Annotated in this window: 202 protein-coding genes, 9 tRNA genes, 3 rRNA genes, 2 pseudogenes and 2 riboswitches (1 of these 218 cut by a window edge); of the genes and pseudogenes, 94 read left to right on the top strand and 122 right to left on the bottom strand. The window is 62.3% G+C overall.

Annotation, left to right across the window (positions count from 1 at the left end; translation table 11 throughout):
* The 6 genes from pheT to thrS all read right to left on the bottom strand — a co-directional run.
* Nucleotides 1-248, bottom strand: partial view of a phenylalanine--tRNA ligase subunit beta gene (pheT, locus tag V6093_RS01080; protein ID WP_004574323.1) — the 5' end (the start) only. It extends 2134 nt beyond the left edge of the window; the window shows 248 of its 2382 coding nt (coding positions 1-248); the start codon lies at nucleotides 246-248; the stop codon falls past the left edge of the window.
* A 31-nt stretch (nucleotides 249-279) separates the two neighbouring features.
* Nucleotides 280-1296 carry a phenylalanine--tRNA ligase subunit alpha gene (gene pheS / locus V6093_RS01075; protein ID WP_003250674.1) on the bottom strand — a complete coding sequence of 339 codons (1017 nt, stop codon included), beginning with the start codon at nucleotides 1294-1296 and terminating at the stop codon, nucleotides 280-282.
* A 109-nt stretch (nucleotides 1297-1405) separates the two neighbouring features.
* Complete coding sequence (rplT, locus tag V6093_RS01070; RefSeq protein ID WP_003250671.1) at nucleotides 1406-1762, bottom strand: 50S ribosomal protein L20; 357 nt, start codon at nucleotides 1760-1762, stop codon at nucleotides 1406-1408.
* A 27-nt stretch (nucleotides 1763-1789) separates the two neighbouring features.
* Nucleotides 1790-1984, bottom strand: coding sequence for a 50S ribosomal protein L35 (gene rpmI, locus V6093_RS01065; RefSeq protein WP_003250667.1), 195 nt, complete (start codon nucleotides 1982-1984; stop codon nucleotides 1790-1792).
* A gap of 60 nt (nucleotides 1985-2044) precedes the next feature.
* The gene (infC, locus tag V6093_RS01060) at nucleotides 2045-2596 is read right to left on the bottom strand and encodes a translation initiation factor IF-3 (RefSeq protein WP_012052879.1); all 552 of its coding nucleotides are present in this window, start codon (nucleotides 2594-2596) and stop codon (nucleotides 2045-2047) included.
* Nucleotides 2596-4518 carry a threonine--tRNA ligase gene (gene thrS / locus V6093_RS01055; protein WP_003250660.1) on the bottom strand — a complete coding sequence of 641 codons (1923 nt, stop codon included), beginning with the start codon at nucleotides 4516-4518 and terminating at the stop codon, nucleotides 2596-2598. The genes infC and thrS overlap by 1 nt, the downstream gene beginning before the upstream one ends.
* 338 nt (nucleotides 4519-4856) lie before the next feature.
* On the opposite strand from thrS, the gene V6093_RS01050 reads away from it, so the two are divergent.
* Together V6093_RS01050 and V6093_RS01045 are read left to right on the top strand one after the other, a co-directional pair.
* Complete coding sequence (locus tag V6093_RS01050) at nucleotides 4857-5162, top strand: hypothetical protein (protein WP_003250658.1); 306 nt, start codon at nucleotides 4857-4859, stop codon at nucleotides 5160-5162.
* Nucleotides 5163-5324: 162 nt separating this feature from the next.
* The gene (locus V6093_RS01045) at nucleotides 5325-5537 is read left to right on the top strand and encodes a cold-shock protein (RefSeq protein ID WP_003250656.1); all 213 of its coding nucleotides are present in this window, start codon (nucleotides 5325-5327) and stop codon (nucleotides 5535-5537) included.
* A gap of 201 nt (nucleotides 5538-5738) precedes the next feature.
* On the opposite strand, the gene V6093_RS01040 is transcribed toward V6093_RS01045, so the two are convergent.
* A complete protein-coding gene (locus V6093_RS01040; protein WP_003250651.1) occupies nucleotides 5739-6050 on the bottom strand; it encodes an I78 family peptidase inhibitor in 312 nt (103 codons plus the stop codon).
* Between the two features lie 274 nt (nucleotides 6051-6324).
* On the opposite strand from V6093_RS01040, the gene V6093_RS01035 reads away from it, so the two are divergent.
* Nucleotides 6325-6537, top strand: coding sequence for a hypothetical protein (locus V6093_RS01035; RefSeq protein ID WP_003250649.1), 213 nt, complete (start codon nucleotides 6325-6327; stop codon nucleotides 6535-6537).
* Here the strand turns inward: V6093_RS01035 and V6093_RS01030 are convergent.
* The 7 genes from V6093_RS01030 to V6093_RS01000 form a co-directional block, all read right to left on the bottom strand.
* Nucleotides 6509-7510 carry a nucleoside hydrolase gene (locus tag V6093_RS01030; protein ID WP_033725572.1) on the bottom strand — a complete coding sequence of 334 codons (1002 nt, stop codon included), beginning with the start codon at nucleotides 7508-7510 and terminating at the stop codon, nucleotides 6509-6511. The genes V6093_RS01035 and V6093_RS01030 overlap by 29 nt on opposite strands.
* A gap of 64 nt (nucleotides 7511-7574) precedes the next feature.
* Nucleotides 7575-7973 carry a D-ribose pyranase gene (gene rbsD, locus V6093_RS01025; RefSeq protein ID WP_003250646.1) on the bottom strand — a complete coding sequence of 133 codons (399 nt, stop codon included), beginning with the start codon at nucleotides 7971-7973 and terminating at the stop codon, nucleotides 7575-7577.
* The gene (rbsK, locus tag V6093_RS01020; RefSeq protein WP_003250643.1) at nucleotides 7970-8878 is read right to left on the bottom strand and encodes a ribokinase; all 909 of its coding nucleotides are present in this window, start codon (nucleotides 8876-8878) and stop codon (nucleotides 7970-7972) included. The genes rbsD and rbsK overlap by 4 nt, the downstream gene beginning before the upstream one ends.
* Before the next feature lie 15 nt (nucleotides 8879-8893).
* Nucleotides 8894-9916, bottom strand: coding sequence for a LacI family DNA-binding transcriptional regulator (locus V6093_RS01015; protein WP_265978377.1), 1023 nt, complete (start codon nucleotides 9914-9916; stop codon nucleotides 8894-8896).
* A 4-nt stretch (nucleotides 9917-9920) separates the two neighbouring features.
* Nucleotides 9921-10916, bottom strand: a complete 996-nt coding sequence (locus V6093_RS01010; protein ID WP_265978375.1) for an ABC transporter permease — start codon at nucleotides 10914-10916, stop codon at nucleotides 9921-9923.
* On the bottom strand, nucleotides 10913-12466 hold the full coding sequence (locus tag V6093_RS01005) for a sugar ABC transporter ATP-binding protein (RefSeq protein ID WP_047604092.1): 1554 nt from the start codon (nucleotides 12464-12466) through the stop codon (nucleotides 10913-10915). Before V6093_RS01005 ends, V6093_RS01010 begins: the two co-directional genes overlap by 4 nt.
* A 20-nt stretch (nucleotides 12467-12486) precedes the next feature.
* Complete coding sequence (locus V6093_RS01000) at nucleotides 12487-13446, bottom strand: sugar ABC transporter substrate-binding protein (RefSeq protein WP_179053360.1); 960 nt, start codon at nucleotides 13444-13446, stop codon at nucleotides 12487-12489.
* 367 nt (nucleotides 13447-13813) lie between these two features.
* On the opposite strand from V6093_RS01000, the gene V6093_RS00995 reads away from it, so the two are divergent.
* Entirely contained in the window at nucleotides 13814-14902 is a 1089-nt protein-coding gene (locus tag V6093_RS00995; RefSeq protein ID WP_003250634.1) for an asparaginase, read from the top strand.
* Between the two features lie 124 nt (nucleotides 14903-15026).
* Here the strand turns inward: V6093_RS00995 and V6093_RS00990 are convergent, their stop codons facing one another.
* On the bottom strand, nucleotides 15027-16901 hold the full coding sequence (locus tag V6093_RS00990; protein ID WP_265978373.1) for a sigma 54-interacting transcriptional regulator: 1875 nt from the start codon (nucleotides 16899-16901) through the stop codon (nucleotides 15027-15029).
* Between the two features lie 201 nt (nucleotides 16902-17102).
* Between V6093_RS00990 and cynS the strand changes: the two genes are divergently transcribed.
* The 4 genes from cynS (at nucleotide 17103) to V6093_RS00970 (ending at nucleotide 19594) form a co-directional block, all read left to right on the top strand.
* Nucleotides 17103-17543 (top strand): cyanase, encoded by a 441-nt coding sequence (gene cynS, locus V6093_RS00985; protein WP_003250631.1) that lies wholly within the window; start codon nucleotides 17103-17105, stop codon nucleotides 17541-17543.
* 64 nt (nucleotides 17544-17607) lie between these two features.
* The gene (locus tag V6093_RS00980; protein ID WP_047603986.1) at nucleotides 17608-18432 is read left to right on the top strand and encodes a formate/nitrite transporter family protein; all 825 of its coding nucleotides are present in this window, start codon (nucleotides 17608-17610) and stop codon (nucleotides 18430-18432) included.
* Nucleotides 18433-18652: 220 nt separating this feature from the next.
* The gene (locus V6093_RS00975; RefSeq protein ID WP_004574330.1) at nucleotides 18653-18895 is read left to right on the top strand and encodes a DUF1654 domain-containing protein; all 243 of its coding nucleotides are present in this window, start codon (nucleotides 18653-18655) and stop codon (nucleotides 18893-18895) included.
* A gap of 6 nt (nucleotides 18896-18901) precedes the next feature.
* Complete coding sequence (locus tag V6093_RS00970) at nucleotides 18902-19594, top strand: endonuclease (protein WP_108079213.1); 693 nt, start codon at nucleotides 18902-18904, stop codon at nucleotides 19592-19594.
* 3 nt (nucleotides 19595-19597) lie between these two features.
* Here V6093_RS00970 and V6093_RS00965 read toward each other — a convergent pair whose 3' ends face one another.
* The 4 genes from V6093_RS00965 to V6093_RS00950 all read right to left on the bottom strand — a co-directional run bounded on the left by V6093_RS00965 (nucleotide 19598) and on the right by V6093_RS00950 (nucleotide 21228).
* The gene (locus V6093_RS00965) at nucleotides 19598-20023 is read right to left on the bottom strand and encodes a hypothetical protein (RefSeq protein WP_003250560.1); all 426 of its coding nucleotides are present in this window, start codon (nucleotides 20021-20023) and stop codon (nucleotides 19598-19600) included.
* 178 nt (nucleotides 20024-20201) lie between these two features.
* Nucleotides 20202-20771 carry an SPOR domain-containing protein gene (locus V6093_RS00960; protein WP_003250559.1) on the bottom strand — a complete coding sequence of 190 codons (570 nt, stop codon included), beginning with the start codon at nucleotides 20769-20771 and terminating at the stop codon, nucleotides 20202-20204.
* Nucleotides 20772-20902: 131 nt separating this feature from the next.
* Nucleotides 20903-20979: transfer RNA gene (locus V6093_RS00955), tRNA-Val, on the bottom strand.
* A gap of 172 nt (nucleotides 20980-21151) precedes the next feature.
* Nucleotides 21152-21228 (bottom strand) — tRNA-Val (locus V6093_RS00950).
* Nucleotides 21229-21431: 203 nt separating this feature from the next.
* On the opposite strand from V6093_RS00950, the gene V6093_RS00945 reads away from it, so the two are divergent.
* A complete protein-coding gene (locus tag V6093_RS00945) occupies nucleotides 21432-22715 on the top strand; it encodes an FAD-binding oxidoreductase (protein WP_003250557.1) in 1284 nt (427 codons plus the stop codon).
* A gap of 111 nt (nucleotides 22716-22826) precedes the next feature.
* Here V6093_RS00945 and V6093_RS00940 read toward each other — a convergent pair whose 3' ends face one another.
* Nucleotides 22827-23561 (bottom strand): peptidase C39 family protein, encoded by a 735-nt coding sequence (locus tag V6093_RS00940; protein ID WP_003250555.1) that lies wholly within the window; start codon nucleotides 23559-23561, stop codon nucleotides 22827-22829.
* A 166-nt stretch (nucleotides 23562-23727) separates the two neighbouring features.
* Between V6093_RS00940 and V6093_RS00935 the strand changes: the two genes are divergently transcribed.
* Entirely contained in the window at nucleotides 23728-23901 is a 174-nt protein-coding gene (locus tag V6093_RS00935) for a hypothetical protein (RefSeq protein WP_012052896.1), read from the top strand.
* Between the two features lie 129 nt (nucleotides 23902-24030).
* Here the strand turns inward: V6093_RS00935 and V6093_RS00930 are convergent, their stop codons facing one another.
* Together V6093_RS00930 and V6093_RS00925 are read right to left on the bottom strand one after the other, a co-directional pair.
* Nucleotides 24031-24783, bottom strand: a complete 753-nt coding sequence (locus V6093_RS00930; RefSeq protein ID WP_003250551.1) for a TerC family protein — start codon at nucleotides 24781-24783, stop codon at nucleotides 24031-24033.
* A 28-nt stretch (nucleotides 24784-24811) separates the two neighbouring features.
* Nucleotides 24812-25051: a hypothetical protein gene (locus tag V6093_RS00925; protein WP_003250549.1), complete on the bottom strand. Its 240-nt coding sequence runs from the start codon at nucleotides 25049-25051 to the stop codon at nucleotides 24812-24814.
* A gap of 132 nt (nucleotides 25052-25183) precedes the next feature.
* Between V6093_RS00925 and nhaR the strand changes: the two genes are divergently transcribed.
* The 3 genes from nhaR to V6093_RS00910 all read left to right on the top strand — a co-directional run bounded on the left by nhaR (nucleotide 25184) and on the right by V6093_RS00910 (nucleotide 28122).
* Entirely contained in the window at nucleotides 25184-26077 is an 894-nt protein-coding gene (nhaR, locus tag V6093_RS00920) for a transcriptional activator NhaR (protein WP_004573709.1), read from the top strand.
* A gap of 97 nt (nucleotides 26078-26174) precedes the next feature.
* A complete protein-coding gene (gene sstT, locus V6093_RS00915; protein ID WP_003250545.1) occupies nucleotides 26175-27386 on the top strand; it encodes a serine/threonine transporter SstT in 1212 nt (403 codons plus the stop codon).
* Nucleotides 27387-27474: 88 nt separating this feature from the next.
* Nucleotides 27475-28122 (top strand): YceH family protein, encoded by a 648-nt coding sequence (locus tag V6093_RS00910; protein WP_004573713.1) that lies wholly within the window; start codon nucleotides 27475-27477, stop codon nucleotides 28120-28122.
* 4 nt (nucleotides 28123-28126) lie between these two features.
* Here the strand turns inward: V6093_RS00910 and V6093_RS00905 are convergent, their stop codons facing one another.
* From V6093_RS00905 to ahpC, 3 genes are all read right to left on the bottom strand, one after another.
* Nucleotides 28127-28315 carry a hypothetical protein gene (locus V6093_RS00905; protein ID WP_003250541.1) on the bottom strand — a complete coding sequence of 63 codons (189 nt, stop codon included), beginning with the start codon at nucleotides 28313-28315 and terminating at the stop codon, nucleotides 28127-28129.
* Nucleotides 28316-28843: 528 nt separating this feature from the next.
* Nucleotides 28844-30406, bottom strand: coding sequence for an alkyl hydroperoxide reductase subunit F (ahpF, locus tag V6093_RS00900; RefSeq protein ID WP_265978367.1), 1563 nt, complete (start codon nucleotides 30404-30406; stop codon nucleotides 28844-28846).
* 124 nt (nucleotides 30407-30530) lie between these two features.
* Nucleotides 30531-31094, bottom strand: a complete 564-nt coding sequence (ahpC, locus tag V6093_RS00895) for an alkyl hydroperoxide reductase subunit C (protein WP_003250537.1) — start codon at nucleotides 31092-31094, stop codon at nucleotides 30531-30533.
* A 321-nt stretch (nucleotides 31095-31415) separates the two neighbouring features.
* On the opposite strand from ahpC, the gene V6093_RS00890 reads away from it, so the two are divergent.
* Entirely contained in the window at nucleotides 31416-32480 is a 1065-nt protein-coding gene (locus tag V6093_RS00890) for a TerC family protein (protein ID WP_041167238.1), read from the top strand.
* 95 nt (nucleotides 32481-32575) lie between these two features.
* Here V6093_RS00890 and V6093_RS00885 read toward each other — a convergent pair whose 3' ends face one another.
* Nucleotides 32576-33805 carry an acyl-CoA dehydrogenase gene (locus tag V6093_RS00885; protein ID WP_265978365.1) on the bottom strand — a complete coding sequence of 410 codons (1230 nt, stop codon included), beginning with the start codon at nucleotides 33803-33805 and terminating at the stop codon, nucleotides 32576-32578.
* Between the two features lie 140 nt (nucleotides 33806-33945).
* Between V6093_RS00885 and V6093_RS00880 the strand changes: the two genes are divergently transcribed.
* Together V6093_RS00880 and V6093_RS00875 are read left to right on the top strand one after the other, a co-directional pair.
* Entirely contained in the window at nucleotides 33946-34869 is a 924-nt protein-coding gene (locus V6093_RS00880; protein WP_004573723.1) for a LysR family transcriptional regulator, read from the top strand.
* A 192-nt stretch (nucleotides 34870-35061) separates the two neighbouring features.
* Nucleotides 35062-36216 (top strand): cysteine desulfurase family protein, encoded by a 1155-nt coding sequence (locus tag V6093_RS00875; RefSeq protein ID WP_265978363.1) that lies wholly within the window; start codon nucleotides 35062-35064, stop codon nucleotides 36214-36216.
* A gap of 57 nt (nucleotides 36217-36273) precedes the next feature.
* On the opposite strand, the gene V6093_RS00870 is transcribed toward V6093_RS00875, so the two are convergent.
* The 3 genes from V6093_RS00870 to V6093_RS00860 all read right to left on the bottom strand — a co-directional run bounded on the left by V6093_RS00870 (nucleotide 36274) and on the right by V6093_RS00860 (nucleotide 37953).
* Nucleotides 36274-36711, bottom strand: coding sequence for an RES family NAD+ phosphorylase (locus V6093_RS00870; RefSeq protein WP_012052908.1), 438 nt, complete (start codon nucleotides 36709-36711; stop codon nucleotides 36274-36276).
* A complete protein-coding gene (locus V6093_RS00865; protein ID WP_003250525.1) occupies nucleotides 36708-37157 on the bottom strand; it encodes an antitoxin Xre/MbcA/ParS toxin-binding domain-containing protein in 450 nt (149 codons plus the stop codon). Before V6093_RS00865 ends, V6093_RS00870 begins: the two co-directional genes overlap by 4 nt.
* A gap of 142 nt (nucleotides 37158-37299) precedes the next feature.
* On the bottom strand, nucleotides 37300-37953 hold the full coding sequence (locus tag V6093_RS00860) for an oxygen-insensitive NAD(P)H-dependent nitroreductase NfsB (RefSeq protein WP_004573726.1): 654 nt from the start codon (nucleotides 37951-37953) through the stop codon (nucleotides 37300-37302).
* A gap of 103 nt (nucleotides 37954-38056) precedes the next feature.
* Here V6093_RS00860 and V6093_RS00855 point away from each other — a divergent pair, with 103 nt between their 5' ends.
* From V6093_RS00855 to V6093_RS00845, 3 genes are read left to right on the top strand one after another with little or no spacing between them, the layout of a single operon-like run.
* Complete coding sequence (locus tag V6093_RS00855) at nucleotides 38057-38980, top strand: LysR family transcriptional regulator (protein WP_064614214.1); 924 nt, start codon at nucleotides 38057-38059, stop codon at nucleotides 38978-38980.
* A 48-nt stretch (nucleotides 38981-39028) separates the two neighbouring features.
* Nucleotides 39029-39859 (top strand): AraC family transcriptional regulator, encoded by an 831-nt coding sequence (locus V6093_RS00850; protein ID WP_003250518.1) that lies wholly within the window; start codon nucleotides 39029-39031, stop codon nucleotides 39857-39859.
* A gap of 51 nt (nucleotides 39860-39910) precedes the next feature.
* Nucleotides 39911-40495 (top strand): LysE family translocator, encoded by a 585-nt coding sequence (locus tag V6093_RS00845; protein ID WP_004573728.1) that lies wholly within the window; start codon nucleotides 39911-39913, stop codon nucleotides 40493-40495.
* Between the two features lie 39 nt (nucleotides 40496-40534).
* Here V6093_RS00845 and V6093_RS00840 read toward each other — a convergent pair whose 3' ends face one another.
* On the bottom strand, nucleotides 40535-41734 hold the full coding sequence (locus tag V6093_RS00840; RefSeq protein ID WP_014861778.1) for a sugar transporter: 1200 nt from the start codon (nucleotides 41732-41734) through the stop codon (nucleotides 40535-40537).
* A gap of 205 nt (nucleotides 41735-41939) precedes the next feature.
* On the opposite strand from V6093_RS00840, the gene V6093_RS00835 reads away from it, so the two are divergent.
* Entirely contained in the window at nucleotides 41940-43256 is a 1317-nt protein-coding gene (locus V6093_RS00835; RefSeq protein ID WP_047603997.1) for a hypothetical protein, read from the top strand.
* 110 nt (nucleotides 43257-43366) lie between these two features.
* Here V6093_RS00835 and calA read toward each other — a convergent pair whose 3' ends face one another.
* Nucleotides 43367-44419: a vanillin reductase gene (calA, locus tag V6093_RS00830; protein WP_047603998.1), complete on the bottom strand. Its 1053-nt coding sequence runs from the start codon at nucleotides 44417-44419 to the stop codon at nucleotides 43367-43369.
* Between the two features lie 181 nt (nucleotides 44420-44600).
* Here calA and V6093_RS00825 point away from each other — a divergent pair, with 181 nt between their 5' ends.
* Nucleotides 44601-45506, top strand: coding sequence for an AraC family transcriptional regulator (locus V6093_RS00825; RefSeq protein WP_003250509.1), 906 nt, complete (start codon nucleotides 44601-44603; stop codon nucleotides 45504-45506).
* A 63-nt stretch (nucleotides 45507-45569) separates the two neighbouring features.
* Here the strand turns inward: V6093_RS00825 and thpR are convergent, their stop codons facing one another.
* Nucleotides 45570-46115, bottom strand: a complete 546-nt coding sequence (gene thpR / locus V6093_RS00820; protein ID WP_014861781.1) for an RNA 2',3'-cyclic phosphodiesterase — start codon at nucleotides 46113-46115, stop codon at nucleotides 45570-45572.
* 158 nt (nucleotides 46116-46273) lie between these two features.
* Here thpR and lpxO point away from each other — a divergent pair, with 158 nt between their 5' ends.
* The 9 genes from lpxO to V6093_RS00775 all read left to right on the top strand — a co-directional run bounded on the left by lpxO (nucleotide 46274) and on the right by V6093_RS00775 (nucleotide 55768).
* Nucleotides 46274-47173 carry a lipid A hydroxylase LpxO gene (gene lpxO / locus V6093_RS00815; RefSeq protein WP_003250504.1) on the top strand — a complete coding sequence of 300 codons (900 nt, stop codon included), beginning with the start codon at nucleotides 46274-46276 and terminating at the stop codon, nucleotides 47171-47173.
* A gap of 118 nt (nucleotides 47174-47291) precedes the next feature.
* Nucleotides 47292-47636, top strand: a complete 345-nt coding sequence (locus V6093_RS00810; protein ID WP_014591592.1) for a carboxymuconolactone decarboxylase family protein — start codon at nucleotides 47292-47294, stop codon at nucleotides 47634-47636.
* Nucleotides 47637-47714: 78 nt separating this feature from the next.
* Complete coding sequence (locus V6093_RS00805) at nucleotides 47715-48284, top strand: GNAT family N-acetyltransferase (protein ID WP_014861782.1); 570 nt, start codon at nucleotides 47715-47717, stop codon at nucleotides 48282-48284.
* 155 nt (nucleotides 48285-48439) lie between these two features.
* Nucleotides 48440-48648, top strand: a riboswitch (cobalamin riboswitch).
* Nucleotides 48649-48756: 108 nt separating this feature from the next.
* Complete coding sequence (locus V6093_RS00800) at nucleotides 48757-50883, top strand: TonB-dependent receptor (RefSeq protein WP_406669669.1); 2127 nt, start codon at nucleotides 48757-48759, stop codon at nucleotides 50881-50883.
* A gap of 117 nt (nucleotides 50884-51000) precedes the next feature.
* Nucleotides 51001-52167, top strand: coding sequence for a DUF1624 domain-containing protein (locus V6093_RS00795; protein WP_060537704.1), 1167 nt, complete (start codon nucleotides 51001-51003; stop codon nucleotides 52165-52167).
* Between the two features lie 28 nt (nucleotides 52168-52195).
* A riboswitch (cobalamin riboswitch) is annotated at nucleotides 52196-52394 on the top strand.
* 110 nt (nucleotides 52395-52504) lie between these two features.
* Complete coding sequence (locus V6093_RS00790) at nucleotides 52505-53515, top strand: ABC transporter substrate-binding protein (RefSeq protein WP_047604003.1); 1011 nt, start codon at nucleotides 52505-52507, stop codon at nucleotides 53513-53515.
* The gene (locus V6093_RS00785) at nucleotides 53515-54531 is read left to right on the top strand and encodes an iron ABC transporter permease (protein WP_003250493.1); all 1017 of its coding nucleotides are present in this window, start codon (nucleotides 53515-53517) and stop codon (nucleotides 54529-54531) included. Before V6093_RS00790 ends, V6093_RS00785 begins: the two co-directional genes overlap by 1 nt.
* Nucleotides 54528-55316, top strand: coding sequence for an ABC transporter ATP-binding protein (locus V6093_RS00780; RefSeq protein WP_406669668.1), 789 nt, complete (start codon nucleotides 54528-54530; stop codon nucleotides 55314-55316). Before V6093_RS00785 ends, V6093_RS00780 begins: the two co-directional genes overlap by 4 nt.
* A gap of 17 nt (nucleotides 55317-55333) precedes the next feature.
* The gene (locus V6093_RS00775) at nucleotides 55334-55768 is read left to right on the top strand and encodes a pseudoazurin (protein WP_406669667.1); all 435 of its coding nucleotides are present in this window, start codon (nucleotides 55334-55336) and stop codon (nucleotides 55766-55768) included.
* Between the two features lie 156 nt (nucleotides 55769-55924).
* On the opposite strand, the gene V6093_RS00770 is transcribed toward V6093_RS00775, so the two are convergent.
* Nucleotides 55925-56422: a GNAT family N-acetyltransferase gene (locus V6093_RS00770; protein WP_406669666.1), complete on the bottom strand. Its 498-nt coding sequence runs from the start codon at nucleotides 56420-56422 to the stop codon at nucleotides 55925-55927.
* A gap of 133 nt (nucleotides 56423-56555) precedes the next feature.
* Between V6093_RS00770 and V6093_RS00765 the strand changes: the two genes are divergently transcribed.
* From V6093_RS00765 to V6093_RS00750, 4 genes are all read left to right on the top strand, one after another.
* The gene (locus V6093_RS00765) at nucleotides 56556-57035 is read left to right on the top strand and encodes a hypothetical protein (protein WP_003250484.1); all 480 of its coding nucleotides are present in this window, start codon (nucleotides 56556-56558) and stop codon (nucleotides 57033-57035) included.
* 59 nt (nucleotides 57036-57094) lie between these two features.
* Nucleotides 57095-58666 carry a sensor domain-containing diguanylate cyclase gene (locus V6093_RS00760; protein ID WP_014861791.1) on the top strand — a complete coding sequence of 524 codons (1572 nt, stop codon included), beginning with the start codon at nucleotides 57095-57097 and terminating at the stop codon, nucleotides 58664-58666.
* Between the two features lie 158 nt (nucleotides 58667-58824).
* Nucleotides 58825-59601 carry a ParA family protein gene (locus tag V6093_RS00755; protein WP_108079218.1) on the top strand — a complete coding sequence of 259 codons (777 nt, stop codon included), beginning with the start codon at nucleotides 58825-58827 and terminating at the stop codon, nucleotides 59599-59601.
* Between the two features lie 180 nt (nucleotides 59602-59781).
* Nucleotides 59782-61119: an MFS transporter gene (locus V6093_RS00750; protein WP_003250478.1), complete on the top strand. Its 1338-nt coding sequence runs from the start codon at nucleotides 59782-59784 to the stop codon at nucleotides 61117-61119.
* Nucleotides 61120-61151: 32 nt separating this feature from the next.
* Here V6093_RS00750 and V6093_RS00745 read toward each other — a convergent pair whose 3' ends face one another.
* From V6093_RS00745 to V6093_RS00735, 3 genes are read right to left on the bottom strand one after another with little or no spacing between them, the layout of a single operon-like run.
* Complete coding sequence (locus tag V6093_RS00745) at nucleotides 61152-64298, bottom strand: efflux RND transporter permease subunit (RefSeq protein WP_003250476.1); 3147 nt, start codon at nucleotides 64296-64298, stop codon at nucleotides 61152-61154.
* Between the two features lie 16 nt (nucleotides 64299-64314).
* Nucleotides 64315-65529, bottom strand: coding sequence for an efflux RND transporter periplasmic adaptor subunit (locus tag V6093_RS00740; RefSeq protein ID WP_060544832.1), 1215 nt, complete (start codon nucleotides 65527-65529; stop codon nucleotides 64315-64317).
* Complete coding sequence (locus V6093_RS00735; protein WP_003250472.1) at nucleotides 65522-66775, bottom strand: TolC family protein; 1254 nt, start codon at nucleotides 66773-66775, stop codon at nucleotides 65522-65524. The genes V6093_RS00740 and V6093_RS00735 overlap by 8 nt, the downstream gene beginning before the upstream one ends.
* A gap of 262 nt (nucleotides 66776-67037) precedes the next feature.
* Here V6093_RS00735 and aroQ point away from each other — a divergent pair, with 262 nt between their 5' ends.
* Both aroQ and V6093_RS00725 read left to right on the top strand, forming a co-directional pair.
* Nucleotides 67038-67487 carry a type II 3-dehydroquinate dehydratase gene (gene aroQ, locus V6093_RS00730; RefSeq protein WP_003250469.1) on the top strand — a complete coding sequence of 150 codons (450 nt, stop codon included), beginning with the start codon at nucleotides 67038-67040 and terminating at the stop codon, nucleotides 67485-67487.
* Nucleotides 67484-68332: a shikimate dehydrogenase gene (locus V6093_RS00725; RefSeq protein WP_265978347.1), complete on the top strand. Its 849-nt coding sequence runs from the start codon at nucleotides 67484-67486 to the stop codon at nucleotides 68330-68332. Before aroQ ends, V6093_RS00725 begins: the two co-directional genes overlap by 4 nt.
* Nucleotides 68333-68450: 118 nt before the next feature.
* Here the strand turns inward: V6093_RS00725 and V6093_RS00720 are convergent, their stop codons facing one another.
* A complete protein-coding gene (locus tag V6093_RS00720; protein ID WP_047604012.1) occupies nucleotides 68451-68966 on the bottom strand; it encodes a thioredoxin family protein in 516 nt (171 codons plus the stop codon).
* 10 nt (nucleotides 68967-68976) lie between these two features.
* The gene (locus tag V6093_RS00715; RefSeq protein WP_004573749.1) at nucleotides 68977-69252 is read right to left on the bottom strand and encodes a DUF2790 domain-containing protein; all 276 of its coding nucleotides are present in this window, start codon (nucleotides 69250-69252) and stop codon (nucleotides 68977-68979) included.
* 221 nt (nucleotides 69253-69473) lie between these two features.
* Here V6093_RS00715 and V6093_RS00710 point away from each other — a divergent pair, with 221 nt between their 5' ends.
* The 4 genes from V6093_RS00710 (at nucleotide 69474) to V6093_RS00695 (ending at nucleotide 72781) form a co-directional block, all read left to right on the top strand.
* Nucleotides 69474-70214 (top strand): response regulator, encoded by a 741-nt coding sequence (locus V6093_RS00710; RefSeq protein WP_003250463.1) that lies wholly within the window; start codon nucleotides 69474-69476, stop codon nucleotides 70212-70214.
* Nucleotides 70211-71497, top strand: a complete 1287-nt coding sequence (locus V6093_RS00705) for a HAMP domain-containing sensor histidine kinase (protein WP_012052931.1) — start codon at nucleotides 70211-70213, stop codon at nucleotides 71495-71497. The genes V6093_RS00710 and V6093_RS00705 overlap by 4 nt, the downstream gene beginning before the upstream one ends.
* Before the next feature lie 163 nt (nucleotides 71498-71660).
* Nucleotides 71661-72278, top strand: coding sequence for a ferric reductase-like transmembrane domain-containing protein (locus tag V6093_RS00700; RefSeq protein WP_014861799.1), 618 nt, complete (start codon nucleotides 71661-71663; stop codon nucleotides 72276-72278).
* A 14-nt stretch (nucleotides 72279-72292) separates the two neighbouring features.
* Nucleotides 72293-72781, top strand: a complete 489-nt coding sequence (locus tag V6093_RS00695) for a DoxX family membrane protein (RefSeq protein ID WP_108079220.1) — start codon at nucleotides 72293-72295, stop codon at nucleotides 72779-72781.
* 33 nt (nucleotides 72782-72814) lie between these two features.
* On the opposite strand, the gene V6093_RS00690 is transcribed toward V6093_RS00695, so the two are convergent.
* From V6093_RS00690 to V6093_RS00655, 8 genes are all read right to left on the bottom strand, one after another.
* The gene (locus tag V6093_RS00690; RefSeq protein ID WP_003250455.1) at nucleotides 72815-73510 is read right to left on the bottom strand and encodes a DUF2063 domain-containing protein; all 696 of its coding nucleotides are present in this window, start codon (nucleotides 73508-73510) and stop codon (nucleotides 72815-72817) included.
* Complete coding sequence (locus tag V6093_RS00685; RefSeq protein WP_108079222.1) at nucleotides 73503-74336, bottom strand: DUF692 domain-containing protein; 834 nt, start codon at nucleotides 74334-74336, stop codon at nucleotides 73503-73505. The genes V6093_RS00690 and V6093_RS00685 overlap by 8 nt, the downstream gene beginning before the upstream one ends.
* A 74-nt stretch (nucleotides 74337-74410) precedes the next feature.
* Nucleotides 74411-74902 carry a hypothetical protein gene (locus V6093_RS00680; RefSeq protein WP_003250451.1) on the bottom strand — a complete coding sequence of 164 codons (492 nt, stop codon included), beginning with the start codon at nucleotides 74900-74902 and terminating at the stop codon, nucleotides 74411-74413.
* Between the two features lie 174 nt (nucleotides 74903-75076).
* Nucleotides 75077-75628 (bottom strand): DUF4174 domain-containing protein, encoded by a 552-nt coding sequence (locus V6093_RS00675; protein WP_003250449.1) that lies wholly within the window; start codon nucleotides 75626-75628, stop codon nucleotides 75077-75079.
* Nucleotides 75629-75856: 228 nt separating this feature from the next.
* Complete coding sequence (locus V6093_RS00670; RefSeq protein WP_047604020.1) at nucleotides 75857-80347, bottom strand: NEL-type E3 ubiquitin ligase domain-containing protein; 4491 nt, start codon at nucleotides 80345-80347, stop codon at nucleotides 75857-75859.
* Nucleotides 80348-80444: 97 nt separating this feature from the next.
* Nucleotides 80445-84866: an NEL-type E3 ubiquitin ligase domain-containing protein gene (locus tag V6093_RS00665; RefSeq protein WP_406669665.1), complete on the bottom strand. Its 4422-nt coding sequence runs from the start codon at nucleotides 84864-84866 to the stop codon at nucleotides 80445-80447.
* A 78-nt stretch (nucleotides 84867-84944) separates the two neighbouring features.
* Nucleotides 84945-87305: a DNA polymerase II gene (locus tag V6093_RS00660; RefSeq protein WP_265978336.1), complete on the bottom strand. Its 2361-nt coding sequence runs from the start codon at nucleotides 87303-87305 to the stop codon at nucleotides 84945-84947.
* Between the two features lie 66 nt (nucleotides 87306-87371).
* Nucleotides 87372-88562 carry an MFS transporter gene (locus V6093_RS00655; RefSeq protein ID WP_179053344.1) on the bottom strand — a complete coding sequence of 397 codons (1191 nt, stop codon included), beginning with the start codon at nucleotides 88560-88562 and terminating at the stop codon, nucleotides 87372-87374.
* Between the two features lie 118 nt (nucleotides 88563-88680).
* Here V6093_RS00655 and V6093_RS00650 point away from each other — a divergent pair, with 118 nt between their 5' ends.
* Nucleotides 88681-89577, top strand: a complete 897-nt coding sequence (locus V6093_RS00650; protein WP_003250440.1) for a LysR family transcriptional regulator — start codon at nucleotides 88681-88683, stop codon at nucleotides 89575-89577.
* Here the strand turns inward: V6093_RS00650 and V6093_RS00645 are convergent.
* Entirely contained in the window at nucleotides 89558-90478 is a 921-nt protein-coding gene (locus tag V6093_RS00645) for a LysR substrate-binding domain-containing protein (RefSeq protein WP_003250438.1), read from the bottom strand. The genes V6093_RS00650 and V6093_RS00645 overlap by 20 nt on opposite strands.
* A gap of 160 nt (nucleotides 90479-90638) precedes the next feature.
* On the opposite strand from V6093_RS00645, the gene V6093_RS00640 reads away from it, so the two are divergent.
* From V6093_RS00640 to V6093_RS00610, 7 genes are all read left to right on the top strand, one after another.
* Nucleotides 90639-91427, top strand: a complete 789-nt coding sequence (locus V6093_RS00640; RefSeq protein ID WP_014861807.1) for a YqcI/YcgG family protein — start codon at nucleotides 90639-90641, stop codon at nucleotides 91425-91427.
* Between the two features lie 2 nt (nucleotides 91428-91429).
* Nucleotides 91430-92056 (top strand): LysE family translocator, encoded by a 627-nt coding sequence (locus V6093_RS00635; protein ID WP_003250434.1) that lies wholly within the window; start codon nucleotides 91430-91432, stop codon nucleotides 92054-92056.
* A 38-nt stretch (nucleotides 92057-92094) separates the two neighbouring features.
* Nucleotides 92095-93177, top strand: coding sequence for a hypothetical protein (locus V6093_RS00630; RefSeq protein WP_003250433.1), 1083 nt, complete (start codon nucleotides 92095-92097; stop codon nucleotides 93175-93177).
* Between the two features lie 138 nt (nucleotides 93178-93315).
* Nucleotides 93316-94011 carry a hypothetical protein gene (locus V6093_RS00625; RefSeq protein WP_047604026.1) on the top strand — a complete coding sequence of 232 codons (696 nt, stop codon included), beginning with the start codon at nucleotides 93316-93318 and terminating at the stop codon, nucleotides 94009-94011.
* A 147-nt stretch (nucleotides 94012-94158) separates the two neighbouring features.
* Nucleotides 94159-94851 carry an AzlC family ABC transporter permease gene (locus V6093_RS00620; RefSeq protein ID WP_004573762.1) on the top strand — a complete coding sequence of 231 codons (693 nt, stop codon included), beginning with the start codon at nucleotides 94159-94161 and terminating at the stop codon, nucleotides 94849-94851.
* Nucleotides 94848-95162, top strand: a complete 315-nt coding sequence (locus tag V6093_RS00615; RefSeq protein WP_004573763.1) for an AzlD domain-containing protein — start codon at nucleotides 94848-94850, stop codon at nucleotides 95160-95162. The genes V6093_RS00620 and V6093_RS00615 overlap by 4 nt, the downstream gene beginning before the upstream one ends.
* The gene (locus V6093_RS00610) at nucleotides 95159-96004 is read left to right on the top strand and encodes an AraC family transcriptional regulator (RefSeq protein WP_003250425.1); all 846 of its coding nucleotides are present in this window, start codon (nucleotides 95159-95161) and stop codon (nucleotides 96002-96004) included. The genes V6093_RS00615 and V6093_RS00610 overlap by 4 nt, the downstream gene beginning before the upstream one ends.
* A gap of 48 nt (nucleotides 96005-96052) precedes the next feature.
* Here the strand turns inward: V6093_RS00610 and V6093_RS00605 are convergent, their stop codons facing one another.
* Nucleotides 96053-97270 (bottom strand): MFS transporter, encoded by a 1218-nt coding sequence (locus V6093_RS00605; RefSeq protein WP_179053343.1) that lies wholly within the window; start codon nucleotides 97268-97270, stop codon nucleotides 96053-96055.
* Between the two features lie 456 nt (nucleotides 97271-97726).
* Between V6093_RS00605 and V6093_RS00600 the strand changes: the two genes are divergently transcribed.
* Complete coding sequence (locus V6093_RS00600) at nucleotides 97727-97954, top strand: hypothetical protein (RefSeq protein WP_003250422.1); 228 nt, start codon at nucleotides 97727-97729, stop codon at nucleotides 97952-97954.
* A gap of 50 nt (nucleotides 97955-98004) precedes the next feature.
* Here V6093_RS00600 and V6093_RS00595 read toward each other — a convergent pair whose 3' ends face one another.
* The 5 genes from V6093_RS00595 to V6093_RS00575 form a co-directional block, all read right to left on the bottom strand.
* Entirely contained in the window at nucleotides 98005-98487 is a 483-nt protein-coding gene (locus V6093_RS00595; protein WP_265978331.1) for a copper chaperone PCu(A)C, read from the bottom strand.
* Complete coding sequence (locus tag V6093_RS00590; protein ID WP_003250418.1) at nucleotides 98488-99096, bottom strand: SCO family protein; 609 nt, start codon at nucleotides 99094-99096, stop codon at nucleotides 98488-98490. It abuts the gene before it with no gap.
* A 196-nt stretch (nucleotides 99097-99292) separates the two neighbouring features.
* On the bottom strand, nucleotides 99293-99877 hold the full coding sequence (nfuA, locus tag V6093_RS00585) for a Fe-S biogenesis protein NfuA (protein WP_003250416.1): 585 nt from the start codon (nucleotides 99875-99877) through the stop codon (nucleotides 99293-99295).
* A 58-nt stretch (nucleotides 99878-99935) separates the two neighbouring features.
* Complete coding sequence (locus tag V6093_RS00580; RefSeq protein WP_003250411.1) at nucleotides 99936-100970, bottom strand: acyltransferase; 1035 nt, start codon at nucleotides 100968-100970, stop codon at nucleotides 99936-99938.
* A 195-nt stretch (nucleotides 100971-101165) separates the two neighbouring features.
* On the bottom strand, nucleotides 101166-103466 hold the full coding sequence (locus V6093_RS00575) for a fatty acid cis/trans isomerase (protein ID WP_047604101.1): 2301 nt from the start codon (nucleotides 103464-103466) through the stop codon (nucleotides 101166-101168).
* 182 nt (nucleotides 103467-103648) lie between these two features.
* Between V6093_RS00575 and metH the strand changes: the two genes are divergently transcribed.
* Both metH and V6093_RS00565 read left to right on the top strand, forming a co-directional pair.
* The gene (metH, locus tag V6093_RS00570; protein WP_047604036.1) at nucleotides 103649-107356 is read left to right on the top strand and encodes a methionine synthase; all 3708 of its coding nucleotides are present in this window, start codon (nucleotides 103649-103651) and stop codon (nucleotides 107354-107356) included.
* Nucleotides 107357-107525: 169 nt separating this feature from the next.
* Nucleotides 107526-107741, top strand: coding sequence for a DUF2970 domain-containing protein (locus V6093_RS00565; RefSeq protein WP_004573790.1), 216 nt, complete (start codon nucleotides 107526-107528; stop codon nucleotides 107739-107741).
* Between the two features lie 629 nt (nucleotides 107742-108370).
* Here V6093_RS00565 and V6093_RS00560 read toward each other — a convergent pair.
* Nucleotides 108371-109447, bottom strand: coding sequence for an ABC transporter substrate-binding protein (locus V6093_RS00560; RefSeq protein WP_108079229.1), 1077 nt, complete (start codon nucleotides 109445-109447; stop codon nucleotides 108371-108373).
* Nucleotides 109448-109660: 213 nt separating this feature from the next.
* On the opposite strand from V6093_RS00560, the gene V6093_RS00555 reads away from it, so the two are divergent.
* Together V6093_RS00555 and V6093_RS00550 are read left to right on the top strand one after the other, a co-directional pair.
* Nucleotides 109661-111313 carry a nitrite/sulfite reductase gene (locus V6093_RS00555; protein ID WP_047604038.1) on the top strand — a complete coding sequence of 551 codons (1653 nt, stop codon included), beginning with the start codon at nucleotides 109661-109663 and terminating at the stop codon, nucleotides 111311-111313.
* On the top strand, nucleotides 111297-111791 hold the full coding sequence (locus tag V6093_RS00550) for a DUF934 domain-containing protein (protein WP_003250391.1): 495 nt from the start codon (nucleotides 111297-111299) through the stop codon (nucleotides 111789-111791). The genes V6093_RS00555 and V6093_RS00550 overlap by 17 nt, the downstream gene beginning before the upstream one ends.
* 46 nt (nucleotides 111792-111837) lie before the next feature.
* Here V6093_RS00550 and V6093_RS00545 read toward each other — a convergent pair whose 3' ends face one another.
* Nucleotides 111838-116025, bottom strand: coding sequence for an NEL-type E3 ubiquitin ligase domain-containing protein (locus tag V6093_RS00545; protein ID WP_406669664.1), 4188 nt, complete (start codon nucleotides 116023-116025; stop codon nucleotides 111838-111840).
* A gap of 204 nt (nucleotides 116026-116229) precedes the next feature.
* On the opposite strand from V6093_RS00545, the gene dkgB reads away from it, so the two are divergent.
* From dkgB to V6093_RS00520, 5 genes are all read left to right on the top strand, one after another.
* Nucleotides 116230-117033, top strand: coding sequence for a 2,5-didehydrogluconate reductase DkgB (gene dkgB / locus V6093_RS00540; RefSeq protein ID WP_047604040.1), 804 nt, complete (start codon nucleotides 116230-116232; stop codon nucleotides 117031-117033).
* Between the two features lie 20 nt (nucleotides 117034-117053).
* Nucleotides 117054-118226, top strand: a complete 1173-nt coding sequence (locus tag V6093_RS00535; RefSeq protein WP_047604042.1) for an MFS transporter — start codon at nucleotides 117054-117056, stop codon at nucleotides 118224-118226.
* A 253-nt stretch (nucleotides 118227-118479) separates the two neighbouring features.
* Complete coding sequence (locus V6093_RS00530; RefSeq protein ID WP_003250383.1) at nucleotides 118480-119712, top strand: MFS transporter; 1233 nt, start codon at nucleotides 118480-118482, stop codon at nucleotides 119710-119712.
* 36 nt (nucleotides 119713-119748) lie between these two features.
* Entirely contained in the window at nucleotides 119749-120522 is a 774-nt protein-coding gene (locus tag V6093_RS00525) for a helix-turn-helix domain-containing protein (RefSeq protein WP_004575751.1), read from the top strand.
* A gap of 141 nt (nucleotides 120523-120663) precedes the next feature.
* Entirely contained in the window at nucleotides 120664-121812 is a 1149-nt protein-coding gene (locus tag V6093_RS00520; RefSeq protein WP_003250378.1) for a M14-type cytosolic carboxypeptidase, read from the top strand.
* 77 nt (nucleotides 121813-121889) lie between these two features.
* Here the strand turns inward: V6093_RS00520 and V6093_RS00515 are convergent, their stop codons facing one another.
* The 7 genes from V6093_RS00515 to V6093_RS00485 form a co-directional block, all read right to left on the bottom strand.
* On the bottom strand, nucleotides 121890-122861 hold the full coding sequence (locus V6093_RS00515; protein ID WP_003250377.1) for a spore coat U domain-containing protein: 972 nt from the start codon (nucleotides 122859-122861) through the stop codon (nucleotides 121890-121892).
* Nucleotides 122858-125155, bottom strand: a complete 2298-nt coding sequence (locus V6093_RS00510; RefSeq protein ID WP_265978419.1) for a fimbria/pilus outer membrane usher protein — start codon at nucleotides 125153-125155, stop codon at nucleotides 122858-122860. The genes V6093_RS00515 and V6093_RS00510 overlap by 4 nt, the downstream gene beginning before the upstream one ends.
* Before the next feature lie 108 nt (nucleotides 125156-125263).
* Nucleotides 125264-126040: a molecular chaperone gene (locus tag V6093_RS00505; RefSeq protein WP_014861818.1), complete on the bottom strand. Its 777-nt coding sequence runs from the start codon at nucleotides 126038-126040 to the stop codon at nucleotides 125264-125266.
* Between the two features lie 40 nt (nucleotides 126041-126080).
* The gene (locus tag V6093_RS00500; RefSeq protein WP_012052959.1) at nucleotides 126081-126584 is read right to left on the bottom strand and encodes a spore coat U domain-containing protein; all 504 of its coding nucleotides are present in this window, start codon (nucleotides 126582-126584) and stop codon (nucleotides 126081-126083) included.
* Nucleotides 126585-126587: 3 nt separating this feature from the next.
* Nucleotides 126588-127121, bottom strand: coding sequence for a spore coat U domain-containing protein (locus V6093_RS00495; protein ID WP_047604046.1), 534 nt, complete (start codon nucleotides 127119-127121; stop codon nucleotides 126588-126590).
* An 18-nt stretch (nucleotides 127122-127139) separates the two neighbouring features.
* Nucleotides 127140-127676: a spore coat U domain-containing protein gene (locus tag V6093_RS00490; RefSeq protein ID WP_012052961.1), complete on the bottom strand. Its 537-nt coding sequence runs from the start codon at nucleotides 127674-127676 to the stop codon at nucleotides 127140-127142.
* 30 nt (nucleotides 127677-127706) lie between these two features.
* A complete protein-coding gene (locus V6093_RS00485) occupies nucleotides 127707-128234 on the bottom strand; it encodes a spore coat U domain-containing protein (RefSeq protein WP_265978318.1) in 528 nt (175 codons plus the stop codon).
* Between the two features lie 268 nt (nucleotides 128235-128502).
* Here V6093_RS00485 and V6093_RS00480 point away from each other — a divergent pair, with 268 nt between their 5' ends.
* The 3 genes from V6093_RS00480 to V6093_RS00470 are packed head-to-tail and all read left to right on the top strand — an operon-like array spanning nucleotide 128503 to nucleotide 133628.
* Complete coding sequence (locus V6093_RS00480; RefSeq protein ID WP_265978316.1) at nucleotides 128503-130749, top strand: ATP-binding protein; 2247 nt, start codon at nucleotides 128503-128505, stop codon at nucleotides 130747-130749.
* Between the two features lie 16 nt (nucleotides 130750-130765).
* Nucleotides 130766-131227, top strand: a complete 462-nt coding sequence (locus V6093_RS00475) for a response regulator (RefSeq protein ID WP_003250360.1) — start codon at nucleotides 130766-130768, stop codon at nucleotides 131225-131227.
* A 13-nt stretch (nucleotides 131228-131240) separates the two neighbouring features.
* Entirely contained in the window at nucleotides 131241-133628 is a 2388-nt protein-coding gene (locus V6093_RS00470; protein ID WP_265978314.1) for a response regulator, read from the top strand.
* Between the two features lie 117 nt (nucleotides 133629-133745).
* Here the strand turns inward: V6093_RS00470 and V6093_RS00465 are convergent.
* Nucleotides 133746-133820 (bottom strand) — tRNA-Gln (locus V6093_RS00465).
* Between the two features lie 259 nt (nucleotides 133821-134079).
* Here V6093_RS00465 and V6093_RS00460 point away from each other — a divergent pair.
* From V6093_RS00460 to V6093_RS00450, 3 genes are all read left to right on the top strand, one after another.
* Complete coding sequence (locus V6093_RS00460; RefSeq protein ID WP_003250356.1) at nucleotides 134080-134322, top strand: hypothetical protein; 243 nt, start codon at nucleotides 134080-134082, stop codon at nucleotides 134320-134322.
* 132 nt (nucleotides 134323-134454) lie between these two features.
* A complete protein-coding gene (zapE, locus tag V6093_RS00455; protein ID WP_143999855.1) occupies nucleotides 134455-135528 on the top strand; it encodes a cell division protein ZapE in 1074 nt (357 codons plus the stop codon).
* Between the two features lie 103 nt (nucleotides 135529-135631).
* Entirely contained in the window at nucleotides 135632-136858 is a 1227-nt protein-coding gene (locus V6093_RS00450; protein ID WP_047604049.1) for a hypothetical protein, read from the top strand.
* Between the two features lie 88 nt (nucleotides 136859-136946).
* Here the strand turns inward: V6093_RS00450 and V6093_RS00445 are convergent, their stop codons facing one another.
* A complete protein-coding gene (locus V6093_RS00445; RefSeq protein ID WP_265978312.1) occupies nucleotides 136947-138836 on the bottom strand; it encodes a propionyl-CoA synthetase in 1890 nt (629 codons plus the stop codon).
* 180 nt (nucleotides 138837-139016) lie between these two features.
* On the opposite strand from V6093_RS00445, the gene V6093_RS00440 reads away from it, so the two are divergent.
* Nucleotides 139017-139883, top strand: coding sequence for a LysR family transcriptional regulator (locus V6093_RS00440; RefSeq protein ID WP_019752036.1), 867 nt, complete (start codon nucleotides 139017-139019; stop codon nucleotides 139881-139883).
* Here V6093_RS00440 and V6093_RS00435 read toward each other — a convergent pair.
* The 5 genes from V6093_RS00435 to V6093_RS00415 all read right to left on the bottom strand — a co-directional run bounded on the left by V6093_RS00435 (nucleotide 139857) and on the right by V6093_RS00415 (nucleotide 143940).
* Nucleotides 139857-141011 (bottom strand): HPP family protein, encoded by a 1155-nt coding sequence (locus V6093_RS00435; protein WP_047604054.1) that lies wholly within the window; start codon nucleotides 141009-141011, stop codon nucleotides 139857-139859. The two genes, V6093_RS00440 and V6093_RS00435, sit on opposite strands and share 27 nt — an antisense overlap.
* A gap of 321 nt (nucleotides 141012-141332) precedes the next feature.
* Nucleotides 141333-142652 carry a sensor histidine kinase gene (locus V6093_RS00430; protein WP_014861827.1) on the bottom strand — a complete coding sequence of 440 codons (1320 nt, stop codon included), beginning with the start codon at nucleotides 142650-142652 and terminating at the stop codon, nucleotides 141333-141335.
* Nucleotides 142649-143317: a response regulator transcription factor gene (locus V6093_RS00425; RefSeq protein ID WP_010953307.1), complete on the bottom strand. Its 669-nt coding sequence runs from the start codon at nucleotides 143315-143317 to the stop codon at nucleotides 142649-142651. The genes V6093_RS00430 and V6093_RS00425 overlap by 4 nt, the downstream gene beginning before the upstream one ends.
* Nucleotides 143318-143632, bottom strand: coding sequence for a PepSY domain-containing protein (locus V6093_RS00420; RefSeq protein ID WP_003250344.1), 315 nt, complete (start codon nucleotides 143630-143632; stop codon nucleotides 143318-143320). It lies immediately after the preceding gene.
* Nucleotides 143632-143940, bottom strand: a complete 309-nt coding sequence (locus V6093_RS00415) for a PepSY domain-containing protein (protein ID WP_265978307.1) — start codon at nucleotides 143938-143940, stop codon at nucleotides 143632-143634. Before V6093_RS00415 ends, V6093_RS00420 begins: the two co-directional genes overlap by 1 nt.
* 219 nt (nucleotides 143941-144159) lie before the next feature.
* Between V6093_RS00415 and V6093_RS00410 the strand changes: the two genes are divergently transcribed.
* Both V6093_RS00410 and queD read left to right on the top strand, forming a co-directional pair.
* Nucleotides 144160-145239, top strand: coding sequence for a patatin-like phospholipase family protein (locus tag V6093_RS00410; RefSeq protein ID WP_047604056.1), 1080 nt, complete (start codon nucleotides 144160-144162; stop codon nucleotides 145237-145239).
* Between the two features lie 53 nt (nucleotides 145240-145292).
* Nucleotides 145293-145649, top strand: coding sequence for a 6-carboxytetrahydropterin synthase QueD (gene queD / locus V6093_RS00405; protein WP_003250327.1), 357 nt, complete (start codon nucleotides 145293-145295; stop codon nucleotides 145647-145649).
* A 10-nt stretch (nucleotides 145650-145659) separates the two neighbouring features.
* On the opposite strand, the gene V6093_RS00400 is transcribed toward queD, so the two are convergent.
* Entirely contained in the window at nucleotides 145660-146142 is a 483-nt protein-coding gene (locus tag V6093_RS00400; RefSeq protein WP_181318770.1) for a DUF1289 domain-containing protein, read from the bottom strand.
* 405 nt (nucleotides 146143-146547) lie between these two features.
* Between V6093_RS00400 and acnB the strand changes: the two genes are divergently transcribed.
* The gene (acnB, locus tag V6093_RS00395; RefSeq protein ID WP_265978415.1) at nucleotides 146548-149157 is read left to right on the top strand and encodes a bifunctional aconitate hydratase 2/2-methylisocitrate dehydratase; all 2610 of its coding nucleotides are present in this window, start codon (nucleotides 146548-146550) and stop codon (nucleotides 149155-149157) included.
* Between the two features lie 175 nt (nucleotides 149158-149332).
* Here acnB and prpD read toward each other — a convergent pair whose 3' ends face one another.
* From prpD to V6093_RS00365, 6 genes are all read right to left on the bottom strand, one after another.
* A complete protein-coding gene (gene prpD, locus V6093_RS00390) occupies nucleotides 149333-150817 on the bottom strand; it encodes a 2-methylcitrate dehydratase (protein ID WP_143999852.1) in 1485 nt (494 codons plus the stop codon).
* A gap of 171 nt (nucleotides 150818-150988) precedes the next feature.
* Entirely contained in the window at nucleotides 150989-152179 is a 1191-nt protein-coding gene (gene prpF, locus V6093_RS00385; RefSeq protein WP_346641237.1) for a 2-methylaconitate cis-trans isomerase PrpF, read from the bottom strand.
* 150 nt (nucleotides 152180-152329) lie between these two features.
* The gene (gene acnD / locus V6093_RS00380) at nucleotides 152330-154918 is read right to left on the bottom strand and encodes a Fe/S-dependent 2-methylisocitrate dehydratase AcnD (protein WP_406669818.1); all 2589 of its coding nucleotides are present in this window, start codon (nucleotides 154916-154918) and stop codon (nucleotides 152330-152332) included.
* A gap of 161 nt (nucleotides 154919-155079) precedes the next feature.
* Nucleotides 155080-156207, bottom strand: coding sequence for a 2-methylcitrate synthase (gene prpC, locus V6093_RS00375; RefSeq protein ID WP_003250313.1), 1128 nt, complete (start codon nucleotides 156205-156207; stop codon nucleotides 155080-155082).
* 60 nt (nucleotides 156208-156267) lie between these two features.
* Nucleotides 156268-157158 carry a methylisocitrate lyase gene (prpB, locus tag V6093_RS00370; protein ID WP_003250310.1) on the bottom strand — a complete coding sequence of 297 codons (891 nt, stop codon included), beginning with the start codon at nucleotides 157156-157158 and terminating at the stop codon, nucleotides 156268-156270.
* Nucleotides 157155-157871 (bottom strand): GntR family transcriptional regulator, encoded by a 717-nt coding sequence (locus V6093_RS00365; protein WP_003250308.1) that lies wholly within the window; start codon nucleotides 157869-157871, stop codon nucleotides 157155-157157. The genes prpB and V6093_RS00365 overlap by 4 nt, the downstream gene beginning before the upstream one ends.
* 306 nt (nucleotides 157872-158177) lie before the next feature.
* On the opposite strand from V6093_RS00365, the gene V6093_RS00360 reads away from it, so the two are divergent.
* The 5 genes from V6093_RS00360 to V6093_RS00340 all read left to right on the top strand — a co-directional run bounded on the left by V6093_RS00360 (nucleotide 158178) and on the right by V6093_RS00340 (nucleotide 163602).
* Nucleotides 158178-158714, top strand: coding sequence for an ATP-dependent zinc protease (locus tag V6093_RS00360; protein ID WP_010953297.1), 537 nt, complete (start codon nucleotides 158178-158180; stop codon nucleotides 158712-158714).
* 5 nt (nucleotides 158715-158719) lie between these two features.
* Entirely contained in the window at nucleotides 158720-160255 is a 1536-nt protein-coding gene (locus V6093_RS00355) for an inactive transglutaminase family protein (RefSeq protein ID WP_003250305.1), read from the top strand.
* The gene (locus tag V6093_RS00350) at nucleotides 160255-161235 is read left to right on the top strand and encodes an alpha-L-glutamate ligase-like protein (protein ID WP_003250303.1); all 981 of its coding nucleotides are present in this window, start codon (nucleotides 160255-160257) and stop codon (nucleotides 161233-161235) included. Before V6093_RS00355 ends, V6093_RS00350 begins: the two co-directional genes overlap by 1 nt.
* Before the next feature lie 208 nt (nucleotides 161236-161443).
* Nucleotides 161444-162787, top strand: coding sequence for an aminodeoxychorismate synthase component I (gene pabB / locus V6093_RS00345; RefSeq protein ID WP_108079124.1), 1344 nt, complete (start codon nucleotides 161444-161446; stop codon nucleotides 162785-162787).
* An 80-nt stretch (nucleotides 162788-162867) separates the two neighbouring features.
* The gene (locus V6093_RS00340) at nucleotides 162868-163602 is read left to right on the top strand and encodes a phosphoadenylyl-sulfate reductase (RefSeq protein WP_003250299.1); all 735 of its coding nucleotides are present in this window, start codon (nucleotides 162868-162870) and stop codon (nucleotides 163600-163602) included.
* Nucleotides 163603-163771: 169 nt separating this feature from the next.
* Here V6093_RS00340 and cysB read toward each other — a convergent pair whose 3' ends face one another.
* The 3 genes from cysB to V6093_RS00325 form a co-directional block, all read right to left on the bottom strand.
* The gene (gene cysB / locus V6093_RS00335; protein ID WP_003250297.1) at nucleotides 163772-164746 is read right to left on the bottom strand and encodes an HTH-type transcriptional regulator CysB; all 975 of its coding nucleotides are present in this window, start codon (nucleotides 164744-164746) and stop codon (nucleotides 163772-163774) included.
* 128 nt (nucleotides 164747-164874) lie between these two features.
* On the bottom strand, nucleotides 164875-165372 hold the full coding sequence (locus V6093_RS00330) for a universal stress protein (RefSeq protein ID WP_003250295.1): 498 nt from the start codon (nucleotides 165370-165372) through the stop codon (nucleotides 164875-164877).
* Nucleotides 165373-165496: 124 nt separating this feature from the next.
* Complete coding sequence (locus V6093_RS00325) at nucleotides 165497-166444, bottom strand: putative 2-dehydropantoate 2-reductase (protein ID WP_047604063.1); 948 nt, start codon at nucleotides 166442-166444, stop codon at nucleotides 165497-165499.
* A 232-nt stretch (nucleotides 166445-166676) separates the two neighbouring features.
* Here V6093_RS00325 and V6093_RS00320 point away from each other — a divergent pair, with 232 nt between their 5' ends.
* The gene (locus tag V6093_RS00320; RefSeq protein ID WP_003250292.1) at nucleotides 166677-167753 is read left to right on the top strand and encodes a 3-deoxy-7-phosphoheptulonate synthase; all 1077 of its coding nucleotides are present in this window, start codon (nucleotides 166677-166679) and stop codon (nucleotides 167751-167753) included.
* A 70-nt stretch (nucleotides 167754-167823) separates the two neighbouring features.
* On the opposite strand, the gene V6093_RS00315 is transcribed toward V6093_RS00320, so the two are convergent.
* Nucleotides 167824-168105, bottom strand: a complete 282-nt coding sequence (locus tag V6093_RS00315; protein WP_003250290.1) for a GNAT family N-acetyltransferase — start codon at nucleotides 168103-168105, stop codon at nucleotides 167824-167826.
* Between the two features lie 507 nt (nucleotides 168106-168612).
* Here V6093_RS00315 and V6093_RS00310 point away from each other — a divergent pair.
* Complete coding sequence (locus V6093_RS00310; protein WP_003250288.1) at nucleotides 168613-168864, top strand: Lpp/OprI family alanine-zipper lipoprotein; 252 nt, start codon at nucleotides 168613-168615, stop codon at nucleotides 168862-168864.
* Nucleotides 168865-168996: 132 nt separating this feature from the next.
* On the opposite strand, the gene V6093_RS00305 is transcribed toward V6093_RS00310, so the two are convergent.
* The 3 genes from V6093_RS00305 to V6093_RS00295 form a co-directional block, all read right to left on the bottom strand.
* Nucleotides 168997-169974 (bottom strand): L,D-transpeptidase family protein, encoded by a 978-nt coding sequence (locus V6093_RS00305; protein WP_003250286.1) that lies wholly within the window; start codon nucleotides 169972-169974, stop codon nucleotides 168997-168999.
* Nucleotides 169975-170087: 113 nt separating this feature from the next.
* Nucleotides 170088-170378, bottom strand: a complete 291-nt coding sequence (locus tag V6093_RS00300; RefSeq protein ID WP_003250283.1) for a hypothetical protein — start codon at nucleotides 170376-170378, stop codon at nucleotides 170088-170090.
* A gap of 58 nt (nucleotides 170379-170436) precedes the next feature.
* The gene (locus V6093_RS00295) at nucleotides 170437-171042 is read right to left on the bottom strand and encodes an arylesterase (RefSeq protein WP_003250280.1); all 606 of its coding nucleotides are present in this window, start codon (nucleotides 171040-171042) and stop codon (nucleotides 170437-170439) included.
* 10 nt (nucleotides 171043-171052) lie between these two features.
* Here V6093_RS00295 and V6093_RS00290 point away from each other — a divergent pair, with 10 nt between their 5' ends.
* Nucleotides 171053-171739, top strand: coding sequence for an ABC transporter ATP-binding protein (locus tag V6093_RS00290; RefSeq protein ID WP_014861838.1), 687 nt, complete (start codon nucleotides 171053-171055; stop codon nucleotides 171737-171739).
* Entirely contained in the window at nucleotides 171736-174243 is a 2508-nt protein-coding gene (locus V6093_RS00285; RefSeq protein ID WP_108079123.1) for an ABC transporter permease, read from the top strand. Before V6093_RS00290 ends, V6093_RS00285 begins: the two co-directional genes overlap by 4 nt.
* Before the next feature lie 97 nt (nucleotides 174244-174340).
* On the opposite strand, the gene greB is transcribed toward V6093_RS00285, so the two are convergent.
* The 4 genes from greB to V6093_RS00265 form a co-directional block, all read right to left on the bottom strand.
* Nucleotides 174341-174829, bottom strand: a complete 489-nt coding sequence (greB, locus tag V6093_RS00280; RefSeq protein WP_003250274.1) for a transcription elongation factor GreB — start codon at nucleotides 174827-174829, stop codon at nucleotides 174341-174343.
* An 11-nt stretch (nucleotides 174830-174840) separates the two neighbouring features.
* A complete protein-coding gene (locus V6093_RS00275; protein ID WP_003250272.1) occupies nucleotides 174841-175149 on the bottom strand; it encodes a hypothetical protein in 309 nt (102 codons plus the stop codon).
* Between the two features lie 248 nt (nucleotides 175150-175397).
* Complete coding sequence (locus V6093_RS00270) at nucleotides 175398-175835, bottom strand: DoxX family protein (protein WP_003250269.1); 438 nt, start codon at nucleotides 175833-175835, stop codon at nucleotides 175398-175400.
* Between the two features lie 111 nt (nucleotides 175836-175946).
* Nucleotides 175947-177353 (bottom strand): transglycosylase SLT domain-containing protein, encoded by a 1407-nt coding sequence (locus tag V6093_RS00265; RefSeq protein WP_180689576.1) that lies wholly within the window; start codon nucleotides 177351-177353, stop codon nucleotides 175947-175949.
* Nucleotides 177354-177510: 157 nt separating this feature from the next.
* Between V6093_RS00265 and V6093_RS00260 the strand changes: the two genes are divergently transcribed.
* The 3 genes from V6093_RS00260 (at nucleotide 177511) to V6093_RS00250 (ending at nucleotide 180357) form a co-directional block, all read left to right on the top strand.
* On the top strand, nucleotides 177511-178308 hold the full coding sequence (locus V6093_RS00260; protein WP_003250265.1) for a TatD family hydrolase: 798 nt from the start codon (nucleotides 177511-177513) through the stop codon (nucleotides 178306-178308).
* Between the two features lie 126 nt (nucleotides 178309-178434).
* Nucleotides 178435-179913, top strand: coding sequence for a methyl-accepting chemotaxis protein (locus V6093_RS00255; RefSeq protein ID WP_003250263.1), 1479 nt, complete (start codon nucleotides 178435-178437; stop codon nucleotides 179911-179913).
* A 75-nt stretch (nucleotides 179914-179988) separates the two neighbouring features.
* Complete coding sequence (locus tag V6093_RS00250; protein ID WP_003250260.1) at nucleotides 179989-180357, top strand: Mpo1-like protein; 369 nt, start codon at nucleotides 179989-179991, stop codon at nucleotides 180355-180357.
* A gap of 41 nt (nucleotides 180358-180398) precedes the next feature.
* Here V6093_RS00250 and V6093_RS00245 read toward each other — a convergent pair whose 3' ends face one another.
* The 3 genes from V6093_RS00245 to V6093_RS00235 form a co-directional block, all read right to left on the bottom strand.
* Nucleotides 180399-181196, bottom strand: a complete 798-nt coding sequence (locus V6093_RS00245; RefSeq protein WP_108079122.1) for an acyl-CoA thioesterase II — start codon at nucleotides 181194-181196, stop codon at nucleotides 180399-180401.
* Nucleotides 181197-181273: 77 nt separating this feature from the next.
* On the bottom strand, nucleotides 181274-182053 hold the full coding sequence (locus tag V6093_RS00240; RefSeq protein WP_265978297.1) for a CHAD domain-containing protein: 780 nt from the start codon (nucleotides 182051-182053) through the stop codon (nucleotides 181274-181276).
* Nucleotides 182054-182067: 14 nt separating this feature from the next.
* Nucleotides 182068-182346, bottom strand: coding sequence for a lipoprotein (locus V6093_RS00235; protein ID WP_003250254.1), 279 nt, complete (start codon nucleotides 182344-182346; stop codon nucleotides 182068-182070).
* 177 nt (nucleotides 182347-182523) lie between these two features.
* Here V6093_RS00235 and V6093_RS00230 point away from each other — a divergent pair, with 177 nt between their 5' ends.
* Nucleotides 182524-183564 (top strand): patatin-like phospholipase family protein, encoded by a 1041-nt coding sequence (locus tag V6093_RS00230; protein ID WP_003250250.1) that lies wholly within the window; start codon nucleotides 182524-182526, stop codon nucleotides 183562-183564.
* A gap of 116 nt (nucleotides 183565-183680) precedes the next feature.
* Here the strand turns inward: V6093_RS00230 and V6093_RS00225 are convergent, their stop codons facing one another.
* The 11 genes from V6093_RS00225 to V6093_RS00175 form a co-directional block, all read right to left on the bottom strand.
* The gene (locus tag V6093_RS00225; RefSeq protein ID WP_003250248.1) at nucleotides 183681-185552 is read right to left on the bottom strand and encodes a SurA N-terminal domain-containing protein; all 1872 of its coding nucleotides are present in this window, start codon (nucleotides 185550-185552) and stop codon (nucleotides 183681-183683) included.
* A gap of 181 nt (nucleotides 185553-185733) precedes the next feature.
* Entirely contained in the window at nucleotides 185734-186006 is a 273-nt protein-coding gene (gene hupB / locus V6093_RS00220) for a nucleoid-associated protein HU-beta (protein WP_003250246.1), read from the bottom strand.
* A gap of 152 nt (nucleotides 186007-186158) precedes the next feature.
* The gene (gene lon, locus V6093_RS00215; protein WP_004576798.1) at nucleotides 186159-188555 is read right to left on the bottom strand and encodes an endopeptidase La; all 2397 of its coding nucleotides are present in this window, start codon (nucleotides 188553-188555) and stop codon (nucleotides 186159-186161) included.
* A 164-nt stretch (nucleotides 188556-188719) separates the two neighbouring features.
* Nucleotides 188720-190003 carry an ATP-dependent Clp protease ATP-binding subunit ClpX gene (gene clpX, locus V6093_RS00210; protein WP_003250242.1) on the bottom strand — a complete coding sequence of 428 codons (1284 nt, stop codon included), beginning with the start codon at nucleotides 190001-190003 and terminating at the stop codon, nucleotides 188720-188722.
* Nucleotides 190004-190111: 108 nt separating this feature from the next.
* Nucleotides 190112-190753 (bottom strand): ATP-dependent Clp endopeptidase proteolytic subunit ClpP, encoded by a 642-nt coding sequence (gene clpP / locus V6093_RS00205; protein WP_003250240.1) that lies wholly within the window; start codon nucleotides 190751-190753, stop codon nucleotides 190112-190114.
* Nucleotides 190754-190844: 91 nt separating this feature from the next.
* Entirely contained in the window at nucleotides 190845-192158 is a 1314-nt protein-coding gene (gene tig, locus V6093_RS00200; protein ID WP_003250238.1) for a trigger factor, read from the bottom strand.
* Between the two features lie 248 nt (nucleotides 192159-192406).
* Nucleotides 192407-192706, bottom strand: coding sequence for a DUF6388 family protein (locus V6093_RS00195; protein ID WP_003250236.1), 300 nt, complete (start codon nucleotides 192704-192706; stop codon nucleotides 192407-192409).
* A 188-nt stretch (nucleotides 192707-192894) separates the two neighbouring features.
* Nucleotides 192895-192970 (bottom strand) — tRNA-His (locus V6093_RS00190).
* Nucleotides 192971-193006: 36 nt separating this feature from the next.
* Nucleotides 193007-193091, bottom strand: a tRNA-Leu gene (locus V6093_RS00185).
* A gap of 52 nt (nucleotides 193092-193143) precedes the next feature.
* Nucleotides 193144-193219: transfer RNA gene (locus V6093_RS00180), tRNA-His, on the bottom strand.
* 41 nt (nucleotides 193220-193260) lie between these two features.
* Nucleotides 193261-193337, bottom strand: a tRNA-Arg gene (locus V6093_RS00175).
* Between the two features lie 269 nt (nucleotides 193338-193606).
* Here V6093_RS00175 and folD point away from each other — a divergent pair.
* Entirely contained in the window at nucleotides 193607-194461 is an 855-nt protein-coding gene (gene folD, locus V6093_RS00170) for a bifunctional methylenetetrahydrofolate dehydrogenase/methenyltetrahydrofolate cyclohydrolase FolD (RefSeq protein ID WP_265978294.1), read from the top strand.
* A 143-nt stretch (nucleotides 194462-194604) separates the two neighbouring features.
* Here folD and V6093_RS00165 read toward each other — a convergent pair whose 3' ends face one another.
* The 6 genes from V6093_RS00165 to V6093_RS00140 are packed head-to-tail and all read right to left on the bottom strand — an operon-like array spanning nucleotide 194605 to nucleotide 200527.
* Nucleotides 194605-196344, bottom strand: a complete 1740-nt coding sequence (locus V6093_RS00165; RefSeq protein WP_003250232.1) for an ABC transporter substrate-binding protein — start codon at nucleotides 196342-196344, stop codon at nucleotides 194605-194607.
* 39 nt (nucleotides 196345-196383) lie between these two features.
* Entirely contained in the window at nucleotides 196384-196656 is a 273-nt protein-coding gene (locus V6093_RS00160; RefSeq protein WP_047604073.1) for a DUF2160 domain-containing protein, read from the bottom strand.
* A 12-nt stretch (nucleotides 196657-196668) separates the two neighbouring features.
* A complete protein-coding gene (locus tag V6093_RS00155; protein ID WP_003250228.1) occupies nucleotides 196669-197469 on the bottom strand; it encodes a carbohydrate ABC transporter permease in 801 nt (266 codons plus the stop codon).
* Nucleotides 197470-197472: 3 nt separating this feature from the next.
* Nucleotides 197473-198339: a carbohydrate ABC transporter permease gene (locus tag V6093_RS00150; RefSeq protein ID WP_003250226.1), complete on the bottom strand. Its 867-nt coding sequence runs from the start codon at nucleotides 198337-198339 to the stop codon at nucleotides 197473-197475.
* Entirely contained in the window at nucleotides 198336-199433 is a 1098-nt protein-coding gene (locus V6093_RS00145) for an ABC transporter ATP-binding protein (protein WP_265978290.1), read from the bottom strand. Before V6093_RS00145 ends, V6093_RS00150 begins: the two co-directional genes overlap by 4 nt.
* Entirely contained in the window at nucleotides 199433-200527 is a 1095-nt protein-coding gene (locus V6093_RS00140) for an ABC transporter ATP-binding protein (RefSeq protein ID WP_129933830.1), read from the bottom strand. The genes V6093_RS00145 and V6093_RS00140 overlap by 1 nt, the downstream gene beginning before the upstream one ends.
* A 223-nt stretch (nucleotides 200528-200750) precedes the next feature.
* Between V6093_RS00140 and V6093_RS00135 the strand changes: the two genes are divergently transcribed.
* Complete coding sequence (locus V6093_RS00135) at nucleotides 200751-202499, top strand: sigma-54-dependent Fis family transcriptional regulator (protein ID WP_265978284.1); 1749 nt, start codon at nucleotides 200751-200753, stop codon at nucleotides 202497-202499.
* 106 nt (nucleotides 202500-202605) lie between these two features.
* Here the strand turns inward: V6093_RS00135 and V6093_RS00130 are convergent, their stop codons facing one another.
* From V6093_RS00130 to V6093_RS00120, 3 genes and pseudogenes are all read right to left on the bottom strand, one after another.
* On the bottom strand, nucleotides 202606-204294 hold the full coding sequence (locus V6093_RS00130) for a bifunctional diguanylate cyclase/phosphodiesterase (protein ID WP_003250219.1): 1689 nt from the start codon (nucleotides 204292-204294) through the stop codon (nucleotides 202606-202608).
* 13 nt (nucleotides 204295-204307) lie between these two features.
* Nucleotides 204308-205384 (bottom strand): methyl-accepting chemotaxis protein, encoded by a 1077-nt coding sequence (locus V6093_RS00125; protein WP_370626957.1) that lies wholly within the window; start codon nucleotides 205382-205384, stop codon nucleotides 204308-204310.
* Between the two features lie 159 nt (nucleotides 205385-205543).
* Nucleotides 205544-205873, bottom strand: a pseudogene (locus V6093_RS00120) (PAS domain-containing protein); the annotation flags it as partial.
* Nucleotides 205874-206139: 266 nt separating this feature from the next.
* Between V6093_RS00120 and V6093_RS00115 the strand changes: the two are divergent.
* From V6093_RS00115 to V6093_RS00095, 5 genes are all read left to right on the top strand, one after another.
* A complete protein-coding gene (locus V6093_RS00115) occupies nucleotides 206140-206454 on the top strand; it encodes a helix-turn-helix domain-containing protein (RefSeq protein ID WP_003250216.1) in 315 nt (104 codons plus the stop codon).
* 227 nt (nucleotides 206455-206681) lie between these two features.
* Nucleotides 206682-207992 (top strand): C4-dicarboxylate transporter DctA, encoded by a 1311-nt coding sequence (locus V6093_RS00110; RefSeq protein WP_012053078.1) that lies wholly within the window; start codon nucleotides 206682-206684, stop codon nucleotides 207990-207992.
* Between the two features lie 44 nt (nucleotides 207993-208036).
* Entirely contained in the window at nucleotides 208037-208735 is a 699-nt protein-coding gene (locus V6093_RS00105) for a FadR/GntR family transcriptional regulator (RefSeq protein ID WP_003250211.1), read from the top strand.
* Between the two features lie 16 nt (nucleotides 208736-208751).
* Nucleotides 208752-209420 (top strand): GntR family transcriptional regulator, encoded by a 669-nt coding sequence (locus tag V6093_RS00100; RefSeq protein WP_003250210.1) that lies wholly within the window; start codon nucleotides 208752-208754, stop codon nucleotides 209418-209420.
* 152 nt (nucleotides 209421-209572) lie between these two features.
* Nucleotides 209573-210622 carry a hypothetical protein gene (locus V6093_RS00095; RefSeq protein WP_047604075.1) on the top strand — a complete coding sequence of 350 codons (1050 nt, stop codon included), beginning with the start codon at nucleotides 209573-209575 and terminating at the stop codon, nucleotides 210620-210622.
* A gap of 39 nt (nucleotides 210623-210661) precedes the next feature.
* Here V6093_RS00095 and V6093_RS00090 read toward each other — a convergent pair whose 3' ends face one another.
* Nucleotides 210662-211090: a PACE efflux transporter gene (locus V6093_RS00090; RefSeq protein WP_003250207.1), complete on the bottom strand. Its 429-nt coding sequence runs from the start codon at nucleotides 211088-211090 to the stop codon at nucleotides 210662-210664.
* A gap of 100 nt (nucleotides 211091-211190) precedes the next feature.
* Here V6093_RS00090 and V6093_RS00085 point away from each other — a divergent pair, with 100 nt between their 5' ends.
* From V6093_RS00085 to V6093_RS00075, 3 genes and pseudogenes are all read left to right on the top strand, one after another.
* Nucleotides 211191-212069, top strand: coding sequence for a LysR family transcriptional regulator (locus tag V6093_RS00085; RefSeq protein WP_047604077.1), 879 nt, complete (start codon nucleotides 211191-211193; stop codon nucleotides 212067-212069).
* Between the two features lie 97 nt (nucleotides 212070-212166).
* A pseudogene (gene mcpA / locus V6093_RS00080) lies at nucleotides 212167-213243 on the top strand (methyl-accepting chemotaxis protein McpA); the annotation flags it as partial.
* A gap of 114 nt (nucleotides 213244-213357) precedes the next feature.
* Nucleotides 213358-214098, top strand: coding sequence for a methyl-accepting chemotaxis protein (locus V6093_RS00075; protein WP_370290711.1), 741 nt, complete (start codon nucleotides 213358-213360; stop codon nucleotides 214096-214098).
* A gap of 53 nt (nucleotides 214099-214151) precedes the next feature.
* On the opposite strand, the gene V6093_RS00070 is transcribed toward V6093_RS00075, so the two are convergent.
* The 3 genes from V6093_RS00070 to V6093_RS00060 form a co-directional block, all read right to left on the bottom strand.
* Nucleotides 214152-215216, bottom strand: a complete 1065-nt coding sequence (locus tag V6093_RS00070; RefSeq protein ID WP_274082909.1) for a hypothetical protein — start codon at nucleotides 215214-215216, stop codon at nucleotides 214152-214154.
* A gap of 112 nt (nucleotides 215217-215328) precedes the next feature.
* The gene (locus tag V6093_RS00065) at nucleotides 215329-215706 is read right to left on the bottom strand and encodes a RidA family protein (RefSeq protein WP_003250199.1); all 378 of its coding nucleotides are present in this window, start codon (nucleotides 215704-215706) and stop codon (nucleotides 215329-215331) included.
* 12 nt (nucleotides 215707-215718) lie between these two features.
* The gene (locus tag V6093_RS00060) at nucleotides 215719-216855 is read right to left on the bottom strand and encodes an FAD-binding oxidoreductase (RefSeq protein WP_047604079.1); all 1137 of its coding nucleotides are present in this window, start codon (nucleotides 216853-216855) and stop codon (nucleotides 215719-215721) included.
* A gap of 115 nt (nucleotides 216856-216970) precedes the next feature.
* On the opposite strand from V6093_RS00060, the gene V6093_RS00055 reads away from it, so the two are divergent.
* Both V6093_RS00055 and V6093_RS00050 read left to right on the top strand, forming a co-directional pair.
* On the top strand, nucleotides 216971-217564 hold the full coding sequence (locus tag V6093_RS00055; protein ID WP_047604082.1) for a helix-turn-helix domain-containing protein: 594 nt from the start codon (nucleotides 216971-216973) through the stop codon (nucleotides 217562-217564).
* Nucleotides 217565-217689: 125 nt separating this feature from the next.
* A complete protein-coding gene (locus V6093_RS00050; protein ID WP_003250191.1) occupies nucleotides 217690-218475 on the top strand; it encodes a sulfite exporter TauE/SafE family protein in 786 nt (261 codons plus the stop codon).
* Nucleotides 218476-218478: 3 nt separating this feature from the next.
* Here the strand turns inward: V6093_RS00050 and V6093_RS00045 are convergent, their stop codons facing one another.
* Nucleotides 218479-219018, bottom strand: coding sequence for a histidine phosphatase family protein (locus V6093_RS00045; RefSeq protein WP_003250189.1), 540 nt, complete (start codon nucleotides 219016-219018; stop codon nucleotides 218479-218481).
* A gap of 126 nt (nucleotides 219019-219144) precedes the next feature.
* Nucleotides 219145-221379, bottom strand: coding sequence for a TonB-dependent siderophore receptor (locus V6093_RS00040; protein ID WP_003250187.1), 2235 nt, complete (start codon nucleotides 221377-221379; stop codon nucleotides 219145-219147).
* A 428-nt stretch (nucleotides 221380-221807) separates the two neighbouring features.
* Between V6093_RS00040 and V6093_RS00035 the strand changes: the two genes are divergently transcribed.
* Nucleotides 221808-223007 (top strand): MFS transporter, encoded by a 1200-nt coding sequence (locus V6093_RS00035; protein WP_108078904.1) that lies wholly within the window; start codon nucleotides 221808-221810, stop codon nucleotides 223005-223007.
* 223 nt (nucleotides 223008-223230) lie between these two features.
* On the opposite strand, the gene V6093_RS00030 is transcribed toward V6093_RS00035, so the two are convergent.
* From V6093_RS00030 to V6093_RS00005, 6 genes are all read right to left on the bottom strand, one after another.
* Nucleotides 223231-225039, bottom strand: coding sequence for an ABC transporter ATP-binding protein/permease (locus tag V6093_RS00030; protein ID WP_004576805.1), 1809 nt, complete (start codon nucleotides 225037-225039; stop codon nucleotides 223231-223233).
* Nucleotides 225040-225262: 223 nt separating this feature from the next.
* A 5S ribosomal RNA gene (gene rrf, locus V6093_RS00025) occupies nucleotides 225263-225378 on the bottom strand.
* 131 nt (nucleotides 225379-225509) lie between these two features.
* A 23S ribosomal RNA gene (locus V6093_RS00020) occupies nucleotides 225510-228402 on the bottom strand.
* A 234-nt stretch (nucleotides 228403-228636) separates the two neighbouring features.
* Nucleotides 228637-228712 (bottom strand) — tRNA-Ala (locus tag V6093_RS00015).
* Nucleotides 228713-228718: 6 nt separating this feature from the next.
* Nucleotides 228719-228795 (bottom strand) — tRNA-Ile (locus tag V6093_RS00010).
* Nucleotides 228796-228872: 77 nt separating this feature from the next.
* Nucleotides 228873-230409 (bottom strand): 16S ribosomal RNA (locus V6093_RS00005).
* The 16S, 23S and 5S rRNA genes sit together here with 2 tRNA genes alongside, the layout of an rRNA operon.
* Nucleotides 230410-230686 lie beyond the last annotated feature (277 nt).

Genomic DNA, 230686 nt, shown 5'->3' with positions numbered 1-230686 from the left:
GCGTTAGGGGCGCCGCACACAACCTGGAAGGTTTCCTGGCCGCTGCTTACCTGGCACACGCGCAGCTTGTCGGCGTCCGGGTGTTGTTCGGTGGCGAGAATTTCGCCCACGACGATGCCGCTGAACTGGCCGGCAGCGGGGGTAACGCTGTCAACTTCGAGGCCGGCCATGGACAGGCGGGCGACCAGTTCGTCACGGGAGACTTGCGGGTTGACCCAACCGCGCAGCCACTGTTCACTGAATTTCATGCTGTTCTCCTGAAAGTTGCGTCGATTGGGCCTAGCGGAATTGGGCTAGGAACCGCAGGTCGTTGTCGAAGAACAGACGCAAATCGTTGACGCCATAGCGCAGCATGGCCAGGCGCTCGGCACCCATGCCGAAGGCAAAGCCCTGGAACTCTTCTGGGTCGATGCCGGACATGCGCAACACATTCGGGTGCACCATGCCGCAGCCCATCACTTCCAGCCAGCCGGTTTGCTTGCACACGCGGCAGCCGTTGCCGGAACACATCACGCACTGGATGTCGACTTCTGCAGACGGCTCGGTGAAGGGGAAGAACGATGGGCGGAAACGGACCGCCAGCTCTTTCTCGAAGAATACGCGCAGGAATTCTTCGATGGTGCCCTTGAGGTCGGCGAAGTTGATATCGCGATCGATCAGCAGGCCTTCGACCTGGTGGAACATCGGCGAGTGGGTGATATCCGAGTCGCAGCGGTATACGCGACCCGGGCACACAATGCGGATGGGCGGCTGGGTGGACTCCATGGTCCGCACCTGCACCGGCGAGGTGTGGGTGCGCAGCAGCATGTTGGCATTGAAGTAGAAGGTATCGTGCATCGCCCGCGCCGGGTGGTGGCCAGGGATGTTGAGCGCTTCGAAGTTGTGGTAGTCGTCTTCCACCTCTGGGCCTTCGGCAATGCCGTAGCCAATGTGGGTGAAGAACTGCTCGATGCGCTCGAGTGTACGGGTGATCGGGTGCAGGCCACCGGTGGCCTGGCCGCGGCCTGGCAGGGTGACGTCAATGCATTCGGCAGCCAGGCGAGCGCTGAGCTCGGCTTCTTCAAAGGCAGCCTTGCGGGCATTGAGCACAACGGTGACGCGCTCTTTGGCGTCGTTGATCAGCGCGCCGACTTTCGGCCGCTCTTCGGCTGGCAGGTTGCCCAGGGTCTTCATCACCTGGGTCAGCTCGCCCTTCTTGCCGAGATAATTAACCCGGATCTGTTCCAGGGCGTTGATGTCTTCAGCGCGTTCCACGGCCTCTAGGGCTTGGGAGACCAGCGCATCCAGGTTTTCCATGTACAGACTCCAGATACGAAAATAGGGGAAGAGCTTTGAAGGCTCTTCCCCTATCGATGACGTTCAATGCCCGGCAGCGCTAGCACCGCCGGGTGATTGTCGCGGGTACTTAAGCCAGAACGGCTTTAGCTTTCTCGACAATCGCAGCAAACGCCGCTTTTTCGTTCACTGCCAGATCAGCCAGAACCTTACGGTCGATTTCGATCGAAGCCTTTTTCAGGCCAGCAATCAGACGGCTGTAGGACAGACCGTTGGTGCGGGCACCGGCGTTGATACGAGCGATCCACAGTGCGCGGAACTGACGCTTCTTCTGGCGACGGTCGCGGTAGGCGTATTGGCCTGCCTTGATGACCGCTTGCTTGGCTACACGGAATACGCGCGAACGTGCACCGTAGTAACCTTTAGCCAGTTTCAGAATTTTTTTGTGACGCTTACGAGCGATAACGCCGCGCTTAACACGAGCCATGAGTAACTTCCTCTATCTTAACCAGAATTAACGAACGCGCAGCATGCGCTCGACTTTTGCGACGTCGGACGGGTGCAGCAAGCTGGCACCGCGCAGTTGACGCTTACGCTTGGTCGACATTTTGGTCAGGATGTGGCTCTTGAAAGCGTGCTTGTGCTTGAAGCCCGAAGCTGTCTTCAGGAAGCGCTTCGCAGCACCGCTCTTGGTTTTCATTTTTGGCATGTTGGAACTCCGCATTCGATAAAATTACACATAATCATCAGGCCTGCCGTGCCCGGGAGATTACTTCTTTTTCTTGGGGGCGATGACCATCATAAGCTGGCGTCCTTCCATCTTCGGATGCTGCTCAACGGTGCCGTATTCGGCGAGGTCGGCTTCGACCCGCTTCAACAGCTCCATGCCCAGCTCCTGGTGGGCCATCTCACGACCACGGAATCTCAGAGAGATCTTGGCCTTGTCCCCATCGGTAAGGAAACGTACCAGGTTGCGTAGTTTTACCTGGTAATCCCCATCCTCCGTCCCTGGACGAAACTTGATTTCTTTGATCTGGATCTGCTTCTGGTTTTTCTTGGCTTCGTTAGCCTGCTTCTTCTTCTCGAAGAGGTGCTTGCCGTAGTCCATGACCTTGCAGACGGGTGGTACCGCGTCTGCAGAGATTTCTACCAGGTCCAGCTTCGCTTCATCAGCGATACGCAGCGCTTCATCAATCGAGACGATGCCAACCTGCTCGCCGTCTGCGCCAATTAACCGAACCTCGCGGGCCGAGATATTCTCGTTGATCGGGGCCTTCGGTACAGCACGCTTATCGTTTCTCATTTCACGCTTAATAGTCATTACTCCGATTCTTGGCGACCACGCCGGGAAACCGCTTGTGTCAGCAGCTCAACGAATTGGGCGACGGGCATGGAGCCCAGGTCTGCGCCTTCGCGAGTACGCACAGCGACGGTTTGCGTTTCGACTTCGCGGTCCCCTATAACCAAAAGGTACGGGACCTTGAGCAAAGTATGCTCGCGGATTTTAAAGCCGATCTTCTCATTTCTCAAGTCCGACTTGGCACGGAAACCGCTTCCGTTCAGAGATTTCTCAACCTCGAGGGCGAAATCGGCCTGCTTGTCGGTGATATTCATGATCACCGCCTGGGTTGGGGCCAGCCACGCCGGGAACACGCCAGCATAGTGCTCGATCAGCATGCCGATGAAGCGCTCGAACGAACCGAGGATGGCGCGGTGCAGCATGACCGGGCGAACTCGGCTGTTATCTTCGGCGATGTAGCTGGCATCCAGACGCTCTGGCAGGTTCGGGTCGTACTGCAGGGTACCGCACTGCCAGTTACGGCCGAGGCAGTCGCGCAGGGTAAACTCGATTTTCGGGCCGTAGAAGGCACCCTCGCCCGGCTGGTATTCCCACTCAAGGCCGGATTCGTTCAGGGCGTCGGCCAGCGCTGTTTCAGCACGGTCCCACAACTCTTCAGAACCGACACGCTTGGCCGGACGAGTGGACAGTTTCATGGCGATGTCGCTGAAACCGAAGTCCTTGTACACGTCCAGGGTCAGCTTGATGAAGTCGGCGGCTTCTTTCTTCACCTGTTCTTCGGTGCAGAAAATGTGCGCATCGTCCTGTACGAAGCCACGCACGCGCATGATGCCATGCAGTGCGCCCGACGGCTCGTTACGGTGGCAGGCACCGAACTCGGCCAGACGCAGCGGCAGGTCGCGGTAGCTTTTCAGACCCTGGTTGAACACCTGCACGTGGCACGGGCAGTTCATCGGTTTTACCGCGTAGTCACGGCTTTCCGACGAAGTGGTGAACATGTTTTCGGCATAGTTGGACCAGTGGCCGGAACGTTCCCACAGGATGCGGTCGACAACCTGCGGGGTCTTGATTTCCTGGTAGCCGTTTTCGCGCTGCACGCCACGCATGTACTGCTCGAGTACCTGGTAGACGGTCCAGCCGTTGGCGTGCCAGAACACCATGCCCGGGGCTTCTTCCTGCAGGTGGAACAGGTCGAGTTGCTTGCCGATCTTGCGGTGGTCGCGTTTTTCGGCTTCTTCGATGCGCTGGATGTACGCAGCCAGCTGCTTCTTGTCAGCCCAGGCCGTGCCGTACACGCGCTGCAGCTGCTCGTTCTTGGCATCGCCACGCCAGTAGGCGCCGGACAGCTTGGTCAGCTTGAATGCCTTGAGGAAGCGGGTGTTCGGCACGTGCGGGCCGCGGCACATGTCGACGTATTCTTCGTGGTAGTACAGGCCCATGGCCTGTTCATCCGGCATGTCTTCGACCAGACGCAGCTTGTAGTCTTCGCCACGGGCCGTGAACACATCGATGACTTCGGCGCGCGGGGTCATTTTCTTGACCACGTCGTAGTCTTTTTCGATCAGCTCCATCATGCGCTTTTCGATGGCGGCCATGTCTTCTGGGGTGAAGGGGCGCTCGTAGGCGATGTCGTAATAGAAGCCTTCGTCAATGACCGGGCCGATCACCATCTTGGCGGTCGGGTACAGCTGCTTCACGGCGTGGCCAACCAGGTGGGCGCACGAGTGACGGATGATCTCCAGTCCCTCTTCATCTTTAGGGGTGATGATCTGCAGGGTGGCGTCGTTGCTGATCAGGTCACACGCATCGACCAGCTTGCCGTCGACCTTGCCGGCCACAGTGGCCTTGGCCAGGCCAGCGCCGATGGAAGCGGCTACTTCGGCTACGGATACGGCGTGATCGAACGAACGTTGACTGCCATCGGGAAGAGTAATAACGGGCATGGCGCCTCCTCTCCTAGTGGTGACCCCTACCAAAGGTCACGTGGGTTGGGATGAGCCAGTACAAGATCCGACCTGCCTTCCGGTAAAAGGAAGCCTGCCCCACAGTGGCAGAAGCCTTTCGGCTTGTCAGGGACGAACCAGAGTGACTGGAAAGAAAAAAGATAGCTGCAACCGGCAACAGCGCGACTGCAAGCCGAGCATGCTAGCACGCGGGTTGCACCCCAGGCAGAAATATTTGGAAATTGCACCACAACGGTGAACTAACGCGGAAAAATACCGCTCAGACTTTGGGAAGCAACCTACTCTTGATGAGACCTTAACCCAAGGAGTAACTGGTGATGCGAGTTCCGTCTCTTCTGGCCCTGGCGGCCGCTGGCGCCCTGCTGCTGCCCGTGGCTGCGAACGCCGGCAACTTCCCAGCCGGGAAGGAGGCCGCCTACATGACCCAGTGCACGCAAGTGGCCAGCGGCCAGGGCGTTGACGCTGCCACCGCGAAAAAACACTGCGACTGCGGCGCGCAAGCCATCAAAAAGAACTTCACCGACGCCGAGATTGCCGACCTCGACAGCAAGGACGGCGTTGACGCCAAGCTGATGCAGAAGGCGCAGTCGGTGGTGAGACAGGCCTGCGCACCGAAGAGCTGAAACCTTAAAGCCGGTGATGGCCAGCCATTCTTTGAGCTGGATCAATATCCTGCGAAGGTAAAAGGCGCTAGATGCGCAGAATTAGACTATGATGTATCCCGTGCTCCGTAGCCTCGGCCGCATTGCACCACTGAAAAAACTAAATGTTCTGGAGATTCACCCATGTCCAATCGCCAACAAGGCACCGTCAAATGGTTCAATGATGAGAAAGGCTACGGCTTCATCACCCCAGCAGGCGGCGGCGACGACCTGTTCGTACACTTCAAAGCCATCGAATCTGACGGCTTCAAGAGCCTGAAAGAAGGCCAGACTGTTTCCTTCGTCGCCGAGCGCGGCCAGAAGGGCATGCAGGCTGCACAGGTTCGTCCGGAGTAATTCGGATAGCTGTAAAAAAACCCGCCCTTGTGGCGGGTTTTTTTATGGGTGATGCATCATCTGAGTGGGGCGGGATTGCCTGCGAAACCGACTGTAGGGTGAATGGCACGGGCTTTGCCCGTGTTCGCGGGTGAACCCGCTCCTACAAGGCGACCGCGCAGGCTTTTCACATTTTGCGCAAGGCAGTTGCCCCCGCGTGCATCAACCGCAGTTGACGCGGGTTACCCTACCCTGCTCGTCCACGTTCAGGTTCAAGCGCTCGGAGCGGTACTCCAGGGTGACCACGTCGTGCGGCTTGAGAATGCGCGCCATCTGCGAGCCGCTGGCCTTGCGTGCCTGCTCCAGCAATTCGGCGCTGGCCTGCTTGCCCAGGGCAAAGTCGGCACCACTGGCTTCGCAGCGGCCATCGTTGCCCGCTGGCGCGGCACCACCATCAGCATTGCCACCAGTGCTGCAACCCGCCAGGACAGCAGCCACAGCCAGAGTTGCCAGGTAAGCACGGGTACGGAACATGAAGCCTCCTAAATCGGTCCGGGAACTGCCTGATCCGACAGCTCCGCTCATCATTTGTTGCAAAACCGGTCAAGTCTGCCTGAACTGCAGCGGCGAGGCGAAAAGCAATCGTGACCGGATTTTGCACAACGTGCTGTATTTGCCATATGCTTAGCCCGCACGGTCACCGGCGCAAAGCCATGATTTGCTGCAAGAAGTGGAGCGCATCCCGCCTCCATCGAACACCAGGGTCAGGTGTTCCCCCTTCGTTCCGGGCCCCCAGCGAGAGCTTTTCATGAGCACCCACAGCATCGATGCCGATATCAAGGTCAAATGGGCCGAGGGCCAGAGCGCGTACAGCCCTGGCACACCGGAAGAGTTACTGTTGATCGCCATCGACCTGTTGGTGCGCGACAACGGTGCCGAGGCGGCACGCAGCTTCATCGACCAGGTATTCGAGCGCTACGCGCCGCACGCGGCTATTCCAATCGCGCCAGACGGTCACTGAGCAGGTTGAACAGCCCCTGGGCATCACCCTGCTCCACCCACAGCACATTCGCCGGCCGCTTGAGCACACCGTACCAGTCTGCAACTGTCTGGCCGAAAGTGGCCCCTTCGCGGCTGTCGATGCTCATGTGGATACGCCGGCCACTGAACAGCTCGGGCTTTAACAGGTAGGCGATGACGCTGGCGTCGTGCACAGGGCCGCCAGGTATGCCATACACGTCCATATCGTGGGTGATGTAGGCATTGAGGATATCCACCACGCGCTTGCTGGCCTGGTTGTTCACGGCCGCCAGTTGCTTCAGGCGGGCGTTACTGGTCAGCAGCTTGTGCGTGACGTCCAGCGGCAGGTAGGTCAGCTGTACGCCGCTGGCCAGCACCACTTCGGCGGCGTGCGGGTCGGCATAGAGGTTGAACTCCGCCACCGGGGTGATGTTGCCGCCGTTGAAATGGGCTCCCCCCATGACCACCACCTCTTTGATGCCGTTGACGATGCTCGGGCGCTGGATCAGCGCCAGGGCCAGGTTGGTCTGCGGGCCGAGCATGGCGACGGTGATGCTGTGCGGTTTGGCTGCGCTGAGGGTATCGACCAGGTATTGCACGGCATTGCCCTGGGCCAGAGGCGCTTTCGGCTCGTGCACCGGTACACCAGTGAGGCCTTCTTCGCCATGAACGTCGGCGGCGTAGATCGGCGTGCGCACCAATGGGCGGCCGGCACCGGCGTACACCGGGATGTCTTCGCGCCCCGCCCACTCGCGGGCCAGGCGGGCATTGCGCGAGGTCTTGTCCAGGCGCACGTTGCCGGCCACGGTGGTGATGGCGCGGATACTGAGTTCGTTGGGCGAAGCCATGGCCAAAAACAGCGCGACCACATCGTCCGCGCCGGGATCGGTGTCGATGATCAGGTCGATGGGTGCGGCCTGGAGGGTGGAGGCTGTGGCCATGAAGACGACTCCTTGTAGCAGGGACTTGAGCATGGATGGCACTCCTGTTGCCTATGAATCATGCGTTTACACAGCCCGGCGTCCTTTGTGGAAGCGGCTAGAAGGTGACGCCGGAGATGAGGGCGATGTTGCTATAGGGCTGGCACTCGCCTGTACGCACCACCGCACGGGCACTGCGCGACAGCACTTTGAAATCCTCATGGGTCAGCCATTCGCGCTTGCCCAGCTTGCCCTTCAGTCGCTCGATTTCGACCAGCGCGGGTGGCACCACTTTCTGCATTTCTTCGGCCAGCACGTGGCGCTCAACCTGCAATTCGCTCAGCACCACCCGCAGCACACTGGCGAAGTCCGGCAGGCCAGGCGTAATGGCCAGGTCGATCAGCTCGACACCCGGCGGCACCGGCAGCCCGGCATCGCCGATCACCAGGATATCGCCATGCCCCATGCCGGCAATGACTCGCGACAGGGCAACGTTCAGCAGCGGGGTTTTCTTCATGGCGTCAGCTCCGCCAGGTAGGGAATCGACGGCTGGGCACCGGCACGGGTAACCGACAATGCCGCGGCACGCTGGCCAAAGGCGATCGCCTCGCCCTCCTTCAGCCCACGCACCAGGGCGGCAGCAAAGCCACCAATGAAGGTATCGCCGGCAGCGGTGGTGTCCAGCGGTTGCACGCGCGGCGCCGGATAGTGCTGATGGCCTTGGGCAGTAACCAGCAAGGCACCTTGCGCACCCAAGGTGATGATCACTTTGCCTGCCCCCAGCTGCAGCAAGCGCTCACCTGCGCGCCGGGCACTGTCCTGGTCGGTCACCGCCACACCGGTCAAGGCTTCGGCCTCGCTTTCGTTAGGGGTAAGGTAATCGATATGCGCAAACCAGTCCGCTGGCAAGGGGCCGGTAGCGGGTGCCGGGTTCAGGATGACCTGCTTGCCCAGCTCACGCGCCCTGGCCAGTGTGCACGCCACAGTGTCAGTGGGCACTTCCAGCTGGCAGATGACCACCTCGGCGGCCTGCAGCAGTGCATCGAAACGCAGCACCGACTGCGGCGTCAGCAGGCCGTTGGCGCCGGGAATGATGACAATACAGTTCTGGCTGGCAGCATCCACCGTGATCAGCGCCACACCGCTGGACGTGCCCGGGCAGGTGCTGACACCCTGACAGTCGATACCCTCGACATACAAGGCCCGGTGCAGTTGCCGACCGTAATCATCATCCCCCACATTGCCGATCATCGCCACGCTGCCCCCCAGCCGCGCTACCGCCACCGCCTGGTTGGCACCCTTGCCGCCCGGCACCGTGAAAAAGCTATCGCCGGGGAGTGTTTCGCCGGCCCGTGGCAGGCGCTGGGCGCGGACCACCAGGTCCATGTTGAGGCTGCCAACCACCACAACCTTGGCATTCATGACGTTTCCTTAGCGTTAGCGGTAATCATTGAACAGGTCCGGGCGCGGCCCGGTGGACTCACGCAAGACGATACGCGGGGCGACAATGCGCTGCTCCGCCGCGCCTTGCCGGGGCGTAGCGATACGCGTCAGCAGCAACGAGGCAGCGCTCTCGCCCAGCTCGCGGATCGACTGGCCCACCGTGGTCAGTGGTGGGTACACGTAGCGGCTGAGCTCGATGTCGTCGAAACCGATCACCGACAGCTCGCCGGGTACGCTGATATTGCGTTCGGCTGCAGCGCGCAGCACACCAAAGCCGATCATGTCGTTGCCGGCAAAAATCGCCGAGGGCCGCTTGCCTTCCAGCACCTGCGCCGCTGCTGCATGGCCACCCGGGCTGGTGAAGTCGCAGTGCAGTACACGGCTGCCCAGCACGGGCGCACCGGCTTCGGCCATGGCACGGCGGAAGCCGCTCAGGCGCAGCTGGGTAACCCCGGTTTCGGCGGGGCCGCCGATATAGGCGACGTCGCGATGGCCAAGCTCCAGCAGATGCCGGGTGGCCAGGTACGCCCCCTGCTCGTGGTCAATGCGCACCAGGTCGGCATCGACGCCTTCCAGCTCACGGTCGACGATGACCATTGGCGTGCGCACACCGGCCAGGCTTTGCAGCAGGTCGTCGTCCTGGCCCACCGAGGCCACTACCAGGCCGTCGATGCGTTTTTCCAGCAGCACGCGCAGGTAGCTGCGCTGCTTCTGTGGGTTGTCGTCGGAGTTGCACAGGATCACGCAATAGCCGTTGCGCTCGCAGGCGTCTTCGATACCCCGCGCCAGCTCGGCGAAGTACGGGTTGACGCTGTTGGGCACCAACAGGCCGATGGTGGCCGTGCTGCGCGCCTTCAGCGAGCGCGCCACCGCACTGGGCACGTAATCCAGTTCGATGATGGCGGCTTCCACTTTCAGCCGCACCTGCTCGCTGACCGGACGGGTCTTGTTGAGTACATGGGACACGGTGGTGTACGAAATACCCGCCAGTGCCGCGACGTCTTTGATGGTTGCCATGGTGTCAGTTCCGCCGGCCTGCGCGCCGGCTACGGTAAGTGTCGAGCACAACGGCGATGACGATCACCGCCCCGGTGATGATGCGTTTGGTCGGCTCGCTGGCGCCGATCTGCGCCAGCCCGGCGGCCAATACGGAAATGATCAGTACGCCAAAGAAGGTGCTGATGACCGAGCCACGCCCGCCCATCAGGCTGGTACCGCCGATCACGACGGCGGCAATGACCTGCAGCTCCAGGCCAGACCCGGCGTTGGGGTCGGCGGCTTCCAGCCGCGAGATCTGGAACAGTGCGGCCAGGCCGGCGAGCAGGCCCATCAGGGCGAACACCAGCACTTTGTAAGGGCGCGGATCGATACCGGCCAGGCGCACGGCCTCTTCATTGGTGCCGATACCGATCAGGTAACGGCCGAACACCGTGCGCGTCAGTACCAACTGGGCGAGCACGATCACCAACAAGGCGATGATAAACGCTGGCGAAACACCAAAGGCGACCGGGTTGGAGAACCAGACATAGGCGTCGCCGATATAGGCGGTGCGCGAGTCGGTGAATTGGTAGGCCAGGCCACGGGCCATCTCCAGCACACCAAGCGAGACGATGAACGACGGGATGCGCCAGGCCACGGTGACGCCACCGGTAATGCTGCCGGCCAATGCGGCCACAGCCATGCCCAGCAGCGCCGAGGGCAGCACGCCCCAGCCCCAGCCGAGTATCGCCACGCTCACCGTCGAGGCGGCCAGCGCCAGCACCGAGCCCACCGACAGGTCGATGCCGCCGATGATCAACACGAAGGTCATGCCCACCGCCAGCACCATCAGGTCCGGGATCTGGTTGGCCAGCGTGCTGAAGGTGCCATACGACCAGAAGTGGCTGCTGAGGAACGAGAACAGCACGATCATCGCCAGCAAGGCGCCAGCCAGGCCCAGGTAGGTGCCCAGGCCAAAGTAGGTACCGCTGCGGCGCACGGGGGCGGCTTCCTGGTTGTTGAGCGGGGTGGTTTTCATGCATCCATCCTGGGGGCTGCATCATGCAGCAGCGCGTCACGTTTCTGATAACCGGCGAAGGCAGCGGCAAGCAACTGGTCCTGGCTCCAATGATCACGCGCGAAAGTGTCGATCAGGCGGCCGGCGGACAGCACGGCGATGCGGTCGCATATCAGCATCAGTTCTCGCAGGTCACTGGACACCACCACCAAGGCCTTGCCTTGGCGCGCCAGCTCGGCCAGCAGGCCATAAATGTCGAACTTGGCGCCCACATCGATGCCACGCGTGGGTTCGTCGAACAGCAGCACCTGGCAATCGCGCTCCAGCCAGCGGCCGATCACCACTTTTTGCTGGTTACCGCCAGACAGCTCACCCACCACCTGCTGCGCGCCGGCACTGCGAATGCGCATGGCCTGGATCTGGCGTTCGGCCAAGGCTTTTTCCGCTTCGCCATCGAGCACGCCGGCACGCGATACCGCGCCCAGGTTGCCCAATGCAATGTTGGCGCTGATCGACTGCGTCAACAGCAGGCCCTCGCCTTTGCGGTCTTCGGTTATCAGCGCAATACCGGCCCGCACTGCAGCCTTGGGCGAGTCGATGTTTACCGCCTGCGGCGGTTGGCCGAGCGCGATACCGCCGCTGTCGGCGCGATCGGCACCATAGATCAGGCGCAACAGCTCGGTACGGCCGGCGCCGATCAGGCCGGAAATGCCAAAAATCTCCCCTGCCCTGACTTCGAACGACACCTCACGCACCTTGTCGCCGCGGCACAACTTGTCGACCTTGAGCAGCGGTGCACCCAACTGCCGTCGGCCCAGGTCGATATGCTCGCCCAGCTCGCGGCCGACCATCAGGTTGACCAGTTCGGCGCTGCTGTAGCGCTGGATCGGCTCGTCGCACACCAGCTTGCCATCGCGCAGTACAACGATGCGTTGGGCCACGCGCTGCAACTCTTCCAGGCGATGCGAGATATAGACGATGGCCACGCCGCGGGCGCGCAGGCGCTCGATCTGGGTGAACAGCAACGCCACCTCGCGTGCAGTGAGCATGGCAGTGGGCTCGTCCAGGATCAGCACATGGCAGTCACCGATCAGGTTGCGGGCAATCTCGACCATTTGCTGATGGCCGATGCCCAGTTCGCCGACTGGGGTGTCCGGGTCGATGGCGTCGAGCCCGACCCGAGCCATGGCGGCCGTTGCCAGCTGGCGCAGGCGCTTGTGGCTGATCCAGCCGAAACGGCTGGGCAGGTTGTCGAGAAACAGGTTTTCCGCCACGGTCAGCGTCGGCAGCAGGTTCAGCTCCTGCATGACCATGCGCACACCAAGGCGTTCGGCCTCGCTGCGGCTGCCGGGCGCGTAGGCCTGGCCACGGTAGGTCATGTGCCCGGTGGTGGGCACCTCCAGGCCGCTGATGAGCTTGGACAACGTACTCTTGCCTGCGCCGTTCTCGCCGGTCAGGGCCAGCACTTCACCGGCGCGCAGGCTCAGGCTGACCTCGCCGAGCACGGGCTGGGCGTAGGTCTTGCCCAGGCCGCTGGCGGCAAGCACCACTTCATTGGCCGATGCAGGCATGGCCGATTCTCCTGGCAGCATCAGGGCTTCTTGGTGATGAGTTCGACCGGGGTCTGGATGACGTTGTCGGCATCCACATCAGGCTTTTCGCCCTTGACCATTTTCAGCGCCGCCTGAATGCCATACACCGCCTGCTGGCTGGCCGCCTGGTCGAGGGTGGCAAGCACGCGACCGTCTTCAAGCATTGGCTTGATGGCATTGATGTTGTCGTAGCCCACCACTTGCACCTGGCCGGTCTTGCCAGCGGCACGCACGGCGGACACAGCGCCCAGGGCCATGCTGTCGTTGCCGGCCAGCAAGGCCTTCAGGTCGGGGTATTCGTTGAGCATGGAGGCGGCGACGGCGTTGCCTTTGTCGATCTCCCAATTGCCGCTTTGTACCGAGACGATTTTCATCTGCGCGGCGCCCATGGCGTCCTTGAAGCCGGCGGTGCGCTGCTGGGCATTGGTGGTGGTCGGCACGCCTTCGATAATGCCCACCTGGTCGCCGGCCTTGAGCTTCTGGCTGGCCAGGTAATCGCCAACCAGGCGCGCGCCCTTGCGGTTGTCGGGGCCGACGAAGGGAACGCTGATGCCTTTGCTCTTGAGCAAGTCAGGGTCCAGACGGTTGTCGATGTTGATCACCACCACGCCCTGGTCCATGGCCTTCTTCACCGCCGACACAAGTGCTTTCGAGTCAGCCGGGGCAATCACCAGCGCCTTGGCGCCGGCATTGACCATCTGCTCGACGATGCGGATCTGCTCGCCAGTGTCGGTCTCGTTCTTGATGCCGTTGGCGATCAGCTCGAACTCGTCGGCGTGGGTTTTCTGGTAGTCCTTGGCGCCGTCTTCCATGGTGCGGAAGAACTCGTTGGCCAGCGACTTCATGACAAGGGCGACCTTGGGCTTGTCTTCAGCGTGGGCAGCAGACAATGGCAAGGCGAGGCTAAGCGAGGAAATGACAGCGATGGCCAGCAGACGACCGGGGAACGGCAGCTTCATGAACGATGACTCCGAATCTTGTGTTTTTTATCGGATCGCAAACGTTTGCGTTGACCAACTATGGTAACAGGACCGTTGTTTGTCAAATCCGTTTGGCTGTCGGAGGCCAATGTGCTGCCGGGGCCGATTATGCAGGCTTTTCCGAAAACCCGAACACCTTTTCCTTTTTTTGTTCGGAATTACGAATGCAATGCCACCGTTTGCAGGCGCGGCTCGGTGCAACACCACACATTGCCGGGGCTGCTACGCGGCCTCTTGCAACGCAAGGCCGCTCCAACCCAGGCAACGCGTGGTGCCTTGGTACGAAAAATGCCTATAGCCCTGCGCGACTCAATAACTATCTCACTAGGAAGCGAGAACAATAACGATGAATGCCGCACTCAAAACCTTCGCCCCCAGCGCACTCGCCCTGTTGCTGATCCTGCCATCCAGCGCCTCGGCCAAAGAAGCCGAAACCCAACAGAAGCTGGCCAACGTGGTCATCCTCGCCACCGGCGGCACCATTGCCGGCGCCGGCGCCAGCGCTGCCAACAGCGCCACTTACCAGGCTGCCAAGCTGGGCGTCGACAAGCTCATCGCTGGTGTGCCAGAACTGGCCGACATCGCCAACGTACGTGGCGAGCAAGTGATGCAGATCGCCTCCGAGAGCATCAGCAATGACGACCTGCTGAAGCTGGGCAAGCGCGTCGCCGAGCTGGCCGAAAGCAAGGACGTGGACGGCATCGTCATCACCCATGGCACCGACACCCTCGAAGAAACCGCCTACTTCCTCAACCTGGTAGAGAAGACCGACAAGCCAATCGTGGTGGTCGGCTCGATGCGTCCGGGCACCGCCATGTCCGCCGACGGCATGCTCAACCTGTACAACGCCGTGGCCGTAGCCAGCGACAAGCAGTCGCGTGGCAAGGGCGTGCTGGTGACCATGAACGACGAGATCCAGTCCGGCCGCGATGTGAGCAAGGCGGTCAACATCAAGACCGAAGCCTTCAAGAGCGCCTGGGGCCCGATGGGCATGGTGGTGGAAGGCAAATCGTACTGGTTCCGCCTGCCGGCCAAGCGCCATACGGTCAATTCCGAGTTCGACATCAAGCAGATCAGCAGCCTGCCGCAGGTGGACATTGCCTATGGCTATGGCAACGTCACCGACACCGCCTACAAGGCGCTGGCACAGAACGGCGCCAAGGCGCTGATCCATGCCGGTACCGGCAACGGTTCGGTATCGTCGCGGGTAGTCCCGGCGCTGCAAGAACTGCGCAAGAACGGCGTGCAGATCATCCGCTCGTCGCATGTCAACCAGGGTGGTTTCGTACTGCGTAACGCCGAACAGCCGGATGACAAGAACGACTGGGTCGTGGCTCACGACCTGAACCCGCAGAAAGCGCGGATCCTGGCGATGGTGGCAATGACCAAGACCCAGGACAGCAAAGAGCTGCAACGCATCTTCTGGGAGTACTGATCAACCACCCATGGCCGGTGCCCCACATCACCGGCCATTCTTCCCTTCCAGATCAATCCCGCCCCGCCGCCGTTCAACTGGGGCTCGCATCAGTGGGTTTCTTCTCTGGCTTGCGCAAGCGGCTCTATTTGTAATCTCTCGGATCAACGCCCCACTTCTTGAGTCGAGACGCCAAGGTTGTGGGCTTCAACCCCAGCAATTGCGCAGCACCACCCTCGCCGGAGACTTTCCCTGCTGTTCGTTTGAGCACAGAGATCGCATTCAGCTTCATCTGCCGCTCCCAGTCTTTGTCGGCAGTCGGCTCAGGCTGGCATTGTGCAATTGAAGATACTGGGCCACTGGACGGGCCGTTTGGCGCCAGAACCTCATGAAAGCTCACGCGACCGTCTCGGGAGACGATGGTCTGTCGCTCAATCACATTTTGAAGCTCGCGAATGTTGCCTGGCCAGGCGTACTGCTGAAGCACCGCGACTTGGGTCAGCGACATGCGAATGCCCGGCTTGTTAAACGCCAGGCTAGCCCTTTCAAGAAAATGGCTGGCGAGCAACGGAATGTCCTCAAGTCGCTCCCGCAGGGGCACCGAGCGTATAGGGAACACATTCAAGCGGAAGTATAAATCTTCCCGGAACGCCCCTCGGGCGACCATATCGCGCAGGTCACGGTTCGTTGCGGCGATAACTCTCACATCAACGGCCCTGGTGCGATTGTCGCCTACAGGCTCAAACTGGCGGTCCTGTAGAACACGGAGCAACTTGCTTTGTAACTCCAGCGGAATCTCTCCCACCTCATCGAGAAACAAGGTACCTCCGTCCGCCAATTCAAAGCGACCCACTCGGTTGCTGACCGCTCCGGTGAAGGCCCCTTTGAGGTGGCCGAAGAACTCGCTCTCGAACAATTCACGGGGTACCGCGGCGCAATTGACCCGAATCAGAGGGCGGTCGCGCCGGGGGCTGCTGCCATGAATCGCGCGAGCCACAAGCTCTTTACCCGTGCCTGACTCGCCGGTGACCAACACGTTGGCGTCGGTAGCTGCGACCAGGTCGATCTGCTGTAACAGATGCTTGACCGCTGGGCTTTCGCCGACGATCTCGTGGTGATTGCCGTGGGCGTTGATTTCCTCCTGCAGGTATTGGTTTTCCATCTCCAGCCGAGTCTTCAACTGCTCTACTTCACTTAGCGCATCGCGCAGGCGCGCTTCAGTGCGCTGTCGTTCGCGGATGTCCCGAAACAACACCACCGCCCCCACCAGCCTTCCCATCTCGAAGATTGGAGTGCTGGTGTACTCGACGGCGATTGGTTCGCCGCTCTTGTGCCAGAACACCTCGTGGTCCACGCGATGAACTTGTCCATCGCTGAACGAAGCATGAATGGGGCACTGATTGACCTCGAACGCACGTCCGTCGCTATGGCTGTGGTGGAACAAATGGTGGGCATCCTGGCCAATCATGTCGACGGCACTCCACCCCAGAATACGCTCGGCGGCGGGGTTGATGAACGTGGTCTGGCCCCGGGTATCGAGCCCATAGATGCCCTCGCCAACTGCACCAAGAATCAGCCGGTTCTGCTGCTGGATGCGCTCGAACACTTGGCTGATCCGCTCCCACCCCACGTGGCCCAAACGGTGTTGGCGGCGCGCCTCAGCCCGGTTACGGCGCTGCTCCAGAAGGTCGCGGCGCTGCACCGCCAGTACAATTTTCCCGCCCTCAACCGCGCTAGCCGAAACCTCCACCGCTATTTGCCGCAGTTGCAGATCCACCAGCAGCAGGTCGTCCGACCACGCTTCGCCTTGAGTCAGCACCTCATCCGTAAAGCTCACCCACAGTGCGATTCCCCCTCGCAGAAAATGGCTAAAGGCATGACCGGAAAGCTCATTTGCGGCGCAGCCCAGTAAATCGAGCGCGGCGTTGTTGGCTTGCAGTACCCGATCATCTACCGGGTGGATTAACAGCATGGCAACGGCGGAGTCGGCAGCGACTCCGAGGGCGACGGCGTCTGTCACTGATGGATATCCTCGAACCGATTTTCACGACATTTCGTGAACAATATTACGACCGTTCGTGATTTACGAAATTTCGTAAATAAACCTCGCCATCAAACAAAAAATAACTCAATAAAATCATGCAGTTACAAAAAACAGGAGATTGGCACATCTCTCGCTATGGGTGTGTTCACCTTAAACCAAACTGCGGGAGCAGAAATAATGGACAAACTTGAAATGCATCACCTGATCATGGCCGCGAAAGCACGCAAGGGCCTGAGCTGGGATGATCTTGCCAACGCAGTGGGCAAGGCCCCGGTATGGCTTGCATCGGTCTGCTACGGCATGAACAGCGCGCCGCTGGAAGTGGCAACGCATCTTTGCGAGGTATTGGAGCTGGATGATCAAGTCGCCGCCACCTTAACCGCTTTCCCAGTCAAGGGCTGGGACAAGTCCATCCCTCAAGACCCGCTGATCTATCGACTGTATGAAGTCGTGGGCGTCTATGGCCCGACCCTGAAAGACGTGATCCAGGAAAAATTTGGCGACGGCATCATGAGTGCCATCGACTTTTCCATGCATGTCGAGCGAATCGAAGACCCCAAAGGCGACCGGGTTCTGTTGACCCTCAATGGCAAGTTCTTGCCGTACCGTTCCTGGTAAACCCATCCAACCCTCGGCACCCCTCCAGGGGTGCCGCCTATTACCCGCAGTTGAGGGAGCCGCCATGTCTTATCTGCTACCCACCGATTTTGTCACCAAGATGCTCGATGCCGGCGCATCAAAGGTCCACATGTCCACTCGCGACACGCTGATCCGCAGCTATATGGCCGGGGCAATTCTGGCCCTGGCGGCCGTATTCGCAGTGACCATCGCAGTACAGACAGGCTCAGCCCTGCTAGGCGCAGTACTGTTTCCGGTTGGTTTTTCAATGCTCTACCTTATGGGCTTCGACCTGCTCACTGGGGTCTTCATGCTCACCCCGCTGGCATTACTGGACAAACGTCCCGGGGTCACCGTTAGGGGAATTCTGCGCAACTGGGGCCTGGTGTTCGTCGGCAACTTCGCCGGCGCCCTTACGGTCGCCTGCATGATGGCCTTCGTCTTTACCTATGGTTTCCATGCTTCCCCCGGTGCCGTGGGAGAGAAAATTGCCAGCATCGGTGAGGCCCGCACCCTGGGTTACGAGCAATACGGGCTGGCAGGCTGGTTGACGATCTTCCTGCGTGGCGTGCTGTGTAACTGGATGGTGTCGATGGGCGTGGTCGGCGCAATGATCTCCACCTCTGTGAGCGGCAAGGTGATCGCCATGTGGATGCCGATCATGCTGTTTTTCTTCATGGGCTTCGAGCACTCGGTCGTGAACATGTTCCTGTTCCCTTCCGCAATGATCATGGGCGGCGACTTCTCGCTCATGGACTACCTGTTGTGGAACGAAATCCCCACCGTACTGGGCAACCTGGTGGGCGGCCTGGCCTTCACAGGCCTGACGCTGTACGGCACCCACATCCGTACGGCCGCGAAGAAAGCCACCAGCGCAACAACCTGCTGAAGCGACAAAGAAGGCAGGCAGCCTCAGTCGCCGCCTGTCTCACTTCATACTCAGGACAAAAAAGAGGTTTGGCTTAGCACTGCTACTAACCCGAACATCGTTTACATTTCAGAACGGTGTCATGGCTTACGGACCAACGCTGGATTTCCCCTGACAAGCTGTTGCGAATTTACTTACAGTGAAATACTGTATGCACATACAGCAAAACAAGGAAATTCCTGTGTCCAGCACCGCCTCCGCCACCCCGAGCAGCTATGAACAGCTGGGTGTACGCATCCAGAAGATCATCAACAGCCCCACCGCCCAGCGCAGCCGTGCGGCGCTGATCTTCCGCCTGGAACAGGAAAGCCCGGATGACTGGGAGACCCTGCTTCAGGAGATCGCAGAAAACGACAACGTCACCCTCGCCCATCGCGACGATGGCGGTGTGCAGATTTTCTGGACCGTACCGAAGGAAGATTGACTGCGCATGAGAGTTTCGCTTTTCGCAGCAGCTTGCCTGTTACTGACCACTCCGCTTGTTCAAGCCGACGCCCCGCGCACCTTCCAGGAGGCCAAGAAGGTCGCCTGGAAGCTCTATGCGCCGCAATCGACCGAGTTTTATTGCGGCTGTAAATACAAAGGCAACAAGGTCGACCTGGCATCTTGCGGCTATACCCCACGCAAGAACGCCCAGCGCGCGTCGCGCATCGAGTGGGAGCACATCGTACCCGCCTGGCAGATCGGCCATCAGCGCCAGTGTTGGCAGAGCGGCGGGCGCAAGCAGTGCTCGCAGCATGACGAAGTGTACCAACGCGCCGAAGCCGACCTGCACAACCTGGTGCCAAGCATCGGCGAGGTCAACGGCGACCGCAGCAACTTCAGCTTCGGCTGGCTACCAGAACAAAGCGGCCAGTATGGCCGCTGCCTGACCCGGGTCGACTTCAAGGCCAAGAAGGTGATGCCGCGCCCGTCGATCCGCGGCATGATCGCCCGCACCTACTTCTACATGAGCAAGCAGTACAACCTGCGCCTGTCCAAACAGGACCGCCAGCTGTTCGAAGCCTGGAACAAGACCTACCCGCCGCAAGCCTGGGAGCAGCAACGCAACCAACAGGTCGCCTGCGTGATGGGGCGAGGAAACGCGTTCGTGGGGCCGGTCAACCTCAAGGCGTGCGGTTGATCCTCAGGCCAGCGCCTGTAAATAGGCACTGGCTTGGCGATAACGGGCCAGCCGCGCCAGGTCGGCGGGGCCCGGGCAAGGGATGCGCGAGAGGTCGCTGTTGTCGGCCAGATCAGCCAGCTTGACGGTGCGCGCCAACGGGTCCTCGCCCAGGCGCACCACGAAATCCTGGTAAGGCTCGCCTTCGCGGCGGCTAAGCGCCAGCAACGCAGCCAGGATTTTCAGCGCGAAGCCCTCACGCGCCAGGTCGGACAGGGTCAGCGGGGTGTCTTCGATCACATCGTGAAGCACCGCCACAATCCGCTGCTCAGGTGTGGAAACCCGCATCATCACGCGTAACGGGTGGAGGATATAAGCCGCCCCACCCTTGTCGTATTGCCCTTCATGCGCCCTGGCGGCCACGGCAATGGCCCGCTCCAGTGTAGACATGAGGCCCTCCCCGTTTGGCATCTCCCAACCCAAGCATAGCCAAACTTGTGTGAACAGCGCCTGACACAAGCCTTGGCCGCGGCGCCACTGTACCGGCTTAGGCTCTGTACGATAAGCCTTGATACTTGTTCATGCTGCGTTGAAACAGCCTGACCTGCGTCTCAAGACTTTGCGTACCCTAGCGTGCTGCGCCGTGCTGGATGACCACCGAATCGGTACCAAGCTTGGCCATCACTTCATCCCTGCGCGCTTGCGCTTCTTCGCGGGTGGGGAACGGCCCCATCAGCACCACCGGCTTGCCGTCACGGTACTCCACCGAAGAGGGGATGCCCTTTTCGATCAGGCGCGCCGTCATATCGCTGAGTGCGCCCATGTTGGCGCCCTGTACCACTTCCACATCCCACCCCTGGGGCGCCGGCTGGTCTGCCAGCGCCTCGGCACGGCGCTGCAGGTCGGCTCCGCCGCAGAGTTCACGGATACGCAGGTTGTTGCCGGTATCGTCAACGATGATGTCGTACTGACCATCGCGCTTGATCGCCACGTAGCTGCGGTAGGCTTCGTACTGCCCGGCATCGTCCTTGCCGCGGACCTGACCGCAGATGGTGCCCTGGGTGTCGATCCGCACGTTGCCGAACTTGGCGGTCTTGGGGTTATGCAGGTGTTCGGCCACCTGCTTGTGCACGCCTTCGACCTCGTTCTCACAGCCCGCCAGGGCGAGCACTGCCATTACCACAGCCAGTTTGCGCACGCGTGTACCTCCAGATTCGAAGGGGCGGATTCTAGCACGCCGGGTATGCCCCGAACCGCGACCAAACGTTACACGCTGCTTCGGGCGCAAATGCAAAAAGGGCGATCATTTCTGATCGCCCTTTTTCGATTTGGTAGGCACAATTGGACTCGAACCAACGACCCCCACCATGTCAAGGTGGTGCTCTAACCAACTGAGCTATGTGCCTGTCGTGTGGTGCGCATATTAGTGGCCCGATGCGTACCTGTAAAGCTTTTTTTTGAGAAAAATCAAAAACTTTCGAATGAAAGCGCTTTGCGTCAATGCCGCGGTATTCCCGCTCGCGCGGCAATGGACAATGAAAAAAGGGGTGACCCTTTCGGATCACCCCTTTTTCGATTTGGTAGGCACAATTGGACTCGAACCAACGACCCCCACCATGTCAAGGTGGTGCTCTAACCAACTGAGCTATGTGCCTGTCGTGTGGTGCGCATTCTACGCATTACAAAAACCCTGTCAACACTTTTTTTCGCGCTAACCTACTGAATCTTAAACTCTTTATAGAGAGGCTGACTGAGGGGGGCCCCGTAAAGGATTTTCACCAGACGACTAGCGGGTGTTTATTATTATTGATAGCATCGGTACATTCGTTAAAAATATAAAACACGAGGTTCCTGCAGCATGGCTAACACCCCCTACCCCCAGTCCTACTACGCCGCCTCGGCCAACCCGGTGCCGCCACGTCCGGCGCTGCAGGGTGAGGTGGAAACCGATGTGTGCATCATCGGTGCCGGCTACACCGGCCTGTCCAGCGCCCTGTTCCTTCTGGAGAACGGCTTCAAGGTGAGCATCGTCGAAGCGGCCAAGGTCGGCTTCGGCGCATCGGGCCGCAACGGCGGCCAGATCGTCAACAGCTACAGCCGCGACATTGATGTCATCGAACGCACCGTCGGCCCCAAGCAGGCACAACTGCTGGGCCACATGGCCTTCGAGGGCGGGCGCATCATTCGTGAACGCGTGGCCAAGTACAACATTCAGTGCGACCTGAAAGATGGTGGCGTATTCGCTGCCCTTACCAGCAAGCAGATGGGTCACCTGGAATCGCAAAAGCGCCTGTGGGAACGCTTTGGCCATAATCAGCTGGAGCTGATGGACCAGAAGCGCATCCGCGAAGTGGTTGCCTGCGACAGCTACATCGGCGGCATGCTCGACATGAGCGGCGGCCACATCCACCCGCTGAACCTGGCCCTGGGTGAAGCTGCCGCGGTCGAGTCGCTGGGTGGCATCATCTATGAGCAAACCCCGGCCGTGCGCATCGAACGTGGTGCCAACCCGGTCGTGCATACCCCGCAGGGCAAGGTCCGCGCCAAGTTCATCATCGTTGCCGGCAACGCCTACCTGGGCAACCTGGTACCCGAGCTGGCCGCCAAGTCCATGCCATGCGGCACGCAGGTGATCACCACCGAGCCACTGGGCGAAGAACTGGCACGCACCCTGCTGCCGCAGGACTACTGCGTCGAGGACTGCAACTACCTGCTCGACTACTACCGCCTGACCAGCGACAAGCGCCTGATTTTCGGTGGCGGCGTGGTGTACGGCGCGCGTGACCCGGCCAACATCGAGGCGATCATCCGCCCGAAAATGCTCAAGGCCTTCCCGCAGCTGAAGAACGTGAAGATCGACTACGCCTGGACCGGTAACTTCCTGCTGACCTTGTCGCGCCTGCCACAGGTTGGCCGGATTGGCGACAACATCTACTACTCGCAGGGTTGCTCGGGCCACGGCGTGACCTATACCCACCTGGCGGGCAAGGTGCTGGCCGAGGCCCTGCGCGGCCAGGCAGAGCGTTTCGACGCCTTTGCCGGCCTGCCGCACTACCCGTTCCCGGGTGGCCAGATGCTGCGCGTACCCTTCAGCGCCATCGGTGCCTGGTACTACAGCCTGCGCGATCGCCTGGGCTTCTGATTCAGGCAGGCCTGGCCTCTTCGCCGGCAAACCTGCGCCCACACGGACTATGCAATAAGCACAAATCCTGTGGGCGCGGGCTTGCCGGCGAAGAAGCCGGCACAGGCAACGCTATTCGTTCAGGCTATTGACCGCCTGCTTCGCCGCAATCTCTTGCCCGGCCTTGGCCAATTCATCCGCAGCATGCAACCACCGCTGGCGATCAACCTGGGCCGGCAGTTGCCGAGGTGGCTGCACCAGCACCGCCCAACTCCCCTGCTTCTCCCATGCCGATGCAAATTCATCGAATGCCATCACCTGCCGCCGGTGCATGCCCGAGCGCAGCAGCACCCGCTGCTTGTAACGGTCATAGCCCATCAACACCGCATAGCGCGGCTCGCTCCACCAGGCCGAACCGTCCTCGTAACGCAGCAGCACCGGGTTGCCCGCTGCCACCTGGGTCAGCAGCGCGTCCAGTTGCTTGTCCAGCGGGTACACCACCCTACCGTAGTCCCGCGCCACACGGGGAATAGCGGTATCCAGCGTTTCGGCGCCCTGAGGCAGGTTGAGCGGCTTATCCAGCAAGCCCGGCGTAATAGGCGCCCCCTGCTGCGACAGCACTGCCGCCAGCGCCATGGCCCCGCTGTGGTTGGCGTTGCCACGGTAGAACGGCACGCTGCTGATCTCGACTCGCTGCGGCAGGCCCTTGAGGTTGCCGGGCGGTGCGCTGGCGCAGCCGGCCAGGGTGGCAGCCAGCAGGCAGGCAGCCAGTAGCCGCCGGGGGGCAGCCTTGAAGGAATGTTGCTCCATGGACACTCGCTTGTTCCAACGCCAGGCAGGCAGCGCCCGGCTCTGGCCACCGATCATAGGTCCGACAGCGGCGCGGGTATAGTCCGACAGCGCCTTGGAGCGAATCGACCCTAGAGATAGACCATTGTTCGATGGAACGTCACAGACGAAGGGCTAGACTAAAGCAGTGTCTGGAAGGTAAACGCGGGCCAATCAAGCGCTTGCCGCAAAGATGGAGGCACAGATGAGCCTGACCATGGCAATTCTCATGCTGGTAGGCATGTGGCTGAGCGTCGCAGCCGCCATGCTGTGGGGTGTACTGCGTATCGTGCGGCGTCATGCACACCACCTGCCACCGCAGGCACCCGCCAAGCCACAGCCAGTAAGGCGGGCGCGGCGGCATGCCGGGGTGAGCTAACCTCAGGATTTCCCGAAGCCCACTGACTGACAAGCCCGCTGCACAGGTATTCGCAATGTCAGTGCCACGCGAGGTACCTGTGGAAGCGGGCTTGTCCGCGAAAGGGACGCGAAGCGCCCCTTTTTTACATCAACCTTCAGCCGCCTCACGCTTCAGACGCGCTCGGCGGGCCAGGATGTTGAGGACCTCGATAGCCGTCGAGAACGCCATGGCCGCATACACATAGCCCTTGGGTACATGGGCGCCAAAGCCTTCGGCGATCAGCGTCATGCCGATCATGATGAGGAAGCCCAGCGCAAGCATGACCACGGTCGGGTTGTCGTTGATGAAGTTGGCCAGCGGGTCGGCGGCCACCATCATCACGATCACAGCCGTGATAACGGCGATAATCATGATGGGCAGGTGCTCGGTCATGCCCACGGCGGTGATGATGCTGTCGACCGAGAAGACGATGTCCAGCAGCAGGATCTGGAAGATCGCCGCAGCAAAGCCCAGGGTCACCGTGGAGGAGACTTTGGCTTCCTCCTTGGCGCCATGCGGGTCGACGTTTTCGTGAATTTCCTTGGTCGCCTTCCACAGCAGGAACAAACCACCGGCAATCAGAATCACATCCTTCCACGAGAAGGCGTTGCCGAACACTTCGAACACCGGGTCGGTCAACTGGACGATCCAGGCCACGGTGCTGAGCAAGGCCAGCCGCATGACCAAGGCCATGCTGATACCGATACGCCGCGCCTTGGAGCGGTACTCCACCGGCAGTTTGTTGGTCAGGATCGAGATGAAGATCAGGTTGTCGATGCCCAGTACAACTTCCATGGCCACCAGCGTAGCCAGGGCAACCCAGGCGGTAGGGCTAGCGGCGAGTTCCAGCAAATATTCCATTGTTCAAATCCTGCAGCAGCGGTTGGGGTCAGATTTCCTGGGTTTCTTCTTTCTTCTCGGCATCCTTGGGCTTCTGCCCTTCGCCGCCGATGGCTTCGCTCAGCGCCTGCTGGGCAGCCTTGTTGGTGTCGTCGATGGCCTGCTTGGCCGACTGCGCGGCCTGGTCGAGCATCTGCTGGGCGGATTTCTCGGCCTGGTCGCAGCCTGCCAGGGTGAACAGGGCCAAAGCCAGCACCAATGGGGTGCCAATGGATTTGAGTTGCAGCATGGTGTCCTCGCTTGAAATAACCCGGCGGCGCATGGCGCCTGATAGCCGTGCATTCTAGAGACGGCAATAGTTCAGGAAAATTCGTATTTTCATGGCATATACTTCGGTTTTTACGAATCGGAACGACCGACGGTGCTTAACTATCGCCAGCTGCATTACTTCTGGGCCGTGGCCAAGACGGGCAGCATCACCCGCGCCAGCCAACAGCTGAACCTCACACCACAAACCATTAGCGGGCAGATCACCCTGTTCGAGCAAACCTACGGCCTGGAACTGTTCCAGCGCGCCGGCCGGCAGCTGGAACTGACAGAAACCGGCCGCCAGGCCCTGGTGTATGCAGAACAGATGTTTCAGATTGGCAGCGAGCTTGAAGCCATGCTGCGCGCCGGCCCTCAGGAGCAGATCCTGTTTCGTGTGGGGGTGGCTGACGTGGTGCCCAAATCCATTGTCTACCGCCTGCTGGCACCGACCATGGACCTGGAGGAGGTGCTGCGCATCAATTGCCGCGAAGACAAACTTGAGCGGTTACTGGCAGACCTGGCTATTCAGCGCCTGGACCTGGTGATTTCCGACAGCCCCATGCCTAACCACCTGGACATCAAGTGCTACAGCCAAAAGCTGGGCGAGTGCGGGCTGAGCTTCTTCGCCACCCCGGCGCTGGCACAACGGCTTGAAGGTCCTTTTCCAGCTTGCCTGCAGGATGCTCCGCTGCTGGTTCCCGGCCAGGAGACCGTGGTAAGCAGCCGCTTGCTGCGGTGGCTGGGCGAGCAGCAGGTGCAGCCACGGATCGTGGGGGAGTTCGATGACAGTGCCTTGATGCAAGCGTTCGGGCAGTCGGGCAGCGGCATTTTCGTTGCGCCCAGCGTAATCGCCGAGGAGGTGTGCCGTCAGTATGGCGTGCAACTGATCGGGCAGACCGAGGCCGTGCACGAGTCGTTCTATGCCATTTCGGTGGAGCGCAAGGTCAAGCACCCAGGGATCGTGGCGATTACCGAGGGGGCGCGGCGAGAGTTGTTTCACTGGTAGCCATCCAAGCCTGATTGACTACCAACAAGGCGCGCCGTGCCCACCAGGTGCTCTATGGTAAAGTCCGCCCTTTCCAGATTCCGAGATACCGCTGCACATGACCCCTCTCCTCCGCTTCCTCAACCGCACCAGCCTGGTGACTCAGATCGTCATCGGCCTGCTCGCCGGCATCGCCCTCGCCCTGCTGGCACCTGCCATCGCCCGCGACCTGGCCTTTCTTGGCAAGGTGTTTGTCAGCGCCCTGAAGGCGGTTGCGCCCGTGCTGGTGTTCATCCTGGTCATGGCTTCGGTCGCCAACCATCGTCACGGCCAGGAAACCCACATTCGCCCGATCCTCTGGCTGTACCTGCTGGGCACCTTTGCCGCAGCAGTGGTGGCCGTGGTTGCCAGCATGCTGTTCCCGTCGTACCTGGTACTAAGCACCAGCGAAGCCACGCTGAGCGCGCCAGGCGGCATCACCGAGGTGCTGCAGAACCTGCTGCTGAGTGCGGTAGACAACCCGGTCAATGCCCTGCTCAATGCCAACTTCATCGGCGTGCTGACATGGGCCATCGGCTTGGGCGTGGCCCTGCGCCACGCCGGCGAAACCACCCGTACCGTGGTCGAAGACCTGTCCACGGGTGTAACCCTGATCGTGCGCGTGGTCATCCGCTTCGCCCCGCTGGGCATCTTTGGCCTGGTCAGTTCCACCCTGGCCCAGTCGGGCCTGGACGCGCTGCTCGGCTACCTGCACCTGTTGGCGGTACTGATCGGCTGCATGCTGTTCGTGGCGCTGGTGATGAACCCGCTGATCGTGTTCTGGAAGATTCGCCGCAACCCGTACCCGCTGACGCTGCTGTGCCTGCGTGAAAGCGGTATTACCGCGTTCTTCACCCGCAGCTCGGCCGCCAACATCCCGGTGAACCTGGCGTTGTCGGAACGCCTTGGCCTGCATGAAGACACCTACTCGGTGTCGATCCCGCTGGGCGCGACCATCAACATGGCCGGTGCGGCGATCACCATTACCGTGCTGACCCTGGCCGCCGTGCATACCCTGGGTATCCAGGTGGACCTGCCGACTGCCGTGCTGCTCAGCGTGGTGGCGGCAGTGTGCGCCTGCGGCGCCTCGGGCGTGGCTGGGGGTTCGCTGCTGCTGATTCCGCTGGCGTGCAGCCTGTTTGGCATCCCTAGCGAAATTGCCATGCAGGTAGTGGCGGTGGGCTTCATCATCGGCGTGTTGCAGGATTCTGCCGAAACGGCGCTGAATTCTTCAACCGATGTGCTGTTCACCGCGGCGGCGTGTCAGGCCGAAGAGCAGCGTAACGGCTAAGCGGGCCGGGGCCGCTTTGCGGCCCCAATTGCCTTACGCGATCGCATTACCTACCCTAGTGGCCTTTCCCCAGCCACGAGACAGGGCCATGTCAGAACACGAAACCGCAGGTGAAGGCCGCTTCAACAGCATCGAGGTCCGCGTTCTCGGCTCGCTGATCGAAAAGCAGGCCACCAGCCCGGAAAGCTACCCGCTGACCCTCAATGCCCTGGTCCTGGCCTGCAACCAGAAGACCAGCCGCGAGCCGGTGATGAACCTCACCCAAGGCCAGGTCGGCCAGGCGCTGCGCGTCCTCGAAGGTCAGGGCATGACCCGCCTGCAGATGGGCAGCCGTGCCGACCGCTGGGAACATCGGGTAGACAAGGCACTGGAGCTGGTGCCAGCGCAGTTGGTGCTGATGGGCCTGATGTTCCTGCGGGGCCCGCAAACCCTCAACGAACTGCTGACCCGTAGCAACCGCCTGCACGACTTCGACGACACCGAGCAGATCCAGCATCAGCTGGAGCGCCTGATCTCGCGGGGCCTGGCCTTGCACCTGCCACGCCAGGCCGGCCAGCGTGAAGACCGCTACACCCATGCCTTGGGCGACCCGGCGGAAATCGAGGCGATTCTCGCTGCACGGCAGCAGGAAGGCGGCGCGCGCACCAGTGGCGGCAGTGTGTCAGAAGAACGCATCGAGGCCCTCGAAGCCCGCATTGCGGCGCTGGAAGCACGCCTGGCCGAGCTGGAAGGCTGAGCCGTCACGGCTCGGGGTCGGGGAAATTGCGGCAGCTCTTGCGCTCGGCCAGCTCCCGGTCAGTGGGGCGCTGGTCGACGAACACAGCGCGACCGTCGGCGTAGATTTCCAGGTAGCCCCAGTGCAGGTCCTGCTCTTGCTGCCCGGGCTTTGGGGGGACTAGCCACCAGGGTTCGCGGCTGATCAGGGTCATCGGTTTGATTCCTGAGGGGTCTGCAGTAAGCATAGACACCTTCAGGTCCTGCTTTGCTTGCACCGGCCCTTTCGCGGGTAAACCCGCTCCTACAGCGTCCTGTGTCCAACCCTCGATGTGTGTCTACCACCGATCTGTGTAGGAGCGGGTTTACCCGCGAATACGGTAGCGGCAGCAACGGTGAAAGGCGGGTGGAGATTGGCCAGCAGGCCCGGCCACCGACAGGTGTCCACCACCGATCCGATGTAGGAGCGGGTTTACCCGCGAATACGGTAGCGGCAGCAACGGTGAACGGCGGGTGGAGATTGGCCAGCAGGCCCGGCCACCGACAGGTGTCCACCACCGATCCGATGTAGGAGCGGGTTTACCCGCGAATACGGTAGCGGCAGCAACGGTGAACGGCGGGTGGTGATTGGCCAGCAGGCCCGGCCTCTTCGCGGGTAAACCCGCTCCTACGGGGATCTTCACAGTTTCAACAACTGCGCAGTCCTGTGAGAGCGGCTTCAACCGCGAAAGGGCCGTACAGGCTTACGCCGGTGCCGAAGTCCGAATCAGGTGGTCAAAGGCCGCGAGCGACGCCTTGGCCCCCTCACCCACCGCAATGACGATCTGCTTGTACGGCACGGTAGTCACGTCACCTGCTGCAAACACACCCGGGATGCTGGTCTGGCCCTTGGCGTCGACAATGATTTCGCCACGCGGCGACAGCTCGACGGTGCCCTTCAGCCAGTCAGTGTTGGGCAGCAGGCCAATCTGCACGAAGATGCCTTCCAGTGCCACTTCGTGCTGTTCATCCGTGGTGCGGTCCTTGTAGCGCAGACCGGTGACCTTCTCGCCATTGCCCAGCACCTCGGTGGTCAGCGCGCTGGTGATCACGTTGACGTTCGGCAGGCTGCGCAGCTTGCGTTGCAACACCGCATCGGCACGCAACTGGCTGTCGAACTCGATCAGCGTCACCTGGGCGACGATACCGGCCAGGTCGATGGCCGCTTCCACACCCGAGTTGCCGCCGCCAATCACCGCCACGCGTTTGCCCTTGAACAGCGGGCCGTCACAGTGCGGGCAGTAGGCCACGCCGCGGCCACGGTACTCTTGCTCACCCGGCACGTTCATTTCGCGCCAGCGGGCGCCGGTGGCCAGGATCACGGCCTTGGCCTTCAGCGAAGCGCCCCCCGCCAGGCGCACTTCGTGCAGACCGCCCTCGGCGGCCGGAATCAGCGCTTCACCGCGCTGCAGGTTCATGATGTCGACGTCGTACTGCTTGACGTGCTCTTCCAGCGCCGTGGCCAGCTTCGGCCCTTCGGTTTCCTGCACCGAGATGAAGTTCTCGATGGCCAGAGTGTCCAGCACCTGGCCGCCGAAGCGCTCGGCTGCAACACCGGTGCGGATGCCCTTGCGGGCAGCGTAGATGGCAGCCGCGGCGCCAGCGGGGCCACCGCCGACAACCAGCACGTCAAAGGCTTCCTTGGCGTTGATCTTCTCGGCCTGGCGGGCGCCAGCGTTGGTGTCGATCTTGCCAATGATTTCTTCCAGGCCCATACGGCCCTGACCAAACACTTCACCGTTGAGGTAGATACTCGGAACCGCCATGATCTTGCGCGATTCCACTTCGTCCTGGAACAGCGCACCGTCGATGGCAACATGGCGCACGTTGGGGTTGAGTACCGCCATCAGGTTCAGTGCCTGGACGACGTCCGGGCAGTTCTGGCACGACAGCGAGAAGTAGGTTTCGAAGTTGAATTCACCTTCCAGGGCCTGGATCTGCTCGATCACTTCGGCACTGGCCTTTGACGGGTGGCCACCCACTTGCAGCAGTGCCAGCACCAGCGATGTGAACTCGTGGCCCATGGGGATGCCGGCGAAGCGCAGGCTGATATCGGCACCCGGGCGGTTCAGCGAGAACGAAGGGCGACGGGCATCGGTACCGTCCGCGCTGAAGGTAATGAGGTTCGACAGGCTGGCAATCTCTACCAGCAGGTCGTGCAATTCGCGGGACTTCGCGCCGTCGTCGAGGGAAGCAACGATCTCGATCGGCTGGGTGACCCGCTCCAGGTAGGTTTTCAGTTGCGATTTAAGCGTGGCGTCCAACATACGGGCGATTCCTTTTTCAAAACTCGGATACAAAAACGCCCAGGCGAGGTCGCCCGGGCGCTTGACGGGGCGGTAGGTACTTCAGCTTTGGCGGCTGCTTACCGCCCGCGTTATGGGCATGACCTTAGATCTTGCCTACGAGGTCCAGCGACGGCGCCAGAGTGGCTTCGCCTTCTTTCCACTTGGCCGGGCACACTTCGCCAGGGTGAGCGGCAACGTACTGAGCAGCCTTGACCTTACGCAGCAGTTCAGCAGCATCACGGCCTACACCACCGTCGTTCAGCTCGACAATCTTGATCTGGCCTTCCGGGTTGATCACGAAGGTACCGCGGTCGGCCAGGCCGGCTTCTTCGATCAGCACGTCGAAGTTGCGCGAAATGACGTGAGTCGGGTCACCGATCAGCGGGTATTCGATCTTGCCGATGGTGTCCGAAGTGTCGTGCCAGGCTTTGTGAGTGAAGTGGGTGTCGGTGGAAACACCGTAGATTTCCACGCCCAGTTTCTGGAACTCGGCGTAGTTGTCAGCAAGGTCACCCAGCTCGGTCGGGCAAACGAAGGTGAAGTCGGCCGGGTAGAAGAACACGACAGACCACTTGCCTTTCAGATCGGCTTCGCTGACCTGAACGAACTCGCCTTTGTGGTAGGCGGTGGCGTTGAAAGGTTTGACCTGGCTGTTGATGATTGGCATGAGAGACACTCCTTCATGGGGTTGGAATCAGTTGATGGATAGAATCCTAACTAATCATCCCGCTGAAGGCTCATTGGCAAAGCTCATGCTTTCGATTGGTTTTGGCTATAACCGAGGTTACTTAATAGAAGGGAACGGGCTGAGCAAAGGATTGCGGTCCTGAGCGCTGCACTGGCAAAGAAATGTAACAGCTCCCCATTCGGCATCACGGGCAAACGGGTCTAGGCTCAAGCCCATGTGATACCGGGCCCCTCTGACGGCTGCCAAGCCGCCATGTCGGATCACTGTTGCCTTGCAACGTCGACATTCAAGGAGGGGCTCATGACAGCTCTGCAAGCATTCCTCACAACACCTGTCCTCGGTACCAGCGCCTGGTTGTGGCTGGTGTTCATGGCCATCGTCATCGGTTTGTTGGTGCTCGACCTGGGCGTGCTGCACCGCCACGACCGGGAAATTGAAATGCGCGAGAGCCTGCTGCTGTATTCAGGCTATTTCAGTGTCGGTGTGCTGTTCGGCGCGGGGGTCTGGTACCAGTTGGGTGCGCAGTCGGCACTGGAGTTCTACACCGGTTTCCTGGTCGAACAGTCGCTGTCGATGGACAACGTGTTCGTCATGGCGATGATCTTCAGCTACTTCGCCATCCCCCGCCGCTACCAGCACCGCGTGCTGTTCTGGGGCATCCTGGGCGTGGTGTTCCTGCGGGCCATCATGATCGGCGTGGGCGCGGCGCTGGTACAGAACTTTGCCTGGGTGCTGTACATCTTCGGTGCCTTCCTGCTGTTTACCGGGGTGAAAATGGCGCTGTCGAAGGAAGACAGCCGCCCAGACCTGGCCAACAACCCGATCCTCAAGTTCGTGCGGCGGCACATGCGGGTTACCGACCAGATCCATGGCTCGCACTTCTTTGTACGCCACACCCCGGCCGGGCACAGCAAGGCGCTGCGTTATGCCACCCCGCTGTTTCTGGCACTGGTACTGATCGAACTGGCCGACCTGGTGTTTGCCGTCGACAGCGTGCCGGCGATCTTCGCCATCACCCAGGACCCGTTCATCGTCTACACCTCCAACATCTTCGCCATCCTCGGCTTGCGCTCGCTGTATTTCGCGCTGGCGGCGCTGATGCACCGGTTCGTCTACCTCAAGTACGCACTGGCGCTGGTGTTGATCTTCATTGGCTGCAAGATTTTCTACCACGGCATGGTGGGCAAGGTGCCGGCGCTCCTGTCGTTGGGCGTGACATTCGGGTTGTTGCTGGGTGGGGTGGTGATTTCGTTGATCAAGACGCGAGGGCAAAAAAAGGATGACAGTATGGATGGGCACCAGCCGCACGCCATTGGACAAGAACCCGCGTCCAAGAGAGAAAAAGACACGCAACTAGGTGCCTGAGTGAATCAATTGCACTGGCCACGTCGCGGGCAAGCTGAGTGCTGCCCGTGTAGGCGCGGGCTCACCCGCGAATGGGCCGGCGCAGGCTGACGCGTTCACCGCCCGCTACGCAACATCTCCACCGGCACATACTTGCCAATCTCGTATTTGCCAATCGCCGCCCTGTGCACTTCATCGGGCCCGTCAGCCAGGCGCAGAGTGCGCTGCATGGCATACATGTAGGCCAGCGGGAAATCGCCGCTTACCCCTGCCCCGCCATGTATCTGGATAGCCCGGTCAATCACGTTCAAGGCCACGTTCGGCGCCACCACTTTGATCTGGGCGATCTCGCTACGGGCCACCTTGTTGCCGACAGTGTCCATCATGTAGGCCGCTTTGAGCGTCAGCAGCCGGGCCATGTCGATTTCCATGCGCGAGTCGGCGATCTTGTCGACGTTGCCGCCCAAGCGGGCCAGTGGCCGACCAAAAGCAGTACGCTCCACCGAACGCTTGCACATCAACTCCAGTGCGCGCTCGGCCATGCCGATCGAGCGCATGCAGTGGTGGATACGGCCTGGGCCCAGGCGGCCCTGGGCAATTTCGAAGCCGCGGCCTTCGCCAAGGATCACGTTTTCGTACGGCACCCGCACATGCTCGAAAAGGACTTCGGCATGACCATGGGGCGCATCGTCATATCCGAACACCGGCAGCGGGCGGACGATCTTCACGCCTGGCGTGTCGGTCGGCACCAGCACCATGGAATGCTGCTGGTGGCGTGGCCCTTCAGGGTCGGACAGGCCCATGAAGATCATGACCTTGCAGCGCGGGTCGCAGGCGCCGGAAGTCCACCACTTGCGGCCGTTGATCACCCACTCGTCACCGTCCAGTATGGCGGTAGCAGCCATGTTGGTGGCGTCCGAAGAGGCCACGTCCGGTTCGGTCATGGCAAACGCCGACCGGATCTCGCCACGCAGCAGCGGCTCCAGCCACTGGCGTTTCTGCGCCTCGCTGCCGTAGCGCACCAGCACTTCCATGTTGCCAGTGTCCGGCGCCGAGCAGTTGAACGGCTCCGGCCCGAGCAACGAGCGGCCCATGATCTCTGCCAGCGGTGCGTACTCCAGGTTGCTCAGGCCGGCGCCGTATTCCGACTCTGGCAGGAACAGGTTCCACAACCCTTCGGCGCGGGCCTTGGCCTTGAGCGCCTCCATGATTGCAGTGGGCTGCCAGCGGTCACCCTCGGCGACCTGGCGCTCGAACACGGCTTCGGCGGGGTAGACATGGGCGTCCATGAACGCAGTGACACGCTCGCGCAGTGCCTGGACCTTGGGCGAATAGGCGAAATCCATCTGGGCTACCTTCACAGTTCGGAGTACTTGGGCCAGAGCCTAGAGCAGCATTGCTCCATCCACCTAGTCTATTTTCCGCGTGTATAAACATTCATAACCGATATATGATCGGCCGATAATTCCAACAAAGAGCGGCGCCCATGAACCTTAGCAAGGTCGACCTCAACCTGTTCATCGTGTTCGATGCGATCTACACCGAAGCCAACCTGACCCGCGCCGGGCAGATTGTCGGCATTACCCAGCCGGCAGTGTCCAATGCCCTGTCGCGCCTGCGCGAAACCTTCAATGACCCGCTGTTCGTGCGTACCGCGCAAGGCATGGTGCCCACCCCCATGGCGCAGAACATCATCGGCCCTGTGCGCAACGCGCTGGCGCTGCTGCGGACCTCGGTGCAGGAAAGCCGCATTTTCAACCCGCAGCAGGCCAACAAGACCTTCCGCATCAGCATGACCGACCTGACCGAGGCGGTCATCTTGCCGCCGCTGTTCCAGCGCCTGCGCCGTCTGGCGCCGGCAGTCGTGATCGAAAGCTTCCTGTGCAAGCGCCGCGAGACCACCAAGGAACTCGCGGCCGGCCGCCTGGACTTTGCCATCGACGCGCCACTGAACACCGACCCGCAGGTGCGCCACATCAAACTGATGCAAGACCGCTATGTCTGCGCCCTGCGCCAAGGTCACCCGCTGGCCGACAGCAAGCTGACCCTCGACAGCTACCTGGGCATGACCCACATCCATATCTCCAGCCGCCGCAACGGCCTGGGTTACGTCGACCTGGCGCTGGGCAAGATGGGTGTTCAACGCAAGGTCGCCCTGCGTTCGCAACACTACCTGATGGCGTCGCAGGTGTTGCAGCAGACCGACATGGCGATGACGGTCCCCGAGCGCTTCGCCCGTCGCCATCAGTTGCGTTATCAGGCGCTGCCGGTGGAGGTCCCTGCGCTGGAAACGCACCTGTACTGGCATGAAAGCACCGACCAGGACCCGGCCAACCGCTGGATGCGCGAGCAGATCACGGAATTGTGCGAGCGCGTGGTTGCAGAGGAAGAGAAGGCTCTGGAGCCCTGACGGTGCCGGCGAGGGACCCTTCATGGCCCTCACCAGGCAAAGTAGAAAATCCCATGAAAGATCTTCGATAGAGAATTTTTTTCTAAAATAATCGCGAATCGACCTGAGGGAAACGAAAAAATACCGCTGCTGGCAGGTACGCTTACGTCAATGATTGCCGATTTCACGGCCACTGACACGGACCCGCCCTCAATGCCTAGCGCCCCACTCTACTTCGATTACGCCGCCACTACCCCAGTCGACGACCGGGTTATCGAAACCATGCTCGCCTGCCTGGGTAACCAGGCCAACTTCGGCAACCCGGCGTCCAGCGGCCACGCCTTCGGCCAGGCTGCACGTCACGCCGTGGACCAAGCGCGCCAGCAAGTCGCCGAGTGCGTCGGCGCGCACGCCGAGCATCTGGTATGGACGTCGGGTGCGACCGAGTCCAACAACCTGGCGCTCAAGGGTATTGCCCAAGGCATCGGCCAGCCCGGGCACCTGATCACCAGCCAGCTGGAACACAAGGCCGTGCTCGACACCGTGGCCGAACTGGAGCGCCAGGGCTGGGCCGTTACGCGCCTGGCAGCGGATGCCGCTGGCCTGATTCAGCCCGCGAGCGTGCAGGCAGCATTGCGCGCTGACACCCGCCTGGTATCGCTGATGGCGGTCAACAACGAACTGGGCACGGTCACCGATTTTGCCGCGATCGGCGAGCAGGTGCGTGCCCACGGTGCCCTGCTGCACGTGGATGCCGCGCAGGCCGTGGGCAAGCTGGCGATCGACCTGCATACGATGGCCGTGGACCTGATGTCTTTTTCGGCGCACAAGGTCTACGGGCCAAAAGGCATCGGCGCGCTGTATGTCGGGCCGCGCGCCCGCGTGCTGATGCGTGCGCAGATGCACGGCGGCGGCCATGAGCAGGGCCTGCGTTCCGGCACCCTGGCGACCCATCAGATAGCGGGCATGGGCAGTGCCTTTGCCTTGGCCGGCCAACCTGGCGACAGCGAGCACCAGCGCCTCGAGCAACTGGCAAGACGCCTGCGCACAGGCCTGCTGGCCATGCCCGGCGTTACCCTGAACGGCTGCGCCAAGCAACGCATTCCCCATACCTTGAACCTGTGCATCGACAGCAAAGGCTTCAACAGTGCGGCGCTGGCCGGCGAGCTGGCCTTGTCGACCACCTCGGCCTGCAACTCGGCGAGCAACGCTGCCTCGCATGTGCTGCTGGCACTGGGGCTGGATGAGCGTCAGGCTCGCAACAGTGTGCGCTTGAGCATCGGCCGTTTCAGCACCGAGGCTGACGTGGACAAGGCGCTCGAAGTGTTTGGCCGAGTGCTGACGACAGCATCGGCCGCACTGTGGTGACCACCTCGGCTGTTTTCGCCTTGCCTGACCTGCGTCTCAAGACTTTTCGTACAGAGGCTAGAACAGGCGGCTGTCCGGGGTGAAATCCTCAACCTGGATTTTCGCGCTCTGCGCCTGCGGGTGCCGTGGGTTGAACAGGTAATTGGTGGTGCTGGGCATGATCGCGCTTGGCACCGGCAGCAGCAATGCCGAACCGTCATCCAGAAAGCGATTGCCCAGCGTACGGGTCAACTCAGGCTGAGCAGACCAGCCAGGCTGCAAAGCGGGCAACTGCGCCTGGGAAACCGTGTCGGGCAGTTCGATGCGAAGCAAGCGCATGGTGGTCGGGAAATCCTCGGGGTCGATCTCCAGGTGCACCAACACTTCCAGCATCGCCCCGGGAGGGCTGGTGGCGGCATACACCACCGGCCGCCCCGCCTGGTGCCAGCGGCCACTTACACGCAAGCCCCCCGTACCACTCAAGTCTGCATAGGCGCTGATTCGCCACAAAATCACAGGCCATAGCCCTCGGCAATCTGCAGCAGCATTTCTTCGACCTGCGTGGTGCCTTGCTGGGTGGTGAGCATCTGCATCGGCGTCAGCCCCGAGAAACGCTCCTTGGGCTTGGAAAGCCAGCGTTTGGCCTTGCCCGCTTCACCGAACACAGCCTCGGCCATGGCGGTGATGTGGGCCGAGCGGAACAGCCGATCGCTCTCATCCACGGTCAGCGGTTGGTCGCGCTCGATACGGGATTTGAGGGTGCGCAGCGGGATGATCTGGTCGCGCTCCACCGGCGTGAGCACACCGCGTTCGGTCAGCTTTACCAACCAGGTGGCGGCAAAACCATCGGTGATGCGGGTGTGGATTTCGAAGTCACTGGCAAGCTCGGGAATGTCCAGCAGCGCCTGCAAGCGCGCCCGGTACTCGTGGTAACCGTTGTCGCGAAGCACTTCGGCAAGCATGGCAGGCTCCTTTTCGGCATTTGCCGATAAGTATGCGGTATATGCCGGGTCATTGCCAGTTTGCCTGATCGGGCGGTCGACGTCAGGGCTTTGCCAGATTAACTGCCAGCGTTGCCAGGGCCGCACAGCGGCCCCGGAAACCTCACAGGAAGGTGAACACTTGCGATGCCGGCAACCGCGACTTGCTCAGCCCGGCATTGAAGTCCGCCTCACTGCGGTAACCCAGGCTCAGGATCACCACACTGGTAAAGCCACGCTCACGCAAACCCAGTTCGGCATCGAGGACCTTGCTGTCGAAGCCCTCGATCGGCGTGGCATCCAGCCCATGCGCCGCTGCACCCAGCAAGGCAGTTCCCAACGCCAGGTAGGTCTGTTTTTCCATCCAGTGCTGCACATCCTTCTGGTCGAAGCGGTGCAGGTTGACGTAGTGCCGGCGGCTCTGGTTTTGCCCGGCGCGCGCTTGCTCATCACGGAAACGGCCATCGGCAGCCTCTTGATCGAGCACGGCGTTCAGGTGTTCTTCAGTCATTTCGGTACGGGTGCAGAACACGATCACATGCGAGGCATCGAGAAGCTTCTGCGTGTTGTAGGCATAACCCTCAGCAGTGCTCTTGGCCAGGCGGGCCTTGCCTTCGGCCGTGTCGGCGACGATGAAATGCCAGGGCTGGGAATTGACCGACGACGGGCTGTGACGCAGTTGTTCGAGCAGGGCGTCGACGGTGGCCTGGGGAATGCGGCGTGAGGCATCGTAAGCTTTGGTGGTGTAACGGCGCTTGGCCAGCGATACGGTATCCATGCGACAACTCCGGGATGAACAGTGGATTTGCCGGGCATCTTATCTTTCCAGCAAAAAAGAAAAAGCGGCACAATGTAACAACACTTTCATCCCTGGAATGAAAATGCTGCGCATCACCGACCTCGAACTGTTTGCCCGCAGCAGCGTGCTGGGGAGCTTCACTGCCGCCGCCCATGAAGCAGGCCTGCTGCCGGGCCAGGTGGCTGCCGCGATCAAACGCCTGGAACGCGACCTGGATGTACGCCTGTTCGCCCGCACCACCCGCAGCCTGCGCCTGACCGCCGAGGGCGAGCGCTACCTGCCAACCGCGCTGAATGTGCTGGAAAGCCTGCGCCAGGGCCATGAAGATCTGCATGGCAACCCCAATAGCCTGCGCGGCACCCTGCAGGTGTCGGCCCCTTCCGACATGGGCCGCAACATGCTGCTGCCCTGGCTCAGCGCTTTCCGCCGCGACCACCCGGCATTGCAACTGCGCTTCTTCCTGTCCGACCAGATGGCCGACCTCAACCGCGACCCTGTGGATGTGGCCATCCGCTATGGCCTCAACCAGGATGCCAACTACATCGCCCTGCCACTGGCCGAATGGAACCGCCGCGTGCTGGTGGCCTCGCCCGACTACCTGGCCCGTCACGGCCGCCCGCTTACCCCCGACGCACTGCAGCAGCATGCCTGCCTGCTGTACATGCAGCACAGCCGGGTGTACGACAAGTGGCAGCTGGGTAATCGCACCGTGCAGGTGCGTGGGCCGCTGGTCAGTGACGATGCCGACGTCATCCGCCGCCTGGCCATCCAGGGGGAAGGTATCGTCTACAAGTCGTGGCTGGATGTCAGCGCCAACATCGCGGCCGGTGAACTGGAAATGGTCCTGCCCGAATTGCTCGGCGAGCCTACCCCGCTGACCTTGGTCTGCCCTCATCGCAAACAACTCACACCGGCCGTGAAGCAATTGCACCTGTGGCTACGCGAACGCTTCGAGGCCCTGCGCGCCCGGGCACTGACCAACGGCTGCACAATCGTTCCAGACTGAGCCGGGGGCGTTGCGCTAAGGTAGCCATTTACCCCACGGTACACGTCCATGAGCAACTGGATCGACTTCAAACAAGACGCCGACACTGGCATCGAGTCGGTCCGCGCGCATTTTGTCGGCCATGCCTATGATCCCCACTGGCACGACAGCTTCCTGGTCGGCGTGACCGAGCAGGGCGTGCAGCAGTTCAACTGCCGCCGGGTGCGCCACCGCAGCACGCCGGGGCAGGTATTCTTACTTGAGCCTGGCGACATCCACGATGGCCTGGCGCCCACCGAAGAAGGCTTCACCTATTCGACGCTGTACCTGGAGCCCGCCTGGCTCGACCAACAGCTGCGCGCGCTGTACGAGCACGCGCCGGGCGACAGCCTGCCCAGCTTCGCCGACACCCTGTGCCACGACGAACGCCTGGCACGGGCCACCGCCCTGGCCTTCAGGGCCGTGCATGACCAGGACTTGCGCATCGTCAGGCAAACGGCCATGGACGATCTGCTGGCCTGCCTGACCCGCCACCTGCACTGGCGCCGCCGCATCAACCCCGACCCGCGCCTGCCGCTGACCGCACAGCGCGCCCGGGACTTCCTGCATGCCAATCTGGAGCGCGACATCGGCCTGGAGGACCTGGCCCAGGCCTGCGGCATTGACCGCTTTCGCCTGACGCGTGCGTTCAAGGCGGCGTTCGGCATTGCACCCCATGCCTACCTGATCCAGCTGCGCCTGGCCCGCGCGCGGCGCCTGCTTGCCCAAGGCCAGACACCGGCCGAAGTGGCCGTGGCGTTGGGCTTTGCCGACCAGAGCCACCTGGGGCGCTGGTTCCGCCGCGCCTACCAGTTGACCCCGGCCGACTACCGCAGGCGCTGCTCAAACCTTCCAGACTGAGTGCCGGCGGGCAGCGAGCATGGTGCTTCGATGTTACGGAGCCCATGAACCATGTCTGAGTCGTTGTTGCCCTTCATTCTGTTTGCCCTGGTGTCCAGTATCAGCCCGGGGCCGACCAACCTGTTGATCCTGGCCCATGGCGCCCGCCGGGGCCTGCGCGCAAGCCTGGCGCCGATCGTGGCGGCGTGTGGCGCGGCTGCAGCCATTGTGCTGCTCGTCGGGCTGGGGCTGGGCGAACTGCTGCTGCGCCACCCCCTGGCACAACAGCTGATGAGCTGGGCCGGGGTGCTGTGGCTGAGTAGCCTGGCCTGGAAGATGCTGCGCAGTGCCGCCGCCCCGCTCCACACGACCACGGCGCCAGGCTTCAGTGCGCTCAGCGCGGCTTCGTTGCAGGTGGTGAACCCCAAGGTGTGGTTGATGGCCGTGGCGGTGGTCGGGGTATTTGCCGCGCCGTCGTTGCCAGTGTGGCAGCTGGCGCTGGTGTTCTTGCTGATCGCTCTGCCGAGCATGGCCGCGTGGGCGGTGTTGGGGGTGGGGAGCGCCCGGTGGCTGCAGGCACCGGGGCGGTTGCGGGTGTTCAACCAGGTATTGGCGGGGGTTTTGTTGATATCGGCATGGGCTGCCGTATTGGCCTGAGTCTCTACTTGACCGGCAAGGGGCCTGAGCGGCCCCGGCTCAGCGTGCCAACGCCTCGCGAAAGCGCCGGGTACTGGCAACGGCCAGTACCAGCCCGACCACTGCCACGCTGCCGCCCACCAGGCCGATATCCGCCACATTCATCTGGCTGCTGACGATACTGCCCAGCAGCGCACCCCCGCCAATACCGATGTTGTAGATACCCGAGAACAGCGCCATGGCCACATCGGTGGCGTCGGACGCCAGCTTCAGGGTCTTGGACTGCAGCGCCAGGCTGAAGCTGAGAATGGCCACGCCCCAGAACATGCTCAGCACTGCGAACACATAGAAGTTGCCCGACAGCGGCAACATCAGCAACAGGCACGCGGCGAGTACCCCGATCGAACCCACCAGGAAGCCATGCGGGAAGCGGTCGCTGTAACGGCTGAACAACAACGAACCAAAAACCCCGGCACCGCCGAACAACAGCAGCAACAGTGTGGTGCGGTCGCCGCCGATCTGCGCTACGTGCAGGGCGAACGGCTCGATATAGCTGTAGGCCGTGAACTGCGCGGTAATGACCAACGTCACCAACAAGTAGGTAATGACCAGTGCCGGGCGCTTGAACAGGACCGGCAGGCTGCGCAACGAACCGGAGTTCTGGCTGGGCAGCAGCGGCAGCGATTTCATCAGGCACAGCATGGTGGCTAGCGCTACCCCGCCAATGCTCAGGAACGTGATGCGCCAGCCCAGTGCCTCGCCCACCACACGGCCCAGCGGGATGCCCAGGACCATGGCCAGGGTAGTACCGGTGGCCAGCAGGCCCAGCGCCTTGGCCTGCTGGCCCGGCGGCGCCACACGCACCGCCAGCGAGGCGGTGATGGACCAGAACACCGCATGCGCCAGGGCAATGCCGATACGGCTGACCAGCAGCATGGCGAAGCTCTGCGAAAGCCACGACAGCAAGTGGCTGACAATGAACACCAGGAACACGAACAGCAGCAGACGCCGCCGTTCGATGTTGCGGGTCAGCAACATCATGGGCAACGAGGCCAGCGCCACGATCCAGGCATAGATGGTCAGCATCAGGCCGACCTGGGCAGTGCTCATGTCGAAGCTGCGGCCAATGTCACTGAGCAGCGCCACCGGGACGAACTCGGTGGTGTTGAAAATGAAGGCCGCCAAGGCCAGGGCGATGACGCTCAGCCAGCTGCCGCTGCCCGTTGTGGGCGGCAGGTGTGTGGGTATGGGTCCGTTCATGGGTGGAAACCGCTTCTCCGCAGACAAAGCAACAGGTCGCACGCCAGCCACCCGCTTGCAGGGGTGCCAACGTACGTTTTGTTATGGATAGGAATGCCCGGCATGGTACGCGTCAAGCTGGGGCCTCACAACCGCAGGGCAGGCAGAAGGAGTACCATGCGCGCTTTGTGTGAAACGCGCGTGCAACAAGGAGCCCGATCCGCTCATGGACAAGCAGCACCCCCAGCAGCAGTGGCAGCAGGCAGTCATCGCCTATGCCCAGGCCGTCAACGACTACGTCGCGCAGGGCCGTGCGCACGGCTGGGACAACCTCGAAGAGCCGCAGGCACCCGCCACCGAACACCTGCTCGACGCCTGGCTGGCAGCCCTGCAGGCAGCCAACCGCCCTGGCATGGACGAACCGCAGCGTCAGGCATTTCGCGAGGCCTGGCCACCCGCACACCACCCCTTGATACCTATGCTCGAAGACCACGGCCAAGGCATCAGCCATGTCCTGCTGCTGGAAGATGGCAGCCTGCTGGCCCGCATCGGTATGCCTTACGACAAGGGCCAGGTGGTGCGTATCGATCACCATGGGGTAACCCCGGTCATCGGCATCGAACACTTTGGCCGTTGCCCGGCGCGGCGCTATTTCGCCCTGGCCAATGCCGAGGGCGTGCGTGTGACCGATGGCTGGGGCGGCCCGCAAGTGCAGCGCCTGGCCTGGCCTACGGGGCTGGAGGGGTTGCCGCCAGGCTACCCGTTCGAGCCGTTCGACCTGCCGCCCACACCGACCGCGCTGATCCCCTTCCCCGATGGCCAGCGAGTGCTGCTGGTGAGTGCCGAAGGTATCTTCGTGCTGGCCACTCAAGGTGCGACTCGCCTGCTGCCACAGCAGACACGGGTGCTCGATGAGCTGGCCGAGGGCACCGACCCGGACGACATCAGCCTGGGGCTGAGCATGGAGCATGGTGCGGTGTCGGCGGATGGCCGGCTGATCGTCGTGGGTGAGCAAGGCAGCCGACACCTTGTTCTGGACGAACGACTCAAGCCGCTGGCGCACATCGGCCCAGGCAGCGAATACCCGCACTTTGCCTTGTTCAACCGCGCGGGTGACCAGTTGATCGTCAATGCCTGCCATTTCTACAGCGGTGCCACGCTGGCCGTGAGGGTGGCAGACCTGCACGAGCTGGATACCGATTACTACAGCCAGGACCCGCGTACCCCGCTGGTGCAGGATGGCGCAAGGGTGTATGCGGGGGTTGCGCGCGATGGCGAGTACATTGTGGGTGATGCCTATGGCTACCTGCGGGCGTTTGGCGAAGAGGGTAAGGAGCATTGGCAGCATTACCTGGGATCGACCATCAGTGCGATGGATATCAGCGCCGACGGACAAACGCTGGTGGCGGCGAGCCATGCGGGGGTTATTTCGGTGATTGCGCTGGATAGCGGGCGGCCCGAGTGGCAGATCGGTACCGGGGCGCACGGCGAGGTGCGGCGATGGTTGTTCTGGAAGGGCTGGGACAAGCCGATGGCCTGGTAAAGCGGCTGCATCGGTGCTGCCTGTACGGGCCCCACCGCGCGCAAGCCCTACATCACCCCTGTGTAGGAGCGGGCTTGCCCGCGAAGAGGCCCGTACAGGCAACCGACCCATCAGCCTTGTAACGTGGCCATGTCGATCACGAACCGGTACTTCACATCACCGGCAATCATCCGCTCATAGGCCTGGTTGATGTTGCGGATATCCAGCATCTCGATATCGCAACGGATGCCGTGCTCGGCGCAGAAGTTCAGTACTTCCTGAGTCTCGGCAATCCCCCCGATCAACGACCCCGCCAGCACCCGGCGCTTCATCACCAGGTTGGCCGCATGCAATGCCGGGTCGATCGGTTCGATCAGGCCAACCAGGATGTGCACACCGTCGAACTTCAGCGTTTCCAGGTACGGGTTGAGGTCGTGCTGCACCGGAATGGTGTCGAGCAGGAAATCGAAACGGCCAGCAGCGGCGCGCATCTGCTCGGCATCGGTGGAGACGATCACATGGTCGGCCCCTTGGCGGCGCGCTTCCTCGGCCTTGGCCTGAGAGCGCGTGAACAGGGTCACTTCCGCACCCAGGGCCTTGGCCAGTTTGATGCCCATGTGGCCCAGGCCGCCCATGCCGAGGATGCCGATCTTGTGGCCCGGGCCAACGCCGTGGTGCTTGAGCGGCGAATAGGTGGTGATGCCGGCACACAGGATAGGTGCAGCGCTGGGCAGGTCCATGCCGGCCGGTATGCGCACCACGAAGTGCTCGCTGACCACGATGCTGCTGGAGTACCCCCCCATGGTGTTGCTGCCGTCGACCCGGTCCGGGGTGGCGTAGGTCATGGTCGGGCCTTCGAGGCAATATTGCTCCAGGTCCTTGGCGCAGGCTTCACAGGTACGGCACGAGTCAACCATGCAGCCGACGCCCACCAGGTCACCGACCTTGTGCGCGGTGACGTTGTCGCCCACCGCCGTGACCCGGCCGATGATCTCGTGGCCCGGCATCAGCGGGTACACGGCAATGCCCCATTCGTTGCGCGCCTGGTGGATGTCGGAGTGGCACACGCCGCAGTACAGGATGTCGATGGCGACGTCATCCGGGCGCGGGCTGCGGCGTTGGAACGTCATGGGGGCCAGGGGGCTGGTGGGGGTTTGAGCGGCATAACCGATGGCGGTATACATGCAGGGCCTCGCAGTGAAGTGAAACGATTCAGGCGACGCATTTTGCGCGTCGTTCGCCGCCTCGCCCACGGCTGATTCTCCGGCATGCATGCCTGATTCTACGAAGATGCCAAGCTATAGCTGGCGCCACGCCCTCAATCTGCGATGATCAAGCTGTCTGATTCTCTGCCCTTGGTCCACCATGCAACTGACCCGTCACGTCGATGCCAATGCGCCGCTCTGCTCACTGATCCGCAGCCTCACCACGCGCCCGGGCTTCGTGCCCACCCTCCTGCCCCAGGTGCAGGTGCTGAGCTGGGACCACTATGTGGCCAGCAGCCCACAGATTTACGAACCCAGCCTCATGATCCTGGCCCAGGGCAGCAAGCTGGCACGCCTGGGGCCGCGCACCCTGGAGTACGGCGCCGGGCATTACCTGGTGCAGGCGTTGTCGGTGCCGTTCATGTGCGAAACCTTCGCCACCCCTGACGCGCCATTGCTGGGCGTGGCGGTGGGCATCGACCGTGGCGTGCTGGGCGAGTTGGTGCAGAGCATGGGCTTGGCACCGGACGCTGAAGTGCAGGCGCAAACACCGCAATCGATGACCTCCGCAGCACTGGATGCGCCAATGCGCGAAAGTGTGGAACGGCTGCTGCACTGCCTGCAGGACCCGCTTGACGCCAAGGTACTGGGCCCGGCGCGCGTACGCGAGGTGCTGTATACCGCGCTGCGCGGCCCGCAGGCCGGTGTGTTGCGGGCACTGGTGGAGCAACAGGGGCACTTCGCCCGCATCGGTGCCGCCCTCGCCCACCTGCGCGAGCACTACGCCGAGCCGCTGAGCGTGGAGGCACTGGCCGCGCGGGCCAACATGAGCGTTTCGACCTTCCATGAACACTTCAAGCGCTGCACCGACATGGCACCGATGCAGTACCTCAAGCGCTTGCGGCTACTCAAGGCGCAGCAGATGCTGATCGGCGAAGGCCTGGGCGTGGCACAGGCTGCGCACCGGGTGGGCTATCAGAGTACCTCGCAGTTCAGCCGCGAGTACAAGCGCCAGTTCGAGCGCAGCCCAGGGGATGAATTGCCTTACCAAAGCATGCCGGTGTAATCACCCGATCTGAACAGCCCCTGCAGGTACGCATCCGGGACAAGGCGTTTTTCGCCCGGCGGGTCAGCCCGCCAGCGGCCACTGCGCCAATGGCCAGTAAGCCCCCTTGCGCGACTCGTAAAGCGTGAAGTGTCGCGCGGTGAGGTAAAACTCCGGCGCGCTACTGGCCTCGGGCGGCTGCCCGCGGTAATCCCTGGACAGCGTCAGATGCGGTCGATACTCACGCGTGGCCGCTTCCAGCCCCAACGGCAGCAACGCCTGCTGCAAACCGTACACCAGTTGCAACAGGGCGGGCGGTACCTGCTGCGCCTCCAGCACCAAGGCGCCGGCCCGTTGCCACACCTGCAAACGGTCGAGCAACAGCCGCGGCGCCGAGGTTGGCAGCGCCAGTTGGTCGACCGCCGCGCACATTGCCGGCACCTGCGCAGTGTCCACATCACCGAGGAACAGCAGCGTGACATGGAAGTTGGCCGCCGGCACCGGTTTGCCGCTGCGCAGGTTCAGCCCGCGTCGCCACTGGGCCAGGTCACGGCGCTGCGCGTCGCTGACCGGCAAGGCGAAGAACAGCCGCTTGAACGGGCTACCGCTGGGGCGTATATCCTGAACCATACAAACTCCCTGACATGAAACGTTTGCGCAAGACTGTAGGGTATTACACCAATGTCGCCCCGCAGTTTGGTAACAATAAGTACAAACTGCCCCCATGATTGTTTATGCTGGCGGGCTCATGCCTCGGCGCATGGCCATTTTTCGACAAGTAAACGTCCATGAAAATTGCACTCGTACTTATCTTCGTCTTCTCGATCGCCTATGTTCACCTGCGCGGTCGGGTTCGCCACAAGCTGACTCGCCAGCTGGGCGACCACTCCAGCTTCCTGGCCCCGATCAACAGCTTCCTGTACCTGTTCTCCAAACACCCGGCCAAGCCCTACCTGCCGGTCGAGGCCTTTCCAGAACTGAAACCGCTGCAGGACCACTGGCAGGAGATCCGTGAGGAAGGCCGCCAGTTGCTGCACGTAGGCGAAATCAAGAAATCCGACAATTACGATGACGTCGGTTTCAACTCGTTCTTCAAGACCGGCTGGAAACGTTTTTACCTGAAGTGGTATGGCGAAAGCCACCCGTCGGCAATGGCCCTTTGCCCACGCACGACCGAGCTGCTGCAAGGCATCGGCACGGTCAAGGCCGCCATGTTCGCTACCCTGCCTCCGGGAGCCAAGCTGGTGCGCCACCGTGACCCGTATGCCGGCTCGTACCGCTACCATCTGGGCCTGGATACCCCGAATGACGACGGCTGCTACATCGACGTGGACGGCGAGAAATACGCCTGGCGCGATGGTGAGGGGGTGATCTTCGACGAAACCTACATCCACTATGCAGCCAACACCACCGAGCACAACCGCATCATCCTGTTCTGCGACGTCGAACGCCCGCTCAAGTACCGCTGGGCAACCGCGTTCAACCGCTGGTTCAGCCGCAACGTGATGGCCGCTGCCGCTGCGCCCAACGATGCCAGCGACAAGACCGGTGGCATCAACCGCCTGTTCACCCGCATCTACAAGATCCGCGAACGTGGCAAGGCGCTGAAGAAGCGCAATCGCCTGCGCTACTACCTGGAAAAATGGGCAGTGGTCGCGGCGTTGGTGCTGGTGTTCATCTACATCTGAAGGCTCAACGCAGGCCACTGTACGAGTGACCTGCGTTTACCCACCAAAGTACCGCCTCGCACGTGCCACGCTTCGACTAGCCTGAAAGCTCCACTCGCAACCCCCCAAGGTGAAGACGATGAGCATGATGGACTGGGACGCCTACCGTAAGCAGTTGATGGCCGGCATCGGCGATCTCAAGCAACTCTCCCCCGACACCGTAGCCGGCTACATGACCGCCAGCGGTGCAGGCGCCAAAACCAACCACCTGGATGCCAAGACCCGCGAGCTGATCTCCTTGGCCGTGGCTGTGACCACCCGCTGCGACGGCTGTATCGCCGTGCATTCGCAGCAGGCCGTCAAAGCGGGTGCCAGCCGCGAGGAAATTGCCGAGGCCCTCGGCGTGGCCGTGGCCATGAACGCCGGTGCCGCGCTGGTGTACTCGGCCCGCGCAATGGACGCGGTGGGCAAGGCCAACGGTTGAGCACAAACGGCGTCGCCGCCCTTGCGCGACGGCGCCGCGCCACCCAGACTGGGCGGCTCACCCCGCGCAGGAACCCGCATGATCCACATTCGCCCCATGACGCCGGACGATTTCGATCGTTTCTGGCCCACCTTCCAGGCCATTGTCCAAGCCCGTGAAACCTACGCTTTCGACCCGGCGCTGAGCTTCGAGCAAGCCCGCCAGCTGTGGCTGGAGCTGCCCTTGCACACGCTGTTGGCCGAAGAAGATGGCGAGCTACTGGGGTCGTATTACCTCAAGCCCAATGCTGCCGGGCCTGGTGCGCATGTAGGCAATTGCGGCTACATGGTCTGCGAACAGGCGCGCGGCCGGGGCGTGGCGCGCTTGATGTGCGAGCACTCGCAAAAGCTGGCGCGCCAGGAAGGCTTTCTGGCATTGCAGTTCAACTCGGTGGTAGCCACCAACGCAGTGGCCGTGGCGCTATGGCACAAGCTGGGCTTTGAAACAGTCGGCCGTTTGCCCAAGGCCTACCGTCATGCCCGCCTGGGGCTGGTGGACTGCCTGGTGATGTACAAATGGCTGGCGGATGAGCCGGTGGTGGAGAAGCCGCCGCTGCTGATCGGGCGCAAGAACATCGAGGCACGGGTATCGCGGCGCCGCGGGCGCTAGCTTTTCAGGCAAGCCTGCCTCCCCAGCCAACTCATCACGCTGGGGCCTGATGTTCTTGCCAAATGGGGCTCCGGCGCCGCAAAAACGCACAACCTGTTGTTTTTTCTCAGCATTCACAGCACACCAACATTTGACGCCCCAGCCTTTCAATGGTCAGATGCGCGCCAGTTTCAGGTGCCCTGCGCCGCCGCGCGCAGGGTGAAACGGGAAACCGGTGCGTCGTGTTGCCCACGACAAGTCCGGTGCTGCCCCCGCAACGGTAAGCGAGCGAACCCTTCGAGATACCACTGTGCTCAAGCATGGGAAGGTGAAGGTTTCATGCCCCTCGCAAGCCCGGAGACCGGCCTGGAGCTTCACTTGGCAACCCGCGGTGGGCGGGCGCAGGCCGGAATCCGTGCGCGCGCCTGCCTGCATGGTTCGCCTTTGCGTGTTTTCCACCGGGATCCATTCATTCCTGCAGCAGTGGAACGACATGTCCCGTATGTTCAAACTTCACCCCCTGGCGGCCTGCCTGGCCGTTGCCCTGCCGGCGCTGGCTGATGACCGCGACCCGCAGCCTCTGGCCCTGCCTTCCACGGCCATCACCGACACTCAGGACAACCGCACCATCGACCTGGCCACGCCGACCCAGGCCGGCTCGCGCCTTGGCCTCAGCGCCCTGGAAACACCGGCCAGCACCAGCAGTATCAGCGAACGGCAGATTCAGCAGCGCAACAACATCACGGTGCAGGATGCAGTGACCCGCTCGCCGGGCATTACTTTCGTCGGCTCCCCGGGGGACGGCGGTACAGGCCTGTCTGCCCGCGGCTTTGCCGGCCACAGCTCAGTGATGACCCTGTTCGACGGCGCGCGCCTGTACACCGGTGCCGGCACACAGACCTTCCCGGTCGACCCGTGGATGGTCGAACGCATCGAGGTGATTCGCGGCCCGGCCTCGGTACTGCATGGCGAAGGCGCCACCGGCGCAGTGATCAACGTGATCCCGAAAAAACCTTTTGCCGGCGAGGTGCGCAACCACCTGCGACTGGGTTACGGCTCGTGGGACCGCCAGCAGCTCGGCCTGGACAGCGGCGGCAGCCTCAGCGAGCGCCTGAGCTACCGCCTGACGCTGAACCAACAGGCCGGCAATGGCTGGGTCGACCGCACCGCTTCACGTAGCCTGGCCCTGAGCGCCGCGCTGCGTTTTGACGCCAGTGATGACCTCAGCTTCACGCTGGCCCATGACCGCGGCGATGCACAACCTGCCAACTACTACGGTACCCCGCTGATCGACGGCCACTACCGCAGCAGCCTGCGCAAAAAGAACTACAACGTGCAGAACGACGTACAGCAGTACGTTGATGAATGGACCCGGCTCACGACCGACTGGGCGCTGAACGACCAGCTCAGCGCCAGCAACCAGCTGTACTACATCAAAAGCCGCCGCCACTGGCGCAACGCCGAGGACTACAGCTGGGACGCCGGGCGTCAGCAGTTGCTGCGCGGCAGCTACCTGGAAATCAAGCACAACCAGGAACAGTTCGGCGACCGTCAAACCTTCACCTTCGACCACACCCTGTTCGGCCTGGACAGCAAGACCGTGCTCGGTGCCGAATACAACAAGGTGCGCTTCAACGTCGACAGCAATTCACCCTACAACGATGTCGGCGGCGACTACCTCGACCCATGGCAGCCGCAGCCCGGCGGGTTCCATAGCGCCTCGCCGTTGCGGCCGCAAACGCTTTCGACCACCCATACCTTTGCCCTGTTTGCCGAGAACCGCCTGCAATTGAGCGATCGCCTGTCTTTGGTTACCGGCGTGCGTCGCGACCAGAACCACATCGACCGCAACAACTTGATCAACGACAGCCGTAGCGATCGCAGCCTGCAAGGGGGCAACTGGCGCGTCGGGCTGGTGTACGCAATCAGCGACGACCTGTCGTTGTACGGCCAGTACTCAACCAGCGAGGATGGGGTCAACAACCTCATCAGCCTCAGCCCCGCGCAGATGAACTATGACCTGACCGAGGCGAAGCAGACCGAGGTCGGCCTCAAGCAGCGCTTTTGGGAGGGGCGCGGCGAATGGACGCTTGCCGCCTACCACATCGTCAAGAAAAAGCTGCTGGTGGACGACCCCATCACGCACGAGAAGCAACAAGCAGGGCAGCAGACCTCCGATGGCCTGGAAGCGACGCTGGAGCTGGCCCTGGCCCATCAGTGGCAGGTGTCGGCCAACGCATCGCTGGTACGCGCCAAGTACGACGACTTCGACGAAATGGTCGGCGGCCTGCCGCAGAATCGGGCAGGCAACCGGCCGGCCAACGTGCCACGGCGTACCGCCAACCTTTGGTTGAGCAAAGGCTTCGGCCAGCAGGTGGAGGCTGGCATTGGGGCGCGCTATGTGGATGAGCGTTATGCCGATACCGCCAATACCCAGAGCGCCCCCGGGTACACCGTGGTCGATGCCAACATCGCCTGGCAGGTGATGCCGGATGTGAAGGTGGGGTTGCAGTTGAACAACCTGTTCGATCGCGAGTATGTGCAGTCGGCGTTCAGCGGGCAGCAGTGGTTGATGGGGATACCGCGGTCGTACTTCGCGACGGTGGATTACAGCTTCTGATCTGGGTGGTTTGTGCCGCGAAGAGCCCGGCACAGGCCACACAAAAACCTCTATTCCCTTTTAGCGTATTGTTATACGATAACGTTTCACATGAAATTCATTCCTATTAGACAACCCATGACAAGTGCCAGCGCCACGCCCACGCTGATCACCCAGCGCCTGCAGAGCATCGATGCCCTGCGCGGCCTGGTGATCCTGTTCATGCTCCTGGACCATGTCCGCGAGACTTTCCTCCTGCACCGCCAGGTCAGCGACCCCATGGCCATCGACACCACGGAACCGGCGCTTTTCTTCAGCCGCACCCTCGCCCACCTGTGTGCGCCTGTGTTCGTCCTGCTGACCGGCCTGTCGGCCTGGCTGTATGGCGAGAAGCATCAGGGCCGTGGCGACGTCTCGGCGTTCCTGTTCAAACGCGGGCTGTTCCTGGTGGTGCTGGAGTTCACCCTGGTCAACTTCGCCTGGACCTTCCAGTTGCCCCCGAGCGTGATCTACCTGCAAGTGATCTGGGCCATCGGCGTCAGCATGATCGCCCTGTCGCTGCTGGTGTGGCTGCCACGCGCCGCACTGCTCGCCCTGGGCGCCAGCATCGTCGCCGGCCACAACCTGCTCGACGGCCTGCACTTTGGCGTGGATTCAGCCCTGCATGTGCCGTGGGCAATCCTGCATGATCGCGGCTGGCTGGCGTTTTCCGAAAACCTGCACCTGCGCACGTCTTACCCGGTGCTGCCGTGGATCGGCGTCATCGCCTTGGGTTACGGCCTGGGGCCCTGGTTCGCCCGCGGCAGCGATGCCGGGCAACGCCAGCAACACCTGCTGGCGGCTGGTTTGCTCGCGCTGCTTGGCTTTGTGCTGCTGCGCATGTTCAACGGTTACGGTGAGGCGCCGTGGAGCGGTTACCCAACCTTCACGCAAACCCTGATGAGCTTCTTCAACATCACCAAATACCCACCGTCGCTGCTGTTCCTGACCCTGACCCTGGGCTGCGGCCTGTTGTTGTTACGCGCGTTCGAACGGGCCGGCCTGGCGCGCTGGATCACTGCCCTGGCGGTGTTCGGTGCGGCACCGATGTTCTTCTACCTGCTGCACCTGTATGTGCTGAAGCTGCTGTACCTGGCCTGCGTGGCGCTATTCGGGCTCAACCATGGCGACTACTTCGGTTTCAACGGTGTTGCAGCGATATGGCTGGGCGCAGTACTGCTGGCGGTTTCGCTGTACCTGCCGGTGCGCGGGTTCGCCCGACTGAAGCAGCGCCGCCGTGACATCCGTTGGCTGAAGTACTTCTGAAAAGCGTTTTCACCTGGCGGCGCGATGGTCTACCATGCGGGCCGCCGGTTTCCACCACGGAACTAACAGGGAATCCCAGGCCTGCCAATACGGGCCAAACGGAACTGCCCCCGCAACTGTAGGTGCCGAGCCTGCTCCATCAATGCCACTGGGCCTGCCGCCCGGGAAGGCCGGAGCCGGGCCGTGACGCACCAGTCAGGAGACCTGCCGGCCTACATTCACCAACCGGCGGGGTGTCCGGGATTGGCCATCCGTGTTGCCCCGGCCACCCGCTGGGCCTCGGCGATGCCTGTCCGTGCGTTCCTCACCAGAACTGTCCGATAGGAGATCGCCCAGCATGCTGCCCCGTTTCGCCACCCTGCTCGCTGGCCTAGGCTTCACTGGCCTGGCCCAGGCCGCTGCCACCCACTATCCGCTGACGGTCGACAACTGTGGCAAGCCGCAGATTTTTGCCCAGGCGCCGCAGCGCGCCGTCACCATCGGCCAGGCCGGTACCGAGCTGCTCTATGCCCTGGGGCTGGGTGACAAGCTGGCGGGCACCTCGCTGTGGTTCAACAATGTATTGCCCGAATACCAGGCGGTGAACGCCAAGGTGCCGCGCCTGGCCGACAACGACCCCAGCTTCGAGGCGGTGGTCGGCAAGCGCCCGCAACTGGTCGCGGCGCAGTTCGAATGGATGGTCGGTGCCCAGGGCGTGGTCGCCACCCGCGAGCAGTTCGATGAGCTGAAGATCCCCACCTACGTGCTGCCATCGGACTGCGAGGGCAAAAACAACCTGGTCGGTGCAGACGGCACCCGCCTGCAAGCGTTCCAGGTAGACAGCATCTACAAGAGCGTCAGCCAACTGGCCGAGATCTTCGACGTTCAGGACCGCGGCGCGGCCCTGAACGCCGAGTTGCAAGGGCGTCTGGACAGTGCCAGGGCACAACTGGCCGGCAAGGACCTGTCGGCAACTTCGGCGCTGTTCTGGTTCTCCAGCGCCGACCTGGACATCGACCCCTATGTGGCCGGCCGCCAAGGTGTTGCCGATTTCATGCTGCGCACCCTCGGTGTGCGCAACGTGGTCGAGTCCAGCGAAGAATGGCCAAGCGTAGGCTGGGAAACCCTGGCCAAGGCCAATCCGACCTGGCTGATCATCGCGCGCATGGACCGCCGCCGTTTCCCCGCCGACGACTACCAGAAAAAACTCGAATTCCTGCGCAGTGACCCGGTAACCCGCAACATGGACGCGGTGAAGCACGACCGCATCATTGTCCTCGACGCTGACGCCATGCAGGCCGGCATCCGCCTGTTCCGCGGCGTGCAGACGCTGTCCACGGCCTTCGCCAGCGGTAAAGCAGCCCCGTGATGAACCGCCTGTTACCCTGCATCGCGGTTGCCCTGGCCGCTCTGTTGGCCGCCCTGCTGGCCGGTACCGCCATTGGCGAAACCAACCTGTCGCCCAGCGTGGTTGGCCAGGTGCTGGCCAACCACCTGTGGCAAGCCGATTACCCGGTGGACCCGATCGACGCCGGCATCATCTGGAACTACCGCCTGACCCGCACCCTGGTCGCCGCCGCTTGCGGCGCCGGGCTGGCCACCTGCGGTGTCATCCTGCAGGCGATGTTGCGCAACCCACTGGCCGAGCCCTACCTGCTGGGGCTGTCTGCCGGCGCCTCGACCGGCGCGGTACTGGTCGGCCTGCTGGGGCTGGGTAGCCTGGCATTAAGCATGTCTGCTGGGGCCTTCATCGGCGCCGGGGCCGCATTCGCCCTGGTGCTGGTGCTGGCCCGCGCGGCCGGCCCCAGCAGCAACAATGCACAGGTCATCCTTGCCGGTATCGCCGGCTCGCAGCTGTTCAATGCACTGACCGCCTTCCTGATCACCAAGTCAGCCACCGCCGAGCAGGCGCGCGGCATCCTGTTCTGGCTGCTGGGCAACCTGAGCGGTGTACGCTGGCCTTCGGTGTGGCTGGCCGTACCGGTGGCGATTTTCGGCTTGCTGGTGTGCCTGTGGCATCGCCGTGCGCTGGATGCCTTTACCTTCGGTGCCGATTCGGCCGCCTCGCTGGGCATCCCGGTGCGGCGCACCCAGTTGCTGCTGATCAGTTGTGCAGCGCTGGTGACGGCTGTGATGGTGTCCATTGTCGGCGCCATCGGTTTTGTCGGGCTCGTTATACCCCATGCCCTGCGCCTTCTGCTCGGCCCCGGGCACAGCCGTCTGTTGCCCGCCAGCGCACTGGGTGGTGCGCTGTTTCTGATTGTGGCGGACATTCTTTCGCGCACGCTGATCACCGGCCAGGTGATCCCGGTGGGCGTGGTTACGGCGCTGATCGGTGCCCCTGTATTCGCGCTGATTCTGGTCAGCCGACGGGGGCGCCCATGACAGCCATGACCGCTGTTCGCATCCCCCCGCTGGCCTGCCATGGGCTGGGGTTGCAACTGGCCGGCACTACCGTGCTCAGCGCTATCGATCTCAGCGTTGTCGCTGGTGAAACCCTGGGCATCGTCGGCCCCAACGGCTCGGGTAAGTCCTCGCTGTTGAAGTTGCTGGCAGGGCTGCGCAAACCCGCCTGCGGCAGCGTGCAGCTCCTGGGTGAGCCACTGGCACAAATGCCCCGCCGCCGTGTTGCCCAAGCGCTGGCACTGGTCGAGCAACAGGCCGACACACTCGATGCGATCAGCGTGTTCGACGCGGTTGCCTTGGGCCGCACGCCGTGGCTCTCGGCCCTGGCACCGTTCTCCCGGCAGGACTGCGCCATCGTCGAGCAAGCCCTGGCCGACCTCGACGCCCTGCACCTGCGCACGCGCCTGTGGGGGTCGCTGTCCGGTGGCGAGCGCCAGCGTGTGCACATCGCCCGTGCGCTGGCCCAACGGCCGCAGGTGCTGCTGCTGGACGAACCGACCAACCACCTGGACATTCAGCATCAGCTATGCCTGCTGCAACAAGTGCAGGCGCTGCCGGTCACCACCCTGGTAGCGCTGCATGACCTCAACCAGGCGCTGACCTGCGACCGTGTCGCAGTTCTCGACAAGGGCCGTCTGGTCGCCCTCGGCAACCCCTTCGAAGTGCTTACCCCCGAGCGCCTGTTGAGCACCTTCGGCGTCCACGCCCACTACCTCACCGACCCTTTCGACGGCGCGCGCATCCTGCGCTTTCGCGCCCCCTGAACCTGGTAGCCTTGCCCATGCTGTTGCGCCCTGTCGCCCTGCTGCTCGCCAGCACCCTGCTTGCCCCGACCGCACTGGCCGAAGTGCATGAAGTGAAAATGCTCAACCGTGGCAGCGACGGCGCCATGGTCTACGAGCCTGACCACTTGCGCATTGCCCCCGGCGATAGCGTGCGCTTCCTGCCGAGCCACAGCGGGCATAATGCCGCCAGCGTGGCGGGCCTGCTACCCACCGGTGCCGAACCGTTCAAGAGCAAACTGAACCAGCCGTTCGAGCACACCTTCAGCGTGCCGGGCGTATACGGTATCCAGTGCATTCCGCACGTGGCCATGGGCATGGTCATGGTGATCCAGGTCGGTGATGCGCCTACCGCCGAATTGCCGGCCAGCTTGCCGGCGCGGGCCAAAGCCCGCTTTGCCGCACAGTTGCAAAAGCTCGAGGCCGGGCAGTGAGGCGGCTATTCGGGCGCCTCACGCCCAGGCCGGCTCCGCCCGGTTGCACAGCAATGGCTTTACCGAGGATGGCAACTGGAACCTCATCAACCGCCGTGCGTTCGACCCAGTGACCCAGGGCGCGATCTTCATCGCCAATAGGCACGTTCCCACAGGTCAGCGTAATCGCAACTGCATGTGCGTGGTCTGCCACACCGGGTCCTGCTCCACATCCACCACCGTGAAGCCTTGCCGCTCCCAGAACGCAATGGCACCCGGCAGAAACGGATGAGTATGCAAGTAAAGGCAGTCCAAGCCCGCTTGCATCGCCCGTTCGCGCAAGGCACCAAACAAGGCAGCCGCCAGGCCATGCCTGCGGTAGGCCGGCAACACGAACAGCCGCACCACCTCGACTACCCGCTCTGCGCGGTAATCAAACTGGGCAAAGCGATGGTCATAGGGCAAGTAACCGATCACCGCGACCAGCCGCCCACCCTCACGGGCTTCCAGAAAGCAGCCCGCACCGTCCAGGTAAGTGTCGGCGAAATGCGCCAGGTCACGCGGCAAGGGTGCGTTGGCGAGCATCGGGAAAAGCGCGCGCCGGGCGCTGTCGACAAACGCCAGCACTTCGGCAATGGCGTCACGCGCCACAGGTTGCAGGGTCCAGTTCGGCATCGGGCTATTGCCAGTGTGGTTGGGAGCGCACGGTTCTACCGCAGCGTGCCGCACAAGGCAAATCACAGGGCTCGTCGTGGCAAGGCGGACATCGGTATAATCAGCAGTCTTCACTGCCCGACCAGGCCACACCATGCCTCGCCTCCCGAAGTTGCTGTTACCCCTGTTGCTGGCTGCTGCATTCACCGCCTGCGACCAGAAACCCTCCCGTGAAGATCAGATCCTCAGCCAGCTGCCGCTGCAGGACGCCTACACGCACAACATCGAGCGCATGTCCGCGCTGCTGGGCCGCACTCACCCGCAGCTGTCGCAAGCGACCATCCAGGACGTACTGCGCAAGCACCTCACCGTCGAGGACCAGCGCCGGGACTTGTTCCGCCTGTACAGCGAAAAGAACTTCAGCGACGCCGAATTCGCCACCATCGTCGCCGCCACCCAGGACCCTGCCAAAGCTCGCGCCCTGGAAGACACCGAAGCCGGCAAACGCTTGAGCGAAAAACTCACCGCCCTGATGCGCGAAACCGCCCGCGATGTGAACGTGCAAGCCTTGGTGGAGCAGCGTATGCAAGAGGTGGAAGATGAGCTTGATGCGCTGGACAAAGCAGGCTCTTGACCGCTGCCCGGCAAGGTAACTTCCGTTCAGCCGCCCTTTACGATCACCCGAGGTCAGGATTGACACACACCAAGCATGGATTGCGCCTGGATCTACGTACACTCATTCTGGTGCTCTGCGCCCTTACCGCAGTGGTCATGCTGTGCGCCAGCTATTTCGCCAGCTACCGGGTGCAGCGCCAGCTATTGATCGACAATGCCCTGGAAGCCAACCGGGTGTATGCGACCAAGCTGGCCAGCATCACCGAAACCTTCATTGGCAACGCCTTGCAGCAACTGATGTTCAGCGCCGGCGTGCAAAGCCGGCAGTTGAGCGACACCACAGCGCTGCAGTTGGAAACCGACCGCGTACTGGGCCAGAGCATGGCCTTCAACTCCACCTTCGTGATCGATGCCAACGGTGTACTGCTGGCAGTATCCCCCGCCCCGCTACGCCACCTGCTCGGCACCCACGTGCAGTCGCCCGGTGCTCTGGAAGCCCTGCGCGAACGCCGTCCACTGGTTTCCACGCCCTACCTGTCGGCGGCCGACAACCTGGTGGTAGCCTTATCGCAACCCATTTTCGACAGCAACGGCAACTACCTGGGGTATGTGGGTGGCAGCCTGTACCTGCGTGAACGCAACATCCTCAACAGCCTGCTGGGCGAGCATTTCTACAAGGACGGTTCGTACCTGTATGTGGTCGACCGCAACCGACGCCTGCTGTACCACCCCCATAGCGAGCGGGTAGGGACGGTGGTGGAGGGCAATGCGCTGGTCGACCAGTTGGCGACACTGGACAGCGGTACCCGGCAACTGACCAATAGCCTGGGCGTGGAAATGCTCGCCGGCTTCGCCACCGTCCCCAGCGCCGGCTGGGGCGTGGTAGCGCAGCAGCCCTTGGTGCAGACGGTGGCGCCGTTGCACCATCTGGTGCTGAACGTGATCGCCAGTTCGGCGCCCTTGGCGCTGGTTGGCAGCCTGCTGCTGTGGTGGCTGGCCCGTACCATCGCCCGACCGCTCTGGAAGCTTGCCGCCGGTGCCCGCACGATGGACCGCGCCGCTACCGCCGAGCACTTGCATCAGGTGCGGGCCTGGTACTTCGAGGCGGCAGAGCTCAAGCGCGCGTTGCTGTTCAGCCTGAACTTGCTGCAAGAGCGTATCGGCCGGCTCAATCGGGACGCCCAGACCGATCCGCTGACCGGCCTGGGCAACCGCCGCAGCCTGGAAATCAGCCTGTCGTTACTGGAGGCTGAAAACCGGGAGTTTGCAGCCATTGCGCTGGATATCGACCACTTCAAGCGGATAAATGACAGCCATGGACACGAAGTGGGCGACCAGGTGCTGCGCCAGCTGGCGGAGCTCATGCGCCGTTGTTGCCGCGAGGGCGACCTGCTGTGTCGCACCGGTGGCGAGGAGTTCCTGATATTGCTGCCTGGGGCCACCCTGAACGTGGCGGCCGCGGTGGCCGAACGGTTGCGTGTGACCGTACAGGATATGCCGGTGGAACCGGTGGGGGCAGTGACGATTTCGCTGGGGGTGACGCACTGGGATGGCGAGACTCACGGCGAGCCCATGAATGCATTGGGCGAGGCTGACCGGGCGCTTTACCGGGCCAAGCAGGAGGGGCGCAACCGGGTCGCTTTTGCCTGAACGTCTTGAGTTGTCTGCAGGGGGCGGGCTTGCCCGTGAAATGCCGTTACAGGCAACGATGAATCGGTGGCTTGTAACAATTCCTGTCATAAAACTGCAGTGTTTCAGTCATAGGATTGACCCCGACCTGACATTTTCACTTCATGGATGAGCGTCTCATGCGTCGTGTGGTTTTCAATCAGAAAGGTGGCGTCGGCAAATCCAGCATTGCCTGCAACCTCGCCGCAGCCAGTGCCGCCGAGGGCTACCGGACCTTGCTGGTCGACCTCGACCCGCAGGCCAATGCCACCTTCTACCTCACCGGGCTGGTCAACGACACCATTCCTGCCGGCATCGCCGACTTCTTCCGCCAGACCTTGTCGCCGGTTACCGCCGCCGGCAAGAAGCACCGCGTGGCAATCACCGAAACCCGCTACAACAACCTGCACCTGGTCACCGCCAGCCCTGACCTCAGCGACCTGCAAAGCAAGCTGGAGAGCAAGTTCAAGATCAACAAGCTGCGCAAGTTGCTGGTGGCACTGGAAGAGGACTATGAGCGGATTTACATCGACACCCCACCCGCGCTGAATTTCTACACCTTCAGCGCGCTGGTGGCGGCCGAGCGTCTGTTGATTCCGTTCGACTGCGACAGTTTCTCGCGCCAGGCCCTGCACAGTGTCATGGCCGAGGTCGAAGAACTGCGCCAGGACCACAACCCCGCGCTGGTGGTGGAAGGTGTGGTAGTCAATCAGTTCGCCGGGCGCACGGCGCTGCACCAGACCTTGGTCGATCAACTGCGCAACGAAGGCATGCCGGTGCTGCCGGTGTACCTGAGCAGTTCGATCAAGATGCGTGAATCGCACCATGCCTCAGTGCCATTGGTGCATTTGGCGCCGCGGCATAAGCTGGCCCTGGAATTCATCGATTTGCTGGATGTGCTTGAGCGTGCGGCCTGACAGGCCGTTGGGGGTACTCCAGCTGTAACCTGCTGGACCGGTCGAATCAGGTATACCGAGGTCGCCCTCGACAAAGCGCGTTGCAGCGCTCGGCTATCTACTGGCAAGCACAATAACGATGGCGCGGCCCGACTGCGCCACTTTCAACATGGCTGCCAAAGGAAACCGGAGAGCACCCGCATGTCCGCACATCATGAGGTATCCCCCGCCACCCTGCGCAGGGTGATTGCCGCTTCGGCCATCGGCAATTTCGTCGAATGGTTCGACTTCGCCGTGTACGGCTTTCTCGCCACGCTGATCGCCAGCCAGTTCTTCGCCAGCGAAGACGCCAGCGTAGCCTTGCTCAAAACCTTCGCGGTGTTCGCCGTGGCCTTCGCCCTGCGCCCCTTGGGCGGCATCGTCTTCGGCGCCCTGGGCGACCGCCTGGGACGCAAGCGCATCCTGTCGCTGACCATCTTGCTGATGGCCGGCTCCACCACGTTGATCGGCCTGCTGCCGACCTACGCCAGTATCGGCCTGGCAGCCCCGGCGCTGCTGACCCTGGCCCGCTGCCTGCAGGGTTTTTCTGCCGGTGGCGAATATGCCGGGGCCTGCGCCTACCTGATGGAGCACGCGCCTGACAACAAGCGCGCCTTTTATGGCAGCTTCGTGCCTGTGTCGACCTTTTCCGCCTTTGCCTGTGCGGCGGTGATCGCGTATGGCCTGGAAGCCAGCCTGTCGACGGAGGCGATGAATGCCTGGGGTTGGCGCATTCCGTTCCTGATTGCAGCACCGCTGGGCCTGGTCGGCCTGTACCTGCGCTGGCGCATGGAAGAAACCCCGGCGTTCCGCGAAGCCGTCGCCCAGGGCAAGGAGCACGAGCATTCACCGCTGAAGGAAACCCTGCGCCACCATGGCCGGGTCATTCGCAACCTGGGGGCGTTCATTTCGCTGACCGCATTGTCGTTCTACATGTTCACCACCTACTTCGCCACCTACCTGCAACTGGTCGGCAACCTGACCCGCGCGCAGTCACTGCTGGTAACCACCGTGGCCCTGCTGTTCGCTGCGGTCGGCTGCCCGCTGGCCGGGGCATTTTCGGACCGGGTGGGGCGGCGCAAGACCATCGGCTTTACCTGCCTGTGGGTGATGCTGTGCGTGTTCCCGGCGTACTGGCTGGCCAGCTCTGGCTCGATGTCGGGTGCGCTGCTGGGGGTGATCCTGCTCGCGGTGGGGGCATTGTGCAGCGGCGTGGTTACCGCAGCCTTGCTCTCGGAAAGCTTCCCTACCCGTACCCGCTACACCGCTTCGGCAATTACCTACAACGTGGCCTACACGCTATTTGGCGGCACAGCGCCGCTGGTGGCAACCTGGCTCATCGGACAGACCGGCAGCAGCCTGGCACCGGCGTTCTACCTGGTGGTGATTGCGCTGGTGGCGTTGGTGGGCGGGTTGGCGTTGCCGGAAACGTCGCGGATTTCTTTGCATGACGACCTGGGTGTGGACGGTGTACGGGCTGGTGCCCGAAGGGCCGTTTGAGGTTGTTGGGGCTGCCTTGCAGCCCCACGTACTCAGCCTTCCTGCTGCTCATCCCGCCGATACGCCCACTGATACAACGCCGGCAACACCAGCAACGTCAGCGCGGTAGAAGACAAGATCCCACCAATCACCACCGTCGCCAGTGGCCGCTGCACCTCTGCCCCGGTCCCGGTGGCCAAGGCCATCGGTATGAACCCCAGCGAGGCCACCAGCGCCGTCATCAGTACTGGCCGCAAGCGGGTCAGCGCCCCCTCCTCGACCGCCGCCCGCAGCGTGCGCCCTTCCTCGCGCAGCCCGCGGATAAAGGCAATCATCACCAGCCCGTTCAACACTGCCACTCCCGACAATGCAATGAACCCGACGCCGGCAGAGATAGACAGCGGAATATCACGCACCCACAGCGCCAGCACCCCGCCGGTCAGGGCAAAGGGGATGCCGGTGAACACCAGCAGGCCATCCCTGAGGTTGTTGAACATCATCAGCAACAGCGCCATGACCAGCAGCAAGGCCACCGGCACCACCACCTGCAAGCGCTCGGCTGCCGACTGCAACTGTTCGAACTGCCCTCCCCAGCGCGTCCAGTAACCCGGTGGTACCTGCACCTGGTCGATCAGGGCCTGCTCAGCCTCTTGCACAAACGAGCCCAGGTCGCGTCCACGCACGTTGGCACTGACCACCACCACGCGCTTGCCATCCTCGCGGCTCACCTGATTCGGGCCCAGTTGCAGGTTCAGCGTGGCGACCTGCGACAGCGGGATGAAACCGATTTGCCCGGCCCCCTCAGCGGCACTGGCCGGAACCGGAATCAGCAGGCTGGCCAGCCCGTCGACATCGGTACGCAAGGTCTCCGACAGGCGCACGACCATGTCGAAGCGGCGGTCGCCTTCATACAGCGTACCGGCGGTGCGGCCGCCCACGGCAATGGCGATGGCATCCTGCACATCGCCCACATTCAGGCCATGACGTGCGGCCTTGTCACGGTCGATGTCGATGGTCAGTACCGGCAGGCCCGTCGTCTGCTCCACCTTCACCTCGGACGCGCCCGACACCCCTTGCAGGCTGGCAGCGATCTGTGCGGCAGTGCGGTTGAGCACCTCCATGTCGTCACCGAACAGCTTCACCGCCACATCACTGCGCACCCCGGAAATCAGCTCGTTGAACCGCAGCTGAATCGGCTGCGACAGCTCGTAGTTGCTGCCCGGCACACTGGCAGCGGCGCGTTGCACCTGGGCGATCAGCTCATCCCGCGGTTTGCCCGGGTCAACCCATTGTTCGCGTGGGCGCAGCATCACGTAGGCATCGGAAATGTTCGGCGGCATCGGGTCGGAGGCAATCTCGGCAGTGCCGGTGCGGGCAAACACCCGCTCCACCTCCGGCACCTGAGCGATGATCGCCTGCTCCAGGCGCTGTTGCATGTCCACCGACTGCGACAGGCTGGTGCCCGGCACGCGCAGGGCCTGCAGGGCGAAGTCACCCTCGCTGAGGCTGGGGATGAACTCGCTGCCCATGCGGCTGGCCATCACGCCCGACAACAGTACCAGGGCGGCGGCGGCGGCACATGCCAGTTTGCGCCGGCCCAGCACCCAGGCCAGCACCGGGGCATAGCGCTGCCGTGCCGTACGCATCACCAGGCCTTCCTCTTCCTTGACCTTGCCGGTGACGAACAGGGCAATGGCTGCCGGAACGAACGTGACCGAAAGGATCATCGCGCCCAACAGGGCCATGACCACGGTAAAGGCCATAGGGTGGAACATCTTGCCCTCGACCCCGGTCAGGGCAAAGATCGGCAGGTACACCACCATGATGATCAACTGCCCATAGATCAGCGGCCGGCGTGCTTCGCGGGCAGCGGCAAACACCTCATGGAACCGTTCGCTGCGGGTCAGCATGCGACCGTGGCGCTGCTGGGCATGGGCCAGGCGACGGATGGCGTTTTCCACGATCACCACTGCGCCGTCGACGATGATGCCGAAGTCCAGCGCGCCCAGGCTCATCAGGTTGGCACTGACCTTGTTGCTGAACATGCCGGTAAAGGTGAACAACATCGAAAGCGGGATAACCATGGCCGTGATCAGCGCAGCACGAATGTTGCCGAGGAACAGGAACAGCACGGCAATCACCAGGATCGCACCTTCGATCAGGTTCTTCTTCACCGTGGCGATGGCTTTCTCCACCAGGTTGGTGCGGTCGTACACCGTCACGGCGACTACGCCCTTGGGCAGGTTGCGATTGATCTCGACCAATTTTGCAGCGACCGCCTGCGACACCGTGCGGCTGTTCTCGCCAATCAGCATGAACACCGTGCCCAGCACCACTTCCCGACCGTTTTCGGTGGCTGCCCCCGAGCGCAGCTCTTCGCCAAGGCCAACCTGGGCGACATGGCTGACGCGGATCGGCGTGCCGTCGACGCTGGAGATAACGATGTTGGCAATGTCTTCGGCCGAGGCCACCTGGCCCGGCGCGCGAATCAGCAACTGCTCGCCATTGCGCTCGATATAGCCAGCGCCAATGTTGGCGTTATTGCGCTCCAGCGCTGCAATCAGGTCGTTGAGGGTGAGCTTGTAGGCCGCCAGGCGCTTGGGCTCTGGTGCAATCAGGTATTGCTTGGCATGGCCGCCGATGCTGTTGACCTCGGCCACACCCGGTACATTGCGCAGCTGCGGCTTGATGATCCAGTCCTGAATCACCCGCAGGTCAGTTGGGGTGTAAGGTGTACCGTCTTCCTTGAGCGCCCCCTCCTGGGCTTCCACCGTCCACAGGAAAATTTCCCCCAGCCCGGTGGAGATCGGCCCCATGCCCGCCTCGATGCCCTCAGGCAATTGCTCGCGGGCCACCTGCAGGCGCTCGTTGACCAGTTGGCGGGCGAAGAAGATATCGGTGCCATCATCGAAAATGACCGTGACTTGCGACAAGCCCGAGCGTGACAGCGAGCGGGTCTGCTTGAGCCCTGGCAGGCCAGCCATCGCGGTCTCGATGGCAAAGGTGATGCGCTGCTCGGTCTCCAGCGGCGAATAGCCGGGGGCGGCGGTGTTGATCTGCACCTGGACGTTAGTGATGTCCGGCACAGCATCGATTGGCAGTTTCTGGTAGCTGTGGATACCCACCGCGGCCATCAGGACCACGGCCAGCATCACCACCAGGCGCTGCTCGATGGCAAATTGAATCAAGCGTTCGAACATGCAGGTGTCCCCGTGATCAGTGGCTGTGCTCGGCCGAGCCCTTGCCCAGTTCCGACTTGAGGACAAAGCTGCCGGCGGCCGCAACCTGAGTACCGGCGGCCAGGCCGCTGGTAATTTCCACCTGGCCAGCATCGCGACGGCCAGTCTTCACCGGGCGCGCCTCGAAGCCTTCCTCCGTGCGGGCGAACACCACGGTCTGCGCCTCCCAGGTTTGCAGGGCGCTTTCCGGCACCGCCACGGCGGCATCGAAGCGGTCGACGCTGACAGCCACATTGACGAACAGCCCGGGGCGCCAGGCGCCATTGGGGTTGGCCAGAGTGGCACGCACAGTGGCGGCACGGTTCTGCTCGCCGAGCAGGCTGCCGACGTAGTTGACCTTGCCCAGAACCTGGGCGCCCAGGTCCGGCGCACTGACCGTGACTTCACGGCCGGTCACCACCTTGCCCAGGTCACGAGGGGCCACGGCGAAGGTGGCCCACACCCGGCTCAGGTCGGACAGGGTGAACGCGTTGCTGGTCTCGTCGACCACCTCGCCCACGGTCAGGTGCTTCTCCACGACGACCGCATCGAAGGGGGCGCGCAGTTCATAGCGGTTGCCGGCACCGGCCGGCCCCACCGCTGCGACCTTCTGCCGAGCATTGGCCAGGGCGATCTCGGCCTCCTGCTGCGCCTGACGTGCCTGCAGGTAATCCTGCTCGGCGCTGATTCGCTCCTGCCACAGCTGTTGTTCCCGTTGAAAGGTCAACCGCGCCAGTTCCAGGCGACGTTGAGCGGCCTGCTGCTCACTGCGCAGGTCGGAGATCTGCTGGCTGGCAATCACCGCCAGTACCTGGCCGCGCTTGACCGCCTGGCCCAGCTCGGCGTGCACCGCTTCGACCACACCCGGCACGCGGGGTACCACATGAGCGGTGCGGTCCTCGTCAAAGCGGATCTCACCCGGGAAGCTGATGGCGGTGCCCAGCTCACGGGGGCCTGCGGCAGCCAGTTGTATGCCAGCCGATTCGATCTGCGCGATAGACAGGTGCAGCTGGCCTTCTTCTTCGCCGTGCTCCTTCTCTGCATGGCCTTCGACGGCCTGCGCTGCAGCATGGCCGTGGCTGTCTTCACCATGGTCGTCATGGGGGGCTTGAGCCTTGGACGCCTGGCCGAGGTTGCCGGTCCAGGCCAGGCCCGTGAGGCCAAGCGCAGCAATGGCGGCAGCCAGAAGGGCTAGCTTGCGTGGGTTAGTCATTGTTGCTCCTGCTATTGGGTTTGTTGCTCACGCCATCGAGATCGCCGTAGATCCGCTCTACTTGTGCACGCGCGTCGGTCGCCGAGGCCAGCGCCTCGAGGTACAGCCCGCGAGCCTCGATCAGCGTGCGCTGGGCGTCGAGTACATCGAGGAAAGCGAACTTGCCCATTTCAAAACCGCGGGTGGCGGTGTCCACGGCCTGCTGCGCAGCAGGCAGGATGGTGCGGTCATAGGCTTCAACGTCCTGCATCGCCGTCTCCCACTGGCTGATGGCACTACGGGTTTCACTGCGCAGACGCAGCGCCACGGCATTGCGCAGGTCACGCGCCTGGTCGGCGCGGCGCGCAGCTGCCAGAACATTGCCTTGGTTGCGGTCGAACAGCGGCAACGGCATGGACAGGCCAACCACGTTCACTCGCTCCCGGTCTTCGCGGCTGTACTGGCTGCCAAGGCTGACGGTGAGGTTGGGGATACGCTGGGCTTTTTCCGCCCCCAGGGAGGCGTCGCCGCGCTCGACCTGGGCAGCGGCCAGGCGCCATTCGGCAGTCTTTTCGACCTGGTCAAGCAAGGTGTCGGCACCCGGCGCAATGCCTGGCGAAAGGTTGGCTGCCTGCAACCGGTCGAAGCTTGCCAGCGGGCTGCCCGTCAACCGGGCCAAGGCCTGGTAGGCCACGCTGCGCTGGGTTTTCGCGCGGCGCACTTCGGCCTGGGCCTGGGCCAGTTGCACCTGGGCACGGGTGGCCTCCACCGGTGATGACTGGCCTGCCGTAACCCGCCCTTGCACCACCCGCAGACCTCGTTCAGTCAACGCCTGCGACTGCTGAGCCAACTCCAGCGCGGTCTGTGCACGCAAGGCAGCGTGGAAAGCCTGTACCACATCGGCCCGCAGGGCGTTGCGCTGGCGCTCCAGGTCAAGCTGGGCAATGGCCTGGCCGGCACCCGCCACGGCGAGACGTGCGCCGCGCTTCCCGCCCAGTTCCAGCGGCTGGCTGAGGGTGACGGTGGTGGTGCTGGTGTCGCGGCGGGTGTCCTCGACCTCCCAGGCCAGCTCCGGGTTGGGGAGCAGCCCGGCCTGGCGCCGTTCGCCATCGGCAATGCCAATTTCACGGCCGGCTGCAGCCAGCTCCGGGTTCTGGGCGAAAGCGGCGGTAAGCGCCTGGGGCAGGCTCAGCACCTGGCTGGCCTGGGCGCCGGTGGCACTGGCCAGCAGCAGACAGAGCAAGGCGATCTTGCGGGGGATGGGCACGAAACAGTCCTCTGGGCGAAGCATTGGCGAGGGACTGTAGAAAGGGCTGGTTATCGGGGCGGTGGCGGCAAGATTACAATTTTGTAATGACGCCCTGCAGTTCGTTGCAGGGGCAGCTTTGCACGGCTGGGTACAGGGCATTCAACGCCCAATAAGTTCGATAATCGCCCACTTTCCCGGTGCGACGATCTTGGCCAATTGACGGAACTAACCAGTCAGTACAAAACTACGTGCATTCAACAACAACAAAGCGATGCCCGTCATGAAGCCCCTTATTCTCGTGCTCAACGGCCCCAACCTGAACATGCTGGGCACCCGCGAGCCTGCCCAGTACGGCCACGAAACCCTCGCTGACCTGGCTCAGGGATGTGCCGACACTGCCCACGCCCACGGCCTGGAAATCGAATTCCGCCAGACCAACCACGAAGGTGAACTGATCGACTGGATCCACGCCGCCCGTGGCCGCTGCGCCGGCATCGTGATCAACCCCGGCGCCTGGACGCACACCTCGGTCGCCATCCGCGATGCCCTGGTGGCCAGCGAACTGCCGGTGATCGAGGTGCACCTGTCCAATGTGCACAAACGCGAGCCGTTCCGTCACTTGTCGTTCGTATCGTCCATCGCCGTCGGTGTCATCTGCGGCCTGGGCAGCCACGGCTACCGCATGGCGCTGAGCCACTTCGCCGAGCTGTTGCAGGAGCGTGCGGCATGAGCCAGCAAGCCATCCTCGCCGGCCTGATCGGCCGCGGCATCCAACTGTCACGTACGCCGGCCCTGCACGAACACGAAGGCGACGCCCAGGCCCTGCGCTACCTGTACCGGCTGATCGACGCCGACCAGCTGCAACTGGACGACAGCGCCCTGCCCGGCCTGCTCGAAGCCGCGCAACATACCGGTTTCACCGGGCTGAACATTACGTACCCGTTCAAGCAGGCGATCCTGCCGTTGCTCGACGAACTGTCCGACGAGGCCCGCGGTATCGGCGCGGTAAATACCGTGGTGCTCAAGGACGGCAAGCGCGTCGGCCACAACACCGATTGCCTGGGCTTTGCCGAAGGCTTGCGCCGTGGCCTGCCCGACGTTGCACGGCGCCAGGTGGTGCAGATGGGTGCCGGTGGCGCTGGCTCGGCCGTGGCCCATGCCCTGCTGGGTGAAGGGGTAGAGCGGCTGGTGCTGTTCGAAGTGGATGCGACCCGTGCGCAGGCGCTGGTGGACAACCTGAACGCCCATTTCGGCACGGAGCGCGCCGTGCTTGGCACCGACCTGGCCACAGCACTGGCCGAAGCGGACGGGCTGGTCAACACCACGCCGGTGGGCATGGCCAAGCTACCGGGCACGCCACTGCCGGTGGCGTTGCTACATCCCCGCCTGTGGGTGGCAGAGATCATCTACTTCCCGCTGGAGACCGAACTGCTGCGCGCGGCCCGGGCACTGGGCTGCCGCACACTGGATGGCAGCTACATGGCGGTGTTCCAGGCGGTGAAGGCATTCGAGCTGTTCAGCGGGCGGCAGGCGGATGCGGCGCGGATGCAGGCGCACTTTGCCAGTTTCACCTGATAGAAAAGTGTTGGCTTCTTCGCGGGCACGCCCGCTCCCACAGGTACTGCGCAAACGTTACTGATTGCACTCTCCCTGTGGGAGCGGGCATGCCCGCGAAGAGGCCGGTACAGGAGAATCACCCTTGCTCATCCAGCAACGCCTGTATCACCTGTTCCTGCTCGCCATAATCCCCCTCGCCAACGTGCACATGGCGCACCTGCCCCTTGCGGTCGACAAAGTAATGCGCCGGCCAGAACTGGTTGCCCCAGGCATTCCACACCTTGTAGTCATTATCTACCGCCACCGGATACCCGATACCCAACCGGGCTACCTTGTCCCGCAAAGTCGCCACATCATGCTCGTAGTCGAACTCGGGCGTGTGTACCCCCACCACCACCAGTCCTTGATCGGCATAGCGCCGCGCCCAATCATTCACATGCGGCAGGCTGCGCCGACAGTTGATGCAGTCCCAGGTCCAGAAGTCCACCAGCACCACCTTGCCCTTGAGCCCCGGGGCATCCACGGGCGGCGAATTCAACCACTGGCTGGCGCCTGACAGCGACGGCATGGCGCCGTAGCTGTCGCGTGCCTTCAGGTGCCCAGCCAACCCAAGCCCCATCAGCGCCAGCGCAAAACCACCTGCCTTGAGCATCCGGCGCCGATCAATTGTCATGGCAACCGCCCGTGGCGTAGGTGCGGTACTGCACGCTTTGCCGCTGGCCATGGGAGTCAAGGTAGTCCATTCGGGTGTTCACCAGGCCGCAGGCGTTGCTCTGATCGTCCTGCACCGACAGCACTTTCTTCACATCCAGAGGCTCACCGTAGCGGTACTGCATGACCCCGCCATCCTGCATCGGGGCCGTGGCGGCCTGGGCAGCGATGGCGCCGAAGCTGAGCACGGCGAACAGGCTGGCGCTGGCGATAGTCTTGACGTTCATGGCATCTCTCCTGGGTAACACTTGGGGGTGGGGAGTGTTGCTCCCCGGTCGAGAGCCATTTCACGTCAGCCAGGTATCCCGCATGTGTCGCCCAGCGTTGTGATATGCGTCCTGCTGTATCCCTACCCGTGCCAGATACACTGCAATACAAACTCCCGCAGGCAAGGGCGAACGCGCTCGGTACACTGCGCCCAACCCCCTTTTGCACAGGAACCCAGCGCATGGAACACGTCGATCACATCCTGATCGTCGACGACGACCGCGAGATCCGCGAACTGGTCGGCAATTACCTGAAGAAGAACGGCCTGCGCACCAGCATCGTTGCCGACGGCCGGCAGATGCGCGCCTTTCTCGAAGCCAACAGCGTCGACCTGATCGTGCTCGACATCATGATGCCTGGCGACGACGGCCTGCTGTTGTGCCGCGAGCTGCGCGCCGGCAAGCACCGCAATACGCCCGTGCTGATGCTGACCGCCCGCAATGACGAAACCGACCGCATCATCGGCCTGGAAATGGGCGCCGACGATTACCTGACCAAACCATTCTCGGCCCGCGAACTGCTCGCCCGCATCAACGCCGTGCTGCGCCGCACACGCATGCTGCCGCCCAACCTGACCATCAGTGAAAGCAGCCGCCTGCTGGGTTTCGGTCAGTGGCGTCTGGACACCACCGCGCGCCACCTGCTCGACAGCGAAGGCACCCTGGTGGCCCTGAGTGGCGCCGAGTACCGCCTGCTGCGGGTGTTCCTCGACCACCCGCAGCGGGTGCTCAGCCGCGAACAGCTGCTTAACCTGACCCAGGGCCGCGAAGCCGACATCTTCGACCGCTCCATCGACTTGCTGGTCAGCCGCCTGCGCCAGCGCCTGGGTGACGATGCCCGCGAGCCCAGCTGCATCAAGACCGTGCGCAGCGAGGGCTACGTGTTTTCGCTGCCGGTGCAATTGCTCGAGTCCCCCTCATGAAATGGCCGCGCACCCTGGCCTCGCGTCTGGCGCTGATCTTCTTCACCGGCCTGGTGTTGGCTTATGGTCTGTCGTTCGGCCTGCAGGCCTACGAGCGCTATATCAGCAGCCGCTCGATGATGCTCAGCAACCTCGAACAGGACGTGGCGACCTCGGTTGCCATCCTTGACCGCCTGCCCGCAGCCGAGCGTGCCGCCTGGCTGCCACGCCTGGAACGGCGCACCTACCGCTATCGCCTGGACCAGGGCCTGGCAGGCGAAGCGATGCCGAGCAGTGACCCACCGATGGCCGCCGCGTCGATCGTCAAGGCCATTGGCAGCGACTACCGCCTGACCTTCCTGGAAATCCCGGGGCCCAATGCGCACTTCCAGGCGCACCTGAACCTGGCCGACGGCGCGCCACTGACCATCGACGTGACACCCGCACCGGTCCCGGTAGCCCGTTGGTTGCCCGTGGTGCTGCTGATTCAGCTGGCTGTGCTGTTGCTGTGTACCTGGCTGGCGGTACGCCTGGCCATCGGCCCGCTAACCCGTCTGGCCCAGGCAGTGGACAACCTCGACCCGGACCAGCCCGGCGTGCAACTGGATGAAAGCGGCCCACGCGAGGTGCGCTACGCTGCGGTAGCCTTCAACGCCCTGCAGGCGCGCATTGCTGCCCACCTCAAGGAACGCATGCAGTTGCTGGCAGCCATTTCCCACGACCTGCAAACACCGATCACTCGCATGAAGTTGCGGGTCGAAGTGATGGATGAGGGGGTCGAAAAGGACAAGTTCGGGAGCGACCTGGATGAAATGGAACACCTGGTGCGCGAAGGCGTGGCTTACGCCCGCAGCATGGACAGCAGCACCGAAGCGACCTGCCGGGTCAACCTTGATGCCTTTCTCGACAGCCTGGTATTCGACTACCAGGACAGCGGCGCCCAGGTTGAACGCCACGGCAGCAGCGGGACTCTGCTGGAAACCCGCCCGCATGCGCTGCGCCGGGTACTGGTGAACCTGGTCGACAACGCCCTGAAGTTTGCAGGTGCTGCCGAGCTGCAAGTGTCACGCGAGGGCAGTACCACCATCATCCGCGTGCTCGACAACGGGCCAGGGATACCCGGTGACGAGCTGGATGAAGTGCTCAAGCCGTTCTACCGGGTGGAAGGTTCACGCAATCGCAGCACGGGTGGCACCGGCTTGGGATTGGCCATTGCCCACCAGCTGATCCAGGCCATGGGGGGCCGGCTGACCCTGAGCAACCGCGAACAGGGCGGATTGTGCGCGCAGATCGAACTCACCTGAAGTGCGACCGTTGGCAGGAACGGCCTTGGATCTCGATCGGGCCGTTCCTGTAAAACGCGCGGTCGCCTCTACAAACAGATACACAACTGCATCCCCCTGACACACTGCAGATACCCCGCCCCGAGACACTCCCGGTCACACAACCACACCCCGGGAGTCCCTGATGAAAGCCCTCACCTTGCCCTCCGGCTGGAAGCTGTTCGCCGCCCTCGCCGGCCTGACCTTGGCGATGACCGCCATAGTCCTGGCCAGCCAACCTGACCCGGACGGCTTGCGCAGTGCCATTCGTGCCACCGCACGCAGCTCGTTCGCACTGTTCCTGCTGGCGTTCCTGGCCTCGTCGCTGGTGACCTTGCTGCCTGGCACATCAAGCCGCCGCATCCTTCAGGAGCGACGCTACCTGGGGTTGGCATTCGCGTTCTCCCACACCGTGCACGGCGTGCTGATTTATCGCTACGCCCAGCAATTTCCCGAGCTGTTCTGGGCCGGCCGCACACTGACTTCCAGCCTGCCCGGCACAGTCGGCTACCTGTTCGTGCTGCTGCTCACCGCCACCTCGTTCAAGCCCCCCATGCGGCTGTTGGGCGGCCGTGCCTGGCAAGCGCTGCACAGCAGCGGCATGTGGGTACTGGCTGCCGTGTTCTGCCTGTCGTTCTACAAACGCATCCCCATGGGGGGGTGGTACCCGCTGGCGTTCGCCCTGATGTTCAGCGCCATCGCCGTCAAGCTCACCGCCAAAGTGGCCCGTAAACAACGCCGCAGCACCCGCGCCCTTGCCTGAAGAGAGCACCGCAAATGACGACCTTGACCCGTACCCTGACCACCGTTGATCGCCTCGGCAGCTGGAGTGCCGACGTGCCATTACGGGTATTTTTGGCCTGGGAGTTTTTCGAATCCGGCCTGGAGAAATTCAACGGCAGCAACTGGTTCGCCGACCTGCAGTCCAACTTCCCGTTCCCCTTCAGCCTGCTGCCCGCGGAGCTGAACTGGCAGCTGTCGATGTGGGCCGAGTTGGTGCTGCCGTTGCTGCTGCTGTTGGGCCTGGGTACCCGGCTGGCATCGTTGGGTTTGATGGTGGTCACCGTTGTAGCGATAGCGGCAGTGCACTGGCCGGCGCACTGGTCGGGCCTGGCGGAGCTGGCCCAAGGCTATACCATTACCGACCAGGGCTTCGGCAATTACAAATTGCCATTGATCTACCTGGTGGCGTTGCTACCCCTGCTGCTCAAGGGCGCCGGGCGCCTTAGCCTCGATCATTGGCTTGGCATGCGGTTCGGCAGATGAGGGTTGGGGGCTGCTGCGCAGCCCCCAATGCCTTCAAACGGTTCCGACAATGACGCCCTGCTCGCGCAATGCCTCCAACAATGCCAACCCTTGCTGCACATCCCCGCCCAACGCCTGCAGCCGCTCTCTTCCAGTCCCCTGCTCCACCAGCAACCGATACGCCATAGGTGCCAACCGGGCAAAACGCACCTGCAACCGGGCATCGCGATAAACCAGCAGCAAGCTCGGCGATGCTGGGGCAGCCGTTGGCTGGTAGTCCACGCCAATGCTTTCTACCGGCCAACGATAGGCCAGCACCCGCGCCACACAAGACAACAACGGCGCTCCAGCCAGCAGGTCACCACCCGGGTCATGCGCCGGGTCCTCGGCATCGCTCAGGTACAGTTGCGCCTCGACCCACTCATAGTGCGCCAGCTCCAGCTGCCAAGGGGTGTCCAGCGCCACACGTTGCAAGTAGTCGACGAACGTCTCGGCAATTTCGGTAAACAACGGCGTCTGGCAACGGTAACTGGCGTAGAAATCACGTACTCGGGCATGCCAGCGCTGCTCGCCCAACGCCTGGCGCATGACCGGGAAGCTGCCAGCCAGCAACCCTTCGATGGCGCCATAGAACAACTCACGGTAAACCTTCAGGCGGCGGGCCTCGACGCCGGGCGGCGGGGCATGGCGCTGTGGGTCGCGCAGGTGACGGGCCAAGGCATACTGCTGCGCACGCAGGGTCTCATTCATCTGCTTGCCCTCCGGCAGCGCATTGCACAGCACGCATACGCGCCGTCTCGGCCAACAGTTCGGCCAAGGGCGGGTAGTTGAAATCACGTTCAAGCACCGTCGGCTGTACGCCGAAGCGCACGCAAGCGCTGGCGTACAGCGTCCAGACATCCTCCTTCACGGCCGCCCCGTGGGTATCCACTTTGAGGTCAGGCGCTTCATCGTAATGCCCGGCAACGTGCATCCCGGTCACGCGCGCCGGGGGCAAGCCTGCAAGGAATTGCTGGGCGTCGTAGCCATGGTTGCAGGCGTTGACATAGACATTGTTGACGTCCAGCAGCAGGTCACAATCCGCTTCTTCGAGCACCGCCTGGATGAAGTCGAGTTCGCTCATCGCCTGATACGGCGCGGCGTAGTAGCTGATGTTCTCCACGGCAATGCGCCGCTCCAGCTGCTCCTGAGCCTGGCGTATGCGCGCGGCCACATGGCGTACGGCTTCATCGGTGAACGGGATGGGCATCAGGTCGTACAGGTGCCCGTCATCACTGCAGTAGCTCAGGTGCTCGCTGTACAGTCGCACCTGGTATCGCTCGAGAAACTGCCGGGTCTGCTCAAGGAAATGGCGGTCCAGCGGGGCACTGCCACCCAGCGATAAAGACAACCCATGACAGGTGACAGCAAAGCGCTCCGCCAACTGGGCCAAGCCCTTGCCATAGGCGCCGCCCACGGCAATCCAGTTTTCCGGCGCACACTCGAGAAAGTCCACTGCACCCGCCTCCATGGCCAGCAGTTCCGGCAACAGGCCGCGACGCAAGCCTAGCCCGATGTTCAACATCGCAGGAAACATAAAAGTTCTCCAACAAGCACAACGCCCCACCTGGCCAGCAGGAGGAGCGTTGTGGCGTTTCATGGGGTAGAACGTCAGGGCTTGCCGGTCAGGTGGCTGAACAAGCCATCAGGCATGGCTTTGCCATTGGCCTGATAAATCGCCTTGAGGTGATCGGCCGCTTCCTGCTCGGAGATGAAACCGTCATGGTTGCGGTCGATCGTGTCGAAATCACGGGCACGGTCCTTGGCCACCGCCAGAAACTCATCGCGCGAGACCTTGCCATCGTGATTGCTGTCGGTTTTGGCGAACGAGGCGTCACCGCACTTGCCTTCACCACACTTGCCCTCAGCCCCAGCCTTGGCGCCGGCGCCGCACTTACCCTCACCGCACTTGCCTTCGCTTTGGGAAGCCTTGCCGCTCCCCCCGCACTTGCCCTCACCACACTTGCCCTCGCCGGCCACTTTGGCCGAGGCCAGTTGGTAACCTTGAGCCAGCGGCTCGACGGCGAACGCACTGTTGCTCAATGCCATGCTGCCGATCAGGGCGGCGCCGAGCAGGCCGAGGGTGTTTTTTGCTTGAGTCATGATGCAGCTCCACTGGGGTTGGAAAGTGGAGCCATTAGGCCGTTGCGGTTTGTCGTGGATGTATCGTGCCAGGCGCACTTTTGTATGGCAGTAGGTCTGCAGCACAGGCAGATACAGTGCGATACACACCACCCGGCAACGGGCCCCAAGTTGCCTTGGGGCCATCAGGCGTGATCAGTCTTCCAGCGGTTTGGGCGGGGCCGCTGGCTTGGCGGGCTTGGCCGGCTTGCTGTCCTTGTCCTTGGCTTGCGGGGCCGCCGCTACGGGCTCGGGCGCCGCCACCGCCTTTTCGCTGGCAGGCAGTTCATCGACCGCTTTGAGGATCACCTGTGGGTCGATGGCCTCGCCGGTGTCGTCGTCCTTGAGCATGTGCCGCTCACCATCCTTGCCCACCAGGATCACCTTGGTACCCTTGCTCGCACCCAGCTTCAGTTCCCGAATCAGGGCCATTGTGGTCTGCTGCTCGAGGTTCTTGTCCTCTCGCTTGCCCATCATGTTGGCGACGCTGTACAGGACAAGGTTGCGCTCCTTGAACGCTGCCTGGGTGGCCGGGTCCTCGAGCGCTTTGTTCAGCCCTCGCAACGTTGGGTCGGCACTGCTGGGAGCGATAACCACCAATGGTCTGGCCTTGCCCAGTTCCTTGGCTAGAGGCGCATCACTGTCTGCGGCAAACAGGGGGCCGGCAACAGCAAGCAAGGTTGCGAGGGTCAGTGACCGGACAAGCATGCGTATCTCCTTATTGTCTCGATAAACCAATGACTACAGATCACGGAGAAAAATCCGACAGGGAGCCTAAACCACTTCATTCCATAACGGGGTGTGTAAAAGTAACTGTCGATTTCCGAGCCACCTGAAGCCAAGACTACGGCGCTGGTACAAACCACATTCAGCTTGACTGAGCATAGCCCAAAGCCGCTTTGGCAGGGCCGGGCAAGCCCTTACCCTGAGCGCATGTCAACGTACATCGATCGAGGGCCCCTTGGGTCCCATTTCCATCGCTTGAATCGTCATATCCAGCATCAGTCCTCTGCGTGCAGCGCGCTGAGCATCACGAATGGCATCCGCCTGGTCGATCCTGGCCCCTTCGCTCAGCGCTTCGTCGTCAAGCACGGTTTCAAGCTGCCTTCTGAACGGCAGGTCGACCGCAGCGAATCGCTCAGGATGGGAACGCTCCAGGTGCGCCTGCCAAAATTCACGGTCAACCATGGAGCGGGCAATCTCTTCCGGTGTTTCTGCATCCCGCACCGCAGCCTCTGCCTCTGCAAGGTCCGCCTCCAGGACGCCTGAGATCGCAAGAAAGCTCATTTCTCCCACCTGCAATGGCAGGTCGAGACGCTCCCTCAGCCCGATCCTGAAAGCCAACCCCACCTCGCTTCCTTCCAGCGTCCTGCCATGCTGTAGCGCCCATCGGGTAGCGAACATGTCGACTGCATCCTGGCGCCATAAACGTCTGCCCAGGTCTAGCAAAGCGCGTTCGCTTTCTCCCTGAGCCGCGTGCTCAACCTGCCAAACCAACAAATTCAGTTCAAGGTTGCTCAAGCACCAGGTTGCACCGTCCTGGCACCCCCACTCATCATTGGCCACTGACAGCAAGTTCTGCCGCAGCTCTGGCGTAATGGCCATCGCTTGCAATACCGCCATTACCCGATTGCCCAGTGCACGCGCATTGACACGAAAGTCTTCGGACAGCAACAACTGGCGAAGCACACGGAAAAAACGCTCGGCGTCCTGCCCTGCATCCAGCGAGTCCCAGGCAGCAAGCATCAAGCCGCGATGCTCCGGGGCCACGGCATCCCCCCAGACTTCACGCGCGTGCTGCAGGCGCAGAAGCACTTGCTCCTCGTCGAGGGCCGGATCGACGCTGCTCAACGAAGCCTGCAAGCGTAACGTCTGGGCCTCGCCCAAGGGGTTCGCATTCAAGCGAAACCGCCGCCGATGCCACACGGGCAACTGGTAGAAACCCTCTGGAATGTGCCTGATCCGGTTATCCCGCAAGTCAACGGATACCAACTGAGCGTTGTCGAACACGCCCAGTGGAAACTGCGAGATTTGTGTGTCGCGCAAGTTCAGCCAACGCAACTCAGCCAAACCCGCCAACGTGAACCTGCTCCCCAGGGGGTTGTGGGATAGGTCGAGAGACTGCAGGCTCGTGCAACTGGCCAATGTGGCGGTTTGTGCAGTGTTCAGGACGATCCGGTTGTTGGTCAGGCTCAGATGCCGCAACTGCGGTATCTGCAGCAACGGCTGCGGAAGGCGCGTCAACAGGTTCCCTCCCAGATCGAGGGTTTGCAGGTTAGGGAAAGCCAGCAATAGGCTGCTGGGCACCTCCAGAAGGTCAAGGTGCAGCAGCGACAGGCTGGTCACACCTCTGAAGCTGACCTGTGGGGGTATGTTGGGCAAGCCGCTCGATCTGAAATTGCAGAACATGACGTGGAGGTTTTCCTGTGCATTGATCTGCAGTTCCCCCACGCCCACCGACCGCCGCCAACAATTGAACAACGTCTGGCGTAAAGCCTCTCGATCTTCCCTGACATCGCCCTGCCCTCGTGCCACCCAGGTATTCAGTGTGATGCGCAGGATGGCGAACTCATTGCGAAGGTCAGTCAGTACGTGTTCAATCTGCTGCCCTGAACGCCTGGCGTCATCGGCGAAGGTCTCGACCTGCTCATCACTCAACCACGGAAAGAGATCGCGCAGCGTTGCCCTCAGGGCACTCCCCCTTGATGCGAACCCACCTACTCCGCCACCACCCAGTGGGTAGCCAATACGTCCATCGGCCAAGCGCATGGGCCCTCGGACAGCACCTGGGCGTACCGCGCCAAGCAAACGACTGATCTCATCACGATGGCGTGCCGCTTCGCGCGCCAGTATCACCCTGAGGTTGTGCGTAAATGGATCGCCGATCCCCATCGCCGCCCTCTGCGCTTCGGTATAGGCTGGCGCCATGACGTCGAACAACTCACCTGCCTCACCCAGCGCCGTGCCCTGGCTGCCATGCAGTTGAAACGTACCGTTCACGTGCACCAGATCGAACGCCCGCTGCCCTTGCTCGGTCTTCGCCAGCATCGGCCCGCCCAGGCAACCTTCGTACAGGCGCCAGCACACACCTTCACCTCCGGGTAGATACCGCAACAAGCCCAAGGCCACCCGTGCCAGGTCTGCATGCTGCGGGGTATCAAGGTACAACGCTTCAAATACCCGAGCCTGGCGGGTAGCCAGCACACTGCCCCTTGCCGCTTCGGCGAGCCCCAGTGCAACCCTGCCGCTGGACAGCAGCCGCGTGCGATCAATGCTGCTGGCGGCCTGTACCAGTGCTTGCGCAGTGCGCGCGCTCAGCCTCGGGAACACCCGGCGCAACGCCGCGCTGCCAGCGGTGTCGCTGGGCTGCAAGGCTTCGAAAAGGTGCTGCAGCAGTGTTCGGCGCTGTGTCCATGCCAACGCGGCCAGTGCCTGATCTGTCAGGCCACTCGCGCCTGGCAGGCGCCGAGCGTGATCGAGCACTGTTGTATCTGCTACCGGGTCGCCGCTGCGCAGACGGCCAATCATGCTGCGGATGCGTTGATCAAGCCTGACCCGCTCCACACTGTCGATCATCCCAGGGCTCGGTGCCTGGGCGTGTACATGCAGGCCACGCAGGTCGTCGCCATCAAGGCCATGGAACAGCAGAACCTCATCGATCTGTTCGTCATTCAGCCTATTGAAGGGTTCGCCCAAACGCCGGAACATGCGGTATTTGTCGGTCCACCGAGCCGGTTGCTCGCTCCACAAACGCCAGGCACCTGCGCCATTGTGGCGCAGCAACGGCCCGTGGCCGTCGACCGGATACAACTGCCATTGATCATCACCCGCCTCTGCCACGCGATAGTGATGCCCGTCCATTTCGATCCAGGCCCGCCCGTCCTGACGCCGAATACCCAAGGCATCCCGGCTCGAGGCCGCAACGGGGGCCTGGCTTTGAAACAGGGTCAAGTCGTGTTGCCAAAGTTTCTCAGTGCCGTCCTCCAGCCGGGCCGGCACCATGGCATCGACCTTCGCAGAGCGTGCCCAAACCCGTCGAGCGACACCCACCCCGGCTACCGTGGTCGCCAGCACGGCAAGGTCTGTCGCCACGTGGGTCAAATGGTCGAGCGCCTCCTGACGATCGCCTTGCTGCCAGGCCTCGGCGCCATGGTAGACCTCACCCAGTAGTTCGTAGGCCGTCACGGCCAGCAGCGCCAGGCCAAGCCCAGGCAGAAAGAAACTGGCCAGGTTGAGCAGCGCCCATCCTTCGGCTGCAAGGCGCAGGTCATGCTGGCGCTGAACCTCACGATCCAGCCTGGCCACAGGCACCGCGATCATCGCCGCATCGTCCTTGATCTGGTGGATACGTGCCTGTGCCAGGCTGATGAACAACGGCTGCGGGTAAGCCTGCAAGCGCGGTTCGAGATCGCGAAAAGCCCAGCCCGGCAGGCCATCGAAGCGCTCCGCGACCTGGGCGAAAAAAGCCTGGCTGTCGCGCCGCAGCACGAAGCGGCTGAAAAAACGCTGGTAAGCCTTGTCTCGCAAGCGACGGCCCAGTTCGCGGTTCAGTTTGTCGAGGCTCTCGAACGCGCGCCAGGGCGAAAAAGGGTCTCCAGGCACGTAAAGCAACACCCGACGCGTCGTGTTGAACAAAACGCCCTGCTCAACCACTACGAACACGGTCACCTGCTCAATCTGGCAACCCAGCAATTTCAGTTGCCTGGCCTGCACAAGGTCGCCCGCCAAGCGCGGCAGCTCACCCTTCTCGCACACAGCCACCATCACATTGAGTTCGCTGGCATCCAGCGTTCCCTCTTGCCTGGCTTTGTAAGCGTCCACAAGCATGGTGTAGCGCGTGGCATCTACAAGCTGCGATACCAGGCGCTCGGCACTGCCAGAGGGCGTGAGGATGGCATCCAGATGACGTTGATAGCGCTCACCCAGGTCCAGCTCACGACACAGTCCGGCAAACTCGATGCTCGTAGGGGGTTTGACCGTGCCGTGGCGTGGAAGCAGCAGGCGGTTACCGCGCGGCTGGCCACCTTCCTGCGCCTGCGCGTCCGTGAAGTTGCGCAATGCCACTTCGAGCAGCGGCTTTTCTTCATAGACCACGGTAGTCAGGTGCGCGCCCACCGGCTGACTGTTGATCACAGCTTCCCGGCGGCCCTCCAGGAACCTGAGCACGTGCGGGTTACGGCCAAGCCCGTAACGCTCGTCGAGGGCCTTTCCCAGGGCTGATGCGACGAAACTGTCGAGGCCTTCGATGCCTCGCAGCACCGTGTTCACTTGCTCACAGCAGCGAAGGCTGTTTGACAATGCCCTGCCGATCTCAGGCAGTTGCTCAGCGGGTGCATGACGCAACCAGGGTGGCAGGCGCCTGCCGATGATGCCGTCCTGGAACGCGTCGATGGCGGCCTGCGCATCTGACGGCAAAGTGGTGTCCATAGCGGGGGCCTCTTCATGAAAAGAGGCCAGACTAAGTTGCCTGCTCCCCGCCAGGCGCTATATAGCTAATGCCTGCGTTCAGACAACCGCCAACCCGCTAGCTGAGCGGACGCTGCACCGTGTTCCGGTCCAGCGCCTCCAGCGTCAACTGCAGCAACACCGCATGCTCGCGTTGCTGATTGCGGATCTGCAGCCGCGCGATTTCCTCGTCCCGATTCCCCAGCGCCATCAGCCGTTCCAGCTCAGCGTGCATGGATTGGGGCACTTGCAAGCGAACCGCGCAGGCCTTGCGCAAGTAATCCTGCCAGAACCACTGGCGTGACAGGTAATCAGCAATGCCCTCCCGGGTCTGTCGCGCCAGAACCCTTTCACGGGCCAGGAGAAGGTCCTGGCTACTCAAGGCAGGGATGCCTGCATAGAGCATTTCATCGGGTTGGCCAGGCAAGTCCAGAGACGTGCGCAAACCGATTCGATAGGCCAAGGCGAATTCGATCGATTCAGCGCTCGCCCCCACCCGATGAGCATGTTCAGCGGCAATTTGCTCAAGCACCGCCAACCGCCACATCCGGGCACCGAGCTTCAGCAAGGCCCGTTCAGGCCGGGCAGATCCGCTGTGCCTCGTGCGCCATATCATCACTCGCAGTTCCAGGTTGGCGAAACGCGCGGTGGCGTTATCCTGGCAACCGGTCGCCGCAGCGTGCTCGAACAGCTCCAGCCTGAGGGCATCATGCTCAGACATCGCCTGGAACATGTCGAACATGCGGGCCGCGAGCGCGGATGCAGTCGATGAGAAGCTGAAGGCGCCCGATTCCGTCAGCATCGACAGGGTATTGAAGAACGCTTCCGATTGCTCCTCTGCCTCCAGATGGGCCCACAGTGCAGCCATTTCATCTCGACGTTCGCCAGGTAGCGCATCCAGAATGCGCAACCGGTAAGGCACGCGACTGGCCTCAAGCAAATGCCAGTTTGATAACCCATCCTGCGCACCCCCCAGCCGATTGCCGGAAAGCTCGACCCTGTCCAAGCGCCACAGCTGCGACTGATGAAAACCCTCGGGCAGTTCAGAAATACGGTTGCCGCTGAGGTTCAGGGTGTGCAGTTCTGGCGCGTCCATCAGCCCATAGGGGCACTCGGGTAACTGGGTGTTCGACAGGTAGAGGGCATTCAGTTCGGTCATTGCCTGGACGGAAAATGCCCTGCGCAGCGGGTTGTCTGAAAGGTTCAGGTACACCAGGGACCGGCAATCCGCCAGGACCAACGCCTGGCCTTGGTCGAGGGCGATCTGGTTACCAGACAAGTCGAGCACCTCCAGTTTCTGGACAAGCATCAGCGGCAATGGCAAACGCGTGAGTCGGCAATGGGTGATTTCCAGGTTGCGCAAGTTGGGAAACGCCCGCAGAAACTCATCCGGAACGTGCTCCACGCGCATGGCGCGCAAGGCCAGGATCGAGACGTGGGGAAAGCCCACTTGCGCGGGCAGGGCCGGCAGATGGCGCAAGCGGCTGATGGTCTGGGTAAGCATGAAGCGCCCGTCGTCCAGTGCTGCTTGTCCTTGCAGTTCCGGCACAAGACAGCGCCAGCAGTTGATCAGCCCCTTTCTGAACTCACGCCGGGCGGGCAGTTCTGATGACAGCAAGGCACTGCGCGCCCACTGGGTCAAGTGTCTCTTGAGCACCCCGTATTGCTGTTCCAGCCTCTGTAACCTGGCCTGCGCGTCGCCTGATGCGAGCCAGTGCCCGATCTGCTCGTCACTGAAAGCTGGGTACAGATCACGCAGCCGAGCCTGAAGCGCCCTGGGCCTGTTCCGCCCCAGCGCCCCCCAGAACCTGCCGCCCGCCAAGGGGTAGCCAACCCTGCCATCAGCCAGACGTTGTGGCGGGAGAAACGAGCCGGTCGGCTGTTCCAGCCTGAGCAGATTCACCACGGTCTGGCGTTGCTCGATAGCAACGTCGGTCAGCGCCTGGCGCAGCGCAGGCACAAACGACCGGCCTTGGCCGATGGCCGCTTGCGATGCGTCGTCATAGGCTGCGGCCAAGGTCTCGAACAACTCCCCCCTCTCACCGGCAACCGTGTGCGTTCGGGTACGCAGGCGGAACAGCCCATGACGATGAAGCAAGTCAAACGTCAGCCCCGTTCCCTCGACCGTCACTAACGGCTCGCTGGCATCACCGTCGTACAATCGCCACCCGGGCCCGCCAGCCCCCGGCACATGCACCAGCAGATTAAGTACCACACGCGCCAGGTCGAGGTTTTGCGGCGTATCGATGCTCAGCGCCTCATACACCCGCGCTATTCGAATCCGCGCAACCTGCAACCTTGCTGCCTCGGCCATCGGCAACGGCACGCGCCCCGTCTCACGCAAAAGCTGCAGGTCATCCTCGCTGGCATCGCGTAGCACCTCATCCGCAGCCAGGCAGTGCAGGCTGGCAAAATTCTGCCGTAAGAGACGGCCCGTTTCCGTGTCGGGATTCTGCTCTTCGTACACCGCCTGCAGCAGTGCTCGTCGCCCGGCCCAAGCCACATCGGCCAACGCTGCTCCGTCCTTGCCGGCGGCCTGTGGAAGGCGCATGACCTGCTCCAGCAGCAGCGGGTCTGCCGTTACCCCTCCCTCGCGCAAGTGGTTGATCAACGTCCCAATCCTGCCGGCGAGCCGCACGCGTGCGACGGTGTCGACCAGCGCTGCTTCCGGCGCAAGGCCATACACATGCCATGCCCGAAGGTGCTGATCATCGAGGCCATGGATCGCCAGCGACTGGTCGATCTGCGCATCGTCAAGGTCGCTGAATGGCCCGCCCAGGCGGCGGAACAACTGGCGTGTGTCGCCCCACTCGGCGGGCTGTTCGCACCACAGCCGCCACGCGCCGGCCCCATTGTGACGGAGCGGCGGCGCATAGCCCTGGTAAGGGAGCAATTGCCACTGCTCATCGTCGTTGTGCCTGGTCATCTCATACCAGTGCCCGTCCATGCTGATCCAGCGGCGCTCGCCCAGGCGGTGCATACCCTCCATGTCCGGCACCGCCGTGTCTGGCGGGCTTTCGCAGCGATAGGGGCTGAGGTCTGCGTTCCACAGCTTTTCCTCACCGTTTTCCAGCTGCGCCGGTACCAGGTTGTCCACCACACTCCAGGCGCGTCGGGCCGTGGCGACTACGGCAACGGTTGCCCCGACAGCCAGCAGTCCTTTGCCTACATTCAGCAGGTGCGCCAGTGCCGCATTGCGTTCGTTGTCCTGCCAATCCCCTACAGCCTGGAACGTCTGCTCAAGCAGTTCCCAGGCCATCACCCCCAACAACACCGCGCCGATGCCTGGAACGAAAAACCCTGCAACACCCAACAGGGTCCAGCCTTCAGCACGCAAACGGCGGGCGTGTTCGGCCTGGACCTCGCGATCAAGCAAGGCCACGGGCGGGGCGATGACCGCAGCATCGTCCTTGATCTGCGCAATCCAGTCGTCAGCAAGGTGTTCGAACAATGGCAGGCGATAGGCAAAGGTCTGCTCATCGAGGTCGCGGGTTGCCCAGCCGGGCACGTCATCGAGGCGCTCACTGACGGCCGAGAAGAATCGCTGGCTATCGCGTCGGCGCACGAAGCGGTTGAAGAAGCGCCGGTAGTCATCTTCGCGCAGGCGTTTGCCAAGCACCCGGCGGGCATAATCTTCCAGGTCGCTGCGCACGCTCCAGGGGCCGTGCGGGTCACCCGGTACATAGACCAACACGCGCTTGCTGGTGTTGAACAACAGGCCCGCGTCGATCACGTCCAGCACGACGATCTGCTGCAAGCGGCAACCGAACACCGCCAACTGGCGCACGCGAACCGATGCGCCTTCGAGCTTGCCGAGCATGTCCTTGGTGCAGAGCGCCACCACCCACTGCAGTTCGTCTGCGCTCAATACGCCCTGCGCCCTGGCCTGCAGGGCATCCACCAGCATGCTGTAGCGTTGCCGTCGCGTCAGCAATCCCCTGACTTCGGGCTGAAGTACCGAATCCAGATGCGCCTGGTATTTCTGCCCAAGATCCAGCGCTCGACACAGCCTGGCGAAGCCCGGTGCAGACAGTTCACTACGCCTTGCGCCGCGCACATCGACCAGGCAATTGCCCTGTGGCTGGTCGCGCTGCTGTTCTGCGGTGAAATTGCTCAAAGCGGCCTCGAGCAGAGGGATGTCGTAGTAATCGCTGCCGACAACCGGAAGCCGACTGGTTACATAATGGATCGTGGGCGAGGTAAAGGTGTACCACTGACGAAAGTACAGGCGATCGACGTCAAGGTCGCCGTGGGCACCGAGCGCTTGCTGCAGCAAGGGCTGGGTAAATGCATTCAGGTTGCGTAGCCGCGCCAGCGCTGACACCAAGCCTGCGCGGCAGGCCAGCAGTTCAGGCAGCGCCTCGCTCAGCAAGGTGAATTCGGCCATGCTCAGCCGCTTCATCCAGGCCGGCAGCCGCTGTGCAATGTAGTGATCCTGGCATGCTTGTGCCATGGCAAGGGTATCGACCGCAGCCGATGGTTGACGGCTATTGTTCTGCATCTCTGCCTCCGCGACGACATGGAGGACCGAGTCTGAAGACTGTAGCGTCAGGCTGACGCCTAGCTATCTACCACCCGCTCAGAACAGCAGTAACTGATGGTCGGTAAGGCGCGCGAAATCATCGCCGACAAAGGGCAGGATGGCGTCGGCCACCGGCAGTAGCTGACGGCTGATGTAGTGATCGTAGTCGATCGGTGCCTGCAGGTTTTCCAGCGGCTCAGGGCCGGCGGTGGTGATCACGTAGCTGATCCAGCCCCCACGCTGGTACTGCAGAGGGCGCTGCAGACGCTTGTTGTAGTCGTCGGCAAGGCGTGCGGCACGCACATGCGGCGGCACGTTGCGCTGGTAATCGGCCAGCGGGCGACGCAGGCGCTTGCGATAAACCAGCAGTTCGTCCTGCTCGCCCGCCAACGTTCGCCGCACGTACTCGCGGACATAATCACGGTAGGGCTCGCTGCGGAACACTCGGCCGTAGAGTTCCTGCTGGAACTGCCGGGCCAGCGGTGACCAGTCGGTGCGCACCGATTCCAGGCCCTTGTAAACCATTTCTTCAGCACCGTCGGCCCGCTGCACCAGGCCGGCATAGCGCTTTTTGCTGCCTTCATCGGTACCGCGGATGGTGGGCATCAGGAAGCGTCGGTAATGCACCTCGAACTGCAGTTCCAGGGCGCTCTGCAGGTTCATGGTCTCGTGCAGATGGGCTTGCCACCATTGGTTGACCTTTGCCACCAGCTCGCGGCCGATGCGCGCCGCGTCTGCCTCGGCGTGGGCACCCTTGAGCCAGACAAAGGTGGAGTCGGTGTCACCGTAGATTACATCGTAGCCACACGCCTCGATCAGGGACCTGGTCTGGCGCATGATCTGGTGGCCGCGCATGGTGATCGACGACGCCAGGCGCGGGTCGAAGAAACGGCAACCGCTGGAGCCAAGCACGCCATAAAAGGCATTCATGATGATTTTCAAGGCCTGTGACAGCGGCGCATTGCCCTCGCGCTTGGCCGCTTCCCTGCCCTGCCACACCCGTTCGACGATGGCTGGCAGGCAGTGCTGTGTGCGTGAAAAACGCCCACCGCGAAAGCCCTCGACCGAATGTGCGTCGTCAGGCTGGCGCAGGCCTTCGATCAGCCCGACCGGGTCGATGAGAAAGGTCCGGATGATCGACGGGTACAGGCTCTTGTAGTCCAGCACCAGCACCGAGTCGTAAAGCCCTGGCCGCGAATCCATGACAAACCCGCCGGGGCTGGCTTCGTCAGGGCGGCTGCCAAGGCTGGGCGCGACAAAGCCAAGGCGGTGCATCTGTGGAATGTACAAGTGACAGAACGCAGCTACCGACCCACCGCTGCGGTCTACGGCCAATCCCGTCACCGAGGCACGTTCGAGCAGGAAGTCGAGCAGCCGGGTATGGGCGAAAATGCGCGTGACCAGTTCGCAGTCCTTCAGGTTGTAGCGTGCCAGGGCCGGTTTGTCTTCGGCGAAGCGGCGATTGATTTCGTCCATGCGTTGGTACGGCGTGTCGATGGCCTTGCCTTCACCCAGCAGGGTCTGGGCAACGTTCTCCAGGCTGAACGAGGCAAAGCTCCAGGTGGCCGAACGCAACGCCTCGATGCCATCGATCAGCAGCCGCCCCGGCGCATCGGCGAAAACATGGCCGCCACCGGCATGGCTGCGCAGGGTCATGACCGCACCGTTGCGCCCCAGGGCCAGTGGCACCTGCAACGACTTGGCGTGCTCATGCAGCAGGCGCAGGTCGAACTGCACCAGGTTCCAGCCAATGATCGCGTCCGGGTCATGCCTGGCCATCCACTGGTTGAGCCGGGTGATCAAGGCGGCGCGATCGGCGCAATACTCCAGGTCGAAGTCAAGCCCGGTGGCATCGCCGTTGGCCGGGCCGAGCATGTACACCTGGCGCTGACCACAGCCCTCCAGCGCGATGCTGTACAGCTCGCCACGCTCGCTGGTCTCGATGTCCAGCGACACCAGGCGCAGCGCCGGGCGATAGCCTGGCTGCGGCTTGAGCTGGGCGTCCCGGTAAACGCCCTGCGCATCCGGCTGACCAGTGAACTGCACCGGCGCCGTGATGAAGCGCTCCATGAGGTAACGCTCCGGCGGGCGGATATCGGCCTCGAACACGTCGATACCGGCCGTGCGCAGACGCTGCTCCAGTTGCATCAACTGGCGATGCTGGCGGGCATACAGGCCGAGCATCGGGCGATGCTCGAAGTCCTTCAGGCGCAGTGGCTTGAGCTTGGTCCCTGCTTCGTTGGCCAGCAGCACACGGGCATGCTCGGCCTGCGCCTGAGGAATGAAAGCCACCGACTCCTGCGCCGCCAGCCGCAACAGCCGCGGCCCGGCATCGGTGGCTAGCCAGAACTCCACGCAGGTGCCTTCCGGCGTATCGTGCCAGTGCCGGGTCAGGACAAAACCCTGCTGCAACTCCACTGCGTCGACCTCTGGATTGTCTGTAGATGGCGCTATTCTACCTGTGTCGTGCCTGGCATGAGTGTTTTAGCGCCTACCCGCCACAAAACCGCTCCCCCGCCCGGCCACGGCCAGCAGCCAGGCCAAGGCGATCAACACCAGCACCACCCCGCCAAACCACTCCACGCCGGCCCCAGCCAGCAGCAATCCGCCAATGATCCCGCCCAGGGCAATGGCGCAGTTCCACACCGTCACCAGCATCGACTGCGCCACATCACCACCCGGGCCTGCGGCGTCGGCGCACGCTGTCTGCAGCAGGGTCGGGGCGCCGCCATAGGTCATTCCCCACAAGGCGATGCTCAGGTACACAAGCCACGACGATGCCTGCCCCAATGCCAGCGTGGCCAAGGCAAAACCGGCCAGGCTCAGCAACACCAGCTTGCGCAGGTGCCGGTCGACCAGCAGCCCTACCAGGCCGATCCCGGCCAGCGCCGACAGACCAAACACCATCAGCACAGGGCCAATGTCCGCAGCCATGCCAGCCGCCGCCAGCAACGGCACGATATAGGTGTAGAGGATGTTATGGCCAAGGATCCAGGTGAGGATCACCAGCAGTACGATCAACACCCCTGGCGTGCGCAATACCTGCATGGCCGCCGGGCGCTTGTCGGCAGCCTGCCCCGGGTAGTCCGGCACGGATCGCAACACCCACACCACCAGCAGCAACGCCACCAGCGTGACGACCACGAACGTCGCGCGCCAGCCCAGCCCCGCTCCCAGCCAGGTCGCAATCGGCAAGCCGAGCGACAAGGCAATCGGCTGCCCGAGCATGGCCAGCGCCATGGCCCGGCCCTGCAACGGTACCGGCACCATGCGCCTGGCATGGCCAGCGATCAGGCCCCATGCCAGGCCGGCCGCAGCCCCCGTGAAAAAGCGCAGCACCAGGGTCAGCGTGTTGGAGTCCGACAGGGCCGTCAGCCCGTTGAACAGCACGAAGCCGATGATCGCCAGCAACAGCGCCCGGCGCCGATACCAGCCTTGGGTCAACGTCACCAACGGGATGGCGGTCAGTAACGAGCCCAAGGCATACGCCGTGACCCATTGCCCAGCCATGGCCTGGCTGATGTGCATGCCATCGGCGATCTGGTCGAGCAGACCCGCCGGCAGGGTTTCGCTGAGAATGGCGATGAAGCCGGTCATGGCCAGCGCCAGCAGTCCGCCAACGGGCAGACGTTCGTTGCTGGCAGCCAGCAACGGTGCGGAAGATGTCTGGGACATTGCAAATGCCTTGAGTGGGGAAACGAGGCGAACAGTCTGCAAGACAAGGCCATTGCGGAAAAAGACGGTTACAATGCCGCTCACCCAGGACATCAGCGTCCGCAATCAGGAGTGCGACATGGACAGCCTCAGCGGCTTCGTGGTCTTCAACCGGGTGGCCGAAACCCGCAGCTTCGTTGCCGCCAGCCAGTCACTGGGGATCAGTGCCTCGGCAGTGGGCAAGCGCGTGGCGCGCCTGGAAAGCCGCCTGGGCGTGCGCCTGTTCCATCGCAGCACACGCAGCATCACCCTCACCGCCGAGGGCACGATGTTCCTCGAACGCAGCCGGCGCATCCTTGCCGAAATCGAAGCCACCGAGCAGGAGCTGTCGCAGGCCAGCGAAACGCCGCGCGGGCGCCTGCGGGTGAGCATGCCGCAGGTGACCAGGCTGGTAATGCCGGCACTGGCCGAGTTCATGGCCCTGTACCCACAGGTTGAACTGGACCTGGACTTCTCCGACCGCATGGTGGATATCGTTGGTGAAGGCTTCGATGTGGTGATGCGCGGCGGGCAGCCGGTGGATTCCCGGCTCAGCGCCAAATTCCTCGGGCACTTTCAGCATCGCCTGGTAGCCTCGCCCGAGTACCTGCGCGAACGCGGCACACCCTTGCACCCACGCGACCTGGCGGCGCATACCTGCCTGCATTATCGCTTCCCCAGCAACGGCAAGCTGGAAACCTGGCCGCTGCGCCAGGAGCATCCCGAGCACGCCTATGACATCCCCATCTCGATGGTCTGCAACCACGTCGAAACACGCGTCTGCTTTGCCTTGAACCACCGCGGCATTACCTGTCTGCCGGACTTCAACGTGGGTCGTGAATTGGGCAATGGCTCACTGGTCAGTGTCCTCGACGACTTCATGGAACGGCGCGGCAGCTTCTATCTGCTGTGGCCGTCCGGGCGGCAGATGCCGCCAAAGTTACGGGTATTCATCGACTTCATGCTCGATCGGGTATTCAACCGTACAGGTAGTTGATGTCCTTGTAGGCCAGCGGCGGTACCTGGCCGAGCAGGAAGTCACGCAGCTTGTGCATTTGCCGCGCTTTTGGGCTGGCCTTGAGCCAGGTCATGTAGTAACCGTCGCCGGTGGCCACGGCATGCTTGAAAGGCGTGACCAGGCGCCCGGCGGCCAGGTCGGTGCTGGCCAGTACCAGATCGACCACTGAAATGCCCAAGCCTTGCTGGGCGGCCGATATGCCCTGGTCGAGGGTATCGAACACCTGCCCCTGGTCGATGCTGATGTCCAGCGCATCCATTCGCGCCAGCCAACGCCGCCAGTCACGCCGGTCGGGTGACGGGTGCAGGAACTCGCATCGGGGCAGGTCGGACAGTTGCGGTTGTGCCTGCGTCATGTAATCCGGATGGCATACCGGGATCAGCCATTCATCGAACAGCTTGAAACTCTCGATATCGGCGGGAAAACGCCCGCTGGCCAGGAGAATGGCGCAGTCATAGGGCTCGGAATAGAAGTCCACGCTGTCGATATCCATCCACACACTGGACAGCTGCACGCTGCAGTTGTCCTCGACTTTCTTGAACGCATCCAGCGCCCGCAGCAGCCAGCGCACCGTGAGCGTGGACGGCGCCTTCAGGCGCAGGCCGTAGCGATCCTGACGCAGCAGTGCGCAGGCATTTTCGATGATCTTGAAGCCTACCTTCAGCTCTTGCGCCAGCAGGCGGCCGTGCTCGGTCAGGCTCAATTTCGGGCCCCGACGTTCGAACAGGTCGCAGCCGAACAGGGCTTCGAGGGTCTTGATGTGGTGGCTGACGGCGCCCTGGGTCAGGGCCAGTTCCTCAGCAGCGCGGGTGAAAGAGCCATAGCGAGAGGCCACCTCAAAGGCACGCAGCGCGTGCAAGGCCTGAATCCGTTCCGACATGGCGGCGTCCCGAGCATGAGTAAGACTAATAGTAGGTCATAACTCCACGCGTTTTACAACGACAGGAGCGTCTCGGAAAATGCCGGTAAATAACAAACATAACCAAGATCCTGCCTGCATGTGACTGGAACGTTCACTTAAATCAACGCCTGGGGAAATCATGTTTACGGGATATGGAAATTGCTATCGCCTGGATGCGCTGGAGCTCGCCGCTGAACATGGTCACACCATGCAACACTGGACGTTCAAAACCATAGAACACTTTCGCAGTATTCTCGCCAACCCCGAATTCCCCTGCCTGTTCGGCCGCAAGGCGGTAAACGGCGAAACCTGCCACATTCTCTTCGCCCGCGCCGAGCAACTGGCCGATGATATCGCACAGGGCCTGGCCAATTATGTGCGCACCGTCGCACCGATCGCACCCAAGCAGCGCATCGGCAGCCCATTGGTGGTGTTTCTCGAAACCGCCGCCGGCAGCAGCCTGGCCGAGCAACAGGCCTTGGCCTGGAAGGTACTGCGCGGCGTGCATGCGCGCGACCCGCACCCTTGGCCGCAGGGCATCCCGACCGATCCCGACGATACCGGCTGGTCATTCTGCTATGCCGGCATGCCGCTGTTCATCAACATGAACTTCCCCGGCCATCAGCAGATGAAAAGCCGCAATCTGGGCCAGCACATCACCTTCGTCATCAACCCGCGGGAGAACTTCGACGAAGTGGCCAACGCCAGCACCGAGAGTGGCAAGCGCATCCGCGAACGGATTCGCGAGCGCGTGCACCACTACAACGACGGCGTTGTGCCCGACACCCTTGGCTTTTTCGGCGATACCGACAACTACGAGTGGAAGCAGTATCAACTGCAGGAGGCAGGCTCGCTCAACCCGTCACGCTGCCCCTTCCATGCCCATGCCGCACACCAGGCGACACCCGACATACTGATCGAGAACTGACCGTGAATACCGCACTCACCGCCACCTACGCCCTCACCGTGCTGCTACTGATCGCCACTCCCGGCCCGGTGGTGGCGCTGATCGTCAACACTGCGGCCGCCTCCGGCTCGCGCAAGGCCATGTTCACCGCCGTCGGCACCAACTGGGCATCACTGGTGCTGATCGGCGCGGCAGCGTGGATCATCCTCACCAGTGCCGCCATCGACAAAACATGGCTCAGCACCATGAGCCTGCTGGGCTGCCTGTTCATCGGCTACATTGCCATGGGCACGTTGAGGGACGCCCTGCAGGCACCCGCGTCAGACGCGGCGAGCGAGGCCCCCAAGGCTGGGCGCGGTGGGCTGATGCAAGGCTTCATGGTGGGCATTTCCAACCCGAAAGACATCATTTTCTTCATCGCCTTCTTCCCGCAGTTCATTCAGATCACCGAATCGTTCGGCAAGAGCATGGTGGTGCTGTCGCTGCTGTGGGTGGCCATCGATTTCGCCGTGCTCAGCCTGTACATCTTCGCCATCGGCAAGATCGCCTCGCAGCGCAGCAACCGCATCATCAGCCTGGCGTCGGGCGTCGCCCTGCTGCTGATCGCCGCCGGCGGCCTGCTGTACAACCTCAAGGAACTGGCGGCCTGAATCTGCTGCAAAGTACCCGCCCAAGCGAAGGAGAGACCATGACCACGACTGACACGCGCCCGTCTCCTTCGCCGCTGCAGCAGGACTACCAGCGCTTTCTCCTGCTGGGCAGTCGCCGTGCCCCCTATACCCTGCATGTGCACGAAACCGGCTACCGCTCCGGCACCATCAACACCGATGCCCTTGGCCTGCGCTACAGCCATTGCGCCGGCAAGCGCTTTTCGGCGGCCGAGCACGGTGGTGCGTCGCGCATCAACCTGCTGGTCGGCGGTTCCACAGCCCTGGGCATCGGCGCCAGCTCCGACGAACACACGGTGGCCTCGCACCTGTCGATGCTCACGGGCGAAGTCTGGCTGAGCCTGGCCGGCTGCGGGCTGAACGCCACCCAGGAATTGATGATGTTCCTGACCCACCAGCACCGCCTTGGCCAGCTCGGCCATGTGGTGGTGCTCAGTGGCCTCAACAGCCTGGCCCACGAAGCCCTGTGTGAAGTCCTCGCAGGTACCAACGACCCGCAGCACGCCAAGGCCTACCAGGCCTTTCTCAACAGTTTCAGCGAAGGCATGCAGCCCTGCGCACCACCCCGTCGGCAGTCGCTGTGGCGGCGCATCGGCCAGGCGCTGGCCCCTCCCGTGGTCACAGCCCCGGTCAGCTGGCCACTGTCGTCCCCGGAAAAACGACTGGCCCGTGCCGCCGACAACATTGGCCGCACCTTGCGCCAATGGGACCGTCTGCTGGCAGACAGCCACGCCACGCTCACCTTCATCCTGCAACCACTGCTGCCCTGGTGCCGGGATACCCTGCCCGCCGGCGAGCAAGCCATGCTGACCGCGCTGCAGCAACAACCGGCCAACTTCGACCGGCTGCTGGAGGGGGCATTCGACAGACAGTTGCATTCGGCATTTTTCCGCCGTATCAAAAGCCAGGCCGACCCGGTGCCCTGCTACGACATGAACTGCATGCTCGACAGCTCGCCCGTGTTCGGCGCCGACCTGTTCATCGACCGCCTGCACCTGAACGATCTAGGCAACAATGCCTTGGCCAAGGTGATCACCGCCAAGCTTGGGCTGGCCCAGGAAAAACATGCCCAGCGCAAGGTCACGCCGATCAAGCTCGTCTGACAGTTGTCGGGTGGTCTTTCGGCCACCCCCCTTGGGTGGCTAGAATACGTCGTCGTTACGATTTGCCCGAGGCGCACGTTTGACCGCCATGAACACCGAAGCCGTCCATCCGTACCTGGCCACCCATGGGGTTTGCCTGTGAGCCTTGTGCGACGCCTGCCCCCGCTGTTGGCTGCGCTGATGCCACTGGCCGCGCAAGCGCTGGAGGTACGCATCGACCCTCATGCCGACCTGCTCTACCGTCAGGCCTTGCCGCTACTGGAGCAGGCCGACAACCAGGACGACGCTGCCAGCACGCTGCGCACAGCAGCGGGCGGCGACCCAGAGCTTAGCCGCCAGGGCCAGGCCATGGCCCACACGTTGCCAACGGCGGTAGCCCTGCTGAAAAAATCGGTAGCGCTTGGGCACCCGGTCGCACAGTACCGCCTGGCGCTGTACTACATGACGTACCTGCCCGCCGCGCAAATCCCGGACGCCGCTTGCCCGTTGCTCGAAGCCAGCCTCCAGCAGGGTTTTGCCGCACCGGCGCCCGCCATCGCCACCTGGTGCCGGCCCTACAACGTCAGCAGCGAGTACCGTACAGCGCTGGAGGCCATCCCCAGCATGGCCACCGTGTACGCCCCCTACTACCCGCAACCGGCCACGCGCCTGGCCTGCAACCGCAGCCGGCCACAAGGCCTGGAAATGCTGTGGGGGCGTCAGCGCGACTACCAGGCCGAGGTGTACCGCCTGCTTGGTGACCTCGACCCACAGCAGCGCACGAGCCTGCTGCAGAAAGCCGTAGACATCAATGGCTGCGCAACGGCGCAACAGCTGCTGACCAGCCGCCCATAACCCAGGGTCATTCGGGGCCGCTTTGCGGCCCTGTTGTCAGTTGGCCACTGAGGTTGAGGCGAACACGCCTAGACCAGCAAGATCGTTCAAGCCATCCCCTGCCCCGTCTGTCATGCTGGCCTGCCTCGTAGCCGTCATGCAGCCATCATGCCCCACATCGCCCGCCAAGCCTTTCTTCACGGCGCCATTGCCATTCTCCCGTTGTCCCTGGCCGTTGCCCCTTGGGGCCTGCTGGCCGGTTCCATGGCCATCGAGGCCAACCTCAGCGCCTGGCAGGGGCAGGGGCTGTCGGCCATCGTCTTCGCCGGCGCCGCGCAGCTGGTGGCCATTGGCATGCTCAAAGGGGGGGCCAACCTGGCATCGATCCTGCTCACCACCCTGCTGCTGACCTCGCAGCACCTGCTGTATGGCCTGTCGATGCGCCCGGTACTGTCCAGCCAGCCGCTGCGCTGGCGGCTCGGCCTGGGTTTTCTGCTGACCGACGAATTCTTCGCCCTGACCAGCCAGTACGACCAGCAGCAATTCAACCGCTGGTATGCCTTGGGGGTGGGCCTGACCTTCTACATCGCCTGGAACCTGTTCACCTTGGCCGGCATACTGCTGGGCCAGAATATTCCACACCTGGACCAGTTCGGCCTGGATTTCTCCATTGTCGCCACTTTTGTCGCCCTGATCGCGCCGCTGGTGCGCAACCTGGCCACCGTGGTGTGCGTAGCCGTGTCGCTGTTCTGTTCGGTGCTGTTCAGCTACTGGCACTGGGAAACCGCCCTGGTGGTCGCAGGCCTGCTGGGCATGAGCGCCGGGTTCATCTGCCAGAAATTCGCCGGAGCCCGCGCATGACCTGGATCCTGATTTTCGCCATGGGCGCCATCGTATTTCTCAACCGCTACGCATTCCTGGAGCCGCGCCTGCCCCTGCGCCTGAGCTCGAATGCCCGGCAGTTTCTCGGCTTTGCCGTGCCGGGCATGCTCACCGCCATCTGCGGCCCGATCATCTTCATGGCCGACCACCAGCTCAACCTGAGCGTGCTCAACCCCTACCTGCTGGGCTCCCTTGTGGCCATCGCCCTGGTGCTGTTGACCCGCAGCGTATTGCTGAGCATGCTGGTGAGCATGTTGATCTTCTTCCTTCTGCGCAGCTGGCTGGCATGAGCCCGCCCTTGCGCGAGCAGACACACCTCTGGCAGGCGCCAGCCCTTGGCGACGTCGAGATGCTGCACGCTCGCTACTACCAGCAGCGCTTCGCCCCGCATGTGCACGAGGGCTATGTATTCACCGTGATCGAGTCGGGCGCCCAGCGCTTCTGGCACCGCGGCAGCGAGCACCTGGCACCGGTCGGCAGCATGGTGCTGATCAACCCCGACGAACTGCATACCGGCGCTACGGCCCATGAAGCCGGCTGGCGTTATCGCGGCTTCTATCCCGAGCACGAGCGGGTCACCGGTGTGCTCGACGAACTGGAACTGGGCCGCCACGGCATGCCCAGCTTCAAGGACAGCGTGATCCATGACCCGGCCCTGGCCCTCGCGTTCAGCCAGCTGCATCAGTTGTCCGAAGCCAGCGCCAGCGCCTTGCAGCAGCAGACGGCCTGGCGCCAGGCGGTGCTGGCCCTGGTGCAGCGGCACGGGCAGTGCGCCGAGCCTTCGGCCCCTGGCCACGAACCCCTGGCCGTAGCCCGCGCCCGCGAACTGCTGGAAAGCCAACTGGCCGACCCGCCCTCACTGGAAGCGCTGGCGGCAGCAGTCAACCTGTCGCCGTTCCACTTCGCCCGGGTGTTCCGCCAGGCCACCGGACTGCCACCCCATGCCTGGCTGAAGCAACGCCGCCTGGCCCGCGCCCGCGAAATGCTGAAGCACGGCCTGGCCGCTTCGCAAGTGGCGTTCGACCTCGGCTTTGCCGACCAGAGCCATTTGAGCCGGCAGTTCAAGCAAGCCTATGGGGTGACCCCGGGGGCGTATCGGCAAGCCTGCGTTCACTCTGCTCTGCGCGCGTGAGAGGGCGGCAGCGCCCTCTCGAACTTGCATCTATACGCCAGGCCCAAGCTATGTACGGCTGTCGACATCTGGGCCACGTCCTTTCATGTTCCAGCGCACTGGCGCGATGAATAACATGAGCGTCATCCAGATAAAGGTTGCCGGCCCCGCAAGCACGAAGACCAAACTGGCAATCAATCCTGATACGGCATCACCCATCACGGCAGTGAAGTAATAGAGGGAAAAATTCCTGCCCACTTCATGCTCCCTCGACAAGCACTGGATGTTGGTCACGATTGCGATATCGACAAATGCACCAATGAAGCCAACCAGGAACAGAATCAACAGGAACAGCCAGTTATTGAATTGCAGCGCCACTGCTGCAGCAAAAAATAGCCCGCCATAGAGCATCCAGTAGCGCAGCACCATTGCTGCGGTTGTACGAGGATTGAAGCGCGTGTAAAGCATGCCCCCCACCACCGTGCCTGCCGCAAGCAGTGAAAACACGTATCCAACCGCCGCTTCAGAGGCGAAGTGCTCCAGCACCGATGCTGGAAGGATAAAGCGAATCACCGACGTGGCGAACATCGCACAGAGTGTGGTGCAGCCAATGACAGCGAACAACGGCGCATTGCCGGCCCTCAACTGACTCACACTCCCCGCCGCATCCCTGATTATGGCGCACCCATCGAATGCCTGTTGGACACTACGCCTGGCAGGCGTCAGGGTAGCGATACAAATGGCCGACACGACAAGGCACATTGCAAAAAACAAGAAAGTGGCTTCTCGAGACAGCAGTAACACACAGGCCGAAAAGACCAGCGGCCCGAGGATCGAGGCGGCGTCCTCGATCACCTGGATACCGCTGTTCACCGTGGCTAACTCATCCTTTTCGACAAGGTCCGGAAAGTACGCGCGAAACGTGGGCACATAAAGGCATTCGAGCGCTGTCATGACCATTGCGATGCCCACCAACGCAAGTAATACTGGCGTGAACACGCTGAACAAGGCAAAGAAGGAAAGTGCCAGCAGGCCTTTTGTCACCTCGATTGCTAACAGTGTGTGTTTCTTGTTGGCGTTATCTGCCAACCAGCCACCCAATGGCGAAAACACCACACTTGGCAAGTAACGAAAAAAGTAGGCGATGCCGATCAAAAGCATATCCGCATCTGTGATGGACACGATCGCCACGGCAAATGCAGCCTCGAAGGCAAATTCACCACATTTGGAAAAGCTGTAGCCCAGCGACAGCGAACGCGTTCCGGGGGTAAGGCGCAATGCCAGCATTAGCGGGTACTTCCTGGCGACATCGCTCCTGAACACTCGGATTGTAGATTCATATGGGCACTCCTTTGAGCCGATTGAGATTGCCAAATATTGGCCAACTCAATCTAAGACTCGGCCAGGATTGAGCTCAACATGAAAGTTGTAACAACGCCGATGCTTTCTGCAAGCGAAAATCAGAAACGCGGAATTTTCCTACAACAACCATTCTTTGAATGCAGACCCGACGGCATTTTCCCGACTGTGCAGTTGAGCACTTCAACAGGTCACGTTCAGAAACCGAGCCCTGAATCCCTTGCACGGCACGAGCATCAACTTTAAACATGCTGTTTATAAGTAACGAGTTGTTACTGCGCCGCAAGAGCAGCCACTGGCAGCTGCCGCAGCGCGCCTTGCAAAGGCCACAAGAGCCTGGCCAACCCTCTGCTACACTGACAAGGCTGAATGGAGGATCCTGTCATGTCCGAAAGAGAGCTCACCACCCTTCTGTCGTTGATGAACCAGCGCCAGGCCTGTCTGAGCAGTGCCTGCAAGGAGATTGCCGACTGGATCGACCGGCAGGGCGATGTGCCCGCCGCCGGCAAGATCCGCGCTAGCCTGAAGGCACTGGAGGCCGATGAGGCCCAGGTTCGCAAGACCCTGACGTCGCTGACCCTCGACAGACCGCTGCCGCGCTTTCGTAGCTGAAAGGCGCAGTTGAAAAAGAAAAGGGCCGCTGAACGCGGCCCTTTGATCTGTCAGTGGTTCATGTGCATGTGATCATGCCCACCACCTGCGTCGGCGTTGAGCGCACGCACTTGCGCCTGAACTTCCAGGGTTTCCTTGGCGCCCTTGGCATCCTCGATGGTCAGGGTCAGCGGCACTTTGTCACCCTCCTTCACCTGATTGTGCAGGCCCATCAGCATGACATGCAGGCCATTCGGGTCCAGGGTCACTGCCTTGCCGGCTGGCAATTCGACAGCCTTGACCTCACGCATGCCCATCACGTCACCGTTCATGGTCATCTCGTGCACCTGCAAGGTCTTGGCCACGGGCGAAGCCACGCCCACCAGCTTGCTGTCGCTGCTGGCAGTCAGCACCATGAAAGCACCGGTTGACTGCTGATGCGGCACGCTGGCACGCACCCAGGCATCACTCACGGTGGTCTGGGCCAGGGCCGGCAGGGCCAGCCCCATCAGTACCAGGGCAGCCAAACCGCGTTTGATCGGTTGCATCGACATTCAGCAGATCTCCATCAGGGTGACCAGATCTTCGGCGCATTCCTTGGCGTTCAGGGAATGGCCCAGGCTCAGGCGCAGGGTGCCACGTGTATCGTAGACGTAGCTGGTGGACGAGTGAGAAATGGTGTAGGTGTCTCCGGCCGGAACCTTCTCGTAGAACACCTTGAATTCCTTGGCCACAGCGGCAATTTCCTCGGGGGTGCCGGTCAGCGCGGTGAACGTCGGGTCGAAGGCCTTGACGTAGGCATCGAGCACCTCGGGCGTGTCGCGCTCCGGGTCCAGGGTGATGAACACCACCTGGAACAGGTCGCGGTCGCGGCCCCTGAGCAGCTTGCGAATCTGCGCCGCGCGCGCCAGCGTGGTCGGGCAGACGGCCGGGCACTGGGTGAAGCCGAAGAAGACCATCGGCATGCTGCCGTAGAAGCTCGACAGGGTGCGCACGTTACCTTGCGGGTCTTTGAGGCTGAACTTGCGCCCGAGGATTTCGTTGCTCATGTTCTTGCCGTACTTGAACTCGAGCCCCCGGGCCGGGCTACAGCCTGCCAGCAGGCCAAGCCCGAGAACGCCCATGCCGGCGACAACTGCACGCCGGGTCAAAAGATCATTCATGAAACCATCCTTTACAGGGAAGGTGCCGGCCCTCGGGATGGGCCGGTCGAAAAACCGGGGCATTCTGGCATGACACCCAGAGGGGTTCTACCCGACCATGGCGGGTATGGCCTGCAGCCCTTTGAATACGGGCTGCGGCCTGTTGTCGCAGGGGTTGAAACCGTAACACTTTGTTGCTAAGGGAGCCGCCTTCAACTCAGTAGTAGGCGTTTTCTTTCTGGCTGTGGTCAGTCACGTCGCGCACGCCCTTCAGCTCAGGAATACGCTCGAGCAGCGTGCGCTCGATGCCTTCCTTCAGGGTGACATCGGCCTGGCCGCAACCCTGGCAGCCACCACCGAACTGCAGCACGGCAATGCCGTCATCGACCACGTCCACCAGGCTCACCTGGCCGCCATGGCTGGCCAGGCCGGGGTTGATCTCGGTCTGCAGGTAGTAGTTGATACGCTCGTTGATCGGGCTGTCTTCGTTGACCATCGGCACCTTGGCGTTTGGCGCCTTGATGGTCAGCTGGCCGCCCATGCGGTCGGTGGCGTAGTCGACCAGTGCGTCTTCCAGGAACGGTACGCTGACGGCGTCCAGGTAAGCAGTGAAGCTTTTCAGACCCACGGCGGTGTCGTCAGGCTTCTCTTCGCCCGGCTTGCAGTAGGCGATGCACGTCTCGGCGTACTGGGTGCCCGGCTGGGTGATGAAAATGCGAATGCCGATGCCGGGCGTATTCTGCTTGGAGAGCAGATCGGCCAGGTAGTCATGGGCGGCGTCGGTAATGGTTATAGCGCTCATGTAGGTTCCTCACAGACTTGCGGCCAAGTGTACGCCAACCCAGCCTTCGAACAAAGTCCTAGCAATTGACTCGGGAAAGCGCATATTCAGGGGCCGGCCCCCGTTGCGCCGCCAGCCAGGCCTGCATTCGCCGGTATAGGCCGCGCTCCAGCCACTGGTAGCTGAACCACGACATTAGTCCAATGGACGGCACGCACAGGGCAAATGTCAGGAACGGGTTCAGATGCAGGCGCTGACTGGCGAACCAACCGGCATACAGCACCAGCACATGTATCAGGTACACCGAGTACGAACAGTCGCCAAGGGCCTTGAGCAGCCGATTGCCCTGGAACAGCGGCTCCATGGCCACAAAGGCCAGGACGACCATCGCACTCGGTAAACCCCAGTGCAGCAAGCGCTGGGAAGCGTCCAGATAGTAGATCGCCATGCCCGCCACACCCAGCAACGCCAGCGGCAACCACCGCCCCTGACGGATCAGCCCGCGGCGGTACAGTACGCCGACACCAATGCCCAGCAGAAACTCGTAGATGATGCCGTTGTTGTAGAAGCGGCTGACCACGCCCATGCGCCCCAGTACCTCACTGACCAGCAACAGAGCGGCAGTCACCAGCAGCAGGTGATGCCGTTGGCGTACCAGGAAGGCCAGGCCGAACAGCAGGTAGAAGAACATCTCGAAGTTCAGCGTCCAGCCCACGTTCAGGGTCGGGTACAGGCCATAGCCACCTGGGTTTTCCGCCGGGATGAACAGCAGCGACAGGAACAGGTGCCGCCAGTCAAACGCCTGATGTGGCATCCATTGGCTGAATGCCAGCAGCAACATGGCCATCAGGGCTGTGTAGAACCAGTAGGCAGGGACGATGCGCAGCGCCCGATTGAGCAGGAACTGGCGCGGCTCGATGGTTTTGTCGCGGGTCGACAGGTAGATGACCAGCCCACTGATGACGAAGAAGATGTCGACGCCTACGGCGCCACGGTCGGTGAGCAGTTGGCCGATGGGGCCGGTGGCGTGGAAGTCGAAGAAGATCTGCATGAAATGGTGGCAGACCACCACCCAGGCGGCGAACGCCCGCAGTGCCTGAAGCGAATACAGCATGGAATACCCTGCGCTTGGCGGTGCATTGAGGCCCGTATCGAGTGCAGAGGCCAGCGCCAGCCTTGAGAGCAGCGCCGTACCTGTTGTAGGAGCGGGTTCACCCGCGAAGGGCTGCAAAGCAGCCCCCTTTTGCAATCGATCAAGACCACCCACCCATTCCGACCGCAAGGTACTAGGAAAGGTCAGCCAACCCGATCAGAGGTTCTCGTAGCGGTTCATGTCCAGCACGCCCGCCTCGACCGGTTCGGTCTCCTTGATATAGCTGTTCAGGTCATGGAAGTAGCGCCAGAACGCTGGGTGACTGCGGCGCACACCCCAGCGCATGACAATGCGTTCGAACTTCGCCGCGTCATCTTTGGCATACTCCATGTCCTCGACGAACTCCGGCACATCCTTGGTCGGGATGTTGAAGATGAAGTTCGGGTAGCTGGAGAGCACCCCCGGGTACAGGGTCAGGGTATCCAGCCCCGGCTGGTAGCGGTACGCCTCACCCAGCAGGAACGCCACGTTGCTGTGCGCGCGGTTGCGCAGCAGGCTGTACACCTGACGCTGGCCGTCCTGCCCTTCGATACGCAGCATGGTCGCCTCAGGCAACTGGTTGATCACCTTCAGCCCGGCCGCCGGGCGCGACACCAGACGGCTGAGCGACTGCTCGGCATTGCGGAATTCTTCGCTCATCTGCGGCCGTGAGCAGAACGCGCCCTGGCAGCGGTTGATCGGGTCCGGTGCGGCATTCAGGCTGCCGGTGCGCTGCAGCAGCTTCAGGCCAAAGTCGCGCTTGGGGTTGCGCGGGTCGAGCTTGATGCCACTCGGGGTGTCGGTGTCGATGTCTTCATAATCCATCCACATCTTCACCTTGCCACTGTTCTGGTACCAGTCGCCAAGGATCGCCTTGCGCTGGTCGGCCGGCATCAGGCGCAGGAAGTTGACCTCGGCGCCGTTGCGGATCAGGTCGAAGTACAGGCGCGTCTGCAACTGGTGCGAAACGTTGCCATACACATCGAAGTTGACCGCCAGCTGGTAATACGTGCGCTCGAACAACGGGTAGTCGAACAGCCACACGGTCAGCGGCACATCCCCCACCAGGCCCTTGGTCACCGATGCGCTGTCGAAGTGGCGGAAGATGCTCAGCAGCGCATTGTCGTTACCGGCCCACAGCGTCGACCATCTCGGTGCCGGCATTTCGGCATAGGCTTCACGGCGCAGTTTCTCGTAGTCGTTGCGCTTGTCACGATAGGCGTGCCACAGGCTCAGCACACTGCCCACGTCATCGATCTGACCAGGCATGGCCAGCAGCGGGGTAGCCTCGCCGCGGTACTTGGCATCGGTGATGTAGCGATCGAAGGCCGGCTCCTGGAACAGCGCCCAGAAGTTGTCGCGGATCACGTCAGTGGCAATTTGCCCGCGGCACACCGGGCCACGGATGAAGGTGCGCACGAAGTACTCGGCGTTATCCAGCATGAACTGGTAGCGCGCCACGGCCGGGATCGCCTCGAAGGTTTCAAACGGATTGGCCCGGTGGCGCGGGCCGTAGCCCGGAAGCGCGGCAGCATGCCAGTCGCCGGCATAGAACAGCTGCTTCACGCGCTTGAGCTTCTGCGGCCCCATCGGGTAGGTGATGTGCGTCTTGTGCACGATCACGCCCTGCACCGGGATCAACCGGTAGTAGAAGTCCGTGCCCGGCGGGTCGTTGGGGCGGCGGGTGGCAATGATATCGACCGGCTTGCCACTTGGCGTGCGCGAGCGCACCCACTGGAAGAAGTGGCCCTGCTCGCCGCCAGCGAAATGGATGTGCGCCAAAAACAGGTGCTCGTACAGCCAGCGTCCCACCAGCGCCTCGGTGGAACCCGGGCGGTTGAGCAGTTCTTCCCACTCTGCGATCTGCCTGGCTTCGGCCGCGCTCGGCTGGATCGGCTGGTACTCCACCGGCGCACCGGCCGCCAGCCAGCGGCGCAGGGTGGCGTATTCGTCGTCGGTCAGCCCGGTCACCGCCAGCGGCATGCCCTCCTTGGGGTGTGCGCCGGCATAGGCGTCGAATTCATGGGGCAACGGGCACATGTTGTTGCGGCTCAGGCCCAGGACGATCTCTTCGGGCAGCTTGGCGTTGGGCGTAAGCGGGGTCTTGTGGCCCAATTCCAGCATGCGCGCCATCAACGCGGCCTGACCGCCCTGATTGTCGAGCACCGAGTAGAAGCCCTTCTTGCGCCACTGCTCTTCGCTGTGTGCGTCGTAGAACAGCCGCGTGGTGGGCACCGCCTTGCTCCGCTCGCCCTGGTACACCGGGACCTTGCTGGCCCCGCGTACCGCGCCTTCAGGGCTTTCCAGCTTGAGCTGGCAGGCGGCGTCGTTGCAGGCGTGGCAGGCCACGCACTTCTCGGTGAAGATCGGTTGAATGTCCCGGGTGTAGGAAATAGCCGGGCTCGACTGGGGGGCCTGCCCGAATACCGCGCCGCTGATGAGCAAGGCGAAGGCGCCGGCAAGGATACGATGCACCATGTGCGGAAAGTCCTGGTTCTTGAAAGCCATCACGATTTGTTGCCTGGTCGTCCTGGGTGCCTTGCGCTGCCTCCACCCGCCCAACATGAGCAGTTTTCATGCAAATGGGCGACATGCCTAAAAACCGCGCAGCTTTGTTATGATTCGGCACCTTCTGATATTCGCCCGACCAGGTAGTTCCTATGTCCGACCGCAGCGCTCGTCTCCAAGCACTCCAGAACGCACTCAAAGAGCGCATCCTGATCCTCGACGGCGGCATGGGTACTATGATCCAAAGCTACCGTCTGGAGGAACACGACTATCGTGGCACGCGTTTTGCCGATTGGCCAAGCGATGTGAAGGGTAACAACGACTTGTTGTTGCTCAGCCGCCCGGACGTGATCGCCGCCATCGAGAAGGCCTACCTGGATGCCGGTGCCGATATTCTCGAAACCAACACCTTCAACGCCACGCAGATTTCCCAGGCCGACTACGGCATGGAGTCGCTGGTTTACGAGCTGAACGTCGAAGGCGCGCGCATCGCTCGCCAGGTTGCCGATGCCAAGACCCTGGAAACGCCGGACAAGCCGCGCTTCGTTGCCGGCGTGCTCGGCCCTACCAGCCGAACCTGTTCGATTTCCCCGGACGTCAACGACCCAGGGTTTCGCAACGTCACCTTCGACGAGTTGGTAGAAAACTACATCGAGGCCACCCGCGGCCTGATCGAAGGCGGCGCCGACCTGATCCTGATCGAAACCATCTTCGACACCCTCAACGCCAAGGCGGCGATCTTCGCCGTGCAGCAAGTGTTCGAGGACGACAACGTCGAACTGCCGATCATGATCTCCGGCACCATCACCGACGCCTCCGGCCGTACCCTGTCGGGGCAGACCACCGAAGCGTTCTGGAACTCGGTGCGCCACGCCAAGCCGATTTCCGTGGGCCTGAACTGCGCCCTGGGCGCCAAGGACCTGCGCCCGTATCTGGAAGAGCTGGCCACCAAGGCCGACACCCACGTGTCCGCCCACCCCAACGCAGGCCTGCCGAACGCCTTCGGTGAGTACGACGAAACCCCGGCCGAGATGGCCGCGGTGGTCGAAGAATTCGCCGCCAGCGGTTTCCTCAACATCATCGGCGGTTGCTGCGGCACCACCCCAGGCCATATCCAGGCCATTGCCGAAGCCGTGGCCAAGTACAAGCCGCGCGAGCTCCCGGAAATCGCCAAGGCCTGCCGCCTGTCGGGCCTGGAGCCGTTCACCATCGACCGCCAGTCGCTGTTCGTCAACGTCGGTGAGCGCACCAACATCACCGGTTCCGCCAAATTCGCCCGGCTGATCCGCGAAGAGAACTATACCGAAGCCCTGGAAGTCGCCCTGCAGCAAGTCGAGGCCGGCGCTCAGGTAATCGACATCAACATGGACGAAGGGATGCTCGACTCCCAGGCGGCCATGGTCCGGTTCCTCAACCTGATCGCGGGTGAGCCGGACATCTCGCGTGTACCGATCATGATCGACTCGTCCAAGTGGGAAGTGATCGAGGCCGGCCTCAAGTGCATCCAGGGCAAGGGCATCGTCAACTCCATTTCCATGAAGGAAGGCGTCGAGCAGTTCAAGCACCACGCCCGCCTGTGCAAGCGCTATGGCGCTGCCGTGGTGGTCATGGCTTTCGACGAAGTCGGCCAGGCCGACACTGCCGCGCGCAAGAAGGAAATCTGCCAGCGCAGCTATGACATCCTGGTCAACGAAGTGGGCTTCCCGCCAGAAGACATCATCTTCGACCCGAACATCTTCGCCGTCGCCACCGGTATCGAAGAACACAACAACTACGCCGTCGACTTCATCGAGGCCTGTGCCTATATCCGCGACCACCTGCCCCACGCCCTGAGCTCGGGTGGCGTGTCCAACGTGTCGTTCTCGTTCCGAGGCAACAACCCGGTGCGTGAGGCGATCCACTCGGTGTTCCTGTATCACGCGATCCAGAACGGCCTGACCATGGGTATCGTCAACGCCGGCCAGCTGGAGATCTACGACGAGATCCCGGCCCAGCTGCGTGAAAAGGTCGAGGACGTGGTGCTCAACCGCACCCCGCATGGCACCGATGCACTGCTGGCCATCGCCGACGACTACAAGGGTGGCGGCGCAACCAAGGAAGTGGAAAACGAAGAGTGGCGCTCGCTGCCGGTGGAAAAACGCCTGGAGCACGCGCTGGTCAAGGGCATCACCGCGTTCATCGTCGAAGACACCGAAGAATGCCGCCAGCAGTGCGCGCGCCCTATCGAAGTGATCGAAGGCCCGCTGATGAACGGCATGAACGTGGTCGGCGACCTGTTCGGCGCGGGCAAGATGTTCCTGCCGCAGGTGGTCAAGTCGGCCCGCGTCATGAAACAGGCCGTTGCTCACCTGATCCCCTTCATCGAAGCCGAAAAAGGCGACAAGCCGGAAGCCAAGGGCAAGATCCTGATGGCCACGGTGAAAGGCGACGTGCACGACATCGGCAAGAACATTGTCGGCGTGGTGCTGGGCTGTAACGGATACGACATCGTCGACCTTGGCGTGATGGTGCCGGCGGAGAAGATCCTGCAGACAGCCCGCGAGCAGAAGTGCGACATCATCGGCCTGTCCGGCCTGATTACCCCGTCGCTGGACGAAATGGTCCACGTTGCCCGCGAAATGCAGCGCCAGGGCTTCGAACTGCCGCTGATGATCGGTGGCGCCACCACCTCCAAGGCGCACACGGCGGTCAAGATCGAGCCCAAGTACAGCAACGACGCAGTCATCTACGTCACCGACGCTTCGCGCGCGGTCGGCGTGGCCACCCAGTTGCTGTCCAAAGAACTCAAGCCGGGCTTCGTCGAGAAGACCCGCCTGGAATACGTGGACGTGCGCGAGCGCACCGCCAACCGCAGCGCCCGCACCGAGCGCCTCAGCTACGCCCAGGCGATCGCTGCCAAGCCGCAGTACGACTGGGCCAGCTACCAGCCAGCGGTGCCCTCCTTCACCGGCGTCAAGGTGCTGGAAGACATCGATTTGCGCACCCTGGCCGAGTACATCGACTGGACCCCGTTCTTCATCTCCTGGGACTTGGCCGGCAAGTTCCCGCGCATCCTCACCGACGAGGTGGTTGGCGAGGCTGCTACGGCGCTGTACAAGGATGCCCGCGAGATGCTCGACAAGCTGATCGACGAGAAGCTGATCAGCGCCCGCGCGGTATTCGGCTTCTGGCCGGCCAACCAGGTGGCCGATGACGACATCGAAGTCTACGGCGAAGACGGCCAGGCACTGGCCACCCTGCACCATCTGCGCCAGCAGACCATCAAGCCGGACGGCAAGCCCAACTGGTCGCTGGCCGACTTCGTCGCACCGAAAGACAGCGGCGTGACCGACTACGTAGGTGGTTTTATCACCACCGCCGGCATCGGTGCCGAGGAAGTGGCCAAGGCTTACCAGGACAAGGGCGACGACTACAGCTCGATCATGGTCAAGGCCCTGGCCGACCGCCTGGCCGAAGCCTGTGCCGAATGGCTGCACGAGCAGGTGCGTAAAGAGCACTGGGGCTATGCCCGCGACGAGCACCTGGACAACGAGGCGCTGATCAAGGAACAGTACAGCGGCATCCGCCCTGCGCCGGGCTACCCGGCCTGCCCCGACCACACCGAAAAGGAAACCCTGTTCCGCCTGCTCGATGGCACCGCCATCGGTGAGACCGGGCCAAGCGGGGTGTACCTCACCGAGCACTTCGCGATGTTCCCGGCGGCGGCGGTCAGCGGCTGGTACTTCGCCCACCCGCAGGCGAAGTATTTTGCCGTAGGCAAGGTCGACAAGGACCAGATCGAACGTTACAGCGCACGCAAAGGCCAGGATATCAGCGTAAGCGAGCGCTGGCTGGCGCCTAACCTGGGGTATGACAGCTAAACGACTGCGCTGGCTTCTTCGCGGGCTCGCCCACACAGGTATGAAACAGGCCTCAAGGGCCGTGATTGACCTGTAGGAGCGGGTTTACCCGCGAAGAGGCCGGCACAGGCAACCTCACAACCATTGCCTACACTGTCCTTGATTGCCTCTGATTTCCCCAGGAGCCACCATGGACGATTCCAGCCAGGGCAAACCCCCGACCTTCTGGCAGATGCTGCACAGCATCCTCGCTGCCGCCTTCGGCGTGCAAAGCGGCAAAAACCGCGCACGCGACTTCACCCACGGCAAGGCCAGCCACTTCATTGCGTTGGGGGCGCTGTTCACCCTGGTGTTCATTGCGGTATTGATCGGCCTGGTGCAATTGGCGCTGCACCTGACCCGCTAGCCTGTGCCGGCCTCTTCGCGGGTAAACCCGCGCCTACAGCGGCCTGCGCCCAACCAGCGATGCGTGTGTAGGAGCGGGTTTACCCGCGAATACGGTCGCGGCGGCAACGGTGAACGGCAGGTGGTAATTGGCCAGCAGGCCCGGCCCTTTCGCGGGTGAACCCGCTCCTACGACGGCCTTTCCCCAACCAGCGATGCGTGTGTAGGAGCGGGTTTACCCGCGAATACGGTCGCGGCCGCAACGGTGAACGGCGGGTGGATATTGGCCAGCAGGGCCGGCCCTTTCGCGGGTAAACCCGCTCCTACGACGGTACTGCGCCATTCTCAAGGGATATGTTTTCACCGCAAAGAGACGGGCACAGGCAATAATAAAGCGCCTGCGAGATTCCCTCCCGCAGGCGCCCTGCTACATCACGGTCTTGAGTTTCAAGTCACTGGTGGCTGACCCAATACACGGCAGTGACCACCACCAGAACGATCAGGCAGAGGATCGCCCAGGCATCGACGCTGCTGTCAGCTTTGCGGACCTTGGTTGAGTTTCCCATTGCATTGCCTCTTGTAGTGGTTATGGGAATGCACTTCACCACCAGCAGTTAAGACGAGCAATGCCCTTCCCTCAAGCAGGGTCATTCAATATTCGACCGGTGACGCCAGAAACGGGTAACGGTACCCGGGCGGGCGCCCTTCAGCACTGTAACGCCGAAAATCGACGCCGTAGTCGTCCCTTTCCAACAGCTTCAGCCAACGCCTGGCCTTGGCCTGATCGATTTCCTGCAATACCGGAACACGGCGCTCGCGCAGGCCGTCGCGGTTCAACGTCAGCCCGTGGGCGTCATCGTGCAGCATCACCATGGCCCAACCGCCAAGGGTGAAATGCCCACCCATCAGCACGCTCAAGCGCCCATCGATACGTGCGCGCAAGGCTTCGGGCGAGCTGTTGACGGCCGCGAACAGCACGTCACGACCCGCCGTGTACCCGGCCTCCTCGAACGCCTGCATGGCACCAAAGGCCATCTGGTCATTGGCCGACCACACCAGCCGGGTGGCCGGGTAACGCTCAAGCAACTGCTTCGCTTGCTCGTAGGCGCGCTGGCGGTTCCAGCCGCCGTATACCACTTGCCGCAAGCGCACCTGAGGGAAATCGGCCAAGGCGCGGCGCATGCCCTCAACGCGCAACTGCGAGGCCGGGGTGGTCTTGATCCCGGCAAAAGCCACCAGATCCACCGGCCCTGCGTCGCGAGGCAGCTGCGCGAGCATCAGGTGCAACATCTGGAAGCCTGCCTGCTCGTCGTTGCTCATCAAGGTACCCAGTGGCTCGGCATACTTGCCGGGCTGGGCCTCGATGCTGAGGCGCTGGCTGGCGGTCAGGCCATTATTGACCAGCAGCAGTTTCACCCCGGTGCCACGCGACAACCGCAGGATTTCCGGTGCCACGTACTGCTCATTGACCAGCACCAAGTAATCCGGACGCTGCGGCGCACTCAGGATCGCCCGGGCCTGGGCCAGTGCCAGGTCGGCTCGGCGCTCGCTGTATTGCACCTGCAGGGTCATGCCCAGCTCGTCCGCGGCGGCCTGCATGAAGCGGGTATAGCTGGTCCAGAATGTCTCGGTGGACAGCCCCGGGTTGAGGAACACCACCGAAGCCGGTTGCGCATTTGCCACCAGTGGCAAGGCAAGGCACAAGCTTTGGCACAGGGCCTTGAGCATGGGGTCACATCTCTGCGAAGCAAACGCCGGATTATAAACGCCTGGCGATGCTCAGCGCACAAATGGCAGTCAATCTCACATAGTCCATTTGGTTCTTTTCATATGCAAAAACATCACTTTAGCGCATAACCGCAACCTGCTATCGTTCCCCGGCTCCGTACCGGAGTGCGCGGCCGTGCGCGCGAATAGCTGCATGCCTGAGACAGGACTTTTATGTACGTATACGACGAGTACGATCAGCGGATCATCGAGGACCGCGTCAAGCAGTTCCGTGATCAGACCCGCCGCTACCTGGCCGGTGAGCTGAGCGAAGAAGAATTCCGCCCTCTGCGCCTGCAGAACGGCCTATACATCCAACGTTTCGCGCCGATGCTGCGTGTCGCGGTGCCGTACGGCCAGCTGAACGCCAACCAGGTCCGCACCCTGGCCAGGATCGCTCGCGACTATGACAAGGGCTATGCCCACATTTCCACCCGCCAGAACGTGCAGTTCAACTGGCCGGCGCTGGAAGACATCCCCGACATCCTCGCCGAGCTGGCCACCGTGCAGATGCACGCGATCCAGACCAGCGGCAACTGCCTGCGCAACACCACCACCGACCAGTTCGCCGGTGTGGCCGCAGACGAGATCGTCGACCCGCGCCCGTGGTGTGAAATCGTCCGTCAGTGGACCACCTTCCACCCGGAGTTCGCCTACCTGCCACGCAAGTTCAAGATCGCCATCAACGGTTCGCAGGAAGACCGCGCCGCCATCGAAGTGCACGACATTGGCCTGGAGCCCGTGCGCAACGCGGCCGGCGAACTGGGCTTCCGTGTGCTGGTCGGTGGCGGCCTGGGCCGTACCCCGGTGGTGGGCTCGTTCATCAACGAGTTCCTGCCATGGCAGGACCTGATCAGCTACCTCGACGCCATCCTGCGCGTGTACAACCGTTACGGCCGCCGTGACAACAAGTACAAGGCGCGGATCAAGATTCTGGTCAAGGCCCTTACCCCGGAAGTGTTCGCCGAAAAGGTCGAGGCCGAAATGGTCCACCTGCGTGGCGGCACCACCACCCTGACCGAAGCCGAAGTGCAACGCGTATCGCGCCACTTCGTCGACCCCGAGTACCTCGCACTCGACAACGTCGACTACACCGCCCTGGATGCCGAGCACCCAGGGTTTGCCCGCTGGCGCTCGCGCAACACCCGCGCCCACAAGCGCCCGGGCTACGTGGCTGTTACCCTGTCACTCAAGCCTACCGGTGTTGCCCCGGGCGACGTGACCGACAAGCAGCTGGACGCCGTGGCCGACCTGGCCGAACGCTACAGCTTCGGCTTCCTGCGCACCTCGCACGAGCAGAACATCATCCTCGCCGACGTCGAGCAGCGCCAGTTGCACGCGCTGTGGCTTGAACTGCGCGAAGGCGGCTTCGCTACCCCGAACATCGGCCTGCTGACCGACATCATCTGCTGCCCGGGTGGCGACTACTGCTCGCTGGCAAACGCCAAGTCGATCCCGATTGCCGAGTCCATCCAGCGCCGCTTCGACGACCTGGACTACCTGTTCGACATCGGCGAAATCGACCTGAACATCTCCGGCTGCATGAACGCCTGCGGCCACCACCACGTGGGCCACATCGGCATCCTCGGCGTGGACAAGAAGGGTGAGGAGTTCTACCAGGTGTCGCTGGGCGGCAACGCCGCACGCGGCGCAAGCCTGGGCAAGATCCTTGGCCCGTCCTTCGCGCAGGATGACATGGCCGATGTGATCGAGAAGCTGATCGCCGTGTACGTCGAGCAACGTACCGAGGAAGAGCGTTTCATCGACACCTACCAGCGTATCGGCATCGACCCCTTCAAGGAACGCGTCTATGCAGCGAATCATTAAGAACAACCAGATCGTCGACGAAACCTGGCACCTGCTGCCCAAGGAAACCTCGTTCGACGAGCTGACCAACTGCGACGACTACATCGTGCCGCTGCAAATGTGGCGCGACCATGCCCACGTGCTCAAGGCCCGCGATGGCGGCCTGGGCGTATGGCTGGACAGCGACCAGGAAGCAGAGGAAATCGGTGAAGACGTGCACCACTTCCAGGTCATCGCCCTGAACTTCCCGGCATTCACCGACGGCCGCAGCTACTCCAATGCGCGCCTGCTGCGTGACCGCTACAAGTTCAAAGGCGAACTGCGCGCCATCGGCGATGTGCTGCGCGACCAGCTGTTCTTCATGGCCCGCTGCGGCTTCGACGCCTTCGCCATCCGTGCCGACAAGGACCCGGAAGACGCGCTGCAAAGCCTGAAGGACTTCTCGGTGACCTACCAGGCCGCCACCGACGAACCGCTGCCGCTGTTCCGCCGCCGCTGATCGTCCCGCCCCAGCGAACAGCCCGCCTCTCGGCGGGCTGTTTCGTTCATAGGCCGTGGCGTTGAATTGCCTCTCGGCTCAACTCAAGCAAAAGCTGCCGTTTCGCGACCTCACGCGCTGCGCAGATATGCTCGACCTGGGCAAAATAGTCGCCATCGCTCAGCGTTTTCGATTGTTCGAGCAACGCATCCAGGCGCTGCTGAAAAGGCTCGTCCAAGCGGCTGAAGCGCGCCGCCTGCTGCTCGTGCAGATAGTCCTGCCAGAAGGATCGATCTGCCAGCGCCTGCGCCAAGGCTTGTGGCGTTTCCTGCCGCAGCACCTCGCTGCGCGCGGCGTCCAGGTCTTCGCGGCCAACCCCGCTGAAACTCTCATACGAAAGATGGCTGGGCTGCACGGGAAGGTTGAGGCTATCCGCCAGCCTGACGCGATAGGTCAGGTAAACCTCAACGGGATCGTTCGAAAAGTAATCCGCAATATGCCGCGCGGCAATTGCGTTGACTTTGTCGAGGCGGAACAACGAACGCCCCAGCCTGACCAGCGCCCGCTCCTTCTGCAACCCGGTACCGGCTGTACCGGCCTTGGCGACCAGCGCGCCAACCTCCAGCTCGCTGAGCGTCAGCAGCAACTCGTCGCTGCAACTGCGCGGCCGGGCAACTTGCTCGAACAGGCTCGCGCGTACTTCAGCGTGCTGTTCGCAGGCTTCGAGGATATGCCACACCCGCGCCTGAAGGTCGCGCGGTTGTGCGTCGTATTCACGCAGGGCGCGTAAATCAGAGAAAAAGCGAAACAGATCCTGCGCCCCGGCTTCCTGGCTCAAGCGGTTCCAGCTCGCCAATCGCACCTCGCGCTGGGCTGGCGTGAACCCTGAAAACCAAGTGGCTGCAGCGTTCGGGATCGAAGTGGCATGAGCTGCACGCCGACGCTCAGCGGCCCCGGCCGACGCCCTGGCCAACTGCAAGCGCTGCAGGGTTTCGTCCGAGAGTGGATTGTCGTGCAGCTCCAGGCCCCGCCACAAGCGAAGCGGCACTAGGGACAACGCTTCAGGCAGCGTCTGGATCTGGTTGTCACGCATGTCCAGCAACTCCAGATTACCGTGCCTGGCCAGATCAGCGGGCAGTTCGCCCAGCCCGGTGTTGCGCAAGGACAGCCGGCGCAGCAGGGGGAAAGACGCCAAGGGTGGCAGCAAACCGACCGGGTTGCCGTTGAGCTCCAGGCGGCGCAGTTCCACAAGCTGGCTCAAACGCAGGTTATCCTCGCTGGAAAGCACGATCTGGTTGCCGCCAAGGCGCAGGTTTTTCAATTCGGTCAGTTGCTCGATACCTGCAGGAAGGCGTGTCAGCCGGTTGTTCCGCAAGTCCAGGTTGCGCACCTTGCTGAAGCGACCAAGAAAGCCCGCATCAAGGCTCGTCAGCTGCATATCGCGCAGGGTCAGGTGCGTGATGTGGTCAAAACTCACATTTTCAGGCAAAGCCGGCAGGTCACCCACCCGCTCACCCACGAAGGTCAGGTGGTAGTCACCCGCCACCTCTCCAGGGGTAAAGCGCTGCCAGCTTGCCGTAATGCGCCTGGCAACCTTGATACGACGCAGGCGGCGAACAATGTTCAGCCCTGCGTCATTTCGCCAGGCTTGCAATGCCTGCTTGAGGCTGACCTTGGCCTGTAACAGTTGGCTGACATGGTCCCACGGGTCCACCCCCCGCTGCGCCAGGTCTTGCAGGTAGACCTCCAGCTGCTCACTGCTCATCACCGGGAACACGTGGTTCAACGTGCGCCGCAGTGCCTGTCGGGTGCCTGTCAGCTGGCCACTGAGCGGGTAGCCCAAACGCCCATCGAACAACCGCACAGGAGGGCGAATCCCCTGCCCCACACGGGCCAGCCCAATCATTCGGGCCGCCGCTTCACGGTCAGCGAGCGCCTCACGCCCAAGCCGCTCACCCAGTGCGTCATCCGTCATCTGGCTAATACCAAGCAACTGTCGCTGGCGGCTGTCCAGTTGCCGTCTCAACGTCTGCAGCAACCCACCCCTGCCCGCGGCAGGCAGCTCAACGTTGACCCCAGCCGACCAGGGGGCGATGGCATCGAGCAGGCCCAGCGCGAGCTTGCCGGTATCGTCATTTTCTGCCGCGGCCTGGCGCAACCCTGCGCAGGCACGGTCTATCCGACTGTCGCGTATTGCCCAGCGTGCACGTTCCGCCAAGGCCAAGGGCACCCGGCCTGCGCCCGTCAGGCTCTCCATCTCGACACTGCTGGCCCCCTCGACGATTTCCCGTGCGCAGCGGTGGGAAAGGCCTGGGAAGTCCCGCATCAAGACCCGGTCTGCTGCTTGCGGGCTGATCTGTCGCTCGTTGAAGACCTCCTCGAAAGCCTCACCTCGCAACGCCGGGAAATCACGGTGCAATTGCTGGCGCTCGATGGCATCGAGCAGGCGTGCCGGCGGGGGCGCATTTTCCAGTAACAAACGGCGCAGGCTGTCAGCCTCGAAACCCGTGGCCTGCAACGCCACAGACACCGCCTCATCGGGCACCTGCGCCGTACGACTGGCAAGGCGGCGCACCATGTAGGCGGCGTCATGCCAGCGCTGCGGTTGTTCGAACTCATGCACCCATCCCCCGGCACCATTGTGCTCAAGTGCCGGTACGTAGGCCTGTGGCCTTGATGGATGATGAATACGCCATGCGCCATCGTCCCCTTCACTCACCTCATAGACAGCATCGTGCAGGCGCCTCAGCGAACGGCCAGTTTCATTCACGGCCTGTCCTACCATCAGATCGACGCCCTCACGCTGATAGCCCGACAAGGACGGGTCACACAGCCGCAACTGGCCATCGCCCAGGCTTACCGGCACCAAGGCATCCACCTGCGCCACTCGCTGGGCCAGCTTGCCAAGTGCCGTCGCCCCGGCCGTCGTCACCGCCGTCATCACAACCGTGTCGGCCACGTTGAACAAGTGGCCCAATGCGGCGTCGCGATCACCCAACTGCCAATCCTGGTAGCTTTCGTACACCTCACCTGCCAGCTGCACCACCGTAAGCCCCAGCAGGGCCTGCCCCAACACAGGCACAAACAGCGCTGCCAGGCCTGCTACGCTCAACCCCAAATCCAGATAGCCCTGCAAACGTGCGCGACGGTCGGCGACATCCTCATCCTCTGTCGATACCGCCAATACCCGTGCGTCATCCAGCATTTTGTCGATCCGGGCTTGGCGCAGCGCGACAAACACGTCGCCCTCGATCGCAAAACAGCGGCCATCCAGCTCAAGCGGGAGAACGGTATTACCGTGGCTGAGCAGCGCGTTCAGCGCCGCGCAGAAGGCGACGCGATCACGCTCTGCGACGAAGCGCTGGAAGTAGCGCCGATACGCTTCATTACGCAAACGTATGCCAAGGGTCATGTACAGCAGCTCCCAGCTGGTGTGCCAACTCACCGGGGCATACGGGTCCTCAGGGAACCACGCGATAACACCAAGCAGGCGGGCGTTCTGACGCACTTCGATCACCAGTGCGCCAATGACCTCCTTGCCCAACAGCCGCAGGGTGTGACACTTCAATACGGTGTTGTCGGCTGGCAGGAAAGACCCTGTGCCCACCACCTGGTTGATCCACTGACAGGTCTGCTCATCGATTTCACCCTTGATTCTTGCGGCGATTGCAGCAAGCGCCAGGTTGGCGCTCATCGCCTCCTCCAGGGCACTCTCGACGGCCACCCCCTCGCCTTCCAGCTTCGATTGCAAATGGCTTTGATAACGCCTGCCAATATCGATGTCTCTGCAAAGGCGGACAAAAGCTTGCGCACTTAGCGGCAGCAGGTGCCCGCTGGCAGTGACCAACTGCGACCCGGCCGCGAACCAGCCAGGCTGCATTTCCTTTTCGTGGAAGTTATGCAGTGCCGCCGAGAGAAGCGTCTGGGTGCTGACGATGCGTGTTGACGTGCTAGGTAGAGCAGGTGATATCGACGGTTTGGGCTGCAGGGTCACCAGCCTGAGCTGAGCCTGGCGCAAATCTACCTGCTTGATCGAATGGGCCTCGGGTGCACGTTTGAGCAACGACTCGGCGAACTCATCCAAGGGGGTTATAGCCCCTAACCAGGCGTCGACGTGGTCCTGCGCCCGCTGTTGGCGCAAAGCAGCGGCGCGCAGCCCTGTCAGCTCTTGGGCAGATGCGCGCTTGAGCCAGCCTGGCAGCTGACGGGCAATCAGCGCATCGATGGAGTCGGCAGGTATTACTGAAGGGGTCATGGGCAGCCTCAACGCTTGATAAAAAAGCGCTAGCTGAACAAGGTTCCAGTCCCCTCGGGCCCTATTTATGTAGTGAATGCACAGCTTGAAAATGTATTTGTGACTACAGGTCAAAGGACTTTGGCGCCATGGCGGCTTATTCGCTGCCGTTCAAACCTGCACACTGGCCATCACATGATCCTCCCCCTATTCAGGAGCAACCCCATGAGCGTTCCTTCCTTCGGCCTCGGCACCTTCCGCCTCTCCGGCCAAACCGTCATCGACTCGGTCAAGTCCGCCCTGGCAGTCGGCTACCGCGTCATCGATACCGCCCAGATCTACAAGAACGAAGCCGAAGTGGGCCAGGCCATCGCCGAAAGCGGCGTGCCGCGCAGCGAGCTGTTCATCACCACCAAGATCTGGGTCGACAACTACGCCGCCGACAAGCTGATCCCCAGCCTGCGTGACAGCTTGCAGAAGCTGCGCACCGACTACGTCGACCTGCTGCTGATCCACTGGCCAGCGCCGGGCAATGGCGTAGAACTGCCCGAGTACATGAAGGCCCTGGCCGACGCCAAGCAGCAAGGCCTGGCTCGCCAGATCGGCGTTTCCAACTTCAACATCGAGCTGACCAGGCAAGCCATTGCCGTGGTCGGCAAAGGGGAAATCGCCACCAACCAGATCGAGCTCAGCCCCTACCTGCAGAACAGCACGCTGACCGCGTTCCTCAAGGAACAAGGGATCACCGTGACCTCGTACATGACCCTGGCCTACGGCAAAGTGCTGAAAGACCCGGTGCTGGCCCAGATCGCCGCCAAGCACAAGGCTACCGTCGCCCAGGTTGCCCTGGCCTGGGCCTTGCAACTGGGCTATGCCGTGATCCCGTCGTCGACCAAGCGTGAAAACCTGGCCAGCAACCTGCTTGCCCGTGGCCTGACGCTGGACACCGACGATATGGCACGCATCGCCAAGCTGGAGCGCAATGGCCGCGAGGTCAGCCCTGACGGCCTGGCGCCAACCTGGGACTGACACTGATGACTGCTCAAACAATGAGACCCGGCCGCGTGCTCTTCGCGCTGGCCATTGGCGCCTTTGGCATCGGCACTACCGAGTTCACCCCGATGGGGCTACTGCCAGTCATCGCCCAGGGCGTGGAGGTGAGCATCCCCAGCGCCGGCATGCTGATCACCGCCTATGCCATTGGCGTGATGGTCGGCGCGCCGATCATGACCTTGCTGTTCAGCCGCTTTGGGAAGCGCGCTGCGCTGATGGCGCTGATGGCCATCTTCACCCTTGGCAACCTGCTGTCGTCACTGTCGCCGGACTACTACACCCTGCTCGCTTCGCGACTGGTCACCAGCCTCAACCATGGTGCGTTCTTCGGCCTGGGAGCCGTGGTGGCAGCCAGCGTGGTGCCCAAGGAAAAACAGGCCAGCGCCGTGGCCACCATGTTCATGGGCCTGACCATCGCCAACATCGGCGGCGTACCGGCCGCCACCTGGATCGGCCAGCAGATCGGCTGGCGCATGGCATTTGCCGGTACCGCCGTACTTGGCCTGCTGGCCATGGCCGCGCTGTGGTACGCCCTGCCCAAGGGTGAACGCGGCAGCGTGCCGCATGTGCGCAAGGAACTGGCGGTCATTGCCCGCCCCAGCGTGCTGCTGGCAATGGCCACCACCGTGCTCGGTGCCGGCGCCATGTTCACCTTGTACACCTACGTGGCGCCGGTGCTGGCCGAACTGACCGGTGCCTCGGACAGCTTCGTAACCTTGGCGCTGGTACTGATCGGCGTTGGCTTCACCCTTGGCAACAGCCTGGGTGGCCGCCTGGCCGACTGGTCGCTGGATGGCGCGGCGAAAATCTTCCTTGCCGTGCTGGCGCTGATCATGCTGCTGATGCCCCTGGTACTGAGCAGCCACCTCGGCACCGCCATCGCCCTGCTGGTCTGGGGCATGTTCACCTTCGCCGTGGTACCGCCGCTGCAAATGCGCGTCATGACTGCCGCCATCGAGGCGCCGGGCCTGGCATCGTCGATCAACGTGGGGGCGTTCAACCTGGGTAACGCCGTGGGCGCGGCGCTGGGTGGTGCGGTTATCAGCCTGAACCTGGGCTACGCCGCCGTGCCAATGGCCGGAGGTGTGCTGGCGGCTGCGGGGCTGTTGCTGGTATGGCTGGGCGGCCGCCACAAGGTCGCCGGCAAGACCGCAGCCGATATGGCCTGAAGGCAACCACCTGCAGGAGCGGCCCACCGCGATACAAGGCCGCTTCTGCACACGGGCCGCACCTGACGCCTGCGACGCACCGTTCCTCACTGCAATGATGAAATGCCGGGCGATTGCGTGCGCTTGTCAGGCTGTGGGCACGGGTGCCCGAAACGCGACATTGGCTGCCCGTTCGGCGTGAGACAGGCAACCTCGGCACTGGATAACCTGCTGCGGCAATGCCTTGCTCCCTTGCCATAGAAGAACCGTGCCCATGACAACTTCCGCCGCCTCCGTAGCCGCCGCCACGCCTGCCGACCAGCCTCAGGGCTTTGTCGTGCGCATCGTCGGTGCTGCTGCATTCGCCCACCTGCTCAACGACCTGATTCAAGCCGTACTGCCGTCGATCTACCCCATGCTGAAAAGCGATTTCGCGCTGAGCTTCGCCCAGATCGGCTGGATCGCCTTGGTGTATCAGGTGACCGCTTCCCTGCTGCAACCTTGGGTCGGCATGTTCACCGACAAGCACCCACAACCCTACCTGCTGCCTGCCGGCATGGTGGTGACGCTGGTGGGCATCGCCCTGCTCGCCTTTGCCGGCAGCTATGAAATGCTGCTGGTGGCCGCCGCCGTGGTCGGCGTGGGTTCGGCCACCTTTCACCCAGAGGCCTCGCGGGTCGCCAGGATGGCTTCCGGCGGGCGCTTCGGGACCGCGCAATCAACCTTCCAGGTCGGCGGTAATACCGGCTCGGCCCTCGGCCCACTGCTCACCGCTGCCATCATCATTCCGCACGGCCAACCGGCCATTGCCTGGTTCATGCTGGCCGCTGCGCTGGCCGTTCTGGTGCTGCTGCGGGTGACGGGCTGGAGCGTGCGCCACGGCCAGGCCCGGCTCAAGAGCTTCGCGGGCCAACAGGCCCCCGGCCTGTCGCGGGGTGCCATGTGGCGCGCTGTGGTGGTGATCGCCGTGCTGATGTTCGCCAAGTTCGTCTACATCGCTTCGTTCACCAACTTCTTCACCTTCTACCTGATCGAGCATTTCGGCCTGAGTGTGCAGCACAGCCAGCTGTACCTGTTCGTGTTCCTCGCAGCCGTTGCGCTGGGCACCTTTGCCGGTGGCCCGGTGGGTGATCGCATCGGGCGCAAGGCCGTGATCTGGGTCTCGTTCCTCGGCGTGGCGCCCTTCGCCCTGGCCCTGCCCCATGCCAACCTCGCCTGGACAGCCGTACTGGCGGTGGCCATCGGCCTGGTGATGTCCTCGGCATTCGCTGCCCTGGTGGTGTATGCCCAGGAGGCGGTGCCAGGCCGGGTCGGCATGGTTTCGGGGGTGATGTTCGGGCTGATGTTCGGCATCAGCGGCGTGGGTGCAGCCGGCCTGGGCACACTGGCCGACCGGCATGGCATCGAATGGGTGTACCAAGCCATCGCGTTCCTGCCGCTGCTCGGGTTGGCCACCGCCTTGCTACCGGCCACCCGCTCGCGGGCCCGCCCTGGCCGTTGCTGCTAAAGTGGCGCTGCCAGGCTGCTTCGATACGAGGTCACGATGGTAAAGCCGCAGCGTGAATTGCTGGTGGAGGTCGATGAGTGGACCTGGGAAGTGGGTAGCCGTGCGACAGACTACCCAAGCGACTGGTTCATCGAGCCCCATAGCCATACCAAGCATCAACTGATCTATGCCATCAAAGGCCTGATGATCGTCGAGTCCGGAAACGAATGCTGGACAGTGCCACCCAGCCGCGGTGTGTGGATGCCTTGCGGCCAGGTGCACGCCATTCGCTGTGTCGGCGACGTGAAGATGCGCAGTGTGTTCGTGCGCATCGACGCGGCAACCGGCCTGCCCCTGCAGAGCAAGGCCATCAGCATCTCGCCCTTGCTCAGCGAACTGATCAAGGCCTCGGTGGGGTTCACCGCACCCTTTGCCGAGGACTCGCGCGAAGCCCGGGTCATGCGCCTGATCCTCGACGAAATCTGCGTACTGCCGACCTTGCCGCTGAAGCTGTCGCAACCCAGCGACCAGCGCCTGCGGGTGATCTGCACGGCATTGCATGAACGGCCCGACGATAACGCCACCGTTGCCGACTGGGGCGTGCAACTGGGGGTGGACGAAAAGACCATCCAGCGGTTGTTCCGCAAGGAAACCGGCATGACCTTCGGCCAGTGGCGTCAGCAGGCGCGGCTGATGCAGGCACTGGAGCGAATTGCCCTGGGCGAGCGAATCATCGATGTGGCGGGGGCCTTGGGCTATGACAGCCCAAGTGCCTTCGCCAGCATGTTCAAACGCCAGTTCGGTACCACGCCCAGCCAGTTCTTCAGATAACCTGAAGTCCACGCATTTGCCGGCACTGGCCCGCCGCATACGGGCTGTCCGCTGACGGCTCGCCCTGCCTGTTCTTGCACAGCATCCCCGCCAAGCCGTATACAGTACCCCTACAACAATGCCCGCAAAGGAGCCCGGCACATGACCGTGACGCTGTCCCCCCTGCAGATCGACTGCGATTTCGACTCCGGCAACATACAGGTACTGGATGCCAGCAACCCGGCCCAGGTACACCTGGCCATTCGCCCGGACACCCACAGCGGCCACTACCAGTGGTTCCACTTCAAGGTCAGCGGGCTCACACCGGGGCAGGTCCATCGCTTCAGCCTGGACAACGCTTCTGGCTCCTCGTACAAGAACGCGTGGAGCGGCTACAACGCTGTGGCCAGCTACGACCAGCAGCGCTGGTTCCGCGTGCCCAGCCAGTTCGACGGTACGGCGCTATCGTTCGAGGTCAAGGCTGAACAGGACCAGATCTGGTTCGCCTATTTCGAGCCCTACCCGCGTGCCCGCCACAACCAGCTGATCGAACGGGCCCGCCAACTCCCGGGTGTCGAGTTGCTGGCCAGCGGCCGCAGTATCCAGGGCCGCGACATCCCGCTGCTGCGGGCAGGCGACGGTGCCGAAGGCAAGCGCAAGCTGTGGCTGATTGCCCAGCAGCACCCGGGCGAGCACATGGCCGAATGGTTCATGGAAGGCGTGATCGACCGCCTGCAGGCCAACGACGCAGTGGTCCAGCAATTGCTCGCCAAGGCCGACCTTTACCTGATCCCCAACATGAACCCCGACGGCGCCTTCCTCGGCCACCTGCGCACCAACTTCAAAGGCAAGGACCTCAACCGCGCCTGGCAGGACGCCAGCGTCGAATTCAGCCCGGAAGTGTTCTTTGCACAGGCGCAGATGAAGCAGTACGGTGTGGATGCCTTCATCGACGTGCACGGTGACGAAGAGATCCCGCACGTGTTCACGGCCGCATGCGAGGGCAACCCCGGTTACACCCCTCGGCTGGCCAAGCTCGAAGAGCAGTTCCGTACCACCTTGTGCAGCCTGACTCGCGACTTCCAGACGGTGCATGGCTATACCCGTGACGAGCCCGGACAGGCGAACACGACGCTGGCCTGCAACGCGGTGGGCATGGCCCATGACTGCCTGTCACTGACGCTGGAGATGCCGTTCAAGGACCATGACGACGCGCCCGATGCAGTTGCCGGGTGGTCGGGGGCGCGCTCGAAGGCACTGGCCGGCGCGGTGCTGGAGACCCTGGCAAGCATGGTAGGCGATTTACGCTGAACCTCGTCTTGCGCAACCCCTGCAGGAGCAGCACGTCGCGACACGCGGCGGCTCCTTCGGGGGGTATTGACCGCCGTTCAGAACTGCACATCCAGTATCACACTGTCGGTATAGGTCGCAGCCGGCGGTGTCGCCTGATCGGTATAGACCTTGGCGTTGTAGTTGAACACCTGGCTACCCGTGCCGGTACCCACGCCGGGGTTGATGTCGGCATCCGTACTGGAACGCCTGGCAGCCCCGGACGCCCCCCAGCGCACGGTACCGGCACTTTTGAAAATGTCATAGGCCAGGTAGTTGTTGGCCGAAGACTTCATCCGCCGCCGCCCACCGGACACGTTCTGCCCGTCACCCAGCCCTACCGTGTAGCTGCTGCCCTTGGTGCATGACACGTTTATGCCCTGGCTCACCGTGCCGAACCCCGCCACCACCGGCGCACTGGCGAAGCTGATGTCGGGGGTGGTGATCTGGCAATCGTTGGTCACCGTCAGGCTCACGTTCAAGACCTGGCTACCCGAGCCGATGTCACGCCCAAGGCATATCCCCAACGCGCCAATACCCGAACAATAATCCCAGCTCCAGGCCACGGTCAGGGCCTCTTGATACAACCCGGCCGCGACATTGCTGCCAATCTGGGTACGCATGTAGATCGGCACCGCCTTGGGCGTGGTACCGCCGAGCAGCCCCAGCAAGTCGAGGATACCGTTGCGGGCGAAGTCGTAGGCCACACCCCGGGTAATCGGGTAGCGGGTGGTGTTGTCGGCATAGAGCGTATAGGGAATGACATCGCCTGTCGGGCCGACCAGACCGCCCGAAGCGGGCGTGATCGTGGCGTAGAAATGATCACCGCTGCTGAGCAAGGTCAGCAGCGAACCGGTGCACTGCAACCCGGAGTTGAGGCTGGAAGCCGTCTGTACCGTGTTGCGAACCTGCGTCGAATTAAGGCTGCCAAACGCTGCCGGCAAGGTGGCCACCGATGAACAAAGCGCCCAGGCCGTACTGCTCGGCAACAGCAGCACGCTCGCCACCAGGCCCCGCCGCCAGGCATTCATCGGCACACCAACGGACCAATCAAAGGGACCGAGCCTTGCGCGTCAGGCAGGTCGAACGCCACTTCGCAATGCCCACCCCCTTCAAGCGCTACCTGAAGGTGGTTATTCGACGACAGGTTCTCCAGGTACACCAACCCGTCCCACCCCACCACCGCCTGGGTGCCACTCTCTGCGTGGGTGACACGGCTACCCAGTTTGAGCTCCTGCTGGTTGCCATCCACCAATTCGACACTGGCCGCCATGACGCGCTTGAGGGGGAACTCCAGCAAGTAACCGCTGCCCCGTCGTACCGCCACACGCTGCTCAACGTCCGGTGCGAGGACATCCGGTGGCAGGTTCATGGGGTCGATCTCGTACTTGCCCCGGTAGTAACCACTGCTGTAAGGCACCAGCAAGTGCCCCTTGGCATCGGTACGGCCGATTTCCTGGTTTTCATAACGCACCGGCACATCGGCGTAACCTGCGGTGCTGACCACCACGAAGGCATCATCGATACGGTTGGCGGCGAACACGCCGGCATCCATCCACACCAGAGAACCACTGGCGTCGGCCCAGCGGGTCATCTCGCCGCTGCTGCCATACACACCGGCCTGCAATTGCACCGATTGCAGGCGCCAGGTGACGTCGGCCTGGCGATAGGCATCACGGTCGCTGCCTGCTGCATAGCCCAGGTTGTAACCGACGCCGACACCCGCTGGCACCGCGCGGCTGTAGTTGACCCGTTGCAGGGTCTCGCCTTCATTGCTGCGTTCCATGCCCAGCGCCAGGGTGCCGTGCAGGTCGAACGGGATCACCAGCTGCGCCTGCACCGCCCACTGGCTGTCACCCACTTCACGGTTGGCCGACAGGTACACACTGCTGCTGCCCCACAGCGGCTTGCTGTAGCTCAGGTTGATCAACCGGGTACGCGTTCCGTCACCGGCGCGCACGTCGAAGTAGCCAGCGCCAATGCTGCCGTACGCGTTCAGGTTGACACTGAGGGTAACCTGTTCGCTGCTTTTGCTCAGTTGCATGTCCGGGGAGCCCACCCGGCTCAGGTCGGCATAATCGCCATGGCGTTGCAGGCGCTGGTAACCGAAGCCGATGCGCTGGCTGTTGTACTGGTAGCCAAGGGCGACCTGGTGGCCTTTGTCGCCCTCGAACCGGCTTTGCGCCAAGGCAGCGTTGAGCACGCCGAAATTGCCCACGCGCATGTTGCCACCCAGCCCTCCGAGCATCAGCGACTCCGCCGTTTCGGCGTGGGTTTCCAGGGTGAACATGTCACTGAGCCCATAGCGCAGGCTGCCCGAGGCACCACCCGGCCCATAGCTGAAATCGCGTACGCCGTAATCCCGGCGCAGGCTGCCGGCGGCCACCGAGTAGTCCGACAGGCCCTTCTGCAGCAGGCTGCTGGTGACATAGAACGGCAAGGTGGTCGACACCTGCCGACCAAGGGCATCAGTGGTGACCACCACCGCCTCCCCGGCCCCGTTGATGAACGGCACGTTGGTCAGGGTGTACGGGCCTGGCTGCAGTTCGGTGGTGCTGGACTTGAAACCGTTGATGAACAGGTCGAGCGACGTGGGCACCGCCGCTTCACCGGCGAACGCAGGCAACGGGTAAGTGACAAGATCCGGACGCACCGCGAAGTCGCGTGACAGCTGCACCCCGCCCACGCGCACCGAACTGCTCCAGGGCAACGCACCCGTCACGAAGTCACCGGCTTCGTAGGTCAGCAGGCGCTGCTCGTCGGTAAAGCGCCAGGTGGTGTCGTAACGCATGAAGCCACGGCGGGTATCGTCCGCCTGTGCGCCATTGAAAGACTGACGCCACTGCCCGGTGCTGGAAAAGGTACCCCAGCTGTCGAACAGGCGCAGCTCGTTCCAGGCGGCCAGGTAGGTGCCGCCTTCATCGGTGTCGTTGAGATACAGGTCGTAGTTGAACAAGGCGCCAAAACTGCTGCGCGCATCGCTGGCCGGGTAAAGGTTGCGATCACCCACTTGCTGGTCAGGCAACCAGGCCGGCGGTACCTGCAGCAACAGGCGCTGGTTCTGACTGTCGTAATCGGTATGCAGCCCCGCGATGCTGTCCAGGGCCACCTCCCCCTGGGGGTTGCCCGGCAGCGAAACGCCGGCTGCACGCAATAGGTCGCTGTCCAGGTACAACCGCCCGGCCCGCTGCTGCACCGGTATCAGGTCAACCCTGGGCATCTGGTTCACCACCAGGTCGAGGTAAAGGGTGGCCTCGGCGATGGCGGACATCTCCGTGGGCGGTGGGGGCAAGTCGTCGGCCAGCACCAGCGCGGGGCTGACCATGGCCAGCCCTAGGCACCAGCGGCACGTCGTCGCCGGGAGCCATTTCACACACGGTTTCCAACCATTGCCGGGTCCTCCTTGGCCCCTGCACTTCATTCAGCCGTTGGCTCATTGGCCTTGGCGGATGGCGTCCGCCGAGTGTTGACCATTGACCCTGCCCTTCAGCACGCTAACGTTGCCGGATGCCACGGGAGCCGGCCAGCGCATGCTTGCCCCTGGCAGTACATAACCCAGCAGGCCTTCAGCCAGTGGCTTGCTCTGGGGGCCTTGCTGCACGACCACATCGGTCAGCCGCGCATGTACCGGGCCCGTGTTACGCAGTTCAATGTAGGGCTTGCCCTGCACCGTCACCGGGCGCCAACTGAGCTGCGGCTTGCCCACGCCCTCGGCATTGCGTTTGCCTTCAGGGTCGGCCTTGCCCCACAGCCCTTCGCCATAGACGAACAGCGGCACCGAATAACGCATCTGCAAACGAATGGCCGCCGTGGCACCGGGCTCGGCTTTGTCGACCGGGATGGCGGGCGGAATCTCGTCGATGATGATGCGGTAGGCCTGCTCCTGGCCGGCGGGTGAAGGGCCGGTACGGGTCAGGCGGATCAGCTGCTTCTGCCCGGGCGCAATGTTGGCGACCGGCGGGCTGCCGATAATCTCGCGCTGTGCCTGGAACTGCTCCTGGTAATCACCCTGGCGCCAGGCGAATACCCGCACCTGCAGGTTTGCCGGCGCAGTGCCACGGTTTTCCAGCCACAACGCACCTGCCTTCTGGTCGGCCTCCAGCACCGGGTCGATCGGCCAGATCAGCACCGAAGTGGCCGCCCAGGCCGGCAGGCTTGCCAGCGACAATAATCCAGTCAATCCACGCGTCCACTTCGCGCCTGCCCGCATGCAGCTCTCCTTAGACACTTGTCAGGGGTGGCGCTGGCCGTTACCAGGTCACCGTCACTTGCACCACATCGGTATAGGTCCCTGCCGGCAGCGTGCCGGTCAGCTGAACCCGCCCGTACACCGGTAGCTTGATCGCCGTCGGGTCGGAATAGCTCACCGCCACGCTCTGGCCGATTCCCAAGGCCTGGCTATAGGCGGCGTCCCGGTACAACTGGTAGGCCAGCACTTGCGTGCCACTGGTGCGCTTCAGGTTGCGTGTGCCACTGGCACTGTTTTGCCCGCCGTCCAGGCTCATGCTCATGGCCACGCCCGGCGTGCACTGGAACGTCACGGTAGAACCACCCAGCGATGTGCTGAGCAGCCCCGTGGACAGCGCCGACTGCGAGCCATAATCGAGCGTGCCGTAGCTGGTGACACCCCCCACCACCAGGCACCCGGCGACAACTTGCGCCGTCACCGTGAAGGTACTGGTGGTCACTGCCCCCAATGGGGCGGCCAACAACATGCTGACGCCAGTCAGGCTACCTGCCAGCCAGCCGCGCATGGGTCAGAACGACAGCTCGACCGAGATCGTGTCGCTGTAGACCCCTGCGGGCAGGCCCGGCTTGCCGACGGCCTTGCCGTAAAGGTTGACCGTCTGAGCGGCGCCGGTACTGGTCGGCAGGGTGATGGTGTCGTCGACCGCCAGCAACGCCGTACGCCCCGCGTCGGTATAGAGGTCGTACGGTACAAAGTTGCCAGAACCATCGGCGAGCGCACGGGTGCCGCCGCTCGACTGGCCGTCATGCAGGCCTGCACTCACTTTGATCACAGGCACCGTACCTGCCGAGCACAGGATGCTCATGGCGCCCCCCCCGCCTCCCAGCACCTGGGCATCGGCGGTAACGAACAAGGCATCCTGGGTACCGAAGTTCAAGGCACCGAAGTTAAGCCCCGACGTGCCCGACGTGCCATTGACCTGGCACGCCGCAGTCAGCGTCAGGGTCGAGCTGATACTGCCCGTCACCGTGGCCGCCTGGGCCTGGGAAGCCAACGCCAGGCCCAGGCCTGCGAGGACGCAATATGAAAGGTTCGTTCGCATCGGAGTCTCCTTGCGTGGTTACCAGTCCAGGGTCACTCTGAGGGTGTCGCGGTAAAGCCCGGCCGGCAGCGCACGCGGTTGCGCCACTACCACACCGTAGATGGGAATCGGTACTTGCTGGCTACTGCGAATGGTGAAGGCCCGCGCCTGGCCGACGCCGTAGCGGCTGTTACCGCCTGGGTCGACCGCCAGCTGATAAGGAATCAGTTCACGGCCGTTGCTCAGGCGGCGAATGCCATCGTCGCCATTGAGGCCGCCATTGATACGCACGTTGAAGGCCCGAACTTCAGGCGTGCAACTGATTTGCAGACTACCCTGACCGCCCACTTCGTCCACCTGGCTGCGCAACGGCTGGTCCCAGTTCGGACCGCGCTCGCCAAAGTCCAGTACGCCTGGGTCACCCAGCACAGCCGGTTGCGTCTCGTTGCTGCTGATCTGGCAAGACGCGCTGATCACCAGCCGCGCCTGGATGAAACCGGTGGTGCTGCCATGCACCGCACCGCCTGGGACCAGCAGCGGGCCGAGGGTGAGCAACAGGATCGAAGTGCGGCTCATGGCATGGCGTCCTTGTGCATGGTGGCGTCCCTACCAGGTGACGGTGACTTTCAGCAGGTCGGCATAAACCCCTGCATCCGGCACCCAGGCCAGTTTGTCGATACGTGCATACAGCGGCAATTCCACCGAACCGCTGCCCGGTACACGCGCCGATTGGGCTACCCCCACTGCCAGCGGCTCACGCCAGGCAGCGTCACGGTACAAGCGGTAAGGAATGGGCCGCGCCAGGCGATCGTCGCTGGCCAGGTAACGCAGTTCGCCGATGCCACCATGCAGGCCACCGTCGACGCGCACCTGATAGGGCGTATCCGGGTTGCACTCCAGGCGCGGCGGACGCTGGCTTAGCAGCACACCGCTCAAGGGCGCGCCAGGGCCATCCAGGCGCGCCGTCGCCCCCAGGTCGATACGTCCCAGGGCCTGAGCTCCCGCATCGCGGGTCTGGTTGACCAGCATGCAGCCACGCTGCACCAGTACCCGCACTTCCACGAGAAAATCCGCCGCCACGGTACTGCCGCTGAACAACAGGCCGAACAGCACGGCCAGCATGCGCTCCGTCACCTTGTTATCCTTATCGAAACGTCCTGAACTGAGCGTAGCAGTGAGGTGGCGCAGCCGATGTGGCATAACGCCATTTTTTTTGTATTAGCGATAAAGCGATACCGTGGCATCAAAAAAAGCCTGTACCACACAGAACCCGTGGCCAACCCGTGCCTCCAATGGCCAAGAGCCGGTAAATGCACCGGGATTCTGTTAGGGTGAATCGTACTCGTCCTGCGCCAGACACCTGTGCCGTACACGGACGGACATGACAGGAGCTTTTTCAATCATGACTGCAGACAACTCACTGGCAGACGCCATGGAGCGCTGTGCCCAGGAGCCGATCCAGGTTCCGGGCAGCATCCAGCCTCACGGCTTTCTGCTGGTGCTGGATGCCACCGACCTGTGCGTGCTGCAGGCCAGTGAAAATGTCGAGCACTGGTTGGGCTTGCCAGCCCGTGAACTGATCGGTTGCCGCTTCGCCGACCTGGTTCACGAGGGCTTTGACCTGCACGCGCACCTCACACGGCTTCCTGAAGATGAAGTCTTCCCGTTCCACATTGGCGACGTGCGCTTGCACCAGGGCGCCCCCATCAGTGCCCTGCTGCACTTGCTGGTTCATTGCCACGATCAGGTACTGATTGCCGAGTTCGAACCGCCCCGCCTGCCAGCAGACCTGGTCGGGCAAGGCGACTATTACCCGTTGGTGCGCAGCTTTGTCGCCAGTCTGCAAGTGGCCAGCAGTATTGAAGACCTGCTGCAGCAAACGGTGTTGCAGTTCAAGCGCATCACCGGCTTTGGGCGGGTCAAGGCCTACCGTTTCGATGCCGAAGGCAACGGCCAGGTGCTGGCCGAAGTGGCCGACCCAGGCTACCCCAGCTACGCGGGCCTGTGCTTCCCGGCTGCAGACATCCCGCGCCAGGCGCGCGAGCTGTACCGGGTCAACCGTATCCGCGTGATCGAAGATGCCAACTATCAACCCTCGCCTCTGCTGCCCGCTACCAACCCGCGCACCGGCAAGGCGCTGGACATGAGTTTCGCCGTACTGCGTAGCGTATCGCCCGTGCACCTGCAGTACATGCGCAACATGGGCACGCTGGCCTCGATGTCGCTGTCGATCGTGGTCGACGGCGAGCTGTGGGGGCTGATTTCCTGCCACCATCAGCAGCCACGCCCGGTGGACCTGCGCACCCGCACGGCCTGCGAGCTGTTGGCCAGCGTACTGTCGTTGCAGATAGAGTCCCGCGAGTCCCATGCCAGCACGCGCAAGCTGCTGGCGCTGCGCCAACACATCGTACGCATGATCTCGTCCATGGCCGACCACGACAGCGTCAGTGGCGGCTTGCGCGACCTGCCTCACGTGCTGCTGGCCTTCGCCGACGCCCAGGGCGCGGCAGTGATCTCGGCCGAGCGCTGTGACCTGATCGGCCAGACTCCGCCTGAGGCCCAGGTGACGGCGCTGGTGCACTGGCTAGGCCAACGTGACGAAGACAGCGTGTTCCATAGCGACAACCTGCGCCGCGACATCACTGAGCTACCCGAGCTGGCAAACCATGCTGGCGGGGTGCTGGCGGTGGCCATCTCGCAGATCCACTCGCACTACCTGCTGTGGTTCCGCCCCGAGCAGATACGCACGGTCAACTGGGCCGGGCAGCCGACCAAGCAGGTCGGGCCACAGGGCAACCTCGACCCGCGGCACAGTTTTGAACGCTGGCAGGAAGAGCTGCGCGGCTATTGTCAGGCGTGGGACCCACTGGTGATCGAGGGCGTGATGGAGCTGCGCACCGCGGTACTGGGCATTGTCCTGCGCAAGGCCGAAGAGCTGGCACAACTGGCTGGCGAATTGCGCCGCTCCAACAAGGAGCTCGAAGCGTTCTCCTACAGTGTTTCCCACGACCTGCGCGCCCCGCTGCGGCACATCGCCGGCTATACCGAACTGCTTGGCGAAATCGAAGGCCAGGGCCTGAGCGAACGCGGCAAGCGCTTCCTGCAGCATATCGGTGAAGCGGCGCACTTTGCCGGCAGCCTGGTCGACAACCTGCTCAACTTCTCGCAGATGGGCCGCTCGGCCTTGCGCCTGTCCGACGTCGACCTCAACGCCCTGGTCGAGGCCATTCGCAGCGAGCTGGCCCCCGATTACGAAGGCCGCGCAATCGTTTGGGACATCGCCCCGCTGCCCAAGGTGATCGGCGACCCGGCATTCATCAACATGGCCTTGCACAACCTGATAGCCAATGCCATCAAGTACACTCGCGGCCGTACGCCTGCTCGCATCGAGATCAGTGCCGTACAGCACCCTGACGAAACCGAGGTCTGCATCCGCGACAATGGCGTGGGCTTCGACATGGCCTACGCCAACAAGCTGTTCGGCGTCTTCCAGCGCCTGCACCGCATGGAAGATTTCGAAGGCACCGGCATTGGCCTGGCGAGCGTACGCCGCATCATCGAGCGCCATGACGGTCGAGTCTGGGCCACTGGCCAGATCGACCAGGGCGCCAGCTTTCACTTCACCCTACCCCGAAACACTGCTACCTGAGGGCACCGCTACCATCATGCTCAAGCCCATTCTGCTGGTCGAAGACAATCCCCGAGACCTGGAGCTGACCCTGCTGGCCCTGGAGCGCAGCCAGTTGGCCAACGAGGTCATCGTGCTGCGTGACGGCGCCGATGCGCTCGACTACTTGCTGCGCCGCAACGCCTATGCCGAGCGCGATGACGGCAACCCTGCCGTGCTGTTACTCGACCTGAAACTGCCGAAGGTCGACGGCCTGGAAGTGCTCAAGGAAGTGCGCGCCACTGCCGAACTGCGCAGCATCCCCACCGTGATGCTGACCTCTTCGCGCGAAGAGCCCGACCTGCTGCGCGCCTACGAGCTGGGGGTAAACGCTTATGTGGTCAAACCCGTGGAGTTCAAGGAATTCGTCACCGCCATCTCCGACCTCGGGGTATTCTGGGCAGTGCTAAACGAACCGCCACCCGGCTCACTGCGACTGAACCGTCGCGGTAGCAACTGAGGCCGCCGCGACGATGCAGCAAACGCCGTTGAAAATACTGATGGTCGAAGACAGCTCGATGGACGCCGAGCTGACCCTGATGCGCCTGGAGCGCAGCGGGCTGCATGTTCAGTCACAGCTGGTGTTCGACCATGCAGGTGTCGAACATGCCCTGCGCCAGGCCCGCTACGACCTGATCTTGTGTGACTGCGTGCTACCAGGCTCATCCGGCACCGAAGTGCTGGCCATCGCCCAACGCCTGGCACCCGACATCCCGTTCATATTCCTGTCCGGCATTTATGGCGAAGAGCACGCGGTGGAAATGATCCGCCTGGGCGCGACCGACTATGTGCTGAAGAAGAACCTGCCACTGCTGCCCAAAGCCGTGCGCCGAGCCCTGAGCGAAGTGCAGGAACGCCAACGCCGTCGCCGCGCCGAAGAGGCCCTGGCGGACGTCGAAGCACGTGCTCGCATTGCCATCGACGCCGCCGGCATGGGCACCTGGGACCTGCGCCCGCAAGAGGGCCTGTTGCTGTGGGATGATCGCTGCAAGACCTTGTTCGGCGTGCCCACCAGCACCGAAATGAGCCTTGAAGTGTTCTACGCCGGCATCTACCCCGATGACCTGCCACTGGTGCGCGAGGCAGTGGAACATGCCATGCGCCCGGAAAGCGGCGGTCATTACCGCGTGGAGTTTCGGATCGCGCAACCCAATGGCCTGGAGCCTCGCTGGTTGCTGAGCAGCGGCCAGAGCCAGTTCGTCGATGATCAGTGCGTTCGCTTTTCAGGCGTACTGCAGGACATCCACACGCAACGCCAGGCCACCCAGGCGCTGCGTCAGCTGAACGAGATGCTTGGCGAGCGGGTTGAGCGCCGTACCCGCGAACGCGATCGTGCCTGGGAGCTGTCGCAAGACTTGCTGGCCGTGCTGAACAAAGACCTGACCCCGGTCGCACTGAACCCCGCCTGGGAAGCCAGCCTGGGCTTCTCGCGCGAACGCCTGAGCCAGTCCTCCTTGCTGCACCTGCTGCCTGAGCACGACCAGGAACAGTTACTCACCGAACTGGCCGCCCTCTCCCACGGCCGCACCAGCGCACGCTTTGTCGGCCGCATCCTGCATGCCGGCGGCCAACAGCGCTGGCTGTCATGGGTGGTGGTGCCGGAGGACACCCTGCTGTACGTGGTGGCACGCGACATCACCAGCGAGCGCGAAGCCGCCCTGGGCCTGGCAGATGCCAACGCCCGGCTGCGCGAACAGATCAACGAGCGCGAGCGCATCGAGGCCGCTCTGCAGCAGATGCAGCGGCTGGAAGCGGTTGGGCAACTGACGGCTGGCGTGGCGCATGACTTCAATAACCTGCTGACGGTGATACTCACCGGTGCCAGCTTTCTGGAGCGCGACCTGGCCAAGGCCGACCTGGACAAGGCCCGCACTCGCCTCACCCATATCCGCGAAGCGGGTGAGCGTGGTGCCAAGCTGACCTCGCAGTTGCTGGCCTTCTCCCGCCGCCAGCGTCTGGAGCCGGTGCCGCTGAACCTCAACCGTACCCTGGCCGGCCTGGAAGAGCTGCTGCGCCGCACGCTGGGTGGCAACGTTTCGGTGCGTCTGGACCTGGACCTGGCCCTGTGGCAGGCACTGACCGACCCCACCCAGACCGAGATGATCATCCTCAACCTGGCGATCAATGCCCGCGATGCCATGCCCGACGGCGGTCAGCTGACCCTGACAACGCGCAACACCCACATCGACCAGCGCCCGCAACGTCCGGAAGACCCAGACCCGGGCGAGTACGTGATGCTGAGCATCCGCGATACCGGTTGCGGCATGAGCGAAGACGTGCTGGCCAAGGTATTCGAGCCTTTCTTTACCACCAAGGACATTGGCAAAGGTTCGGGCCTGGGCCTGGCCCAGGTGTTCGGCTTTGCCAAGCAGTCCGGTGGCGGCGTGCGCATCGACACCACACTCGGTCGCGGTACCGAGGTGGCGGTATACCTGCCGGCGGTAAAAGAGGAGATGGTGAACGAACCCGTAGCAGCAGTGCTCAGTCAGTCAATCAGCGAAAGCGGCCATAACCGCACGGTGCTGCTGGTGGATGACGACCACCTGGTGCGCGACATGCTTGGCGATGTGTTACGCCAATACGGCTACCAGGTGCGCCAGGCGCACAGCGGCGAGCAGGCATTGGCATTGCTGGATGACGATATTGACCTGCTGCTGACTGATTTCGCCATGCCCGAGTTCAATGGTGCACAACTGGCGCTGGCTGCCCGCGAACGGTACCCCCGCGTGCCGGTGGTGTTTCTTACCGGTTATGCGGACTTGCAGGGGCTGGAACTGCCGGGCAGCCTGGTGATCCAGAAACCGGTGCAGGCTGATGAACTGGCCAGGGCGCTGAACGAAATGCTGGGGATTTCCGGGTAACCCGGTACGGCACGACCCGCGCTCAGGAGGCGCGGAGGCGCGAAAAATCACAAAAACGCGAAAACCCAGTGCTCATCTTTCCTGGCACCGGGTTAAATACGTTTGAATCTTGAAAAATGGCAGGGGCGGCTGGATTCGAACCAACGCATGGCAGGATCAAAACCTGCTGCCTTACCGCTTGGCGACGCCCCTGTATCGGATGCAGCATTTGCTGCTCTGACAATTCCAACTGAGTGACAACTGGGTTGTTGTCTTGGAATGCGCGGCACTTTAACAACAAACTTTCGGTCTGTGAACCCCCCTGATAAAAAAAATTGCCAAAAAACAGCGAGTTAGTCATTTCGGTGCTGGTGCAGCGACCGTCCGTCGGTTTCCGCCCGCCTCGCTTCAACACAATCGCATTCCGCACTTCCAATCAGGTAAGCCCATTGCATTGACCAAGGAGGACCCCATGCCTGTCTCTCACGACCTCTACCAGGACCTGCACTACCCGCGCGAAATCGTCCAGCAGCGCCGCCAGCAGGACAAGGCGCTGGATCGCCTGCTGGACGAGTACGTGGACATCGACAACCAGGTGCTGGCTGCCGAATCGATATCGGCCGGTAACTTCGTCGACGAAGACCTGCGCCACCTCAAGGAGCGTCGCCTGGCGGTGAAGTACATGATCGAGCGCCAGCTGGAGCGAAAGTCATAGCCCGCACAGGCACAAGAGGCGGCCAGACCTATCGCAAGAAGTGATGATTGCCCGGCACTTTCTCTATTAGTCAAAATGGCCGCTCTCGGGCAAGCTGCAGGCTGCCCCGCCATCGCCCAAGGAGCGTTGCTTTTGTCTGCCTGGATCCCCACCCCGCTGCGCCAGCTTGGCCAACGCTTGCGCGGCACCGCCAATCAACAGAGCGAGCTGCTCGGCTGGTTCGAGGACAAGGCGCACAGCCGCGGTTATCAGCTGAGTGACGGTCAGCGGCGGGTAATCCACTGCATGGCCGAACAACTGACGCAGCTTGAACAAGGTCAACCGCGCAGTCTGTACCTGTACGGCTCGGTCGGCCGGGGTAAAAGCTGGCTGCTCGATGGCTTTTTCCAGGCCGTGCCGATAGCCGCCAAGCTGCGCCTGCATTTTCATGATTTCTTTGCACGCCTGCACCAGGGCATGCACCGCCACCGGGCGCTGGACGACGCGCTGGGCGCAACGCTGGACGAGCTGGTGGGTGGTTGCCGGGTGCTGTGCTTCGATGAATTCCACGTGCATGACATAGGCGATGCCATGCTGCTCACCCGGCTGTTCAACGCCTTGTTCGCCCGTGGCGTGTACCTGCTGGTGACCTCTAACTACGCGCCCGAAGGGCTGTTGCCCAACCCGCTGTATCACGAGCGTTTTCTGCCGGTCATTCGCCTGATCAACAGCTCGATGCACGTGCTCGAAGTCGGTGGCGACACGGATTTTCGCAGCTTGCCGGCCAACCGCGAGCATCAGCGTTTTACCCAGGGCCATTATGTCTGGCCGGGTGATGCGGCGCAGCGCCAGGCGCTGAACGTGCCGAACGAACAACCGGTGATACTGGAGGTGAACAACCGCCCGCTGCGGGCGCTGGCCATTGATGGCCGGCGGGTGATGCTTGGCTTTGACGACCTGTGCGAAAAAGCCACCGCGGTCATCGACTACCTGGTGCTGGCCAGGGAGTATGACGAGTGGATCATCGACGGGCTGGACGATCTGTCCGCGTGTTCGCTGGCGGCTCAGCAGCGCTTCGTCAACCTGGTAGACGTGCTGTATGACCAGGACCGGCGGGTGGTTGTCATAGGTAAACATCCGCTGGAAGAGAGCCTGGGCGGCCCACTGGCCGACCTGATGCGTACCCGCAGCCGCTTGGGGCAGCTGCACCCGCTCGGTCCGGGCTGATGCGAATCATGAGCGTTGTTGAATAGGCAACTGTCAGTTTTGCCAGCAGACAGTCCAGCGACTCAGCCCTTTAATGGAGGCTCACTTACGAAGGGCCTTCATCATGATCACGAAACAAGAAGCATGGACCCGTATTGATCTTCAACTGCCTGATGACATCCGAAACGAAATCGTCTACCGCCCGCCTTATCTGGTAGAGGGTTTCTTCTACAGTTGCTGGGCCTCGCGGGACCGTCTGGGTGAACCCACAACGGTAGTTACCAAGCTTACGCCCGATGGCAGGGCAGTCGAGGCATTTGGCGACAACGGCACCGTACGCATCCCTATGCCAGGGGAATGGGGCGACTACTTCTGCTTCGTTGTCGACGGCGAACACCTCCTTTGCGGTGTAGCGCTTCGGAGCTCCGATAACTTTGCCATTTTCCGCCTGAACAAGGCGTCAGGCGCCATGGATATCGATTTCGGCCACCAGGGATATAAAATACATCCTTATCCAGTCGAGCCGGACGACACCTCAGAGGCAGCCCAGCCAAGGCTTGATGGTGCTGAGGGTTATGCGGGCAGCGTGCCGCAATTCCCGGATGGTAAACTCCGCCAGATGGTCAACTCCGGGCTCGCACAGTTCGATATGCAAGGCAATCTGGATACCTCCTTCAATGAAGTAGGTATGCGCAGGCACTTCCGTTGGCAAGGCCGCGCTCTACAGACACTTGCCGTAAACGCCCGTTACCGCGGTACTGAACATGCTGGCTTCCATTATTGCGGCGACCACCGCGTGGGCAGTGATGAAACGCAGGCATGGGTTGGAGCATGCGACAAGAACGGCGCCGTGTTATCGGGCTTTGCCGAGCAAGGCATCTGGATTGTCAAACGCCTGCCCGGCCATCCAGATCTCGCTTATATTGCCGTACACGCTACCACTCAAGCCCACGACCGCCTTTATCTGACAGGCAACGCTGGTACCGGCACCAACCAAAGTGGCTTTGTACACTGCCTGAAACTGGACGGCACCGTGGACAATCGCTTCAACGATGGCCAGGCCATCATTTTCAAACGACCTGAATTCGAGCGGACAATCGCATTCGCGCTCACGCCGCATGGCAGCGGCGTCCTGGTGGGCTGCCGCGCGGTGTCCCCAATCGAAGATCAGATGCCAATCGCCATCGTTCGACTGGACGAAAATGGCCATGTGGATACCGCATTCGGTGACCAAGGCTGGTTGATCACGCCTGAATACCCCGAGCCCTATACCCTGCTCACCTTGACTTACGAAGACCAGGAAATCATAGAGCTGAGGGGCAAGGAGTTCATTGCCCGCCACCCCTTGTAACACTTGGCGTCTTGATAGACGGATGGCCCCGTCGCGCTCCAGCATCATGCGAGCGGGGCTACCGATACTCAGTCAATGCTGGCGTTGATTACCCCGCCCTGGGCAAATCCGCCAGCACCGCTTCAATCTCGCCCAGCACTGCCGGGTCATCCAGGGTCGAAGGCGGCACATAATCCTGCCCATCGGCAATCTTGCGCAGCACCGCCCGCAGAATCTTGCCAGAGCGGGTCTTGGGCAAGCGTTTCACCAACCGCACCTGGTTGAAACAGGCCAGTGGGCCGATCTCATCGCGCACACGGCCTACCAGGTCCACCAGCAGCTGAGCTTCGGCAATGCCCTCGCCGTCCTTGAGCACCACCAGCGCCAACGGCACCTGGCCCTTGATCTCGTCGTGCACGCCGATCACCGCGCACTCGGCCACCGCCGGATGGCGCGCCACCAAGTCCTCCATCTCACCCGTGGAAAGCCGATGCCCGGACACGTTGATCACATCATCGGTGCGACCCATGATGTAGACAAAGCCTTCGTCATCCAGATAGCCGCCATCGCCCGTGTGGTAGTAACCCGGATACGTGTGCAGGTAGGCCTGCAGGTAGCGTTCGTGATCACCCCACAGCGTCTGACTGCAACCAGGTGGCAATGGCAGGGCAATCACGATCGCCCCCTGATGGTTAGGCCCGAGCAAGTGGCCTTCGTCATCCAGCACGCGAACGTTGTAGCCAGGCACCGCCCGGTTGCTCGACCCTGGCTTCGCGGCGCTGCCCTCCAACCCGACGCACGGCGCGGTGACCGGCCAGCCGGTCTCGGTCTGCCACCAGTGGTCGTGCACCGGTTTGCCACTTACCCGCTCCAGCCATTCATGGGTGCTGGAATCGAGCTTTTCCCCCGCCAGGAATAGTTGACGCAGCGAGCGGAGGTCATGTTTGCGAATCAGTTCGCCCTCCGGATCTTCCTTGCGGATGGCGCGCATGGCCGTCGGTGCACAGAACAGCGCGTTGACCTGGTACTGCTCAACCACCCGCCAGTAGGCCGACGCGTCCGGGGTACGGATCGGCTTGCCTTCGTAGAAGACGGTGGTACAGCCGCTCATCAACGGCCCGTAGACGATCAGTGAATGGCCGACCACCCAACCGACGTCGGATATGCCCCACCACACATCGCCAGCCTGCATGCCATAGATATGGCGCATGGCATAACACAGCGCCACGGCATTGCCGCCGTTTTCCCGGACGATACCCTTGGGTTTGCCGGTGGTGCCCGATGTGTACATGATGTACAGCGGGTCGCCGGCATCGAGTTCGACTGGTGCCACCGGTTCTGCGCCGGCCAAGGCCGCCTGCCAGTCCAGGTCGCGGCCCGGCAGCAGTTCGGCATGCGCCTTCGGCCGCTGCAGTACCAGCACATTGCGCGGCTGGTGCCGGGCCAGTTGCAGGGCGCGGTCAACCAGCGGTTTGTAGGCAATGACCCGGTCGAACTCCAGCCCGCACGATGCCGTCAGCAACAAGGCGGGCCGGGCGTCATCGATGCGCAAGGCCAACTCGTTGGCAGCAAAGCCACCGAACACCACCGAATGCACGGCGCCAATCCGCGCGCAGGCCAGCATCGCCATGGCCGCCTGCGGCACCATGGGCATGTAGATGATCACCCCATCGCCCTTGTTCACCCCCAGCTGGCGCAGCAAACCGGCCAGGCGTGCTACCTCGTCGCGCAACTGGTTGTAGGTGTAGGTCTGCTGCACGCCGGTCACTGGCGAATCGTAGATCAGCGCCAACTGCTCGCCCCGGCCCTGCTCGATCTGGTGATCGAGGGCCAGGTAACAGCTGTTGAGGCGGCCGTCAGCGAACCAGCGGTGGGTACCGTCGGCGTTGTCTTGCAGGGTCAAGGCAGGCTTGCGGTGCCAGGCCAGGTGTGCGGCCTGTTCCGCCCAGAACGCGGCAGGGTCGGAAATGGAGTGGGCGTAGCTGTGCTGGTAGCTCATGTCGTTAGAAACCCGGTACTTGTTGTTATTGAAGGGCGAAACTTGAGTATGGACCGCTATACCCGCGCCGCCATGGGACTAAAGTCACAACCGACCTGCAAATTTGCAGACAACGCAATAGCGCCCCATAACGGTGCAAAGCCTCTAGAATAGGCAACCCCTTCAAACACCGAGCAGCCCATGGACATCGATCAGGCCCGTACCTTCCTGGAAATAGTGCGTTGCGGCAGCCTGGTCGCCGCGGCCGAACGCCTGTTCGTGTCACAAACCGCGATCACCGCGCGCGTGCAGCGCCTGGAACAGCAACTGGGTTGCCAGTTGTTCGTGCGTAGCCGCAGCGGCGCCAGCCTGACCAGCGATGGCGAAGCGTTCGTCAGTTATGCCAACCAGTTGGTGCAAACCTGGGAAGCCGCGCGCCGCGACCTGCCGTTGCCTGAAGGTTGCCAGCAGGTGCTGCATGTGGGCGGAGAGGTGAGCCTGGGCAACCCGATGATGCTCGACTGGGTAAGTGCCCTGTACCGTGAACTGCCCAGCCATGCCATCCGCAGCGAGGTGAGCGATGGAGAGTCGCTGCTGCGCAAGGTCGAGATGGGCTTGCTGGACGCCGCGCTGGTCTACCAGCCGACCTACGGTCCAGGCCTGCAGGTGGAGCAGTTGATGGAAGAGAAGCTGATTCGCGTGCGCCGGGTCGAGCGGCCCGAGCCGTACATCTACATCGACTGGGGCGAGGCCTTCCGCCGCCAGCATGATGCGGCCCTGCCCGACTGCGCACGCCCGGCGCTAAGTTTCAACCTTGGCCCGCTGGCCCTGCAGTTCATACTCGACCAAGGTGGCAGTGGCTACTTCCGCACGCGGGTGGTGCAGGCCTATCTGGACAGCGGCGTGTTCGAGCGGGTACCGCAGGCACCGGAGTTCACCTACCCGACCTTTCTGGTGTACCCGCGTAAACGTGACAGCGAAGCCCTGCAACAGGCCTTCGCGATCCTGCGCCGGCTGGTAGCTGCCGGCGCCAGCGACTGGTCACAACGCTGGGACCCGGTTATCTGAAGCCTCGGTCTTGCTGAGCAACTGACGCTTGAGGCCGGCGATCAGGTCGGTCTGGGTGATCACCCCCACCAGCTTGTCGGCATCAAGCACCGGCAAGCAGTGCAGGCCTTGTTCGCACAACAAGGGCAGCAGGCGTTCCAACGGGTGCTGGCTGCTGACACTGACAACCCGCCTGCTCATCACTTGCGCCATGCGCACCGCCTGGCGGCCGAACAGACCGCGCCAGCTGAAACGCCCACGCTGCATCGCCGGGCCAACCAGGTCGCTGAGGCTGACGATGCCTACAAGCTTGCCGTGCTGCAGGACTGGCAGGGTTTTCAGGTGATGGCTGGCGAGCATTTTCCAGGCCTGCTCCAGCGTGGTATCAGGCGTGACGAACTGCACATCGCGGGACATCACCGAGGCCGCGGTGATACCGCCAAGGCTGCGCTGCAGGGCGTGCTGCTCGGTGGCGAGGATGATGCGCTCCAGCTCGTCACGGGTGACATCGACGAACTCGCCCAGCTCTTCCAGGGCCTGGTCCAGGTCTTCACTGCGGATGCCGACCCGCTCGCCGGGCAGCGGGTCATGGGTGTGGTGCAGGTCTTTGCGTGGCACCGTGCCTTTCGGGTAGCGCACACCCGTCAAACGGTTGTAGGCGATTGCCACTGTCACCAGGATCAGCGCATTGAGCAGCACCGGCTCCAGCAGGTGATCGCCCATGGCGGTCAACCCCGGGTCGGCCAGCACCGCGCTCACTGCCACACCGCCACCCGGCGGGTGCAGGCAGCGCAACAGGCACATGACCAGGATCGAGATGCCGAGCGCCGCAGCGGCCACCCACAGCTCGGCGCCGAAGCCTTCACGCATGGCCAGCCCCACTGCACCCGCCAGGGCGTAGCTGCCCAACACCGGCCAAGGTTGGGCCAAGGGGCCGGAATGCACCGCAAACACCAGTACCGCCGAGGCTGCCAGCGGGCCGAGCAAGTGCAGGGCGATGCTGGGGCCATAGACCATGCTGGTCAGCCAGCCCGCGAGGAAAAGGCCAAGCAGCGCACCGATACCGGCACGCAACCATTCTTTTGGGGGGATGTTGAGAGGGGCCGGCAACAGCCGCTGCAGACGACTTTCGGAACGCGAGGCAGACATTTGGGCAATCGGGATCTTTGGTTTTTCTGTTTAAAAAGAAAGCCCAGCCGAGTTGGCCTGGGCCTCGTATTGCGCATGCAATACCACAAGGGGCTCCGTCCGTGGAGAGATGGAAACCGCAGGGTTTCGTGGGGAGGATTTTGCCGGGTGGGGGGAATTTGGGCTAATTCAAAAAACTGCGGCTGTACTGCAATTTTTTTGCAGTACTGATAGGGCCAAAGGGGCACTGCGCGCCCTTTCGCGACACAAGGCCCCACAGGGGATTGCGTACACCTGTGGGAGCGGCCTTGTGTCGCGATGGGCCGCACAGCGGCCCCGGCATTAACGAGCCTTGCGCGGCAGGTCGATGCTCACCCGCAGGCCGCCCAGCGGGCTCTCCAGCAAGGCCAGGCGGCCGCCCCATGCGTCAACGATATCGCGCACGATGCCCAACCCCAGCCCATGCCCAGCCACCTGTTCGTCCAGCCGCGAACCACGCTCCAGCACCTGCTGCCGCTGGTCTTGCGCAATACCCGGGCCGTCGTCATCAACCCACAGCCGGTAGCCCTCGGCGTTCGGCGCGATACCCACGCGCACTTCGCTGTCTGCCCACTTGCAGGCGTTGTCCAGCAGATTACCCAACAGTTCCAGAACGTCCTCGCGGTCCCAGGGCAACAACAGCCCGGGCGACACATCACTTGCCAGCAGCAGGCCCTCGCCATGAATCATGCCCAAGGTCCCGAGCAACCCCGGCAGTTCGGCATCACAATCGAACTGCGCGCCCGGCAGCGCATCCCCTGCCAGGCGCGCACGGTTCAGCTCGCGCGCCAGGCGTTCCTGAATCTGCTGCAACTGCTCACGCATTTGCGCCCGTACCTCCGGCAGACCCTGCAAGCGTTCACTGGAGGCCAGGCTCAGCAGCACCGCCAGCGGCGTCTTCAGCGCATGGCCGAGGTTACCGAGGGCATTGCGTGAACGGCGCAGGCTGTCTTCGGTATGGCTAAGCAAATGGTTGATCTGCCCCACCAGCGGTACCAACTCGCTGGGCACCTCGGCATCCAGCTGCGAGCGCTGCCCCTGCTGCAGCTGGGCGATCTGCTGGCGCGCCCGCTCCAGCGGCCGCAGCGAGCGGGTAACCGTGATGCGCTGCAGCACCAGAATCAGGATCAGCGCCACCAGGCCCATGCCCAGGCCGATCTGCTGCAAGCGCCGAAAACCTTCGCGCACCGGCGAATAGTCCTGAGCCACACTGATCGAAATGTCCTGGCCCAGGCGCCGGTAGTCGGCACGCAGGGCCAGCAGTTGCTGGCCTTCCGGGCCGAGTTCATGGCTATCGGAAAGCCCGGGCGCTGCGGGCTTGGGCATGTCCAGGTCCCACAGCGAACGAGACCTCCAGGTACCCTGGTCGAAATCGATGCGGAAGTAGTAACCGGAAAACGGCCGCTGATAGGCAGCCGAGATGCGCCGCTCATCCAGCTGCAGGCCGGAAGGCCCGCGCACCAATGCCACCAGAAGGTTCTCGCTTTCGTTGCGCAGGCCGTTTTCCAGATAACGTTGCAGGCCGGCCTCGAACAGCCACAAGGTCAGTTGCGCCAGCACCACGCCGACCACCACCAGCACCGCCACCAGGCCCAGGCTCAGGCGCGCCTGGATCGACTTCACTCGCCGCTCCCGGCATAGATGTAGCCTTGCCCGCGACGGGTTTCGATCACACTGCGGCCCAGCTTGCGGCGCAAATGGTTGACGTGGACCTCCAGCACGTTCGAGTCGCGCTCGGTTTCACCGTCGTAGAGGTGCTCGGCCAGGTGGCTTTTGGACAGGATCTGCTGCGGGTGCAGCATGAAGTAGCGCAGCAGGCGGAACTCGGCGGCGGTCAGTTGCACATCCACCCCGTCGCGGCTCACGCACTGACGGCTTTCGTCAAGGTGCAGGCCGGCCGCTTCCAGCTTCGGCTGATTGGCCAGGCCACGGGCGCGGCGCAGCAACGCCTGGATGCGCAGTTGCAGCTCTTCGGGGTGGAAGGGCTTGCTCAGGTAATCGTCAGCCCCGGCCTTCAGCCCTTCGATGCGCTCGGCCCAGGAGCCGCGGGCGGTGAGGATCAATACCGGTGTGGCCAGGCCAGCGGCGCGCCACTGGGCCAGCACGTCCAGGCCAGGCAAGCCAGGCAGGCCGAGGTCCAGGATGATCAGGTCGTAAGGCTCGCTTTGCCCCTGGTAAACCGCGTCACGGCCATCAGCCAGCCAGTCCACGGCATAGCCCTGGCGCTGCAGGCCGGCGGTCAGTTCATCGGCCAACGGTACGTTGTCCTCGACAAGCAACAGGCGCATTCAGTCATCTTCCTCGTCTTTGAGCAGGGCGCCGGTGCTGGCATCGAGCTTGATCTCGCGTACCACACCTTCAGTCGTCAGCAACTCGACTTCATATTCGTAGCGATCATCGTCTTCTTCCAGCTCGGCTTCCAGCAGACGCGCCCCGGGGTGACGCCCCAGGGCGGTCTCGAGCAGTTGCTCGAGCGGCAGGATGATGCCCTTCTGACGGAGCTTCAGGGCTTCATCCTGGTCCAGGTCGCGGGCAACAGCCAAGGAGCAGACGGCAAGCAGCGAGAGCGCCAGGTAACGTGCCGTCCGGGATACATGGATCATCAGTTGTCTCGTGCGTCCTTGAGTACCTCACCGGTCTTGGCATCCATGTCGACGTCCCATTCGACGTTCTGCGTATCACGCAGTTCGACCTTGTAGATGTAGCGGCCGTACTCGTCTTCAAGCTCCGAGTCAGTGACGGTGGCGCCTGGGTGCTTGGCCACGGCAGCGGCCTTGAGCTCCTCCAGCGACTTGATGGTCTTGGCGTTGACCAGTTTGACCACTTCGTCAGGCTGAACGTCCTTGGCGAAGGCGGCATTGGCGCCCAGGGCAAGGGCAGCGGCGGTGATCAGGGCAGTCATGGTTTTCATCGTTCTTCTCTCCTGAGAACTGTGCAAGTTGTCTACGGGGTTAAGATTAACCAGCGGTCCTTAATTCAACCTGAAAACAGCTGGCGGCATGATAGCGCAGTTACGCCGCCAACCCGACTCGGCCCCGTGCAAGGTGCGGCCTTGTGCTGCGAAAGGGCCAATACAGGCACCTACAGGTGTGTTATCTGTAACGGCTGCTTTTCGCCCAAGAGACCCGCCATGAGCGCCATCCACATCAAATACCCCGCCCTCACCTTCAAGGCCGGCCAGCGTGCCTTGCGACACATCCGCGAGCGCGGCCTGCAGGCGGCCGATGTCGGGGTATTGCCGGGCGCGGCGGGTGGGCCAAAGCCGCTGGGCATCCAGGGCCTTGACCTGGCGCTGTTCGGCGAGTGGCTACCCTCGGCACCCCGTCAGCGTGCCCTGATCGGTGCTTCGATCGGTGCCTGGCGCTTTGCCAGCGCCTGCCTCGACGACCCGGTCGCCGGCATCCGTCGCCTGGGCGAGCTATACACCGAGCAGGATTTTGCCAAGGGCGTCACCCCGGCCGAAATCAGCCGCAGCTGCCAACGCATGCTCGATGACCTGCTGGAGGGCCGCGACGGCCAGCTGCTGGCCAACCCACACTACCGCCTGAACATTCTGGTGGTGAAAAGCCATGGCCAGCTCGCTCACGACCATCGCGGCCGCCTGGGCCTGGGCCTGGGCTCGGTGGTTGCCAGTAACCTCCTGGGCCGTTCGCGCCTGGCCCGCCACTTCGAGCGCATCATTCTGCACGATGGGCGCGCCGCGCCGCCGCTCGACACGCTGACCGACTTCCCCTCACGCTACCTGCCGCTGGACTTGACCAACCTGCGCCACGCCCTGCTTGCTTCCGGGTCGATACCGATGGTCATGCAGGGCGTGAAAGACATCCCCGGTGCCGGCGCCGGCACCTACCGCGACGGCGGCCTGCTCGACTATCACCTCGACCTGCCCTACCGCGGCGACGACCTGGTGCTGTACCCGCACTTCACCGACAAGGTCGTACCCGGCTGGTTCGACAAGGCCCTGCCCTGGCGCAAGGGCGATGCCACCCGCCTGCAAAACGTGCTGCTGATGACGCCTTCGCCGCAATACCTGGCCGCCCTGCCCTACGGCAAACTGCCCGACCGCAACGACTTCAAGCGCTTCATGGGCGATGCGCCAGGGCGCAAGCGCTATTGGTACAAGGCCATTGCCGAAAGCCGGCGCCTGGGTGATGAACTGCTGGAACTGACCGCCACCGGGCGGCTGCATGAACGCCTGCAAGCCTTGTAGCGGCCATGCTGGTAGACTGCGCGCATTATTGATTCACACAGAGTTATGACAGCGTGGAAATTTTCAAGGAATTCACATTCGAATCGGCCCACCGCCTGCCCCACGTCCCTGAAGGGCACAAATGCGGCCGTTTGCATGGCCACTCGTTCAAGGTCGGCCTGCACCTGACCGGCCCGCTCGACCCGCACACGGGCTGGATCCGCGACTTCGCCGAGGTCAAGGCGATCTTCAAGCCGATCTATGATCAGCTGGACCATAACTACCTGAACGACATCCCCGGCCTGGAGAACCCCACCAGCGAAGTGATCGCCAAGTGGATCTGGGACCAGGTCAAGCCGCTGATGCCGGAGCTGTCCAAGGTGCGCATCCACGAAACCTGCACCAGCGGTTGCGAATACACCGGCGACTGATTCGCCCGGCTCACTGGCCCTGCGCGCTGCCCATGGCATCGCGCAGGAAGCTGGGGGCGATGTAGCGCTGGTAGTGCGCCTCTGAAAGCAGGAAGAACTCGCGATCGATCGCATCGCGCAATTGGGGCAGTTCCCAGTTACGGAACTCCGGCAGCAACGCCATGCCATAGGCCTCCAGATCACGGATCATCCGCGCCCCGCGGGCAATCAGCTGGTAAGCCCAGCAATACGCCGACTGCTGCTCGACAAAGCGGATGGAGCGCTGCTCCAGTTGCTGGCGCAGCAGGCCTTTGTCGAACACCTCAAGCTTGGCCATCATCACCTGCACCAGCAGCTGCTCAAGGCGCAACCACACGGCACGCTTCTGCGTGTCGTCGTAGCCGTTCCAGTTGATCACTTCGTGGTGAAAACGCTTGCAGCCACGGCACACCGTGTCTCCGTACACCGTGGAGCACAGGCCGACGCAAGGGGTTTTGATGGACTTGTTGGACATGAAAAACAACAGCTTGGCGATGGAACACAGGCCCATGTTAGCCCTTTGTCTAACCAGGGTCACTCGTTAAAGTCATGAACACCGCCTTACCTTCAGGCTTTTTTTACCGTAGAATCATCCGGCCTTTTCAAAGGCAACAATGTCCGTTGGAAGCTGTTTTCAAAGCGTCACGAGCACAGTTGATCCGGTAGAACGGCGTTGGCCCGGGCCATGCATCCCTCGCATGCCCGCGCCAGCCCTCATCAGTCCCCGTTCTGCAGGCGTAAAACTTTGAAAGCAGCTTCTGTAAGGATTCCTTGCGACCCTGGTTGGGCGGCCCACAAAGCCGCGGCAGCGCATGGGTGCATTGAATGCTGGATAAGCGTCCCGGACCCCCTTTAGGGACCACTGATGAGGGAAATAACTGTGCTTGAAGCCTACCGCAAACACATCGAAGAGCGCGCCGCACTGGGTATCGTTCCCCAGCCGCTGAACGCCGAACAAACTGCAGGCCTGGTCGAGCTGCTGAAAAACCCGCCGGCCGGCGAAGAAGCCTTCCTCGTAGACCTGATCACCAACCGCGTACCGCCAGGGGTCGACGAAGCTGCCTACGTCAAGGCCGCTTTCCTCTCCGCCGTTGCCAAGGGCGAAACCAAGTCGCCACTGATCGACCGCAAGCACGCCACCGAACTGCTGGGCACCATGCAGGGCGGCTACAACATCGAAACGCTGGTCGCACTGCTGGATGACGCCGAACTGGGCGCCGTCGCGGCCGAACAGCTCAAGCACACCCTGCTGATGTTCGATGCCTTCCACGACGTGGCCGAAAAAGCCAAGGCCGGCAACAAGCACGCCAAGGCCGTCCTGGAATCCTGGGCTGCCGGCGAGTGGTTCACCTCGCGCCCGGCCATCGCCGAGAAGTACACCCTGACCGTGTTCAAGGTGCCTGGCGAAACCAACACCGACGACCTGTCGCCTGCCCCGGACGCCTGGTCGCGCCCTGACATTCCGCTGCACGCCCTGGCCATGCTGAAAATGGCCCGCGACGGCATCGAGCCGCAGCAGCCTGGTTCGGTCGGCCCGCTGGCCCAGATCGAAGCCGTCAAGGCCAAGGGCTTCCCGGTTGCCTATGTCGGCGACGTGGTCGGTACCGGTTCCTCGCGTAAATCCGCTACCAACTCGGTACTGTGGTTCTTCGGCGACGACATCCCGTACGTGCCGAACAAGCGTGCCGGTGGCTTCTGCTTCGGCACCAAGATCGCCCCGATCTTCTACAACACCATGGAAGACGCCGGCGCCCTGCCGATCGAATTCGACTGCACCAACCTGGGCATGGGCGACGTCATCGACGTTTACCCATACAAAGGTGAAGTACGCCGTCACGACAGCGACGAGCTGGTCACCAACTTCGAGCTGAAAACCGAAGTGCTGCTGGATGAAGTCCGCGCTGGCGGCCGTATCCCGCTGATCGTCGGCCGTGGCCTGACCGAAAAAGCCCGCGCCGAGCTGGGCCTGGGTGCTTCCGACCTGTTCAAGAAACCAGAGCAGCCTGCCGATTCCGGCAAGGGCTTCACCCTGGCGCAGAAAATGGTCGGCCGTGCCTGTGGCCTGCCAGAAGGCCAGGGCGTGCGCCCAGGCGCCTACTGCGAGCCAAAAATGACCACCGTCGGCTCCCAGGACACCACGGGCCCGATGACGCGCGACGAGCTGAAAGACCTGGCATGCCTGGGCTTCTCTGCTGACCTGGTCATGCAGTCGTTCTGCCACACCGCGGCCTATCCGAAGCCGATCGACGTCACCACCCACCACACCCTGCCAGACTTCATCCGCACCCGTGGCGGCGTGTCGCTGCGCCCAGGCGACGGCATCATCCACAGCTGGCTGAACCGCATGCTGATGCCTGACACCGTAGGTACCGGTGGCGACTCGCACACCCGCTTCCCGATCGGCATCTCGTTCCCGGCCGGTTCCGGCCTGGTGGCCTTCGCTGCCGCCACCGGCGTCATGCCACTGGACATGCCAGAATCGATCCTGGTGCGCTTCAAGGGCAAACTGCAACCAGGCATCACCCTGCGTGACCTGGTTCATGCCATCCCTTACTACGCCATCCAGAAGGGCCTGCTGACCGTCGAGAAGAAAGGCAAGAAAAACGCCTTCTCCGGCCGCATCCTGGAAATCGAAGGCCTGGACGAACTGACCGTCGAGCAAGCCTTCGAGCTGTCCGACGCCTCGGCCGAGCGTTCCGCTGCCGGTTGCACCATCAAGCTGCCGGAAAAGGCCATCGCCGAGTACCTGCAGTCCAACATCACCCTGCTGCGCTGGATGATCGGCGAAGGCTACGGCGATGCCCGCACCCTGGAGCGCCGTGCCCAGGCCATGGAAGCCTGGCTGGCCAAGCCTGAACTGCTGTCGGCCGACGCCGATGCCGAATACGCCGAAATCATCGAAATCGACCTGGCCGACGTCAAAGAGCCTGTGCTCTGCGCGCCGAACGACCCGGACGATGCCCGCCTGCTGTCCTCGGTACAAGGCGAGAAGATCGACGAAGTGTTCATCGGTTCGTGCATGACCAACATCGGTCACTTCCGCGCTGCCGGCAAGCTGCTGGAGAAGGTCAAGGGTGGCATTCCGACCCGTCTGTGGCTGGCTCCGCCAACCAAGATGGACGCTCACCAGCTGACCGAAGAAGGCTACTACGGCATCTACGGCAAGGCCGGTGCACGCATGGAAATGCCAGGCTGCTCGCTGTGCATGGGCAACCAGGCACGTGTGCAGACCGGTTCGACCGTGGTCTCCACCTCGACCCGTAACTTCCCGAACCGTCTGGGCGACGCGACCAACGTGTACCTGGCATCGGCCGAGCTGGCCGCTGTCGCTTCGATCATCGGCAAACTGCCGACCGTCGAAGAGTACATGCAGTACGCGAAAGACATCGACAGCATGGCTGCCGACGTTTACCGCTACCTGAGCTTCGACCAGATTGCCGAGTTCCGCGAAGCGGCAGCCAACGCCAAGATCCCGGTGGTTCAGGCGTAAGCTGAGTTACAGGTTGTAAACAAAGCCCCGGCAGCGATGCCGGGGCTTTGTTGTTTGGGCCTGTGCCGGCCATTTCGCGGCTAAAGCCGCTCCTACAGGGCTCCCACGGTGTTCCAGACCTGCGCATGCCCCTGTAGGAGCGGCTTTAGCCGCGAAGCGGCCGGCACAGGCCACCTCATATCACAAACAAGTCCACGAACCTGTGCACAGCCGTGCCTTCCAGCTTCTGCTGGTCCTTGCACAGTTCGAAAACCTGCTGACACCGCTGCCGGGCAAAGCGGGTCGCCAGGTTGGCCCTGAACTTGGCCTCCAGCAACGGTATCCCCTCCCCGCGCCGCCGACGATGCCCGATCGGGTACTCCACCACCACTTGCTCGGTGCTGCTGCCATCCTTGAAGAACACCTGCAGCGCGTTGGCGATCGAACGCTTGTCCGGCTCCAGGTACTCGCGACTGAAGCGCGGGTCTTCCACCACCTCCATCTTCTCGCGCAGGCGGTCGATACTGGGGTGGTTGGCATGGAAGGCGTCCTCATAATGCTCGGCCACCAGATGACCAAAGATCAGTGGCACGGCCACCATGTACTGCAGGCAGTGGTCACGGTCGGCGGCATTGGCCAGTGGGCCGCTCTTGGAGATGATGCGGATCGCTGATTCCTGGGTGGTGATGACGATGCGATCGACTTCATGCAGACGATTACGAACAAGTGGATGCAGGGCTACTGCTGCCTCACAGGCGGTCTGGGCGTGGAACTCGGCAGGGAAACTGACCTTGAACAGCACGTTTTCCATCACATAGCTGCCCAACGCCTGGGGCAGGCGCAGCTCGTACTGCCCGGCGGGCTTGAGCGCCAGGTCTTTGTTGGTGTGGCTGAACGAAACATCGTAGAACCCCCACTGCGACGCCGTGAGCACGCCCGGCACGCCCATCTCCCCGCGCAAGGCGATGTCGGCCAGGCGCACACCTCGGCTGGAGGCGTCACCCGCAGCCCAGGACTTGCGCGAACCGGCGTTGGGCGCATGGCGATAGGTACGAAGGGCCTGGCCGTCGACGAAGGCGTGGGACAAGGCCGAGAGCATCTGCTCACGATTGGCCCCCATCAGCCTGGCACACACGGCGGTCGAGGCGACCTTCACCAGAATCACGTGATCGAGGCCGACACGGTTGAAGGCGTTTTCCAGCGCCAGCACGCCCTGGATCTCATGCGCCATGACCATCGCCTCCAGCACATCACGCATCAGCAGTGGCTGTTCACCCGCGGCAACCCGTTTCTGTGACAGGTGGTCAGCCACTGCCAGGATGCCGCCAAGGTTGTCCGAGGGATGAGCCCATTCGGCGGCCAGCCAGGTGTCGTTGTAGTCCAGCCAGCGCACCGTGCAGCCAATGTCCCAGGCGGCCTTGACCGGGTCGAGGCGATAGGAGGTACCGGGGACGCGAGCACCATTCGGGACCAGCGTGCCTTCCACCTGAGGGCCAAGGAGCTTGGTGCACTCAGGGAAGCGCAAGGCGAGAAGGCCGCAACCGAGGGTGTCCATCAGGCAGTTGCGCGCGGTGTCCAGGGCCTCGAGGGATTCGACCCGGTAGCCGAGGGCGTAATCGGCCAGGGTTTGTAGCACCCGGTCGTAATCCGGGCGGTCGTTGAGGTCTACGTTGGCGCTCATATCCAGCTCCCTTCAGAATTGCCGGGGCTGCTGTGCAGCCCTTCGCGGGCTTGCCCGCTCCCACAGGTTGACCACAGCATTCAGAGCCTGTGGTTACCCTGTGGCAGCGGGCAAGCCCGCAAAGGGCCGCTTGGCGGCCCCAACGAACTAAAGCCGAGCGCCAGTGGTGCGTTAGAAGCTGTCGCCAGGCACGCGAACCCAGCCCTCCATCAGCACGCGAGCACTACGGCTCATGATTGCCTTGGTTACCGTCCACTCACCCTTCACCTGGCGTGCCTCGGCTCCGACCCGCAGGGTGCCCGAAGGATGACCGAAACGCACAGCGCTGCGCTCGCCACCGCCAGCGGCGAGGTTGACCAGCGTGCCCGGAATGGCCGCCGCAGTGCCAATTGCCACCGCAGCCGTACCCATCATGGCATGGTGCAGCTTGCCCATCGACAAGGCCCTCACCAACAGGTCGATCTCATCGGCCTGCACCGCCTTGCCACTGGACGCAGTGTAGGTGCTCGGCGGCGCGACGAAAGCGACTTTCGGCGTGTGCTGACGCCCGGCAGCCTGGTCGACGTTTTCGATCAGGCCCATGCGCACTGCTCCATAGGCACGAATGGTCTCGAAACGCAGCAGCGCCTGGGGGTCACCGTTGATGGCATCCTGCAGTTCCGTACCGCTATAACCAATGTCGGCGGCATTGAGGAAAATGGTCGGGATGCCGGCATTGATCAACGTCGCCTTCAGGGTGCCCACACCGGGCACCTCCAAGTCATCGACCAGCTTGCCGGTGGGGAACATAGCCCCCCCGGCACCGTCTTCGTCGGCGGCGGGGTCAAGGAACTCCAGTTGCACCTCGGCGGCCGGGAACGTGACCCCGTCCAGCTCGAAGTCGCCGGTCTCTTGCACTTCGCCTTCGGTGATCGGAACGTGAGCGATGATGGTCTTGCCGATATTGGCTTGCCAGATGCGCACGGTGGCGATGCCATTGCGCGGAATACGCGCCGGGTCGACCAGGCCACTGCTGATGGCAAACGAACCGACCGCAGCGGACAGGTTGCCGCAGTTGCCACTCCAGTCGACGAAGGCCTTGTCGATGCTGACCTGGCCAAACAGGTAGTCGACATCGTGTTCGGGCTTGATGCTTTGCGACAGGATGACGGTCTTGCTGGTACTGGACGTGGCGCCGCCCATGCCGTCGATCTGCTTGCCGTAAGGGTCGGGGCTGCCGATTACCCGCAGCAGCAGTGCGTCGCGAGCGGGGCCTGGAATTTGCGCCTGCTCGGGCAGGTCTTGCAGGCGGAAGAACACGCCTTTGCTGGTGCCGCCGCGGATGTACGTGGCGGGGATTTTGATCTGGGGTACATGTGCCATTTTTTGGGCATCCTGATAGTCCGGTGAAATACCCTGGGGCTGCCTTGCAGCCCTTTCGCGACACAAGGCCGCTCCCACAGGTACTGCGCCGCCCTTTGTGGGAGCGGCCTTGTGTCGCGAAAGGGCCGCAAAGCGGCCCCCGATTCATGCTCAGGCGGTCGCTTCGAGGAAGTCCTGGGCAAAGCGCTGCAGCACCCCGCCCGCTTCGTAGATCGACACTTCCTCGGCGGTGTCCAGGCGGCAGGTCACCGGTACCTCCAGGCGCTCGCCATTGGCACGGGTAACCACCAGGGTCAGGGTCGCCCGTGGCGTACGCGCACCCAGCACGTCATAGGTTTCGCTGCCATCCAGGCCCAGGGTGTTGCGGTCGGTGCCCGGCTTGAACTCCAGCGGCAGCACGCCCATGCCTACCAGGTTGGTGCGGTGAATACGCTCGAAGCCTTCGGCCACGATCGCCTCGACACCCGCCAGGCGCACGCCCTTGGCCGCCCAGTCGCGCGACGAGCCCTGGCCGTAGTCGGCACCCGCAACGATGATCAGCGGCTGCTTGCGCTGCATGTAGGTTTCGATCGCCTCCCACATGCGGGTAACCTTGCCTTCCGGCTCGATACGCGCCAGCGAGCCCTGCTTCACGCTGCCATCGTCGTTGCGCACCATTTCGTTGAACAGTTTAGGGTTGGCGAAGGTGGCGCGCTGGGCGGTCAGGTGGTCGCCACGGTGGGTAGCGTAGGAGTTGAAGTCTTCTTCCGGCAGGCCCATTTTCGCCAGGTATTCACCGGCGGCGCTGTCGAGCATGATCGCGTTGGACGGCGACAGGTGGTCGGTGGTGATGTTGTCCGGTAGCACCGCCAGCGGGCGCATGCCGCGCAGGGTGCGCTCGCCGGCCAGGGCCCCTTCCCAGTAGGGAGGGCGGCGGATGTAGGTGCTCATCGGGCGCCAATCATACAGCGGCGCAACTTTCGGCCCGCGGTCTTCCTCGATGGCGAACATCGGGATGTATACCTTGCGGAACTGCTCCGGCTTGACCGCAGCACGCACCACCGCATCGATTTCTTCGTCGCTGGGCCAGATGTCCTTGAGGCGGATTTCCTTGCCGTCGACCACCCCCAGTACATCCTTCTCGATGTCGAAGCGGATGGTACCGGCTATGGCGTAGGCGACCACCAGCGGTGGCGAAGCCAGGAAAGCCTGCTTGGCGTACGGGTGGATACGCCCGTCGAAGTTGCGGTTACCCGACAACACGGCAGTGGCGTACAGGTCGCGGTCGATGATTTCTTGCTGAATCACCGGGTCCAGGGCGCCGGACATACCGTTGCAGGTGGTGCAGGCAAAGGCGACGATGCCAAAGCCAAGTTGCTCCAGCTCCTTCTCCAGCCCTGCTTCCTCCAGGTACAGCTGCACGGCCTTGGAGCCGGGTGCCAACGACGACTTGACCCACGGCTTGCGGGTCAGGCCCAGCTTGTTGGCATTGCGCGCAATCAGGCCTGCGGCAATCACGTTGCGCGGGTTGCTGGTGTTGGTGCAACTGGTGATGGCAGCGATGATCACCGCGCCGTCCGGCATCTGCCCCGGCACTTCTTCCCAGCTGCCGGCGATGCCTTTGGCCGCCAGGTCGCTGGTGGCGACGCGGGCATGCGGGTTGGACGGGCCGGCCATGTTGCGTACCACGCTCGACAGGTCGAAGCTCAGGGTGCGCTCGTAGACGGCGCCGCCCAGGCTGTCAGCCCACAGGCCGGTGGCCTTGGCGTAGGTTTCCACCAGTTTGACCTGCTGCTCTTCACGGCCGGTCAGGCGCAGGTAGTCGATGGTCTGCTGGTCGATGGCGAACATCGCCGCCGTGGCGCCGTATTCCGGGGCCATGTTGGAAATGGTGGCGCGGTCGCCCAAGGTCAGGGCGCGAGCACCCTCGCCATGGAACTCCAGGTAAGCGCCGACCACTTTCTGCTTGCGCAGGAATTCGGTCAAGGCCAGTACCAGGTCGGTGGCGGTGATGTTCGGGGCCAGTTTGCCAGTCAGCTCGACGCCGACGATTTCCGGCAGGCGCATCCAGGAGGCGCGGCCGAGCATCACGTTTTCGGCTTCCAGGCCGCCTACGCCGATGGCGATCACACCCAGTGCATCGACATGCGGCGTGTGGCTGTCGGTGCCGACGCAGGTGTCCGGGTAGGCGACACCGCGGTCGCTGTGGACCACCGGCGACATCTTCTCCAGGTTGATCTGGTGCATGATGCCGTTGCCCGGCTGGATCACGTCGACGTTCTTGAACGCCTTCTTGGTCCAGTTGATGAAGTGGAAGCGGTCTTCGTTGCGGCGGTCTTCGATGGCGCGGTTCTTTTCGAAGGCCTGCGAGTCGAAACCACCGCACTCGACGGCCAGCGAGTGGTCGACGATCAGTTGCACCGGCACCACCGGGTTGACCTGGGCCGGGTCGCCGCCTTTGTCGGCAATGGCGTCACGCAGGCCGGCAAGGTCGACCAGCGCAGTCTGGCCAAGGATGTCATGGCACACCACGCGGGCCGGGAACCACGGGAAGTCGAGGTCGCGCTTGCGCTCGATCAGTTGGCTCAGCGAGGCATCGAGCGTAGCAGGGTCGCAGCGGCGCACCAGGTTCTCGGCGAGCACGCGGGACGTGTATGGCAAGCCGTCGTAGGCGCCGGGCTTGATCGCCTCGACCGCCGCGCGGGCATCGAAGTAGTCCAGGTCGGTGCCTGGCAGGTGCTTGCGGTATGCAGTGTTCATCATGGAATCAGGCTCGGTCACAGGATTCGGAAGGTTTCACCGTACCTGTGGGAGCGGGCGTGCCCGCGAATGCGTCAGCAGGTGCACAGTGGTTGCGAGGCCGGCGCATTCGGGGGCACACCCGCTCCCACAAGGGGAACGGGTTGCCTCTCTATAGCTATTCAGCGCTGCTCGATCGGCACGAACTGGCGCTGTTCGACGCCGACATACTCGGCGCTCGGGCGGATGATGCGGTTGTTGGCGCGCTGCTCGAAGACGTGCGCCGCCCAGCCGGTCAGCCGCGAGCAGACGAAGATCGGGGTGAACAGCTTGGTCGGAATGCCCATGAAGTGATACGCCGAGGCATGGTAGAAGTCGGCGTTGGGGAACAGGCGCTTCTGCTCCCACATGGTCTTGTCGATGGCTTCGGACACCGGGTACAGCACCTTGTCACCCACTTCGTCAGCCAGCTGCTTCGACCAGCCCTTGATCACCTCGTTGCGCGGGTCGGACTCTTTGTAGATGGCATGGCCAAAGCCCATGATCTTGTCTTTGCGCTCGAGCATGCGCAGCAGCTCGGCGGTGGCTTCCTGCGGGCTCTGGAAGCGTTCGATCAGTTCCATCGCAGCCTCGTTGGCACCGCCGTGCAGCGGGCCACGCAGCGAGCCGATGGCTGCGGTAACGCAGGAGTACAGGTCAGACAGGGTCGAGGCGCAAACGCGGGCAGTGAAGGTCGAGGCGTTGAATTCGTGTTCAGCGTAGAGAATCAGCGACACGTTCATGACCTTGACGTGCAGCTCGCTCGGCTTCTTGCCGTGCAGCAGGTGCAGGAAGTGGCCACCCAAGGTGTCTTCATCAGTGGTGCAGTCGATGCGTACGCCATGGTGGGTGAAGCGGTACCAGTAGCACATCACGGCCGGGAACAGCGCCAGCAGGCGGTCGGTCTTGTCGCGCTGGGCTTCGAAGGTCAGTTCTGGTTCGAGGGTGCCCAGTACCGAGCAACCGGTGCGCATGACGTCCATCGGGTGGGCATCGCGCGGGATGCGCTCAAGCACTTCCTTCAAGGCTTGCGGCAGGTCACGCAGGCCCTTGAGCTTGCGCTTGTAGTCGGCCAGTTCGGCCTGGGTTGGCAGCTCGCCGTACAGCAGCAGGTAGGCGACTTCTTCGAACTCGGCACCGGCCGCCAGGTCACGCACATCATAACCACGGTAGGTCAGCCCGGCACCGGCCTGGCCCACGGTCGACAGTGCAGTCTGGCCGGCCACCTGGCCACGCAGGCCTGCGCCACTGAGTACTTTTGCTTCGGCCATGGTGTTTCTCCTTTCTTGAATTTGTTATGGATGCTTTCTGGCTAATTCGGGCGCTAGCGCTTAGCCCTTCTTCTGGGCAAACAGTGCATCGAGGCTCTGCTCGAAGGCGTGATAACCAATGGCATCGTAAAGCTCCATGCGAGTCTGCATGGTGTCGATCACGTTCTTTTGCGTGCCGTCACGACGCAGTGCGGCATACACGTTCTCGGCCGCCTTGTTCATGGCGCGGAACGCCGACAGCGGGTACAGCACCAACGACACGTCGACCGAGGCCAGCTCTTCGGTTGTGTACAGCGGCGTGGCACCGAACTCGGTGATGTTGGCCAGGATCGGTGCCTTCACCCGATCAGCGAAAGTCTTGTACATCTGCAGTTCGGTGATGGCTTCCGGGAAGATCATGTCGGCGCCAGCTTCGACACACGCCTCGGCACGGTCCAGGGCGGCGTTCAGGCCTTCGACGGCCAGCGCATCGGTACGCGCCATGATCACGAAGCTGTCATCGCTGCGGGCGTCGACGGCAGCTTTGATACGGTCGACCATTTCCTGCTGGCTGACAATTTCCTTGTTGGGGCGGTGGCCACAACGTTTGGCGCCAACCTGGTCCTCGATATGGATAGCGGCAGCGCCGAACTTGCTCATCGAGCGCACGGTACGGGCAACGTTGAAGGCCGAAGCGCCGAAGCCGGTGTCGACATCCACCAGCAGCGGCAGGTCGCACACGTCGGTGATACGACGCACGTCGGTGAGCACGTCGTCCAAGCCAGTGATGCCCAGGTCTGGCAGGCCCAGGGAGCCAGCGGCCACGCCGCCACCTGACAGGTAGATGGCCTTGAAGCCGGCACGCTTGGCCAGCAGGGCATGGTTGGCGTTGATGGCGCCAACTACCTGCAGCGGGTGTTCAGCGGCAACGGCGTCACGGAAACGCTGACCGGGGGTGCTCTTGACTGTCATTTCTCACCTCGTGTGCTGTTGTTGTGGGCGTCCAGGTAGTGACGCTCGATATTGCGCTTGGACGCGCCGATGTGGCGGCGCATCAGGAGTTCGGCCAGTTCGCCGTCACGGTCGGCGATGGCATCAAGAATGCGATGGTGCTCGGCAAAGGCCTGGCGTGGCCGGTTGGGGGTGGCAGAGAACTGGATACGGTACATGCGCACCAGTTGGTACAGCTCGCCGCAGAGCATCTTGACCAGGGTCTGGTTGCCGCTACCCTGAATAATCCGGTAATGGAAGTCGTAGTCGCCTTCCTGCTGGTAGTACCCCAGGCCGGCCTGGAACGCGGCATCGCGCTCATGGGTGTCGAGCACCCGGCGCAGTTCGTCGATGTCGGCCTGGCTCATGCGTTCGGCGGCCAGGCGGCAGGCCATGCCTTCCAGCGACTCGCGAATTTCGTACAGCTCGATCAGTTCGGCGTGGTTGAGCGATACCACCCGCGCGCCCACATGCGGCACGCGCACCAGCAAGCGCTGGCCTTCAAGGCGGTGGATAGCTTCGCGTAGCGGCCCGCGGCTGATGCCATAGGTGCGCGCCAACTCCGGCTCGGAAATCTTGCTGCCGGGGGCGATATCACCCTTGACAATGGCCGCCTGGATGCGCCGGAAGACGTTTTCGGAGAGGGTTTCCGTTTCGTCTGTCAGCACCGGGCCGGGGGTGGAAAGGTCCTGCATATTGTCGACACCTTTTAAATCTCTTCGCCAGAAACTAACGAAACGAACCCTCCAAGTCAAAGACAAAATGAACATTGTCGACAATCGTCTAATCGCGAACTATCACCACTACAACGCTGTCAGATCGCGCACCGCTGGCGTCAAGACGTCGGCGTGATAGAATGCCGCGCCTCCGATGGGGTATGGATAGCCTGTCTGTCATGCATTCGTGCCTGTTGACAGATCAACGAGGAAGCTTGCGCAGTAATTGCCAGTCACCTTGACCTGAACCTTGCCTAGAACCTTGCAATGCACCGCGCCAGGAATATGAGACTTACACCCGTTTTATTGCTGCTATGCCTCACCCTGCTGCCGGCCCTTGGCCAGGCTGCGGGCAAGACCGTGTATGGTCTCAACGAATACGCACATCTGGGCGACCTGGACCTGGAAGTGGCCGCCAAGCTCGACACCGGTGCCAAGACCGCCTCGCTCAGCGCCCGCGACATCAAGCGGTTCAAGCGCAATGGCGAAAGCTGGGTACGCTTCTACCTCGCCATCGATGCGGCCCATTCGCACCCGATCGAACGCCCACTGGCACGCGTCAGCAAGATCAAGCGCCGGGCCGGCGACTATGATGCCGAATCAGGCAAGGCCTACACGGCCCGCCCGGTCATCGAACTCGAAATCTGCATGGGCCAGACCAGGCGCACCATCGAAGTCAACCTCACCGACCGCAGCGCCTTCCAGTTCCCGCTGCTGATCGGTTCCGAGGCGCTCAAGCACTTCGACGCACTGGTTGACCCAAGCCTTAAATATGCGGCCGGCAAACCTGCCTGTGCCACCGACGCTCCCAAAGCAGAGTAATCCCGATGCGCTCTCTCACCCTCCATCTGAAAGTCCTGATCACCGTGCTGGTGCTATTGGGCGTGGCGGTCACGGCTTATCAGATCTTCGTGCTCGGCATCCCGGTGACCGAGGATGAAACCGACGACCTGTGGAACATCGACGCCAAGGTCGAGTTCGTGGCCAGCAGCAAGGACCCGGTCAAGGTGCAGATGTTCGTGCCACCGCTGAACCGCGACTACGTCAGCCTCAACGAGAGCTTCATCTCCAACAACTACGGGGTCAGCATCAACCGTGCAGACGGCAACCGCAAGGTTACCTGGTCGGCACGTCGCGCCAGTGGTAACCAGACCCTCTACTACCGCCTGGTACTGACCAAGCGCTACAGCAACGAGAAGACCAAGATCAAAGGCCCGACCTTCCGTGACAGCCTGGCCGTCGAGGGCCCCGAGAAGATCGCCGCTGAAGCCCTGATGGCCCCTATACGTCAGCACTCGGCCGACGTCGAGACCTTTGTCAGCGAAACCATCAAGCGGGTCAACAACCTCAACGACGACAACGTCAAGCTGCTGCTGGCTGGCGACACTTCGGCGATGAAGAAGGCCCAGGTCATCGACCTGCTGCTGTCGATCGCCCACGTGCCGATGGAAAAGGTGCACACCATCCGCCTGCTGGCCGACACCCCGCAAACCCCGGAGCTGTGGCTGCGCAGCTTCAACGGCGACGACTGGCTGTACTTCAACCCGGACACCGGTGAGCAAGGCCTGCCGAGCGACCGCCTGCTGTGGTGGACCGGTGACGACAACCTGATCACCGTCGATGGCGGCAAGAAGGCCACTGTCACCTTCAGCATGAACAACAGCGAGATGAACGCCATCCGCCTGGCCAAGCTGACCGACGAGAACACCGACGCCGACTTCCTCGAATACTCGCTGTACGGTCTGCCGCTGCAAACCCAGCAAACCTTCATGATCATGGTCATGATTCCGATCGGCGTGTTGGTGATCCTGGTGCTGCGCAACCTGATCGGCATCCAGACCCTGGGCACATTCACCCCGGTGCTGATCGCCCTGGCGTTCCGCGAAACCCAGCTGGGCTTCGGTATTGTGCTGTTCACGGTGATCACGGCCCTGGGCCTGTCGCTGCGCTCGTACCTGGAACACCTCAAGCTGCAGATGCTGCCACGCCTGTCGGTGGTATTGACCTTCGTCGTGGTGCTGATTGCCGCCATCAGCCTGTTCAGCCACAAGCTGGGCCTTGAACGCGGGCTGTCGGTAGCACTGTTCCCGATGGTGATCCTGACCATGACCATCGAACGCCTGTCGATCACCTGGGAAGAGCGTGGTGGCGGCCATGCCATGAAAGTGGCCATCGGCACGCTGTTCGCCGCCTCCCTGGCACACCTGCTGATGATGGTGCCGGAGCTGGTGTACTTCGTGTTCACCTTCCCGGCGGTGCTGCTGATCCTGGTGGGCTTCATGCTGGCGATGGGCCGTTATCGCGGCTACCGCCTGACCGAACTCGTGCGCTTCAAAGCCTTCCTGAAAAAGGCTGACTCCTGATGTTTGGCCTGATCAAGACGTGGAAAGCCCTGGAGGCCCGGGGCATCATGGGGATCAACCGACGTAACGCGGACTATGTGCTGAAGTACAACAAGCGCAGCCTGTACCCGATCGTCGACGACAAGATCATCACCAAGGAGCGCGCACTGGCGGCCGGCATCCATGTGCCGGAAATGTACGGCATCATCGAGACCGAAAAAGAGATCGATAAGCTCGACCAGATCATCGGCGGTCGCAGCGATTTCGTCATCAAGCCGGCGCAAGGCGCCGGCGGTGACGGCATCCTGGTAATCGCCGACCGCTTCGAGGACCGCTACCGCACAGTGTCGGGCAAGATCATCAGCCATGAGGAAATCGAGCACCAGATTTCCAGCATCCTCACCGGGCTGTACTCCCTCGGCGGGCACCGCGACCGCGCGCTGATCGAGTACCGCGTGACCCCGGACCAGATATTCAAGAGCATCAGTTACGAAGGCGTACCGGACATCCGCATCATCGTGCTCATGGGTTACCCGGTGATGGCCATGCTGCGCCTGCCGACTCGCCAGTCCGGCGGCAAGGCCAACCTGCACCAGGGCGCCATCGGTGTGGGTGTCGACCTGGCCACCGGCGTGACCCTGCGCGGCACCTGGCTGAACAACATCATCAGCAAGCACCCGGACACCACCAACGCGGTGGACGGCGTGCAACTGCCGAACTGGGACGGCTTCATGAAGCTGGCCGCTGGCTGCTATGAACTGTGCGGCCTGGGCTATATCGGCGTGGACATGGTGCTTGACCAGGACAAGGGCCCGCTGATTCTGGAGCTCAACGCCCGCCCGGGGCTGAACATCCAGATTGCCAACGATTGCGGCCTGACTCAGCGCACCCATGCCATCGAGGCGCACATCGAAGCACTGGCCAAGGAGGGTGTGACCGAAGACGCCGAGCAGCGGGTACGGGTAGCACAGGGTCTGTTCGGGCATGTGCCCAACCGCTGAAATACAGGGGCTGCTTTGCAGCCCATTCGCAGCACAAGGTTGCTCTTGCAAGCACTGCAGTTGAATCATGCGCTTCGCTCAACCTGCAGGAACTGCCTTGTGCTGCGTATGGGCCAAACACAATGTTGAATGTCGTACCCAGCGCTAGGCGCTTTTCCTGCACAGGTCTACAATCGCCCTCCTCGCTTTTACATCGCCGTCCATACTGATGCCGACCTGCACGCTACACCCCCTGCCCTACCAACCCGACCCTGCCGCCTATTTCGCCCACCTGCGCCAGGCCCCCGGTGCGATCCTGCTCGACAGCGCCCGCCCCGGCGCCGAACGCGGGCGTTTCGACCTGCTCAGCGCCTGGCCACTGCAACAACAGCAGGCGCAGCCCGATGAAGATGGCCGCGTCTTCCTCCAGCGCCTGCGCGCTGGCCTGGCACAACTGGGCCACGCCGACTTGCCCAACGGTGTAGAACTGCCCTTTGCCGGGGGCCTGATCGGCTACCTGAGCTACGACTTCGGCCGCCGCCTGGAACACCTGCCAAGCCTGGCCGTGGACGACCTCGGCCTGCCAGACGCACAACTGGGCCTGTATGCCTGGGCACTGGTCAGCGATCATCTGCTCGGCACCAGCCAGCTGGTGTTCCACCCGAGCCTGGCAGACGACGAACGCCAACGCCTGATCAGGCTGTTCCAGGACACCACCACCACCACCACCGGCGACTTCCGGCTGCTCGCACCGATGGTCGGTGACCTGGAGCCCGAGCAGTACAAAACAGCGTTCGACCAGGTACAACGCTACATCCAGGCCGGTGACTGCTACCAGATCAACCTCACCCAACGCTTTCGCGCGCCCTGCCAAGGCGATCCATGGCGAGCCTACCAGGCCCTGCGCCAGGCCTGCCCGACACCCTTCTCCGGCTACCAGCAACTGGCCGACGGCAGTACCCTGCTGAGCTTTTCGCCCGAGCGCTTCATCCGCGTCAGCCAGGGCCAGGTGGAAACCCGGCCGATCAAGGGCACCCGCCCACGTGCCAGCGACCCGGCTGAAGATCAGCGTAATGCCCAAGAGCTGCTGCACAGCCCGAAGGACCGCTCGGAAAACCTGATGATCGTCGACCTGCTGCGCAACGACCTGGGGCGCACGTGTGAGATCGGCTCAGTGAAGGTACCGGAACTGTTCAGCCTGGAGAGCTACCCCAATGTGCACCATCTGGTCAGCAGCATCACCGGCCAGCTGGCCAGCGACAAAGATGCGCTGGACCTGATCGGCGACAGCTTCCCTGGCGGCTCGATTACCGGCGCCCCGAAAATCCGTGCCATGCAGATCATCGACGAACTGGAACCCGCGCGCCGCGCGCTGTACTGCGGCTCGCTGCTGTATGTGGATGTGCGCGGCGAAATGGACAGTTCGATCGCCATTCGCAGCTTGCTGATCAAAGATGGACAGGTCAGTTGCTGGGGCGGCGGCGCGGTGGTAGCCGACTCGCAGTGGCAGGCCGAGTATGAAGAGTCGATCGCCAAAGTGCGGGTGCTGATGCAGACCCTGCAGGGCTTGTGAGCCCATCTAGACCACGTTTTTTTTGTTACCATCCCCCTACTACGAGCGCACAGCGCCACAGCCAAGATGGAAACCGCCTGATGAGCCAACCCTTCGACGTCGCCGCCCTGGCCGCGACCTATGCCAACAAGTCCCCGCAGGACATCCTCAAGCTTGCCTTCGAGCACTTCGGTGATGACCTGTGGATCTCCTTCAGCGGCGCCGAGGATGTGGTGCTGGTCGACATGGCCTGGAAGCTGAACAAGCAGGTAAAGGTATTCAGCCTCGACACTGGGCGCCTGCACCCGGAGACCTACCGGTTCATCGACCAGGTACGCGAACAGTACAACCTGCCGATCGAAATCCTCAGCCCGGACCGCGCCAAGCTCGACCCGTTCGTCAAGGAAAAGGGCCTGTTCAGCTTCTACAAGGACGGCCATGGCGAGTGCTGCGGCATTCGCAAGATCGAGCCGCTGCGACGCAAGCTGGCCACCGTCAGCGCCTGGGCCACCGGCCAGCGCCGCGACCAAAGCCCGGGCACCCGCAGCCAGGTGGCAGCACTGGAAATCGACAGCGCCTTTTCCACGCCTGAGCGCACGCTGTACAAGTTCAACCCGCTGGCGCAGATGAGCAGTGAAGAAGTATGGGGTTATATCCGCATGCTCGAGCTGCCGTACAACAGCCTGCACGAGCGTGGCTTCATCAGCATTGGCTGCGAGCCATGCACCCGCCCGGTGCTGCCAAACCAGCATGAGCGTGAAGGGCGCTGGTGGTGGGAAGAGTCGACGCAGAAGGAATGCGGGTTGCATGCGGGCAACCTGATCAGCAAGGCTTGAGATAGCTAGGACGGCCTGTAGGAGCGGGTTTACCCGCGAAGAAGACACCGCGGTGGATGGCACGGGCTTCGCCCGTGTTCGCGGGCAAGCCCGCTCCCACAGGGATCGCGCCAGCTTTTAGACATTGAGCAAGGGCCGTTACTCCCACAGCGACCCCATCACTCCCAAATCAGTGAACCGGCAGCTCGACACCTTCGAACAACGCTTCCAGCTCTTGCTTGTTATGGCACTGAATGGCCTTGGCCATCACTTCACGGGTCAGGTGCGGGGCAAACTTCTCAATGAAGTCGCACATGAAGCCGCGCAGGAAGGTACCCCGACGGAAGCCGATCTTGGTGATGCTGGCTTCGAACAGCTCACTGGCATCCAGCGCCACCAAGTCACTGTCGAGCTTGGCGTCCACAGCCATGCCGGCAACGATACCCACGCCCAGCCCCAGGCGCACATACGTCTTGATCACGTCGGCGTCAGCCGCGGTGAAGACCACCTTTGGCGTGAGGCCACGGTGATTGAAAGCCTCATCCAGCTTTGAGCGCCCGGTGAAACCGAACACGTAGGTGACGATCGGGTACTCGGCGACGGCTTCCAGGGTCAGTTTCGGCAGCTTGGCCAGCGGGTGCCCCTGCGGCACCACAACGCAACGGTTCCACTTGTAGCACGGCATCATGATCAGATCGCCGAACAGCTCCAGCGCCTCGGTGGCGATGGCGAAATCGACCGTACCGTCCGCAGCCATCTCGGCAATCTGCATGGGCGAACCCTGATGCATGTGCAGGGACACCTCCGGATACTGCTTGATAAAGCTGCTGATAACCGGCGGCAACGCGTAGCGCGCCTGGGTGTGGGTGGTGGCGATGGACAGCGTGCCCTTCTTCTCGTTGGAGAACTCTTGGGCAATCTGCTTGATGCTCTCGACCTTGCGCAGGATTTCGCCTGCGGTATTGATGATGCGCTCACCGGCCGGGGTCACGCGGGTCAGATGCTTGCCGCTGCGGGCAAAGACTTCAACACCCAATTCGTCTTCGAGCAGGCGGATCTGCTTGCTGATACCTGGCTGGGAGGTATACAGGCTCTGCGCCGTCGCGGAGACGTTGAGGTCATGGTGCGCCACTTCCCAGATGTAGCGCAGTTGTTGAAGCTTCATAGGTTTCCCTCGGTTCAGCGATGAGTCCGCGGCAGCAGGCAGCGACGATATATAACTATATTAGTGGTTCTGGAAATAAATCTAGAACTATTTTGTTACATGCCCACGGAAATGGACTGCACCTATCTTCACGTTTTCCTACGCCCCAGATGCTGCGCCAAGGGCACCATGTACACCGGCACCGGCGACAGCTGCAGCAGCCGCACCGCCGTGCGCCCAAGCGGTACATCCACCCCGGCACCGGCACTGTGGCTACCGAATATCAACAGGTCGACGCTTAGCCGCTGGGCCTGGTCGAGAATCACCTGCGCCGGGTCGCCCTGACGCACACGCACGGCCTTGATCACTGCCAGGTCAGCCTCTTCGCCCAACTCGTCGCGAAAGTTTTCCAGCACACGCTGCTCTATGTTCGCCATCACTGTATTCACCCCCTGGCTGTGCAATTGATCGAGCGTCTGCTCATCGAGGTAGCTTTGCAGGAGGGATTCGGCGAACTGGCCCATCGGCTCGACCGCGTGGATCACATACAACTCGGCACCGAACGTGCGCGCCAGGGCCAGCGCGTGTTGCATCACGAAAGGGGCGTAGACACCGAGGTCGGTGGCGTACAGCATGGAGCGGATCATTCGACCTCCTCGACTGCCGCAGCGGCAGAGCAAGCTTCAGCTTAGCAGCGCGCCGGACGCTCGCTTTGCCGTCCGGCGCGCTGCCGCCGTGGGCTGGAGGGCCCCGCCGAAGCCTCGGCCACCCTCAGGCCGGCCGGTCGCGGTTGTCGATGAAACTCAGCGCTTGGTACAGCATTTCAATGCGCGGCATGCTGCAGCCTGCCGCCCGTGCGCGTGCCAGCGGCTCGGCGTAAATGGCCCCCAGCTCCAACGGGCGTTTGTGGACATGGTCGTGATACATGCTCGGCCAGTAGTCGGGCATGCGCTCGGTCACCTGGAACAAGTGCTCGGCATAGCCCTCGGGCAGTACATGGCCACAGGCTGCCGCCCCCTGCACCACTTCGGCCATCAAGGCCTGTATCAGCTCGCGGCTATTGCTGTCGGCCATCAGTGGCGAAGTGCTGGCCCCCAGCAGCACCGACAGCCCGTTGTAAGGCACGTTCCACACCAGCTTCTGCCAACGCGCCAAGGCCAGGTTCGGCATGGCCTGCGAGTCGATCCCCGCCGCCTGAAACAACCCGGCGCCTTCATTCACCAGCGCGACACCGCTATCGGTGGCCGGCCCGCTGTGATACCCCAGGTTGACCGCCCCCAGCGCCTGGTGGCGGATTACACCTGGCGCCTGGCGGTTGACGCAGATGAAGCACAGGCCGCCGAGCAGGTGCATGTCGCTGCGCAAGGCCGGACGCAACTGCTCCTCGACACCCAGGCCGTTCTGCAACAGCACCACCTTGGCGCCGGGCGCAGCAGCCTGGACGATCAACGGTGCCAACTGCTCGTTGCTGGTGGCCTTGGCCCCGATCAGAAGCCAGTCACAGGGCGGCATGTCGGCGGCACTGACGTAAGCCTGCACCCGCATGTGCAGTGCGCCATGCACGGCACTGTCCAGGCTCAGCCCGCGTTCACAAACGGCCTGGTACTCGCTGCGCAACAGAAAATGCACATCGAAACCGGCCCGGGCCAGCATCAACCCATAAAAGCCGCCGATGGCGCCACTGCCGATGATGCCGATGCGAGGGGGGTGCGAATGCATGCCAATCTCCAGGTAAAGGGTCAGCACTCTTTTTACACAGGTTACGTAGCGCTGGGCAGTCCATTCGCGCGCAACCCCCTCGCTCAGGTAAAAACCCCACAATGACTGGGTTCAGCCCATTGTCGTGCCATCTGTAACGCGCTAAGGTTCGGCTCCCCGCTGCGATTATTCTTGCTGCTGGGCCGCACGGGGATAGTTGGCGGCCGGCACCCGTGACCTGACGAGTAACACGATGGCTGATTTACCGATCGATGACTTGAACGTTGCCTCCAACGAGACCCTGATCACCCCTGATCAGCTCAAGAAGGAAATCCCCCTCAGCGCCAAGGCCCTGCAGACCGTGACTGCCGGCCGTGAAGTGGTGCGCAATATTCTCGACGGCAAGGACCATCGCCTGTTCGTCGTGGTCGGCCCTTGCTCCATCCACGACATCAAGGCAGCCCACGAATACGCCGAGCGCCTGAAAGTGCTGGCCGAAGAAGTGTCCGATACGCTGTACCTGGTCATGCGCGTGTACTTCGAAAAGCCGCGCACCACCGTCGGCTGGAAAGGCCTGATCAACGATCCGTACCTGGATGACTCGTTCAAGATCCAGGACGGCCTGCACATCGGCCGCAAGCTGCTGCTGGACCTGGCCGAAATGGGCTTGCCGACTGCCACCGAAGCGCTCGACCCGATTTCCCCGCAGTACCTGCAAGACCTGATCAGCTGGTCGGCCATCGGTGCCCGCACCACCGAATCGCAAACACACCGCGAGATGGCCTCGGGCCTGTCCTCGGCGGTGGGTTTCAAGAACGGCACCGACGGCGGCCTGACCGTTGCCATCAATGCCCTGCAGTCGGTGTCCAAGCCGCACCGCTTCCTGGGCATCAACCAGGAAGGCGGCGTGTCGATCGTCACCACCAAGGGCAACCCATACGGCCACGTGGTACTGCGCGGCGGCAATGGCAAGCCGAACTACGACTCGGTCAGCGTCGCCCTGTGCGAACAGGACCTGGCCAAGGCCAAGATCAAGGCCAACATCATGGTCGACTGCAGCCATGCCAACTCCAACAAGGACCCGGCCCTGCAACCGCTGGTGATGGAGAACGTCGCCAACCAGATTCTCGAAGGCAACCAGTCGATCATCGGCCTGATGGTCGAAAGCCACCTGAACTGGGGCTGTCAGTCCATTCCGAAAAACCTGGACGAGTTGCAGTATGGCGTGTCGATCACGGACGCCTGCATCGACTGGTCGGCGACCGAGAAAACCCTGCGCAGCATGCATGCCAAGCTCAAGGATGTGCTGCCGCAGCGTAAGCGCGGCTGAACATTGCGGGAATAAAAAACGCCGGGCACTGCCCGGCGTTTTTTTGTTGTGTCGGGTGCCTATGGTCAGCTCAGGCCTTGCTCGAATGCCGCTGCTGGCGCTCCATGTAACGCTCCACATACGAGCAAGACGGGATCACCGTGTAGCCCATCTGCTCGGCGTACTCCAGCGCCCGCTCGGTCAGGGCGGCAGCGATCCCACGGCCGCGCAGGGCGTTGGGCACGAAGGTGCGATAGATGTCCAGCGTCTGCTTGCCCAGATCCATGTACGTCAGGTAGGCACGATGACCGTCCACGTTGGTCTCGAACTGATGACCGGCCTGGTCATGGTGGATGGTCAGCGCTTCGCTCATCACTACTCCTCGCAGGTCTTCTCGGCAGACCCTTACCTTAACCGATGGTGGTTTATCCGGCACAGAATCCTCTACGCCACCTGTTGCCGCTTCGACCATTGGACGATTGTAATCGTTCGGATCGTCTGGCACTCACAAGATAGTAGGCACCGCGAGCGGGATTGCTCAAGGTGGTGGCGCTTAAAAAAGGTCAAAACGCCGCCCGGGTGACTTTCCCAAGCCCGCGCAACAGCCACCGGATGTTCTAGGGCTTAAGACGCTGATCGACAGTTAAAGTCACCCTTAGTTCAACAAAAAAGTTCCTGTACCACAACCGCTTGCGAACCCTGCACATTTTTTTCACAGACACGTCGCAAATCTTGTCGGCGCGGAGTCAAGCAACATTTTTTTTGCAGTTCTTGCGCTCTGTCAGTTTACTTACTACAAGTAATGGGTACTATGTACGCCGGCCAGTTTCTCTTTCCTGAGAGATGGCTATTTAATAGAAAGTCCTTGAAGGGGAACACGATGAACAACGTTCTGAAATTCTCTGCTCTGGCTCTGGCCGCAGTTCTGGCTACCGGTTGCAGCAGCGTATCCAAAGAAACCGAAGCTCGTCTGACTGCGACTGAAGACGCAGCAGCTCGCGCTCAAGCTCGTGCTGACGAAGCCTACCGTAAGGCTGACGACGCAATGGCAGCCGCTCAGAAGGCTCAGCAGACCGCTGACGAAGCCAACGAGCGCGCTCTGCGTATGCTGGACAAAGCCAGCCGCAAGTAATAATCCTCACGGATTGTTAAGAAGCCGACCCACTTGTGGGTCGGCTTTTTTATTGCCTTTGAATCCGACAAACGCGGCCAGCAGGTACAAAAAGGCCTGCACTAAGGCAGGCCTGGGTGTGTCGAAATCACCTTACTGCAGTTCGGGCGGAATGCTCGACACCATCGGTGCGGCCCCTTGGTTTTCCACCGGCACGGCAATTTCTACCGGCATGCCATCTTCTGCAGCCACCACGTCACGTACCATGTCCCAGTTCATGCGTAGGTTATTGGCCAGGTCTTCACGCTTGAGCAAGGCATTGATAACTGCGGTGTGTTTGTCGACCACTGACGGGTTACCCTGGTCATCCAGCGGCGTGTGTGCCTCAAGATAGACCTTGCCGGCGCTGATACCGAACTTGTAAGGCTCGTTGATGATGCGCACTGGCGTCCCCACCGGCACCATCTTCGACAGTTCAAGCACGTTGTTGTTAAGCATGCGGAAGCAGCCGTGACTGGTGCGCATGCCAATGCCGAACTTCTTGTTCGAACCATGGATCAGATAGCCCGGTACGCCCAAGGTGAACTTGAACGGCCCCAGCGGGTTGTCCGGGCCAGCCGGCACCACCGTCGGCAGGATGTCACCGTCCTCAGCGTGCTCTTTGCGAATCGAAGCGGGCGGCGTCCAGGTCGGGTTGGGCGTCTTGGCGGTGATCTTGGTGTTGGCGATCGGCGACCCCCACCCCTCGCGACCAATGCCCAGCGGGAAGGTGTACACCACGCTCTCCCCCTTGGGGAAGTAGTACATGCGGTACTCGGCCAGGTTGATGACGATGCCTTCGCGCGGCCCCGGCGGCAGAACGAAACGGGTCGGCAGGATGATCTCGGTGCCGGCGCCCGGCAGCCAAGGGTCCACGCCGGGGTTGGCGGCAATCATTTCCAGGTAGCCGAGGTCGTTTGCGGTGCCGATATCGGCGAACGTGTCCTCGTACTTTGCCTTGATCACATGCACCTGGCCGACGATGTCTTCACCGGGCGGTGGCAGTGGCAGCTCCAGCGCAGCAGCGGGGCCCGCTACCAACAGGGCGGCCAGGGACAGGCTACGGGTGACGGCAGGAAAGCGCGGCAACATCCGGTAAATCCTTCGAAAGATGGGTCAAGAGAATCGATTGTACACCCGCGCCGATGCAAGCGGGAGGCATTGGCACGCTGCAAGCGTTTCAGATGATGAAAGGCGCTTGTCGTTCAGCTGCCATGCAGCTCAGGCCACACCGGGCGCATGCCGCGTCGCTGGGCATCGAGGATGGCACGGCACAGCTCACACAGGCGGCCATCGCGGTAAATCGATCGCGGCACCCCCGACCAACGCGGCTGGGCTGGCAGCAGGCCGCCACACAAGGTACGGTCGACCGGCACGCCCAGCTCAAGCTGGCGGGCCACGAGGTGGACGCGGATTTCCTGGCAGGCGAACAGGTCGAGCTGCTCGTCGGGCTCGATCAGTTGATAGGCATACAGGGACCAGGCAGGGCGCGGCATTTGGAGCACTCGAAACGGGGGGCGCAACATTAGCCGAAAGGCGCCCCCGTTTAAAGCTTCACAGCAAGGGTTTTATCGCTGGCCAGGCATTTTCCAGCAGGCGCTGCTGAGCCCCCTGGGCCGGATGGATGCCATCAGCCTGCATCAGTTCAGGTACGCCCCCTACCCCTTCGAGGAAAAACGGCACCAAAGGAACCTGTTTGTCCGCTGCCAGCTGTTCATACACCTTGGCAAAGGCGGTGGTGTAACGCACACCATAATTGGGCGGCAGGCGCATGCCCAATAGCAGCACCTTGGCCCCTGCCTGACGCGAACGCTCGATCATCGAGGCAAGATTTTGTTGCAATTGTGCAGGCGGCTGCCCGCGCAGGCCATCGTTGCCGCCCAGCTCCAGCACCACCAGGCTTGGTTTATGTGCTGCAAGCAGCGCCGGCAGCCGCGCCTGGCCACCTGCGCTGGTATCGCCACTGATCGAAGCATTGACCACTTTGTCGTCAAAACCTTCGTCCCTGAGGCGGGCCTGCAAGAGAGACACCCAGCCCTGACGGCTATCCAGGCCAAAACCGGCGCTGATACTATCGCCAACAACCAGCAGTGTTCCTGCCGCTGCGCTCTGGGCCAGGCAATACAGGGCCAGACCGGCACTCAACCACCACACTCGCATCGGATTCTCCATGAGCCCCAGCATTCTCGTTGCGCAGAACCTTAGCAAAGTGGTCCCCAGCGCGGAAGGTGACCTTACCATCCTCCACGCACTGTCTCTCGACCTGGCCCAAGGCGATAGCCTGGCCATCGTCGGCGCCTCGGGCTCTGGCAAGTCGACCCTGCTCGGCTTGCTCGCCGGCCTCGACCGCCCCAGCGCTGGCAATGTCGTGCTCGCCGGCCACGACCTGGGGCCACTGGATGAAGACCAACGCGCCCGTGTGCGCGCCGAACATGTGGGTTTCGTGTTCCAGTCGTTCCAGCTGCTCGACAGCCTCAATGCACTGGAGAACGTCATGCTGCCACTGGAACTGGACGGCCGCCGCGATGCCCGCGAACAGGCTCGCACTTTGCTGGAGCGGGTCGGTCTGGGCAAGCGCCTGAGCCACACACCTCGGCAGCTGTCGGGCGGCGAGCAGCAGCGCGTGGCAATCGCTCGCGCCTTCGCCGCGCAGCCTGCGGTGCTGTTCGCCGATGAGCCCACCGGCAACCTCGACAGCCACACCGGCGAACGCATCAGCGACTTGTTGTTCGACCTGAACAAGGAGCGCGGCACTACCTTGGTGCTGGTCACCCATGACGAACGCCTGGCCCGCCGCTGCCGGCGCCAGATCCGCCTGGACGCGGGCCGCCTTGTGGCGCCGATGGAGGCCCGGTGAGCCGTATGCCGCTGTCCCGCCTGTGTGGCCTGGCACTGCGCCAGTTGCTGCGCGATGTTCGCGCCAGTGAAGTGCGCGTGCTGTTCTTTGCCCTGTTGGTGGCGGTAGCTGCCAGCACCGCCATCGGCTATTTCGGCGCCCGCCTCAACGGCGCCATGCAGCTGCGCGCCAGCGAGTTTCTGGGCGCCGATCTGGTACTGCAGGGCAGCGCACCGGCCCGCGAGCAACAGCTCGATGCCGGCAAGGCACTGGGCTTGCGCCATGCACGCGTGGTCGAGTTCACCAGCGTGGTCGGCGGCGACAATGGCATCCAGCTGTCCAGCGTAAAGGCCGCCGACGGCGCCTACCCATTGCGCGGGCAAGTACGCAGCGCTCCGGCACCTTATGCCGAAGAAACACCCGGCGGCGGCCCTGCCCCTGGCGAAGTGTGGGTGGAACCGCGCCTGTTGGCAGCACTGGGGCTGGCAATCGGCGACAGCATCGACGTGGGCATGAAAACCCTGCGCATGAGCCGCGTGCTTACCTACGAACCGGACCGCGCCAACAACTTCTACAGCCTTACCCCACGCGTGATGATGAACCTGGCCGACCTGGAGGCCACCGGCGTGATCCAGCCGGGCAGCCGGGTCACCTACCGTGACCTGTGGCGCGGCGATACCGAGGCGCTGGCGCAGTACCGTCAGGCCGTGGAAAAAGACCTGGCCGCCAACCAGCGCCTGCGTGACACCCGCGATGGCAACCAACAGATCGGCGGCGCGCTGGGCAAAGCCGAACGCTACCTGAACATGGCCAGCCTGGTGGCTGTATTGCTGGCAGGCGTAGCCGTGGCATTGTCGGCCAGTCGCTATGCTGCACGCCGACTGGACGCCAGTGCCCTGCTGCGCTGCCTGGGCCTGTCGCGCCACCAGGCATTGGGCCTGTATTGCCTGCAACTGGCCATGCTCGGCCTGGTCGCTGCCCTGGCCGGTGCCTTGCTCGGCTGGCTGGCTCAGCTGGGCCTGTTCCGCCTGCTGCACGGCTTGCTGCCGAGCGTGGTGCCCGATGGCGGCATCGTTCCTGCGCTGGCAGGTATCGGTACCGGGCTGGTGGCACTGGCTGGCTTTGCCCTGCCGCCCATTGCGGCGCTGGGCCAGGTGCCGCCACTGCGCGTGCTGCGCCGTGACCTGCTGCCGATACCTGCGAGCAGTTGGCTGGTGTACGGCGCCGCCCTGCTCGCCCTGGGCCTGATCATGTGGCGCCTGAGCCTCGATCTGCTGCTCACCTTCGCCCTGCTCGGTGGCGGCCTGGTCGCTGCGCTTCTGCTCGGCGGCCTGCTGTTGCTCGGTTTACGCAGCCTGCGCCAGCTGCTGGCCGGTGCGCCACTCACCTGGCGCCTGGGGCTGGGCCAGCTACTGCGCCACCCCATGGCGGCAGCAGGCCAAGCCCTGGCATTCGGCCTGATACTGCTGGCCATGGCCTTGGTCGCCCTGCTGCGCGCAGAGTTGCTCGATACCTGGCAAGCACAGCTACCCAAGGATGCGCCCAACCACTTCGCCCTGAACATCCTGCCAGATGACCGTGAGCCGTTCATTCAACACCTGCACCAGGTCAATGCCGCTTCAGCGCCGCTGTACCCGGTAACGCCCGGGCGCCTGGTGCAAATCAATGAAAAACCGGTACAGCAGGTGGTCAGCAAGGACTCGGCAGGCGAGCGCGCCGTGCAGCGCGACCTCAGCCTGACCTGGGCCGCCGAGTTGCCCGAAGGCAACGTGCTGACCGCAGGCAGCTGGTGGCAAGCCTTGCCAGCCGACAACGACATCCCCGGGGTTTCGGTGGAGGCGGAACTGGCCAGCAGCCTGAAACTGCAGATGGGCGACCTGCTGACGTTCGATATTGGCGGTCAGCAGCGCCAGGCCCGCGTGAGCAGCCTGCGCAACGTGCATTGGGACAGCTTCCAGCCGAACTTCTACATGATCTTCCAGCCTGGCACGCTGCAGGGGCTGCCGACCACTTACCTGACCAGCTTCTACGTGGCACCGGGGCATGACCTGGATGTCGTCGCGCTGTCACGGGCGTTTCCGGCGGTGACCATCCTGCAGGTGGATGCCTTGCTCGACCAGCTGCGCAGCATTCTCGCCCAGGTAACCCTGGCGGTGGAGTATGTGCTGCTGTTCGTGCTGGCCGCGGGGCTGGCAGTGTTGTTCGCTGGCTTGCAGGCCACGCTGGACGAGCGCATTCGCCAAGGGGCACTGTTGCGCGCACTGGGCGCGGCGCGGCCCTTGCTGGTCAAGGCCCGGCGTATCGAGTTCGGCCTGCTGGGCGCGACCAGCGGGCTATTGGCGGCCGTGGGCTGCGAACTGATTACCTGGGTGCTGTACCGCTATGCGTTCGACTTGCAGTGGAGCCCGCACCCGTGGCTGCTGGTGTTGCCGCTGACAGGGGCACTGCTGGTGGGGGGTGCGGGGGTGCTGGGAACGCGGCGGGCGTTGAATGCCAGCCCGCTGGCGGTGTTGCGCGAGGCTTGAGGCCTGGCTGGCAGCGTTTCTGCAGGCGCAACCCTGAGGGCTGAGCGATCGCCTGCCGGGACAGCACATGCCTCACGCTGGCGCAAGACGGGCCCGGTCAGTCCGTCGAGACGCCCTGGCCGTAACGGATGCTGCTCACATACCAGGTCGCTTCACCGGTAGGTGTATGCACCACCACCTCATCACCCTCCTCCTTCTTCAGCAAGGCGCGCGCCATGGGGGCATCGATCGAGATGTAATCATTGCGCCCGTAGATCTCGTCGTAGCCGACAATGCGAAACTTCATGGTCTCGCCCTCGTCGTTCTCGATCTCAACCCAGGCACCGAAAAACACTTTGCCTTCCTGCTCGGGCGAGTACGCCACCACTTTCACATCTTCAAGCCGCTTGCGCAGGTATCGCACCCTGCGGTCGATTTCGCGCAGCAGCTTCTTGTTGTACTGGTAGTCCGCGTTCTCGCTGCGGTCACCCAACGAAGCGGCCCAGGCAACCTTTTGGGTGATTTCCGGACGATACACCCGCCACAGGTGGTCCAGCTCTTTCTTCAGCGCCTCATGGCCTTCTGTGGTGATGATATTGGTGCTCAATAGCGCATTCCTCAGCGGCGGGTAATCAGGCCTTGACGCGCGATGCGGGTGAGATGGCCTATGACTTCGGCGGCCTCGTCCGGTGCCGGCGCCTGGATCACAGCCAGGTCGAAACGGTCATTGCCATACTGCGCGAGGTGGCAGCCACTGTCGGCGAACTGGATCAGAAAGGCACGCGCCTGCCCCTTGCGCCGTGACAGGCCTTCAAGATGACGCAAAAGGGTGGGTTGATGCCGGCCGCCGAGCAGGATGCGCGGTGTGCGGGACGCCTGGCTGGCAGGCAAAGGGCTTAAACAGACACTGGTACGTGGGCAACTCATGGAGCTTCTCTCCGCCTCGCGAATCCCGCTGGGCAGCGGTGGGAGGCGTCACCGAACCAGCGCTTTAGCGGTATTTCGGACGGCCCGGAGGTGGGGCTTTCCTGCGCCCCGCAAGTAGCTGTTTAAATCGGCGCAGGCGGTATGCTAGAGCGATGAGCCCCAAGTTGCAAGCGACAAGCCGCAAGCAAGAACACGCCGAGTATTGGCCCGCGCTTGCCTGCGGCTCGTAGCTCACAGCTTGCAGCTGATTACCGGGCGATCAGGCGGTCGAGCGAGAAGCGGCCAGCGCCTTCGATCATGACTGCAACAGTGCCGGCCAACAGCGCCAGGGCGAACTCATAGCCGTTGTTGGACATGAACAGGCCGTTGCCGATGTGCACCGAAACGATCGCCACTACCAAGGTCACCGTCAGCGCCAGGGCCGCCGGGCGAGCCAGCAGGCCGACCACCAAGGCCAGGCCGCCGAAGAATTCGGCACTGCCGGACAGCAGGGCCATCAGATAACCCGGCGCCAGGCCGATGCTTTCCATCCATTGGCCGGTGCCTTCCAGGCCGTAGCCACCGAACAGGCCGAAGAGTTTTTGCGCACCATGAGCCATGAAGATGATGCCGACCAGGATGCGGATAACGCTCAAGCCAGCGCCAGCACGTGTAGAGAACAGCGCGTTGAGGGTAGTGTTTTTCATGTCGAAGCGTCCTTGAAGTGAAGCAGTTGTGTGGGTATGGGCGCCATCATAATCAATTCCACTGATATGAAAATCGCAAAAAACCCAACATAACAATCGATAAAATCGATTTTAACGCTTCGCCACGCGCTCCAGTGCCGCGCGTTCGCGGTTGAAGGCCAGGTAGTACTTGTTGATGCTATTGACGAAATTGACCGGTCCCATCCCCACTTGCTCCATGGCGATGCGTTCAGTCTGGAAGAACCACTGGTTACCGTTTAGACCTCGCCGTCGAGCCTCTGCGCGCATGGCCTGAACCCGCTCGGGGCCGAGGTTGTAGGCTGCCAGCACAAAGGCCATGCGCTCACGCTCGTTGATCTTGGCACTGGCAAAAAACTTGCGCCGGATAAGCGCCAGGTAACGGGCACTGGCCAGGACATTGCCATCTACCGTTGCAGTGTTGCTCACCCCCACCCGCTGGGCTGCCGAAGGGGTAATCTGCATCAGGCCATGGGCACCGCCAGTACCGCGTGCAGCCGGGTTGAGCGTCGACTCCTTGAAGGCCAATGCAGCCAGGTTGAGCCAGTCGATCTGTTGCGCCTGGCCATGCTTCTGCAACACCGCCCGCACCGATGCCAGACGCTGGCGGTCCTTGCTGGCCAACGGGTTGTGTACCCGGTACTGCCGGCGGTAGATGCGCTCGAACGCCGCATCCTGGTTATCTGGCGCGCGGTAACCTTGCAGAAAGTGATCGACTGCGGCCAACAATTGCGGCGCATCACGCCCTACATACCAGCGCATGGCTTGCGGCGCACCCAGGCGCACCCGGCTGTCCAGGCGCAGGCGCGGCATAACCCGGGCCCAACGCCGGGCAATGGGCTGCTCGACCACGGTCAGGTGGTAGATGCCTGCCTGTACCATCTCCAGCACATCCTCCACCGCCAGCGTCGAATCGACCCACTCCACTTTGATCGGCGGCCGCTTGCGCAGTGCCAGTTGCTGGTTGACCTGCTGGATCAGCGGTCCGGCAGCACTGGCGCTGGTCAACGCCACGGTACGCCCTGACAGCTGTTCGACCTTGCTGAAACTTCGCTCGCCTTTGCGCCCGACCAGCATCAGCGGCACTTGGTCGAGTATCGGCGCACTGCTGCGGACACCGCTCACCGTAATGGGGTCAAGCAGCTCGCCTGGCGCGGCCAGGTCACCCTCGCCGCGGGCCAGGGCGCCCAGCAACTGTTCCTTGGCCCGCGGGATGAGCTTTAGCTGGATCTGTTGGTCGTCGGCGGTACGAGCATTGAGGAAATGCTCCAGGGCACGCAGGCGATAATACTCGATGCCGACTGGCTCGCCCTTGACCTCACCAGAACTGTTGCGGCTCTGGTTGACCAGCACTCGCAGTACTTTGCTGGTGCGAATCTGCGCCAGGTCACGCACCTTGGCAGGCGGTATGTTTTGCTGCGGCCCCGGCGAGCGCGCCTGGGCGGGACCGGCAAAGGCCAACCCCAGCGTCAGCAGAAAAATGAGCCAGCATCGCTGCATGCGAAAACGTGTCCGTGGTCGGTGAGCGGCATCCATGGGTTGCACCGCCAAGTGATAAACGACGGTAAATGACCACGGCAACAGCATGAAGTTCTTGGTTTTTTCAGAAAAACGCGCTTTTTGCTATGCTGGCCGCCCCGCGGCACGAGATAGCACCATGCAACTGATCGATATCGGCGTCAACCTGACCAACAGCAGTTTCCACGACCAACAGGCCGCAATCGTCGAGCGCGCGCTGGAGGCCGGCGTTACGCAAATGCTGCTGACAGGCACCAGCCTGGCGGTCAGCGAACAAGCCCTGGAACTGTGCCATCAACTGGATGCAAGCGGCGCCCACCTGTTCGCCACGGCCGGCGTGCACCCTCACGATGCCAAGGCCTGGGATGCCGACAGCGAGCGCCAGCTGCGACGGTTGCTGAGTGAACCGCGCGTACGCGCGGTGGGCGAATGCGGCCTGGATTTCAACCGCGACTTTTCCCCTCGCCCGCTGCAGGAAAAAGCCTTGGAAGCCCAGCTGACACTGGCTGCGGAGCTGCGTCTGCCGGTGTTCCTGCACGAGCGCGATGCCAGCGAGCGCTTGCTGGCGATTCTCAAGGACTACCGCGACCACCTGACCGGCGCGGTGGTGCACTGCTTCACCGGTGAGCGTGAGGCGCTGTTCGCCTACCTGGACCTGGACCTGCACATCGGCATTACCGGCTGGATCTGCGACGAACGCCGCGGCACTCACCTGCACCCGCTGGTGGGCAACATTCCTCAAGGCCGGCTTATGCTGGAAAGCGACGCGCCCTACCTGCTGCCGCGCAGCTTGCGGCCCAAGCCCAAGAGCGGGCGCAACGAGCCGGCGTTCTTGCCGGAGGTACTGCGCGAGGTGGCCTCGCATCGCGGTGAATCAGCCGAGCACACGGCGGCGCATACCACGGCAACGGCGCGGGCTTTCTTCCAGCTCCCCTGAGTCTCGCGTGTTTCTGCGGGGCGGGTGAACACAGTTGATATGCATCAACACATGTCTAGGAGGATGAGGGCACAATGATGGCACCTTGCCAATATTGTTTCCGCTCAACTCAGAGAAGACCTGCCCATGGGTGCCTGGCTTAGCAATGTTTCCCTGAAGTACAAGTTCTGGGCCGTCAACGCAGTGGCCTTTGTCACCACCTTGCTGCTGGTGCTGTACGCCGTGCACCTGGAGCAACGCGCACGTGCCGAGGCGGCTCAGAGCCAGGCGGTCGCACAAGCCCAGTTGCTGGCCGCCTGGCCAGCCGGGCAAGCACTGCCACGCCCGGCCAACGTCATCAGTTGGTCAACCGGGCAAACGCCAACCTACGCCGGGGAGGCGCTCGATGCCCTGCGCAACGCCCAAGGCTGGGTCGCATTGCCGAGCGCCTGGGTCCTCGGCGAAAACCCACTGCGTGGCGCACAGGTGCTGCGCAGTGGCGACCAGCAGTTAGCTGTGCTGGCCCAGTCACCCAGCTTGCGCCAGGTCTTCTTCGATCGTTTCAGCAATTACGCGGTGTGTGTGCTGATCCTGATGCTGGCCATGCTCGGCGCCTCCCAACTGCTGATCCGCTTCCTGCTCAGCCAACTCAACACCCTCAAGGACGTGATGCTGCACGTGGAAAAAACCGGCGACCTGTCGGCCCGCGTACCGCTAGCCAGTGGCGACGAGGTCGGCCAGATGGCCGGGGCCTTCAACGCCATGCAGTCCACCTATCACCGCGTGGTCAGCACCGTCGCCCACAGCGCAGCACAGTTGGACTCGGGCGCTGCACGCCTGGCCGCCAGCATGAGCGACGTACGCCATGGCATGCTCGGCCAGCAGAGTGAAACCGACCAGGCCGCCACTGCCATCAACGAAATGTCGGCGACCGTGCACCACATTGCCCAGCACGCCGGTGCCACCCGCGATTTGTCACAAACCGCCGACACCTTGGCCGGCAGCGGTCAAGCGGTGGTCAGCCGAGTGCAGGATTCGATTTCCGGGCTTTCCAGCGGCGTGCAACAAACTGCCGAGATGATTCGACAGCTAGCCGAGGACAGCCAGAAGATCAACGGTGTAGTCAGTGTGATCCACAGTATTGCCGAACAGACCAACTTGCTGGCGCTTAACGCTGCCATCGAAGCCGCGCGCGCCGGTGACCTGGGCCGTGGCTTTGCCGTGGTGGCCGATGAAGTGCGCAACCTGGCCAAACGCGTACAAACCTCCACGGATGAGATCACCACCATGGTTTCGGCCCTGCAGTCGGGCACCCGCGATGCGGTGGAGTTCATGCAGGAGAGCTCGTACAAGGCCGACGACTGTGTGCGTCAGGCACAGGAAGCCGGTGAGGCGCTGGCTGAAATCACCGGTGCCGTGGCGCAGATGCGCGAAAGCAATACCCAGATCGCTGTAGCGGCCGAGCAGCAAAGCCAGGTAGCCGAGGAAATGAACCGCGCGGTGGTCAGCATCCGCGATGTCACCGAGCGGACCGTGCAGCAGACGGTCGGTTCAGCGACCACCAGCAGCGAACTGGCGACCCTGGCCGGCGAACTGAACAAGGCCATTGGCCAGCTCAAGCTATAGTCACCATAGCCAGCTTCGATTGGCCCCCGCGTGGGGGCCGCACTAAGCTTTGGGCATGACCGAGAGGAAATCCCCATGAGCAAACGCCTGCCCAATCTTCCCGCCTGGCAATGGCGCGGCTATCACCATAATCACCGCCACCCGGCCAACCTGGTGCTGCACCTCATTGCTGTGCCGTTGTTCATTCTAGGGACACTACTGGTGCTGTCCGGCCTGTTCGGTTTCGACCTCGGCCAGATCGCGGTGGGTGTGATTGCCCTGGTCGCCGCGCTGGGCCTGCAGCGCCAAGGCCACCGCCTTGAAGCCCAGCAGCCCGAGCCGTTCGCCAACCGCCAGGATGCCGTGCAGCGCTTACTGACCGAGCAGTTCATCACCTTTCCGCGCTTTGTGGTGAGCGGGGCCTGGTGGAAGGCCTGGCGCGAACGGCACAAGCACCGACACTGAGCCAGCTGCCGGAGCACTGCTTGTGAGCAGCCTGGTAAGGATCAGGCGAAAACGGTGACGGTCTGCCGGCTCAAGGCCAACAACTCGCCCTGCGCCGTCCACAACGCTGCGGCAGCATGACCATAGCCATCCCGCGCATGCTCGGTCTCCACGCAGTACCGGCACCATTCCTGGGTCGAAAGCTTCGCCGTTGGCTGGATGAACTCGATGGTCCAGGTCAGCGTACTGCCCGCAGCGGGCTGCTTGAGAAACGGCATAAGGCTGGGCGGCCACGCATCCACCAACGCCAGCAAGTGCGCCTCGTTCACCGGCTCGTCAGCCACATCCCGCAAACGCACCCAGCCGCCCATCTTGCGCGACTGATTGCCAGTGAACGGCAGCCCGCCTACTGCCCAGCGCAGGGCCACATGGCGCATGAACTCCGGGGTAACGCCTTTGATATAGGGCAACTCCGGGGCCGCCTCTTCGAGCGCAGGCATTTCAATGGCCGGTAACGCCGGCACTTCGACCACCGAAGGGCGGCCCGCACCGAAATTGCCCTGCACCAAAGTCACCACCTGGCCATCCTGAACCGCGCGGCCCAACAGCGTGCTAACCGCCTTGCCTTCGCGCAAAACCTCCACCTCGAAGCGGATGGGCACATCCGCAGCCGCTGGCGCCACGAAGCTGATGGCCAATGAGCGTACCGGGCGGCTGTCGCAGAGCCTAAGGCGCATGGTTTCATACACCATGGCCGCCATCAGGCCACCAAAGGCAGCGCGCCCCTGGGCCCAGCTGGGCGGAATGCTGACGGAATCCGGGTTGGCCCGTACGGCGTCGAGGAGTTGGTTGAAATTCATTGGCCGGCTCCTGCCTGCAAAGAAAAAGGTCCGCTCATCCTAGCCAGCAAACGCCAGGCAATCAGCCCGCATATCGGTCATTTTCCGTGATAACGCCGCGCCAGCGCCTCTTGCAGGGCATCCAGCGTCACATCTGACTGGCGCTCCGCCTCATGCAACTCCTGCTCCCAACCAGCCTTGCAGGGGAGCAGGTCGGCATGATCGCGGGCTTGCAGCAGCCATTGCAGGCGGTCGTGCCAATCCCCCAGGTTGCCCTGTGCCTTTTTCAACAGACGTTGCAGTTTCTTCCCTGCGTGATCGAGTTGTGGGTAGGCCTCATCGCCATAGCGCGCACGCTTGATCAGCAAACGCAGGCGGTGGCGATCGTGAGCCGGGGCCTGCAACGCTTTGTGCAACTTGCGCCACTGCTTGACCAGGCGCTTGTCGATACGCTTGCCCAGCGACTTGACCAGCCCCTCCCGGTCCGCCGCCCGCAGGAACAATGGAAAGGCGTCGAGAATCGCCAATACCCTGGCCAGCTGTGGGCTGGCAGCGACACTGGCGAAGGTCCTGTCACGCCCCTCCAGACGCCGCTGCCCGGCTGCCGCATGACCGCGCCCGATCAGCTCAGCCGCCAGCACCTCGCGATCACGCAGCGGCGTGGTAAGGGTACCCAGCGAACGTGCCGCATCCTCCAGTTGCTCCACACCCGGCAGCCCACGCAGCGGCCTCAGCAGACTGCGCAGGCGCCGCAAGGTGATACGCAAGTCGTGCAAGGCCTCGCTGTCGGTATTGGCAGCCAGGCGTTCACGACAGGCCAGCAAGCGCACCTGCAAGGTCAGTATCTGGGCAACGACATGGTCGAGCATGGCAGACATACGATGCTCCCTGTTCAGCGCCCGGCGCGAGATTCACGAATGTAGAACCGCGCCTTTTCGGCTTTGCGGGTACAGCTTTCGTAGCCTTCGAACTGCTGCTGGGTCTTGGCCCCGGTCAGCAGTGACAAGGCCTTGGAATAACTTACAGCACCGGCAAAGCCTTCGGCCTTGGCCAGGTCCAGCTCCTTCCAGGCGGCATCCAGCTGGGTCGCGCAGCTGTCACGGTAGGCCGTCTTGCCCGCGCAGCCAGCTAGGGCCAAGGCAATCAGTGGAAGGCAGATCCAGGCTTTCATCAGTAATACCTCTATGGAAAAACGGTGGCTGTTCGACGCTCCGACAGCTGGAAAGTGCCATGCCCAGCCGGCTTTGCCTGGCCAGTTTTATTACAGTAGCTCAGCACGATCTACATTGAAGCACAGGCAGCGATGGGTGCATTGTAGGACCATGATGGCACTGGCCGGGGAATGTTCATGAGTAAACGTGTGGCACTGGTACTGGGATCGGGCGGCGCCCGAGGGTATGCACACATCGGCGTGATCGAAGAAATCGAGCGCCGCGGCTACGACATAGCCTGCGTCGCAGGGTGTTCCATGGGCGCGGTGATTGGCGGTATCTATGCCGCCGGCAAGCTGGACGAGTATCGCAACTGGATCGAAAGCCTCGACTACCTGGATGTGCTGCGCCTGGTCGACGTCAGCTTTCGCCTCGGTGCGATTCGCGGCGACAAGGTGTTCGGGCAGATCCGCAAGATCGTCGGCGAGATAAACATCGAGCAACTGCGCATACCCTACACCGCAGTGGCCGCCGACCTTACCAACCAGCAGGAAATCTGGTTCCAGGAGGGTTGCCTGCATCAGGCCATGCGCGCCTCAGCGGCCATTCCCAGCCTGTTCACGCCAGTGATGCAAGGCAACCGCATGCTTGTCGACGGTGGCATCCTCAACCCGCTGCCAATCGTGCCAGTGGTGTCCAGCCATTGCGACCTGATCATCGCGGTCAACCTCAACGCCACCAACCAGAAGCAGTACCAGTTGCCGGTGATCGAGCGCCCGGCGGCATTCAAGATGCGCTTTGACGCCTTGTTGAGCTCGCTGGGTTCACGCTTGCCATTTCGGCGCAAACCGGCGGAAGAGCTGATCCGCATCGAAAAGGAAATCGTCGCCGAGGGGTTGGCACCGCCAAGCCCGTGGCTTGCCGACAGCGCCGACCCGGAAAACCAGCAACCGGCAGCGGCCCCGGAGCGCGAGGGCGCGCCGAAGTCGGCCACCGGCTCTTTCATCATCGACAACGTGGGGCCAGCCTCGCTGCTGGATTTGATCAACCAGAGCTTCGAGGTCATGCAGACTTCGTTGGCACAGTACAAGATTGCCGGCTATCCACCGGATGTGCTGATCAACGTGCCCAAGCGGGTGTGCCGGTTTTTCGAGTTCTACAAAGCGCCGGAGCTCATCGCCCTGGGGCGAGAGATTGCACGCGATACGCTGGACAGTTATGAAGGGGTGAAGCGGTAGCACCTGGTTGGCGCCGCACCTGAAGGCGGTGTGGTGCTCGACAATGACCGTGCTCGCGGCTGGCGAAAACGAAACAGGCCGCACGAGGCGGCCTGTTTCTTCATGCAACGAACACCTTAGTAACGGGTGATGTCTGCATTGGCTTCCAGCTGCTTGCGGTAAGCCGCAAAGTCCTGCTGGCCAGCACGGGACGCGAGGTAGCGGCGAATCTGCTGCTTCTCTTCGTCGGTGGCGGTAGCGCCGTCGTTCACACCCTTGAGCTGCAACACCACCAGGCTTCCGTCACGCAGCACCACACTGCCATAAACAGGCTTGTCCTTGGCTTGCGGCTTGCCCAGACGGAACAGTGCCTGCAGTTCGGCCGGGTCAATACCGTCCTCACCACGGGTGACTGCCTCATAGGCTTTCCAGCCTTGGCCTTCGTGAACGCTGCCTGCTGCGATGGAACCGTCACGCAGGCCGGCAATCAGCTTGTCCGCCTTGGCCTTGAGTTCGGCAGTCGCCTTCTCTTTGGCCAGGTGCTCCCTGATGTTCTTGGCCACAGCGTCCAGCGGCAGTTGCTCTGGTTTGCGGTGTTCCTTGACGCGCAGCACCACGGTGGTCTCAGGGTCGAGCTCGATGGCGGTGCTATTGGCACCCTCATCCAGCACTTCTTCAGAGAACGCCGCCTGCACCACCGCACGGTTGGCGGTAATGCCTTCACCGCCCTCACGGCCGAAGGCCGCGGAGGTGTGCACCTTGAGGTTCAGGTCCTGGGCCGGCTGGGCCAGGTCGGAAGCCTCGTAGGCAGCATCCTGCAGTTGCTTGCTGGCGTCGACATAACGCTGCTCGACCAGCGGCATCTTCAGATCGCGGGTCAGTTTGTCCTTCAGGCTGGCAAAGCTCGGTACTTCTGGTGCCTGGACGCCCAGCAGCTTGATCAGATGGTAGCCAAACTCGGTGCGCACCGGAGCAGATACCTGGCCATTCTGCAGCTGGTACAGCGCCTCTTCGAAGGCCGGGTCGTATACGCCCGGGCCGGCAAAGCCGAGGTCACCACCGCTGGTGGCGGAGCCTGGGTCCTGAGAGAACTCTTTGGCCAAAGCGGCAAAGTCCTCACCCTTGGCCAGACGCTGCTCGATCTCTTCGGCGCGGGCCTTGGCCTGGGCGTCGGTGACCTTGTCGTTGACCTCGATGAGGATGTGCGCGGCATGACGCTGCTCGGCCAGGTTGGCGATTTCCTTCTCGTACTGGGCCTTGAGCTCTTCGTCGGTCACTTTGACCTGATCGAAGAACGCCGACTTCTTCAGCTCGATGTAGTCGATCACGACCTGGTCAGGCGACATGAACTCCTTGGCGTGCTGGTCGTAGTGCGCCTTGACCTCTTCGTCGCTGACCTTGACTGCGGCCGGGTCGGCCTTGAACGTCAGGGAGGCGAAGTCGCGGGTCTGCTTCTCCAGGCGAGCAAAGGCATCGACCTGTTGATCGGTGACGAAGCTGCTGCCGGCCAGGCCGGTGCGCAGTTGGCCGATGAGCATTTCCTCGCCGAGCATCTCGCGGAACTGCATGCGACCGTAGCCCATCTGGCGGATCACCTGGTCGAAACGGTCAGCGCTGAACTTGCCGTCCACCTGGAACTCAGGGGTCTGCAAGATCACCTGATCCAGCGCGGCCTCGGAGAATGCGAACTTGGCATCCTCAGCACCTTGCAGCAGCAGCTTGCGGCTGATCAGCCCCTTGAGTGCCTCCTCTCGCAGCAACTTGTCATCCAACAGCGCCGGGTCGAAATCCTTGCCCAACTGTTGCATCAGTTGACGGCGCTGCATGTCGGCCGCCTGGCTCAGCTCGTTCTGGCTGATGGTCTGGCCGTTCACCTTGGCGGCGTCCTGGCTATGAGTGGCGGCCTGGAAAATGGCTTCGAAACCGGTCAATGCCATCAACACGACGATAAGGCCGATGATGGTCTTGGCAATCCAACCTTGTGAATTGTCCCTGATATTTTGCAGCATGCGTCCCCCAGAAACGGCTGTACCACTGCGTCGACAACCGCGGAGCGTGGGTAGAATCCTGATAAAAGAAAGGCGCATCCGAGGATGCGCCTTTTCTTAGCAAACGTGTCAGGCGGGAACGTTTGCGCCCCGCCATCACCGTGCTCGGACCAGGCCAGGCCGGGTCCGGCTGAAAGACGACTTAGTTGACGGCGTCTTTCAGGCCTTTGCCTGCCTTGAAACCTGGAACCTTGGCGGCTTCGATCTTGATTGCCTTGCCGGTTTGCGGGTTGCGGCCGGTACGCTCGGCGCGCTCCTTGACCGAGAAGGTACCAAAGCCAACCAGTACCACATCGTCACCTTGCTTCAGGGCGCCGGTGACGGATTCGATGACTGCGTCCAGCGCACGGCCGGCTACAGCTTTCGGGATGTCTGCAGATGCGGCGATAGCGTCAATCAGTTCCGACTTGTTCACTCTAAGTCCCCTTATTTCTCTATTGAGTTTGTTTCTAAGTATGTAATGAAAAGCTTATGAAACGTGTGCTGGGAGGCATGGCGACAATAACGTGCCGCTTTATAGCAAGGCGCCGAAAATACTGTCAAGGAAAGCCCCCCAGCCAAAAACTACTAATGCGTGCTGATTCTTTCCTTAGCATCGCCGTCGCGCTTCTCGTCTTTCGCGACAATCTCCGGAGCCACATCTGGCAAGGGCTCCGGGGCGTATTGCAGCGCAATTTGCAGGACTTCGTCAATCCATTTGACCGGTTTGATCTGAAGATCCTGTTTGATATTTTCAGGAATCTCCTTGAGATCGCGAACATTCTCCTCGGGAATGATCACCGTCTTGATCCCGCCACGGTGTGCCGCCAGCAGTTTTTCCTTCAGCCCGCCAATGGCCAATACCTGGCCACGCAAGGTGATTTCGCCGGTCATGGCCACGTCGGCACGTACCGGAATCTGCGTCAGCGCCGACACCAGTGCGGTGCACATTCCGATACCGGCACTTGGGCCGTCTTTCGGCGTGGCGCCCTCAGGCATGTGAATGTGCACGTCATGCTTCTCGTGGAAGTCGGCGGCAATCCCCAGGCTGCGGGCGCGGCTGCGTACCACGGTCTGCGCGGCGGTAATCGACTCGACCATGACATCGCCCAGCGAGCCGGTCTTGATCAACTGGCCCTTGCCGGGGATGACCACGGCCTCGATGGTCAGCAACTCGCCGCCCACCTGGGTCCAGGCCAGGCCGGTTACCTGGCCGATCTGATCCTGCTGCTCGGCCAGGCCATAGCGGAACTTGCGCACGCCCAGCAGGTGCTCCAGCTGCTCGCTGGCCACCTTGACCTTGACCTGCTTCTGCCCGGTATGTTCCTTGACCACCTTGCGGCAGACCTTGGCAATTTGCCGCTCCAGGCCCCGCACACCGGCTTCACGGGTGTAGTAGCGGATGATGTCGCGAATCGCCGAGATGTCGACTTCCAGCTCTTCCTTCTTCAAGCCGTTGGCCTTGACCTGCTTGGGCACCAGGTACTTGACCGCGATGTTGATCTTTTCGTCCTCGGTGTAGCCAGGCAGGCGGATGACTTCCATCCGGTCCAGCAGCGCCGGCGGGATGTTCATCGAGTTCGAGGTGCACAGGAACATCACGTCCGAGAGGTCGTAGTCGACCTCCAGGTAGTGGTCGTTGAAGTTGTGGTTCTGTTCAGGGTCGAGCACTTCCAGCAGTGCCGAAGCGGGGTCACCGCGCATGTCGCTGCCCATCTTGTCGATCTCGTCGAGCAGGAACAACGGGTTGCGCACACCCACCTTGGTCATTTTCTGGATCAGGCGACCCGGCATGGAGCCGATGTAGGTACGGCGGTGGCCACGGATCTCGGCCTCGTCACGCACGCCACCCAGGGCCATGCGCACGAACTTGCGGTTGGTGGCGGCAGCGATCGACTCGGCCAGCGAGGTCTTGCCGACACCGGGTGGCCCGACCAGGCACAGCACCGGACCGCGGATCTTCTTGACGCGCTTCTGCACGGCAAGGTATTCGAGGATGCGTTCCTTGACCTCTTCCAGGCCATAGTGGTCGGCATCGAGGATTTCCTCGGCCTTGGTCAGGTCCAGACGCACCTTGCTCTGAGCCTTCCACGGCACCTGCACCAACCAGTCGAGGTACGAGCGCACCACGGTAGCTTCGGCCGACATCGGAGACATTTGCTTGAGCTTGTTCAGCTCCGCCTGAGCCTTGGTCAAGGCATCCTTAGGCAGACCTGCGGCTTCGATGCGCTTTTTCAGCTCTTCGACTTCATTGTGGCCTTCGTCACCATCGCCAAGTTCTTTCTGAATGGCCTTCATCTGCTCATTCAGGTAGTACTCGCGCTGGCTGCGCTCCATCTGCTTCTTGACCCGGCCGCGAATGCGCTTTTCGACCTGCAGGAGGTCGATTTCGGCATCCAGCAGTGCCAGCACGTGCTCGACACGGGTAGTCAAGTCGACGATTTCAAGAATTTCCTGCTTCTGCTCGATCTTCAGGGCCATGTGCGCGGCCATGGTGTCGACCAGGCGCCCTGGCTCGTCGATGCTGTTCAGCGAAGACAGCACTTCGGCAGGCACCTTCTTGCCCAGCTGAACGTATTGTTCGAACTGCGACAGCAGCGTGCGCACGAACACTTCCGACTCGCGCTCGGCAGTGTCGGTTTCGTCGATCAGGGAGACTTCGGCACGGATGTGCCCTTCAACTTCGGAGAAGCGCTCGACCGCACCGCGCTGTTCGCCTTCGACCAGCACCTTGACGGTGCCATCAGGCAGCTTCAGCAGTTGCAGCACGGTGGCAACGGTACCGACGCGGTACAGGGCGTCCTCACCCGGATCGTCGTCGGCTGGATTCTTCTGGGCCAGCAGAAGGATCTGCTTTTCGCCCGTCATCGCCGCCTCGAGGGCTTCGATGGACTTTTCGCGCCCCACGAACAGCGGGATAACCATGTGCGGGTAAACAACGACATCGCGCAATGGCAAAAGAGGCAAGTCGAGGGTGGTCTTCATGATTTCGCCTCTACAGCGGCCTTATGGCCGGAAACCGGTGGAAATGATGCTTGGACCTAATGTGGGGGCAGGCTTGGGAAATTACAAGCGCTTGCACAGGAAAAGCAGAAAGGGGCCCGTAGGCCCCCTTCTTGCTTGCAACCGAGAACCGGCCATTGCCTGAATCAGGCGTCTGGTGCGGCTTTGGCTTGCGGTTCGCTGTTTTCGTAAATCATCAGCGGCTGCGAGGTACCCTCAATGACGCTCTCGTCGATAACCACCTTGCTGACATCCTTTTTCGAAGGAATCTCATACATGGTATCGAGCAGCACGCCTTCGAGGATCGAACGCAGGCCACGAGCGCCAGTCTTGCGCTCCAGGGCCTTGCGCGCAACGGCCTTGAGCGCATCGCTGCGGAACTCGAGGTCGACGCTTTCCATCTCGAACAGCTTGGCATACTGCTTGGTCAGGGCATTCTTCGGCTCGGTGAGGATCTGCATCAACGCAGCCTCATCCAGCTCGTCAAGGGTAGCCAGTACCGGCAGACGGCCGACGAACTCCGGAATCAGGCCAAACTTGACCAGATCGTCCGGCTCGACCTCACGCAGGGACTCACCAACCTTCTTGCCCTCTTCCTTGCTGCGCACTTCGGCACCAAAACCGATGCCACCTTTGGTGGAGCGGTTCTGGATGACCTTTTCCAGGCCCGAGAACGCACCACCACAGATGAACAGGATGTTGCGGGTATCAACCTGCAGGAATTCCTGTTGCGGGTGCTTGCGGCCGCCCTGCGGCGGAACCGAGGCCACGGTGCCCTCGATCAGTTTCAGCAGTGCCTGCTGCACGCCCTCGCCCGAGACATCACGGGTAATGGACGGGTTGTCCGACTTGCGCGAAATCTTGTCGATTTCGTCGATGTAGACAATGCCCATCTGGGCCTTTTCCACGTCGTAGTCGCACTTCTGCAACAGCTTCTGGATGATGTTCTCGACGTCCTCACCCACATAACCGGCCTCGGTCAGGGTGGTGGCGTCAGCAATGGTAAACGGTACGTTCAACAGGCGTGCCAGGGTTTCGGCGAGCAGGGTCTTGCCCGAGCCAGTTGGCCCGATGAGCAGGATGTTGCTCTTGCCCAGTTCGACTTCGTCACCCTTCTTGTCACGCTGGTTCAGGCGCTTGTAGTGGTTGTACACCGCTACGGCCAGCACCTTCTTCGCGCGCTCCTGACCAATCACGTACTGGTCCAGGATGCCGCTGATTTCTTTCGGCGAAGGCAATTTGTGCGCGCTGCTCTCGGCCTGGGCTTCCTGCACCTCCTCACGGATGATGTCGTTGCACAGGTCGACGCACTCGTCGCAGATAAATACCGAGGGCCCGGCAATCAGTTTGCGCACTTCGTGCTGGCTTTTGCCGCAGAAGGAGCAATAAAGCAATTTGCCGCTGTCCTCGCCGTTACGGGTGTCAGTCATTCGATCGATCCAATCCGGTAGGCTTGCAACACAAGATGAAGGCAATTGCGGGCTTTTTCAAGTCCGCAGGTAGGCGCTTTCGACGCCCACCTGCTCTGACCCCCCGGTTCAGGAGGCCAGTTGCCGCTTGTCGTAGACCGAGTCGATCAGGCCGTACTCGGCTGCGCGCGAGGCGCTCATGAAGTTGTCACGCTCGGTGTCACGCTTGATGGTCTCGAGTTCCTGGCCGGTGTGATAGGCCAGCAGCTCGTTCAGACGGGCCTTGATATTGAGGATTTCCTGGGCGTGGATCTCGATATCGGTGGCCTGACCCTGGAAGCCGCCCAGCGGCTGGTGGATCATCACGCGCGAGTTAGGCAGGCAATGACGCTTGCCCTTGGCACCTGCCGCCAGCAGGAAGGCGCCCATGCTGCAGGCCTGGCCGATGCAGATGGTCGAAACGTCCGGCTTGATGAACTGCATGGTGTCGTAGATCGACATGCCGGCGGTGACGGAACCGCCCGGCGAGTTGATGTACAGATGGATATCCTTGTCCGGGTTTTCCGCCTCAAGGAACAGCAGTTGCGCAACGACGAGGTTGGCCATGTAGTCCTCTACCGGGCCAACCAGGAAGATCACACGCTCCTTCAACAGGCGCGAGTAGATGTCGTAAGCGCGTTCGCCACGGGCGGACTGCTCGATAACCATCGGGACCAGGCCGCCTGCGGCCTGGATGTCAGAGCTCTGCTGAATATAAGAATTGCGGGACATGTCCTGCGCTCACTCCCAAATAGTCATGGCTTGAATACGCACAAGCCAGCTCGAAGGCTGGCTTGTGGAGGTTTCCTACGAGAGAAGACCGTTACTCAGCAGCGGCAGGAGCCTCGGCTGGTTTAACGGCTTCTTCGTACGAGACCGACTTGTCGGTCACAGTCGCTTTCTGCAGAACAGTATCTACAACTTGTTCTTCCAGCACAACCGAACGCACTTCGTTCAGTTGCTGGTCGTTCTTGTAGTACCAAGCGATGACCTGCTCAGGCTCTTGGTAAGCCGAAGCCATTTCTTCGATCATCTCGCGAACCTTGGCGTCGTCCGGCTTCAGCTCGAACTGCTTGACCACTTCGGCCACGATCAGGCCCAGCACGACGCGGCGCTTGGCTTGTTCTTCGAACAGTTCGACTGGCAGCTGCTCAGGCTTGATGTTGCCACCAAACTGCTGAACAGCCTGCACGCGCAGACGGTTGACTTCGTTTTCCAGCAGGGCCTTTGGCACTTCGATCGGGTTGGCGGCCAGCAGACCGTCCATGACCTGGTTCTTGACCTTGGTCTTGATCGCCTGACGCAGCTCACGCTCCATGTTCTTGCGAACTTCGGCACGGAAGCCTTCCAGCGTCGATTCCTTGATGCCGAACTGGGCGAAGAACGCTTCGTTCAGTTCTGGCAGTACAGGTGCCGAAACGCTGTTGACGGTGATGGTGAACTCGGCGGCTTTGCCAGCCAGGTCCAGGTTCTGGTAGTCCTCTGGGAAGGTCACGTTGACAACGCGCTCTTCGCCAGCCTTGGCGCCTACCAGACCTTCTTCGAAGCCTGGGATCATGCGGCCGGAGCCCAGCACCAGCAGGGTGCCCTTGGCCGAACCACCGGCAAACGCTTCACCGTCGACCTTGCCGACGAAGTCGATGTTGACCTGGTCGTCGTTCTGCGCAGCGCGCTCGACGGCCTCGAAGCGGGTGTTCTGCTTGCGCAGCACTTCCAGCATGTTGTCCAGGTCACTGTCAGCCACTTCGGCGCTCAGGCGCTCGACCTTGATCGACTCGAGGCCCGCAACAGTGAACTCAGGGAACACTTCGAAGATGGCGACGAATTCCAGATCCTTGCCCTTTTCGAAGGACTTGGGCTCTACAGCCGGGGCGCCAGCCGGGTTCAGCTTCTGCTCGACGATGGCTTCGTAGAAGGAGGCCTGGACCAGGTCACCGAAAGCCTCTTGACGGGCGTCCGCCTCGAAACGCTGACGGATCACGGTCATCGGTACTTTACCAGGACGGAAGCCCGCAATCTTGGCGCGCTTGGCAGTCTGCTGCAGACGCTTGTTGACTTCGTTCTCGACGCGCTCGGCCGGAACGGCGATGGTCATGCGGCGCTCGAGAGCGGAAGTGTTTTCAACAGAAACTTGCATGGATATTCCTCGTTGCACAGACGTTAGCCGGCGTTAGCCCGACTCCAGAATCAAGGGCAAACATTCTAGTGAGTCACGCAGCAGAAGTCACCCCACACGGGACGACTGAAAACAACGCCGGTCGATTAACTTTCAAGGCCCGCACGGCACAGCGCCAGGCCTGCTTCCAACAGGGCTGCACGGCGCCGGAGGGCGGCCTGCAGCCGAAATACTTTGTCAAACAACTACCCGCAACGCATTCGCCTCCTTTATTGAGGATCAATGTCGTTGAACTGGCAGTATTCCTCCCATTCCAGCCCCAGCGCCTCGGCCACTTCACGGTGCGTTTCCAGGCGCATGGCCTGCAACTGCTCCGGGGATTCAGCAATCAATTGCAGCGCCAGCTCCCAGGGCTCAATACCCTGCTCCTCGGCGGCATCCTCGAACGCCCACTCGATCTGCTGGGCCTGCTCACGCGCATCCAGCTCGCGGATCTCCTCGAGCAACTGCGGATTGGCTTCGGCAAAGCGCTGCAGCGCCAGGGCCTGACGGGCTTCTTTTGCAATCATCGTGATGTCCTTTGCCGGCCGAACAGGCCGGTGTTTCAACCGGCTGAAATCTAACAGCTTTTATTGGGGTGCCACCAGAGGATTACAAGGGGCAGGAGGTGTTTTGGCTGAGGCGCGGCTCATCACCGCTACGCAGACCCAAAACAAAAAGGCGCCCGATCTCACGATCAAGGCGCCTTTCAGGAATATGGGGTGGACGATGGGAATCGAACCCACGACAACTGGAATCACAATCCAGCGCTCTACCAACTGAGCTACGCCCACCATATTGCGGTCTTGCGGTACAACCTTACAGAAGCATGGTGCGGACGAAGAGACTCGAACTCTTACAGCTTGCGCCGCTGGAACCTAAATCCAGTGTGTCTACCAATTTCACCACGTCCGCGTAACGCTTAAAACAAAGGCGCCAGATGCTATCGAGGCGCCCTTGAAAAATATGGGGTGGACGATGGGAATCGAACCCACGACAACTGGAATCACAATCCAGCGCTCTACCAACTGAGCTACGCCCACCATATTGCATTACAACCTACTTGCTTGCCAAAGCTGCCTAATGGCGCACCCGGCAGGACTCGAACCTGCGACCATCCGCTTAGAAGGCGGATGCTCTATCCAGCTGAGCTACGGGCGCTTAAGCTTGAAGCCTAACCGAACGAGACGCTAACAAGGAACTGTTAAACCACTCATTCTGCCCGACTTAGCCAACCAGTGCTAGGCTGTGCCCGACAAGTGCGGCGAATCTTATAGTCGACCCCGAAAGTCGTCAACACCTTTTTCGAAAAAATTTAAATTATTTAAGGGGTTAGGGGATTTGCCCGACCACCCGCCTTTGCCCTTGGCCCATGTCGTGCGAGAATGCACGTTCTTTATTGTTCCTTCTCGATGGTTAATCACGCGTCTATGACTGCACACCTAATCGATGGCAAGGCTATCGCCGCCAGCCTGCGCCAGCAGATCGCTCAACGTGTCGTGGAGCGTCGCCAGCAAGGCCTGCGTACGCCGGGCCTGGCAGTGATCCTGGTCGGCACCGACCCCGCCTCCCAAGTCTATGTCTCGCACAAGCGCAAGGACTGCGAAGAGGTCGGCTTCATTTCGCAGGCTTTCGACCTGCCCAGCGAGACCACGCAACAAGCCCTGACCGAGCTGATCGACCGTCTCAATGACGACCCGGCCGTCGACGGCATCCTGTTGCAACTGCCGCTGCCGGCACACCTGGACGCCTCGTTGCTGCTCGAGCACATTCGCCCGGACAAGGATGTGGACGGCTTCCATCCGTACAACATCGGCCGCCTGGCCCAGCGTATTCCACTGCTGCGCCCGTGCACACCGAAAGGCATCATGACCCTGCTGGAAAGCACCGGCCAGGACCTGTACGGCATGAACGCGGTGATCGTCGGCGCGTCCAACATCGTTGGCCGCCCGATGGCCATGGAACTGCTGCTGGCCGGCTGCACCGTGACCGTCTGCCATCGCTTCACCAAGGACCTGGCCGGCCATGTCGGGCGTGCCGACCTGGTGGTCGTGGCTGCCGGCAAGCCGGGCCTGGTCAAGGGTGAGTGGGTCAAGGAAGGTGCCATCGTCATCGACGTGGGCATCAACCGCCAGGAAGACGGCAAGCTGGTCGGCGACGTGGTCTACGAGACTGCCCTGCCCCGCGCCGGCTGGATCACACCGGTGCCGGGCGGCGTCGGGCCGATGACCCGGGCGTGCCTGCTGGAGAACACGCTGTACGCGGCAGAAGAGCTGCACAAGTAATATCGCGTGATGCGAAAACGGCACCTATTGCAGGTGCCGTTTTTTTTGCCCGTGACAAATGACCTCTTCGCGGACGAGCCTGCTCTTGCAAGCGGTTGTCCGGCCCCCAGGGGGCGGGGGAAGCCACCACGGTGTTCAGCCGATCACTTCCTGGCCGCCTCCCAAGACTTCAGCAGTTCGTTGTAGCTGACGGTCTCGCCCATGGGCTTTTCGTTGGCCAGCTTGGCTTTCGGCGCACCCGGCTGGTCGAACCAGTACTGGGCGTCCTTCTCCGGATTCAGCTTGGGCGCACACGTCGCCTGGGCATTGGAGCGTTGCAGGCGCTCCATCATGCGGTCCTGGTCGCGGGCCAGCCCATCCAGGGCTTCCTGCGGGGTCTTTTCGCCACTGGCGACTTCGGCGATATGGCTCCACCACAATTGCGCCAACCGCGGGTAGTCCGGCACGTTGGTGCCGGTCGGCGTCCACTGCACCCGCGCCGGGCTGCGATAGAACTCCACCAGCCCACCGAGCTTGGGCGCCAACTCGGTCATGGCCTGGGAGTTGATGTCCGACTCACGAATCGGCGTCAGGCCGACGATGGTCTTTTTCAGCGATACGGTCTTTGAGGTGACGAACTGGGCGTACAGCCACGCCGCCAAGCGTTGCTTCTCGGGGGTGGACTTGAAGAAGGTCCACGAGCCGGTGTCCTGGTAGCCGAGTTTCATACCCTCTTCCCAGTATGGCCCCTTCGGTGAAGGCGCCATGCGCCACTTCGGCGTGCCGTCGGCATTCACAACCGGCAAGCCGGGCTTCGTCATGTCGGCGGTGAACGCGGTGTACCAGAATATCTGCTGGGCAATGTTGCCTTGCGCCGGCACAGGGCCGGCTTCGGAGAATGTCATGCCCTGCGCTTCCTTGGGGGCGTAGGCACGCATCCAGTCCACGTACTTCTGCGTGGCATAGACGGCGGCCGGCCCATTGGTATCGCCGCCGCGGGTCACGCTGGAACCCACCGGATGGCAGTCCTCCACGCGAATGCCCCATTCATCGACCGGCAAACCATTGGGCAGGCCCTTGTCGCCGCCGCCGGCCATCGAGAACCAGGCATCGGTGAAGCGCCAGCCCAGTGACGGGTCTTTCTTTCCGTAGTCCATGTGCCCGTAGACACGCTTGCCGTCGATCTCCTTGACGTCTTCGGTGAAGAACTTGGCAATGTCCTCGTACGCCGACCAGTTCACTGGCACCCCCAGTTCATAGCCGTACTTCTCTTTGAACCTGGCCTTCAACTCAGGCCGTTCGAACCAGTCGGCGCGGAACCAGTACAGGTTGGCGAACTGCTGGTCGGGCAGTTGGTAGACCTTGCCATCGGGCGCGGTGGTGAAGGAAATACCGATGAAGTCCTTCAGGTCGAGGGTCGGCGAGGTGTAGGCTTTGCCCTCGTTGGCCATCAGGTCGGTGATCGATTCCACTTTGCCGTAGCGAAAGTGCGTACCGATCAGGTCGGAGTCGTTGACCCAGCCGTCATAAATGTTCTTGTCCGACTGCATCTGCGTCTGCAGTTTTTCCACCACATCGCCTTCCTGCAGCAGGTCGTGGGTCAACTGGATGCCGGTGATCTCACTGAAAGCCTTGGCCAGCACCTTGGATTCGTATTCATGGGTGGTGATGGTTTCCGACACAACGTTGATCTTCATCCCGCGAAACGGCTCGGCTGCCTTGATGAACCACTGCAATTCGGCCAACTGCTGTTCGGGGGTAAGGGTCGAAGGCTTGAACTCGCTGCCGATCCATTTCTTTGCCGCCTCTTCGTACTGGTCGGCCCAGGCTGTGCCTTGCACGCTGGCCAGTACCAGCAACGCGGCCAGGGTCAAATGTCGCCTGTTGTGTTTATTGTCGAACATTGTGATCTCCCGTTTCAGTTATCCCACAGGGCCGCTTGCTCAGCCCCAGCGCAACACCACCACCAGCCACGCCAGCGACAGCAGCGAGGCCACCCACAATGGCCAGTCGCTGACACCGACCACCAGCAGGTGCAGGTAGGCGCTGGCCAGCAGGCCGATGAACAAACGATCGCCACGGCTGGTGACCAGCGGCAAAAAGCCCCGTCGCTCTACGCAGGGGCGACGCAGTTCAAGCAATGTCATGCCCAGCAGCAACAGGCCCACAGCGGCGAAGAACAGCGCTGTCGGCAGGGTCCAGGCCATCCACTCCATGCGTTGCCCTCCTCACACCCGGCCCAGGGCGAAGCCCTTGGCCACATGATTGCGCACGAACCAGATCACCAGCATGCCCGGCAAGATGGTCAGCACCCCCGCTGCCGCCAGCACACCCCAGTCGATGCCCGATGCCGACACCGTGCGGGTCATCACCGCGGCAATCGGCTTGGCATTCACCGAGGTCAGGGTGCGCGCCAGCAGCAGCTCGACCCAGGAGAACATGAAACAGAAAAACGCCGTGACGCCGATGCCCGAGCCAATCAGCGGTATGAAGATCTTCACGAAGAAGCGCGGAAAACTGTAGCCGTCGATGTAGGCGGTTTCGTCGATTTCCCTTGGCACGCCCGACATGAAACCCTCCAGGATCCACACCGCCAGCGGTACGTTGAACAGACAATGGGCCAGCGCCACGGCAATGTGGGTATCGAACAGCCCGATCGACGAGTACAACTGGAAAAACGGCAGCAGGAACACCGCCGGTGGCGCCATGCGGTTGGTCAGCAGCCAGAAGAACAGGTGGCGGTCGCCGAGAAAGCGGTAGCGCGAGAACGCATAGGCCGCGGGCAACGCCACGAGCAGTGAAATCAGCGTGTTCAGGCACACGTAGTACAGCGAGTTGATGTAGCCGCTGTACCAGCTGGCGTCGGTGAAGATCACTCGGTAGTTGTCGAGCGTGAACGCCTGCGGCCACAGGGTCAGGCCGCCAAGGATCTCGGCGTTGCTCTTGAACGACATGTTCAGCAACCAGTAGATCGGCACCAGCAGGAAGAAGAAGTACAGCAGCAGGGCCATTGATTTGCGTGTGCTCATGGCCTAGTCCTTGTCGGCATGGGTCATGGCGGTGTAGAACAGCCACGACACCAGCAGGATGATCAGGAAGTACACCAGTGAAAACGCTGCCGCCGGCCCCAGGTCGAACTGCCCTACGGCCATACGCGTGAGGGTCTGGCTGAGGAACGTGGTCGCATTGCCTGGCCCGCCGCCGGTCAGCACGAACGGCTCGGTGTAGATCATGAAACTGTCCATGAAGCGCAGCATCAACGCGATCACCAGCACGTTCTTGAGCTTGGGCAGCTGGATATGGCGAAACACCGCCCAGCCCGAGGCCCGATCGATGCGCGCGGCCTGGTAGTACACGTCGGGGATCGCACGCAGCCCCGAATAGCACAGCAAAGCCACCAACGAAGTCCAGTGCCACACATCCATCACCAGCACGGTGAGCCAGGCGTCGAATGGGTCACCGGCATAGTTGTAGCTGACCCCGAGCTTGGCCAGGGAAGCGCCGAGCAGGCCAATGTCGGCCCGGCCGAAAATCTGCCAGATAGTGCCGACCACGTTCCACGGGATCAGCAACGGGATAGCCATGACGATCAGGCACACCGAGGCCATACGGCCTTTGGTTGGCATGGCCAGGGCGATGCCTATACCCAACGGAATTTCGATCAGCAGTACACAGGCCGAGTAAATGAACTGGCGCAGCAATGCGTCGTGCAGCGCCGGGTCGCGCAGTACCTGGCGGTACCAGTCGGCACCGACGAAGTAGCGGCTGGACTGGTCGAAGATGTCTTGCACCGAGTAGTTGACCACCGTCATCATCGGCACCACCGCGCTGAACGCGACCAGCAGGAACACCGGCAGCACCAGCCACCAGGCCTTGTTGTTCGGCACCTTGTTGTTCATGGCCCGGTCTCCAGCAGCACATCGTCGACATACAGCATCAACCACTGCGCCGGCAGGCTGACCCAGGCCTGGTCCACAGGCAACGGGCGGTCCTCGCCCAGCCTCGCCTTGAGCGCGACACCGCCCAGTTCGAGGGTGACGATGCGATAGGTACCCAGGTCTTCGACGTCCAGCACCCGTGCCGGGTAGGCACCCTCGAACGGGCTGTCCCACAGCTGCACGAACTCCGGGCGAATGCCCAGCTGCAGCCGCCCGCCCGCCAATGCAGCCAGGCGCTCGCACAAGCCATCGGGCAGTACCAACTGGACATCGCCGAACACCACCGCGCCCGCCTCGGCACGCACGTCGATCAAGTTCATGCCCGGGCTACCGATGAAATAACCAACGAACGTATGCCGCGGTCGCTCGAACAGCTCGCGCGGCGTGCCGAACTGGACGATGCGTCCGCCGTGCATCACCGCGATCTTGTCGGCGAAGGTGGAGGCCTCCAACTGGTCGTGGGTGACGTAGATCATGGTGATATTGAACTGCTCATGAATCTGCTTCAGCTTGCGCCGCAGCTTCCACTTCAGATGCGGGTCGATCACCGTCAGCGGCTCGTCGAACAGGATCGCCGACACGTCATCGCGCACCAGGCCACGCCCCATGGAGACTTTCTGCTTTTCATCGGCGGTGAGGTTGCGTGCTTTCTTGCGCAACACGGCAGTCAGCTCGAGCACTTCGGCAATTTCTTCCACCCGGGCACGCACCCGGGCTTCATCGAGCCCCTGGTTGCGCAAGGGGAAGGCCAAGTTGTCGAACACCGTCATGGTGTCGTACACCACCGGGAACTGAAACACCTGGGCGATATTGCGCGCCTGCGGGGACAGCTGGTTGACCGGCTTGCCGTCGAACAGCACCTCGCCATGAGACGGCGTCAGCAGCCCGGAAATGATATTGAGCAAGGTCGACTTGCCGCAGCCCGACGGCCCGAGCAACGCATAGGCACCGCCCTGCTCCCACACATGTTCGAGTGCGTGCAGGGCATAGTCTGCCTCGCTGGCGGGCTGGCGGCTGTAACTATGCGCCAGCTGGCGCAGGCGGATTTCGGCCATCACCCTCTCCTCGTCTGGCGCAGCCCCGGGGCCTGCACCAACACCCCGGCGCTGTCGAAAACGAACAGCTTGTGCGTGGGGATGAACACGCGTATCGGCGTGTCCACCTGGTATTCGTGCACCCCGGGAAGGTGCAGCACCATGCGCCAGTATTCGTTGCGCACATGCAGAAATGTTTCTGACCCACTGATCTCGGCCAACTCCACCAGCACCGCCAGCTCCAGGTCATCGTCATGGGCCGGCACCAGCGCGATATGGCTGGGGCGCACGCCGAAGCGGTAGTCACCTTCGGCCAGCGGCTCCAGGTCGGCATTGCGGGCAAAGTGCACGGTCTGGGCCAGGCTCACCTCGTTACCCGTGATACGGCCAGACACCAGGTTGATCGGCGGCTCGGAAAACAGCTCGGCAGCCAGCACGCTGCTGGGGCGCTGATAGACCTCGGCGGTGGGCCCGCTCTGCACGATACGGCCTTCGTGCACAAGGGTGGTGGTGCCGCCCAGTGCCAGCGCCTCGTTGGGCTCGGTGGTGGCGTACACAGCAATGCAATGACGCGCCGCGAACAGCTCGCGCAGCTCCTGACGCAGGCCTTCGCGTAACTTGTAGTCGAGGTTGACCAATGGCTCGTCGAAGAGGATCAACGAGGCATCCTTGACCAGTGCCCTGGCCATCGCCGTGCGTTGCTGTTGGCCACCGGAGAGCTCCAGTGGCAGGCGTTGCAGGTAGGTTTCGATGCGCAGCATCTCGGCAGTTTCCTGCACCCGCCGTCGGATCTGGTCCTCGGCCATGCGCGCCTGGCGCAGCGGCGAGGCGATGTTTTCGTACACGCTCAAGGTCGGGTAATTGATGAATTGCTGATACACCATCGACACATTGCGCTGACGCACCGGCACACCGGTGACGTCCTGGCCATCCATCAGCACCCGCCCCCGGTCAGGACGGTCCAGCCCGGCCATCAGGCGCATCAGGCTGGTCTTGCCGGCCAGGGTGCGACCCAGCAGCACATTGAACGAGCCGGGCTCGAAACGCAGTGACGCATCGACGATCCACGGCTGGTTGTCGACGCTACGGCTGACCTGCTCCAGCACCAGGGACATGGCGTGGCCTTTTTGTGATTGTTGTCTGCCGGGTACAGCCAGTTCCGTGCCAGTCCTTGCCCGATGCTCTGGTTCGGGGCCTGGGTGGCAGCGCTGGCAAATCGCGGGTTCGCAAGTGAACACAATCACTGCACAACTGGACACTGGCCAGTTTGACAATGAACAGCCGTGAACAACACTGAACGGCGGTCGACCCATGACAACAATCACACAGGACAGGCCCGTGGCCGCATCCACTTCGACCCACACCCAACTGATCCAGGCTTCCTGGGACCGCTGCCGCGCCCACGGCCTGCAGCCGCAGCATGCGCCAGACTTTGACTGCCTGTCCCGCGCCGAGCTCAGCGCCCTGCTGGAGCGGCGCCAAAACCTGCTGCGCCTGACCCGCGAGGAAGTGCTACCGCACTATGCGCACCTCTTGGGTAACGCCAGCTACCTGGTGATGCTGGCCGATGCCAGTGGCTGCCTGCTCGACAGCTGGGGCTCGCGTCGTTTCATCGAACCGCGCCAGCACCATGGTTTCAGCGCCGGCGCCCATTGGCACGAGCGTGGCGTCGGCACCAATGCCCTGGGCACCACACTGATTTGCGCCGAAGCGGTTCACGTCGGCCAGGACGAACACTTCCTGCGCCAGAACCGCTACATGTCCAGCGCCGCCGCCCCCCTGTTCGACGCCGCACGGCAGCTGGTCGGAGTGCTCGACGTAGCCAGCGACGGCTACCTGCCGGCCAGCCAGACGCTTGGGCTGGTGCGCATGATGGGCCAGAGCCTGGAAAACCGCCTGATCCTCGCCGAACATGCTGACCAGCATGCACAACTGATCTTCAACAGCGCCTCCGACAACCTCGACAGCCCTTGGGCCGGCCTGCTGGTGTTCGATGAGCGCGGACAGGTGTTGGCTGCCAATCACCGGGCCGATAGCCTGCTCGGCGTAAACCCGCTGCAGCAAAACATCGAGCAACTGTTCCAGTTACCCCTGCAACAGCTGCTCAGCCATCCCCGACAACAGCCCTTCGCTCTGCAGGCCACCGGGCGCAACCGCTTTCACTGCCAGTGGCACCCCCCACGCGAAACCATTCGACGCCCCGAAGCCGGCAACGCCGAGCCGCGCCTGGAAAAAGCCTTGAAACAAGCCGGCCTGCTATTGGAGAAGGACATCCCGGTGTTGGTGGAGGGCGAAACAGGCGTAGGCAAAGAAGTGTTCGTCGACACCCTGCACCGGGCCAGCAGCCGCGCCAGGCAGCCGCTGGTCGCCGTAAACTGTGCGGCGATCCCGGCCGAACTGGTGGAGTCGGAACTGTTCGGCTATGACAAAGGCGCGTTCACCGGCGCCCACCACAAGGGCAACCCAGGGCTGATCCGCAAGGCCGACCACGGCATCCTGTTTCTGGATGAGATTGGCGACATGCCACTGCCCACCCAGGCCCGCCTGCTGCGCGTACTGCAGTCGCGCAGCATCCAGCCGCTGGGCAGTGGCGAACCGGTGCCGGTGGATATCCGCGTGGTGTCGGCGAGCAATCGCAACCTGGCCGAAGAAGTGCGCGCCGGGCGCTTTCGCCAGGACCTGTACTACCGCATCGCCGGCCTGACACTGGTGCTGCCTCCCCTGCGCGAACGCGCTGACCGGCGCCAGCTGATTGAGCAGGTGCATGCCCGCTACCGCGAGCCCGGGCAACCTGCGCGGCTGCCCCCGGCCATAATCGACCTGTTCGATCAACACCCCTGGCCGGGCAACCTGCGCGAACTGGTGAGTGTGCTACAGGTCGCGTTGGCCCTGGCGGCCAACGGGCCGGTCGGCGTCGAGCACCTTCCAGCGGGTTTTCTGGCCGAGTCGAAAACACCGGTGCCGATAGCGACTGAAGAGACGGACCTGCAGAGCCTGGTCGAGCAAGCCAATGGCAACCTGTCGGCGGTGGCCCGCCAACTGGGTATCAGCCGCACCACACTGTACAAGCGGTTGCGTGAGCGATGAATCGATTGACCCTGAAGCGCGCCGCACAGCAGGTTTTCGAAGCCACCCCTGATCGACAGCAGGTGGCGCCCCCGTGCAGGTCAAGACCACGGCCCGCTGATGAGCTTCAAGGGTCACGCCACTGCACTGGCTGCCGGTAGGCCTGTGCCCAGGCTTGCACGTCACTGGCGGGCATCGGCCGGGCGATGCAGTAACCCTGCGCCAGCTCGCAGCCCAGGCCCATCAGTACCCGACCGTGCTCGACACTCTCCAGCCCCTCGGCAATCACCTCGCGGCCAAACGCCCGCGCCAGGCCGATCACCGCCTCCGTCAGCGCCAGGTCGTCCTGGTCATGAAGGATGTCACGCACGAACGACTGGTCGATCTTGATCGTCTGGGTCGGCAAGCGTTTCAGGTAACTCAAGGACGAATAACCGGTGCCGAAATCGTCCAGCGAGAAACGCACACCCAGCGCACGGCAGGCATCCAGGCAGCGGCTGACATGCTGCAGGTTGTCGATGGCCACCGACTCGACGATTTCCAGGTCCAGCAGTGCCGGGTCCACCGCCGGGTACGCTGCCAGCAGCTGCTGCAGGCGCTCGGCAAAGTCATTGCGCTGCAAATGCCGCGCGGCGATATTCACGCTCAGCGACCAGGGCTGCCCTTGGCGCTGCCAGGCCTGCAACTGGCTCAACGCCTGCCCGATCACCCACTCGCCGATTTCGACGATCAGGTCGGTCTGCTCTACCCATGGCAGGAAATCGCCAGGCGGCACCACACCACGGCCTGGCCGCTGCCAGCGCAATAAGCCCTCGAAGCCCAGTACCTTGCCACTGCGCAGGTTGACCTTGGGCTGGTAGTAAAGACACAGCTCACCGTTGCGCAGCGCCCGGCGCACGCGCGCCACGGTCTGGTGGGTGGCCTTGAGCTCCTGTTCCTGCGACACGTCGAACAGATGGTAACGGTTGCGCCCGCGCTGCTTGGCCACATACATGGCCTGGTCGGCGTGGCGCACCAGGGTGTCGGCATCTTCGTCATCCTGCGGGTACAGGGTCACGCCGATACTGGCGCTGAGCGACAGTGTATGCTCACGCACCACACAGGGCGCCGCCAAGGCACGCAACACCCGCTGCAGGGCTGCATGCAGCTGGTGCTCATCATCGACATCGCGCAGGATCAGCACGAATTCGTCGCCCGACAGCCGCGCCACGGCATCCCCACCACGCAGGATACTCTTCAGGCGCTGCGCCACTTCCACCAGCAGCAGGTCACCCACGGCATGCCCGTAGCCGTCGTTGACCGCCTTGAAACCATCCAGGTCGAGCATGCACACCGCCAGCGAGATGCCTTCGCGGCGCGAGTAGGCCAGAGCCTGGTTCAGCAGGTCGGACAGGTAGGCGCGGTTGGGCAGGCCGGTGAGCACATCGTGACCCACCCGCCACTGCAAGGTATGCAGCAGCTGGCGCTTCTCCGTGACGTCAAAGCGGATCGACACATACTTGCGCACCTGGCCTGTCAGCGGATCGACCAGTGGCACCATGGTGCTGTCGACCCAGTACAACGAACCGTCCTTGGACCGGTTGCAGATTTCGCCCTTCCACACCCGCCCGGCGACCAAAGCCCGCCACATGCCGACAAAGAACGTCGGTTCATGCAGCCCGGAATTGAGGATGCGGTGGTTGGCCCCCAACAGTTCTTCACGGCTGTAGCCCGAGATGCTGCAGAACTGCTGATTGACGTAGGTGATGTTCCCACGCAGGTCGGTTTCCGAAAAGATTGCGGCCGCGTCCACGGCCGCGCGATAGTTATCATCCATAAAGCATCCTGCCTTAGCGGTTGAAGCGCTCCACCAGGGCGCGCAATCCGGCGCACACGTGTTCCAGTTCGGTACCGCGCGAGGCGGCGGCGTTGGCGCTGTGGGCGCTGTGCTGGGCGATACCGGCTACGCCGTTGATCTGCCGCGAAACATCTTCTGCCACCGCCGACTGCTGCTGCGAGGCGGTGGCCATCTGCTGGCTCATGTCGCTGATGCGCTGTACCGCGTCACGAATGCCATGCAGCGCCTGTCGGGCTTCCTGCACCTGGGCAACGCCTTGCTCGGCACCGTCGATGCCTCGGCTGGCGATCGCCACGGCTTCCTCGGCGCCACTGCGCAGGGCATCGATGATGGCCTGGATGTGCAGGGTGGACTGGCGGGTCTTGTCGGCCAATGCCCGGACCTCGTCGGCGACCACGGCAAAGCCCCGGCCCTGCTCGCCCGCACGGGCAGCCTCGATGGCGGCGTTGAGGGCCAGCAGGTTGGTTTGCTCGGCAATGCCGCGGATCATCCCGGCTGCCTCGGCGATGGCGCCGGTCTGACCCGCCAGGTGGCTGACCGCCTGGTTGATCTGCGTCACAGTGCTGGCCAGGTTACGAATGGCCGTGCCGCTGGCATCGGCCACCTGGCTACCTTGCTCGGCCAGCAGGTGCGCCGTGTGTGCCTCGGCGGCGGTCAACTGCACGTGGTTGGCGACTTCGCCAATGGAGGCGGCCATCTGGTTCATTGCAGTGGCGCTCAGGTCGGTTTCGGCACGCTGCTCCAGCAATGCCGCCTCGGTGCTGCGCGACAACTGCCCGGCATCGCGAGCGGCCACGGCCATTTGCCCGGCCAGATCGCTTAGCCGCGTCAATGCGGTTTTCAGGCGTGCCTCTTCGCTGATCAGCATCAGTTGCAACTGCCCGGCAGCACCCGACAGGTCGCTGTAGGTCAAGGCTGCAACCGGGTCGGCGAAGGCACCTTCGGCACCCTGCACAATCTGCTGCAGCTGCCGCCCGAGGGCATTGCGCGCCCATAGACCGCAGGCCACGAACAGCCCCACGGTCAGCCCCTGCCCCACCAGGCCAGGCCACAACTGATTGGCCCCCACCGCCAGCAGCCCACCGGCCAGTGGCAAGGCCAGGGCCTGCGTCAGCAAGCTCAGACGGCGCGGCGCCGACAATGCCGCCTGACCGTTGCGTAGCCGCGCATAGAGGGCTTCGGCACGGGCTACTTGCTCGCGCGTGGGGCATACGCGCACCGACTCGTAACCCACTACCCGCCCACCTTCGAGGATGGGCGTGACGTAGGCATTGACCCAGTAGTAGTCGCCGTTACGGCAGCGGTTCTTGACGATACCCATCCAGCTCTTGCCGGCTTTCAGGTAGCGCCACATCAACTCGTACACCGCCGGCGGCATGTCCGGGTGGCGCACCAGGTTGTGCGGGCTGCCGATCAGTTCGGCCTCGCTGTAGCCACTGATGGCGGCAAACTCAGGGTTGCAGTAGGTGATCAGGCTGGCGGTATCGGTAGCAGAAATCAGCCGCTGATCGGGGGGGAAACGTTGCTCGACCGGGGTTACCGGCAGGTTGAGGCGCACGATGAGACTCCATTCGATGACAAGCCGGTACCCAGTACATCGACGGCCATCGGAACCGATTCATGAGGATCCGTTCCAATGGGCAAAAGCGCTTCCTGCCGTTACGGCACGAGGCCGAACGGTACAAGGAAGGTGACGATGACTGACCGGTCAAGCCATGAATTCTACGAAATTCATCACATAAATAAAACAAAGGTGATCGATCATGGCGTTGCGCCACATTGATAGATATCGTTAAGTTCTTGATTCTAAATGGGAATTAAGCGATGACGAGATCAGCTTTGGGTATCGCCCTGCGCCGCTACCGCAAGCTGGCGGGCCTGACCCAGGCACAACTGGCTGAACGAACCGGCTTCGACCCCAAGACCATCAGCCGTTTCGAAACCAGCACCTATACCCCCAGCATCGATGCAATCATGGCGTTTGCCCAGGTGCTGGGCGTCAAGCCCAAGGACTTCTTCGCTGAACCGGACGACGAAGAGGAGCAGCGCGCCTACCTGTTCGGTGTCATCCACAACGCCCCACCCAAAGATCTTGGCAAGCTGATTGCAGCGGTGGATCAGGCACTGGCCAAGCCCTGAGCTATTTCAAGCGCCCCCTTTTACGGCACGCACCGAACTAGAGCATGGCAGGCTGGATTGCCCCACAACTGGTCAGACCGGTAAGGCCAAAAAACCTTGCAATCAGGTATTTTTCGCGCTTTTATGGCCTCGCGCTGAACAAACCGGTAAGACCACAATAATTAAGTCCTGCGCTCTTTCGCCCCGTGCGGCTACCGAAGCAAGGACACCGATCAGAGACTCCTCCCATGCTCAAATGGTGCTCGCGTTCGATTTTCCTGCAAGTCGTACTCGGCCTTGCCCTCGGCATCGCCTGCGGTCTGAGCTTCCCCGACCTCTCCCTGCAACTCAAACCCCTCGGCGACGGCTTCATCAAGCTGATCAAGATGCTCATCGGCCTGATCGTGTTCTGCGTGGTGGTCAGCGGCATTTCGGGTGCGGGTGACCTGAAAAAGGTCGGCCGCATCGGCCTGAAGTCGGTGATCTACTTCGAAGTGCTGACGACCCTGGCGCTGGTGATCGGCCTGGTGTTCGCCTTCACCAGTGGCATTGGCAGCGGTGCCAATATTCACCTGGATCAACTGTCCGCCGCCGATGCCAACGGCTTGGCCGAGCGCGGCCAGCACATCCATGGCGCCACGGCGTTCTTCATGGACCTGATCCCCACCTCGGTGATCGGTGCCTTCGCCGACAACAACATTCTTCAGGTGCTGCTGTTCTCGGTGCTGTTCGGCAGCGCGCTGAACCTGGTGGGTGACTCGGCCGCCGGCATTTCGCGACTGATCAACGAACTGAGCCATGTGATCTTCCGCATCATGGGCATGATCGTGCGCCTGGCGCCGATCGGCGTGTTCGGCGCCATTGCCTTCACCACCAGCAAGTACGGCCTGGCGTCGCTGCAGCACCTGGGCGGGCTGGTGGCGCTGTTCTACCTGACCTGTGCCGGCTTCGTGCTGATCGTGCTGGGCACCGTCATGCGCCTGTCGGGCCTGAAGCTGCTGCCGTTGATCAAATACCTGCGTGAAGAGCTGACCATCGTCCTGGGCACCGCCTCTTCCGACGCCGTGCTGCCACAGATCATGCGCAAGCTTGAGCACCTGGGCATCGGCAGTTCGACGGTCGGCCTGGTGATCCCTACCGGCTACTCGTTCAACCTCGATGGTTTTTCCATCTACCTCACCCTGGCGATCGTGTTCATCGCCAACGCCACCGGCACGCCACTGGAAATGACCGACCTGCTGACCATCCTGCTGGTGTCGTTGGTGACTTCCAAGGGGGCTCACGGCATCCCAGGCTCGGCACTGGTGATTCTTGCCGCCACCCTGACTGCGGTACCGGCGATCCCTGTGGTAGGCCTGGTACTGGTGCTGGCGGTGGACTGGTTCATGGGTATCGGCCGGGCGTTGACCAACCTGATCGGCAACTGCGTGGCCACCGTGGCCATTGCCCGTTGGGAGAAGGACATTGACCTGGAGCGTGCGCAGAACGTGCTCGACGGCAAGCCTGGCTTTGCCCCCACGCCACGCAAGCAACCCAACGCCCATCAACAGGAATTCTGAGCGAACGTGGCCGGCATTGATGCCGGCCCTTCCAGGAGCGAAACGTGATCAGCTCATCAACCGTCGTCAACTCAGTGGTGGAAAAACTCCGCCAGGCCCTGGCCCGCGGCCAATGGCGCACTGGCGACATGCTGCCAGGCCAGCGCGAACTGGCCGAACAACTGGGCATCAGCCGCCCCAGCCTGCGCGAAGCGGTAACCGTGCTGGAAACACTGGGCCTGGTGCGCTCGCTACCCGGCAAGGGCGTATTGGTGCTGGATGCCGATGCCCAGGCGTCGGGCGTGGAAACCAGCGCAGCGGCCAGCCTGGCCGACGTGCTGGAACTGCGCTACACACTCGAACCGTTCATCGTCGGCCTGGTGGCGCAGTCGGCCAACAGCCAGGACATCGGCCAGTTGCGCCTGACCCTGATGGACATGCGCGAAGCGCTGGAGGCCGATGACAGCGAGGCCGGGGTCAAAGCCTACATTGCCTTCCATGAGGCGCTGTTCGCCCTGACCACCAACCCGATTTTCCAGAGCGTGGTGCAGCAGACCGGCAATGCCCTGAAGCAAAGCGCCGACATGCTGCGCAACTCGCCAGAGCACCTGGCCGCGCGGCTGAAGGAAAACGAAGCGGTGGTGCGCGCCATTCGCGAACGCAGCAGCGCCCAGGCCAGTGCCCAGATGCGTCAGCACATCGTGGCCGAAGGGCTGCGCATGGGCATCGCGCTGAATATCCCGGACGAACATCCACATCCATGACCTCAGGAGAGTGCCCATGAACGCCGCCCCCCACTTGCCTGCCCTGCTCGCGGCCGGCGAAACCCGCCTGTCGGCCGAGCAGATTTATCCGCGGCTGTTCGACGCCATTCTCGAACAGCGCCTGCCGCCGGGCAGTCTGTTGCCCGAACAGGCGCTGGGCCATGCCTTTGGTGTCAGCCGCACGGTGATCCGCCGCGTGCTGGGGCGCCTGTCCGACCAGCAGGTAGTGGTACAGCGCCCCAGCCACACCGCACATCTGGCTGCACCCGACCCAGACCAGGCACGTCAGGTGCTCAGTGCCCGTCGCCTGGCGGAAACCACGCTGATCACCCTGGCCGCGCAACGCGCCCGGCCGGCGCAGGTACGCCAGCTACGGCAACTGGTGGAGCGCGAGCGCCAGCACCATGAGCGTGGCGAACGCTGCGCAGCGATCCGCCTGGGCGGCGAGTTCCACCTGAAACTGGCGCAGGTGGCGGCCAATGCACCACTGGCGCGATTTCTCAATGGGCTGGTGCCGATGACCTCGCTGATCATCGCTCGCTACGAAACGCCGTGCTGCGATCACTGCGCGTGGGAAGAGCATGCGGCAATCATCGATGCCGTGGAGCAAGGTGATGCCGAAGCGGCGCTGGGGTTGATGCACAGGCACCTTGACCGTTTGGAAGAAAAGCTCGACCTGGAATAACCCGACCAAACGGACGCGATCGCTCCCACGCAGGCCGCGCTCACGCAACCATCTGCATCAGAGCGGATGCGGGCGATGGGCTGCACAGCAGCCCCAATAACCCCACCCTATACTTCGAGAACCCCCCCAGCCTCTACCAGGGAGGCGGTCGCGTGAGTTCTCGAGTCCTCCTGTTGCTCTGCCTTCTGCTGGCCCTCGGCGGTTGTGCGAGCAAGCGCCCCCCTGCCCCGCCGCCGCCCACAATACTCACCCCCGCGGCCTGGCAACGCATCGACCAGGAACTGATCGATGCCTCGGTCGGTGCCGCCGGCTCGGCCAACGACTATGCCCGGCGCTCCATGCGGGTGTGGAAGGAGCAAGTGCAGCAACGCACCGAAAGCGACTTCATCCCCTGGTTCACGGGTTACTGGACCCAGCAGTGGCTAACCCTCAAGGTGGCCTGGTACAAGCTCGACAGTGGCGAGGGGCGGGAACCGGCAGAAAAACGCCTGGCCCTGTACCTGCAGGAGCAGTATCACGCGCGGGTGATTGAGCCGGTAGCCGAGCAGATCAACCCCGAGGGCATCCGCGACCGCGCCTGCGAACTGTACCTGCAACTGCTCGGCCAGCAACTGCCGGCCATCATCAGCCGTTACAACGCGCCGCCCGAGCAGTTCAGCCAGCGCCTCAACCGTATCCCCGCCATCGCCCTGGGGCCACCGGATGCGCGCAATGCCAGCCTGTATCAGCTGCTGCGGGCCAAGTCACTGGACCAGCAACCGGCCTGGCAAGCCATGCGCCAGCACTTGCATCAACAGGCCAGCAAAGGCCCTGGCAGGACCGATGTCGGGCTCAACTCGGTGGCCACCCAGGCCAGCGAAAAGCTTGGCGCCACCCTGGCCCCACGCGGTATCGCCAGTGCCGTGGCATCGGCAGTGGGCAAGGTGGCAGGGGCGATGATTTCGATTGCTGCAGCCGGTTACGGGATGATGACCCATGACCGTGATCACCCGCAGATGGTCGAACAGCTGCGGGTGATCCTGAACGTGGCGTTGAACCAGGAATGGCAGGAGTTGATGGAGAACCGCCAGAGCGGGGCCATGGCGGGGGTCTATTACCTGTCGGGGCAGGTTGAGGACAGCTTGCTGGCCAGTGCGCCGCGGCCGGTGGAGCAGCAGGTCGAGCAGCAGCAGGCGCCTTTGATCATTCGCCTGCCACCTTAGTGGCGGCCTGTGCCGGCGTTTTCGCAGCGCAAGGCTGTATCAAGCTGTGGCAAGGGCAGCGCTTGGCAAGCCAAACACACGATCAAACGCCCAGTTGTAGGCAAAGGTGTAGCACGGCACCAGGATGATGAACGCCATATCCACCAGCAGCGCCTCCAGCAATGTCATGTCCAGCCACCAGGCAATCAGCGGAATCAAGTAAACCACCAGGGTCAACTGGAAGCCGATGGCATGCACCACCCGCCGTGCCACGCTGCGTCCCCGCTTGGCCTGGCGGCTCTCCCAGTACTCGAACAGGGTGTTGTAGATCAGGTTCCAGAGCATGGCGATGGTGGTGATCATCACCGCCAGCGGCCCGGTATGCGACGCCTGCGTATCTGACAGGTAGGCCAGCCCGAGGGTCGACATGCACAGCCCGATCAGTTCATAGAAAGTCACGTAGACCAGCTTGCGTTTCAATCCCTGCACCCAGGTTACCTCCAAAGACAAATAGCGACGGGGCGATCATGCTTCAACGCACTTGACAGCAAAAGTCAGCAGCTGTCAGATCAACTGACAGGAGGCTGCCATGAACTTTTCCAGCGACAACATCCAGCTGTTTCTGGCCGTGCTCGACCACGGTTCGTTTTCTTCCGCTGCGCGTGCCCTCAAGCGCGTGCCTTCAGCCGTGAGCATGGCCATTGGCAACCTTGAAGCAGAACTTGGCTACAGCCTGTTCGAACGTGGCCCGCGTGAAGTTCGCCCAACCGCACAGGCCTTGGCCCTGGAGCCACACGCCAGGCTGATTGCCGAACAACTCGGGCTGCTACAGGTTCATGCCCTGGAGTTGTCCCAAGGGCTGGAGAGCAGCCTGACCCTGGCGGTGGTACCCGACATCGATCACCGCCCGCTGCTGGCGGCCATCGCCAACCTCGGTGAGCGCCACCCCTTGCTGGACATTGCCCTGGTCAGCGCCCCGCAGGAAGAAGCCCTGCACTTGCTGGACAGCGGTCGTGCCGACCTCTGCGTAGCCTTTGCCGGCCTGCAGGTCGATGCCCGCCGCGGCTTCCAGCACATCGGCATGGAGTCGCTGGTAGCCACCCTGTCGCCGGCCCACCCGGCCTTGCGTGAGGGACGTATCCACTACCTTGAGGACCTGACCCAGGTGCGTCAGATTCTGGTGCGCAGCCGCGATCTGCCACTGGCTGACCCTCGCCCGCTGATCGGCGCCACACACTGGTCCACCGACAGCTTCGACCTGGCGCTGCAGATGGTTGAAGCTGGCTTGGGCTGGGGTGATCTGCCGTTGTCGCGGGTCGCGCCGCTGCTGGCCAGCGGGCGTCTGGTGCGCCTGGAGTTCCGCAATACACACAACGCGTTGCAACTGCCCGTGCATATCCTGTGGCGCAAACAACAGCCGCTGCAGCAAGCCGCACGCCTGCTGATCGAGCAGTTGGCTGACCCGTGACTGCCGTCCGTCGAAACGCCTGTAAGAAATTTCTCTAAGCACTTCAATCTTTTACCCCTCGAGCCGATATCTCGGTCGACAGGCCCCGCATCGCGTCATGAGCGCGCTGCGCCCTCCCCTCATTGGCTCAAGGTCTCGAAACATGAACCTGAAATTTCGCCACAAGATCCTGCTCAGCGCCTGCGGCGTCGTGGTCCTGGCATTTGCCCTGTTCACGCTCTACAACGACTACCTGCAACGCAATACCATCCGCCAGAATATCGAAGCCTCGGTGCAGCAGTCCGGTGCACTGACCGCCAGCAGTGTGCAGAACTGGATGAGCGGGCGCATTCTGGTGCTGGAGAACCTGGCCCAGGACATCGGCCAGCAAGGCGCCGGCGACACCTTGGCAGGGCTGATCGAGCAGCCGTCCTACACGCGTAATTTCCTGTTCACCTACCTGGGCCAGGCCAACGGCGAATTCACCCAGCGCCCGGATGCCCAGATGCCCGCCGGTTACGACCCGCGCCAGCGCCCTTGGTATGGCGCCGCCGCCAACGCCGGGCAGACCGTGCTGACCGCCCCGTACCAGGGGGCAGTCGGTGGCCTGATGGTGACCATCGCCACGCCGGTGAAGAGCAAGCGCAATGGCGAACTGATCGGTGTGGTCGGCGGTGACGTTACCCTCGACACCCTCGTCGAGATCATCAACTCGGTCGACTTCGGCGGCATCGGTCACGCCTTCCTGGCCGACGCCAATGGCCAGGTGATCGTCAGCCCGAACAAAGACCAGGTGATGAAGAACCTCAAGGACATCTACCCAGGCAGCAACCTGCGGGTTGCCGCCGGCATGCAGGATGTCACCCTCAACGGCCAGGACCGCATCATCTCGTTCGCCCCGGTGGCCGGCCTGCCTTCGGCGCAGTGGTACATCGGGCTGTCGATCGACAGGGACAAGGCCTATGCCGCGCTCAGCCAGTTCCGCACCTCGGCGATCATTGCCATGCTGATTGCCGTGGCCGCCATCGCCGGCCTGCTCGGCCTGCTGATTCCGGTGCTGATGAGCCCGCTGACCACCATGGGCCGCGCCATGCGCGACATCGCCGAGGGTGAAGGTGACCTTACCCGCCGCCTGGCCGTGCAGAACAAGGACGAGTTCGGCGAACTGGCTACCTCGTTCAACCGCTTTGTCGAGCGTATCCATGCCTCGATCAGCGAAGTGTCCTCGGCCACCCGCCTGGTGCATGATCTTTCGGAAAAAGTGGTCAGTGCGTCCAATGCGTCGATCAGCGGTTCTGAAGAACAGAGCATGCGCACCAACAGCGTCGCTGCGGCCATCAACGAACTGGGCGCCGCCACCCAGGAAATCGCCCGCAACGCCGCAGATGCTTCGCAACATGCCAGCGGTGCCAGCGAACAGGCGCACGGTGGCCGTGAAGTGGTTGAAGAAGCCATCAGCGCCATGACTGCCCTGTCGCAACGGATCAGCGAGTCGTGCGCGCAGATCGAAACGCTCAACGCCAGCACCGACGAAATCGGCAAGATCCTCGATGTGATCAAGGGCATTTCCCAGCAGACCAACCTGCTGGCACTGAACGCCGCCATCGAAGCGGCCCGTGCCGGTGAGGCCGGCCGTGGCTTTGCCGTGGTGGCCGACGAGGTGCGCAACCTGGCGCACCGTACCCAGGAGTCGGCGGAAGAAATCCACCGCATGATCACCAGCCTGCAGGTGGGCTCGCGCGAAGCGGTGCATACCATGAACACCAGCCAAGTCTCCAGCGAGCAGACCGTACAGGTGGCCAACCAGGCCGGCGAACGCCTGGCCAGCGTGACCCAGCGCATTGGCGAAATCGATGGCATGAACCAGTCGGTGGCGACAGCGACCGAAGAACAGACCGCCGTGGTCGAAAGCCTCAACCTGGACATCACCCAGATCAACGCCCTGAACCAGCAAGGGGTGGAGAACCTCAACGAGACCCTGCGCCATTGCGACCAGCTGGCCCAGCAGGCTGGGCGTTTGAAGCAGTTGGTGGGCAGCTTCAGGATTTAAACGCCGGGTTCAGGCGGCAACGGCCTATGCCTGTTGTCGCCTGTACCAGCCCCTTATGCAGCCACCGCCTTCGCAGCCCTGCCCCGCCGTACCCAGGCCAGCAATACCGCCGTCATCAGCACAAAGCCCAAGTAACCGAAGAACGGGTACACCTCACCCACCAGGCTGATGAACCCCACCAGGCTACAGCCGAACGCCACCACCCCGGTCACCACCGAGCCCCAGCGGAACTTCGTCGTGCCCGCCGGTAACAGCCGCGAGAGGAAGGAAAACAGCGTGCCCACCGCGGTGTTGACGATCATGCCGAAGATGATCAGGCACATCACCAGCCCCAGCAGTGGTGACACTTCGTTGGCAATCGACAGCATCGGCATCGGCTGGTCGGCCACACTGTCCAGGCGCGACAGCAGTCCTGCACTCATCACCAGCATCAGGCCGCCTAGCGCCGCACCACCGAGCAGGCCTCCCCACACCGCGGCTTTCTCGCCCTTGGCCGAACCGCCCAGAATGGCCAGGATCGGCGCACCCGCGACGATGTTATACGACACATACAAGAACGCCCCCAGCAGCCAATGGCGGGTGCCGGCCTGTTGCTGGCTGGCCACCTGATCGAGCACAGCAAAGCTCTGCTCGCGGGTGATCACGGCATACAGCGCTATTGCCGAAGCCACCAGGATCAGCAAGGGTGTGATGGCGCCAATTGCAAGTATCATCTTGCGCACGTCCAGGCACACGATACCGACTACCACCAGCGTCACCAGCACGCTGCCGGTCAGGGCCGGGATGCCGAACTGCTGCTCCAGCAAGGCACCACCACCGGCCAGCATGACCACGGTGACGGCGAACATGAAAAAGGTGATCAACCAGTCGACGAACATGCCCAGGTGACGGCCGCAGATGGCCAGGATCACATCCTTGTGCGAGGTGGCCTGCTGGCGATTGCCCAGCCCCGCCAACGCCATGCCGAGGAAGGTGAACAAGGCGGCGCTGACCAACGCGCCAGCCAACCCCCACACGCCGAAATCGACAAAGAACAACAACAGTTCCCGCCCTGAAGCGAACCCCGCCCCCACGATCACGCCGACAAATGCGCCGGCGATCTTCAGCTGCTCTTGCATGTGAACCTCTGGATTTATTGTTGTTTTGTCATCGCCGTCGCATACCGGTTGTAGGGGCGGCCTTGCAGCCCATCGCGACACAAGGCCGCCTCTACACGGGCTCTTTGCCCTGTCAGGCGTCGCCGACGAACGCCTGCACTTCTATCTCCACATCCACGCCCAGGGCCAACGCCGAAGCCACGGTGGAACGCACCGGTAGCGCCGCGCCGAAGAACGCCTTGTACACCTCGTTGAAGCCGGCGAAATGGCGCATGTCCGACAGCCAGACCGTGGCCTTCACCACCTGGTCGAGACGCGCGCCACAGGCCTCCAGGCTTTCGGCGATGCGCTCGCAGGCAGCACGGGTCTGGGTCTGGATATCACCGCGCACCACTTCGCCGCCAGCGCTCATCGGCACCTGCCCGGAGAGGAACAGAAAGCCACCGGCCTTTACGGCGCGGGAAAACGGGAACGGCAAGCTGCTGGGGAAACGCTGAATGTCATTGCTCATGGGATGCTCCTTTCAGGGTTGCTGGAAACGGGCCGGGGACAGGCGCTCGGGCGCCACGCCCTGGCTGACAAGGTCGGGACACACGGGCTGGCCCATCAGCAAGTCGGCGGCCAGGCGCGAGGCGCCCGCTGCCGACTGGATGCCATAGCCACCCTGGGCCGCCAGCCAGAAAAACGCGGGTGCATGCGCATCGAAACCGATCACCAGGTCGCCGTCGGCAACGAATGAACGCAGCCCGGCCCAGGTGTGGCTAGGGCGGCGGATCGCCAAGGTGGTCATGGCTTCAATGTTGTAAATACCCAAGGCCACGTCGAACTCCTCGGGCGCGGCATCCTGTGGCTCAACCGGGTCGGCATTGGCTGGAGACCCCAACAGTTGGCCGGCATCAGGCTTGAAGTAGAAGCTTTCATCGACGCCAATCACTGCAGGCCAGCGGGCAAAGTTTTGTTCTGCCGGGCCGGGGAAGGTGAACGCGCTACGGCGGCACGGTTGCAAGCCGATGCGCGCCACCCCGCACTGCTCGGCCACACGGTCCGCCCAGGCACCTGCAGCATTGACCAGACATCGGGCCTGCAAACGGCTGCCATCAGCCAACTCCACCTGCCACACGCCGTCCAGGTAGCAGGCCTGGATCAGCTCGGCGTTGCAGCGCAGTTCACCGCCGGCAGTGCGATAACCCCGCAAGAAGCCTTGGTGCAAGGCATGTACATCAAGGTCCATCGCACCTGGCTCAAGCACCGCGCCGGCCAGGGTTTCGCCACGCAGGCTGGGTATCAGTGCCAAGGCCGCGTCCCGGTCCAGCAGGCTGACCTCTGTGCCATTGGCCAGGTTCTGCGCGTAAGTTTGCTCAAGCAGTTCTCGTTGCTCCAGGCTGGCCACATACAGACAGCCTCGCGGCTCCAGCAGCGGGTGCTCGCAGAAGCCCTGCGGTGGCGCTTCGTAGAAGGCTCGGCTGGCGCGGGTCAGTGCCTGGATCTGTGGGGTGCCGTAAGCCTCCATGAACATGGCCGCCGAACGCCCGGTGGAATGGTAGCCAGGCTGCGATTCACGCTCGACCAGCAGCACGCGCTGCTGACAGGCCAGGCGGTAGCCCAGCGAAGCGCCGGCGATGCCAGCACCGATGATCAGGGTGTCGTAGGTCGGGGTCATGCACGCTCCTGCCAGGCCAATTATCATTTATGAGAATTCTAATATATGAGAATTTAGAAATGCGCAAGGGTCCAAGGTAAGATGCCCGACCAACGCCGCATGCCGAGATCCCTGAATGCCTTCAGCTCTACCCCAGCTTGACCGTGCAGTAGTGGGCCAGCGCCTGCGCCAGGTGCGCAAGGCGCGCCAGATGACCCTCAAGCAATTGTCCGAAGCCAGTGGCGTACCGCTGTCCACGTTGTCGAAGATGGAACTGGCGCAGGTGTCGGTCAGCTATGAAAAACTGGCCGCTGCTGCGCGGGCGCTGAATGTCGATATTGCCCAGCTGTTCCGCGCCAGCGGCACGGTCAGCACCCCGGTGCCGGTGACCGTGGTGGTTGACTCACTGCCCGCAGCGGCGGGTTATTCGACCGGCACCTACGACTATTATCCGATTGCCGGAGATTTCCCCGCGCGACGCATGACACCGGCTTATGCCCGCATCATTGCCCGGGAACGCGGCCAGTTCGACGATTTTATCCGCCACCCCGGGCAAGAGTTCGCGCTGGTGCTGAGCGGGCGTGTGCGCATCGAGTTCGAGACCGGCGAAGCGGTCAGCATCGGGCCGCAGGAGACGGCGTATTTCGACAGCCAGGTGGGGCACATCTACCTGTCGGAAAGTGATGACGGTGGTGATGCCCATGTCATGGTGGTGATGACTGATCGTTGATCGGTCACGCCCGCCCAAGGCAAACCCGGTTATAACCTAATAACGAACAAGTCTATTTGGCTATAAAAAAATCTATATGCTGACTGGCATCCGATAACGGGCAAAGTTGGGCAGTCGAGTAGCGTATGGATGTAGGTTCTTTCGGTTTCACCATTGCTGGCCTGGTCGTGGGCTTCATCGTCGGTATGACCGGCGTCGGTGGCGGCTCGCTGATGACCCCGATCCTGTTGTGGTTTGGTATCCACCCGGCGACCGCTGTCGGTACCGACCTGCTGTATGCAGCGATCACCAAGGCCAGTGGCGTCTGGGTGCATGCGCGCAACAAGAACATCGACTGGAAGATCACCGGCCTGCTCAGCCTGGGCAGCGTGCCCGCAGCGGCGCTGACCCTGTGGTTCCTCAGCACCCTGCACACCGACACCTCGGCGCTCAACGCCATCATCAAGCAAGGCCTGGCGGTGGTGCTGATCCTGACCGCGCTGGCCATCCTGTTCAAATCGCGCCTGCAGGCCTTCGCCAGCCGCCATGCCGGTGATCACTACCACCTCAGCGACCGTAGCCTGAACACCCTCACGGTGCTGACCGGCGTGGTGCTTGGAATAATGGTCACCCTCACCTCCATCGGTGCTGGCGCCCTGGGTACAGTGGCGCTGTTCCTGCTGTACCCGTTCCTGGTCACCCGTCGCCTGGTCGGTACCGAAATTGCCCACGCCGTGCCACTGACCTTGGTAGCAGGCCTGGGCCACGCGGGCATGGGCAACATGGATTGGTCGCTGCTGGGCTACCTGCTGCTGGGCTCGCTGCCAGGCATCTATCTGGGTAGCCACCTCACCGGGCGAATCTCCGACCGCGTGCTGCGCCCTTGCCTGGCAACGATGCTGCTGCTGATCGGTTACAAGCTGGCGTTCTGAGCCTTAGCCCAGGCGCAACCGCCACTGCCCGGTAAAGCTCAGTTCCAGACGTGACAGCGGCAGCACGTCAATTCGCTGCCCGGCACTCATCGGACACCCAAGCACCTGTACCAGCATGGCGCGTATGACCATCGGGTGGGTCACGGCCAGCCAGTCACCCGGCCTGTCAAAGGCCGCCAGCCAAGCGGCCAGGCGCTGGCATAGCGCAGCGAACGACTCGCCACCATGCACGGCACTGGCCGGATCCCGCAGCCATTCTGCCAACGCCTGCGGTTGCTCGGCTTGTAGCTGCTTCAACGACAAACCCTGCCAACGCCCAAGGTCGCAATCGGCCAAGCCCGGCTCGACCTGTACTGCCCCCGTTAACCACGCCGCCGTCTCGCAGGCCCGCCGCTCTGGCGCACTCAGCAGTTGCACGCCTGATCGGTCGGCGTCTGCCTGTCGGGCTAGCGGCAGGATGCCATCATCCGTATGGTGCAGGCGCCCGTTCTTCTGGGCCTGGGTCAGGGCATGGCAAATCAGGGTCAGGCGGATGGCTTTCACCAGGCATTTCTCGCAGCGGGCTGGGGTGCATGGTTTAGCACGCTGCGAGACGTTTGGCTGCAACAATGTCGCCGGCCATTCGCGACCCGGTTGACTTGCGATTGGGCCGCAGGGCGGCCCTTTGGATCAGAAGTTGATATTCAGCGCAGCAAACACCGCCCTGCCCGGCTGGTTATACGTGTTTGCCCCCGAGCTGCTGGCGTTGCCGCCGCGCAGGATCTGCTTGTCGAAGACGTTGTTCACGCCCACCCGCACGTCGTAGTTGGCATTGAACTTGTACCCGGCGCTCACGTCCACCAGGCCATAGGCCTCGACGTCCTGCTGGGCGGCCTTGTCGTAGTCCTGCTGGGTGCGGTAGTTGTAGGTCGGCGATTTTTGCTTGCCGAAGTAAGTACCCGCTACCTGGAATGACAGCTGCTCGGTGGCGCGCCAGTCGAGGCTGGTGTTGACGGTGTATTCCGGGATCACCGACAGCGGCTCGCCCGTTTCGCGATCATCGTTGTCGAGCATCCAGGTCAGGTTGGTGTTCCAGTCCAGGGTCGGGGCCAACTCGATGAAGAAGTTGCCTTCGACACCTTCCACCCGCGCCTTGCCGGCGTTGTCCCACTGAGTCACGCGGCTGCCGGTACCCATGGTGTAAAGTACATCGGTATCACCGATGATCTTGTTCTTGTAGTCGTTGCGGAAGTAGGTGGCACTGGTGCGCCAGGTACCACGGTCGTACAGCAGGCCGATTTCCTTGTTGACGCTGATCTCGGGCTTGAGGTCGGCGTTGCCCTGCAGGTAGCAGCCACCATTGTTGGCCTGTTGCACACTGCAGCCATTACCGCGGCTGTACAGCAGGTAGTTGGGGTTGGACTGGTACAGGTTCGGAACCTTGTAGGCACGGGCGATGCCGCCTTTTACCGACAGCGCTTCGGTCAGCTTGTGCGACAGGTTCAGGCTGGGGCTGAAGTTGTCACCGAAGCTTTCGTGGTGGTCGAAACGCAGGCCCGGCGTAAGGGTGGTGTCGCCAACGATGATGTTGTCTTCGACAAACAGCGCATAGCTGCGTGCGGTCATCTTCGAGCTGCTGCGATCGAAGCCGACAAGGCCGTCATTGTGGGTGGGGTCGGAGCTTTGCGGGCGCAACGAACCTTGGTCGTTGAGGGTTTCGTACAGGTACTCGCCACCCAAGGTAAGCACATGTTCTGTGCTGCCCATGGCGAACGGCAGGTTCACCTCACTGCTCAGGCGTGTGTTACGCAAACGGGACATAGCCCCACCTTCGTCGCTTGGGGCACCTTCGGTGCGGCCAGCCAAGCCCTCGTTAAGGCGCCAGTTGCGTACGTATTCGTAGGCCAGCGTGGTCTTGCTGGTACCCCAGGTGAAATCACCGAGGTGGGTCAGGTCATAAGTACTGCGCTGCATCACGTTGGTTTCGTGACCGTAGAGGCTGGAGACGAAGTCGACGTCTCCGCCGCCGTTGCTGTTCATGGTGTCGCCGGCAAAAATGTTGCCCTGACGGCTGTAGCCGGCACTGGCTTCGAGGCGGTGCTCGTCGTTCAGTTTCCAGCTGAGCAGGCCGTTGATGTCCTTGTTGCGAACGCCTTCTCGCCCCGCAACCAGGGCGCTGGTGGCATGCCCGGCGTTGATGTCCAGATCGTCGGCGTCAGTCTTGGCCAGGCCACCGTACAGGCGCAAACCCAGGTTATCGGTCAGGCCGCCACCGAGGTTGAAGTTGGCTCGCCGGCTGGCGCCTTCTGCGCTGTCTTCGGGCAGTTGCGTGTACAGGCTGACGCTCCCTTTCAGCTCGTCGGAAGGACGCTTGGTGATGATATTGACCACCCCGCCCATGGCGCCGGAGCCGTAGCGTGCGGCGGCCGGGCCACGCAGGATCTCGATGCGCTCGACCGCTTCGGCCGGCACCCAATTGGTTTCACCCCGAGTATCACGGTCACCGTTCCAGCCATAGCGCACAGCGTTGCGCGCGCTGGATGGCTTGCCGTCGATGAGGATCAACGTGTTCTCCGGGCCCATGCCGCGCAGGTCGATCTGCCGGTTGTTTCCGCGTGCGCCACTGGCACTGTTGCCGGTCAGGTTAACCCCGGGCTCGCGGCGGATGATGTCGGACAGGTCATTGGCCGGTGGGTGGCGCTTGATGTCCTCGGCCGTGATGATCGACGTGCCCAGGGCCTGTCGCGCCTCGCGCTCGGCGGTGATCAGGGTGTCCTGGATCACCAGCGCGTTGTCGGCGACGGGCGCTTCCACTACCTCACCCGCACGCCGCTCCTCGGACTCTGCCGCAGTCGCCAGCATGGACGGCGACGCCAGCGCGACGAACGCCAGGGCCAGGCTGTTGGATGAAGTTCTGCACTGCATGGGTACATCTCCTGCGATTCATGAGCGAAAAGGCACATCCCTGTCGGAAACCGGGAGCCCTCGCCCACCGGCCCCGCACTCAGTTCGGCGGCCAACAGGGGTGGTAAATATAGAGAGTCGCAAATGCGAGTAAATCTTATTTACGAAGTTTACATGTTTGTAACTGAACTTTGCTGAACCGTGATCTTTGGCACAGCGAGGCTCGCTGTGGGAGCAACGGTCTTGCTCAACATTTGATAAGCCTTCGCGGTCTGTAAGAGCGGGTTTACCCGCGAACACCGGCGAAGGCACCCTATGACGGAATGACCACCCTGCATTCATGGACAGTTCAGTCATGTCCGCAGGCTGTTGCTGCCATCCACCTATCCGATTTGCATCCTGTGTGCAGGCATCTACAGTTTCGACGTACAACGCTGCGGAGCGGCCAGATGCGTGGCGATGACAACAACTGCGCAAGCACTGCCAAAAGCCAGCCGAAAATGCCCCGCAGCATCTGGGCGCTGGGCTTCGTGTCGATGTTGATGGACATTTCCTCGGAGATGATCCACGCCCTGCTGCCCCTGTACATGGTCAGTGTGCTCGGCGCTTCGGTGATCGCGGTGGGGTTCATCGAAGGAATCGCCGAGTCGACCGCATCGTTCACCAAGGTGTTCTCTGGCGCCCTCAGCGACCGACTGGGTAAACGCAAGCTGCTGACAGTGATCGGCTATGGCCTGAGTGCGCTGATGAAGCCGGTATTTCCCATGGCCTCCGGACTTGAGTGGCTGACTGCGGCACGCTTCGTCGACCGTGTCGGCAAAGGCATTCGGGGGGCACCGCGTGATGCACTGGTGGCCGATGTTACGCCGGTCGAGCTGCGCGGCGCGGCGTTCGGCCTGCGTCAGGCGCTCGATACCGTGGGCGCTATCCTCGGGCCATTGCTGGCGATCGTGTTGATGTGGCTGACAGCGAGCCATTTCCAGACCGTGTTCTGGGTAGCTATTATCCCGGCGTTCGTGGCGGTGTATATCCTAGTTGCCTTCGTTCACGAACCTGAAGCCTCAGCTATGGGGCGTCCGGTACGCTCACCGTTGGCACTGCACGCGCTTCGGCGCCTGGGGCCGGTCTATTGGCGCCTGATCGGTCTGGCCACGTTGTTCACCCTCGCCCGTTTCAGCGAGGCGTTCTTGCTGCTGCGGGCTCAGAACATAGGCCTGACTCCGCTGTGGGCGCCGGCGGTACTGGTATTGATGGCGATGGCCTACTCACTGTCGGCCTACCCTGCCGGCGTGTTGTCGGACCGAGTGGGGCGCCGTGGCGTGCTGATCGCCGGGCTAGGCCTGCTGATCACTGCCGACCTGCTGCTGGCCCTTTTGCCAGGATGGGCCGGGCTTGCCTTTGGGGTAACGGCCTGGGGCCTGCACTTGGGCTTCAGCCAAGGCATCTTCTCTGCCATGATTGCCGACAGCGCCCCCGCCAACTTGCGCGGTACCGCCTTCGGCCTGTTCAACCTGCTGACCGGTGCGGCACTGCTGATAGCCAGCGTGGTAGCCGGATTGCTGTGGGAGAGTGCGGGGTTCCAGGCAACCTTCCTGGTTGGTGCAGGGTTTGCCGTCACCACCCTTGCAGGGCTGACGCTGCTGCGCTGAACCTGGCTAGCCTGGCGGTTCACGGCTGCAGCGCACGCAGGTTGAACAGTTCCATCCTGTAACCCGAACGCTCCCGCCGCAGGGGTCGAACGCCTGGCCAGGGAGCACGGCCTGCCGGTGAAGGCGTTCGAGTGGTTCGGGTCACCAAGGATGTCGGCAATGCACGCAGTGAAGGGGCCAAGCTGATCGCGATGCTGGATGGCGATCTCCCCCTCAAGCCGAACTAGGCCAGCGCAGCCTCCTGCTCCAGCAACGACCAACCGCCATGCCCATCCACCTCAAGCCGGTGAGTATGGAACGCTGCCAGCGTGCTGCGGTGGCCGACACTGACCAGCAATGCACTCGGCATTTCCGAACGCAACAACGCATACAGGGCATGCTCGAGCCCCTCATCCATCGCCGAGGTGGACTCGTCGAGAAACACCACCTCAGGCCGGTTGAACAGTACCCGGGCGAACGCCAGACGCTGCTGCTCGCCCACCGAGAGGATGTGTGACCAGTCACAGCTGACGTCCAGACGCTCGGCCAGGTGGGCCAGGTTGACCTGGCGCAGTGCCTGCTGCATGAGCAACTCATCCTTGGTATTACTGGCTGCCGGGTAGGCAATGACGGTACGCAAGTCACCCAGCGGCAGGTACGGGCGTTGCGACAGGAACAGTGCCTGATGCCCCGTTGGCCGCCTGACCTTGCCTTCGGCATACGGCCAAAGACCCGCCAGGGCACGCAGCAGCGTGGTTTTACCACTGCCCGATGGCCCTTTGATCAACAACGCCTGGCCGGCATGCAGGCTCAGGTCCAGGTCGGCGATAAGGGCATGTCCGTCCGGGCGCAGCACCTGCAATCCCGCGATCTGCAGCGCATGCGCCTGGTCTTCGGTGGTGACGCGCGGCAACGCACTTGCCTGCTGGTTGGCATCGAGAAAGCCGGTGAGACGGTCAAGGGTCGCGCGGTACTGCGCGAACGCATCGTACGACTCACGGAAGAACGACAAAGAATCCTGCACCTGCCCAAAGGCCTGGGAAGTTTGCATGACGTCGCCCAGCTTGATCGCCCCACTGAAGAAGCGCGGCGCCTGAAGAATGAACGGAAACACAACGGCTACCTGACTGACACCCAAGTTGAAGCCACTGAACTTCAAGTTCCGGTACACCAATGCCCAGGCATTCACGATCAAGGCAGCAAAACGGCCGAGCAACGTGCCCCGCTCGACTTGCGAACCTTGGTAGAAGGCAATGTTCTCGGCGTTCTCACGCAGACGCATCAACGCGTAACGGAAGTTGGCGGTGAGTTTCTCGTTGAGGAAGTTAAGCCGGATCAGCGGGCGCCCAAGGCGGAAGGCGACCCAGGTGGCGACGATGACATACAGGTAAACGGCAAATACCATCGCCCGAGGAATCTCTACGCCGGCCACCGTCAACGGTGCCGACAGCCCCCAGAGGATGCCGGTGAACGCCACGAGCGAAACCAGCGCACTGACTGCGCCCAGGGCAAGGGTGACCGAGTTGGTGACAAAAGCGTTAACGTCCAGTTCGATACGTTGGTCAGGGTTGTCCACTGGTTCGGCAAGGAACTGGCCACGGTAATAGGCATCGCCCTGCATCCAGTCGTGGGTCAGGCGCTCGGTCAGCCAGACCCGCCACTTGATACTGAATGCCTGGCTGACATAGAAGGTGAACAGCGAGCGCAACACATGGATGGTAGCCAGCACTGCGAAGACGCCGAGTAGGTACCAGAACGCCGCCTGGTCAAGGCCCTGCAAGGCGCTGTAGAAGCCGTTGTACCAGAACGAAAAAAGAACGTTTAGGCGAACCGAAAACAGCGTCAGGACCAGCAGCAGGGCAAACACCAGCAACGGCCGCCAACTGCGCCTGAAACTGAAATAGGGCCCGGCAAGCTGCCAGAACTGGCTGCCCCAGCGTGTACAGCGCACGGCCAGAGTTGCGGCTGCAGTGAAGCTGACAAGGGTGATGAACGAGGCGATTGCCAGCCAGCTTAGGCTCTCTTGCAGGGCCTGATGCCAGTTCATTTCCATGGTAAGTATCCGTGCTGAGTATTTCCGCGAGCGTAGCATTACGCCGTCATTCGTCAGGTATAAATGACGCACATTTCATGATTTGTAGGAGCGGGGTTACCCGCGAACACCGGCAACGCCGGTGCCATCTCCGCTCCACAGGGATTCAAGCAAGCCCGGGCTTTTTTGCCCACAAAGACAAAACCCCTACCTGCATGTGCAGATAGGGGTTTTGCGAAATGAATCTTGACGATGACCTACTCTCACATGGGGAAACCCCACACTACCATCGGCGATGCATCGTTTCACTACTGAGTTCGGGATGGGATCAGGTGGTTCCAATGCTCTATGGTCGTCAAGAAATTCTGTTGCCAGAATGTCCAGATGGACAGCCCAGCGAATTCGGATATGCGATATTTGTGGTCTTACGAATTTTCGGGTCTTTCGTCTTCACCACCGCAATCTGCGTCAGCAAATTGCTTGGGTGTTATATGGTCAAGCCTCACGGGCAATTAGTATTGGTTAGCTCAACGCCTCACAGCGCTTACACACCCAACCTATCAACGTCGTAGTCTTCGACGGCCCTTTAGGGGATTCAAGATCCCAGTGAGATCTCATCTTGAGGCAAGTTTCCCGCTTAGATGCTTTCAGCGGTTATCTCTTCCGAACATAGCTACCCGGCAATGCCACTGGCGTGACAACCGGAACACCAGAGGTTCGTCCACTCCGGTCCTCTCGTACTAGGAGCAGCCCCTCTCAAATCTCAAACGTCCACGGCAGATAGGGACCGAACTGTCTCACGACGTTCTAAACCCAGCTCGCGTACCACTTTAAATGGCGAACAGCCATACCCTTGGGACCGGCTTCAGCCCCAGGATGTGATGAGCCGACATCGAGGTGCCAAACACCGCCGTCGATATGAACTCTTGGGCGGTATCAGCCTGTTATCCCCGGAGTACCTTTTATCCGTTGAGCGATGGCCCTTCCATACAGAACCACCGGATCACTAAGACCTACTTTCGTACCTGCTCGACGTGTTTGTCTCGCAGTCAAGCGCGCTTTTGCCTTTATACTCTACGACCGATTTCCGACCGGTCTGAGCGCACCTTCGTACTCCTCCGTTACTCTTTGGGAGGAGACCGCCCCAGTCAAACTACCCACCATACACTGTCCTCGATCCGGATAACGGACCTGAGTTAGAACCTCAAAGTTGCCAGGGTGGTATTTCAAGGATGGCTCCATGAGAACTGGCGTCCCCACTTCAAAGCCTCCCACCTATCCTACACAAGCAAATTCAAAGTCCAGTGCAAAGCTATAGTAAAGGTTCACGGGGTCTTTCCGTCTAGCCGCGGATACACTGCATCTTCACAGCGATTTCAATTTCACTGAGTCTCGGGTGGAGACAGCGCCGCCATCGTTACGCCATTCGTGCAGGTCGGAACTTACCCGACAAGGAATTTCGCTACCTTAGGACCGTTATAGTTACGGCCGCCGTTTACCGGGGCTTCGATCAAGAGCTTCGCTTGCGCTAACCCCATCAATTAACCTTCCGGCACCGGGCAGGCGTCACACCCTATACGTCCACTTTCGTGTTTGCAGAGTGCTGTGTTTTTAATAAACAGTCGCAGCGGCCTGGTATCTTCGACCGGCATGGGCTTACGGAGCAAGTCCTTCACCCTCGCCGGCGCACCTTCTCCCGAAGTTACGGTGCCATTTTGCCTAGTTCCTTCACCCGAGTTCTCTCAAGCGCCTTGGTATTCTCTACCTAACCACCTGTGTCGGTTTGGGGTACGGTTCCCAGTTATCTGAAGCTTAGGAGCTTTTCTTGGAAGCATGGTATCAACCACTTCGTCGCCTAAAGGCAACTCGTCATCAGCTCTCGGCCTTGAAATCCCGGATTTGCCTAAGATTTCAGCCTACCACCTTAAACCTGGACAACCAACGCCAGGCTGGCCTAACCTTCTCCGTCCCTCCATCGCAATAACTGGAAGTACAGGAATATTAACCTGTTTTCCATCGACTACGCTTTTCAGCCTCGCCTTAGGGACCGACTAACCCTGCGTCGATTAACGTTGCGCAGGAAACCTTGGTCTTTCGGCGTGCGAGTTTTTCACTCGCATTGTCGTTACTCATGTCAGCATTCGCACTTCTGATACCTCCAGCAAGCTTCTCAACTCACCTTCACAGGCTTACAGAACGCTCCTCTACCGCATCATCGTAAGATGATACCCGTAGCTTCGGTGCATGGTTTGAGCCCCGTTACATCTTCCGCGCAGGCCGACTCGACTAGTGAGCTATTACGCTTTCTTTAAAGGGTGGCTGCTTCTAAGCCAACCTCCTAGCTGTCTAAGCCTTCCCACATCGTTTCCCACTTAACCATGACTTTGGGACCTTAGCTGACGGTCTGGGTTGTTTCCCTTTTCACGACGGACGTTAGCACCCGCCGTGTGTCTCCCATGCTCGGCACTTGTAGGTATTCGGAGTTTGCATCGGTTTGGTAAGTCGGGATGACCCCCTAGCCGAAACAGTGCTCTACCCCCTACAGTGATACATGAGGCGCTACCTAAATAGCTTTCGAGGAGAACCAGCTATCTCCGAGCTTGATTAGCCTTTCACTCCGATCCACAGGTCATCCGCTAACTTTTCAACGGTAGTCGGTTCGGTCCTCCAGTCAGTGTTACCTAACCTTCAACCTGCCCATGGATAGATCGCCCGGTTTCGGGTCTATACCCAGCGACTAAACGCCCTATTAAGACTCGCTTTCGCTACGCCTCCCCTATTCGGTTAAGCTCGCCACTGAATATAAGTCGCTGACCCATTATACAAAAGGTACGCAGTCACCTAACAAAGTAGGCTCCCACTGCTTGTACGCATACGGTTTCAGGTTCTATTTCACTCCCCTCTCCGGGGTTCTTTTCGCCTTTCCCTCACGGTACTGGTTCACTATCGGTCAGTCAGTAGTATTTAGCCTTGGAGGATGGTCCCCCCATATTCAGACAAAGTTTCTCGTGCTCCGTCCTACTCGATTTCATTGACAAGAGATTTTCGTGTACGGGGCTATCACCCACTATGGCCGCACTTTCCAGAGCGTTCCACTAATCTCAAATCAACTTAAGGGCTGGTCCCCGTTCGCTCGCCACTACTAAGGGAATCTCGGTTGATTTCTTTTCCTCAGGGTACTTAGATGTTTCAGTTCCCCTGGTTCGCCTCTTGCACCTATGTATTCAGTACAAGATAACCAGCTTATGCTGGCTGGGTTCCCCCATTCAGAGATCTCTGGATCACAGTCTGTTTGCCGACTCCCCAAAGCTTATCGCAGGCTACCACGTCTTTCATCGCCTCTGACTGCCAAGGCATCCACCGTATGCGCTTCTTCACTTGACCATATAACCCCAAGCAATCTGGTTATACTGTGAAGACGACATTCGCCGAAAATTCGTACGTTGCTCTTTCGAGCAGAACTCACAAATTTTACCTTAGCCTGATCCACCAGCAGTGAAACTGGTGTTCAGTCTATATCTATCACATATCCGAATTTTTAAAGAACGATCTGACAAAAGCCAGAAATCAACATTCGACGCGAATGCTCATTTCTGAGTTTGATCAAGGTACAGCAAGTGGTGGAGCCAAGCGGGATCGAACCGCTGACCTCCTGCGTGCAAGGCAGGCGCTCTCCCAGCTGAGCTATGGCCCCGCATATTGGTAGGTCTGGGCAGATTTGAACTGCCGACCTCACCCTTATCAGGGGTGCGCTCTAACCAACTGAGCTACAGACCTATATAGGGTCTTGATCGTCTTCGACAATGAATCAAGCAATTCGTGTGGGAGCTCATCAGCAGGCTGATGTCGTCGATTAAGGAGGTGATCCAGCCGCAGGTTCCCCTACGGCTACCTTGTTACGACTTCACCCCAGTCATGAATCACACCGTGGTAACCGTCCTCCCGAAGGTTAGACTAGCTACTTCTGGTGCAACCCACTCCCATGGTGTGACGGGCGGTGTGTACAAGGCCCGGGAACGTATTCACCGCGACATTCTGATTCGCGATTACTAGCGATTCCGACTTCACGCAGTCGAGTTGCAGACTGCGATCCGGACTACGATCGGTTTTGTGAGATTAGCTCCACCTCGCGGCTTGGCAACCCTCTGTACCGACCATTGTAGCACGTGTGTAGCCCAGGCCGTAAGGGCCATGATGACTTGACGTCATCCCCACCTTCCTCCGGTTTGTCACCGGCAGTCTCCTTAGAGTGCCCACCATAACGTGCTGGTAACTAAGGACAAGGGTTGCGCTCGTTACGGGACTTAACCCAACATCTCACGACACGAGCTGACGACAGCCATGCAGCACCTGTGTCAGAGTTCCCGAAGGCACCAATCCATCTCTGGAAAGTTCTCTGCATGTCAAGGCCTGGTAAGGTTCTTCGCGTTGCTTCGAATTAAACCACATGCTCCACCGCTTGTGCGGGCCCCCGTCAATTCATTTGAGTTTTAACCTTGCGGCCGTACTCCCCAGGCGGTCAACTTAATGCGTTAGCTGCGCCACTAAAATCTCAAGGATTCCAACGGCTAGTTGACATCGTTTACGGCGTGGACTACCAGGGTATCTAATCCTGTTTGCTCCCCACGCTTTCGCACCTCAGTGTCAGTATCAGTCCAGGTGGTCGCCTTCGCCACTGGTGTTCCTTCCTATATCTACGCATTTCACCGCTACACAGGAAATTCCACCACCCTCTACCGTACTCTAGCTTGCCAGTTTTGGATGCAGTTCCCAGGTTGAGCCCGGGGCTTTCACATCCAACTTAACAAACCACCTACGCGCGCTTTACGCCCAGTAATTCCGATTAACGCTTGCACCCTCTGTATTACCGCGGCTGCTGGCACAGAGTTAGCCGGTGCTTATTCTGTCGGTAACGTCAAAACAGCAAGGTATTAGCTTACTGCCCTTCCTCCCAACTTAAAGTGCTTTACAATCCGAAGACCTTCTTCACACACGCGGCATGGCTGGATCAGGCTTTCGCCCATTGTCCAATATTCCCCACTGCTGCCTCCCGTAGGAGTCTGGACCGTGTCTCAGTTCCAGTGTGACTGATCATCCTCTCAGACCAGTTACGGATCGTCGCCTTGGTGAGCCATTACCCCACCAACTAGCTAATCCGACCTAGGCTCATCTGATAGCGCAAGGCCCGAAGGTCCCCTGCTTTCTCCCGTAGGACGTATGCGGTATTAGCGTTCCTTTCGAAACGTTGTCCCCCACTACCAGGCAGATTCCTAGGCATTACTCACCCGTCCGCCGCTGAATCAAGGAGCAAGCTCCCGTCATCCGCTCGACTTGCATGTGTTAGGCCTGCCGCCAGCGTTCAATCTGAGCCATGATCAAACTCTTCAGTTCAATACTGCTTGGGTTTTTAAGAAACCCTAAACTTGGCTCAGCAATCTCAAATGACTATGTGATTTCTCGCATGGTCACTTGTGATGCTGATAATCTTTTTGACTATCAGTCCGTACTCACAAGCACCCACACGAATTGCTTGATTCGATTTGTTAAAGAGCGTTTGGTTAAGAGCTTTTCATCTCAACCGAGGCGCGCATTCTACGCTTTCCTCAGAGCCTGTCAAGCGTTTATTTTGAAGTTTTTTGCGAGAAACTCGTTTAGCTTCAAACACTTG

Source organism: Pseudomonas putida group bacterium ESBL64, from assembly GCF_045277175.1.
Taxonomy (GTDB): domain Bacteria; phylum Pseudomonadota; class Gammaproteobacteria; order Pseudomonadales; family Pseudomonadaceae; genus Aquipseudomonas; species Aquipseudomonas alloputida.
This window is presented reverse-complemented; position numbering and strand designations above follow the sequence as displayed.

Coding starts and splice junctions, on each gene's coding strand:
- pheS (WP_003250674.1), bottom strand. CDS start 1,296: ATGGAAAACCTGGATGCGCTGGTCTCCCAAGCCCTAGAGGCCGTGGAA.
- rplT (WP_003250671.1), bottom strand. CDS start 1,762: ATGGCTCGTGTTAAGCGCGGCGTTATCGCTCGTAAGCGTCACAAAAAA.
- rpmI (WP_003250667.1), bottom strand. CDS start 1,984: ATGCCAAAAATGAAAACCAAGAGCGGTGCTGCGAAGCGCTTCCTGAAG.
- infC (WP_012052879.1), bottom strand. CDS start 2,596: ATGACTATTAAGCGTGAAATGAGAAACGATAAGCGTGCTGTACCGAAG.
- thrS (WP_003250660.1), bottom strand. CDS start 4,518: ATGCCCGTTATTACTCTTCCCGATGGCAGTCAACGTTCGTTCGATCAC.
- V6093_RS01050 (WP_003250658.1), top strand. CDS start 4,857: ATGCGAGTTCCGTCTCTTCTGGCCCTGGCGGCCGCTGGCGCCCTGCTG.
- V6093_RS01045 (WP_003250656.1), top strand. CDS start 5,325: ATGTCCAATCGCCAACAAGGCACCGTCAAATGGTTCAATGATGAGAAA.
- V6093_RS01040 (WP_003250651.1), bottom strand. CDS start 6,050: ATGTTCCGTACCCGTGCTTACCTGGCAACTCTGGCTGTGGCTGCTGTC.
- V6093_RS01035 (WP_003250649.1), top strand. CDS start 6,325: ATGAGCACCCACAGCATCGATGCCGATATCAAGGTCAAATGGGCCGAG.
- V6093_RS01030 (WP_033725572.1), bottom strand. CDS start 7,510: ATGCTCAAGTCCCTGCTACAAGGAGTCGTCTTCATGGCCACAGCCTCC.
- rbsD (WP_003250646.1), bottom strand. CDS start 7,973: ATGAAGAAAACCCCGCTGCTGAACGTTGCCCTGTCGCGAGTCATTGCC.
- rbsK (WP_003250643.1), bottom strand. CDS start 8,878: ATGAATGCCAAGGTTGTGGTGGTTGGCAGCCTCAACATGGACCTGGTG.
- V6093_RS01015 (WP_265978377.1), bottom strand. CDS start 9,916: ATGGCAACCATCAAAGACGTCGCGGCACTGGCGGGTATTTCGTACACC.
- V6093_RS01010 (WP_265978375.1), bottom strand. CDS start 10,916: ATGAAAACCACCCCGCTCAACAACCAGGAAGCCGCCCCCGTGCGCCGC.
- V6093_RS01005 (WP_047604092.1), bottom strand. CDS start 12,466: ATGCCTGCATCGGCCAATGAAGTGGTGCTTGCCGCCAGCGGCCTGGGC.
- V6093_RS01000 (WP_179053360.1), bottom strand. CDS start 13,446: ATGAAGCTGCCGTTCCCCGGTCGTCTGCTGGCCATCGCTGTCATTTCC.
- V6093_RS00995 (WP_003250634.1), top strand. CDS start 13,814: ATGAATGCCGCACTCAAAACCTTCGCCCCCAGCGCACTCGCCCTGTTG.
- cynS (WP_003250631.1), top strand. CDS start 17,103: ATGGACAAACTTGAAATGCATCACCTGATCATGGCCGCGAAAGCACGC.
- V6093_RS00980 (WP_047603986.1), top strand. CDS start 17,608: ATGTCTTATCTGCTACCCACCGATTTTGTCACCAAGATGCTCGATGCC.
- V6093_RS00970 (WP_108079213.1), top strand. CDS start 18,902: ATGAGAGTTTCGCTTTTCGCAGCAGCTTGCCTGTTACTGACCACTCCG.
- V6093_RS00965 (WP_003250560.1), bottom strand. CDS start 20,023: ATGTCTACACTGGAGCGGGCCATTGCCGTGGCCGCCAGGGCGCATGAA.
- V6093_RS00945 (WP_003250557.1), top strand. CDS start 21,432: ATGGCTAACACCCCCTACCCCCAGTCCTACTACGCCGCCTCGGCCAAC.
- V6093_RS00940 (WP_003250555.1), bottom strand. CDS start 23,561: ATGATCGGTGGCCAGAGCCGGGCGCTGCCTGCCTGGCGTTGGAACAAG.
- V6093_RS00935 (WP_012052896.1), top strand. CDS start 23,728: ATGAGCCTGACCATGGCAATTCTCATGCTGGTAGGCATGTGGCTGAGC.
- V6093_RS00930 (WP_003250551.1), bottom strand. CDS start 24,783: ATGGAATATTTGCTGGAACTCGCCGCTAGCCCTACCGCCTGGGTTGCC.
- V6093_RS00925 (WP_003250549.1), bottom strand. CDS start 25,051: ATGCTGCAACTCAAATCCATTGGCACCCCATTGGTGCTGGCTTTGGCC.
- sstT (WP_003250545.1), top strand. CDS start 26,175: ATGACCCCTCTCCTCCGCTTCCTCAACCGCACCAGCCTGGTGACTCAG.
- V6093_RS00910 (WP_004573713.1), top strand. CDS start 27,475: ATGTCAGAACACGAAACCGCAGGTGAAGGCCGCTTCAACAGCATCGAG.
- V6093_RS00905 (WP_003250541.1), bottom strand. CDS start 28,315: ATGACCCTGATCAGCCGCGAACCCTGGTGGCTAGTCCCCCCAAAGCCC.
- ahpF (WP_265978367.1), bottom strand. CDS start 30,406: ATGTTGGACGCCACGCTTAAATCGCAACTGAAAACCTACCTGGAGCGG.
- ahpC (WP_003250537.1), bottom strand. CDS start 31,094: ATGCCAATCATCAACAGCCAGGTCAAACCTTTCAACGCCACCGCCTAC.
- V6093_RS00890 (WP_041167238.1), top strand. CDS start 31,416: ATGACAGCTCTGCAAGCATTCCTCACAACACCTGTCCTCGGTACCAGC.
- V6093_RS00885 (WP_265978365.1), bottom strand. CDS start 33,805: ATGGATTTCGCCTATTCGCCCAAGGTCCAGGCACTGCGCGAGCGTGTC.
- V6093_RS00880 (WP_004573723.1), top strand. CDS start 33,946: ATGAACCTTAGCAAGGTCGACCTCAACCTGTTCATCGTGTTCGATGCG.
- V6093_RS00875 (WP_265978363.1), top strand. CDS start 35,062: ATGCCTAGCGCCCCACTCTACTTCGATTACGCCGCCACTACCCCAGTC.
- V6093_RS00865 (WP_003250525.1), bottom strand. CDS start 37,157: ATGCTTGCCGAAGTGCTTCGCGACAACGGTTACCACGAGTACCGGGCG.
- V6093_RS00860 (WP_004573726.1), bottom strand. CDS start 37,953: ATGGATACCGTATCGCTGGCCAAGCGCCGTTACACCACCAAAGCTTAC.
- V6093_RS00855 (WP_064614214.1), top strand. CDS start 38,057: ATGCTGCGCATCACCGACCTCGAACTGTTTGCCCGCAGCAGCGTGCTG.
- V6093_RS00850 (WP_003250518.1), top strand. CDS start 39,029: ATGAGCAACTGGATCGACTTCAAACAAGACGCCGACACTGGCATCGAG.
- V6093_RS00845 (WP_004573728.1), top strand. CDS start 39,911: ATGTCTGAGTCGTTGTTGCCCTTCATTCTGTTTGCCCTGGTGTCCAGT.
- V6093_RS00840 (WP_014861778.1), bottom strand. CDS start 41,734: ATGAACGGACCCATACCCACACACCTGCCGCCCACAACGGGCAGCGGC.
- V6093_RS00835 (WP_047603997.1), top strand. CDS start 41,940: ATGGACAAGCAGCACCCCCAGCAGCAGTGGCAGCAGGCAGTCATCGCC.
- calA (WP_047603998.1), bottom strand. CDS start 44,419: ATGTATACCGCCATCGGTTATGCCGCTCAAACCCCCACCAGCCCCCTG.
- V6093_RS00825 (WP_003250509.1), top strand. CDS start 44,601: ATGCAACTGACCCGTCACGTCGATGCCAATGCGCCGCTCTGCTCACTG.
- thpR (WP_014861781.1), bottom strand. CDS start 46,115: ATGGTTCAGGATATACGCCCCAGCGGTAGCCCGTTCAAGCGGCTGTTC.
- lpxO (WP_003250504.1), top strand. CDS start 46,274: ATGAAAATTGCACTCGTACTTATCTTCGTCTTCTCGATCGCCTATGTT.
- V6093_RS00810 (WP_014591592.1), top strand. CDS start 47,292: ATGAGCATGATGGACTGGGACGCCTACCGTAAGCAGTTGATGGCCGGC.
- V6093_RS00805 (WP_014861782.1), top strand. CDS start 47,715: ATGATCCACATTCGCCCCATGACGCCGGACGATTTCGATCGTTTCTGG.
- V6093_RS00800 (WP_406669669.1), top strand. CDS start 48,757: ATGTCCCGTATGTTCAAACTTCACCCCCTGGCGGCCTGCCTGGCCGTT.
- V6093_RS00795 (WP_060537704.1), top strand. CDS start 51,001: ATGACAAGTGCCAGCGCCACGCCCACGCTGATCACCCAGCGCCTGCAG.
- V6093_RS00790 (WP_047604003.1), top strand. CDS start 52,505: ATGCTGCCCCGTTTCGCCACCCTGCTCGCTGGCCTAGGCTTCACTGGC.
- V6093_RS00785 (WP_003250493.1), top strand. CDS start 53,515: ATGAACCGCCTGTTACCCTGCATCGCGGTTGCCCTGGCCGCTCTGTTG.
- V6093_RS00780 (WP_406669668.1), top strand. CDS start 54,528: ATGACAGCCATGACCGCTGTTCGCATCCCCCCGCTGGCCTGCCATGGG.
- V6093_RS00775 (WP_406669667.1), top strand. CDS start 55,334: ATGCTGTTGCGCCCTGTCGCCCTGCTGCTCGCCAGCACCCTGCTTGCC.
- V6093_RS00770 (WP_406669666.1), bottom strand. CDS start 56,422: ATGCCGAACTGGACCCTGCAACCTGTGGCGCGTGACGCCATTGCCGAA.
- V6093_RS00765 (WP_003250484.1), top strand. CDS start 56,556: ATGCCTCGCCTCCCGAAGTTGCTGTTACCCCTGTTGCTGGCTGCTGCA.
- V6093_RS00755 (WP_108079218.1), top strand. CDS start 58,825: ATGCGTCGTGTGGTTTTCAATCAGAAAGGTGGCGTCGGCAAATCCAGC.
- V6093_RS00750 (WP_003250478.1), top strand. CDS start 59,782: ATGTCCGCACATCATGAGGTATCCCCCGCCACCCTGCGCAGGGTGATT.
- V6093_RS00745 (WP_003250476.1), bottom strand. CDS start 64,298: ATGTTCGAACGCTTGATTCAATTTGCCATCGAGCAGCGCCTGGTGGTG.
- V6093_RS00740 (WP_060544832.1), bottom strand. CDS start 65,529: ATGACTAACCCACGCAAGCTAGCCCTTCTGGCTGCCGCCATTGCTGCG.
- aroQ (WP_003250469.1), top strand. CDS start 67,038: ATGAAGCCCCTTATTCTCGTGCTCAACGGCCCCAACCTGAACATGCTG.
- V6093_RS00725 (WP_265978347.1), top strand. CDS start 67,484: ATGAGCCAGCAAGCCATCCTCGCCGGCCTGATCGGCCGCGGCATCCAA.
- V6093_RS00720 (WP_047604012.1), bottom strand. CDS start 68,966: ATGCTCAAGGCAGGTGGTTTTGCGCTGGCGCTGATGGGGCTTGGGTTG.
- V6093_RS00715 (WP_004573749.1), bottom strand. CDS start 69,252: ATGAACGTCAAGACTATCGCCAGCGCCAGCCTGTTCGCCGTGCTCAGC.
- V6093_RS00710 (WP_003250463.1), top strand. CDS start 69,474: ATGGAACACGTCGATCACATCCTGATCGTCGACGACGACCGCGAGATC.
- V6093_RS00705 (WP_012052931.1), top strand. CDS start 70,211: ATGAAATGGCCGCGCACCCTGGCCTCGCGTCTGGCGCTGATCTTCTTC.
- V6093_RS00700 (WP_014861799.1), top strand. CDS start 71,661: ATGAAAGCCCTCACCTTGCCCTCCGGCTGGAAGCTGTTCGCCGCCCTC.
- V6093_RS00695 (WP_108079220.1), top strand. CDS start 72,293: ATGACGACCTTGACCCGTACCCTGACCACCGTTGATCGCCTCGGCAGC.
- V6093_RS00690 (WP_003250455.1), bottom strand. CDS start 73,510: ATGAATGAGACCCTGCGTGCGCAGCAGTATGCCTTGGCCCGTCACCTG.
- V6093_RS00685 (WP_108079222.1), bottom strand. CDS start 74,336: ATGTTTCCTGCGATGTTGAACATCGGGCTAGGCTTGCGTCGCGGCCTG.
- V6093_RS00680 (WP_003250451.1), bottom strand. CDS start 74,902: ATGACTCAAGCAAAAAACACCCTCGGCCTGCTCGGCGCCGCCCTGATC.
- V6093_RS00675 (WP_003250449.1), bottom strand. CDS start 75,628: ATGCTTGTCCGGTCACTGACCCTCGCAACCTTGCTTGCTGTTGCCGGC.
- V6093_RS00670 (WP_047604020.1), bottom strand. CDS start 80,347: ATGGACACCACTTTGCCGTCAGATGCGCAGGCCGCCATCGACGCGTTC.
- V6093_RS00665 (WP_406669665.1), bottom strand. CDS start 84,866: ATGCAGAACAATAGCCGTCAACCATCGGCTGCGGTCGATACCCTTGCC.
- V6093_RS00655 (WP_179053344.1), bottom strand. CDS start 88,562: ATGTCCCAGACATCTTCCGCACCGTTGCTGGCTGCCAGCAACGAACGT.
- V6093_RS00650 (WP_003250440.1), top strand. CDS start 88,681: ATGGACAGCCTCAGCGGCTTCGTGGTCTTCAACCGGGTGGCCGAAACC.
- V6093_RS00645 (WP_003250438.1), bottom strand. CDS start 90,478: ATGTCGGAACGGATTCAGGCCTTGCACGCGCTGCGTGCCTTTGAGGTG.
- V6093_RS00640 (WP_014861807.1), top strand. CDS start 90,639: ATGTTTACGGGATATGGAAATTGCTATCGCCTGGATGCGCTGGAGCTC.
- V6093_RS00630 (WP_003250433.1), top strand. CDS start 92,095: ATGACCACGACTGACACGCGCCCGTCTCCTTCGCCGCTGCAGCAGGAC.
- V6093_RS00620 (WP_004573762.1), top strand. CDS start 94,159: ATGCCCCACATCGCCCGCCAAGCCTTTCTTCACGGCGCCATTGCCATT.
- V6093_RS00615 (WP_004573763.1), top strand. CDS start 94,848: ATGACCTGGATCCTGATTTTCGCCATGGGCGCCATCGTATTTCTCAAC.
- V6093_RS00610 (WP_003250425.1), top strand. CDS start 95,159: ATGAGCCCGCCCTTGCGCGAGCAGACACACCTCTGGCAGGCGCCAGCC.
- V6093_RS00605 (WP_179053343.1), bottom strand. CDS start 97,270: ATGCTGGCATTGCGCCTTACCCCCGGAACGCGTTCGCTGTCGCTGGGC.
- V6093_RS00600 (WP_003250422.1), top strand. CDS start 97,727: ATGTCCGAAAGAGAGCTCACCACCCTTCTGTCGTTGATGAACCAGCGC.
- V6093_RS00595 (WP_265978331.1), bottom strand. CDS start 98,487: ATGTCGATGCAACCGATCAAACGCGGTTTGGCTGCCCTGGTACTGATG.
- V6093_RS00590 (WP_003250418.1), bottom strand. CDS start 99,096: ATGAATGATCTTTTGACCCGGCGTGCAGTTGTCGCCGGCATGGGCGTT.
- nfuA (WP_003250416.1), bottom strand. CDS start 99,877: ATGAGCGCTATAACCATTACCGACGCCGCCCATGACTACCTGGCCGAT.
- V6093_RS00580 (WP_003250411.1), bottom strand. CDS start 100,970: ATGCTGTATTCGCTTCAGGCACTGCGGGCGTTCGCCGCCTGGGTGGTG.
- V6093_RS00575 (WP_047604101.1), bottom strand. CDS start 103,466: ATGGTGCATCGTATCCTTGCCGGCGCCTTCGCCTTGCTCATCAGCGGC.
- metH (WP_047604036.1), top strand. CDS start 103,649: ATGTCCGACCGCAGCGCTCGTCTCCAAGCACTCCAGAACGCACTCAAA.
- V6093_RS00565 (WP_004573790.1), top strand. CDS start 107,526: ATGGACGATTCCAGCCAGGGCAAACCCCCGACCTTCTGGCAGATGCTG.
- V6093_RS00560 (WP_108079229.1), bottom strand. CDS start 109,447: ATGCTCAAGGCCCTGTGCCAAAGCTTGTGCCTTGCCTTGCCACTGGTG.
- V6093_RS00555 (WP_047604038.1), top strand. CDS start 109,661: ATGTACGTATACGACGAGTACGATCAGCGGATCATCGAGGACCGCGTC.
- V6093_RS00550 (WP_003250391.1), top strand. CDS start 111,297: ATGCAGCGAATCATTAAGAACAACCAGATCGTCGACGAAACCTGGCAC.
- V6093_RS00545 (WP_406669664.1), bottom strand. CDS start 116,025: ATGACCCCTTCAGTAATACCTGCCGACTCCATCGATGCGCTGATTGCC.
- dkgB (WP_047604040.1), top strand. CDS start 116,230: ATGAGCGTTCCTTCCTTCGGCCTCGGCACCTTCCGCCTCTCCGGCCAA.
- V6093_RS00535 (WP_047604042.1), top strand. CDS start 117,054: ATGAGACCCGGCCGCGTGCTCTTCGCGCTGGCCATTGGCGCCTTTGGC.
- V6093_RS00530 (WP_003250383.1), top strand. CDS start 118,480: ATGACAACTTCCGCCGCCTCCGTAGCCGCCGCCACGCCTGCCGACCAG.
- V6093_RS00525 (WP_004575751.1), top strand. CDS start 119,749: ATGGTAAAGCCGCAGCGTGAATTGCTGGTGGAGGTCGATGAGTGGACC.
- V6093_RS00520 (WP_003250378.1), top strand. CDS start 120,664: ATGACCGTGACGCTGTCCCCCCTGCAGATCGACTGCGATTTCGACTCC.
- V6093_RS00515 (WP_003250377.1), bottom strand. CDS start 122,861: ATGAATGCCTGGCGGCGGGGCCTGGTGGCGAGCGTGCTGCTGTTGCCG.
- V6093_RS00510 (WP_265978419.1), bottom strand. CDS start 125,155: ATGGTCAGCCCCGCGCTGGTGCTGGCCGACGACTTGCCCCCACCGCCC.
- V6093_RS00505 (WP_014861818.1), bottom strand. CDS start 126,040: ATGCGGGCAGGCGCGAAGTGGACGCGTGGATTGACTGGATTATTGTCG.
- V6093_RS00500 (WP_012052959.1), bottom strand. CDS start 126,584: ATGCGCGGCTGGCTGGCAGGTAGCCTGACTGGCGTCAGCATGTTGTTG.
- V6093_RS00495 (WP_047604046.1), bottom strand. CDS start 127,121: ATGCGAACGAACCTTTCATATTGCGTCCTCGCAGGCCTGGGCCTGGCG.
- V6093_RS00490 (WP_012052961.1), bottom strand. CDS start 127,676: ATGAGCCGCACTTCGATCCTGTTGCTCACCCTCGGCCCGCTGCTGGTC.
- V6093_RS00480 (WP_265978316.1), top strand. CDS start 128,503: ATGACTGCAGACAACTCACTGGCAGACGCCATGGAGCGCTGTGCCCAG.
- V6093_RS00475 (WP_003250360.1), top strand. CDS start 130,766: ATGCTCAAGCCCATTCTGCTGGTCGAAGACAATCCCCGAGACCTGGAG.
- V6093_RS00470 (WP_265978314.1), top strand. CDS start 131,241: ATGCAGCAAACGCCGTTGAAAATACTGATGGTCGAAGACAGCTCGATG.
- V6093_RS00460 (WP_003250356.1), top strand. CDS start 134,080: ATGCCTGTCTCTCACGACCTCTACCAGGACCTGCACTACCCGCGCGAA.
- V6093_RS00450 (WP_047604049.1), top strand. CDS start 135,632: ATGATCACGAAACAAGAAGCATGGACCCGTATTGATCTTCAACTGCCT.
- V6093_RS00445 (WP_265978312.1), bottom strand. CDS start 138,836: ATGAGCTACCAGCACAGCTACGCCCACTCCATTTCCGACCCTGCCGCG.
- V6093_RS00440 (WP_019752036.1), top strand. CDS start 139,017: ATGGACATCGATCAGGCCCGTACCTTCCTGGAAATAGTGCGTTGCGGC.
- V6093_RS00435 (WP_047604054.1), bottom strand. CDS start 141,011: ATGTCTGCCTCGCGTTCCGAAAGTCGTCTGCAGCGGCTGTTGCCGGCC.
- V6093_RS00425 (WP_010953307.1), bottom strand. CDS start 143,317: ATGCGCCTGTTGCTTGTCGAGGACAACGTACCGTTGGCCGATGAACTG.
- V6093_RS00420 (WP_003250344.1), bottom strand. CDS start 143,632: ATGATCCATGTATCCCGGACGGCACGTTACCTGGCGCTCTCGCTGCTT.
- V6093_RS00415 (WP_265978307.1), bottom strand. CDS start 143,940: ATGAAAACCATGACTGCCCTGATCACCGCCGCTGCCCTTGCCCTGGGC.
- V6093_RS00410 (WP_047604056.1), top strand. CDS start 144,160: ATGAGCGCCATCCACATCAAATACCCCGCCCTCACCTTCAAGGCCGGC.
- V6093_RS00400 (WP_181318770.1), bottom strand. CDS start 146,142: ATGTCCAACAAGTCCATCAAAACCCCTTGCGTCGGCCTGTGCTCCACG.
- prpD (WP_143999852.1), bottom strand. CDS start 150,817: ATGAGCGCCAACGTAGACCTCAACGACCGCCCGGATTACGACCGGGTG.
- prpF (WP_346641237.1), bottom strand. CDS start 152,179: ATGGCACATGTACCCCAGATCAAAATCCCCGCCACGTACATCCGCGGC.
- acnD (WP_406669818.1), bottom strand. CDS start 154,918: ATGAACACTGCATACCGCAAGCACCTGCCAGGCACCGACCTGGACTAC.
- prpC (WP_003250313.1), bottom strand. CDS start 156,207: ATGGCCGAAGCAAAAGTACTCAGTGGCGCAGGCCTGCGTGGCCAGGTG.
- prpB (WP_003250310.1), bottom strand. CDS start 157,158: ATGACAGTCAAGAGCACCCCCGGTCAGCGTTTCCGTGACGCCGTTGCC.
- V6093_RS00365 (WP_003250308.1), bottom strand. CDS start 157,871: ATGCAGGACCTTTCCACCCCCGGCCCGGTGCTGACAGACGAAACGGAA.
- V6093_RS00360 (WP_010953297.1), top strand. CDS start 158,178: ATGAGACTTACACCCGTTTTATTGCTGCTATGCCTCACCCTGCTGCCG.
- V6093_RS00355 (WP_003250305.1), top strand. CDS start 158,720: ATGCGCTCTCTCACCCTCCATCTGAAAGTCCTGATCACCGTGCTGGTG.
- V6093_RS00350 (WP_003250303.1), top strand. CDS start 160,255: ATGTTTGGCCTGATCAAGACGTGGAAAGCCCTGGAGGCCCGGGGCATC.
- pabB (WP_108079124.1), top strand. CDS start 161,444: ATGCCGACCTGCACGCTACACCCCCTGCCCTACCAACCCGACCCTGCC.
- V6093_RS00340 (WP_003250299.1), top strand. CDS start 162,868: ATGAGCCAACCCTTCGACGTCGCCGCCCTGGCCGCGACCTATGCCAAC.
- cysB (WP_003250297.1), bottom strand. CDS start 164,746: ATGAAGCTTCAACAACTGCGCTACATCTGGGAAGTGGCGCACCATGAC.
- V6093_RS00330 (WP_003250295.1), bottom strand. CDS start 165,372: ATGATCCGCTCCATGCTGTACGCCACCGACCTCGGTGTCTACGCCCCT.
- V6093_RS00325 (WP_047604063.1), bottom strand. CDS start 166,444: ATGCATTCGCACCCCCCTCGCATCGGCATCATCGGCAGTGGCGCCATC.
- V6093_RS00320 (WP_003250292.1), top strand. CDS start 166,677: ATGGCTGATTTACCGATCGATGACTTGAACGTTGCCTCCAACGAGACC.
- V6093_RS00315 (WP_003250290.1), bottom strand. CDS start 168,105: ATGAGCGAAGCGCTGACCATCCACCATGACCAGGCCGGTCATCAGTTC.
- V6093_RS00310 (WP_003250288.1), top strand. CDS start 168,613: ATGAACAACGTTCTGAAATTCTCTGCTCTGGCTCTGGCCGCAGTTCTG.
- V6093_RS00305 (WP_003250286.1), bottom strand. CDS start 169,974: ATGTTGCCGCGCTTTCCTGCCGTCACCCGTAGCCTGTCCCTGGCCGCC.
- V6093_RS00300 (WP_003250283.1), bottom strand. CDS start 170,378: ATGCCGCGCCCTGCCTGGTCCCTGTATGCCTATCAACTGATCGAGCCC.
- V6093_RS00295 (WP_003250280.1), bottom strand. CDS start 171,042: ATGCGAGTGTGGTGGTTGAGTGCCGGTCTGGCCCTGTATTGCCTGGCC.
- V6093_RS00290 (WP_014861838.1), top strand. CDS start 171,053: ATGAGCCCCAGCATTCTCGTTGCGCAGAACCTTAGCAAAGTGGTCCCC.
- V6093_RS00275 (WP_003250272.1), bottom strand. CDS start 175,149: ATGAGTTGCCCACGTACCAGTGTCTGTTTAAGCCCTTTGCCTGCCAGC.
- V6093_RS00270 (WP_003250269.1), bottom strand. CDS start 175,835: ATGAAAAACACTACCCTCAACGCGCTGTTCTCTACACGTGCTGGCGCT.
- V6093_RS00265 (WP_180689576.1), bottom strand. CDS start 177,353: ATGCAGCGATGCTGGCTCATTTTTCTGCTGACGCTGGGGTTGGCCTTT.
- V6093_RS00260 (WP_003250265.1), top strand. CDS start 177,511: ATGCAACTGATCGATATCGGCGTCAACCTGACCAACAGCAGTTTCCAC.
- V6093_RS00255 (WP_003250263.1), top strand. CDS start 178,435: ATGGGTGCCTGGCTTAGCAATGTTTCCCTGAAGTACAAGTTCTGGGCC.
- V6093_RS00250 (WP_003250260.1), top strand. CDS start 179,989: ATGAGCAAACGCCTGCCCAATCTTCCCGCCTGGCAATGGCGCGGCTAT.
- V6093_RS00245 (WP_108079122.1), bottom strand. CDS start 181,196: ATGAATTTCAACCAACTCCTCGACGCCGTACGGGCCAACCCGGATTCC.
- V6093_RS00240 (WP_265978297.1), bottom strand. CDS start 182,053: ATGTCTGCCATGCTCGACCATGTCGTTGCCCAGATACTGACCTTGCAG.
- V6093_RS00235 (WP_003250254.1), bottom strand. CDS start 182,346: ATGAAAGCCTGGATCTGCCTTCCACTGATTGCCTTGGCCCTAGCTGGC.
- V6093_RS00230 (WP_003250250.1), top strand. CDS start 182,524: ATGAGTAAACGTGTGGCACTGGTACTGGGATCGGGCGGCGCCCGAGGG.
- V6093_RS00225 (WP_003250248.1), bottom strand. CDS start 185,552: ATGCTGCAAAATATCAGGGACAATTCACAAGGTTGGATTGCCAAGACC.
- lon (WP_004576798.1), bottom strand. CDS start 188,555: ATGAAGACCACCCTCGACTTGCCTCTTTTGCCATTGCGCGATGTCGTT.
- clpX (WP_003250242.1), bottom strand. CDS start 190,003: ATGACTGACACCCGTAACGGCGAGGACAGCGGCAAATTGCTTTATTGC.
- clpP (WP_003250240.1), bottom strand. CDS start 190,753: ATGTCCCGCAATTCTTATATTCAGCAGAGCTCTGACATCCAGGCCGCA.
- tig (WP_003250238.1), bottom strand. CDS start 192,158: ATGCAAGTTTCTGTTGAAAACACTTCCGCTCTCGAGCGCCGCATGACC.
- V6093_RS00195 (WP_003250236.1), bottom strand. CDS start 192,706: ATGATTGCAAAAGAAGCCCGTCAGGCCCTGGCGCTGCAGCGCTTTGCC.
- folD (WP_265978294.1), top strand. CDS start 193,607: ATGACTGCACACCTAATCGATGGCAAGGCTATCGCCGCCAGCCTGCGC.
- V6093_RS00165 (WP_003250232.1), bottom strand. CDS start 196,344: ATGTTCGACAATAAACACAACAGGCGACATTTGACCCTGGCCGCGTTG.
- V6093_RS00160 (WP_047604073.1), bottom strand. CDS start 196,656: ATGGAGTGGATGGCCTGGACCCTGCCGACAGCGCTGTTCTTCGCCGCT.
- V6093_RS00155 (WP_003250228.1), bottom strand. CDS start 197,469: ATGAGCACACGCAAATCAATGGCCCTGCTGCTGTACTTCTTCTTCCTG.
- V6093_RS00150 (WP_003250226.1), bottom strand. CDS start 198,339: ATGAACAACAAGGTGCCGAACAACAAGGCCTGGTGGCTGGTGCTGCCG.
- V6093_RS00145 (WP_265978290.1), bottom strand. CDS start 199,433: ATGGCCGAAATCCGCCTGCGCCAGCTGGCGCATAGTTACAGCCGCCAG.
- V6093_RS00140 (WP_129933830.1), bottom strand. CDS start 200,527: ATGTCCCTGGTGCTGGAGCAGGTCAGCCGTAGCGTCGACAACCAGCCG.
- V6093_RS00130 (WP_003250219.1), bottom strand. CDS start 204,294: ATGGATGATAACTATCGCGCGGCCGTGGACGCGGCCGCAATCTTTTCG.
- V6093_RS00115 (WP_003250216.1), top strand. CDS start 206,140: ATGACGAGATCAGCTTTGGGTATCGCCCTGCGCCGCTACCGCAAGCTG.
- V6093_RS00110 (WP_012053078.1), top strand. CDS start 206,682: ATGCTCAAATGGTGCTCGCGTTCGATTTTCCTGCAAGTCGTACTCGGC.
- V6093_RS00100 (WP_003250210.1), top strand. CDS start 208,752: ATGAACGCCGCCCCCCACTTGCCTGCCCTGCTCGCGGCCGGCGAAACC.
- V6093_RS00085 (WP_047604077.1), top strand. CDS start 211,191: ATGAACTTTTCCAGCGACAACATCCAGCTGTTTCTGGCCGTGCTCGAC.
- V6093_RS00075 (WP_370290711.1), top strand. CDS start 213,358: ATGCGCACCAACAGCGTCGCTGCGGCCATCAACGAACTGGGCGCCGCC.
- V6093_RS00070 (WP_274082909.1), bottom strand. CDS start 215,216: ATGCAAGAGCAGCTGAAGATCGCCGGCGCATTTGTCGGCGTGATCGTG.
- V6093_RS00065 (WP_003250199.1), bottom strand. CDS start 215,706: ATGAGCAATGACATTCAGCGTTTCCCCAGCAGCTTGCCGTTCCCGTTT.
- V6093_RS00060 (WP_047604079.1), bottom strand. CDS start 216,855: ATGACCCCGACCTACGACACCCTGATCATCGGTGCTGGCATCGCCGGC.
- V6093_RS00055 (WP_047604082.1), top strand. CDS start 216,971: ATGCCTTCAGCTCTACCCCAGCTTGACCGTGCAGTAGTGGGCCAGCGC.
- V6093_RS00050 (WP_003250191.1), top strand. CDS start 217,690: ATGGATGTAGGTTCTTTCGGTTTCACCATTGCTGGCCTGGTCGTGGGC.
- V6093_RS00040 (WP_003250187.1), bottom strand. CDS start 221,379: ATGCAGTGCAGAACTTCATCCAACAGCCTGGCCCTGGCGTTCGTCGCG.
- V6093_RS00035 (WP_108078904.1), top strand. CDS start 221,808: ATGCGTGGCGATGACAACAACTGCGCAAGCACTGCCAAAAGCCAGCCG.
- V6093_RS00030 (WP_004576805.1), bottom strand. CDS start 225,039: ATGGAAATGAACTGGCATCAGGCCCTGCAAGAGAGCCTAAGCTGGCTG.